This window comes from Bacillus sp. FSL R5-0654 (assembly GCF_038008745.1).
Taxonomy (GTDB): Bacteria; Bacillota; Bacilli; order Bacillales; family Bacillaceae; genus Bacillus; species Bacillus safensis.
Genome location: NZ_JBBOZV010000001.1, coordinates 2,355,511 through 2,586,196, shown reverse-complemented (window position 1 = coordinate 2,586,196; position 230,686 = coordinate 2,355,511). Strand labels below are relative to the sequence as shown.

Genomic DNA, 230,686 nt, shown 5'->3' with positions numbered 1-230,686 from the left:
AAATAATTGACGTTATGAAAAGAAATGGGCACTGGGAAGGGGAATGAATATGAATTATGCAAAATTGAACGGGGATAATGTGGTCATTAAATTACCTATTGATCTATTGGTGATCGCATTTAATGACAATCCAAACAATTGGGATGAATCAATCAAAGTGAAATTCAAAAGGCAGTTTGCTAAAGGATTTGCTGAAAAAATTAACGGAACTTCAACGAATTACGAAAGCGGTTTAACTGTTTTCCAAGAAGCGATAGATGCAATTTTTGAAGAAATGCTTGAAGAAGCACCAAACTATATTAGATTTCCTAAGGAGGACTTAGTATGAAAAAACTACTAATCACACTAACTATTATTATTGCGGCGGTGCTTTATGCGCCGTCTGCTCAAGCAGTATGGTCAAACTGGCAAACTGAGGGATATGGTCATCAAGCGAGAGTCTTTACGGATGACACCAATTACTATGCAGGCGCCAAGACAGTTGATTGGAGAGTGGAAAAGAAAGGATCGGGAACACTTTACTACACCGCTGGAGTTTATAAAAAGAGATCCAATGGTGGTTTAACAGATACTAATCTAGTTCAAAGAGGCAGCTTCAAAGCGTCCACGCCTCTAAAGTCGTTTAGCGTGAGTGAAATCCGCAAGCGTACCGGCAAAGGAACATACGTGATCCAACTGGACTGCTACACCGATTCCAAGAAACGAAACTACATCGGAACCTTTGAATCCGTTAAATTCAATATAAATTAAGGGTCTTCGTTTTCAGATCAGGATGTTAGAGGGAATAGCTGTTAAATTCACATTTCATAGTATAATTAAAATAAAAAAGGGGTTATATCATGGAATTAGAAAAAATCTTGACCATTGCTATTACAGCTATTCTTTCAGCAGTTGCTGCTAACTTTGCAGTGTACTTAAAAGAAAAGAAGATTCGTAAAGAAAATAAAGAATTACAGAACTATGAAAATGCATTTGAAAAAATTTATAAGCCTTTGTACCAAATTGCCATCAAAGATGTATACACGCCAAAAGGATACGACGGATTGGATCATGAACAAATTACAAAAATGAAAGGGTTTATAGATAACTTCCCTGAATATTGCCCTATTGATTTAATACATCTAGTTAATGACAGATTCGATGATTCAATGAGACTAAGAGGAATGCATGAAATGGGATTGAGTGAACACCAAAAAGTCGATGATAACCAAGTACTCTACGATTATGTTGTAGAAAAATTTGAAGAGTTAAAACTGAAACTAGGTACAACTAAATAAGTCCAAGACGGAGAGCCTGCGGACACTGATCAACACCTTTTACGGGTGCTGGTTGGTGTCCGTTTTTTATTTGTCTGAACGGAGGATGACATGAAGAAGGAGAAACCGAAAAAACAGTCGCAAGAGCTTACAGAAAGAGAGATACGTGAGCTGATGGGGCAAAACATGCAGCGGTTAAAAAGAGCCAAAGGCGGGGCAATGCGCAGAAAATAAAGGGGGAATTATCATGAATCAAACAAGTTTAGACATTCCGCAGATCGACGAGGAAAAAACTAGAGCAAAGATGGAAAGAATGCTAGAAAAGTATAAAATGTTAAGGCTTCAAACGCCAGAAGACTTTCTTCCAAAGATCACAACAACATACACCATTACGCCGCCGAGTTTTTCAAATCAGTTCCACTCATCTACAGAAGAAGCAGCTCTTAAAAAAATGGATTGGGAGATTGAGCGTGAAAAATATATGAAGCGAATCGAAAGGGGCATTAATCGTCTAACGCAAAAAGAGCGGCGCATCCTAGTTATGCTCTATATGCAGGATGAAGAGATGTACGATTACGAAATATATGCAGAAATGGGACTTAGTCAGCGAAATTATTATCGGGTGAAAAACAAAGCGTATTATAGACTGGCCTTTGCTTTGAGAGAAGAAGTGTACAAGCAGGGGGATAAATTATGAATTTTGTTCAGCCGATCAGGGACCTTGATCAGATCCATTATATAAAAAAATATCTTGGAGAGCGGAACAAACGAAACCTGCTGCTTTTTGTGGCCGGAATCAATTTAGGCTTGCGCATATCCGATCTGCTGCAATTGAGAGTGAAAGATGTAAGAAAGCAATATGTGTCTTTGAGGGAGAAGAAGACAGGCAAAGAAAAAAGAATCAAGGTAAACAAGACACTTCGGAAAGCACTAGATCAATATATTAAAGATCGTGATGATCAAGAGTATGTATTTAGAAGCAGAGAAGGACTAAACAAGCCTATCAGCCGCAGCAGTGCATACAACATCTTGAGAGAGGCAGCGGAGTATGTTGGGCTTGATAGCATAGGTACACATACATTAAGGAAAACATTTGGATACTGGCATTATAAGAAGTTCAAGGATGTGGCCTTGCTGCAAGAAATATTCAACCACTCAAGCCCAGATATTACATTGAGATATATCGGGATCACACAAGACACAATGGATAGAACAATGGACGACTTTGGCTTATAGGCTCATCTGTTTAAATGGCAGGTGGGTCTTTTTTTGCGCTCTTTTTCATCAACTAACCATAATGAGAAAATGTCCAACTCATTTTAAAGAAATGGCTGAAAAGCAAGAGGGGCAAAGGATTCAGCGATTCCCTGAGTTAGACACAATATTAGATATGGTGAATTGGTGGATATTGTGGAAAAATTACTTTTAATGGTATGATTTATGAAAAAACAGGGGGCACAAGAATGCAATTCTCTCTTTGGAAATACATGTCGCTAGCTAAATTTATAGATCTACTAAAATCTAAACAGTTATTTTATTGTAGGGCTGATTTATTTGAAGATAAGTTTGAAGGGTCAAGTCCATTAAAACAATATGAATTTAATCAATCTTTAGTGGAGAAAATTTCAAGTGATGTTAACAATAAACTTTATGTGAATATAGGAAAGGGATTTATGGACTTGGGAAAAGGAGGAGAACATTTAACAAAATTTTTTGAAGAAGCAAAGCTAATGCATTATATTAGTTGCTGGCACCAAAACGAAGCGGAGTCGGAAGCTATGTGGAAGTTATATCTTCAAGGTAATGAAGGAGTAGCTATAAGAACAACTGGGAGTAATTTGTACACTTCTATTTCTAATCATAATGAAAATAGTATCATGAATGATTTTGTAGAATATATTGATTTTAACACTATGGGTATAGATCAAAGTATTAAAGATAAGTATAATTGGTCCGCTCCTTTTTTTGTTAAACGGAATCACTATTCTCATGAAAAAGAGTATCGTTCAGTTATAAGATATGTAAATACTCAAGTAGATTCTAACTTAAGTAAATTTAATTTTGATAAAGATAAACAAATAGAGAAAACCGGATTAAAAGTTGACGTAGATTTAACTCGATTAATTAACGAAGTTTATGTAAGTCCCTTTTCAGCTCCTTATTTCAAAGAGATCGTTTCTGACTTACTTCGTAAATATGAAGTTAAAGATAGGGATAATAAATATATGACCGTAAAAGATTCTAATTTAAATAAAAGTCCAATATATTAATGGCACACTTTTGGCACGAACTTGGCAAAGCGTTTTGTCTGAGAGCGGTTATGATGGTATTAGGTAATAAATTGAGAGCGGCTTCCACTAAGGAGGTCGTTTTTTTCGACAAATTTTGCATTTCCTTCAAATTATCCATCTTTGTTCGATAAACTATATGAATTATTTTATTGGAGGAATTGACTTGAGAGAACAATTTCGTGAGTTTTATTTTGATAAAGATGATAAGGATATTTGGAAAAATTCAATTATTGTCTTAGACACAAATGTTTTATTAAATTTATATAGGTATACTCAAGAAACGTCAGAACAGATACTGAATTTATTGCAAAAGTATAAAAAAAACCTGTGGATGCCTCATCAAGTAGCATTGGAATATCATTATAATAGAAAATCTGTAATTGTAGAGCAAAGTGGTTCGTATGAAAAAGTATGTGACGCTTTTGGTGATGTGCCGAATAAAATTAGAAACATGCTTAATCAAGATCTAAGTAATTTTAAGAAGAGACATAAAGAAGATGTAGAAAGTTTCTTTGAAATTATAAAAAATGTTACTGATGAACAAATAAAGCAATTAAGAAATAAAAATGAAATAGAGTTAGACTTAACCAAGGAAGATACGATTAAAAGCAAAATTACAGAGCTTTACGAAAATAAAGTAGGTAAACCTTACGATTACTCTAAAATGAAGGAATTAGAAAAAGAAGCAGAAGAACGTTTTAAAAAGGATATACCTCCTGGATATAAAGATTTAAATAAGAAAACGGGAACTAAATTTTATAACGGAGTTGTCATACAAAATAGATATGGTGATTTAATCCTTTGGAAACAGATTTTAAATTTCGCCTTAGAGAGAGAGGTTAATATAATATTCTTAACGGATGAACAAAAGGAAGACTGGTGGTACGACATAAACAACAAGATAATTGGTCCTAGAGTTGAACTGTTAAATGAATTCACTTATGTAACTAACAAAGAATTTCATATGTTCAGCTCAATCGGGTTTGTAGAAAGACATGAGGAAGATGTAAATCAAAATACTGTTTCAGAAGTAAGAGAAGTAAATGAAGTTTATGAAATAAATAAAATCAAAAAATTAAAAACCAAACACAAACTAAATATTTACAAAGATGGTCTGAAAAACCTCAGACTGACTAAAGCCGGTTTTTCATATGAAAATATAAACTTTAATTTTAAAAATGTTATTTTATTTTGTGAATGGTTTAAAGAAAATGAGTCGTTGTTTCCAGAAGAATATAAAACATACGAGTTCGTAAAATTGCTTATAGACGAATTTAATTCAGATTTTGCTGAAGAAATACTCGGATTATTATTAAAAGAAAATTTGGAGGTTTGGAATGAGGATAAAAAAACGACTTATATAAAAATGGATATTTTAAAGAGTAAGGTTCATTTAACTTTATTAGATATCTATTCTAAAAGATCGAACTTTTAGGCATCCTTTGGATGCTTTTTATTTTTTGGGGGTGAAAAAAATGAAAAAGCCATTGAAACCATGCAATGAACCTGGATGTCCTCAACTAACACGAGAAGGATATTGCCAGCAGCATAAGACATCGAAGCCTTCATATGATCTGTTCCGTGAATCATCGTCACGCCGTGGGTATAATAGCCGATGGCGTAAAGCGCGTGAAGGTTATTTGACAAAGCATCCGTTGTGTCAGTCTTGCATGTTACAAGGCAAACGTATTGCGGCTACAGTAGTAGACCATATCAAACCGCATAAGGGAGATAAAAAATTATTTTGGGATTCTTCTAACTGGCAGCCGCTGTGTGCGTCCTGTCACAGTAGGAAGACAGCTAAAGAAGATGGAGGGTTTGGAAATGGATTATAAAAAATGCACATGTGATCACTGCGGAACAATCTTCATAGTTAAATACTGTTCTAGGATTATGAAGGTCGGTCGTGGAATTAAACGTCACTTTCTTGTATGTCCAGGGTGTAAAGCTGAGTACACATCTTACTACACAAACGCGGAAGTCAGAAAGCAGCAAAACAAAATCAGCAAGCTGTATAATGCTATTCGGATGACAAGGAACAAAAGCCTACTTGATCAACATTATAAGAAAATGGATTCAATACGAGCAGATATAGAAAGAGACATGAATCAGCTTCGCATCGAAGTGGAAGGCCCCCCAGGGTTAAATCCCTAGAAACGATTTGCTGTAGACCGCGTCTCCCTCAACATCGCGAGAAATTCCCTAAATGAAATTTTGAAAGGAGGTGAGAGGATGGCGAGGCCTAGACAACCCGTAGATTTATTGTTGGTAAAGGGCAAGAAAAACCTTACCAAGAAAGAGATTGAGCAAAGAAGGCAACAAGAAGTAAAGGCGCCAAATGATAAAGTAAAAGCACCAGCATATTTACCAAAAGATTTAAAAAGAGAATTCAAAAAGATAGCGGACGAGCTCAAAAACATCGGAATTATGACAAATTTAGATGTAGATGCGCTTGCCCGTTTTTTGTTTGCTCGAAAACAATACTTAGAAATAACAGAAATCTTATTAGAGACACCGATCACAACCCTTGCTGAAAATTCAGAGGGAGAAAAGTTTGAAATTGCGAATCCTGCCTACAGTGATCTTCTTATAAATCAAGACAAATTATTTAAACAATGCAGACAAGCATCAAGTGATTTAGGCTTAACCATTTCCTCACGCTGTAAACTCGTTATCCCAAAGAAAGAAGACAAGCCTAAGACAAAAGAAGAAGAACGCTTTGGAGGTCGCATGTAATGCTAACGCAAGAAATGACCGCGGAGCTTTTAATTGAGCGCGTATGGTCATATTGCGAAAAAATCCAAGCGGGGGAAATAAAAGCAGGAAAGAAGCACAAATGGTCTGTTCAGAGGTTCATCAAAGACGTAGAGCGGCTAGCAGATGAAGATTGCCCGTATTATTTTGACGCGGAAGCAGTTCTTGATTTCTATGAATGGGCCAAGCAATTTAATCATGTCGAAGGGATATTAGCAGGTAAGCCAATTGAACTTACAGACTTTCAATTATTCATTGCTGCTAATATTTACGGCTTTTACAAAAAAGAAAATGGTGCCAGGCGTTTTAGAAAAGCATACATCCAGTTAGCGAGAAAAAACGCGAAATCACAATTGCTGGCTATCATGGCTTCATATGAAATCTTTCCTACTAGAGAAAAACACCGCGTGTTTATTGCTGGTTGGTCAAGAGAGCAGTCGGATGAAGTCTATCAAGCAATCATTGAACAACTAAAGCACGCACCTATTTTAGAAGGGAAATACACAGACGCTAACGGGCAGGTAACAAAATACGCAACAAATTCAATCATCAAACCGTTATCCCGTGAAGCCCGAAAGGTAGGAGACGGAAAAAACCCTTCTCTTGGAATAGTCGACGAATACCAAGCACATGAAACAAGTGAAATTTATGATGTTATTGACAGTGGAATGGTCGCGCGTAGAAGTCCTTTAATGGTTATCATTACTACCGCAGGTTTCAACTTAAACGGGCCGTGTTTCAAAGAGTATCAATATGTTTCCAAAATTCTTGATCCCGACATTGAAATTGAGAACGATGACTATTTTGTTATGATCTGTGAACTTGATCCCGAAGACGACGTAAAGGATGAGTCGAACTGGATCAAGGCAAATCCGATTGTAGCAACTTATCCAGAGGGAATGGAATCACTACGGTCAGCGATAAAAGTTGCATTAGACGTGCCTGAAAAGATGAGAAGTTTCCTCACAAAAAACATGGACATATGGGTCGATCAAAAGGACAACGGCTACATGAAAATGACTAAATGGCGGGCCTGTCATGGTGAAATACCTGATCTAAAAGAAATGGCGATCTATCTTGGTTTAGATCTATCTATGACAACTGATTTGACTTCTGTCGGGTGGGTTGGTGTTCTTGATGGTTTTTATTATGTCGGTCAGCATTCCTTCATTCCAGAGGAAAAAGCAAAAGAGAAAATGGCTACTGATAAAGTGCCTTATGATTTATGGCGTGATCAAGGTTGGATGACATTCACACCAGGGGAGGCAGTTGATTATCAATTTGTTGAAAGATGGATTGTTGAATTTGCCCACGTCAACAAATTGAGAGTCATGGAAATTGCATATGACAAATGGAATGCGTTACACCTAGCGCAGAGACTTGAGAGTAAAGGATTTAATATGACGGAGCTTCCGCAAAGGATTCAGCACCTTTCTTTACCTACGAAGGATTACAGACAAAAGGTATACGAGGGCAAGCTCATTCATGGCAACGATCCTCTTTTAACTTTTGCATATAATAACGCAATCATTAAACAAGACGCGCAAGAAAATATCATGTTAGACAAAGCGAAATCCCCACAGAGAATAGATCCAGCTGCAGCGGTTATGAATGCTTTTGCTAGAGCCATGTATCACGATACGGGCGCAAACGTTGACTTAAATGAACATTTTTCAGGAAATTTCAGTTTTTAGGATGTGAGAGAGTGAAAAAATTTATTGTTCTTCTGAAATTAATATTAAACGACTTGCTGTTTATTGGAGGGTGCACCTTTATTCTGCTGGCAGCGTATCGGGTAAATACAAACATCGGTCTATTTCTGACGGGTGTATTTTTTATGTTTTACGCCTACTTGCTGTCGAATCATGCGCGGCAGAAAGAGAGGTGAAAATAAATGTTTATAGACCGATTCTTTGAAAAGCGTTCAGGCTCAACAACATTAGACGGTTTCAGTCAGCTGATCAATCTATTCGGAGGTCGAGAGACGGCAAGCGGTGAAAGAGTGAGTGAAAGCAATTCACTTGTGCAGCCGGACATTTTCGCATGTGTCAACGTACTATCTGATGACATCGCAAAGCTACCGATACACACATTTAAAAAAGAATTTCAAGGAGTCAACAGAAACCCTAATCATCCATCAGCCTATATGATCTACGCAAGGCCGAATCCATACATGACTGCTTATGTCTGGAAAAAGCTGATGATGACGCATGCATTGACTTGGGGTAATGCATATTCTCTGATTAAATTTGGGGCGCATGGTTACCCTGAAAATCTTTACCCGTTGCGGCCAGATGCGACACACGCATACATTCATCCTGAAACAGGAATGATTTGGTATCAAACCACTGTTAACGGAAGAATGATGGAACTATACGAACACCAATTGCTGCACTTTAAAGGATTATCTACGGACGGCATACACGGTAAGTCGCCTATCGGGGTAGTGAGAGAGCATATAGGCGCTCAAGCAGCTGCCACAAAATATAACGCAAAACTATATAAAAACGAAGCCACGCCGCGCGGCATCCTAAAGGTTCCATCCTTCTTGGATGAGAAGCCCAAGGAAAACGTAAGGAAAGAATGGAAACGGGTCAACCAAGGTGAAAACATAGCCATTATTGACAATGGACTAGAATATCAATCTATTGCCATGCCGTTGCAAGAAGCCCAATTCGTCGAGTCGATGAAGTTCAACAAAGCTCAAATTGCAATGATATATAAAGTTCCATTGCATAAGCTCAATGAATTAGATAAAGCCACTTTTTCAAATATTGAGCACCAGTCCATCGAATACATGAAAAACACCTTGCAACCGTGGATCGTGAATTTTGAACAAGAATTAAATATTAAGCTGTTTACTGACAATGATCAAAAAGCGGGTCATTATGTAAAATTCAATGTTGATAGTGAGTTGCGCGGCGATAGTAAGACACAAGCCGAGTATTTCAAATTTATGATCGAATCAGGAATATTAAATAAAAATGAAGTTCGTGACTTACTCGAAAGAAACCCTATCGAACATGGTGACAAATATCTTGCAAGTCTAAACTATGTATCACTTGACTTTATGGAAGAATACCAGAGGCTTAAAGCTGGTTCAGCCATGAAGGGAGGTGACAGCAAGAATGAGTAAAGAAAAAGAAGTGCGGCTGCTCACGACGCCAATTGAGATCCGTTCCGAAGGAGAAGGACAAGCCGAATTTATAGAGGGATATGCCCTGAAGTTTGAAAAGTGGTCCGAGCGTTTGGGGTGGTTCAAGGAGATCATAAGCAGGGATGCTTTAGAATCTACCGATCTATCAAACGTAGTTGCACTGTTCAATCATCGAGAAGACTTTCCACTAGCGCGAAATACCGTCTCAGGTGATTCAGGACGGCTTGAATTAGAAAAAGATGGTATAGGTCTTAAATTTAGATTTAAGCCTACTGATACGTCGTACGCACGTGATCTCTGTGAGAATATACGCAGCGGTCTTATTAATCACTGTTCATTTGCCTTTTCTTTGGATTACAACGGAGACGAACCCGACGAATGGAGAATAAACGAAAACGAAGACATATACGAACGAAGAATAAACAGGATACACCGCCTTTATGACATATCTCTTGTAACGACACCTGCGTACAGAGATACCGAAGCTGTGGTAGGAGCCCGCAGCTTAGAGAAAGTAGAAGAAATAAAAGAACAACGAAGCGCACCAACCGATGAAGTTTTAAAAATTGAATTGGAACTTTTAAGCCTTGATCTTCCAGAGTAAGGCTTTTTTTGCGTTCTATGAGGAGGAAAAATAAAGATGACAAAAAAAGAAATTGAACTGCGTCAGCGGTTTACGCAAAAGAAAGAAGATGCTGACAAAGCACTTGCAGAAGGAAAAACAGAGGAGGCGCGCCAGCTTCTCGATGAAGTGAAAGAGCTTAAGAATCAAATTGAATTGATGGTAGAAGGTCGCTCACTGAACGTGCCTGATTTACCTGGCGGTGAAAATTTTGTGCCGGAGCTAGAACGTAACCCGGAGGGACGAAAAGGAGCCGAAGGGGATAAGGAAGAACGTCAAAAGAAATTCACCAAGTTGTTCATGAAGTCTCTTCGAGGTAAATCCTTAACACATGAAGAACGTGAATTCCTAGAAAATCCTGAATTCAGAGCGATGTCAGGAAAAAACGAAGAAGATGGCGGAATCCTGATCCCCGAAGATATTTCAAGAACCATTAAAGAGTTAAAGCGGGAGCAATTACATCAACTTGAGCAATATGTTACGGTCGAGCCGGTAGCAACCCGTTCAGGTAGTCGTATGCTTGAAAAAAACGGAGACATGACACCATTCCAAGACATAGAGGAAATGGGTAACATTCCAGAAACAGACCAGCCTAAGTTTACAAAACTATCATATAGCATCACTGACTATGCAGGGCTTTTACCACTTTCGAATACATTGCTGCAAGATACAGATCAAGCCATCATGACGTATGTGGCAAAATGGTTTGTCAAAAAATCAGTTGCAACAAGAAACGCTCTTATTCTGAAAATCCTTGATGATTTGAAAAAGGTCGAATTTAAGGGCTTGGATGATATTAAAAAGACTTTAAACGTTACGCTAGATACCGCCATTTCAGCTGGTGCGATCATCATGACAAACCAAGATGGGTTTAACTATCTGGATCAGCTGAAAGATGCGGACGGTAAATATCTACTCAAGGATATTCCTTCCGAACCGACAAACAAAATGCTGTATGGTCGTCGCGTGGTGGTGATCTCAAACAAAGTCTTGAAAACAAAAGCAGGGAAAGCTCCTGTAATTGTTGGGGATTTAAAAGAGGCAGTTGTCCTATTTGATCGTCAGCAACAATCTATCGACTATACGAATCTTGCTGCAGGATCATTTGAAACGAACACAACAAAAGTACGTGCAATTGAACGAGAAGACGTCCGGAAGTGGGACGAAGATGCCGTAGTGTACGGCCAACTATCAATAAAAGATGAAGAGGTGAAAAAGTCATGAGAGTGACGAAAAACTACACCACTGATGGCGGGGATCGAACCGTCATTGGTGGTGTATTAGAGTTTGCAGGCGGAAAAATCGTCAAAGACGGCGAGGAAGTGAGTGTAGGAGGCGTCGGATCAGCTGCACCAGGAAGCGTGACACATGAAATGCTTGCTGAAAAAGCTGTCCGGTCAGTAAACATCGGGACGGGAAGCGTCATGCCGGAGCATCTTAATTCGTCTATTGAAACTAGACTCAAGGGAATGGAAGACGAAATAAAAGAGCTGAAAAGCAAACTGAGTAAAGAATAAACATTGGAAAGGAATTGATCTAACATGGCAAAAGATTTTCTGAATGAAAGTAATGGAGTATTAACATCTGCAGAGGCGGACGCTGATGGAAAACCTATCACGGCTGTTTATGTAAAAGGAAATAGCAAAGAAAATCCTCTTTTCATTCAAGGGATGCAAGGAGAACAAGGGCCTAAAGGTGATACTGGCCCTCAAGGTCCAAAAGGCGACAAGGGAGATCCTGCAGTAATTGAAACGGGAGCCATTAAGAACGATCATTTAGGCGATGGATCTGTGAACTCACGGACAATCGGTAAAGGAAGCGTTAAATGGGACAATATCAATTCAGAAGTGCAAAAAATGATCACTGATTTAGAGTCGCGAGTCGACAAACTAGAGGGTAAAGAAAATACAGAATAAGTAGGCGGTCTTCTATGGATTTAAAAATGCTGAAAGATGAATATTTAAAGGTTGATACCGACCAAGATGTCGCCTTGCTTAAAACCTTAATTACTGCAGCAAAGGGATATATCAAAAATGGAATAGGTCGGTATGTAGAAGGTAACGAGCAGTATGCGCTTGTAACAGGCATGCTTGTTGCTCATTGGTACGAAAATCGAGGGGTGTATGAGTCAGGCGTTTCCGGCTCATCCATCCCTTTTACTATTCGGGACCAACTAACCCAACTTCGCTATGTGGAGGCAGAAGAGGATGAAGAAGATAAGCGAGTTGAATCGGAGGTTAATCTTCCAAGTAAAGAAAAGGGTACAGGATGATGAGCTGAATTGGATTGAATCATACGAAAATGCTTTTGAGACATGGGGTTCAATTGAAGGATTTTCCGGCTCAAAATCAGACACGCTTGTTGCAGGTGCGTTAGGTGTTAAGTCACCAAAGAAAATCACAATAAGATACCGAGAAGACGTAAAGCAAGACATGCGAATCCTTCATAAAAAGGGTACCGATGAGGCAGGAGAGCCAATCTATCGCACTTTCGAAGTAATGGATTTTAACGACGTTGATAATAAAAAGAAGCAGCTTGAAGTCACATGTAATGAGGTCGGCATAAATGGCTGATATGGATATTGATGGATTTGATGATTTAACGAGATTTTTCAACAAGATAGGTGACGACGTTGAAAAAGCTGAAAAGATTGCCCTTAAAGCTGGGGGCGAGGTAATAGCCGAGCATCAAAAACGTAACGTGAATAAGAGTTCAAAAAATCAGCCTCACATGGTCGATAACATCACCGTTTCAGCTGCAAGAGAAGCCAAAGATGGTGAAATGTTTGTAACCGTTGGGCCGAATAGAAAAGTCGCTTACAGAGGGCGTTTTTTAGAGTGGGGCACGTCTAAAATGCCGCCGCATCCATTTATTGAAAAAAGCGCAATTGAAGGGGAGGGACAAGCTGTGAAAATCATGGAAAGAATTATCACGGCGCCTATTAAATGAGCTTTGATGCGAAAAAAGAATTGAGTGCAGCGTTAATAAAAAACAAAGAGTTAAAGCAGCTTGTCACAGGAGGTTTTCATAATCTTGTGGCCGATGATGTGGCCGCATTCCCCAGGGTTGTATTTTCAGAGATTACAGATAGGGACCAGGAATACAGAGACAACCAAGCAGCTGCTAGTGAAGTTCGTTTTCAGCTAAGTATATTTTCAAAAGCAGACACGCGAACGCATGAAACAGAAATAGCAAAACTGATAGACAAACTGATGAAAGATTTAGGATATGGCAGGTACGATTCAGTGGATCTTTACGAAACAGATACAAAAATCTTTCACAAGGGCATGAGGTACGTTAAAACATTTTTCTAGGAGGAAAACAGATGGGGAAAACAATCTACGGATTAGACATGTTTCATTATGCTGAGCTGATTCAAGACGACGATAAAGGACTTGAATATGCAAAGCCTGAAAGACTGCCAGGAGCCGTAAACGTTAAAGTCGATCCAAAATCAGAGCAGTCTAAATTTTGGGCTGATAACGGCGTCTTTGATTCATTTAACAACATGGGAGACATTGACCTTGAGGCTGAACTAGCAGATTTACCTATTGAGGTGCAAAACAAGATTTTCGGACACAAGGTCGAGAATGGGATTTCTTTTGCCAGTTCTGATGACAAGGCTATTTTCTTGGCTTTCGGCTTTAGGGCGAAAACATCCACAGGCGGCCATAGATTTTACTGGTTCTTAAAGGGACTTCCTGAACTGATGGCTAACGAAAATAAAACGACAGAGGGTAAAGCAGACCCTGAAACAGCAAAATTTAAAGCTGGTTTCATGACGCTTCAAAATAAGAACGGGAAAAACCGTTGGAAGGCACAAGCTGAATTCGATGAAGGCTTTGACCCGGATGAATGGTTTAAACAGGTTGTATACGACGGGGCGTCGTTTGCAAAGGGAAAAGATACAGAGGATTCCACAAGTTCAGTAGACATCGGAAAGGGCGTTTAATAACGCTCTTTTTTATTTTGTAATCGGGAGGCAATAGCATGGAAGCATTGACAATCACCTTGCATTTAAACGGTAAGAAAAAGAAATTTTCCACACCTAACTTTATCACGGGTGTTTTATTTAGGACTGCGGCAGAAATAACAGAAGACCTTGAATCGAATGATCCTGAAAGGATTTATACAAGTAAACAATCAGAGTTTATCTGTGAAGTGTTCGGAAACAAATTCACTGCAGAAGAATTTGAAAAAGGCATTGATTCAAGACTGTTATATAGAACAATCTACGCAACTGCAAACTATGTCATCGGAAATATCGTTGAAGCGAGCAAGATCCTGAATCCGGAAACCGCAGAGGAAGCAGAGCCGGGGGAGTAAGTTTGTCCGATGCTGTCCTTGATATGTATAACGCATTAGAGGACATTGGCTTTACTCAAAATCAGATAGACGAAATGGACATTGTCTATCACTTGAAGCGACTCGCGCGGCGCAAAGAAGCGAGCAAGGAAAAGCCAAGTAAAAACGCTGCAGCATCGGATAAGCCTTTATACATTGATCAGATACCTGGACTGTAAAAAGGTGGTGAGGGATTGAGCAAAGACATTAAAGTAAAGCTGTATTCTAATTCGTCCCAATTTAACGGGGAAATGAAAGCAATTGCAGTTCAAATGAAAAACATAAAGTCCGAGTTTGAGAAAAATAGGACTGCCGTTGGTGTGTGGGGCAATGAATTGAAAACGTCGCAGGCGAAAGTCAGAACCCTTTCACAGCAATTAGACCAGCATAAAATGAAGGTCAAAGCACTTGAAAGAGCTTATGCAGATTCAGCCATCAAGAAGGGAAAGGATGCGGAATCAACGCAAACCCTGGCCCGTCGGTTGAACTATGCAACAGCTGAAATGAATAAGACGCAAAATGCGTTAACACAAACGACCAACAAAATTCAGAGGATGGAAGCTGAGATAAAAAGAACATCCTCATCACTTTATAAGATGGGCCAAAGAATGAATACAGTTGGCAACAAAATGAGAAGTACGGGTGCTTCGGTAGCGATGACTTCAGGAGTTGCTTTTGCTGGCTTGGCCCTCCCACTGAAAGACGCCGTAGAAGTTGGTATGTCATTTGAAACACAAATGAGCAAAGTAAAAGCTATTTCAGGGGGAACAGCTGCAGAAGTCGAAAAGCTGAAAAACCAGGCAAAAGAGCTGGGAGTAACAACTGTTTTCACCGCCAGCCAAGCCGCAGATGCACAAAGCTTCCTGGCGATGGCCGGATTTAAAGCGAATGATATTTATGCAGCTATGCCAGGTATGCTGAATTTAGCAGCTGCAGGTCAACTAGATTTAGCTGCTGCCGCCGATATTTCATCTAATATGATGCAAGCTTTTGCCATGAAAGCATCGGAAGCGGGGCACGCATCGGACGTAATTGCATACGGTGCGGCAAACGCTAACACGAACGTGGAGCAGATGGGAGAGGCCATGAAGTTCCTTGCGCCTAACGCTAATTCACTAGGTTGGGGATTAGAAGAATCAGCGGCTGCGGTCATGGCGTTTGGTGACGCAGGTTTGCAAGGTTCAATCGCAGGACAAGCCTTTGGTACGTCTTTGATCAGGCTGGCAACACCAGCTAGAAAGGCGCAGAAGGTAATTGATAAGTTAGGGTTTGCTTTCTTTGATGCAGCGGGAGACATGAAGAGTATGCCGGAAGTTGTTGCCGAGATGGAAAAGGGTATGAAGGGCATGACGAAGGAGCAGCAAGCCGCAACCTTAAAAACCATTGTCGGAGCTGAATCATACAAACATTGGGCCGTTCTATTGCAAAAGGGTAGCAAGGCATTGAAAGAAAACACTAAAGCACTAAAAGAATCAGACGGTGCGGCTAAAAAAATGGCTGACACAATGCTTGATAATGCGCGGGGCAGTATTATTGCTTTCCAGTCTGCAGTTGAAGGGGCAAAGATTAAGCTTACTGAAAGTCTACTTCCTGCGCTTGGAAATCTAGCTGAAAAAGGAGCAGACATCGTTTCCATGTTTAACAAAATGGATTCTGCCACAGCTCAAACGATTGCTAAAACTGCGTTGTTTGCTACGGGTGTTTTAGGCGCCACAACAGCAGTAGCAACGCTGACGATGGGTATCGGTGCGCTCTTAGCATTTACGGGTCCGGTGGGGCTTGCCATAGTTGGTGGAACGGCTTTACTAGGAGGCATTGCCGTTGCGACGTATGCATACAATGAGCAGCTGAAAAATCAAAAGAAACGCCAAGAAGAAGCAAAAGAATCGGCTCTTCTATATGGTGAGGGCGTTTCTAAAGCGACACAAAAGGCGGCCGGTTCATATGTGAACCTACGCGAAAAAGCTACGTCGCAATTGTTCCAACTGACACAGGTTTCAGGAAAAGAAGCCGAGAAGATGGCAAGCAATCTATTGTCTACTTATCAAAAAATGTCCACATCTCTTATTAAGGAGTTAGAAGAATTTAAGACTGATGCAATAGCAGTTCTCAAAGGACTATTTGAAGACCAGGAAAAAGAGACAAAGAAAATCGGAGAAGATTGGACAGATCAATTAGTTGGTAACATCGACAAGGATGTTCAAAAAGCACGAGAGAAAATGCGCCAACTTGAAAAATTGAAGGATGAAACAGGTTTATTATCATCAAATATGAATGCTTCACAAAAGAAACAATTTGATGGCATTATTTCATTCTTTCAACAGGCGACGAGTAAGTTTGCGGCCAATCAAAAAGACGCATTGGCTATTCAACAGAGGGTTTCCGAGAGTCAAAACAAGCTCTCTTTTAAAAATGCAAAAAGCTACAATGATCAAATCACAGAGCTATACAAAGAAGGTCAGAAAGCAGCGAAAGAAGACCGAGACTATAGAATTAAAGTCTTGGATGAAGCTATTGTAAAAGATGCAAAAAATGCTGAAAGATACAAAGCGTTAAAAGCGAAAACGAATGCCGATTACCAAAGGGATCTTGCTAAGAACCTAGAAGCGTATAAAAACAATTCAAAAGCGCTATTTGATCAAATGGCTCAAGATGGAAAACTGCTTGACTTGGAAACAGGAAAAGCCCTAGAAAAGCAAAAAGAGTATTCCAGCAATTCAATGGGAATCTTTGTTGAAATGGAAGAAAGTGAAGCAAAGTACCAAGAACGATGGGCCGAAAAACAAGTAGCATTCTTGCAAAAACTTGGAGACAGCAAAGAAGAAGCATTAGAAAAAACGAAGCAAGCGCTCATTGAATTTAACGAAGGATTGGGCCGTTCTACAGAAGAGTCAGCGAGCAAAGCAAATGAAGCGATTGAAAAGATAGAAAACGAGTTCAACCGCGCAACATCTGCCCGTGAATCAGGAAAGAAAATGGGGGATGAATTTGCGGACGGCTTAACAGATGCCACACCTAACACGTTAGCAAGTGGAACGATCCTTAAGCAGTCGCTTGATCAAAAACTGCGAGAGGAAAACGGCATTCCTAGAATTGCAGGGAAAGAAAAAGGTCAATCATTTAGCGATGGAATCAGTTCGTCAAAAATTAACGTATCTAACAGTGGTACAGTTCTGCAGCAAGCACTTAGGCAAAAGCTAAGTGAAGGCAATGCAGGAGCTAAAACATTCGGCTCACAAAAAGGCCAATCATTTAGCGCAGGTATAAGCTCAACAAAAGGCAGCACAAGCACTGCAGCAAGCAGCGTAAACCAAACAGCGTTATCAAACCTAAACAAAAATACCACTCAAGCTACTCAAGCAGGAGTGACAAAAGGGAAAAGCCATAGTGCGGGAATAACAAGCACAAAGGGCGCCAATACGTCTGCAGCATCTTCCGTTAGTGCGTCAGCAACAGCCCAGCTTGCCAAAACAACCGATGGCGGAGGCGGACAAAAAGCAGGGAATCAATTCGCGTCGGGCATTCGTAGTCAAGCCGGAAACGCAAGTAATTCAGGTAGTACCGTCGCAAAATCAGGAAAACAAGGCTTATCGAGTGTTAAGACAACTAGCACGGGTGCTGATTTTTCTAAAGGCTTTGCTAATGGTATTCGCAGCATGGGAGGCACAGGGGGCACGATATGGAAAGCTGCTTGGGCCATCGGGAAAGTTGCAATACGTTCGCTGAAAGATTCCATCCAATCAAAATCACCTGCAAAAAGGACCATCGCAGAAGGCGTGAACTTTGGTGACGGCTTCATCATTGGTCTTGGTGAAAAAGCGACGGAAGTGAAAAAGAGCACTGCAGCAATGGCACAAGGTGCTATGTCGTCCTTTAAATCTGAAATTAATAGAATGGCGTTTAACATCCAGGGAGCCGCGGATGAAATAAATACGATGCGCGCCGAACTGACTGTGAAAAACGAAATTGATACGCCTATTCTAAATCAGAAGCTAGATGCTCTTATTAACCTTCTATCAAATAATCTACAGACCAACAATGAAAACGTAAGTGCTACAGGGCAAACAATCAGAATCCATCCTGCGCCTGTCATTATTGGCGGTGAGCATTTAGCAGACATCGTTTTTAATCAAGGAGACACATCTATTCTAGACAAAAAGAGCGCTCAAAAATATGAGCAGAATGCCTATAAAGGAGGGCTGAAAAGATAAATGGATCTGTATTTTGATTTCAGAGATGGTTTAGGGGAGCAACCTTTGTCAGGGTTACTGCCCTATTTTAAGTTGCTTAGCTTTGCACCTGACGCGCCGAGCACTGATAGGGAGCTTGTACAGTTGACCAGGTTTAACGGACTTGTACCAACGCAGCATCCGCGCGACATAGTGTACAAAGAAAGGTCTATCAAGGTTGAAATATTGCTTGATGCTAAAATAGCGGCAAACTTTTATCAGTACAGGCATGAGTTTTATGATCTCGTTGTTCAGCCCTTCTGGTATTACATCTCATGTGATCTGCTTCCTGGGAGGCGTTTTGCGGTTACGTGTGACGGAGGGTTTCAAATACCCAAAGACAAGCAAAAAAACCAGGTATCCTTCCAAGTGGATTTTAACAATATCACAGGGCTGGCAGAGTCAAAGGGCACGTCTTTAAGCGCGCAGAACTTTTCTAATGAAAGATGGTTTTCAGGAATGGGAATTCAAAGGCGCGACGATCTGCAGTACCGATTCAAAAACAAAAAACGGTTTAGTGTTTTCAATCCTGGCTTACCGATTAATCCACTGCAGCATGATTACAACGTGCTGCTAAACGCAAAGGGAAAAAACATAACGATTATCAATCACACGAACAATGAAAGATTGAAAATAGAAGCCGAATTGAAAAAGTCACAACAGGTCAGAAACCTGAAACAGTATACCGTAGTGGGTAGTAAAAGGTTGAAAACATCCGGTAGGCTACCGTCTTTAGATAAAGGCATGAATGAGTTTGAGATTCAGAATACAAATGATTTTGAGATTGTATTCGATACAAGATTTTATTTTCCGTAAAAGGGGGTTGTCATGGCTGCAAAAGATTTTATAAAAGAGATAGCAAAAGACGCGCAGAGGATTTATAAGAAATACAATATTTTAGCTTCTCTTATTATCGCGCAGTCTTGCCTGGAAAGCGGATGGGGAAAAAGCGACCTAGCTCAAAAGGTTAAAAATCTATTCGGAATAAAAGGATCATTCAACGGTCAATCAGTCCTCATGTGGACCACTGAATATGATAAAAAGGGTAAAGCAACGAGAGTTAAAGCCCCTTTCAGAAAGTACCCTTCATGGTACGAATCCGTACAAGACTTAGCAAAGCTCTATCTAAAAGGGGTAAGCTGGGATCCAAACATTTATAAGGCTGTAATAGGCGAAAAAGATTACACCAAGGCAACAGCAGCACTTGTGAAAGCCGGATATGCAACCGATCCAATCTACGCAACGAAATTGAATAGTATCATCTTCACCTATAAACTTACGCAATACGATACGGTGGAAGGTGTGGATGATGGCCCAAGTGAACCTGAAACACCAACAAAACCATCTTATCCGAGCAAAGAGTATCAGGGAAAGGACGTAGAGCTAAACGACGGGTTACCTTCTGACATTGATTTTAGGCAGCTACATGTCTCAACCAAGGACGGCAAAGAACTTGTTGAAATCGTAGGCGCAGTGCTAGAACTGCAAGACGACACAACGGGTAAAAAGAGTTTCACTTTTACGTTAATGCGAACTGAGGATAACAGAACAGAATTTGATTTACTTGTTCCAGGAAACATACTGTATTTAGACGAGAAAGTTTACAACCACCAAAAGTATTACATTACAGACATTGAGCTTGATCAGAGCAGAAAAAATGTGCTGCAGAAAAAAGTTATTGCAAATCACGTGTATACTGTTCTTCTTGTAAATGACAGAGTCGAAGAAAAGATTTCAAAGAAACTGAAAATCAATGAAGCTTTAGACATTGCCCTAGCCGGTACCCCTTTTCAATATGTTCTAAAAGCACAGCTATCGGAGTTTGACGAAGTAGATCAAGACGGCTTCGGAGAAAAAAACAGAGTCGAATTAATGGATCAGATTGTGGAAGATTATGAAATAGAGCTTGATGTAAATAACTACGTCATCTATGTACATTTAAAAATGGGTAAGGTAGTAGACTTCACACTTGACAGCCGATACAATATGCCAGGCTTTAAGTTGAAGATCAATGACCAAAACACGTCAACGCGCGCCTGGGGTTACGGCGCAGAAAAGAAAGCTAAGAAAAGTGACACAAAGTCAACCGATACAAAGTCGAACGAAGATGAAAAGGAGAAAGAGCCCGAATACAAATTCGAGCCTATTCTATACATCCATCCTGATGAGGACAAATTTTTGATCGAGGGTAAGCCGCGCTGGGGTGAGCCGATAAGAGACGACACAGTAAAAAAAGTAAGCAACATGGTATCTGCTTTGAAAAAGCACGTAAACCCGTATCCTGACGTGGTAGTTGAGGCTGAGTATCAGTATATCTATGAGCCAGCATTGCAGGGTATAGAAGAGGATTTTTGGAAAGGTGACACGATCCATGTCATTGCGGATACAGCAAATGGGATCACGTTTGAGGACGATGTAAGGTTAGTGTCTGTCACTTATAATCCCCTCAACCCGTATGACAGCCCTAAAATGACTTTCGCTAACTTCAGGAAAGACATTCAGGATTATCAAGTAAGTCAGGCGCGGCAGATTAAGCAGCAAAAAAGATATATTGATCAATTGATGAGAACGCTCAATTAGAAGCGTTTTTTCTTTTGGAATTGAAAGGAGTGAACATATTGGTCCGGCTTAAAAAAGATTATGACACAACCCGAAACTCGGTCTACGAATCCCAATTGCGCGGCGACATGCAAACGGTTGAGAATGAGCTTAATAAAAACGCAACTGAATTACAGTCTCACAAGGACAGTAAAAAAGCTCATTTGTCTAGTCAAATTATGCATGGTCTATTTACGGTTGCCAACAGGATTGACAACATGTGGGCTAGATTGACAAACCTTGTTCTCAATCATGACGGGAAAGATGTCAAGGAAGTTGTAGACATTCGAGTTGCTAGGGATGCATCTATTCATCCCACAGCAAAAGACAGATTAGACTATGACTTTCAAATACTTGAAGAAGAAATAGAAGCAGCTGCCGTTTCCCTGAACCTAAAAAGGTTTATTAAAAAGTACGGAAGTTTCACCGCAGGATTCAAGGCAGCTCTTAGTCTTGCAAAATTATACCCTGTGCACATTGTTGTTCCTCCTGGACAATACAAACTAATGGAGACTGCACGCATCTATAAAAACACTCACTTAACCTTACAAGCTGGTGCCGTTATAAGGCGCGGATTTGTAGGATCAATGCTTGTAAATGGGGATAAAGAAGATCAAGCAAAGGACTATGACGGCCACGGAAATATACTGATTGACGGTCAAGGGGTGTTTGATAGCGCAGGGGGAGAGATCAAAGAACAATGTTCAGTCATAGGTTTTGCACATGCTGAGCGCATTATCATACGGGACATCACTATCAAGGATGTGTGCGGCGGTCATGCCTTTGACTGCGCAGGCAATAAGCACGTCTTAGTTGAAAATGTCTGGTTTAAAGGTTTCGCTGATTATAAAGGCGACAGATGGTTTTCTGCTGCGATTCAGCTGGACCTAATGAGATCGGCGGGCAACTTCGGCGCCTTTGGTGCTTATGACCAAACTGTCAGCAAGCATGTTACTATTCGAGACTGCTATTTCAGCAGATCCGAAAGCTTAAAAGGATATGCACGGGGGATAGATTCTCACACCAGCACAGATGGCTTTTGGTATTCTGATATTCGTATCGAAAACAACGATTTTGAAGATACGACCGAGTACGCAATTTCAGGGAACAAATGGGAAGACGTTGTAATAAGCCGAAACAGATTTAAGGATTGTGCATCCGGTGTAAGACTAATGATTCCTAGAGTAGAATCGGTCTACACGCAAGACGCAAACGGCAATCCTACGAACAGGGTTAACAAGGTAAAACGTCTTTCAGTCAAAGATAACACTTTCACCAATATCAAAGAGCGTCATGCTATTCAGGTATATGGCCGTAAAGGGATTCAAAAAATTGACGATGTGGATGTTTCCGGCAATAAAATCAATGGCGTAAAGGTCAAGCATGCTATTCACTTATCAGATGTGGATGGCTTTTTGGTGTCTCACAATCAATTTAGAGACATCAAGCATCATGGGGTGCTCTTAACACGCTGCAGCAATGGCAAAGCTGATCTAAACATAGGACGGGACGTCGAGGGGAACGGTGTACGCGTAGAATTAGGATGTAAGAACATTGATGTCACAAACACCACCTTACGTGAAGTTGGATATTCGGGGATTTCTGTTTCAGGTGATTCAGAGGACATAAACGTTGATTTCAGCGATATTCAGAATGCTGGTAAAAGGACTTCTTCATCAAACCCGTATTACGGAATTATCTTCATGGATGGAGTCACAGATTCAGCAGCAAGATTCAACAAAGTGCGCGGGAAAAAATGCAGATACGCTATGTATTTTACAAGCAAGTGTTCTCGCATTCAGCATTTCGGCAATCGACTAAAAGGAGCTGGCGCAGAAGGTTCTTTGAAAGACAACAGCGTTGATCCTATTAAATCATTTGAAAATGTAACATGAGAGAGGTGATAACATGATTCGCAAAAATGGCCCACTTGATTTTGATGTAAACGCATATACCAGTTCAAGCGTATCAACCAGCATAAATTTTTGGACGCAGGACCGTCAGACAGCACGGTTGATATTTAAACTCACGAAAGATGGCGTGCCGTTACCTCTTGCAGCTGTCACAGGAAAACTTGTATTAGTTATGGCTGACGGCAGCCGATTCATTCGAGACGTAACAATTATTGATCGTGTCGAAGGTCAAGCTGAATACATCTTGTCAGACAATGAAGTTAAGCACTTTGGCTTAGTACAAGCTGAATTAAACTTGTACTATACAAATGATCAATCTATGTCTGTGCATCAGTTCTCTTTTAACATTTCAAAGTCACTCATTGATCAAGATATTGTACCGATCACCGAGTATTATGTAGACGAGTTTGAGGCATTAAGAGAGAAAATTAACGAACTGTATGAGGAAACAATTCAAACAATTAAAGAACTAAGAGACAAGTTTGAGGACTTGGAAAAGATCGAAACAAAGGAAGGCGCGCAGTCTAAAGCAGATGCAGCGCTTGCAGAAGCTAAAAAGCAAATAGATGCACACGCTAATAACAAAAACAATCCTCATGCTGTCACTAAATCAAATGTAGGATTAGGCAATGTAGACAATGTTAAGCAGGCTTCAAAGGCTGATTTTGATAAACATGTTGATGATAAAAATATCCATATCACATCCGCAGAACGTGCCAAATGGAATGGCGGACAAATGTACAAACTTGTTCCCGACAATGGATTAGTGAAACGTATCCCGAATGGGACGGATATATTCACTTTACCGCATGGTCCATATATGGGAGCAAACCTTGTAAATGTACCGATTGTGAATGATGGCAGCTTTTATTATGTAGAAGTGTTTGATACTGAGTACACACCAAATGAAAATCGTTTGAAAAGAATTATTGTAACGAGGTCATTTGATAACTTAACGTGGGTTGGAACATTCCACACACAAGGGTTTCGCGGATGGGAACGACTCATAACAGATGGAGATGCTGCAGTCACTTGGAAAAAACCTTCATTGTCAAAAGGATGGAAGCAATATGTATCATCAGATGGATTTCCGCACACGCTATGCTACTCAAAAGATGCCTTGGGAGTGGTGGAGATCATCGGGTCTATTACTGGTGGGGTGATTGGTAATGATGTCGAGGCGTTTACATTACTTGAAGGATACTTTCCTCTGCAGTCATTTCACTTTATTGGTGTTGCATCCAGTTTGGGGACACCGGGTGTACCACAATATCACCGAACCTATATAGGTACTGACGGTCGAGTTTGTGTTCAATCTTGTTCTAATACGGTAAACCCCAATGAATTTATTACGTTTGGGGTCCGTTTTAAAGCAAAGTAAACGTGGGAGGTGCGAATATGATCTGGGTGTATAAATATGATGAAAATTACGTTTGGCAAGCAGACAAAGACATCTTAGTAGATGTAGAAAACGGAGAGGAAATCCCCAAAGGCTATACAGATAAACAGCCACCAGATGGGCTATTTATTGCAAAGTACGATCCCAAAAAAGAAGAGTGGTTTGAATCGGCAACACAAGAATACATTGATAGTTTGCAGCCTGATCCACCGCCACCAAATGATGTAGCGCTGCTAAAAAAACAAGTCGCTCTCCTTACATTGCAGCTTTCGCAGTTGCAGAGAGGCGGGACATCATGATCTACCCAACGGCGGACGACATTAAAGTATTTTGGGATTGGGGCGTGTATACGCCTGAAATTATGAGGGAATATGTTTCGTTGAAAGTTATCACTAAAACAGAATTTGAAGAGATCACAGGTTTGAAGTTCGACAAGCCTGCTGTCTCAGTGGATTTAGGAACAACAGCATCTTAACAGGTGCTTTTTATTTTGCCTTCGAAAGGAGGTGACAAATGAATGGGGGATATAAAATTGTTTATTAACTTTGAAACTTTGGATCTTGCACGAACATATCTATTTGGCGGAGTGAAATTTTTGGACTTGCTTGTGCTGCTAAGTGTTATTGATGTGCTTACTGGTATCATCAAAGCATGGAAGATCGGTAAGCTGCGAAGCCGCACTGCATGGTTCGGTTACGTGCGTAAAATGCTCAGTTTTGTGGTTGTGATTGTGGCCAACATCATTGATCAGATCATGGGCTTAAATGGAGTGCTGACATTCGGGACAGTGCTTTTCTATATTGCAAATGAAGGACTTTCTATCACAGAAAACCTTGCACAGATCGGCGTTAAAATCCCGGCTTCTATCACAGACCGTCTTCACGTCATTGAAAACGACAGCCAAAAAGAAGAAGAGGAAAAGAAAGTTGCTGAGTAATCGGCGGCTTTTTTCTATATAAAAACAAACCCAAATTAAGGAGTAGATGAACATGACAAAGAAAATTATGATTGATCCGGGACACGGCGGGCACGATCCCGGCGCAGTAGCAAACGGGTTGAAAGAAAAAGACCTTGTACTTACCATTGCCAAGAAAACAAAAGCAATTCTTGAAAAGGTGTATGGGGCATCAGTTAAGCTCACACGATCAACCGATGTTTATATTGATCTGTCTCAAAGAGCTAGATTAGCAAATAATTGGGGTGCTGATTATTTTGCATCCATTCATATCAACGCTGGTGGAGGAACGGGTTTTGAGACGTTCCGTTTTGATAAACTATCAGCATCATCCAGCACTGGCAAACAGCAAAAGGTTGTACACGATTCTATTTACAACAAGATCAAAGGAAAAATAGGAGACCGAGACCGTGGGACCAAGTCTAAAAGCCTTGCTGTATTGAGAGAAACAAAAATGCCAGCGATTCTGACAGAGAATCTATTCATTGATCGTAAAGAAGATGCTGCACTGCTGAAACAGGAGTCATTCCTGAACCTATTGGCCGAGGGGCACGCAGAAGGTATCGCGGCGGCCGCCGGTTTAAAAAAGGTGTCAACATCATCTAAAACAAGCTCTAAAAAAGAAACGGCGCCAAAAGGCATTAAAATGGCTGTGGTGAAGCCGAATGCTGACGGGTGGCTATGGGTCTATGATAAGCCAAACTGGTCAGCAAAGCACAAAAAAGTAAAGCCAGGTGAAGCATTTACGATTGATAAGACCGTTATGATCAACGGATCGAAAATGTATAAACTGAAATCAGGTCTTTATATCACAGCTGCTTCAAAATATGTTCAGGTAAAACTAAAGTAAAATGAAAAGCCCTTCCAAAATGGAGGGGCTTTTTTATTTGTCTTAGTGTGGTCTATTTAAGGTTCCATCAATATTGAAGTAAGAAAATAGTCCCGTTGAAATATCGGGGGACGCTTTTGTTTTTTTAATCGTTTAATACTCACATACTTTATCTTCGCACTCGGGCTTTTCTTTAGCATCTACAGTGAAAGATATGACTTTATCATTACCTTTATCATAGATTCCCCATAGTTCTTTTTTCTTGTTGCCATTGAGGTAACCATTGATTTCAATGCCACCCATTGGGTTTACCTCATAATCATTAGTATAATCAATTCGTTCAATATCATTATAGTTTGTTTTAATAAAGTCAGTCATTCTTTTCTTAGCCAAGGAATATAATTCTTCATTTTTAGCTTCTTGAGCTTCTGTTTTTTTGTCGTGTTGTTCCTTCATAAATATCCCTCCAAGTGTTATAATAACCAGAGTTATAAGGATAATTATGTATTTTTTCATAAAACCATCCTTTCTGTCTTACATTTTACATGAGAGAAGGGGCATTGTACATGAATACAAAGACCGGCATACCTAATTTAACAGATGAAGACTATTTTTCTCTTAGTCAAAATACTTATAGTGAAAAGAAAATGAAAAAAGCCTATGAGAATAAAACACCACTTGTAAATGATTCAAAAAAGGCTTTTTATGTAGATAAAATCAAAAAAGACCCGGACACAGGGCTAGATGTTTACGTATTTGTTCAAGCCAAGAAAAAAGAAGGTAAATGGGTTAAACCAAAAGAGCCTGAGAATGTTGTCGTAGGTTTTCAAGGAACAAATCAGGAACAAATCAAAGCTGATGTAATAAGTGCAGATGGCGGCAACGTGGTAATGGGTAAAGATCCGAAAAAGAAAGTCAAATACATAATGAAAAAAGAGGCACCTGAAAACTCTAAAGTGATTGCCAAATATAACGGTAGTATGGAACAAGCTATGTTACTGAAGAGCGGAAAGTATAAAGTTGTATCCAAAACATCCCAATTCGATCAAGGTGATAAGCTCGTCGCCAATGAAGTGAAAAAGTATGCTGGCACTAATACAGTCATTTCGACAACTGGTCACTCTCTTGGAGGGGCAGATGCAGAATATGCTGGTGTAAACAATAATGTTTACAGTGTAGCTTTTAACAACCCTTCCATTGTTAAGTTGCATGATGAAGAAACACAGAAGAAAATCAGAAACGGAGAATTTGATTTGTATCATAAAGCCATCATTAATCCCGATGATATGGTGGGTTCAGGTTGGTTATTAGAATATGAACGTCACAACGGAACGACAATTTATACGAAAGATCCTAGTCAATCACGAAGAGAGCGTATAAATCGGTTTATATCACCCTTTGCTCTTCCTGGGGTTTTAGGAAATTTGATTACTTCCTTCCATGGACAAGCATTTGCAAAAAATCCCGATACTCATAGTTTAAACGATTCGAACTTTACATTTGATAAGAATGGTAATATCAAAAGTGTGGATGGAAGCAAAGGTGTTTATAACCAGAATGTCGAATCGTTCTCATCTTATTCAGGTATGAATGGGCAAACTATAAAAGTGGATGCCAAATATGCAAAAGAACTAGCTCATCGATTACAGGCAGCTATCGAAGACTTAAAAACAAAAAAACAAGCAATTGAACAATTCCCTCATGATCACAGCAAAATGGTTTATGACGTAAAATCTATTTGCGGAAAGAGATTAGAAGAATTCAAGGATCTAGATCCAAGTGATGTTGATAAAGCTATATTGTATCACGCGCCTTATGTGAAAGATGGGGCAACATTTTATGACTCAGAAGAACACTATGAAACTGAGGCTTCTCTACATTATTTGATTAGAGATTTAGAGGATATTAGTGAGTTTATAGTTAAAATGGCTGTGGATTTAAAAGATAAGGATAACGAATTAGCAAGATGGTTACGGTTGTAAGGGGGATTTCAATTGCCATATGGAGTTAATATGGATGCAGATGAGTTTTACAGACGATTACAACAGAATGAGGAATTAAAAAATATTGTGGGTGCAAGTTTAAAAACGCATTGTCAGAACCTAAAAGCAGACACAAAAAACGCATCAGATTTTTCTTCAGCACAACAGGTTGTAGCTGAAGTGTATATTGCTTTACTCTCTTCATTTGAAGGAAAAGCTAAGGACGCATTGGTGCAAAGGCTCAATGAAAATGCGACTATGCTGACAACTGCCACACAGAACAGAAGTGCCTTTCTAAGAAGTATAAAGACTAAATAGTTAACATAACCTCTTCGCAACGATGCGATGGAGGTCTTTTTTTATTTAAACCGCCATTCTTGCTTCTCATTATTCCATTGAAGCTCTTTTCGGGATATTAGATTTTTAACAGCCTTTCGGATCGTCAGCTCATCCTTCCCCGTTTTCCTTTTAAGGTCATCCATTGATGGGTTTCGTCTGAATCTGCTCATGTTATAGATGATTCGATACAACTTTCTCTCAAGATCGGTCACGGCGTACCCTCCTATAAAAAGAATGTAAGTTCGATTATAAATGTTAATAAAAAACCCTTCAACTTGAAGGGTCAATTTAAAGAAGATACTTTATCGGTAATTTTCATTTGTTTTCCTGAGCGTTCATACGAGAATTTAGCAACTGTTTCTTCTTCATCTATATAAGGAACTTTCCAAAATACAGCTATCTGATTGACTGTATCATTATCTTTGCCAATGTTTGCAGCTAAGTCATCACTATACATTTCAACCATGTTATAAGCTGTCTTACTTGTGTTCAATGCATCAAAAGATAAGTAAACAAGAGCAATTAACTTGTTCTTCTCACTCGAACCCATATCTTCGTTAATTTCAATTTTTTCAATCGATGTGGTTTTATAGTTCTCTTCGATAATTGTTTTGATTTGTATTTCTGCATCATCTTTTACCATATCTAACTCATCTTCTTCACTGTTATCTTCGGCTTCTTCTGAGTTATAAACTTCATTTTTCTCTTCCTCTGCATCTTTATCTTTAGGCGAAGTTTTCTCCTCAGATATAACTTCAGAATTGTTTATTTTTAAATTTATTTCAGCAGTAGCTTTTAGTTCTGAGTCACCGCTAATTTGTGGACCAGTTAGGTTAGAACCATTGTCTCCAAAAATTTCTTGAACAACTTCAGTTTGTTCAAGAACCGGTAGTGTTTCGACATATATAATATATTTCCCATCATCAAATACCCCGTCATCTTCATTAAAGAATTTATACTCGAAAGATCCATCCTTATGAACAGTTGAATTAACTATTGAGTTTTTATGAGAATTTTTGAGTTCAAGACGAATCCTTAGTTTCGTATCTTTAGGTAAGTTGCTCTTCCCACTAATGATAATAATTTTATTGTTTGTGATTTCTTTATCCAAAGTGATCTTTACGTTTAATTTTTCTTTAGTTTCAATGCTTTCTTCTTTTTTACTAGGGCTACTTGTGGATGTGTTTTCTGCTTTGCCACAAGCAGATAAGAATAAGGCACATAAAATCATAAAGAGAAAAGTTTTAATAAGATTCAATACAGACCCTCCAAAACAAATATTTCCAAATAAGTCTATCATATTAATGAATCGAAAAGTTGCTTTTTCCAAATTAAGAATATTACGGAATTGATGGTCGGGATGTTATAATTTAGTAAGAACAATTCACAATTGGGGTGTGTCATATGCATTTCCGAAAAGAATCAGTTGAAGAAATCATCAAATATGATGATTACCCTTATAAGGTCTATACAAGGGTTTCGACAGACCGTGACGAGCAAATAAGTTCTAAGGAAAACCAAATTGACGTTTGTCGATATTGGATTGAGCAACACAACTATGAATGGGATGACCGTTCTGTTTTATTAGATGATGGTATAAGCGGAACCGTCCTTGAAGATAGGGCAGCAATGAAATACATTTTTTCATTGGCTGAAAAGAAAGAAATAAAAATGGTTATTTTCAAATCCATTACACGTCTTGCCAGAGATTTGAAAGATGCCCTCTATATTAGAGAGATTTTAGTATCTAACGGTGTTCGTGTCGTGACGCTTGAAGAAGATTATGATAGCCTGTACGAAAGCAAAGCTTCGATGAAATTTGAAATGTCGGCCCTTTTCGCAGAGCAGTTACCTAAATCTATGTCCGTAAACATAAGTGGGGTACTTGCAGCAAAGGCCAGACGAGGAGAACATTCTGGAAGAATACCGTATGGTTATATGAAAGAGGGGAAATACCTCGTTATTAATGAAAATGAAGCAGATGTCATAAGGTTAATTTTCCATTTATATAACAACGAGGGATTAGGCCAAAAAAGAGTTACATACGCTTTGCAGGAGAAGTGTAAAGCTGGTGAAATACCTCCGCCCAGGAAAAGAAGTAACTGGCAGCTCACAACGGTCCAGACTATTTTAAAAAACCCTATTTATTGTGGAGTTCACATTGCTAATAGACATACGACGATAAAGGTAGATGGACGAAAGAAATTCATTAGAAACCCACCTGAGAAATGGACTGTTTATGAAGATTTCTGCCCGCCAATTGTTTCTAGAGAAGATTGGGAAAAAGCTAACAATAAACAAACAGTCAATAAAAAAAGAAAATTTACACCCTGGAATGAGTTGAGAAAGTTAATTGTTTGTGGGAAATGTGGATCTAAAATGGTGATCATCCAAACTCATCGAGACAAGAAAAATGGAGAGCGGACTTATTGGAAATACCTAAAGTGTAGTAATTTCAGAAGGTCCGGGAAAGATGGATGTGTGAATCATGTTCCGATCAAATATGAAGAACTTCGAGATTTTGTGGTTGAAAATCTCATTACATTTTCAGAGGGAATTTCACACGACTTCAAGAAAAATGCTCTTGAACAAAAGGAAAGACAAATTAAAGCCATAAAGGCAGAATTGAAGTCTTTAGAGACACAAAACAAAAGATTGTTAGAACTGTACTTAGAAGATCAAATGATTACAAAAGCCGAATTTCAAAGTAAACGGAACGACATTCAGGCCAAAATAACAAATTTTGAACAGAGTTTATTTTCGTTGCAACATGTACAAAATGAGAAAAATTCAATCATCGAAATGAAAGCAGTCATTCAAGAACTTGAAGATAGAGAAAAAGATTTAAAACATGTGTTTGAAAAGCTGATCGATCGTATCGTAATTGATCCAAATGGAAAAATAAACATCTATTACAGATTCAAATGACAGCACGGATAACGATTTGCAAAAGGTACGCTTAGCAAATGCCATGCAAAAGCTAGGAGTCAAAGGCCGTTCACAGGCCGTAGTCGAGCTTCTGCGTATGGGTGAGCTAGAGCTCTAAAGTCAGCCGGTTTTCCTTCCATATTGGGGAGGAACCGGTTATTTCTATATGGTTTCCATGAGTCTCTTCTTGCATTTTCTTTAAAAAACGAGGAAAATAGACATATACGTTTTAATCAAAGTGAGATGCTATAGTGAGGTATCAATAAAATGGAAACGAATGAATCAGGCCATGTTGCAGAGATTGAAAAATCATTACGCCACATTGCCGCAATTATTAAGCAAAAAGGCAGAGAAATCCTGAATCAATATACGATTACGCCTCCACAATTCATCGGGCTTCAGTGGCTTTATGAATTCGGAGATATGACAATAGGCGAGCTGTCACAAAAGATGTACTTGGCTTGCAGCACAACCACTGATTTAATTGATAGAATGGAAAAAAGTGAACTTGTCGAACGGGTGAAAGATCCATCTGACCGCCGCGTGGTTCGCATTCATTTATTGCCTGAAGGCGAGCGGATCATTCAAGAAGTGATTGCTAAACGCCAAGAATACGTCAGTGAACTTCTAGGGGCTTTCTCAGAAGAAGAAGCCATCGTTTTCAACCAATCCTTAACGAAACTACAGCAGCAAATGAAAAGAAAATGAGGCGATTTTGTTGGATCAACCAATCGGCGTCATTGATTCCGGCGTCGGCGGTTTAACCGTTGCAAAGGAAATCATGAGACAACTGCCAAAAGAAAAAATCATTTATGTAGGCGATACAAAACGATGTCCATATGGCCCGCGGAAAGAAGAAGAAGTTCTTCAATATACGTGGGAAATGGCACACTACTTACTAAAACACCACCATATTAAAATGCTCGTCATTGCATGCAACACAGCAACGGCGATCGCACTGGATGAAATCAAAGCAACGCTTGATATTCCGGTCATTGGCGTCATTCAGCCTGGCGCCCGTACAGCGATCAAGGTGACAAACAACCAGCATATTGGCGTTATTGGCACAATCAATACGATCAAAAGCGAGGCATACAAAGAAGCGCTGCTGTCACTAAAAGCAGGTCTAACGGTTCAAAGTCTGGCGTGTCCGCTCCTTGTTCCATTTGTGGAAAGCGGTACGTTTTTAGATCAGACAGCAGAGGCAGTGGTCAAAGATTCCCTTGAACCGATGAAAGAAACAGGAATTGACACTCTTATTCTTGGCTGCACACACTATCCGATTTTAAAAGAGCCGATTCAGCGCTTTATGGGCAGTGATGTCAGCATTATTTCATCAGGAGATGAGACAGCGAGAGAAGCAAGTACGATTCTTTCATATAAAGGGCTATTAAATACCTCTAAAGAAACGCCTGTCCATACATTTTACACAACAGGGCAGCAGCAAAATTTTCAAAACATCGCTCGTGACTGGTTTGGCTACCTGCCAGGGAAGGTCGAAACCGTGTCACTTGAACACATCTACCAGCAATAACCCGCTTCTATTTGAAGTGGGTTATTTTTTTATGAAAAGGGTCTAATCCTCTGGGGGAGCTCGTATACATAGTAGTACAAACTACTAGAGGAGGGTGAAGTATGCTGAAAAAAGGATCTACAGCAGCTGTTACGTGTATCGCGTCAGCCATGCTTTTGTCAGGATGCGGATTGTTTCAAACAGACCAAGCGAAAACAGAGATTGATCCACCACAAAACGTCACATATGTGAAAGAAAATAAAGAAGATAAACAAACAGCCAAAGAAGGAAAAGAAGAGAAGCAGGCAGATACGGTCATGAGAGAATTATATTTAATTGATAAAAACGGGTATGTCGTATCTCAATCCATTCCACTGCCGAAAAATGAAGGAAGTGCCAAACAAACCCTTGAATATCTCGTGGACGGGGGACCTATTTCTAACTTAATGCCGAATGGCTTCAGAGCAGTGCTGCCAGCGGATACGCGCGTATCTGTCGATATTAAAGACGGAACGGCGGTTGTCGATTTTTCAAATGAATTTAAAAACTATAAAAAAGAAGACGAGCAGCGCATTTTGCAATCTGTCACTTGGACGTTAACTCAGTTTGATTCCATAGCCAAAGTCAAATTGAAGATGAATGGACATGAACTAAAAGAAATGCCAGTGAACGGTACACCTATCTCAGATGATTTAAGCAGAGAAGACGGTATTAATATCCAGCACGAGGCTGCTGCTGATATGACAGCGACAAAGCCAGTGACGGTTTACTATTTAGCTGAATCTGATGAACAGACGTACTACGTTCCGGTGACCAAAAGAGCGCCAAAAGACGAGGATGATCCGATTACAGCAGCAATTGATGAGCTCGTCTCTGGACCAAGCAAAAAAAGCCATCTGCTTACAGACTTTGATCAAGATGTGAAGCTGAATGATGTACCAAAAGTAAAAGATGGCCATGTGACACTTGATTTCAACGAATCTATTTTTGGCAGTGCGGATGAAAAGAAAAAGGTCATTTCACAAAAAGTTCTTGATAGCATTGTGCTCACATTAACCGAGCTGCCGGACGTCAAAAGCGTATCTGTCAAGGTGAACGGCAAGGCTGAGCTTGTGAACGAAAAAGGAGCAGAGCTCACAAAGCCGGTTTCACGACCAGAACAAGTGAATACAGGTAGTTTTTAACGTCACACATTGATATAATGGAGAAAAAGAGGCATGCATATTCGCTGCCTCTTTTTTATTCCAAGCGATTAGAACGAGCTGAGGTTGTCAAAGTTAGTAGGAGAACCCCGCTGGCACTCGCGAGGAATGTATATCGTAACGGAGGTAAAACATGAGATTAGATGAAAGACAATATGACGAATTGAGAAAAATTGAAATAGAGGCAGGCTACATCACGCACCCAGAAGGCTCTGTCTTAATCTCAGCGGGAAATACGAAGGTGATTTGTAACGCATCGATCGAAGACCGCGTACCTCCTTTTTTAAGAGGAGAAGGAAAAGGCTGGATTACAGCAGAATATAGCATGCTTCCAAGAGCAACTGCACAAAGAACGATAAGAGAATCATCTAAAGGAAAAGTCACAGGACGTACGATGGAGATCCAGCGTTTAATTGGACGAGCACTCCGCGCAGTCGTTGACTTAGAAAAGCTTGGCGAACGCACCATTTGGATTGATTGTGATGTTATTCAAGCAGACGGCGGCACACGCACAGCATCCATCACAGGTGCTTTTGTTGCCATGACACTTGCGATTCAAAAGCTGCGAGCTGAAGGAGTCATCAAAGAAAACCCGATTACTGATTATTTAGCGGCGATATCCGTCGGAATTGATTCTCAGCAAGGTCTTCTGTTAGATTTAAACTATGAAGAAGATTCTTCTGCTGAAGTAGATATGAATGTCATCATGACAGGCGCTGGTCGCTTTGTTGAACTTCAAGGAACAGGCGAAGAAGCGACATTCTCAAGAGAACAGCTAAACGGACTGCTTGATTTAGCCGAAAAGGGCATCAAAGAATTAATCGAAAAGCAAAAAGCAGTAACAGGAGAAGTCATCGAATAAAGAGAAGGGTTTGATCAGGATGAAAACAGCCATCATTGCAACGCACAATGCGGGCAAAGCGAAAGAATTCAAAGCCATTCTTGAGCCAAAAGGATTCACGGTCAAAACACTAGCAGACATTGGCTTTACTGAAGAAATTGAAGAAACAGGACAAACCTTCGAAGAAAATGCCATCATCAAAGCGGAGGCCATTCAAGCCAAAGCAGGTGAAATGGTCATTGCAGACGATTCCGGTCTGTCGATTGATTATCTGGGCGGAAAACCTGGCGTGTATTCAGCGAGATACGCAGGTGAGCATAAAGACGATGCGGAGAATGTGGAAAAAGTGCTGAGCGAACTTCAAGGCATTGAAAAAGAAGACCGCACAGCCAGATTCAGATGTGCCCTTGCTGTCAGCATACCGGGAAAAGAAACAAAGACAGTAGAAGGATCAGTAGAAGGCTTCATCGCAGAAAAACCAATCGGCGAAAATGGCTTCGGATACGACCCGATTTTCATCGTCAAAGACAAAGACCAGACGATGGCCGAATTATCACCAGAGGAGAAAAACAAGATCAGCCATCGAGCGGTCGCGCTTCAAAAGCTTTCATCACTGCTAGACGCAAATGAATAAGGGGGAATGAAGCCATGAAGATACTCATCATTAGTGACAGTCATGGACTCACAGACGAACTTCAAACCATTGCCAAATGGCATGCGGCTGAAGTTGACATGATGATTCACTGCGGAGATTCAGAACTCGAAACGAACCACCCAGCACTTGAAGGATACAAAGTCGTCAAAGGAAATTGTGACTTTATGGGCGATTTTGAAGAAGAGCTCCTGCTCCCACTTGATGGAGGCGGAAAACTATTTCTCACTCACGGACATCTGCATGGCATCAAACAATCCTTGCTTCAAGTCTACTACCGTGCAGAAGAGCTGGGCGCAGACATTATCTGCTTTGGCCACTCGCACATTCCAGGCAGTGAACTGCTAAGAGGAAAACTCCTCATTAACCCAGGCAGCGTGCACTTGCCAAGAGTGCGAAAAGAGCGCAGCTATGCTATACTGACACTAGATGGAAGCGAAGCAAACGTACAGTTTTTCACGGACGAAGGTCAGGTCATACAAGACCTCGAAAACACTGTCACATTGGAAGGTATTTCATAAGGGTGCAGCATTTGCCCCTTATGAAAAAACTTTCGAAAAACCGTTGACTTTAAAGAACAATAGTAATATAATAAATCTTGTCGCTGAGGTAATACACCACAGCACACTACATAACAACATGTCCCAGTAGCTCAGCAGGATAGAGCAACGGCCTTCTAAGCCGTCGGTCGGGAGTTCGAATCTCTCCTGGGACGTACTAAGAAAAAAGCCTGAAACCCTTTATTATCAAGGATTTCAGGCTTTTTTTGTTCTTTGGAACATAAGTTCGTAACTCGCTTCAAAACAGGGTTTTGGGAGCGGATTTATTTTTAAGTATTTCCGTTCCCTGTTTTTGTATCAAAGAAGCTATCAAAATGGGTGGCTGATTTCTGATCAGCTTCTTCAATGACATGAGCGTAAATTGACATAGTTGTATCCATTTTTGTATGCCCTAAACGTTCCTGAAAACTGCGATTTATTTAAATGATTGGGTAATTCAGTTCATATTTTGGGTAGCAATAATAAGGCGGTCTACGTCCAATTTCAGGCATTAGCCATGAATGCTCCATATAAACCATAGTGACTTTTTCCATTGAATGATTCACAAGTAATAACTCTACTTCTGGATTAAATTCATATCTCAATCCAATGACCTCCTTATATTAGGAATGTGTGGATTCCCCGCCGTCAACATGCAGCACTTGACCTGTAACAAAACGTGAATCATCAGAAGCTAGATAAACAAATGTTGGTGCGAGTTCAAATGGATGCGCAACTCGTTCCATTGGATTAAATGCTCCATATACAGCCACTTGATCTGACGAGAAACTTGCTGCAATGAGCGGCGTCCAGATTCGACCTGGAGCAACGGCGTTTACACGAATTCCTTTTTTTACAACATTTTTAGCCAAAGCACGTGTCCAACCAACAATTGCCCCTTTTGTGGCTGTATAATCAATCATTTGTTGCTCACCTACATACGTTACGACTGAAGAAGTACCGATAATAGAACTGCCTGGTTTTAAGTAAGGAAGCGCTGCTCTGGTTGTGTAAAAATGTGAGTATATGTTGACTTTAAAGGTGTCATCGAATTGTTCGTCTGTAATGTCAAGAAGGCTTGGTTGTTGAAATTGGATACCAACGTGGTTACATAGAACATCTAGACGTCCGAAGGTTTTTACTGTTTTCTCTACAATGGTGATACATTGCCTTTTATCTCGCAAGTCTCCTGGCATCAATAAACAACGTTGCCCAAGTTCTTCAATTCTTGCTTTTGTTCTATTAGCATCTTCGTGTTCATCTAAGTATGCAATCGCAACGTCAGCACTTTCCTTTGCGAAGGCAATGGCTACGGCTGCACCAATACCGCTATCCCCTCCTGTAATAAGAGCAACTTTTCCCGCTAACTTACCACTCCCTTTGTAATTTGTATTTTCAATAATTGGAAGTGGTACCATTAAACCTTCTACACCAGGATGACGAAGTTGACGTTGTTCAGGTAAATTAATTGGGATTTCTTCATAGCGTGTGATTTTTCCGTAATTAGGGTACATGGGATAAGGTTGAGTTTTCATTTTCTCTAAAAACATCTGTTGCATTTGTTTTATTTGTTGCAACTTACTCTCATCAGAATCTTGTGTCATTGAATTCCCTCCAAACGTACTTATTCCCTGTAAATGTCTATGTTGTTTACTGCTAATCCAAGTATTAATAATGATTAAACTTGTGAAGGAGTTATTTGAAGGGTTTCAGAAAGCTTTATGAGTAGGTTGGAATTTACGGGTATACAGATATTTGAACACGTTCAAAAACAAGTAATTCAACGTATTACGTCAGCAATCAAGGCTGGGAAGTAATAAAAGTTGCAGAACAATTATCGGAAGTTGAGAAATGTATGAAGGAGAAGAAGAGAGAACTAAGATTAAGACTCGTCAAGCAGAGGTCTTTTCTTTTTGGAATTAAAGGGATAGGGGGAATTTCCACTATCTTAATTGGGCATCCACTGTTTGACTCCATAGTCGGTTCATCTACACACCATGGAAGTAATATGATACGAAGCTTAACAAAATACTATGAGAGGACATGTCGGATTATGGTATAATATGAATAAAATACAAGATGATTGGGAGAACTGGGATGCGGGAAATAAAACATAAATTTGCTATTTATAAAATAGAAGATGCAAAGTCTTGTACTCAAAATCTAAAGGAAAATGATTTTGAGGAAATAAAATGCAAAGACCCAAATTATATACTTTATATGACCAAAAAGGTAAAGAAACCGAAATGGGAAAGAATACTAATACAAGTTGCAGAAGACCCGACTAAAGTAAAAGCATCAAATGAAACTTCATCTTTTGTATTACTCCGTACTATTGGAGAAAATGCCTATGCCTTCACAGGTGGAATTGGTTTTTTCTCAATACAAGGTTATATCATTCAAGATTTTGGTATAGATTTAATTAGCAAAATTATTGACCCCGATCGAATTAAGTATATTAAACAAAAGCCTCTAGCTGGCAAGACAGTACAAGAAGAGCATGTATTTAAAGAGTATTATAATTATGAATTTGACCCTAATAACTGGGGGAAAATATCTAAAGAAATTCTTGGCGAAATTAAAGATATTGACTTGAAGATTCATTTGGGTATTGAAATTTCCGGAAAATTCAAAATACGCCTACAGGGTAAATCTTCATTTACAATTAATAGAAGTTTGACTTTAGACCAACTGGATACCGTACTTGAAAGACTAGAAGAATTATCGACTAAAGAAGATAAGTTTCGCCTTTATAAAGGATTTTCGGAAGTTACAAACAGGGATAGAAAAAATTCGTTATCAGCTATACTCATTAAGAATCTTATCTCCTTATATCAAGGGTACAGAGATAAAAAATTTGATACAGTTGAATCTAATGTAATAATTTCTTATTCCGATGTTAGAGAATTCATTCTCTCTGACTACTACGTAATTTCTTACAAAGTCGATTCCGTGAAATTAAAAGATTTAAGTTTAGAGCGTATATTTGATTTTTTAATCGATTTAGGAATTGAAGAGTTTGATGAGTCTCACCTCTCTACGATTAGGATTGCAGGGTTCGATAGTGAAAATGAAAAGAGATATATGGATAAACTTAAAGCCTTTTTAGTTGCAGATGTTATAGAGGCAAAAACAAATTATTGTTATATAGACCAGAAATGGTTTGAAGTAAGTCAAGACCTAATCGAAATAGCAAATGAAGAAGTATGTAAAATGTTGGATAATTATATTGTTGAGGACTTCAATCTGCCTCATTGGAAACATTCCAGCGATAAGCTTGAAACAGAAGATTCTTATATTCCAAGTATTTGTAGCGAAAAACTTGTTCAAATGCACAGAAACCATATCTATATAAAAGGTCAAGATAAAGCTGAGGTTTGTGACATTGTAGACTTAAGGAAAGATGAAGCATTATTTATATTTGTAAAGAAAGGACTTGGAACTTCTTTGCGTGAATTATTCGCACAGACACGAAATTCTATGGAGTTATATTACAAAGATGCTAAGTTCCGCTCCAATTCCCTTGAGAAAATTAAGGGAAAAACACCACATGAATTTGATGAGAATAAAGTTGGAGTAATTCTTGCCTTTACAGACCATATTATAAGTCGGGAAACTATACTAGTTGAAAAAATCAGTACAGTTGTCAAATTGGATTTAATTCAAACCTTCAGTTTTTTAGAAGGGATGGGTATAAAGAACATAATGCTTTATGAAATTCCTCATGTATAACCAAAAGCAATAAGGCTCGAATTACAAAACATCATTATTTATAATAGGAATAAGCAAACGGTCTAAGTTCGAAAAGTAGCCATTTATACATGACTAAAAATAAATACTGATATATAGAGTAGCTCAGCAGGATAGAGCAATGATCTTCTAAGCTGGCGGTCGGGAGTTCTCTCCTGAGACCTATTGAAGACCCGTTATTGATACGTATAGTGTCCGTTGAATCAAACGATGACATAGACGTATTGGTAGCAGGTTTTTTCGTGTGCGTTGGCCTAAGCGGAGGTAATTAACGTTATGGCTATAAAGTTTATTGGCGAAAGAAGTCCGACGGCTAGGCGTTCAGTCACATGGCTAGCCCAAGACCCATAGCCGCCCGAAAGTAAGTATTCGATTGAGGAATCGCTGGATATTTTCGTTCTTGTTAAAGAAACGGAAGTAATCCGCGAATATACAAAGTATCGGAGAACAGATGGAGTTTCGTATAAAGAAGACAAACACTGCAAGAAATCCCGTGGTTAAGGGACACACAGGTTAGTACGTTTATAAATGTTTGAGAACATTAATAATAATGTGTAGATTTTGTTCTAGGAATCTATAATAAGTATTGCGTTTATCGAAAATTATAGGAATTATCGGTACACCTTATATATTGGTGTTATATGTACAGTATAAGGGGGTTTCGACATGTAAAACAAAGTTATGATGGGGGTTTTTATTGTAATGAGGAAATCTTTTAGAAGAAATTCAAGAAGAATTGATAGAAGTGAATTTATGAGAAACTTTTCTTGTGAAAAGACTGAACAATCTCAGGAGAATAAATGGCGTAAGAAAGAAATAATATTTGCCTTTCTAGCAGTAATTATATCAGTTTTTACACTTCTATGGACTGTTTATCAGGATTTCAAAAAAGATAAAGAAGAAATCACCATTAATTCATTTACGCCTATAAGTAATACTAATCTATCATTTAGTAATTTTTTTCGAGGAAAGCTTATAACCTTAGAGTTTGGTATTTTATTGTCAAATATAAGTGATAATACAATATCCTTGATTGATTATAAATTAGAACAAGTCGCTGAGAAATCGCCTGAAAGTTTCCCTGTGCAATATAATAAAATGAATCAAGGTTTTATAGACGAAGATGGAAAAATTTCTAGTATGCCATTTATAATTAAATCTGGAGAAAGTAGACTGGTTTACATTAAAACAGGAATCATAATTGATGAAAATATTTACTTGAAAATCAATGATGTTTACAAACAAGAAACTGGTAGGAATTTATCTCATGTGAAAAAATTTACTTATAAGGATTTGCAATACTATACGGTAAAGGCACGAATCGACATCTATGGTAATTCAATAGAAGGCGAAACGAATCAAAACTCTTTAGGAGAAAAGTCATTTTTTTCCTCGATAGAACTAGAAAATGCCGTGTACCCAATCTTTTCATTAACTTTTAAATCAGCAAAAGGAAATTATTTTACTCATCAATATAGTGAATATAAAATGAATAATTTTTAATCCCTTTTATACAAGAAAGTCTCATATCATTTGTGATGTAAGATGAATGAAAATAAATCTAACTATATGAATTATTTGTAAATAATTTAAACAGAAATTAGATAAAAATTATTTATGAGGATACAAGAAGTTGGTTAGTCATGTGCTTTCAGGAGAAAGGTGATTTAGCGATCTTTTCTACTGGTTTTGAGGATGGACGCGAATGGAGATGAACCCTGTCTCGTTACAGATTTTTTATTGATGGATTAAATGTGGGAGAAGTACATAATATCAACACTTTAGAAAACCAATGAAAGGAAGGATCACATTTACAACATCAATCCAACACACCTGTTATATAAAAATGGAGAGACAACTAGCAGTCAAGAGAGTGATCAATTATTCGCTAAACAGTTAGGCTATATCGAGATCACGAGCGGTCATATCGTTGCCTGTGATCCTTTTATTTCAGAAGGAGACCAATCTTTTACGAGGGAGGTTGCTCTAGGGAAATATCCTATTTTACTTATAGTTAAGCGGTTAGAAAGCGGTGACGAACGCGTTGCCTATGCGATGATCAAGTTCACAAACGAGCAAGAAATAGAATGGGAGCTTGCCACAAGAGAAAGGCAAGAACTCAATCAATTGAAAGAGGACAAGTTCTTCGGCTACGGTGTAAATACGGGAATGGGCTGTTTCGTGGATGCGGAGGCAGCAGTATATCTTCAAGCTTATGAGGATCAGCGATATAAAGGGGATAATGATTTTTATCTTTACGAGGAATTTAAAGTAGCGCTTGAGCAAAACTACAAGAACACATGGGACTGGCTCGTCACCCGTTTTCATGACAAGGTGGACATTTCCATGTTTGGGATTTTCTAATAATGAACTGAGACGAAACCCATGAATCATCATGGGTTTTTTAATGGGGAAATAAAAAAATATGAGTAATGCCAGCAGTTAATTAATATAAATATGAAATAATTCTAATGTGAAAGCTTGATTTTAGAAATTTAAGGCGCATTGGGGAAACAGTAAGTAATAAATATATATATAAGTAACAAAAACATGAAAAAAGTAAATAACTATCCGATATTTGTTATGTAAACAAATTGAAGGAGTGTGGTTATATTGAAAAAATGGCTTTTTATTTTCACTTTGTTGTTGTCAGTATTATGTTATCCAACCCAATCGGTAAAAGCGGAAAATACAGATACGCTTGAATGGAAAGAACGGGCGGAGTTGCCCGATGCAAGAGTAGGAGCTGTAAGTGAAGTATATGATGGGAAAATCTATGTAATAGGTGGAACGGGTCCAAGTAAGGCATATTCTAATACTACTTATGTATATGATCCGAAGTTAGATAAATGGTCAGAAAAAGCTGGTATGAAGACAGGCCGTATGGGTGCTGCCAGTGTAATTGTAGATGATCGTATATATGTAATGGGGGGAAGAACAGAACAAGGATTAACAAATAGCGTAGAAGTTTATAATATCAAAACGGATACATGGGAGAATTCAGAAGACCTTCCATTTGAATTGAAGATATCTGCATATAATTTATACGCTGGTGTTATAGATAATAAAATTTATGTTGTTGGTTATAATAGTTCATTAAAGCCAGAGAGGTACAATAATACATTTAGTTACGATACAAAAACAAAGGAATGGACAAAAAAGAAAAAATTCACCAATGAGGCTACTGCTGGAAATGCTGTGGTTGTAAAAAATAAACTCTATGTTTTAGCTGGATCAGAATTACTAGGTCCAAAAACGTTTGAGTACGATCCATTATTAGATCAGTGGACAGTTTTAGGATCGGGAGCAATTGCACCTTATCATAATGCATTAAACTTTGAAGATTATATTATAAGAACAGGTGGAACTTCTAGAGTTACACTTTTTGATATAGAAGCTATGAAATCAAAAACTATACCTAACACTTCTGCACCTTATCGAATGGGACATGTATCAGCACTTGTTGATGATACACTCTATGTAATTGGAGGAGTTGAACAAAATTCAAGTGCCCCTACTAACGCTAGAGCAAATTTCAAAACTAATTTATCTATCTCGTTAAAGAGTCTTAAAAACACTGAAACCGAACCACCTGGCGACAAAGACCCAGAACCAACAACACCGCCTAAAGACGATGCAACAAATGAAGACGGTGATGCCCTTCTCATCATCACAATGGTCAATGGCTTGCAGAAAGAGTATGACCTTTCCATGAAAGAAGTCAACGCCTTCCTATCCTGGTACAAAAAGCGTGATGCAGGAGAAGGACCAGGTTTTTATGAAATTGATGAGCATGACAACAACAAAGGTCCATTTGAAAGTAAAAAGGATTATGTAGTGTTTAAAAACATTCTCATGTTCGAAGTCAATAAATATAAGAAGTAAATGACATCAATGCCATCTAGTCCAACTAGGTGGCTTTTGCGTTAGTTCGACAGCTTTCAGCAATTTTAAGGCAAATTTAAGCTCGGATTTCATTTCAAATGTATTAAATCTTTGTTACAATAAGACAGCTTTGCCTAAAGACACGTTAATCGATTCTTCATCTTTTTTTCATGATTTCTTAAAATTTTTATGGTTTGATATGAAACTCTTTGAATGAGTCATGCGTCTCTATAAGTGTCAAAAGAAAAGAGGTTATCAATATGCTATTCAAAAAGCTATCAGAAAATAAGTCTGTAAAATGGATAGGATATACAAGCTTTTACTTACTTATTTTGCTATTATTGTTCTTTATTTACGGATTCCACACAGCAAATACGGGATCATTCATTTACAACGATTTTTAATTGGAGATTAAATTATGAAACTATTACAAACGATTCATGAATACCAGCAAACAAAACCAACACAGCCAGCATTTGTTTCTCAACATGCATCGATCACATATGATGAACTTTGGCATTTATCAGACCAAATGGCTGGTGCGATCGATGCAGTCGCAGCTGGCAGGGAACCTGTCATTGTATACGGTCATATGGAGCCAGAGATGCTGATTTCTTTCTTAGGCAGTGTGAAATCAGGCAGACCATATATTCCGGTCGATATCTCAATACCTGTCGAGCGTATCGTCTCAATTATTGAAAGCTCAAAAGCCAGTCTATTGATTTGTGCAAATGAGCAGAATGTATTAGATGTAGAAGAACACATTGATGTGAAGAGTGCGGCATCGCTTTTAGCACTTGAAAAAGAAGCACCGCCATCCACGCAGTGGGTTCAACAAGATGATGTTTTCTACATTATTTATACATCTGGCAGTACCGGAAAACCGAAGGGCGTTCAGGTAACTGCCAATAATTTAGAAAGCTTTACAGATTGGATGTGCCGTGACTTCCCAATTGGTGAGGGACGCACATTCTTAAATCAAGCACCATTTTCTTTTGACTTATCAGTGATGGATCTCTATCCAGCGCTTCAATCAGGCGGCACGCTTTACTGTTTAGTAAAAGATCTCGTCAACAAGCCAAAGGATATGTTTGCAGCACTTGGTCAATCTGACGTTGAAGTGTGGACATCAACACCTTCTTTTGTGCAAATGTGCTTAATGGACCCTTCCTTTACAGGGGAGCTTTTACCTGAGCTGAAAGTTTTCTTGTTCTGCGGTGAGGCGCTTCCTGTAGCTGTAGCAAGTGCACTTCTGGAGCGTTTTCCAAAGGCGCAGGTCTTTAATACGTATGGTCCAACTGAAGCAACTGTTGCAATCACATCGATTGAAGTCACGCAGGAGATTCTTGATCAGCACGATTCTTTACCAGTCGGCTATGCCAAACCTGATACAGACATCGTCATTTTAGATGAAGAAGGCAAGACACTTCTTGATGGTGAAAAAGGAGAAATTGTCATCGTGGGGCCAAGCGTCACGAGAGGCTACTTAGGTGAACAAGCCTTGACAGATAAAGTGTTCTTTGAATACGAAGGACGTCCTGCTTACCGTACAGGTGACGCAGGTGTGGCGCAGGATGGTTTAATTACGTGCCATGGCCGTCTCGACTATCAAATTAAGCTTCATGGATACCGGATGGAGCTTGAAGAAATTGAATATCATGTAAGCGAGACAACCTATGTCAATGCTTGTGTGATTGTGCCATTCCAGCCAAACGGTCATGTCGAGTACTTGATTGCAGCGATTGTTCCAGCAGCTCATTCATTTGAAAAAGAGTATCAGCTGACAAGCGCGATTAAGAAAGAAATGGCGGATTCACTGCCAGCGTACATGATCCCAAGAAAGTTTGTCTATCTTGAGCAGCTGTACATGACGCCAAACGGGAAGGTTGACCGTAAGAGAATCGCGAAAGAGGTTCTTCTATGATTCCGTTTAGTTCATTCTTTTTCTTCATTCTAATTGGTATTCTTCTTTTGCCGACGATCATTCTTGGTCTTCGCGGCAAAAGAATGCAGGGCTACAACATGTTTGCAACGGTTGTGGCGCTGGCACTTATTTTCTCAAAGGATGCCCATGGCGCGCTGCTGCTCTTCTTGTTCACGGTGTGGCAAATCTTCATCATCCGCCTGTACCTTGCGTACAGGTTAAAGGCGAATCAGGCATCTGTTTTCTATGCAGCAGTGGTGGCATCTATTTTGCCGCTTGTGCTGTCAAAGATTTTACCGTTCTTTTTAACTCATCAGCCGCACCAGCCGCCGCCAATGAACTGGCTGAGCTTTTTGGGGATCTCGTACTTAACATTTAAAGGTGTTCAGTTAATTATTGAGACAAGAGACGGCTTGATTAAGAAGAAAATTCCGATTCACCGTTTGGTCTATTTCATTGTCTTTTTCCCGACGATTTCATCAGGTCCGATTGACCGTTACCGCCGATTTGAAAAGGATATGGATACGCCGCCTGAAAAGGAAGCATACAGTGATCTTCTATATGCCGGTATTCATAAAATTTTCATTGGCTTCTTATATAAGTTTATTATTGGTTATCTAATTCACACATATATTCTGATGAATATTCATCACATTAGCAGCAGTCACTTTGTTCAGCAGTTAACGTATATGTATGCTTACAGCATGTATTTGTTCTTTGACTTTGCTGGATATACAATGTTTGCTGTAGGTGTGAGTTATATTATGGGTATTAAGTCGCCAGAGAACTTTAATAAACCGTTTATCAGCCGAAACATTAAAGACTTCTGGAATCGCTGGCATATGTCCCTGTCCTTCTGGTTCAGAGACTACGTGTTTATGAGATTTGTGTTCTTTATGACTAAAAAGAAGTGGATCAAGAACCGAATGGCTGTATCAAATATTGGGTACTTTGTCCTCTTTCTATTGATGGGTGCTTGGCATGGCCTTGCCCTTCAATATATTATTTACGGACTATATCATGCAGTTGTCATGTCCGGTTACAATTTATTTGAGAAATGGAATAAAAAGCACAAGTGGTGGCCGGATAATAAGGTCACAATGGTTGTGTCAATCATTATTACATTCCATGTGATTTGTTTCGGATTTTATATTTTTTCAGGAAAACCATTTCATCATTAATGATTAAGGGAGTAGAAAATTATGGAATTTAAAAATCAAGTATATGGTATTATTGCAGAGGTTTGTCAGGACGACGTTGTGAAAGAAAATCCAGAGATTGCGATTTTTGAAGAAGGTCTTCTTGATTCATTTGGTACAGTAGAACTGCTTATGGCAATTGAAAGTCAACTCGGAATCACTGTTCCGATTACAGAATTCGATCGTGATGTGTGGGATACGCCGAGTCATATTGCTGAGCAGCTGGCAGAGATGAAGTAATGAAAAAGCGTTTTTTTGGGCCGCTTATTTTAGCGGCTGTTCTATTCATTGGTGTTCTTCTTGTACCAAATGCATGGCTCTCACACCTGATCCCAAAAGACAAATTACAAAAGTCAGCTACAGAATTAGATCCAGGGATGTTTCAAGGGCTTTATTTACAAGATGAAATGCTAAAAGATCCAACTTATTTGCCGATCTATGGATCTTCTGAACTATCACGTTTTGATCCATATCACCCTTCGAACTTCTTTCATGAGAATCCTCAAGGGTTTACACCTTATCTTATTGGAAAAGGTGGATCGCAATCATTAATTCATGCGATGAACTTCGCAGCACATATGGATGAATTAAAAGGGAAGAAGCTTGTATTTATCGTGTCCCCGCAGTGGTTTGTGAAATGGGGATCTGACGAGAATCACTTTGCACCTAACTATTCAGCGCTTCAAGCACTTAATCTCGCCTATAATAAAGAAATTGATCCAACTGTGAAAAAAGAGCTCATCAAAAGAATCATGAAGTTTAAAGCAGTCAAAAACGACATGGTGATTACAGAGCTTTTTAAAGCAGAGCTATCTGGGAACAAGTTCGCTTATGGCGCGATTTCTCCTATTGCGAAAATGTACTATGGCATGCTTCAAAAGAAAGACATGTACTATACGATTGGATCGGGGCATGAGCGCAAGCTTCAACCGTCTCCTTCAGTCAAAGGAAAAACATGGGCTGAGCTTGAAAAAGAAGCGAGCATTTTTGGTGCGAAAAGAGCAGGGGACAACCCGTTTTATATTAATCAAAAACTGTTTGACCACAAGCTGAAACCGATCATGAAAAAGATGAAGGATTCCCGTGAAGGCCATTCTTATGCGGAATCACCAGAATACAAAGATTTTCAAATCATGCTGGATATTTTAAAACAGGCAGGGGCAAAGCCTTTGTTTGTAACGATTCCTGTCAACGGAAAGTGGTATGATTACACCGGTTTTCCGAAAGAAGGCCGTACAGGTTATTATGAAAAAATCAATCGTCAAATTCGAGATAATGGGTATGAAGTCGCGGATTTGACTAAGCATGAGTACGATCCATATTTCTTTAAAGATACGATTCATGTGTCTTATAAAGGATGGGTGTACATCGATAAGGCAATTGAAAAGTTTTACAAAGAGCAGTAGAATGCAGCAGCTTTCTGCTGCTTTTTGTTTGTCGAATCGGCGGATATCTTGTATAACTAAGGGAAAAGGGCTATGCTGTAGATGGAGGCGATATGATGAATCGTTCTGAGAAAAAAGAACTATTAAAGCGTTCGAAGAAGCATTTTAATGATCATGCCTTTTGGGAAAAGTTAAAAAAGACGGCACAAAAAGCTGGTGTCTCTCTTGTCTATGCTGTGCTATTACTTTACTATACATTGCAAAAACCCGAAGTGCCGGTCAAAGCAAAGACCTTGATTATTGGAGCACTCGGCTATTTTATCCTTCCACTTGATCTTATTCCGGATACATTGGTTGGTGTCGGCTATACAGATGATTTAGGAGCCATTACATTTGCTTTGCTTCAAGTAGCAATGTACATTGATGATGATGTGAAAGGGAAAGCAAAAGACAGGCTGTCAAAATGGTTCGGCGAAAAAACCGATACGTCTTTGATTGATCAAAAGCTTGAGGATGGCGGTATGCCGTCTGTATAAAGAAAAGCCTCCGTTATTGGAGGCTTTTTTCTTTACCCTAAAAATTTCACGCAAACTGGATGAGGGACGGTAATGTCTGATTGTAAGACAGTGAGTCGTCCTGTTTCTTTGTCGCGTTTGTATAACACAAGGTTGCTAGATTCTTGGTTTGAACCGACGAGGAATTCTTCTGTTGGATCAAGCACAAAATCTCTAGGCCAGTTTCCTTCAGAAGAAGCAATCTCGACAAGGCTTAATTGGCCGTCAGCGTCTGTTTTAAAAATCGCAATGCTGTCATGACCGCGATTTCCTGCATAAACAAATTGTCCGTCTGAAGAGACATGAATGGCACTTCCTTGATTGTTCTCCGTAAAATCGCTTGGAATGGTCGCGATTGTTTGGATCTCTTCAAAATGACCATCTTCAAAGTAACGAAGCACAATGACCTCTGAGCTTAGCTCTGTCATGACATATGCCACAGGTTTCGTTGGGTGGAATGTGATATGACGAGGTCCGCTGCCTGGCTTTGTTTCAAATGTATGAGCAAGCTCAAGTTTGCCGTCTTCTTTCTTATACGTATAAATTCCATCTGTTCCAAGGTCAACAGCCACTGCAAATTGTTCATCTGGCGTGAGACCCATAAAGTGAGTGTGCGGCTTTTCCTGACGATCTTCGTTAGGGCCAGTTCCTTCATGCTGCGCCTGTGAGAGCGTGCGGATCACTGAGCCGTTTTCAGCATCGATTTCATACATCTCTGCTGTCCCTTTATGATAGTTCGCTGTATATGCCGTTTTCGTTTGACTGTCCACGCTGACGTGGCAAGGAGAAGCTCCATCGGCAAGCTCTTGGTTGATGAAGTGAAGTCTGCCTGTTGTTGAATCAATTTGATACGCAGCAAGGCCGCCCTGTGATCCTTTTTTCACAACAGCATAAACAAACTTTTGATCCTCTGACACGGTTAAATATGTAGGATTTTCAAGCTCAGCAGCGACTTCTACTTGCTCAATCTGCTGCTTGTCCGTATTTAATGTAAACGTATAAACACCTTTACTGTCTCCCTTTGTATACGTACCGATATAACCTCTGATGTTAGCCATGTATTGCCCTCCTTCTATTAGATGCTCTCATTCTATCATAAATTCATAGGAAAACGCTTTAGAAAGGCATGCTAAAAGAAAAACAAAGTCAATGAAATCTCACAATATTCATCAAAAATGTTGTGAAAAAATATCACAAAAGTTTTCTCAAAAGAAAACCGTTCATGTAAAGTAAATAAATTGAAGAAAAAATACAAAAAATTTTAAGTTTTTTCATTCCTTGTCTAGCAAAGGTGTAAGCGTATACATTTAATTTTGATTAGTCTAAATTGTCTAATAATTTTAAAAATGCTGTTGACACTGTATGGAAAGCGGCGTAAGATGGGTTCAACAAAAGCTAAACAAACACGCAGTGCAAGCGAGAGACACTTCAATATAAAGTGTCTGAAAATTCAACTACTTTTTGTTTGAAAGAGAGGGTGCTCACTGAAAATGGAAGACCAAAAGGAACAGTGGATCTTTTTAAACGATGAACTCGTGAAAAAAGAGGATGCGAAAATTTCAGTTTACGATCATGGCTTCTTATATGGCGACGGTGTTTTCGAAGGGATTCGCGTGTATAACGGAAATATCTTTCGAATGAAAGAACATTTAGACCGCCTGTATGATTCCGCCAGATCCATTATGCTGAACATTCCATATTCACTTGAGGAACTCACGGAGAAAATGATTCATACAGTTGAAAGGAACGGCCTAAAGGATGCCTATATTCGCCTTGTCGTCTCAAGAGGAGCGGGTGATCTTGGTTTAGATCCTAACAACTGCGAGAGAGCCAACACAGTGATCATTGTAGAGCCGCTGGCCATTTTTCCAAAGCACCTATATGAAACGGGTATTGATATTGTGACGGTTCCAACAAGACGAAATCGTCCAGATGTCCTTAGCCCAAAAGTGAAATCATTAAATTATTTAAATAACATTCTTGTCCGAATCGAAGCCCATATGGCCGGTGTGAGTGAAGCGCTGATGCTGAACGATCAAGGGTACGTGGCGGAAGGTTCTGCAGACAACGTGTTTATTTATAAAAAAGGCAAGCTTTATACACCGCCAGGTTATATCGGAGCACTTGAAGGCATCACAAGAAATGCCATCATGGAGATTGCAGAAGACTTAGGCTACGAAGTGAAAGAAGAACCATTCACAAGACATGATGTGTATACAGCTGAAGAAGTATTTCTAACAGGAACCGCAGCCGAAGTCATCGCCGTTGTAAAAGTTGACGGCCGTACAATCGGTGAAGGAAAACCTGGGTTCCACACAAACAAACTTCTTGAACAATTCCGTAAGCGAGTAGTTGAAGAGGGAGAAAAAGTCGTTTTTGCAGATGAAAACATTCATGCAAGTTAAATAGATATCGATAAACGTTGAAGAGGACTAGTAGCTTTAGAGTCAGTATCTACAGAGAGCCGGTGCTAGCTGGAAACCGGTGTTACTTTCTAAAGTGAACTCACCTCTGAGTGTCTGCTTGAAATGATAGTAGGGCAGACCGAGTGACATTGCTCACTCGTTACCAAAATGGACGAAAGATGTCCATGAGACGGCAGCAGGGTTTGCCGTGAACAAGGGTGGTACCGCGAAAAACAAAGCTTTTTCGCCCCTTTGACCTAGTGAAAAGTAGTGTCATTGTGGGGTGAGAAGGCTTTTTTATATGGTCTCATATCTCTATCTTGAATGGAAAAGGGTGAAAGGACTTGACTGAAGCAAGACAAAGAGGAGGAAATCAAATGGGGACAAATGTACAAATGGAGACGGAAAAATCAAAAGCACCACAAACGATGAACGGTGCACTCATGTTAATTGAAGCACTCAAAAGAGAAAAAGTAGAAGTCATTTTCGGCTATCCGGGCGGAGCAGTTTTGCCAATCTACGATAAAATTTACGATTCTGGTTTATTTCATGTCCTGCCAAGACATGAGCAGGGAGCGATTCACGCAGCAGAAGGATACGCAAGAGTATCTGGTAAACCGGGTGTTGTCATTGCCACATCAGGGCCGGGAGCGACAAACCTTGTGACAGGAATTGCAGATGCGATGATTGATTCACTTCCCCTTGTTGTATTCACAGGGCAGGTGGCAACGTCAGTCATTGGATCGGATGCATTCCAAGAAGCAGATGTACTCGGCATCACAATGCCAATTACAAAGCACAGCTACCAGGTAAGGAATCCAGAGGAATTACCGGGTGTCATTAAAGAGGCATTCCATATCGCAACAACAGGCAGACCTGGTCCAGTCTTGATTGATATTCCAAAAGATGTCGCAGGCATTGAAGGAACCTTTGAATATGATCAGCCAATTGATTTACCTGGTTATCAGCCAAAAGTAGAGCCGAACTATTTGCAAATTCGCAAATTAGTAGAAGCTGTCAGCAGAGCGAAAAAACCAGTCATTCTAGCAGGAGCCGGCGTACTTCATGGCAAAGCATCTGAAGAATTAAGACAGTATGTAGAGCAGCAGCAAATCCCAGTCGCTCATACACTGCTTGGACTTGGCGGATTCCCGGCAAAGCATCCTCTTTTCCTAGGGATGGCTGGTATGCATGGCACATATGCAGCGAACATGGCTCTTCATCAATGTGATCTGCTCATTTCAATCGGAGCAAGATTTGATGACAGGGTAACAGGCAACCTCAATCATTTTGCGAAACATGCGAAGGTCGCTCATATAGACATCGACCCAGCGGAAATCGGCAAGAACATTCATACCCATATCCCGGTTGTTGGAGACAGTAAGCTCGTTCTTGAAGAACTGATCAAGCAAGACGGGAAGCAAGGAGAATCAGACGAATGGAAAAATCAATTAGATCAGTGGAAGGAAGAATATCCACTCTGGTACGTTGAAAACGAAGCAGAAGGCTTTAAGCCTCAAAAGTTGATTGAATACATTCATCAATTCACAAAAGGTGAAGCCATTGTCGCAACTGATGTCGGACAGCATCAAATGTGGGCAGCGCAGTTCTATCCATTTGAAAATGCAGATAAGTGGGTCACATCTGGAGGTCTTGGCACAATGGGCTTCGGATTACCAGCAGCCATCGGCGCTCAGCTGGCTGATCAAGAGGCAACTGTTGTGGCGATTTTAGGAGACGGAGGTTTCCAAATGACCCTGCAAGAACTTGCCGTTATCCGTGAGCTGAACCTTCCAGTCAAAGTGATTGTACTCAATAATCACAGCCTTGGAATGGTAAGACAATGGCAAGAAATTTTCTACGAAGAACGCTACTCGCATTCAAAATTTTCAGAGCAGCCAGACTTCGTCAAATTATCTGAAGCTTATGGCATTAAAGGAATCAGAATCTCATCAGACGAAGAGGCGAAAGAAAAGCTTGAAGAAGCCTTAACCTCTAGAGAGCCTGTTTTCATCGATGTCAATGTAGCGCGAGATGAAAAAGTATTCCCGATGGTAGCACCGGGGAAAGGACTTCATGAGATGGTGGGGGTGAAACCTTGAAAAGAATTATTGTGTTGACTGTATTAAATCGATCAGGCGTACTGAACAGAATCACAGGCCTCTTTACTAAAAGACACTACAACATTGAAAGCATTACGGTCGGCCATTCTGAGATTCAAGATGTATCACGCATCACGTTCGTCGTCCATGTAGACCAGGAGAAAGACATCGAGCAGCTGACAAAACAGCTGAACAAACAAATCGATGTGCTGAAAGTAACAGACATTACAAACCAATCAATCGTTCAGCGAGAGCTGGCTTTGATAAAAGTCGTATCTGCACCAGCATCTAGAATGGAGATCACAGGGGTCATTGAACCGTTTAGAGCTTCTATTGTAGATGTGAGCAGAGAGAGTGTCGTCATTCAGGTGACAGGTGAGTCTTCAAAAATTGAAGCACTCATTGAATTACTTAAGCCATACGGCATTAAAGAAGTCGCCAGAACTGGCACTACGGCCTTTGCGAGAGATAATCAGCAAAAGCCGCAAACAAATAAAACAATTTCAATTGTCTAAACAAAAGGAGAGAGTCAAATGGTAAAAGTATATTATAACGGTGATATTCAAGAAAACGTATTAAATGGTCAAAAGGTAGCAATCATTGGTTACGGTTCACAAGGTCATGCACATGCATTGAACTTAAAAGAAAGCGGCGTAGATGTGATCGTCGGCGTAAGAAAAGGCGGATCTTATACAAAAGCACAAGAAGACGGTCATCAAGTATTCACAGTAAAAGAAGCAGCGGCACAAGCAGACGTCGTGATGGTACTACTTCCAGATGAGCAGCAAAAGAAAGTATATGATGAAGAAATCAAAGATCAATTAGAAGCTGGCAACTCACTTGTATTCGCACACGGATTCAACGTTCACTTCCATCAAATTGTTCCTCCAAGTGACGTAGACGTGTATCTTGTAGCTCCAAAAGGACCAGGACATCTTGTGAGAAGAACATATGAGCAAGGCGCTGGTGTACCTGCCCTATTTGCTATCTATCAAGATGTATCTGGCCAAGCGAAAGACAAAGCACTTGCTTATGCGAAAGCGATCGGCGGAGCAAGAGCGGGCGTTCTTGAAACAACATTTAAAGAAGAAACAGAAACGGATCTATTCGGTGAGCAGGCAGTTCTTTGTGGAGGTCTTACTTCACTAGTAAAAGCAGGATTCGAAACGTTAACAGAAGCTGGTTATCAGCCAGAGCTTGCATACTTCGAGTGTCTGCATGAACTAAAATTGATCGTTGACCTTATGTATGAAGAAGGCTTAGAAGGCATGAGATATTCAATCTCTGATACAGCCCAATGGGGTGACTTCGTTTCAGGACCACGTGTTGTAGATGCAAAGGTAAAAGAGTCAATGAAAGCTGTTTTGACTGATATCCAAAACGGAACATTTGCAAAAGAATGGATTGTTGAAAACCAAGTGAATCGTCCACGTTTCAATGCGATCAATGCAAATGAAAATGAGCACCAAATTGAAATCGTTGGTAGAAAGCTTCGTGAAATGATGCCTTTCGTTAAACAAGGAAAGAAAAAGGAAGCGGTGAGCGTCGGTGCGGAAAATTAATTTTTTTGACACAACACTTCGGGATGGAGAGCAATCACCAGGAGTGAACTTAAATGCACAAGAAAAGCTAATCATTGCAAAGCAGCTTGAGCGCCTTGGGGTTAATATCATTGAAGCGGGATTTCCCGCTTCATCCCGAGGGGATTTCTTAGGCGTACAAGAAATTGCAAGAACGATTAAAAACTGTTCTGTTGCTGGTCTTGCACGATGTGTGAAAGGTGACATTGATGCTGCATGGGAAGCATTAAAAGATGGAGTGGAGCCAAGGCTTCATGTCTTTATTGCCACTTCTGACATTCACCTGAAGCATAAACTAAAGAAAACACGTGAAGAAGTCGTAGAACAGGCTGTCGCAATGGTGAAATATGCGAAAGAACGTTTTCCAGTTGTCCAATGGTCAGCAGAAGATGCGTGCCGTACAGATCTTGCCTTCTTGGCAGAAATTGTAGAAAAGGTCATTGACGCTGGGGCGAGTGTCATTAACTTGCCAGATACAGTTGGATACCTAGCGCCAAAAGAGTACGGGAATATCTTTAAATATATGAAGGAACACGTTCCAAATATCGACCGCGTCAACTTGTCCGCTCACTGTCATGATGATTTAGGAATGGCTGTAGCAAACTCACTTGCTGCTATTGAAAATGGAGCAGATCAAATTGAAACAGCTGTCAACGGAATTGGCGAGCGCGCTGGAAATGCCGCTTTAGAAGAAATTGCAGTAGCTCTTCATATTCGAAAAGACTTTTACCAGGTCGAATCAACGATTCAATTGAATGAAATTAAGCGTACAAGTGATGTAGTGAGCAAATACTCAGGAATGATTGTGCCGCGTAATAAAGCAGTCGTTGGAAACAACGCATTTGCACATGAATCAGGTATTCACCAAGATGGTTTCCTCAAAGAAAAAACAACCTATGAAATTATTTCTCCAGAGCTTGTCGGCGTGACAACAGATGTGCTTGTCCTTGGAAAACACTCCGGAAGACACGCGTTTAAAGACCGCATGAAAACACTAGGCTTTAAACTAACGGAAGACGAAATCAATAAATTCTTTGAGACTTTCAAGAACTTGACAGAGAAGAAGAAAGAAATTACAGATGATGACTTGATCTCTATTATATTAGAAGAAAAAGTAGCAGACCGAAAAATCGGCTACGAATTTGAAAGTCTGCAAGTGCATTATGGAACAGAACAAATGCCAACAGCAACAGTTTCTCTGAAAAATCAAGAAACACAGGAAGTCATTCAAGAAGCAGCCACAGGTGCAGGCAGTGTAGAGGCTGTGTACAACACGCTTGAGCGCTGTATGGAAGAAAGAATTCATTTGCTGGACTACCGCATTCAATCAAATGGAAAAGGCAGAGATGCACTAGCAGAAGTATATGTCACTGTTTCAATAGAAGGAAAAGAAACAGCAGGACGCGGTGTAGCGCAAGATGTACTTGAAGCATCGGCGAAAGCTTATGTCAATGCGGTGAACAGACATTTAATCTTCAAATCAAATCTGATTGAAATTGAGAAACATCACGCGATCTCATAGGAAAGGAGGAAGGTTCTCATGAAAAAGAAAATTGCACTTTTGCCCGGCGATGGAATCGGACCGGAAGTCGTGACATCTGCAGTCGCAGTCCTTCAAGAGACAGCAGCGCAATTTAAGCACGAATTTGAATTTGAAACTGCGCTCATTGGCGGTATCGCAATAGATGAAAAAAACAACCCGCTTCCAAAGGAAACAGTAGATGTATGCAAAAACGCTGATGCGATTTTATTAGGAGCAGTCGGCGGACCAAAGTGGGATCAAAACCCGCCAGAGCTCCGTCCAGAAAAAGGCCTGCTCGCCATTCGTAAACAGCTGGACTTATTTGCCAACATCCGCCCTGTAAAGGTGTTCGATAGCTTAAGCGAGGCATCTCCGTTAAAACAGGATCACATTAACGGAGTCAATTTCGTCATCGTTCGTGAATTAACAGGCGGTCTCTATTTTGGTGAACCAAGCGAACGCTATACGGATGATGAAGGAAAAGAAGCTGCCGTTGATACGCTCCTTTATACAAAGGAAGAAATTGTCCGCGTATTAAAAGAAGCGTTCGACATGGCCTTAACAAGACGGAAAAAAGTGACGTCTGTGGATAAAGCGAATGTCCTTGCTTCTAGTAAACTATGGCGGGATGCAGTAGAAGAAGTTGCTGCTCAATATCCAGAAGTTGAATTTGAGCATATGCTCGTCGACAATGCTGCCATGCAGCTGATTTACAAGCCCGCTCAATTTGATGTCATTGTGACGGAGAATATGTTCGGTGATATTTTAAGTGACGAAGCTTCTATGATTACTGGATCACTCGGCATGCTGCCATCTGCTAGTTTATCAAGCACTGGCCTTCATTTATATGAGCCAATTCATGGTTCAGCACCCGATATTGCGGGGCAAAACGTTGCAAACCCTCTGGCAACCATTTTATCAGCAGCAAGCTTGCTTAGAACATCCTTTTCATTAGAAGAAGAAGCGGCTGCAATAGAAGAAGCTGTCGAAGCTGTTCTTGCCTCTGGCAAACGAACAAAAGATTTAGCAGCAAAAGAGGGAACTTATCAAACGACTGAAGAAATCACTAATGCGGTTGTAGACGCACTCAAGCAGCGCGTGCAAACCATTGTGTAAATAGAATCTTGTGGAATTAGGTAGAGGGAGGAAAAGGGTTATGCCTCGAACAATCATCGAAAAAATATGGGATCAGCATGTAGTCAAAAGCGGCGAGGGAAAACCAGACCTTTTATATATTGATCTGCACTTGGTGCATGAAGTGACATCACCTCAAGCATTTGAAGGATTAAGACAAAAAGGACGCAAGGTGAGAAGACCTCAAAATACGTTTGCGACAATGGATCACAACATCCCAACAGTGAATCGATTTGTGATCAAAGATGAGATTGCTAAAAAGCAAGTGAGTGCCTTAGAGCGCAACTGTGCGGAATTTGGCGTTCGTCTTGCTGACCTTCACAGTGTTGACCAAGGAATTGTCCATGTCGTTGGACCTGAGCTTGGATTGACACTTCCGGGGAAAACAATCGTTTGTGGAGATAGTCATACATCAACTCACGGCGCGTTTGGTGCACTTGCCTTTGGGATCGGTACTAGTGAGGTTGAACATGTACTTTCTACACAAACACTTTGGCAGCAGCGTCCGAAAACGCTAGAAATTAGAGTAGACGGAAAGCTTCAAAAAGGGGTAACCGCCAAAGATGTCATTTTAGCCGTCATTGGTGCGCACGGCGTGAAGTTCGGCTCAGGTTATGTCATTGAATACACTGGGGAAGTATTCAGAAACATGACGATGGATGAGCGGATGACCGTTTGTAATATGTCAATTGAAGCAGGCGCAAGAGCAGGATTGATTGCACCTGATGAAGTCACCTTCGAATATTGCCGCGGACGCAAATATGCACCGCAGGGTGAAGACTTCGAAGCAGCTATTAAAGAATGGGAAGAACTTAGAACAGATCCAGGTGCAACCTACGATAAAACCATTGTGTTAGATGGAAATCAGATTTCACCAATGGTTACGTGGGGAATTAACCCAGGAATGGTACTGCCTGTGGATGCATCAATCCCAGGACCTGAGGACTTTGCACAAGAAGATGATCAAAAAGAAGCAATTCGTGCTTACGAATACATGGGTGTCCACCCGCATCAGCGTATAGAAGATATTACGATTGAGCATGTCTTTATCGGCTCATGTACGAACTCAAGAATGACTGATTTACGTCAAGCTGCTTCTATGATTGAAGGACAAAAAGTAGCAGATCATGTCAGAGCGATTGTGGTGCCTGGCTCTCAAAGTGTCAAATTGCAAGCAGAAAAAGAAGGTCTTCATGAAATCTTCCTTGAAGCAGGATTTGAATGGAGAGAATCAGGCTGCAGTATGTGCCTTAGTATGAATAACGATGTGGTACCGGAGGGCGAACGCTGCGCGTCCACATCAAACCGTAACTTTGAAGGGCGTCAAGGGAAGGGTGCGAGAACGCATCTTGTCAGCCCGGCAATGGCTGCAATGGCTGCGATACATGGCCGCTTTGTCGATGTCAGGAAGTTTAATCAAGAGAAAACAGTCGTGTAAGGAGTTGTCATAGATGGAGCCTTTAGTCACTCATAAAGGGAAAGCCGCTGTGCTTAACCGGATTAATGTAGATACAGATCAAATTATTCCGAAACAATTTTTAAAAAGAATCGAACGAACAGGATATGGCCGCTTTGCCTTTTTCGACTGGCGTTATTTAGCCGATGGCAGCCCAAATCCAGATTTCGAACTAAATCAGCCGATCTATGAAGGAGCATCCATTTTGATCGCAGGAGAAAACTTTGGCTGCGGATCATCTAGGGAACATGCTCCTTGGGCGCTTGATGATTATGGCTTTAAAATTGTCATCGCACCATCATTCGCAGATATATTTCATCAAAACTGCTTTAAAAATGGGATGCTTCCGATTCGCCTTGATTATGATGTGTGGAAAACCTTCGCAGCGTCATATGAGAACAAAGGGTATGAGATGACGGTTGATCTTGAAAAACAGCAAATAGAAGATCACGAAGGGAATATCACCCCTTTTCAAGTCGACCCTCACTGGAGAGAAATGCTCCTAAATGGTTATGATGAGATTTCATTAACATTACTACTAGAAGATGACATTCAAGCATTTGAAGAAAAGCGCAGCAGCTGGCTGCGCGCTTAAGCAACGAGAAGCTGTCCGCCCGAGGTGTGACGGCTTCTTTTTTGCATGAAAACCTCTCGTTACTTGTGTTTACTAATCTTCGTTGGTAAACTGATAAAAAATATGCGCCCGAAAGGAACGTAAGCATGAAGCATGACAAGAAGAAAGATAATGTCATTTTGTTTCCTGGTCTGAAAGAAAGACTGATTGAAAAAGGAATGGCAGCATTAAAAGATAAGCAGTATCAAGAGGCGCTTCACTTGTTTTCAGAAGCTAAATCGTATGATGACGATGAAGAATCCGATATTCACCTCGGAATGGCTATTTGTTTTCTGGAGCTGGGTGAGCTGCAGGATGCAAAGCGTGTTTGTGAAAAAATGCTGCATGAAGGATATGGCCACTATTTCACTGTGCTCCAAGTGTATATGACGATCCTCATTCAGCTGAAAGAATATGAAGAAGTCAAACAGACGATTGAGGCTGTGCTTGAGGAAAACCATCTTCCGGCAGAAAGCGCGGAGCATTTTTACAAGCTGCTCGAATTTAGCAGAAAAATGATTGAATCACCTGAAGAGATTTTAGATGAAGATGAGGACGCCGGAAGTGAGGTCAACATAGATGATATGCTGAAGCGTCCGGAAGAACAGGTCCAGTTCATTCATTCATTGAAAGACCGGAATATTACACCGCATATGGGTCTATTAAATACCATATTACAAAATCCTGATGGGAACCCTTTGGTCAAATCAATGATCCTGCAGCTTCTGGCAGATCATGATGTGGCAAAACAGGTTCATGTGACAAAATTCGGTGATTCTTTAACCCTTATTCCTTCTGAGGCTGTAAAGCCAGAGCAGATGCCGCTTCTTCAGCAAGTCCTTCGTATGCTTGATGACACGCTCGGCAATGAGAATCCGACCCTTTACCAAGCCGTGGAAGAGTTATGGCGCCGGCACTTATTTGTGTTGTATCCATTTCTTCCTAAATACACAGATCCGAGTCTTTGGGCAGCGGCACTTCATAAAGTAGGCTATGAAATGCATGGGATTGAGATTGAACTCGAAGAATTGCATCTATTGTATGAATTTAACGAACGAGAGCTGAGAGAAGCTTGCACAATGCTGAAAGATATTGAAGAAATTTCTTATTTGTAATTTGTCGATTTAGTTGAAAGACGGACTTGTTATGTTATAATATAATGGTTGTATTTGTGCATATATAGTGCAGTTGTCAGATTCCAACGGTTGAAAGACGATATGTATAATCAAGTCAAATGTTGTATACATAATGCAAGCTTCTTAGCGGGGTGCGTGGTTTTTTGATTGGACGAAGTCTTTATGATGCTTTAGAATGGAGCAACGCACAATCTGAATAGATTTTTGGAGGGAAACACACATGTCAGTAAAATGGGAAAAACAAGAAGGTAACGAAGGCGTACTAACTGTAGAAGTTGACGCTGAAACATTTAACAAAGCACTTGATGATGCATTTAAGAAAGTGGTTAAGCAAGTATCGATCCCTGGATTCCGTAAAGGGAAAGTACCACGTGGTCTTTTCGAGCAGCGTTTTGGTGTAGAATCTCTTTATCAAGATGCATTAGATATTCTTCTTCCGGTTGAATATCCAAAAGCAATCGACGAAGCTGGTATCGAGCCAGTTGACCGCCCTGAAATCGATGTTGAGAAAATCGAAAAAGGCGAAAACTTAATCTTCACTGCAAAAGTAACAGTGAAGCCTGAAGTAAAACTTGGTGACTACAAAGGTCTTAACGTAGAAAAAGACGACACAGCTGTTACTGATGAAGATGTACAAGAAGAGCTTAAAGGCATGCAAAACCGTCAAGCTGAGCTTGTTGTCAAAGAAGAAGGCGCAATCGAAAACGGCGATACAGTTGTTCTTGATTTCGAAGGATTCGTTGATGGAGAAGCATTCGAAGGCGGAAAAGCTGAGAACTACTCTCTTGAAGTAGGTTCTGGTTCATTCATTCCTGGTTTCGAAGAGCAATTAGTTGGTCTTGAAGCTGGCGCTGAAAAAGACGTAGAAGTTACATTCCCAGAAGAATACCATGCTGAAGACCTTGCAGGTAAACCAGCTGTATTTAAAGTGAAAATTCATGAAATCAAAGCAAAAGAACTTCCAGCACTTGACGATGAGTTCGCTAAAGATGTTGATGAAGAAGTAGAAACGCTTGCTGAGTTAACTGAAAAAACGAAGAAACGTCTTGAAGAAGCAAAAGAAAACGAAGCAGAAGGAAAACTTCGTGAAGAGCTAGTTGCGAAAGCTTCTGAAAATGCGGAAGTTGACATCCCACAAGCGATGGTTGACACTGAGCTAGACCGCATGATGAAAGAATTCGAACAACGTCTTCAAATGCAAGGAATGAACCTTGAGCTTTACTTCCAATTCTCTGGACAAGATGAAAATGCGCTGAAAGAGCAAATGAAAGAAGATGCTGCTAAACGCGTTAAATCTAACCTAACACTTGAAGCAATTGCTGCTGCAGAAAACTTACAAGTGTCTGACGAAGAAGTGGAAGAAGAACTTTCAAAAATGGCTGAAGCATACAACATGCCAATTGAAAACATCAAACAAGCGATCGGATCTACTGAAGCAATGAAAGAAGATCTAAAAGTTCGTAAAGCAATTGATTTTCTTGTAGAAAACCGTTAATATGGTGCATAATAATAAAACAGGGCGCGAGTGACTCGTGCCTTGTTTTGTACAATTTTTGACTTATCATCGCTTCTTTTGGAAACGATAGTGTAAGTCGCATCTTTCTGTCATACATATCTCAATGTGCAGTGTTAGAAACACATCGTTACCGTCTTTTAGGAAAGTATGGTAAAATGCATACATACTGGACCCAGAAAGGTAGCTGACTGTTAGCTACAGGCAAGTGAAGAAGAATAAGGGGTGAAAGAATGTTTAAATTCAACGAGGAAAAAGGTCAATTAAAATGCTCGTTTTGCGGAAAAACGCAAGATCAAGTGCGTAAACTGGTCGCAGGACCTGGCGTATATATATGTGATGAATGTATCGAGCTTTGCACGGAAATAGTTGAAGAAGAGCTCGGCACAGAGGAAGAAGTTGAATTCAAGGATGTTCCGAAGCCTCATGAAATTCGGGAGATTCTTGATGAATATGTCATCGGACAAGACAATGCGAAAAAATCCTTAGCTGTAGCGGTGTATAATCACTACAAACGGATCAATTCCAACAGCAAGATTGATGATGTTGAGCTTTCGAAAAGTAATATTTCTATGATTGGACCAACAGGAAGCGGTAAAACATTACTTGCACAAACACTCGCACGTATTTTAAATGTTCCATTTGCGATCGCAGATGCAACATCATTAACTGAAGCGGGGTATGTTGGTGAAGACGTAGAGAATATTTTACTAAAGCTGATCCAGGCAGCGGATTATGATGTAGAAAAAGCGGAAAAAGGCATTATCTACATCGATGAGATCGATAAAGTAGCAAGAAAATCAGAAAACCCTTCTATCACTCGCGATGTATCTGGGGAAGGCGTCCAGCAAGCCCTTTTGAAAATTCTTGAAGGAACAGTCGCTAGTGTACCGCCTCAAGGTGGACGTAAGCATCCGCATCAAGAATTCATTCAAATTGATACGACGAACATCCTCTTCATTTGTGGAGGAGCCTTTGACGGGATTGAGCAAATCATCAAACGCCGCTTAGGTCAAAAAGTAATTGGATTCGGTGCGGAAAATAAAGTCGAAGATCTTGAAAAAGAAGTCCTTCTATCAAAAGTACTGCCAGAAGACTTGCTTCGCTTCGGTTTAATTCCAGAATTCATCGGTCGTCTGCCGGTTATTGCAAGCCTAGAGCCGTTAGATGAAAAAGCACTTGTAGAAATCTTGACGAAGCCTAAAAATGCGCTTGTTAAGCAATATACAAAAATGCTTGAGCTTGACGATGTAGAGCTTGAATTTGAAGAAGATGCTCTTAGCGAAATTGCAAAAAAGGCAATTGAGCGTAAAACAGGGGCTCGTGGTCTTCGCTCGATCATTGAAGGCATCATGCTTGATGTCATGTTTGACCTTCCATCTCGTGATGATATTGAAAAATGTGTCATCACTGGTGCAACGGTTGCTGATGGTGAGCCGCCGCGTCTTGTGTTAAAGGATGGCACAGTCGTTAACAAAGATACTAAAACATCTGCATAAGAGAAGTCTCGCTCCTGAATCATTTTGATTCAGGAGTTTTTTATTTATCGTAGAAGACGTGTTTATTCCGTCCAGCTCTAGGAAATACTAGCAGACAGAAACCAATACATACGATAGATGAAGGAGGGAGCACCGATTGAGCTGGACAGGAATCGTATTATTTATACAGCTGTTCTTTGGTATCGTCATCGGGCTGTACTTTTGGAACTTACTGCGAAATCAGCGCACACAAAAGGTGACGATAGACAAAGAATCAAAAAAAGAAATGGAAGCACTCAGAAAGATGCGGTCAATCAAGCTGAGTGAGCCTTTATCAGAGAGAGTCCGGCCAAAGGGGTTTCAAGATATTGTAGGGCAGGAAGACGGCATTCGTGCTCTAAAAGCAGCGCTGTGCGGACCGAATCCTCAGCATGTCATTGTCTATGGACCACCGGGGGTTGGAAAAACAGCCGCTGCCCGTCTTGTCATGGAAGAAGCGAAACGTCATGCTGATTCACCGTTTAAGAAAGATGCGGTATTTGTGGAGCTCGATGCCACAACCGCAAGATTCGATGAACGGGGCATCGCAGACCCGCTCATTGGTTCTGTGCATGACCCAATTTACCAAGGGGCGGGAGCGATGGGACAGGCAGGCATTCCGCAGCCAAAACAAGGAGCCGTTACGCATGCGCATGGCGGGGTTCTGTTTATCGATGAAATTGGGGAACTGCATCCGATTCAAATGAACAAAATGCTGAAAGTCCTTGAAGATCGGAAAGTATTTTTAGATAGCGCCTACTATAGTGAGGAAAACACTCAAATTCCGAATCACATTCATGACATTTTTCAAAATGGACTTCCGGCTGATTTTCGATTGATAGGTGCCACGACAAGAACACCTGAAGAAATTCCACCAGCGATTCGATCGAGGTGTTTGGAAATTTTCTTTAAGGACCTTGACCAGCATGAACTGAAAATTGTCGCTGCTAAGGCTGTCCAGAAAATCCAAAAGGAATTATGTGATGAAGGGCTGAACCTGTTAACCTCTTATGTGAAAAATGGCCGTGAAGCAGTCAATATGGTGCAGATCGCTGCTGGAATGGCCGTCACGGAAAACAGAAAAGACATCACGATCGCCGATGTCGAGTGGGTCATTCACTCAAGCCAGCTGACACCAAGATATGAACAAAAAGTACCGGAAAAGCCAAAAGTCGGTGTAGTGAATGGTCTGGCAGTCTACGGACCAAACAGCGGTGCCTTGCTCGAGATTGAAGTGAATATATGTAAGGCACTCGAAAAAGGAAGTATCAACATTACAGGCATTGCAGAAGAAGAAAGCATTGGCAGTCAGTCTAAATCTATTCGACGAAAAAGTATGGCAAAAGGATCTGTTGAAAATGTATTAACAGTGCTGAGAAACTTAGGGATACGGACAAATGAATATGACATCCATATTAATTTCCCAGGCGGTGCCCCTATTGATGGACCGTCTGCTGGGATTGCCATGGCGGCGGCGATTTTCTCTGCCATTCATCAAATCCCGATTGATCATCTGACAGCAATGACAGGTGAAATCGGATTGCAGGGTCAGGTGAAGCCGATCGGCGGTGTAATACCGAAGATTAAGGCGGCGAAACAAGCTGGTGCCACAACTGTGATTATTCCTTATGACAACCAGCAGTCGATCTTAAAAGAGATTGAAGGCGTCACCATTGTGCCTGTGAAGCACTTCCAAGAGGTGCTGGATCACTGTTTGGTCAACCCGCCAGACGAGAAGAAAGATGGACTAGAAGAGGAAATGAAAAGAAAATCTGTTTAATCCCCATCACATATGGGGATTTTTTAGTGAAATAGATCTTTTTTTCTTTTTCAAGATAAAAAGAAAGGGTATACTACGGTAAGATCATCATTTCTTAAGTCTTTTACATTGTACAAGACTGAAACAGGTATATTATAATGATTCATACTAGTGACGGAGGTGTCAATCAACATGGCAGATGAAATCAAAAAGAATGTTCCGCTCCTCCCATTGCGAGGCTTGCTTGTTTATCCAACAATGGTCTTGCATTTGGACGTTGGACGCGAGAAGTCTGTTCAAGCATTAGAACAGGCGATGATGAACGATCATATGATTTTTCTAGCAACACAGCGGGAAATTTCAATAGATGAACCAGGTGAAGAGGAAATTTTCAAAGTCGGCACCTACACAAAAATCAAACAAATGCTGAAGCTGCCGAATGGAACGATTCGTGTACTCGTTGAAGGCTTAAATCGAGCGCAGATCGAGTCATATGTGGAGCTTGAGGACTATACGTCCGTCGATATTAAAGAATTGGCAGAAGAAGAGTTAAAGGACGCAGAAGCAGAAGCACTCATGCGCACTTTGTTAGATCACTTTGATCAGTACATAAAAATTTCAAAAAAAATCTCAGCTGAAACATATGCAACGGTGACGGATATTGAGGAACCGGGGAGAATGGCAGATATCGTCGCTTCTCACCTGCCGCTTAAATTAAAGGACAAACAAGAAGTACTGGAAACAGTGGATGTCAAAAAACGTCTGAATCGTGTCATCAGCTTAATCCACAATGAAAAAGAAGTGCTGGAAATTGAAAAGAAAATTGGCCAGCGCGTCAAACGTTCAATGGAACGAACGCAAAAAGAATATTATTTGCGTGAACAAATGAAAGCCATTCAAAAGGAGCTTGGAGACAAGGAAGGAAAAACAGGCGAAGTCAGTTCATTAATGTCTAAAATCGAAGAGTCCAGCATGCCTGAGTCTGTTCGTGAAACGGCGTTAAAAGAATTGAACCGTTATGAAAAAATTCCTTCAAGCTCTGCGGAAAGCTCTGTCATTCGAAATTATATTGATTGGCTGATCAATCTTCCATGGGGCATCTATACAGAAGATCGTCTAGATTTAAAGCTTGCAAGTGAAATTTTAGATGATGAGCATCATGGGCTGGAAAAAGTCAAGGAACGTGTGCTTGAATACCTTGCTGTACAGAAGCTGACCAATTCATTAAAAGGACCGATTCTTTGCTTAGCAGGACCGCCTGGGGTAGGGAAAACGTCACTTGCCAAATCGATTGCTAAATCACTTGATCGAAAGTTTATCCGTATCTCTCTTGGCGGGGTGCGTGATGAATCTGAAATTCGCGGACATAGAAGAACATATGTAGGGGCGATGCCAGGCCGTATCATTCGCGGGATGAGTAAGGCAGGCACAATGAATCCAGTGTTTCTTTTAGATGAAATCGATAAGATGTCCTCTGATTTTAGAGGTGATCCGTCTTCTGCGATGCTTGAAGTGCTGGATCCAGAGCAAAATCACAACTTTAGCGATCACTATATTGAAGAGACATTTGATTTATCGCAGGTGTTATTTATTGCCACTGCCAACAATTTAGCAACCATTCCAGGTCCACTTCGTGATAGAATGGAGATTATCACGATTGCAGGGTATACAGAGGTTGAAAAAGCAGAGATTGTGAAAGATCATCTTCTGCCGAAGCAGCTAAAGGAGCACGGATTAAAGAAAGGGAACTTGCAGCTTCGTGAAGCAGCGATTTATGATATGATTCGCTATTACACAAGAGAAGCAGGAGTTCGTGGATTAGAGCGTCAGCTTGCAGCCATTTGCCGAAAAGCGGCAAGAGCGATTGTGGCTGAAGACCGCAAGCGCATCACAGTGACGGAAAAGAACTTATCTGAATTTCTCGGAAAAAGACTTTACCGTTATGGTCAGGCTGAAACGACAGACCAAGTCGGGGTTGTCACAGGACTTGCGTATACGACTGTTGGCGGAGACACCTTATCAATTGAGGTATCGCTTTCTCCTGGTAAAGGCAAGCTCTTGTTAACAGGTAAGCTTGGTGATGTCATGAGAGAATCTGCACAGGCGGCATTCAGTTATATTCGATCCAAAGCAGATGAACTGAACATTGATCCTAATTTTAATGAAAAGCACGATATTCATATCCATGTTCCAGAGGGTGCGGTTCCAAAGGACGGGCCATCAGCTGGTATCACCATTGCGACGGCTCTTGTATCAGCACTCACAGGACGTCCTGTGTCAAAAGAGGTTGGTATGACAGGAGAGATAACGTTAAGAGGAAGAGTGCTTCCGATTGGCGGACTAAAAGAAAAAGCATTAGGCGCACATCGTGCAGGATTGAAAACCATTATTCTTCCAAAGGACAATGAGAAGGATATTGATGATATTCCTGAAAGTGTGAGAGAAGGACTAACCTTTATTCCGGTCTCACATTTAGATGAGGTGCTTGAGAAAGCGTTGGTAGGAGAGGGAAGATGAAAGTAACAAAATCAGATATCGTCATTAGTGCGGTGAAACCAGAGCAGTACCCGAGCGGCGGACTGCCTGAAATTGCGCTTGCTGGACGATCAAATGTTGGAAAGTCCTCGTTCATCAACTCATTGATTAATCGTAAAAATTTAGCGCGTACGTCTTCTAAACCAGGTAAGACCCAGACGCTTAATTTCTACATTATTAATGATATGCTCCATTTTGTGGACGTTCCGGGCTACGGTTTTGCCAAAGTATCAAAAACAGAGCGCGAAGCCTGGGGTAGAATGATCGAAACGTATATTACAATGCGTGAAGAATTAAAAGCAGTCGTCCAAATTGTGGATCTGCGCCATAAGCCATCAGTAGATGATGTGAACATGTATGAGTTCCTTAAATATTACGGAGTTCCCGTGATCGTCATCGCAACAAAAGCGGATAAAATTCCAAAAGGCAAATGGGAAAAACATGCGAAAGTCGTCAAACAGACGCTCGACATTGACCCATCAGATGAACTCATCTTATTCTCTTCTGAAACAAAAAAAGGAAAAGATGAAGCCTGGAATGCGATCCTTGCGAAGGTAAACGGCTAAAAAAAAGCATCTGCGATGAGCAGATGCTTTTTTATCTTTGCTGCTTTTCAGCGTGATAAGAAAACCCTTGAAGTCTAGAAAGGACAAGTACTGGCGCGGAGCGAATTTGTTATTCGTGAGCACCAGCACGCAGGACTGACACCGAATGCGAGGGTTTGTCTTTACGCTGAAGGCATCTGCCATGAGCAGATGCCTTTTTTATTGTATAAGTTATTTCCTTTTTAAAAATAATAAGAGGAGACTGACAGCAATCAGTACATAAGGCCAGTACAATTCAAAGCCGGAAACAGGGATCGAAAGGGAACTTAGCTGTTTTGTAATTTGCTGAAAGAAATAAAGGAACAAACCGAGTGCGATCAGCACAACACTTTCAATTCGATATTCTTTTTTCTGAGATGATTTCACAAAGAGTGCAAGTCCTACGATGAACACAATCATTGTAAATGTGTCAGGCCAGTGGTCCAATTTAGGCTGTAGAATAAAGTGTAGCGAAAGGCCTGTCATGAGCATACCGATAAACACATGAGCGCTTTCTTGCTCCTTTTTTCCTTGATATAAGAACGCGAGGCCAAAAAGCAGTACAAGTGTATACCATTTCTCTTGATCCTTCCAAATGTCAAATTGACCTCCTGAGAGAATGGCATATAGCGCTACAGCCAATAAAGTGAGCGGCAGCAAAATGGATTTCTTCTTCAAAGATGTCACCTTCTTTTAAGCAGATCATTTGTCCGCACGCGCCAAATCTGGTAAATTGCTTGAAGTGATGATCTGGCATAATTGGTGTCGAACATTTTTCTACTATATCACAACATTTTTGAAATCTGTTCACAATTTTTATCCAGTTAAAAATGAATATATGTTATAATCATTATAAATAATAAATTCTATATTGTAATTATTATAAATTAGACAGGGCGTTGGGGGTGCAAGCTGAAGTTATGCATATTCTTGTTGTGGGTTTAGATTATAAAACAGCCCCTGTTGAGATACGGGAACAGCTGAGCTTTGAACCGAGTGAGCTCGGAACAGCGATGTCCAAGCTTAAAGAAGAAAAAAGCATTCTAGAGAATATCGTCATCTCAACATGTAATCGAACAGAGATCTACGCAGTAGTAGATCAGCTTCATACTGGACGGTTTTATATAAAAAGATTTTTAGCCGATTGGTTCGGTTTAGAAAAGGAAGATGTCTCTCCATATTTGAAGTTTTATGAAAACGATGGAGCGGTTGAGCATTTATTCCGTGTGGCTTGTGGACTTGATTCCATGGTCATTGGTGAAACGCAAATACTCGGTCAAGTACGTTCCAGCTTTAAAGTAGCTCAAGAGGAGAAGACCATTGGTACCGTTTTCAATTATTTATTTAAACAGGCGGTAACCGTTGCAAAGCGCTCTCATGCGGAAACGGATATTGCGTCTAATGCCGTATCTGTCAGCTATGCAGCTGTTGAGCTTGCCAAAAAAATCTTTGGACGTCTTTCTGATAAGCATGTCCTGATTCTTGGTGCGGGCAAAATGGGCGAACTGGCGGCTCAAAACCTTCAAGGTCAAGGAATTGGCCAAGTAACGGTCATCAACCGAACGTTTGAGAAGGCAAAGGAATTGGCGGGTCGTTTTTCGGGAGAGCCTAAGAGCTTAAACCAATTAGAAAAAACATTATCCGAAGCGGACATTTTAATCAGCTCAACGGGAGCGAAACAATTTGTCATTACAAAAGAAATGGTCGAAAGTGCGAATAAAAAGCGGAAGGGCAGACCTCTATTTATGGTGGATATTGCTGTACCCCGTGATTTAGATCCAGCTATTTCTGAAGTAGAAGGTGCTTTTTTGTATGACATTGATGACCTTGAAGGCATCGTGGCTGCCAACTTAAAAGAGCGCCGTGCAGTGGCTGAGCAGGTTGAGCTTCTGATTGAAGCAGAAATTGTGGAATTTAAGCAATGGCTGAATACGTTAGGTGTTGTTCCGGTCATTTCTGCACTTAGAGAAAAAGCACTCACGATTCAAGCCGATACGATGCAGAGTATTGAGCGGAAGCTTCCAAACCTCACAAACCGTGAAATGAAGCTGTTAAATAAACATACGAAAAGCATCATCAACCAAATGCTGAAAGACCCTATCTTAAAGGCAAAAGAAATTGCCGCGGAGCCGAATGCAGAGGAAAAGCTTTTACTCTTTAAAGAAATCTTTGATTTACAGGTTGAAGATGAAGAGCAAAAGGTCGAGCCGATGCAGGTGGAGCAAGGATCATTTCAGCTTTTCAAACCAAATATGGCGCAAGGCTTTGCTACAGTTGCCAGTGAGTGATTAAGCGATGATGGAATCCATTGTAGCGAGACTCAATGAAGCAACGATCTTAATCTATGCACTAAGTGTCTTGTTCTATTTCATAGATTTTCTTCAACACAACCGGAAGGCTGGAAAAATGGCTTTCTGGTTGCTTTCTATTGTCTGGCTGCTGCAAACAGTCTACATGTTCTATATTATGATGGAAACAGACCGATTCCCTGTGTTGAATGTAGCAGAGGGGTTATATTTTTATACGTGGGTGCTTGTGACACTGTCTCTTGTGCTCACAAAGGTATTGCGCGTTGAATTTATTGTCTTTTTTACAAATGTGATCGGTTTTTCCATGATGGCGATTCACACCTTTACACCATCTGATCTCCATTCAGCAGAACTAACGGGGAAGCTGACGAGTGAACTGCTCGTGATTCATATTACGATGGCAATTTTATCCTACGGTGCCTTTTCACTTTCATTTGCGTTTTCACTGCTTTATCTCTTTCAATATCGTTTGCTGAAAAAGAAAAAATGGGGAAAATGGCTTCTGAGAATTGAAGACTTATCAAAGCTGGATCATATGGCGTACGTATTAAACATTATTGGTGTGCCTATGCTCTTGCTTAGTTTAATTCTTGGCATCATTTGGGCATATATTTCGTATGATACGTTGTACTGGACAGATGCAAAGGTGCTTGGTTCGTTTATTATGCTGTTTTTATACGGCTTTTACTTATATATCAGATTGGTGAGAAATATGCAGGGCAAAATCGTGGCACTATGGAATGTCGCTTCATTTCTTGTGCTGATGATCAATTATTTTCTGCTTGGTAGCTTATCAACCTTTCATTGGTTTCAATAATGATGAGTCTTAAAGGCATTGTCGGGAGGAAGACGTATTGCGTACAATTAAAGTAGGTTCTAGACGAAGTAAGCTGGCAATTACACAAACAAAATGGGTCATTCAAAAGCTGTCTGAACTAAACCCTTCTTATTCTTTTGAAATAAAAGAAATTGTGACAAAGGGTGATCAAATTTTAGATGTGACTTTATCTAAGGTTGGCGGAAAAGGACTGTTTGTTAAAGAGATCGAGCAGGCGATGCTGAATCATGATATCGATATGGCGGTGCACAGCATGAAGGATATGCCGGCTGCTCTTCCAGAAGGTTTAGTTATTGGCTGTATTCCTGAGCGTGAAGATGTGCGGGATGCACTTATTTCGAAGGATCATCTAAGTCTCAGCGAACTGCCTAAGGGCGCAATTGTGGGAACAAGCAGCTTACGGCGCAGCGCCCAGCTTCTTCAGGAAAGACCAGATCTTGAGATTAAATGGATTCGAGGAAACATTGATACGAGATTGGAAAAGCTGAAAAATGAAGAGTATGATGCCATTATTCTAGCGGCTGCCGGTCTGTCCAGAATGGGATGGAGCAAAGAGGTCGTATCGGAATTTTTATCTCCTGAGACTTGCCTTCCTGCCGTTGGACAAGGCGCGCTATCGATTGAGTGCCGCGGGGATGATGAAGAGCTGCTTAAGCTTCTCGCCCAATTTACGAATGAATATACGAAGAAAACGGTCCTTGCAGAAAGAGCCTTCCTCAAACAAATGGATGGAAGCTGTCAGGTGCCGATCGCTGGCTATGCAACAATGAATGAGCATCATGAAATTGAACTAACAGGTCTTGTTGCATCTGCTGATGGGCACACGATTATTCGAGAAACCGTCACAGGCACTGACCCTGAAGCTATTGGAACAGCGTGTGCGAAGCAGATGGCCGATAAGGGAGCAAAGGATTTGATCGACAAGGTGAAAAAGGATCTGTCTCAATGAGCATAGGCAAATCGCTTCACGGACAGACGGTGCTTGTCACTCGAAATGAACGTCAAGCGGGCGTGTTTCAGCAAAAGATCGAAGCGCTGAACGGCCATGCGGTTTTAACCTCTCTTATTCGGTTTGAGGCTACGCTCACAAAAGAAAAAGCGCAGGCCTTTTTAAAGGACTTACAAAATAGCCAATGGCTTGTTTTCACGAGTGTGAATGGTGCGTCTTTTTTTCTAAATTACATAAAAGACCATCATTTACATAAGAGCTTAACCCATTTGAAAGTGGCTGCTGTAGGAGAGAAAACCTCTGCCTATCTTGAGCAGCACGGCTTGAAGGTGGATGTGGTGCCAGAACGATTCATAGCGGAAGAGCTGGCAGATGCATTACTTGACCATGTACGCCCAGGAGAGCGTGTGTTTGTAGCAAAAGGGCATCTGTCACGAGATGTGGTCAAAGAGACCCTCATTCCGCTCGGCATAGAGGTAAAAGAATGGATTTTATATGAAACAGTTAAGGATGAGGAAGGAATTGCTGCTCTTAAATCGGCAATGACCAAGCAATCATTTGATTTTATTACATTTACGAGCTCATCCACTGTTCATTCTTTTATGCATGTGATGGAACCAGACGCAGCGATGCTTGCTGCATCTGACACCTGTTTTGTGACGATCGGTCCTCTGACAAAAGAGGCACTGCTTCAATACGGGATTTCATCTGAAACCCCAGAAACTTATACGATAGACGGAATGCTTGATTTAATGTGCCGTTTATCTGAAAGGAAGTTGAACCATTGATGAAATTTAACAGACACCGCAGATTGCGGACAAGCGCAGGAATGAGAGAATTAGTCAGAGAAACCTTTTTAAGACCATCTGATTTCATTTACCCGATCTTTTTTGTAGAGGGAGAAAATGTCCGAAAAGAAGTCTCTTCAATGCCAGGTGTATATCACATTTCTGTAGATCTTGTGAAAGAAGAAGTCCAAGAGCTTGTGGACCTTGGCATCAAATCAATCATTGTATTTGGTGTGCCAGATCATAAAGATCATGTAGGCAGTGAGGCGTATCACGATCACGGCATTGTTCAAAGAGCAACGCTTGAGATCAAAAAGCATTTCCCAGAGCTCGTGGTTATTGCAGACACTTGCTTATGCCAATATACAGATCACGGACATTGCGGAATCGTTGAAGATGGAGAAATCTTAAATGATGAATCTCTTCAGCTATTAGCGAAAACTGCTGTCAGCCAAGCGCGTGCAGGTGCAGATATCATCGCGCCTTCAAATATGATGGACGGATTTGTTGTTGCCATTCGTGAGGCACTTGATGAAGCAGGCTTTATTCATGTACCTGTCATGTCATATGCGGTGAAATATGCAAGTGCTTTTTACGGTCCGTTCCGTGATGCGGCACATAGTACACCGCAGTTTGGAGATCGTAAAACATATCAAATGGACCCTGCAAACCGTTTAGAAGCACTAAGAGAAGCGCAATCTGATGTAGAAGAGGGAGCTGACTTCTTGATTGTCAAACCATCCCTTTCTTACTTAGACATTATGCGTGATGTGAAAAATGAATTTACACTCCCTGTTGTTGCTTACAATGTGAGCGGAGAGTATGCAATGGTGAAAGCCGCTGCTCAAAATGGCTGGATTTCTGAAAAAGAGCTTGTTCTTGAAATGCTGACAAGTATGAAACGTGCAGGAGCAGAACTCATTATCACGTATCATGCAAAAGATGCAGCAAAATGGCTCTCAGAATAAAGAACGGATAGACAGGAGGACGTTGAAATGGGACGTAGCTATGAAAAATCAAAGCAAGCATTTGAAGAAGCACAGCAATTAATGCCTGGTGGTGTCAACAGCCCTGTGCGTGCATTTAAATCAGTCAACACAGACCCGATTTTTATGGAACGAGGCAAAGGCGCCAAGATCTATGATATTGATGGAAATGAATACATCGATTATGTCTTATCATGGGGACCGCTTATTTTAGGACATACGAATGACCGTGTCGTTGAAAGTATTCAGCGAGTAGCGGAACATGGGACAAGCTTCGGTGCTTCTACGTTAGTTGAAAATGAATTAGCTAAACTTGTATCAGAACGGGTTCCTTCCATCGAAGTCATTCGTATGGTCAGCTCTGGTACAGAGGCGACGATGAGTGCACTTCGTCTAGCTCGCGGTTTTACAGGGAGAAATAAAATTTTGAAATTTGAAGGCTGCTATCATGGCCACGGTGATTCTTTACTCATTAAAGCGGGTTCTGGAGTGGCAACGCTTGGACTGCCAGATAGTCCTGGTGTTCCTGAAGGGACTGCAAGCAACACAATCACAGTGCCGTACAATGATTTAGAAAGCATTCAAGTTGCTTTTCAAGAATTTGGAGACGATATCGCGGGTGTTATTGTAGAGCCGGTTGCAGGAAATATGGGAGTTGTCCCTCCGCAAGAAGGTTTCTTGCAAGGACTAAGAGACATCACGGAGCAATACGGATCATTACTTATTTTTGATGAGGTCATGACAGGCTTCCGTGTGGATTATCACTGCGCGCAAGGCTATTTTGGCATCACACCTGATCTGACGTGCCTTGGTAAAGTCATTGGCGGCGGTCTTCCAGTCGGTGCTTATGGCGGAAGAGCGGATATTATGAGACAAATTGCGCCAAGTGGTCCAATTTATCAAGCAGGAACGTTATCTGGTAACCCTCTTGCGATGACAGCAGGCTTAGAAACCCTAAAACAGCTGACACCTGAGTCTTATGAAGAGTTTAAACGAAAAGGTGACCGTTTAGAAGAAGGCATTTCGAAAGCGGCAAAAGCATACGGAATTCCATTAACATTTAACCGTGCGGGTTCCATGATCGGATTCTTCTTTACAAATGAAGAAGTGATCAATTATGACAAAGCGAAAACAGCTGATCTTGCTTTATTCGCTGATTTTTACAAGGAAATGGCCGATCACGGCATCTTCCTCCCGCCTTCTCAATTTGAAGGACTATTCCTGTCAACTGCTCATACAGATGAAGACATCGAATATACGATTGAGACAGTGGAAAAGGTTTTTCAAAAACTACGTCGATAAAACAAAAGCCGATATGGAGACATATCGGCTTTTTGCATTGGAGAAAACCAATCATATTTTCACTTCCTCCCACATACAACTGTATTGACATCTAATTTTATTTTTTAAGGATTAGATGAAAGGAGGACACCGACTTGTCTCAAAACAATCGATTACAGTTTTCGGTAGAAGAATCCATTTATTTCAAAAGCGGACAGGAAGTCAGTGAGCTGCTGTCAATTTCTCTCGACCCTGACATTCTCGTTCAAGAAGTGAATGATTATGTTTCTATTAGAGGTTCACTCGAGCTAACAGGAGAATACAACATAAATCAAGAGGAGCTATTGGGTGAATTGAGTTCCTTTCCAACATACAGGGAAGCAGATGAGGTAAAGGTCAGAGAAGACGGAACGGCGGAGCTTCTGCATCAATTTCCAGTCGATATTACTATTCCGAAGAACAAAATTAGTCATTTAAATGATGTGTTTGTGTTTATTGATGCGTTTGATTACCAGCTGACAGAGAATCGTTTGCTCACCATTCAGGCTGATTTAGCCATTGAGGGCTTGTTAGACGAGGAAACGCCTCAAGCGCCTGTAGAGGAGCCGTATGAATTTGTCCATCGTCCTGAAGTGGATTATGGCGATATGGCCTACGATTATCAGTTGCAGCCAGAACAAGAAGAACAAGAAGAACTGCAAGGCGAAGAACGTGAGCATGATGAGAATCAGCCTGTATTCCAACATGACACGCGCGCGGAGCAAGAGGAACAAGAAGTGCAGGAAGTACAAGAAGAAGAGGAAGAAGAAATTAAGATAGAATTGGTGAACAGGGAAGTAGAGGAAGCGTCCGACGAACCTGAAGAATTAGAAGAACCTGAAGAGTCAGAACAGCCGGAACAGCCGAATAATCAAGAAGAAGCTGTGGCGCTTGGTTATCGATCCATCCCTGAAGCTCAGGTGCAGGAACCGCCATTTTTTGAACCGCCAAAGCTATTAGAAGAAGAGGAGCGGGAAGAGCCGTTCTTTGAAGTGGAAGTAAGAAAGGATCCGGAAGCTGCTGAAGAGCAGGAAGAAACGGTACAGTCGTATCCGGCTTTTGAATCACCTGCTGATCAAGTGGAGCCTGAGCATGAGGCGCACGATGATGAATATCAGCTCGGGCGGTTATATGAACGGGAAGCACCTAAAATATATGAGTCAGCTCAAGAAGAAGAGGAGCTTGAAGAAGACGTGAGAGAAACGTCTGGCAGTGAGAACTCTCTTTATTTAACAAAGCTGTTCGCTAAGCAGGAGGAGGAAGATTTTTCCCGCATGAAAATATGTATAGTTCAGCAAGAAGATACGGTCGATCGTATTTGTGAGAGATATCAATTGAATGTGCAGCAGCTTCTTCGCACAAACTCATTATCGATTGATGCGGAGCTTGAGGAAGGGCAGATTCTTTATATTCCTGAATATCAAAAAAGTAATGCATAGCAAGCGATGACTGACCGAGAAAATGTGGTGAGTGAACGTGGATGAAATCCAATCTGTCTTATACGAATACGGACTTGAGGCTGAATATATTGAACCTGTCAGTCCTGCTGTCATCAAGGTATATACAAAGCAGGGTGTATTTGCCTTGAAGCGAGTAAAAGCCAACCGGCATATGCAATTTACTGAACAAATGCTTGAACTAGAATCAAAGGGATATCGCTCCTTTGTGCCGATTTATCGGACGAAGAGCGGTTCCTTTTTCTCAAGTCATCGGGAAAGCCAGTATGCATACTATCTGATGCCGTGGCTGACGAATGAAAAGAGAGAAGAGCAGGACGATAAGCACGAATATTTATTTCAAGAGATTGCAAGACTTCATAAGCGTACTGAAGTCATGATGGATATCACAGAGCAAGAGATAGAAGCGCATTACACCCAAATCAAGAGCAGATGGGAAACAGAGAAAGACATGTATGAACGATTTATAGAGCGGGCAGAACAAACGTGGTATATGTCGCCATTTGAGCTGGCCGCTGCTATGTATTTTTCAGAGGCGATGTCTGCCAGCGAATTTGCGCTTGAGCGTTTAGAAGATTGGCATGAAGAAATGAAAGACAAAGAGACAACGCGTGTTGTGCTAAATCATGGACAGCTATCGATCCATCATTTTTTGTATAATGATGTAGGAACAGGACATTTCACCAATTTCGAGCGGTCTAAAAAAGCCGCCCCCATCTATGATCTTCTGACCTATTTCTTTCGGACATTCAAAACCTATCCCACGTCTTGTCCTGAATGCACTTCTTTGTTTTATACGTATCAAAAAGGAAACCCTCTTCGGGAGGAAGAACTGCATTTGTTCCTAAGCTACCTTGCTTATCCGCAAGGGCTGTTTGATACAGTAAAAGCTTATGAAGCAGGCGGACAGGATGAAATGGAAAGCTGCCAGCAGCTGTTAAGAGCGTATTGGCAGATGAAAAATTCTGAGCCGACCGTTATGAAGATTCATGAGATTGAGCAGGCTAGACGGCTTGAAGAAGAACAAAGTGCCTCGTCATCAGCGGAATGACGAGGTTATGCTGCGTTGGCTTTATATGGACAGGTACATAAGCATGAGTTTTTTAAAACCAATCAAGATGAAAGGCACAGGCGAGAAAAATAAGAATACCTAGAATGAGGACGTCAAATGTTGTAGGGAAAATGATCGTACGAAATCCTTGAAATATAGCAATCGGGAGAACGACTTGGGAGGCAACTGCCCGAATTTGTCTCAGCCAGGGGGGGAGTGTGTAAGGATTGATCTTCTTCAAATCAAACGCCCTCCTTCTTCATTTTGTTATTATCATATGGGCAAAAGGGCGAAGGGTGCCTGCCCAATTTGTATAAAGAAGAAGAAAAGCGGAAAAGATGATTGACGAAAACAAAAGGCATTTAGTAATATTAATAAAAGATGAGTATGTGCTGATGAACGTGATATATCGTAAGCGTGGATCAGGAAGAGTACGAGCAAGACCCTAAAGAGAGGGAAGCCAAGAGCTGAAAGGTTTCCTAGGATGTACTTGTTTGGAAGGTCGCCTGTGAGCTTAATTTCTTGAATGAACAAGTAGAGAAATTCGGGAGAACCCCGTTATCCTTTAGAGTGTATGGGACACGTGTATGTGTCTCGTGAAAAAAGGTGGTACCGCGAAAAAGCTTTTTCGTCCTTTTATAAGGATGGAAAGGCTTTTTTTATGTTTCATCAGCCGAAAAAATGTGGAGGTTACACAAATGGAAACAAATAATCAAGAAATGCCAACAAAGTACGATCCAAATGCGATTGAAAAAGACCGCTATACGTACTGGCTTGAAGGGAAATTCTTCGAAGCACAAAATGACAAAACGAAAGATCCATATACAGTCGTCATTCCTCCACCAAACGTGACAGGAAAACTGCACCTTGGGCATGCATGGGATTCTACACTACAAGACATCGTGACACGTATGAAACGGATGCAGGGCTATGACGTTCTTTGGCTTCCAGGTATGGACCATGCCGGTATTGCGACTCAAGCAAAAGTCGAGGCAAAGCTTCGCGAAGAAGGCGTAAGCCGGTATGACCTTGGCCGGGAGAAATTTGTGGAAGAAACGTGGAAGTGGAAAGAAGAATATGCAGATTTTATTCGCAGCCAGTGGGCGAAAATGGGTCTTGGGCTCGATTACTCCCGTGAACGTTTTACTTTAGATGAAGGTCTGAATAAAGCCGTTCGCCAAGTGTTTGTTCAATTGTATGAAAAAGGGCTTATTTATCGCGGAGAGTACATCATTAACTGGGATCCAGCAACGAAAACGGCACTTTCTGATATTGAAGTGATTTATAAGGATGTTCAAGGTGCGTTTTATCACTTGAGATATCCGCTTTCAGATGGAACAGGTTCAATTGAAATTGCAACAACAAGACCTGAAACAATGCTGGGGGATACAGCCGTAGCCGTACACCCTGATGACGAACGCTATCAGCATTTGATTGGAAAAACAGTGGTTTTACCAATCACAGGCCGTGAAATCCCAATCGTCGGTGATGATTATGTCGATATGGAGTTTGGTTCAGGTGCTGTGAAAATTACACCTGCTCATGATCCGAATGACTTTGAGCTTGGAAACCGCCATGGGCTTGAGCGTATTCTTGTCATGAATGAAGATGGCACAATGAATGCGAATGCCCTGAAATACAAAGGAATGGACCGCTTCGAATGCCGCAAACAGCTTGTGAAGGATTTACAAGAGGAAGGCATTTTGTTCAAAATTGAGGATCACATGCATTCAGTTGGTCATAGTGAGCGAAGTGGAGCTGTCGTTGAACCGTATTTATCGACACAATGGTTTGTGAAAATGCAGCCGCTGGCAGACGAAGCCATTCATCTGCAAAAAGGGGACGACCAAGTTCAATTTGTTCCAGACCGATTTGAAAAGACATATTTACATTGGATGGAAAATATCCGTGACTGGTGTATTTCTCGTCAGCTATGGTGGGGACACCGCATTCCGGCTTGGTATCATAAAGAAACGAAAGAAGTATACGTTGGACTTGAAGCGCCAGAAGATATTGAGAACTGGGAACAGGATAACGATGTACTTGATACATGGTTTAGTTCAGCGCTGTGGCCGTTTTCTACAATGGGCTGGCCAGATGCAGACAGTGAAGACTTCAAGCGCTACTACCCAACCAATCTGCTTGTAACAGGCTATGACATCATTTTCTTCTGGGTGTCCCGTATGATCTTCCAAGGTCTTGAATTCACAGGAGAAAAACCGTTTAAAGATGTCCTCATTCATGGGCTCATCCGCGACGAACAAGGACGTAAAATGAGTAAGTCGCTTGGCAACGGAATTGATCCAATGGAGGTCATCGACAAATACGGTGCGGATTCATTAAGATATTTCTTAGCGACTGGAAGCTCACCAGGCCAGGATCTTCGTTTTAGCTTTGAAAAGGTTGAATCCACTTGGAACTTTGCGAACAAAATTTGGAACGCATCCCGTTTTGCTTTAATGAATATGGATGGTTTAACGTATGATGAGCTTGATTTATCAGGAGAAAAATCAGTTGCTGATCAATGGATTTTAACACGCTTAAATGAAACAATTGAAAGTGTCACACAGCTTGCTGACAAGTATGAATTCGGTGAAGTGGGCAGACATTTATACAACTTCATTTGGGATGATTTCTGTGATTGGTACATTGAAATGGCGAAGCTTCCGCTTTATGGTGAAGACGAAGCAGCAAAGAAAACGACTCGTTCGATCCTTGCGTATGTATTAGATCAAACAATGAGACTTTTACATCCGTTTATGCCGTTCTTAACAGAAGAAATCTGGCAGCATCTACCGCATGAAGGTGAGTCTATTACTGTAGCGGCATGGCCTGAAGTGAAGCCGGAGCTTTCCAACGAACAAGCTTCTGCTGATATGAAGCTGCTTGTTGAACTCATCCGCTCTGTTCGTAACATTCGCAGTGAAGTGAACACGCCAATGAGCAAACAAGTTGAGCTTTACATTAAAGCATCTACGTCTGATGTTCAGGAACGTTTAGAGAAAAATCGTTCATATATTGAGCGATTCACGAACCCAAGTGTTCTTGAAATTGGCACAGATGTCCCAGCTAGTGATAAAGCGATGACGGCTGTCATTTCTGGAGCAGAACTCATTCTGCCGCTTGAAGGCTTAATCAACTTAGATGAAGAAATTGCTCGTCTGCAAAAAGAGCTTGATAAACTGACAAAAGAAGTGGAACGAGTTCAGAAAAAGCTTGGCAATGAAGGCTTTATGAAAAAAGCGCCTGAAAGTGTCGTAGAAGAAGAGCGTGCGAAAGAACGTGATTATGTCGCAAAACGCGAAGCTGTTCAAAAGCGTATTGAAGAGCTGAAAGCATAAGAGTGAAAAGACGGCTCCTAATGAAATGGAGTCGTCTTTTTTGAAAATTTCGTATGAAATGAGAGATGACATTGTTTACAACCTACCATGAAGCGATTGAGTGGATTCACAGCAGACTGGCCTTTGGCGTAAAACCGGGTCTTGAACGAATGAAATGGCTGATGAACAGACTAGGAAATCCGGAACAAAGCATAAAAGCAGTACATGTTGCAGGTACAAATGGCAAAGGATCAACCATTGCGTTTACACGTTCTGTTTTACAGGAAGCCGGCTATTCAGTCGGAACCTTCACCTCTCCGTTTATACTAACGTTCAATGAAAGAATCAGCGTGAACGGAGCGCCTATAGAGGATGAAGAATGGCTGAGTTTGGTGAATGAAATCAAGCCTCTTGTTGATGAATTAGATCAAACAGAGCTTGGCGCAGCAACAGAATTTGAAATCATTACAGCATGTGCATTTGCTTATTTTGCTCATGTGCACCAAGTAGACTTTGTCCTCTTGGAAACAGGGCTTGGCGGAAGGCTTGATTCTACAAATATTGCTGTGCCAATCTTAACAGCAATTACGTCGATTGGTCATGATCATATGGCCATTTTAGGTGACACACTTGAACAGATTGCAGCTGAAAAAGCGGGTATTATCAAAGCGGGTATTCCAATGATTACGGCAGTCCACCAGCCAGAAGCTCTTGCTGTCATTCAAAACACAGCCAAAGAAAAGAATGCCGAATGTATTTCTTTACAAGATAGATGCAGCTTTGATGAGCAGCAGCCGACAGAAACAGGTGAACGTTTCACATTACGCACATCAAAAGGGCAGTATCCTCAGCTTGAAACAGGATTAATTGGAACGCATCAAAGGCAAAATGCTTCCCTTGCTGTTTTACTCATTGAATGGCTGGAGCAAGAAGGCTATATTAGCGTGACAGAAGAGCAAATATATGAAGGCATTCGGCAGGCAGTTTGGGCTGGGAGGTTTGAAAAGGTTAAAGATCATCCTCCAGTGTATTTAGACGGCGCACATAATGAAGAAGGGATCGACCGTTTAATTGAAACCGTACAAGCTCATTTTTCTAGTAAACAGGTGCATATATGTTTTAGTGCTTTAAAAGATAAGCCGTACAAGCAAATGATTCAAAAGCTTGATGCTGTAAGTTCTTCTATTCATTTTGTTTCATTTGATTTTCCAAGAGCCGAATCAGCTGAAAAGCTTTATGTATGCAGTCAATTAGACGCAAAGTCGTATGATGATGACCCTCGTACAGTGCTTGAGTTCATTCAGAAAAAAAGTGATGATCCTTCAGCGGTGATTCTTGTGACTGGCTCTCTTTATTTTATTTCAGATATACGAAATCGTATTTTAAGGTAATCAAAAGACGCAATTGCTTTTATGCAATGTGCGTCTTTTTCTTTTGAAATGTAAAAGAGCGGGTTTACTAGGTACTCAAGTTGCAGCGTTGATGACGGGAAGGAATTCTATATGGAGTGAACATTTTTTATTCGATGCCCATCCTTTCTTATTCCCTCTATGATGATATATGAGATATTTTTAATCAAATTTCACTTCAAGTAATGACTGCTACTTTTTATGATGGATTATTTTGGGTTTAATGTAACTGTATAGTACAATGGATAAAAAGGTGCATCGCGTAGTATTAATTTATAAATTAACAGATTGTAATTTAATTTTTAAAACGCTTTCCCTCAATTTTCACCTGAAAGGAGGAATAACTTGTTTATTATCAGTGGAGTACTTCTTTCTTTTATGTTATTAATAGTTGTTTTAATAGTTGTCATCCTTTTTAAACGAATTATTTTAAGGAAAAGCATAGGTGTTTACTATACTCCCTTTGACAATATTACTGGAAACACCAGTATTGAATTTCATGAAGAGCAAAATGAAGAAGAGAATGAAGACGATCAAGGTAATGATAAAAATAATGGAAAAAAATTCTAGAAACTATTAAATAAATTATTATTTAATAGTGATGGAAGTGTTGTTGAGATAATATATGGTGTTAATTTTAGTGCTCTTCTTACAAAATGAGCGTAAAAATAATTGCTTATACAAGATATCCGAAATCGTATTTTAAGGTAAGCAAAAGACGCAATTTCTTCTATGCAATGTGCGTCTTTTTTCTTTTGAAATGTAAATGAGAGGGGAAATCACATTTTCATTAGGTGTTCAAGGTGAATCGCTATGGTAAAATCCGGTCTATCTTATTCTCGGAAGGGGTCACGATATATGATAGGCATTTTTGTGTTTCTTGCGGGCGTCACCATGGGGTCATTCTTTCATCTAGTCGGTGAAAGGCTGCCACTGAAGCGGTCTATTCTTTTTCCTCGTTCTCACTGCACAGCCTGTAAACAGCCGCTTTCCTTGCGTGAGATGATTCCGCTAGTTTCGTATGCATTATTGAGGGGGACTTGTAAACATTGCGGCACTCGGCTGCCAATGCTATATCCACTGATTGAGCTGCTGTCAGGCAGTCTTTTTTTGCTCATGTATAGAATCGCTGGTATTTCGTTTGAAGGTCTTTTTCTTGTGATTCTTTGTAGTTTATTTGTGATTGCTGTCGTGAGCGATCTCCTTTATATGAGGGTGCCAAACGAGCTGTTTCTCTTCTTTTTCCCTCTTTTCGTCATATACCGCACGCTTGAACCTCTTCTTATTTGGTGGGAAGGAGCGGCTTCGCTTCTTTTTTGCTTTCTCTTGTTTTATAGTTTAGATCGTTTCAAGCCAAATAGCATGGGCGGAGCTGATATGAAGCTGTTCGGTGTGCTTGCATTTTGCTTAGGATTCAAGCCATTCCTTCTCATTCTTTTTCTCTCGTGTATCGCTGGAATCGTCTATGCGAAGGTTTTTTCTTTTCGATTAGATGAGCCATTTCCCTTTGTTCCTGCGATCTCTTTTTCTTTTTGGCTGTATCTCTATGGAGTTCATGTCATGCTCCCGTTCGCCGGGTCGATCGGTTGAAAAAATTGGCGAACACTTTTTTTCCGTGCCGACAAAAGTCTTGTTCTTTTTTTTATCCGCTATGTTAAAGTGTGAAACAGAAAGAAGGACGGGTTACATTCGCGCTGATTCATTGGACAAAAAGGTCTTTCTTACAAACAATGTCAGAAAGCGGGGAATGACAGTGAAAAAAAGGCAGGCAAAAAAACAAGGGTTAAAAGTCAATATTAATGGCAAAGAAGAAATGCTTCATGAAGATGACCACCAGCCGCCAAAACAGCAAGAGGATGATCAAGTGACGTTTTCGAATTGGGAGGAAAAAAGGCAGTCAGAACAGGAGACAGCTGCTTCCGAGGAAGAACCGGCTAAACCGAAAGAAGAAGACTTCCAGTGGGATGACGCAGCTGATCATATTTATCATTCTGACCCCAAAGTCGTCACACCTTATCAAAAGAAAAAAGGCTCCTTTGACCAGAAGTTCGGTAAAAACCGCGGCCCGTTTAAAAGAGTGATGACAACGATTGTGTTTGCAGTGGTTCTTGGGACAGGCCTTGGTGTGTTTGCACTTAGCTTAAGTCAAGATGGTACTCAGAATCCATCAGGGGGAGATATCAGCGTTTCAGCGTCCGGAAATCAATCATCAATGAAAGCGGGCGGGGATGCGCCGCCAGCAGATACTGCTGATGAATCAAAAGAGAATAAGGATGAAAAAAGCGCCTCTGGCAGTTTTTCAACCTATGTCGTACAGGCTGGAAAGTTTTCCTCTGAAAAAGGAGCAGATGAATTAGTTGGCAGTTTAAAAGAAGCAGGATATGCGGGGAAAAAGGTCTCGATGGATGATGGCTATTATGTCATTGCCGGGCTTGCGACAGAACAGGGCATGACAAGTGCTGTTGGGAAGAAGCTGATTGATCAGCACTTTGAGGCGTGGGGAGGCAAGGAGCTCTCATTTCAAGTACCGGAGGAACTGACTAGTTTAATAGAAAAGGCATCTGTTTTATCCTCTAAGGTCATTGCAGGGGATGATGTGGATCAAAAGGACGTTGCGCAGCTAATCTCTGAGCTTGAAAGTGCCAAAACAACGGACGCACCAGCTAAAAGCAGTTTGCTGAAAGCGGTGCAGCTGTTAAATGAACCTACTGCTGAAAACGGGTGGAAATCTCAGCAGGCACTGCTTGATCAATTAAATACGTAAAATCATATTTTAAGAAACCAAACTAGTCAAAAAATGACTAGTTTTTTTCTTTTGCATCCAACATAATGATAAAGGAACATGAAAAATGAATTTTCGTAAATTGTCGGTAAGATGTACATTTGATAGGATGAATGGGTATCTTACTTCTTAGGCTAAACCCTGAAAGGATGAACAAACATGAACCAATTGATTCTCGCATCTCAATCCCCTAGAAGAAAAGAATTGCTTGATCTAGCAGGGTTTTCTTATGACATTCAAGCAAGTCAATTAAAAGAAGAAATAAATCGAAACTTTTCTCCTGCAGAGAACGTCCAATGGTTGGCAGAACAAAAAGCAAGTGATATTCAAAGATTATATCCCGAAGCTGTGATTATTGGTGCAGATACGATTGTTGCAATTGACGGCAAATGTCTTGGGAAACCAAAAGACAAGGAAGAAGCGGCCTCAATGCTTCAATTATTGTCAGGAAAGACACATCAAGTCTTGACGGGTGTCACGATTCAGTCAGAGAATAGAAAAGAAACATTTTATGAACAGACAGAAGTGACGTTTTGGACACTTACGCAAAATGAAATAGACCGCTATATCGAAACGGGAGAACCGCTTGATAAAGCGGGAAGCTATGGCATTCAAGGAAAAGGCGCACTGTTTGTTCAAAAAATAGATGGTGATTATTTTTCCGTTGTAGGTCTCCCTATTGCCAAAACAGTTAGAGTGCTCGAAACATTTGGAATCACCCCTTTTTGATGACAGGAAGGAATCTAAAAGGAGTGGGCATCATGAACGATTTCCCTATGTTGCTAAAGCATTTTCCTCAAGATGAAAAGCCGAGAGAACGATTGATCAAATATGGTCCCGGCAGTCTGTCAAACCATGAACTTGTTGCGATTCTTTTAAGGACAGGCACAAAAAAGGAATCAGTTCTTCAAATTTCCGCAAGACTTCTGCAAACATTTGGCGGTCTTCGCTCTGTAAGAGAAGCCTCAATTGAAGAAATGTCGAAGATTCGAGGAGTTGGAAAGGCGAAGGCGGTCTCTCTTTTAGCTGCTTTAGAACTCGGCACTAGATTACACCATCAAACGACGGACAACCGCTATGTGATCCGCACACCAGAGGATGGGGCAAACTTTGTGATGGAAGATATGAGGTTTTTACAACAGGAAAATTTCGTTTGTCTTTATCTCAATACTAAAAATCAAGTTCTTCATAAACATACCGTGTTTATTGGAAGTTTGAACTCATCCATCGTTCACCCGCGTGAAATTTTCAAAGAGGCCTTTAAACGGTCCGCTGCTTCATTTATATGTGTGCACAACCATCCATCAGGAGATCCGACGCCCAGCAGGGAAGATATTGAAGTCACACAGCGACTTTTTGAATGTGGAAAGCTGATTGGAATACAGCTGCTTGATCATCTTGTCATAGGTGATCAAAAATTTGTGAGTTTGAAGGAAAAAGGGTATTTGTAACACTTTTTTTTTCAATGTTTTACGATATAATAGAGTTTATGAGTTTTTCCCTAAGGGAATTTTGGTTTAAGAAAGGAAGATACATACATATGTTTGGAATTGGTACAAAAGACCTTGGAATAGATCTTGGCACAGCGAATACGCTTGTTTTTATTAAAGGAAAAGGCATTGTTGTAAGAGAACCTTCGGTCGTAGCCTTGGAAACTGATACGAAGTCTATAGTGGCAGTCGGAAATGATGCTAGAAACATGATTGGCCGTACACCTGGTAATGTTGTGGCACTACGCCCAATGAAAGACGGTGTCATTGCAGATTACGAGACGACAGCAACAATGATGAAATATTACATTAATCAAGCATTAAAAGGCAAAGGGCTTTTTGCTCGTAAACCTTACGTCATGGTATGTGTACCATCTGGTATTACAGCTGTAGAAGAGCGTGCAGTCATTGATGCAACAAGACAAGCTGGTGCACGTGACGCATACCCGATTGAAGAGCCATTTGCTGCGGCAATCGGTGCTAACCTTCCTGTATGGGAACCAACAGGAAGTATGGTTGTGGATATTGGCGGCGGTACAACAGAAGTAGCGATTATTTCTCTTGGCGGCATTGTGACATCACAATCAATCCGCGTGGCAGGAGATGAGATGGATGATGCGATCAGCAGCTACATCCGTAAAACGTATAACCTAATGATCGGTGATCGTACATCAGAAGCGATTAAAATGGAAATCGGTTCTGCGCAGCCTGACGTACATGATGAGATGGACATTCGCGGACGTGACCTTTTAACAGGTCTGCCAAAAACAATCTCTATTACGGCAGAAGAGATTGCAAAAGCGCTTCGCGATACGGTGGAAACAATTGTCGATGCAGTGAAAATGACTCTTGAAAAAACCCCGCCTGAGCTCGCAGCAGATATTATGGACCGCGGAATTGTTTTAACAGGAGGCGGTGCACTGCTGCGTAATCTTGACAAAGTCATTAGCGATGAAACGAAAATGCCAGTCATTATTGCAGAAGACCCGCTTGACTGTGTGGCAATCGGGACAGGGAAAGCACTAGAACATATTCATTTGTTCAAAGGAAAATCAAAAGATAATCGATAATCGGGCGTAATTAAAGAGGTGTAAGACATGCCGCAGTTTTTTATGAATAAAAGATTAATGTTGCTCCTTGTCTGTGTCATCGTACTGGTGGCCATGATTGGTTTTTCAGTGAAAAGCGGCAGAGGTGCTTCATGGCCGGAAAAATTAGTGGGGGATACGACAGGCTTTTTTCAAGGTGTCTTTCATAAACCATCACAATTTATTGCCGGTATTTATGGGAACGTACAAGATTTAAAGAACACATATGATGAAAACGAGCGTCTTCGAAAAAAACTTGATGGACAAACTCAATATGAGGCGAAACTTCAAGAACTAGAAGATGAGAACAAAAAGCTTCGCAAACAGCTTGGCTATGTGAACTCTATTCGTGACTACACGCCAATTCTATCAACTGTTATCGCAAGAAACCCTTCTCTTTGGGATAGCTTTGTGATGATTGATAAAGGGAAAAAACAAGGCGTGGAAAAAGATATGGCAGTCACTAATGAGAGTGGCGCATTAATTGGGAAGATTGAAAGTGATAAGCTCAACAATTTTACTTCGACTGTAAGATTGCTAAGCTCTACTGACCAAAATAATAGAATTTCAACGAAAATTTTTGCGAAAAAGGGCAAAGAAGAACTCAATGGAATCATTAACGGTTATGACAGCAAGAAAAAAATGCTGACTATGAATATTCTGAAATCCGATGCAGATGGGGATGTCAAAAAAGGAGATCTTGTTGAAACATCTGGAGCAGGGGGCGTATTCCCGCAAGGCTTAACGATTGGTAAGGTAAGTGAAATCGAGCCAGACCATTACGGCCTGACAAAGATCATTTACGTAGAACCAGCGGCTGAACTCAACAATTTAGACCGCGTGATTGTGGTGAATCGCAGCACAAGTACAGCAGATGCATCTGAATTGACGAAGGAGGAAGGCTCGTGAAACGTGTCCTTCTTGCTTTCGTCATGTTGTTTATCTTCGTATTTGACAGCATTTTTGTTGATTTAGTGAAGCTCCCATTTGTTTCAGAGAATCAAATTTTAGCTCCTCATTTCATTTTACTCGCACTTGTATTTATGACTGCTTTTGTGAATCAAAAATATGGTGTGATTTACGGATTTATCTTTGGACTTTTATATGATATTTCATATACAGGCATACTTGGTGTTCATATGTTTGGCTTTGGGGCGCTTTGCTATTTGTTAGCAAAAGCCTTTAAAGTTCTGCAAACGAATATGTTAGTCGTTGTCTTTCTGTCGATTATTGCTGTTTCCGTGATGGAGTTTTATGTATACGGCGTTCAAGCGACAATTCAACCAGGGATTATGCCGTTTAATACGTATGTCATCGAACGCTTTATTCCAACGATTCTTTTAAATACTGCTGCGTCTCTCATACTTGTTGTGCCGTTTAGGCTCTTTTTCACCCACGTGAAACAAGGACTGATCGACGAATAAAAGCAGGAGTTTGTCCAATTACGGCGAAATGAGTATGTTGTTGAGGTGAGCATCTTGAAAACTCAAAAACAGCAATATGTGACGATAAAAGGTACAAAAAACGGATTAACATTACAGTTAAATGATGACTGTTCGTTTGATGACCTTCTTTCCGGCTTGCGAGAGGTTCTATTACTTGAGCAATATACAGATGGAAGAGAAGGACATAAGGTCAATGTGCATATTAAGCTTGGTTTTCGGTATTTAACAGAGGATCAGGAGACACGTTTGACTGAAGCGGTGTCTGAAAATGAACATCTCGTCATCCACTCTATTGAAAGTGAAGTCATGTCAACTGAAGAGGCGAGACGATTAAAAGCAGAGGCTGAAATTACTTCTGTAGCAAAAATTGTACGCTCTGGACAGGTGCTGCATGTCGAAGGAGATCTTTTATTAATAGGAGATGTCAATCCTGGCGGAACGATTCGCGCAGGAGGAAATATTTTTGTGCTTGGCGCATTAAAAGGTGTGGCGCATGCTGGATGTAATGGCAACAAACAGGCTGTTATTGCGGCATCTCATATGATTCCAACACAGCTTCGCATCGCACAAGTTTTTAACCGCGCGCCAGACCAAAAAGAAGATGGAAATGAAATGGAATGTGCTTATTTAGATATAGATGGCAATATGATCATTGAACGCCTGCAGCAATTGGCTCATATAAGACCTAATCTGACAAGGCTTGAGGGAGGAATGTGAAATTGGGCGAGGCTATTGTGATTACCTCAGGAAAAGGCGGCGTTGGCAAAACAACAACATCTGCAAACTTAGGCACAGCACTAGCAATTCAAGGAAAAAAAGTGTGTCTAGTTGATACCGATATCGGCCTTCGGAATCTGGATGTCGTGATGGGGCTAGAAAACCGCATTATTTATGATCTAGTCGATGTAGTAGAAGGAAGATGCAAAATTCATCAAGCGCTTGTAAAAGATAAGCGTTTCGAGGATCTTTTGTATCTTTTACCTGCTGCTCAAACAAGTGATAAAACGGCTGTAGAGCCGGAACAGATCAAAGAATTAATTCAATCATTAAAACAAGACTTTGATTATGTTGTCATTGACTGCCCTGCTGGAATTGAGCAAGGCTTTAAAAATGCTGTATCCGGTGCAGACAAGGCCATTGTCGTGACGACGCCTGAAATCTCAGCTGTAAGAGATGCGGACCGAATCATCGGTTTGTTAGAACAAGAAGATATCGAACCGCCTCGTTTGATTGTCAACCGTATTCGTACACACATGGCGAAAAATGGCGATTCAATGGATGTAGATGAAGTGGTACATCATTTATCAATTGATCTACTTGGCATCGTAGCAGATGATGATGATGTGATTAAGGCTTCAAACAATGGTGAACCGATTGTTATGGATGCTAAAAACAAAGTATCGATTGCCTATCGCAATATTGCCCGCCGCGTACTAGGCGAATCTGTTCCGCTTCAATCTTTTGAAGAAGAAAACAAGGGAATGTTTGCAAAGCTCAAAGCATTTTTTGGTGTAAGAGCATAATCACTTAAGCGTGATAGAAAACCTTTGCAGTCTAGGAAAGACGGCTGCCTTTGCGAAGCGAATTTGACATTCGTGAGTACCGGAGCGCAGACCTGACACTGTATGCAAGGGTTTGTCTGCATGCTGAGACCGATTCGATTTAGAATCGGTCTTTTTGTTGCATATCAGATGGGGTTGTCACATAAAATGTACAAACTGTTTGTATGTAAAGGGTGATCTCATGAAAAGAGTGGACGAGTACCGAAAGAAAATCGCGCAGCGCCGCAAAATGATGCAGCCAGCCGCTCCTCCTAAGAAGACGGCTTTCAAGAAAAAAGAAGATATCCCGCCATGGGTTATGCTGACAGAGGAAGAAAAGCATTCTGGCTCGACCTCCTATGAACCGGCGACTCATCAGACAAAGAAATACCGTCATCCCTTATTTAACCCGAATACCTTTGTGCTTAAATGCTTATTATCAGCGTCCCTTGTCTTGATTGCAGCCATTTCATTTAAAGGTCAGACAGGTCCGTTTCAGCAGCTGAAGCCGATGATTACTCAGACTTTTGAGCAAGATTTTCAATTTGCTGCTGCTAACCGCTGGTTTGAAAAAACAGTTGGACATCCGCTGGCCTTTTTAACAGAGAAAAAAGATGCCCAAAAGGACGTGCAAGCGAATCAAGAATTCGCTGTTCCTGCCTCTGGTAAAGTGCAGGAATCCTTTACGCAAAATGGAGCAGGTGTCAAAGTGGAGACATCCGCTGAAGCCATTGATAGTATGAAGGAAGGCTACGTGGTCGAGGTGAAAAAGCAAAGCGATACAGGGCTTACTGTTGTAGTGCAGCATGCAGATAACAGCTATAGCTGGTACGGTCAATTAAAGAAAGCCGATGTGGCCTTATACGATTTTGTCGATAAGGGTGAAAAAATTGGCCAGATTTCGCTTGATGATCAAGGGAAGGGCACGTATTACTTTGCTATTAAGCAAAATGAACAATTTATCGATCCTATTCAGGTGATGACCTTTGAATAGATGGCTGCTCATGCTGACGAAAATTCACATCCATCCGCTGCTGTGGATTGTGATGGCGTTTGCGATTCTGTCAGGTCAAATCAAGCCGCTGCTTTGTCTGCTCGTGATTGTCTGTGTCCATGAACTTGGACATGCAGCGGCTGCCTGCTATTATCATTGGCGCATTCGGCGTATTTTTTTACTGCCATTTGGCGGAACGGTGGAAGTAGAGGAACATGGGAACCGTCCGTTAAAAGAAGAGCTGGCGGTCATTTTGTGCGGGCCGCTTCAGCATGTACCGCTCCAGCTCATGGCATGGCTTTTCATGGAGGCTTCTCTTATCTCTCACGACGTCTTTACGATGTTTACCTTTTATAATATGGCGATTTTCCTTGTGAATCTTTTGCCCGTTTGGCCGCTTGATGGCGGAAAATTATTCTTTTTGCTCTTATCTGTTTTTTACCCTTTCCAACGTGCACATGCCCTAGCAATAAAAGGCTCACTTGTCTTTTTCGGTCTATTGACAGGAGGGTTACTTTTGTTTGCACCGCTGCAATTCAATGGCTGGGTGCTGCTTACTTTTTTAGCTTATTCACTCGTGATGGAGCACAGGCAGCGGCATTACGTCAGGGTTCGCTTCTTACTAGAACGGTATTACGGTAAAAAAGAGCAGAAGGTAGAAAAACTGATTCCGCTGAGAGCAAGTGCAGAGGAAAAAGTATACGAAGTGATGGCACGATTTCAAAGGGGCTGCAAGCATCCAATTATTATTGAAAGAGATGGCGTGAAGATGAGCCAGCTTGATGAAAATGAACTGCTCCATGCGTATTTTTCAGATCGCAGAACCACCTCCTCAATGGAAGAGCTTCTTTTACCGTACTAATGGTGAAAATACATTGACATTCTGCGTCTAGTTTGATATATTTTTTAATGTTATGGATATGTAGCACCCGTGCTACAACCGCGCGGAGCAGGTGTAAAGTGCCTATGGCCCCCTGTATTCGGCGAGTCTGAGTTTATTAGGAGGTGCAGAGATGTACGCAATTATCGAAACTGGTGGTAAACAAGTAAAAGTTGAAGAAGGTCAAACTGTTTATGTTGAAAAACTAGCTGCTGAAGCAGGTGAAACAGTAACTTTCGAAAACGTATTGTTTGTCGGCGGAGACACTGTCAAAGTGGGTAACCCTTCAGTTGCTGGAGCAACAGTAACGGCTAAAGTTGAAAAACAAGGTCGCGGTAAGAAAATTACTGTGTTCAAGTACAAACCGAAGAAAAACAACCACAAGAAACAAGGTCATCGTCAACCTTACACTAAAGTTGTTATCGAAAAAATCAACGCTTAAGGCGTGTGAGTGATATGATCAAAGCAACCATTACTCGGTCATCAGCAGATGAAAGCATTACGTCTTTTCAGATGACTGGACATGCCGAGTTTGCTGAAAAAGGTCAGGATCTCGTTTGTGCAGGTGTATCTGCTGTTGTTTTCGGCTCAGTCAATTCAATTATTGCACTGACAGGATTGGACCCACTGCTTGATATTGGTGAAGATGGCGGCTACTTCTCTTTTGAACTGCCGGCTGATACAGATCCAGTATCCTTTGAAAAAGCCCAGCTGCTTTTAGAAGGCATGGTCGTTTCCTTAGAGACAATTGAACGAGATTATCACGATTATGTGAGAATATCAACAAAAAAATAGGAGGTGAACTTCATGCTTAGATTAGATCTTCAATTTTTCGCATCTAAAAAAGGGGTAGGTTCTACAAAGAACGGACGTGACTCTGAGTCTAAACGTTTAGGCGCTAAACGTGCTGATGGTCAATTCGTAACTGGTGGTTCTATCCTTTATCGTCAACGTGGAACGAAAATCTATCCAGGTGAAAACGTTGGACGCGGAGGCGACGACACTCTTTTCGCTAAAATCGACGGAACGGTTAAATTCGAACGTTTCGGTCGTGACCGTAAAAAAGTGAGCGTATATCCTGCGGCACAATAATTGCTAAAAACTCCGGTCATTGACTGGAGTTTTTTCACTTTTTACAAGCAGTACCGAAGATGATAAAAGAAGATGCACTCCATAAATATCAAAGAACGTTTGCTGACTTTGCCTCATTTTCTCCTATACGATCAGAAAAAACAACCTTTCCTCACATAACTAGTGTTTTTCTATGCTGTCTTCTCTGTTATAATTCAGGGAGACATATTGATGATAAGACTCCTAAAAGAGAGACCAAACGATTGGGAGTGCGATAATGGAAGAGATACCAAGTAAAGAAAATGAAAAATTAACTCACGTTGCATTAACAAATGAATTGATCTATCTGCTCAGTCGTTCAAGACACGACTGGATGAATAAATTACAGCTGATCAAAGGCAACTTGACATTAGAAAAATATGACCGCGTGTTTGAAATTATAGAAGAAATGGTCATTGAAGCACAGCATGAATCCAAACTCTCAAATTTAAAAATTCCCCAATTGGCCTATTACTTTCTAACATTTAATTGGGAGTCGCATTTTATCACCTTAGAATATGAAGTGCTTGGTGAAACCCGAGACTTATCAGCATATGAATCGCAGCTGCTAACGGTATCACAGGAGTTGTTTTCGATATTCGATCAATCAGTTTGTCAAAAAACTGAAAATCATTTAACGGTCACTTTCCAAACAGATCATGAAGAAAATGATGTGATCTTATATTTTGATTTCAAAGGAAAATTAACAAGTTTGGATGCGTTAAATGCGTTTCATGACGCAAACTATCCATGTATGAGTATAACGCAATTTCATGTGACGCCTCATGAGTCCATGATTGAGCTTTGTTTGAGGCAAGAACGAGATATGTGATGCAGAGAAACGGAGGAAGTTATGTTTGTAGATCAGGTTAAAGTGTATGTTAAAGGCGGTGACGGCGGAAACGGTATGGTGGCGTTCCGTCGTGAAAAATATGTACCAAAGGGCGGTCCAGCAGGCGGTGACGGCGGAAATGGTGCAGATGTTGTATTTGAAGTAGACGAAGGACTTAGAACGTTAATGGACTTTCGTTATAAGCGCCATTTCAAGGCTGACCGCGGCGAGCACGGAATGAGTAAAAACCAGCATGGCCGAAATGCGGAAGAAATGATTGTCAAAGTTCCGCCGGGTACGGTTGTGACAGATGCAGAGACGGAACAAGTACTAGCTGACTTGACAGAGCATGGGCAGCGGGCTGTCATTGCCAAAGGCGGACGTGGCGGACGTGGGAATTCACGCTTCGCAACACCAGCAAACCCTGCACCACAGCTGTCTGAAAACGGTGAGCCAGGTAAAGAACGTGACGTCATCTTAGAATTAAAAGTACTTGCAGATGTTGGACTTGTTGGTTTCCCAAGTGTCGGGAAGTCAACGCTGCTCTCGATTGTCTCTTCTGCGAAACCAAAAATTGCGGATTATCATTTTACAACGCTTGTACCGAACCTCGGGGTTGTTGAAACAGACGATAACCGAAGCTTTGTTATGGCGGATCTGCCAGGACTGATCGAAGGAGCGCACGAAGGCGTTGGCTTAGGTCATCAATTTTTACGTCATATTGAGCGTACACGTGTCATTGTCCATGTCATTGATATGTCTGGACTTGAAGGGCGTGACCCATACGAAGACTATGTGACGATTAATGAAGAGCTTGAGCAGTACAATATGAGATTGACTGAGCGTCCGCAAATCATTGTTGCGAACAAAATGGACATGCCAGATGCAGCTGACAATCTAGAGGCATTTAAAGAAAAATTAACGGATGACTATAAAGTGTTCCCGATTAGTGCGATCACAAGAGAAGGGCTTCGTGAGCTCTTATTTGAAATCGCCAATCAGCTTGAAACAACACCGGAATTCCCGCTCTATAATGAAGAGGAGCTGTCGGATAACCGCGTGATGTACAGGTTTGATGAAGGCGATGCACCATTTGAGATCTCTAGAGATCCTGATGGCACATTTGTCTTAACGGGTAAAGCACTTGAGCGTCTCTTTAAGATGACAGACTTCTCAAGAGATGAATCTGTTAAACGATTCTCTAGACAGCTGCGCGGAATGGGTGTCGATGATGCGTTGCGTGAGCGCGGTGCAAAAGATGGCGACATCATTCGTCTGCTTGAATTTGAATTCGAATTTATTGATTGATCAACAGGAGGGTCCAGACCATGGGCTCTCCCGTTTTTAAAAGGGGAGAAAACAGGTGAAAGAAGAAACGTTCTATTTAGTAAGAGAGGATGTACTTCCAGATGCGATGCGAAAAACGCTTGAAGTCAAAAAGCTTCTCGATCGCAAAAAAGCGGATTCAGTTGCCGATGCTGTTCAAAAAGCGGATTTAAGCCGCAGTGCTTTTTATAAATACCGAGATGCTGTTTTTCCATTTTATACAATGGTGAAAGAGCAGATCATCACATTGTTTTTCCACCTTGAAGACCGGTCTGGGGCTCTGTCAAGACTGCTTCAAATTGTGGCTGACTCTGGCTGTAATGTGTTATCCATTCACCAAACGATTCCGCTGCAAGGAAGAGCGAATGTTACCCTATCGATTAGTACAGCTGGTATGGCAGATGATATCAACACCGTCATGAATCAATTAAGAAAGCTTGAATTTGTCGAAAAAGTCGAAATTCTAGGTTCTGGGGCGTAAAAGGAGAGATCATAGCAGATGAAGCAATTAACTGTAGGTTATTTTGGACCAGAGGCAACATTTACTCATTTGGCCGTATGCTCTTGTTTTCCAAAAGATGCGGTGCAGCGTGCCTATGCAACGATTCCGCAATGTATGGATGCTGTGTCAAAGGGCGAAGTCGATTTGGCGGTCGTTCCACTTGAAAATGCACTCGAAGGCTCTGTGAACTTAACGATTGATTATTTAATTCATGAAGAAGCGCTGTCCATTGTGGGGGAGATGACAGCACCAATTCGGCAGCATTTGCTTGTCCACCCATCAAGAGCGGAGAGCTGGGAGACGTTAGATGTCATTCAATCGCATCCTCACGCTATTGCCCAGTGTCATCAATTTCTGAAAAAGCAGTACCCTCATATTCCTCATCGGCCAGTGGAATCAACAGGCTATGCAGCAAAATACATCAGTGAGCATCCAGATGAAGCTGTCGGGGCTATTGCCAATGAAATTGCCGCAAAAACGTATGGTTTGACGATTGCAAAAAAAGACATTCATGATTATCCGCACAACCATACACGCTTTGTGATTTTACATAAAGATCCTAACGCATCGTTCCCAATGAATTCTGGTTTCTCATCAAAGCCAAAAACGACCATTGTGGTCAGTCTGCCTAAGGATGACCAATCAGGCGCATTGCACCGCGTGCTGTCTGCTTTTTCTTGGCGGAATCTCAACTTGTCAAAAATTGAATCTCGTCCGACAAAAACAGGCCTTGGACATTATTTATTTATTATTGATATTGAAAAAGAAATGGATGATGTCCTCGTCCCTGGTGCGATTCAAGAATTAGAAGCGATTGGCTGTGAGGTCAAGCTGCTCGGCAGCTATCAAACATATGAATTAACGAATGAAAAATAGTGTCCCGTGCAGGACACTATTTTTTTAGTCTTTTATTAAAAACCCAGCATCATCCAGCGCTTGAATGGCTTGGTCAAGCTGCTTTTGGCTGTAAGAAGTGAGAGTATGCAGATGCACGCCGTCTGTTAGTTCTGACAAGTAGGACGCGCCGGTGTTAGAAATATGATGGACAAAATCAGCGACTTGTTTCCGTGTGCTGACGCGAATAGAGGCCGTTAGTTCACCATAAACAGGGTGCTCAATGATCACATCTTTCACTGTCACTCCAAAGTCTACAATCAAGGTCAGTTCCTCTTCTGTACGAGCAGGATCATGTTTGCAGGCGATGATTTGTTCAATTTCTCTTTCTGGCGCATGCTGCGCTGCCATATACACATAGCCTTGGCTTGTGGCAATAATGGGTTCATTTTTTGCTTTTAATAATGAAATATCTTGTACAATGACTTGCCGAGAGACAGCCGCTTTTTTAGCTAAAAAGCTTCCAGTAAGCGGTGTGTCTGTTTCTTTCAGCCACTCTAAAATGGCGGTTCTTCTTTCTTCGCCAATGAGTTTCCTCTCTTGCTCCACGTCCTAAGCTCCCTTCTTCTCCTTTTGCAAATGCTCAAATGTATGCAAAAGCTGATCGATGTCATCTTTTGATGACTGCCATCCAAATGATAGTCGAATAAATTGAAGGGCATCACGATCTGATACACGCAATGCCTTCACAGCAGGGGAAGGATGGTGATAACCAGAAGCACATGCGCTTCCAGTTGATAGACAAATCCCATGCCGGTTACATGCTAACATTACATATTGTCCTTCAAACCCTTCAAAAAAACAACCAATAATATGAGGCAGCGTGCGGCGATTGTCATTGTCCTGAAGAGTACGAACTGGCAGCTGTCTGATTTTTAACTGTTGAAGAAAATAATCACGCAGCTGCTTATCTAATTTTTGCTGTTCATCCAGCCTAAGCATTGCTTGTTCACTTGCAGCAGCAAAAGCACCGATACATGGAACGTTTATTGTCCCTGGACGTAAGCCATTTTCCTGAACTGCTCCTGTATATAAAGGTTTCCAAGGAACATGAGCGCCCATATAAACGGCACCAGCGCCTTTAGGAGCATACACTTTATGACTTGAGATGGACACAGCATCGACTCCAAGTTCTTTGATGGACACACGAATCTTTCCAAATGTTTGCACAGCATCTGTATGAAAAAGAATGTTCCTTTCTTTTAAAAGAGGCGCTAATTCAGCAAGCGGCTGGATAATTCCTGTTTCTGAATTAGCATGCTGAATAGATACTAGTCCTGTTTCAGGCAATAATGCTTTTTTGAGAATGTCCTTTGTTATGATTCCATCCTGATTCGGTTCAATGATCGTGACTTTTACGCCAAGACGCTCTAAGCTGCTAACTGCATAATGAACAGAAGGATGCTCAACTGAAGTTGTGATGACATGCTGTTGATGTGCTGGCAGTCCATTGATGATCGATTGAATCGCAAGGAGATTGGATTCAGTTCCACCGCTTGTAAAATAGATCCCATCCGGTTCACCCTCGATCATGGCAGCGAGTGATTGTCTGCTGTAAGTCAATATGTCATTTGCTTTTCCCCCAGCATCATGAAGGCTGCTTGCATTTCCGTAGAAATTTTTGCTTAGCTGCTCAAAAACATGCAGCGCTTCCTCTGAAACAGGTGTAGAAGCTGCGTAATCTAAATAAACCAACCCATCCATCTCCCGTGTGAAAATTTTTTCTTGTATTTATTTTAGTGTTGTGTAATGATATGTGTCAAGACAGGTGTAAATGACAGGAGGGGCAATGGTGTCATCAATCAAAAAAGTCATTGTGGTGGGATCAGGCATTGCAGCGCTTTCCTTTGCAAAAACCATTTCGAAAAGCTGCCAGGTCATTATGATGACAAAAAAACAATGTTCATCTAGTAATTCCATGCTGGCACAAGGAGGAATCGCTGCTGCCTTTTCAGCACATGATTCAGCTGAGCAGCATGTGCAAGATACACTAGCTGCCGGCTGTGATCACAATGATGAAAGAGCGGTACAAGAAATCGTGAGACTTGGAAAACACCTTGTGGAGCAGCTCGTAGCAGAAGGCTGTCCATTTGATCAAGATGAGGCAGGAGAGCCGCAATTAGGCAAAGAGGGAGCACATACCACTCATCGCATCTTGCATGCAGGAGGAGATCAATCAGGTAAAACCCTTGTACAGTTTCTGAAAAGTCAGCTCGGCTCACATATTCATTTATACGAATATCATCATGTCATTGATCTATTGATTCATGAAGGGACATGTACGGGTGTTGTATGGAAAGACGAGACAGGACACGTACATACGATGACCGCAGATGCCGTTGTTTTATCAACTGGCGGCTGCGGCTCCCTATATGAGACAAACACAAATGATCCTTCTATAACAGGAGACGGACTGATGATGGCCTATCGAGCCGGGGCACAATTAGTGGATCTCGAATTTGTTCAATTCCATCCAACTCTTTTAACAATCGCTGGAAAAGCAGTTGGCCTCATTTCAGAGGCAGTACGGGGAGAGGGAGCTTATTTAGAAGATGAAACAGGCAGACGGATCATGAAAGGTATTCACCCACAAGCTGATTTAGCACCTAGAGATGTGGTCGCTAGAGCTATTTTTCATGAGCAGCAATTAGGTCATCAATTGTATCTTAACATCCATGATATCCCGCATTTTTCAGCTCGTTTTCCGGCCATAGCTCAGATGTGCCAGCGTGCAGGCGTCGATATGGAAAGCGGCAGGCTGCCAATTTCCCCCGGTATGCACTTTTTAATGGGCGGCATCAGCGTCAATGAATATGGAGAAACGACTGTTCCAGCGCTATTTGCCATTGGAGAAGCGGCCTGTACTGGCTTACACGGTGCGAATCGATTGGCGAGTAATTCTCTTCTGGAAGGTCTCGTGTTAGGCAGCAAAGCGGCACAGAGAATTGAACAACTGCCTAAACAGAAAGAAACAAGTCCCCCTTTTTCAATTCAAGAAATATGGATGGTCCCAATGATTTCAACATCTCAGCTGAGACAATGGATGACCACATTTGCGGCCATTGTGAGAGATGAAAAAGGCTTGCAGACTTTACTCCATTCGTTACAGCGTGTCAATTTTCAGCAAATTAATGTGAAGGATATCACAAATGAACAGATCGAATTAAGCAATCAATGGGCATTAGCGGTTTGCCTTGCCAAATCTGCATTACTCCGTACAGAAAGCAGAGGCGGCCATTATCGAATGGATTATCCAGAGCGGAGCGATGCGTTGTGGCGGGGCAGGCAGATTGTTCATGAAAAAGGTCACATTCATATTATGAAAAATGAAAGGATCGGTGCCAAATGGAACGTTTACAGTTAAAACAAATGCTCACTCATTTTTTCACAGAAGATATTGGCTTTGGAGATGTATCAGCAGATGCCATCTTTGGAGACAAGAAGGGAACAGCTTTTATCATTGCGAAACAATCTGGTGTATTGGCAGGATCACAAGTGATTGATCTAGGGTACCGCCTGTTGAATGAACAGATTCAAACGGAGCTGTATTTTCAAGAAGGTGATTGGATTCATTCAGGCGCTGTACTGGCGAAAATAAAGGGCCCAGTCAACGACTTATTAAAGGGAGAGAGGGTCATTTTAAATCTTTTGCAGCGAATGACAGGTATCGCCACCTTAACACATGAGGCGGTCCGCAGATTAGCTGACCCGTCTATTACGATTTGTGATACGAGAAAAACGACACCCGGCCTGCGTATGTTAGAGAAATACGCAGTAAAGACAGGCGGTGGAAAGAATCATCGCTTTGGCTTATCGGATGGGGTGATGATTAAAGATAATCATATTGCAGCATGCGGTTCTATTCGTGAAGCTGTAGAGAAAGCAAGAGCATATGCCGGTCATATGGTGAAAATTGAAGTGGAAATTGAATCAGAAACGCAGCTTATAGAAGCCATTGATGCAAAAGCAGATGTCATTATGTTTGATAACTGCTCTCCAGACGAAGTAAAACGTTTTAAACAAATGACGCCAGAGTCCATTCTGACAGAGGCTTCAGGAGGCATCACGCTAGAGACATTGCCAAGCTACAGGGGCACAGGAGTCGACCTTATTTCACTTGGCTTTCTGACACATTCTGCTCCAGCATTTGATTTTAGTATGAATATGGAATTCAGTCATAAAGGGGGAACAACTCATGTCCATGCTTAATGTATTAGCCAATCAACATGCAGTCATGATGCCAGATGAATATAAACACCGCTCTGATGATGAGATGAAGCAGCGAGTGTTAGACATTAAGCGTGCTTTTGGTTCAAAGCTTTTTATACCAGGCCACCATTATCAAAAGGATGAGGTCATTGAATTTGCAGATGCAACAGGAGATTCATTGCAGCTGGCACAAATAGCTGCTGACAATCATGAGGCTGAATACATTGTGTTCTGCGGTGTTCATTTTATGGCAGAAACGGCAGATATGCTGTCAAACAAAAATCAAAGCGTTGTATTGCCAGATATGAGGGCAGGCTGTTCCATGGCAGATATGGCAAATATGAAACAAACAGACAGAGCATGGGAGCAGCTCACTGATTTGTTTGGGGATACAATACTTCCGCTTACGTATGTCAATTCAACAGCAGACATTAAAGCATTTGTTGGCAAACATGGCGGGGCAACAGTGACTTCATCAAATGCTAAAAAAGTACTCGAGTGGGCGCTGACACAAAAAGAACGGATTCTGTTTCTCCCTGATCAGCACCTAGGACGTAATACAGCATTTGATTTAGGTATTCCGCTAGAAGAAATGGCTGTCTGGGATCAGATAGAAGAAAAGCTCATCACCGATCAGCCGCTTTCCCGTATTAAGATGATTTTATGGAAAGGCCATTGCTCTGTACATGAGAAATTTACTGTTCGAAATATAGAAGAAATGAGAAAAAAAGACCGTGACATTCAAATTCTTGTTCACCCTGAATGCACGCATGAGGTCGTAAGGGCTTCTGACCTAGCAGGTTCAACGAAATTTATTATTGATACGATTAAACAGGCACCAGCAGGAAGCAAATGGGCGATTGGAACAGAGATGAATTTAGTCAAACGGATCATAGCGCAGCACCCAGATAAACAAATTGAATCCCTTAACCCAGATATGTGTCCATGTTTGACTATGAACCGGATTGATTTGCCTCATTTGTTATGGTCACTGGAAAGCATTGAGAAGGGTCAGCCGGCCGGGTTGATACAGGTCAATGAAGACATCACGAAAGACGCTTTGCTTGCACTCGAGAAAATGCTCGCCATTAAATAATGAATCAGCCCCTCCTATCAGAAAACAAGTTTTTATCATATCGGCTTGTAAATAGGCATAAATTTATGTTGAAACATATTGTACTTCTGACATAACCGTTACGTTCACGTTTTGCATAGGAGGGGAAAACGTTGAAAATTCATATTGTGCAAAAAGGAGACTCCCTTTGGAAAATTTCAAAGAAATACGGAGTCGACTTTCAAGAATTGAAAAAACTAAATTCACAGCTCAGTAATCCTGATTTGATCATGCCGGGTATGAAGATTAAAATTCCATCTAGTGGTGTTCCTGTGAAAACAGATCATCACAAAGCAAAAGAAATGCCAAAAACGAAAGAACATCCGTATGTGAAAGAAAAGCCAAAAGATGTCGTGCAAGTGCAAGATACGAAACCGAAGGAAAAGCCAAATGAACCGGTACCATATGTACCGCCAGTGCCAAAAATCGAGCAGCCAGTGTTTCCGCAAGTGGATGTGAACTATTATCAGACCAATCTCTACCAGCCATTCACACCTCCTCCCAAAAAAGATCATCATGAAAAAAAAGATCACGTTCATGAGAAGAAAGATCATGTTCATGACAAAAAGGATCACAAGGATCATTTTCATCATGAAAATAAAGACCACAAAGATAACAAGGGTCATGTCCATCATGAAAATAAGGAACATAAAGATCACAAGGACCATTTTCATCATGAAAATAAAGGTCATCTAAAAGATGAAGTGGCAAAGGGGTATGATCCGTTTATTCATATTCCGCATCAAAAAGAGGAGGGAAAAGACATGGAGCATGGCAATTATCCGAACCTTCCTAACTTCCCGCAAATGCCAAATGTGGGAGGGGCAGCGGTAGGGGGAATGGCTGAAAATAACGAGCATCATCACCAACATCATCATCATGAACCATATGATCCTTATTTTGGTTATGGTCATGGTCATTACATGCCGGCGATGTATCCATATCCGCAGCAAATGGTGCCGGCATCGCCAATTTTACCGGGATCAGGCTTATGTTATCCTATCCATCCATATTATCACCATCATATGATGCCATATCCATACCCGGCTCATCCTTATTATCCTGCGTATCAAGCGCCTGCTTACTACGGAGAAAATCATGAGCACCATGCAAACGACGGACATCACTGGCATCACCATATGCATCCAAACGCCAATGCAAATGCCAACGCAAATCAAGGCTTTTATCCAAACGTTCCAAATGCAGCATATGGCAAGGAAGATTGCGGATGCGATGATGGCATGAAGCATCATCAGCCTTGGCCAGGACATTATCCGAATCCTGTTCCTTATGGCCAAATGGGGGCTTATCCAGCTCAGCCTTACATGCAGCCATATCCAGGTCAATCCGTTTTTGCAAGGCCGGAGGAAGAAGAAGAAGATTAATGACAGAAGGAACGATCTCAATCGTTCCTTTCAGCGTGTAGACAAACCCTCGCATTCGGTGTCAGGTCTGCGCGCCGGTACTCACGAATGTCAAATTCGCTCCGTTCCGGTGCTCGCCCTTCCTAGACTGCAAAGGTTTTCTATTACGCTGAAAAGAAGACAAATGGCTAAAATCAAAAACATTTTAGCCATTTGTCACCAATCAGAAGGAACGATCTCAATCGTTCCTTTTTTTGTTTATAACTGACAGCTTGATTTTTTTCCTAACTGTACATGCTAAAACAGAGCCTGTTTCGCGCTCATGAGATTGAATTTGTACAGGGGGTTTTTCGTTTGAGACAAAAATGGCAAAAAACAATCGCATTAGTGCTTCTTCCTATTGGTTTAACAGCATGTGGTGCAAATAATAACGCAGGTGTCGATACACGTCATAATCAATCAGGCCAGCCGGTTGGTTATCATTCGAATCAACGAGCGGAAGACAACAACCAAGATCATCAAGGACCAGTTTCTGAACTCATGGAGGGAATGAACGGGAGAAATACAACAAATGTTGATTACCGTACACGTCCTCAAGCTGATGATCGAATGCCTCTCACAGGTGGAGATGGACGCTACAGTCATGGAGATATGAACTATCATAACCAAATGTCGTTCTCAGGCTACGATAAACAAGAGAACATCCAGCGTTCAAGAAAAATTGCCAACCGCATCAATAAAATGAATCACGTGGCAGACTCTCAAGTCATGGTGACGGATGAGAATGTGTATATTGCCATTAAATCAGATGGCCGCCTGACGTCAGAAGGTGTATCACAAGTAGAAGAAGCAGCGACTCGTTATGCGGATGGAAGAGCAGTCCAAGTCATAAAAGATGAAGGTGCATTCACACGCTTTAGAGATATGAGAAGAACGCAATTTGAAACAGGCCAAACAGGCATGACCCGATAGTTAGACACAAAAAGGCTAAAGTTCACTACGAACTTTAGCCTTTTTTTAAAAATAAACCTTGATGCCTATATAAAATTCGTAAAAGAAATAACAGCCAAACCCTAGTAATAAAATACCAGCAATAATGGATGTCCACTTGATCATCGTTCGATTCATCACTTTTCTTGTTAACGATACAAGTGTGAGAAGACCAATGTCATGAAGGAGAATCCCTGCCAAAATACCGCCGGCAGCCAGCATAAATTCAGATGAATCTGTTTTTGTATACGCATCCGCAAGTACAGCACCAAAAACAGAAACCCAGAACACAAGATTTCCAGGAGATACCGCCACGAGCAAGCCATTTCGATACGTTTTAGCGAATGATTTATTGACCTTTTCTCCTGCTAAATGGATATCTTGATCCGCATTTTTAATGGAATCGTATGCGAGAATCATTAAAAATACAGCTCCGATCAGCCAGAGCGGGATTTGAACAAACGGCAAAGATAAAAACTGAGCAAATCCAGCATATAAAGCCAAAATAAGTAATAAGTCTATGGTCATACCGCCTGCTCCGACAGTTAAACCATGAAAGAATCCGTTTTTGAGTCCCTGTTTTGTCATTTCAACCGTGATTGCTCCAACAGGCAGAGCAATTGAGAATCCTACGACGATAAATGTGAGAAATGTTTGCAATCGACTAGAACTTCCTTTGATTAAATTGTATAAAAATTCTCCGTTTAGATTAATTATACATAATAGGAGAAAAGGATCAACGATTATTTCAGATTTAATTGAAATGAGAGAGACAGATTATGTATAGAAGTCTGTATATGATTATGATCCATAGGGGAAAGGAACTATTTTCCTGAATTCTCTTTTTTTCATGAGGTCTCTATGCTACACTGATGTGGAAATCAATAAAAGTGACTAGGGGTGCCCGTAAATGGGCTGAGAGAGAAGCATAAGCTTCTTAACCCTTTGGACCTGATCTGGCTCGTACCAGCGTGGGGAAGTTGAAGATGATGCATGTATCCTATCAATGATATGCATGTTTATTTCTGACGACGAAACCAGGTTCTTTAAATAGAGCCTGGTTTTTTGCTGGTGCTGATTCCATCCTGTCCGGTGACAAGAAGAAAAGGAGAGAACAGCAAATGAAGGAAAAGAAAAGTGTCCCATCCAACCAATCATTATTATCGAGCTTTGACGGCAGCCGAAAGGTGTATGAGAAAGGATCAAGGCCCGATATCTTAGTGCCGAAAAGAGAGATTGCACTCTCACATACTGTGACAGAGGCGGGCGACATAAAAAATGAACCAGTCCGTGTATACGATACGAGTGGACCGTACACTGATGAGAACGTTCATATTGACGTCACAAAAGGATTAAAGCGTCTTAGAGCAGCATGGATAGAAGAAAGAGGAGATACAGAAAGCTATGAAGGGCGTCATGTAAAACCGGAAGATAACGGATATCGGTCAAGGGAGAAGGAGTCCTTCCATTCTGTCCAAACTGATTTTCATCATAAGCCGCTCCGCGCGAAACAAGGAGCGTGCGTGACGCAAATGCATTATGCCAAAAAAGGCATCATTACGCCTGAAATGGAGTTTATCGCAATAAGAGAAGAGCTAAGCCCTGAGTTCGTTAGAGAGGAAGTAGCGAGCGGAAGAGCCGTCATTCCTTCGAATATTAACCATCCAGAAAGTGAACCAATGATTATCGGAAGGAATTTTCATGTCAAAATCAATGCGAATATTGGCAATTCAGCTGTCACGTCATCCATTAATGAAGAGGTAGAAAAGATGACGTGGGCGATCAGATGGGGGGCAGACACAATGATGGATCTGTCTACTGGAAAGGATATTCATACAACGAGAGAATGGATCATTCGGAATTGCCCAGTTCCAGTAGGAACCGTTCCTATCTATCAGGCCCTTGAAAAAGTGAATGGAGTCGCAGAAGATTTGACGTGGGAAGTGTATAGAGACACATTAATTGAACAAGCAGAGCAAGGTGTAGACTATTTCACGATTCATGCGGGCGTGCTATTAAGATATATTCCGCTGACAGTCGATCGGGTAACCGGAATTGTTTCAAGAGGCGGTGCAATTATGGCAAGATGGTGTCTTGCTCATCATCAAGAAAATTTCCTCTACACGCACTTTGAAGATATTTGTGAAATTATGAAAACGTATGATATCGCCTTTTCACTTGGAGATGGACTTAGACCAGGCTCGATTGCTGATGCCAATGATGAAGCGCAGTTTGCAGAGCTTGAAACGTTAGGTGAGTTAACAGAGATCGCTTGGAAACATGATGTGCAGGTGATGATTGAAGGGCCCGGTCATGTGCCAATGGATAAAATTAAAGAGAATGTGGACAAGCAAATGGACATTTGCAAGGAAGCCCCATTTTATACGTTAGGGCCTCTTACAACAGATATTGCGCCGGGGTATGATCACATTACATCAGCCATCGGTGCGGCCATGATCGGCTGGTACGGAACAGCCATGCTATGCTATGTAACGCCAAAAGAGCATTTAGGTCTGCCGAATAAAGAAGATGTGAGAGAAGGCGTAATCGCCTATAAAATTGCCGCACATGCGGCTGATCTAGCAAAAGGACATCCTGCGGCTCAAAAACGCGATGATGCTTTATCGAAAGCGAGATTTGAATTTAGGTGGCGGGACCAATTTAACCTGTCACTTGATCCTGAAAGAGCCTTGGCGTTCCATGATGAAACATTGCCTGCCGAAGGTGCTAAGACTGCTCACTTTTGCTCGATGTGCGGACCGAAGTTTTGCAGTATGAAAATTTCTCATGATATCCGCAATCAATCTGAAGAAGTGAAAAGAGAGATGGAAAAGAAGGCGAAGGAGTTTGTCAGCCAGGGAAGTCAAATTTATCAGCCCTAAAAAAAGAACCTCGCACGATGCTGTGCGGGGTTTTATCAAACGGCTGAGAAGGCTTTTCTTAAAAGGTGAAAAAATGCCTTTACTGCATATGCCATCATGTCCACACTCGGAATGAGGGCATCTGTTAAATGAAAAAAGACTGTTTTTCTTTCTGGAGATGTTCGTTTCTTTTTCTGCTTCATCAAGGGCAGCCTCCTTTTTAACTAATATACTTCTTTGCAGATTTGAGAGATAGATGTTTGTGCGAATTTAAACAAAATTTAAACTTCTTGGGTTTGAATGGAAACAAGGAGGGGAAACGAGTTCAATAGAGAATGAATGAAAAGAGCTGATCTATTTGACCAGCGAACAAGAAGAGTGGAAGGTGATCTTATGATGAAAGTATTTAAGGTAACATTTCATATGAACAATGGGGAAGTGCTTGATTTCGAGCTCAAACGTCCAGCTACCTATGATGTGTATAAAAAAATTGAAGAAGCCAATCATTGGTTTAAGCTGAATAATGAAATCATTAACCTATTAAACGTCAATAGTATCCATGTAGAAACAGAATAACGCAGAAAGCCGCTCAGATAGAGCGGCTTTCGTTATGCAGAAAAATCATTTCGATTATTAAGCTGCCCGCGGGACAGCCAGTTCTTTTTATACAAATAAGCAATGACTTCAAGCCACAGACGCGGTGCTTTTTTAGGGAAAAAAGGTTTTTGGTAATAGGCATAAGCGGCTTTTAAATCATCCCATTGATGACATGCTTTCGTTTGCGTGAACCTGGCAACGTCAATGACCCTGATCCGCCCTTCTTTTGTTAAGATCAGATTGCGCAGATGAATATCAGAAGGATTCAATCCTTTCTCGCGCGCTTCCTCCAGCGCATCATCGACTTGTTCAATCATTTGTTTTTTAATAGGAATTCCTTTTGTAAGGCATTCATAGAATGTGTAGCCTTTAATATATTCCATTAAAATATACTGATCCCCAGACTCATAAATCTCAGGGTAGTAAGACGAACCAGAAAGTTTTTCGTAAATGGCAGCCTCTTTGCGGGCAATATGCTGATAAGAAGGGAAAAAGACTTTTAGTGCCATTTTCTTGCCGTCTTTTTTGTATAAAAAGACATAGGCACTTCTTCCTTTGCCGCACAGTTCAAGCTCTGCCGGTTTATAGGAAAGCTTATGAAAACGTTTCTCTTCATGATACTGAATCGATTCGGCTAATCTTTTGACATCTGACATTGACTTCACCTTCTTTGGTTTCAGTTTATGCGGCTGAAAAACGAATGATGAAAAAACCGTGTCATTCGATAAAGCAATGGATTGTATAAAACATAACATTTACGAATGAAGGATACAACGAAAGACTCTTAACATACATTTGAATCATCGATTTGGTTAATGTTTAGAAAAATGGGTCAAACTACATATGTCATGCATCGATCTCATGTTCTAAAGAGGTGTAAATAGTGAAAGTGAAGATGAAATGTTTCGTTACAGGACTTATCATGACAAGTGTGCTTTTTTTCGCTGCGGATATGGAAGGAAAAGAACACTTGCAAAAGCAGTCAAACTCTATTACCGTCCAGCTTGAAAAAGTCTATCTAGACGGCGATGTGAGTATTGAAAGACACCGGGCATCATTAGAAGATAAAGACACATTCTGGGCGCAGTATAAAGGCTGGACGCTGGTAGAACAAAAAGAGGATTTTGCCCTTTTTAGAAAGCAAATTGATGATATCTCTCCATTAAGTAAAGCAAATGGATATATCGGATTATCAGAGGACGGTGTGATTTCTACGTTTCATGGAAGGCCTGACGGCTGGGCGGAGCCTATTCATCTCTTTTTTCAAATTGATACGTCCCGTTTAGAAAGCCATGTGGAAAAGCAGCTTGAGCAAGGCATTCCTTTTCGAACAAAGGATGAATTTGAGCATGTGCTTGAAGTCATGAAGCCTTATCGAAATGAAATATCGTTTTAAAGCGTGTAACAGCTTGCTGGTGTGAAGACCGCAAGCTGTTTTTCGTGGTTTCATCATAAAAATGTACTGAGCGAACGTATGTTAACTTTTATTGCGGTTTTCTCTTCGATTTATGTTACAATGAAGAACAGTCAAAGAGGTGAAAACGGTGATAGAGTTTGTAAAAGGGACCATTGATTATGTGTGCCCGCAATATGTTGTCATTGAAAACGGCGGAGTGGGATATCAAGTCTATACCCCAAACCCGTTTATCTATCGAGTAAATAAACAAGAAACGATTTATACGTATCATTACATAAAGGAAGACGCCTTTTCATTATACGGTTTTCAAACACGAGAAGAAAAAGCGCTGTTCACAAAACTGTTAAATGTCACAGGAATTGGGCCAAAGGGCGCACTCGCGATTCTTGCTTCCGGTGATCCTGGCGCTGTCATTTCAGCAATAGAACGTGAAGATGAAGCCTTTCTGATTAAATTCCCTGGTGTGGGCAAAAAAACAGCACGTCAAATCATTCTGGATCTAAAAGGCAAACTGGCAGATGTGGTGCCAGAAATGATTGGCAACTTATTTAATCATGAGGACCACATTCAGGTCGAAACGCAGCAAACTGCATTAGATGAAGCGCTTGAAGCCTTAAGTGTCCTTGGATACGGTGATCGTGAAATCAAAAAGGTTCTTCCATTATTAAAAGAAGAAAAGAATCTCACAACCGATCAATATGTGAAAAAAGCATTACAAAAAATGTTGAAATAGGGTGATGTCTCATGGATGAACGGCTCGTCTCAACTGAAGCAGACAACCATGAATCAGCCATTGAGCAAAGTCTGCGGCCACAGACACTTAGCCAATATATCGGTCAGCAAAAAGTAAAGGATAACCTCAGCGTATTTATTGAAGCTGCCCGCATGAGGCAGGAAACGCTTGATCACGTCCTTTTATATGGACCTCCTGGACTTGGGAAAACAACGCTTGCGTCGATCATTGCCAATGAAATGAATGTTCAGCTGCGTACAACGTCAGGACCAGCGATTGAGCGTCCTGGTGATTTGGCGGCCATCTTAACATCTCTTGAGCCAGGTGATGTATTGTTTATTGATGAAATTCACCGCTTGCAGCGCTCAATTGAAGAAGTGCTGTACCCAGCAATGGAGGATTTTTGTTTAGATATTGTTATTGGAAAAGGAGATACAGCACGCTCTGTACGGCTTGATTTACCGCCATTTACGCTTGTAGGTGCAACGACTCGTGTCGGGCTGTTAACAGCGCCGCTTCGTGATAGGTTTGGGGTACATGCAAGATTGGAATACTATGAGCAAAGAGATTTGGCTCACATTGTGGCAAGAACAGCCGAGCTGTTTGAGATTGGGATCGACATTCGCTCTGCCGAAGAGATTGCGAGACGTTCCCGGGGAACACCGAGGGTTGCCAATCGTTTGCTCAGAAGAGTAAGAGATTTTGCGCAGGTGCTTGGGAACCATGCCATTACGCAGGACATTGCGGAAGATGCCCTTGAGCGTCTTCAAGTCGACAGGCTAGGCCTCGATCATATAGACCATAAGCTCCTTTTAAGTATGATCGAAAAATTTAGAGGCGGTCCTGTTGGGCTTGATACGATCTCAGCGACAATTGGAGAAGAATCACATACGATTGAAGATGTGTACGAACCGTACTTACTGCAAATTGGTTTCCTGCAAAGAACGCCAAGAGGACGGGTCGTCACAAGAGAAGCGTATGAACATTTTCAAATGGAGGTTCCGATTCGTGACTGAATTCCCTAAAATATTAATGATTTTAGGTGGTGTCCTTTTTGCCGCAGGATTAGTGTTTCAATTGGTTGGTAAGCTTCCAGGTGATATTTTTGTGAAAAAAGGGAATGTAACGTTCTTTTTTCCTGTCATTACATGCATTGTCATTAGTATCGTACTGACCATATTACTGAATATCTTTGGACGGATGAAATAACGTTAACTAGTTAACTACAGAATAGGTGAAGGAAATGAAGCTAGAACTATTTGATTTTGATTTACCAGAAAGATTAATTGCACAAGTGCCGCTTGAAAAAAGAGATGCATCAAGACTGATGGTCTTAAACAAACAAACGGGTGCGATTACACATGATACATTCTCACAAATCATCGATTATTTTCAAAAGGGTGACTGTCTCGTTCTAAACAACACGCGCGTTCTGCCTGCACGCCTGTTTGGGATGAAAGAGGATACAGGTGCCAAAGTTGAACTTCTTCTATTGAAACAAGAAGAAGGAGATAACTGGGAAACACTTGTCAAACCAGCCAAACGGGTGAAAAAAGGGACGGTTATCACGTTTGGTGATGGACGGCTCCAAGCTGTATGTACAGAGGAAATGGAACATGGCGGAAGAAAAGTCGAGTTTCAATATACAGGCATTTTTTATGAAGTGCTTGAATCCCTTGGTGAAATGCCGCTGCCTCCATATATTAAAGAGCAGCTTGACGACCGTGAACGCTATCAAACCGTTTATTCAAAAGAGGTTGGCTCCGCTGCTGCGCCAACTGCCGGTCTCCACTTTACAACCGAGCTGCTGGATGCGCTGAAAGCAAAAGGTGTGCACATTGCTTTCATTACGCTGCACGTTGGGCTTGGCACGTTTCGGCCGGTAAGTGCAGAACGTATTGAAGAACACGAAATGCACGCAGAGTTTTATGAAATGAATGAAGAAACAGCTGATGAGCTTAATCGCGTTCGCAAGGAAGGCGGACGGATTATTTCAGTCGGCACAACATCAACAAGAACGCTTGAAACCATTGCAAGTGCACATGATGGTGAGTTCAAAGCCTCAAGCGGCTGGACGTCGATCTTTATTTACCCTGGCTACACATTCAAGGCAATTGATGGCATGATCACGAATTTCCATCTGCCAAAATCCTCGTTAATTATGCTTGTCAGCGCATTAGCTGGACGAGAGCACGTACTAAAAGCGTACAATGAGGCTGTGAAAGAGGAATACCGATTCTTCAGCTTTGGCGATGCCATGCTGATTCAATAACATTATACAACGAAGACAGGAGGGCTCATTTTTGTCGCAATCACCGATACGTTATGAGTTCATTAAATCATGTAAACAGACAGGTGCACGTCTTGGCCGCGTTCATACACCGCACGGCTCCTTTGAAACACCTGTATTTATGCCAGTAGGTACACTGGCTACAGTCAAGACAATGGCGCCTGAAGAATTAAAGGCTATGGATGCAGGCATCATCTTAAGCAATACGTACCACTTATGGCTCCGTCCAGGTCACGATATCGTAAAAGAAGCAGGCGGTCTGCACAAATTTATGAACTGGGACCGAGCCATTCTAACTGATTCAGGCGGATTCCAAGTTTTTTCATTGAGTGAATTTAGAAAAATTGAAGAAGAAGGCGTTCACTTCCGTAATCATTTAAACGGAGACAAGCTGTTCCTATCTCCTGAAAAAGCGATGGACATTCAAAATGCACTTGGCTCTGATATTATGATGGCATTTGATGAATGCCCGCCGTATCCTGCAGAGTACGATTACATGAAACGTTCTGTTGAGCGGACAAGCAGATGGGCAGAGCGCTGTCTAACAGCGCACCAGCGTCCAGAGGATCAAGGGCTGTTTGGGATTGTCCAAGGCGGAGAATACGAAGAGCTTCGAAAACAAAGTGCAAAAGACCTTGTTTCACTTGATTTCCCAGGTTACGCCATCGGAGGCTTATCTGTAGGGGAACCAAAAGATGTGATGAATCGTGTACTTGAATTTACAACACCATTCTTACCAGCAGACAAACCGAGGTACTTAATGGGTGTCGGCTCGCCAGATTCCTTAATTGACGGTGCCATTCGCGGAGTAGATATGTTTGATTGCGTACTGCCAACTCGAATTGCAAGAAACGGTACCTTGATGACAAGTGAAGGCCGTCTTGTTGTGAAAAATGCAAAATATGAGCGTGACTTTAGACCAATCGATGAAAACTGTGACTGCTATACATGTAAAAACTATACACGCGCCTATATTAGACATTTAATTCGAACAAATGAAACGTTCGGAATTCGATTAACAACTTATCATAATCTTCATTTTCTGTTAAAATTAATGGAGCAAGTGAGAGAAGCTATCCGTGAGGATCGTTTAGGTGATTTTAAAGAAGAGTTTTTTGAGCGTTACGGCTTTAACAAACCGAATGCGAAAAACTTTTAACGCATAAACGAAAGGCTTTACAATGCTTTAGAAAGGGGTGAAATAGAATGGATGGTGGTATGGGTTCAATCATTATGATTGTTGTCATGTTTGCTGTGCTTTACTTCTTGTTAATCCGTCCACAGCAAAAGCAACAGAAAGCTGTGCGTCAGATGCAGCAATCTTTATCAAAAGGCGATAAAATCGTCACAATCGGTGGTTTACACGGTGAAATCGACTCAATTGATGAATCAAAAGTGGTCATCAAAACAAGCGAAAACAACCGTTTAACTTTCGATCGTCGTGCTATTAGAGAATTAGCTGACAAAGGCTAATCCTCTGATACATAGCCATAAAAAAAGAGCGATATGAACCGCTCTTTTTTTATTTGCCTCGAAGATTGACGCCAATCATTCCCCCCAGCATACAAATGCCTAAAAATGCTCCATGATAGATAAACTGCTCTGGTGAGAACGTTTTTCCAAACCCCAAATATTGAAATAAAAAGACAGTGAGAGAAAAAATGATAGATGTGACCGCACCAATCAGCCAGCCGCGCTCCTTTGCTTTCCCGCCAGAAATGATGCCTCCTAATAAAAGGGCAGCAAAGGACAAAATCATAATCATCCATTTAAATGATGATTCCTGCATACTTGTGAATGTAAGCATGAGTGACACAAGTAAACTTGTGACTACCATCACGATAAAAATGGCAATTAAGCCGGATAAAATGCCTTTTCCAATTTGTTTCGTTTCCTGCATGTAGATTCGTCTCCTCTCCAATTGAACGAAGCTTGTCTTTTACTAAAATGTATTCACAGTGAAGAAAAAATAGACATGTTTCGGACGTTTCTTTTCTACATAAATAAAGTGTTTTGACACAAGCTATGTTGGAGAAGGAGGGTTTACATCACATGCAGGACATCTTGATCATTTCCATGAGAACCATCATCTTATATTTTCTTATTTGGTTTATATTTCGCTTAATGGGCAAAAGGGAAATTGGCGAGCTGAGCATTTTAGATCTAGTCATTTTTATGATGATCGCAGAAATTGCGGTTCTCGCCATAGAAGAAGTAGAGGATAACATGTTACATACGGTATGGCCAATCCTGCTGTTAACCTTCATTCAAATCACACTTGCCTACCTCTCATTAAAATTTCAAGGTGTCCGGCGCTTTCTTGACGGAAAACCGGCCCTGCTTATCATCAATGGGAAAATAGACGAAGGTGCAATGAGAAAACAGCGATACAATTTTGATGACCTGCTCATTCAATTAAGAGAAAATAACATCGACAGCATTCAGGATGTCTCTTACGCCATTTTAGAGCCGTCTGGAAAGCTCGCCGTCGTCGAAAAAGAAAACAAGCGCAAACATGCAGCGCTTGAGCTTCCACTTGTTGCGGATGGTGTAGTGCAGCATGACCACCTAAAGCAAATCAATCAAAATGAACAGTGGCTGAAAGATGAGCTTGCTAAAAGAGGCTATCATGATATCGAACAAATCTCTTACTGCAGCTTTAATCAAAAAACATTTTATATTGATTTGAAAGATGAAGTGATCAAAAAGAGATGAGCTAAAACAGCTTCCCCATGAACGGGATGCGGCGCAGCTCTTCTCGTTTCACTAGACCTAGGCAGATTAATAGAATGACATACAGCGTGCACGTAATGAAAATGAGCGTCACAAGTTCAATAGGAGCAGAAAAAAGTCCGTTTACTTGAGATTTCAGCCAAAGGCTGACAGCACCTGTACTGATAATCACAAGGACGCATAGTCCATATTCCTTTAATGGTAAATGAATAGGCAGCACCTTTCCAACAGTTGCTGCATGGAGCAGTGTGACAAGGATGATACCGATTAAGATCGCCAGTGCAGCGCCCATAATGCCAAAGCCTGGCTGTGAAGCAAGAACAAAAATCATCCCTGTTTTTACAATAGCGCCAATCAGGCTGTTGGTCATCGCCGCACCAGCTAAATTGAGTGCTTGAAGCACGGCTTGAAGAGGCCCCTGAAAATAATATAGAAGGAAAAATGGCGCCATGAATTTCACATAAATGGCCGCGTGCGATGAACCATACATAAAGAGCGTTAAATCTTCTGCGTAAACGAAAAGAATAATACATGAAATGCCTCCGCTGAGTAAACATAGGCGCATCGCCTGCTTCAGACGGTATTCGACCGTTTTACGTTTGTTCTGCTCCATTCCTTCACTAATCGCCGGAACTAATGCAGTGGAGAGTGAATACGTAATAAAACTAGGCAGTGTCAAAAGGGTCAGAGCAAGCCCGGTCAACTCCCCGTACTGCCTTGTCGCCTCTACAGCCGCATAACCAGCAATGGCAAGACTTTGCGCGACAACAATCGGCTCTAAAAACCACGAAATATTCCCGATAAAACGGCTGCCTGTTGTTGGCAGGGCAATGCTCATCAGCTGTTTAAATGTGTCCTTCCCGTCATGAATCGCTTTAAAAAATCGTTTTCGAATACGAATGGTCTTTTTATAGCGAAAGGCGATCAGTAAGTAAGCAAGTGAAATCATCTCTCCAATCACAGATGACACCATCGCACCTGCTGCCGCAAATTCAATCCCGTAAGGAAGGAAAGCCGTTGTACATACCGCCACTAGCGAAATTCTTGCGACCTGCTCCAGAACTTGAGACATCGCAAGCGGACTCATTTGCTGTCTGCCCTGGAAATAGCCTCTTAACACACTTGAAATGGCGATGACTGGTACGACAGGTGTAATAGCCAGCAGTGGATAGACCGTTCTAGGGTCTGTCAGCATATTTTCTGCCATGATGGGCGCAAACCATAAAAAGAGCGGCGTGAAAATCAGACTGAGTGTTCCTGTTATCGCAAGGGACATGACCAGAATACGTTTTGTTTTCTGTTTGTCACCCCGGGCTTCTGCTTCTGCAACAAGCTTACTAATAGCGACAGGCAGTCCGAATTGCGTGAGCGTCACGGCGAGAAAAAAGGTAGGTGCAGCCATCATATAAAGCCCGACCCCTTCTTCGCCAATGAACCTCGCAATGACAATTCGATTGACAAAACCCAATATTCTCGTGATAAAACCTGCTAAAATTAAAATGATGGTCCCCTTTAAAAACGTTTGCTTCGTCAAATCACAGATCACCTGCCTTCTCAAACGACATAGAATCATATACAATAAGATATGCGTGTATATCGTCCAAGCATGACAAGTCTCTCGATAAAAAACTGAAAAGGGGGAGCTACGCAATGACACAACACCCAGCTGCTATTTACAAAGACCATTTAAAGCCTTTTCTGTTCAGTAAGCTTGAAGAATTCATCGTTTTGGGCTATAAAGATGTAGATTTAGAGGAATTATGGTCATACTTAGAGAATAAGAAGTGGAAGAAAAAACAAGAGTATCCGATTCATGTAATGGTTGCAGATATTTTATCTGTGAAAATAGGCGAATTTATGAACTATGCAACCGTTCAGTCGTTTAAAACGTCTGCTTTTTTGGACAGTGAAGATGGCAAGAATATGCTTGATGAACTGTTGAAATAAGCCATCTTAATGGATTCAGGTGTTTAAGGAGGAAATACATAATGAAAAAAGGGCGCATTCTTGCGTTTTTCTTAGTGGTTCTGTTAATCGGAACTGGCGTAGGCTTACTAACAAAGCCTGTTGCGAAAGATATGACGCTAGGGCTGGATTTACAGGGTGGATTTGAAGTCCTGTATGATGTACATCCAGTGAAAAAAGAGGACAAGATCACAAATAGTGTTCTCGTTAGTACAGTGGAGGCTCTTAACCGAAGAGCGAACGTGCTTGGAGTAAGTGAGCCGAACATCTCGATTGAAGGCAATAATCGTATCCGCGTGCAGCTTGCAGGGGTAAAAGATCAAAACAGAGCAAGGGAAATTCTTTCCACTGAAGCACAGCTATCCTTTAGAGATACGAATGATAAAGAACTCCTTAACGGGGCTGACTTAGTCGAAAACAGTGCAAAACAAACATTCAGTCAAACGAATGAGCCAATTGTGACGGTTAAACTAAAAGATGCGAAAAAATTTGGTGACGTCACAAGAAAAGTAGCAGCGATGGCACCAAATAATCAGCTTGTCATTTGGCTTGATTACCATAAAGGAGATTCCTTCAAAAAAGAAGTCTCAAAATCGAACCACAAGTATGTCTCTGCACCAAATGTGAATCAAGAGATTAACAGCAGTGACGTACAAATTGAAGGGAAATTTACTGTCCAAGAGGCAAAAGACCTTGCAAGTATTTTAAATGCTGGTGCATTGCCAGTAAAATTAACAGAAAAATATTCCACATCTGTAAGTGCACAGTTTGGTGAACAAGCACTGAACGAAACAGTGTTCGCAGGAATAGTAGGAATCGCATTTATCTTCTTATTCATGCTGTTTTATTACCGATTACCTGGTCTTATAGCTGTCATCACACTTTCAGCTTATATTTACATTACGCTGCAAGTGTTTGACTGGATGGGCGCGGTTATGACACTGCCTGGAATTGCCGCACTCATTTTAGGGGTAGGGATGGCTGTCGATGCCAACATTATTACTTATGAACGGATCAAAGAAGAACTGAAGCTCGGCAAATCTGTCCGTTCTGCTTTCAGATCAGGGAACCGCAGATCATTTGCGACCATCTTTGATGCAAACTTAACAAGTATTATTGCCGGCGGAGTGCTGTTCTTCTTCGGGACAAGCTCTGTAAAAGGATTTGCAACAATGCTCATCCTCTCGATTTTAACAAGCTTTATCACAGCTGTATTCCTATCAAGATTCCTTCTTGGACTGCTTGTAGAGAGCCGCGCGCTCGACCGCAAAAAAGGCTGGTTTGGTGTCCGCAAAAAAGACATCATGAGTATTCATGAAACTACAGAAAATACCGAACCGAAAACGCCATTTGATAAATGGGATTTCGTCAGCAAACGTAAAGGCTTTATGATTTTCTCCATAGCTGTTACTATTGCGGGAATCATCGTCCTTTCGATCTTCAAGCTCAATGCTGGTATTGACTTTGCTAGTGGAACGAGAATTGATGTTCAAAGCGATCACAAGCTGACCACTGCACAAGTAGAGCAAGACTTTAAAAAGCTTGGTCTTGAGACGGACAGTGTCGTGTTATCGGGTCAAAAAGAAAATCAGGCAGCCGCACGGTTTGTCGGTGTGCCAAACAAAGAAAAGATTGCTGAAGTAAAAGATTACTTCAAAGATAAATATGGCACTGAGCCAAACGTAAGTACAGTGTCTCCGACTGTCGGAAAAGAGCTTGCCCGTAATGCATTATATGCCGTTATTATTGCTTCAATTGGGATCATTATATATGTATCCATCCGCTTTGAATATAAAATGGCGATTGCGGCGATTGCCTCATTGCTGTACGATGCATTCTTTATTGTCGCCTTCTTTAGTATTACGCGCTTAGAGGTGGATGTCACCTTCATTGCCGCGATCCTCACAGTCATTGGATACTCGATCAACGACACGATCGTTACCTTCGACAGGGTTCGTGAACAAATGAAGAAACGTAAACCGAAAACCATTGAAGATCTATCGTACATTGTGAACTTAAGCTTACAGCAAACCTTTACGCGATCTGTCAACACGGTGCTGACTGTAGTTGTCGTTGTTGTCGCACTGCTTATCTTCGGATCAGCGTCGATTACAAACTTCTCCATCGCCTTACTTGTCGGCTTATTAACAGGGGTATACTCATCCCTTTACATCGCGGCACAAATTTGGCTGATGTGGAAAGGCCGTGAGCTGAAAAAACCAGCTAAGATAGATACAGATCAAGATGTCTAATCTAGAAAGACTGCCTTTTCGGCAGTCTTTTTCTATCGTTTTTCCCGAAAAGTAGACGCTTTGAAAAAACATTTTGGGTTTCATTGATCTTGAAATGGTCTTTTGCTATAATGACTTACGTTTAGACCAGTATAGAAAGCAAGTGTCTGTTTAGGGCATTTGGCTTTATTCATTGGAGGGGCTGTTATGAAGGTTCGGGAAACTGAACTGCCAGGTATCGGTCATAAAGCCGAAATGATCACAAGAAATAATGAGAAGCTTGCCATCATTACACATGATGACGGCAGAAGAGAAATGTATCATTTTCAGGAGGACGACCACGAAGAAACGATTTCTGGCATCCTGCTAAACGATGAAGAAGCAAGACAAATCGCGGCTATTTTAGGCGGCATGGTCTATAAGCCGAAAGCGCTTGAAACCGTAGAGGTAGCCATTGATGAACTGGTGATTGAATGGTTTAAAATTGAAAAGAATGCACCAGCTGTTCAGAAAAGCATCGGTGACCTCAATGTTCGCCAAAACTATCAAGTAACAGTCATCGCCATTGTGAGAAAATCACATGAGAAGATTTTAAATCCAGGACCAGATACCATCATCGAAGAAGGGGATACCCTTGTCATTTCTGGAGAAAGAAAAGAATTAAAGAATCTGATTAAAGAAAAACTCAGCAGCTGATGATGCCCATGCTGATAGGTTTTCTTCCACTGCTTTCTTTCGGTGTTTAAAAAAGGCAATGAAAAGGGAAGAATAAAAGAAAAAGCTTGGGGGATTTGTAGATGAACAAACAACAATGGACCATCATACTCGCATTTATTTTCGTATTAATTGTCTCAGTATTTGCCGTGATTAATGTACGGCCTGTCGAGGTACACTACTTATTTGGAACGGCTGAATGGCCGCTGATCCTTGTCATTATCGGTTCTGTTTTAATGGGCGGACTGATTGTGGCATTTGCAGGAATCTTCCAAATTGTGAAACTGAAACGTGAACTAAAAGCATTAAAAGCTGAGCGTGCAGCCGCTGCACCTGCTGCTTCGACGAAAAAGGCAGACAAAGATCTTCAAAAAAAATCTCATGTCACGCCTTTAAAAGAACAGCCAGCATCATTTGACCGGAAGGAAAAATAATCTTCCAGCACAATTTCATAAAATAAAAATTGAAACCCCTCAGGCCACTCTAGTATAATAGTGTGGTTGAGGGGTGAATTTATGTTATTATCCAAAATGCGCTGGGAATATGAACATCCAAGCGAAGAAAAAGTGAAATCACTCTCTGAAAATCTGAATATTTCAGCGCTGACTGCATCGCTTCTCGTAAAAAGAGGATTTGAAGAAGTAGAAGAGGCGAGGTCTTTTTTATTTGATCAAAAAGCCGAATTTCATGATCCATTCCTATTAAAAGGGATGAAAGAAGCAGTAGAGCGCATCAACAAAGCGATCGAAGAGCAGGAATCGATTGTGATCTTCGGAGACTATGATGCAGATGGTGTGACAAGTACGTCTGTACTTTTACATACATTAAAAGAGCGGTCTGCGATAGTAGACTTTTATATTCCAGATCGATTTAAAGAAGGCTATGGACCTAATGAACAGGCTTTTCGATATATCAAGGAGCAAGGAGCATCGCTTGTCATCACGGTCGATACAGGCATTGCTGCTGTCAATGAAGCACGTATTGCAAAAGAAATAGGGTTAGACCTGATCATTACAGATCACCATGAACCAAGTGAGGAGCTGCCTGAGGCACTTGCCATTGTCCATCCTAAGCAGCCTGGCTGTGAGTATCCCTTTAAAGAACTTGCTGGTGTAGGTGTCGCGTTTAAAGTGGCGCATGCACTTCTTGGGAAGCTGCCAGTTCAGCTGTTAGATCTTGCAGCCATCGGGACAATCGCGGATCTCGTACCGCTTCACGATGAGAATAGATGGCTCGCCAAAAAAGGTCTTGTGCAGCTTCGGCAGTCGAATAGACCGGGGCTGAAAGCGTTATTGAAAGAAGCGGGAGCCACTTTAGAAGAAGCGAACGAGGAAACGGTCGGCTTTCAAATTGCGCCAAGGCTGAATGCTGTTGGGCGAATTGAACAGGCAGATCCAGCCGTTCATCTTCTGATGACTGAGGATAAGGATGAAGCAGAAGAGCTCGCTCGTTTTGTACAGGAACTGAATAAAGAACGACAAAAGATTGTCAGTACGATCACAGAAGAAGCCATTCAAATGGTGGAAGAGGCAGGTGATGACCAGTCTGCGATCGTTGTAGCGAAAGCTGGCTGGAATCCGGGTGTTGTCGGAATTGTTGCCTCTAAATTGACGGATACTTTTTCTCGTCCGGCGATTGTGCTTGGAATAGATGAAGAGACGCAAATGGCAAAAGGATCAGCCCGGAGTATTCCTGGCTTCGATCTATTTTTCCATCTAAGCAAATGCCGCGACATCCTGCCGCATTTCGGCGGGCATCCGATGGCAGCAGGGATGACACTTCGAGCGGATGATGTATCTTTACTAAGGGAAAGATTAAATCAATATGCAAATGAAACATTGACGGAAGAAGATTTTATTCCAATTCAGCGCGTCGATGCCGTGTGCAAGGTAGACGAATTGACGGTTCAAGCGATTGAAGAAGCGGGGATGCTGTCACCATTTGGTATGTCAAACCCAAAACCGTTCATTATGATTGAAGATGCGAAGCTTGAAGATATCCGAACGATTGGGGCAAATCACAACCATATTAAAATGTCTCTGAAAGACGAAGACACACTGCTTGACTGTGTTGGCTTTCACCAAGGGAAATTAAAAGAGGAAATTGTTCCAGGAAGCCGCATTTCTGTGATTGGAGAAATGTCGGTTAATGAATGGAATAACCGGAAGAAGCCCCAGCTGATGTTAAAAGATGCACGAGTTGATGAATGGCAGCTGTTTGATCTGCGCGGGAAAAAGGATTGGGAGAAGAAAGTTTCGACACTTGATTCAGAAAAATCACTGGTTGTCTGTTTTGATGAAGCAACAAAACAGGACGTCGATCTCCCTATTCATCATGTTCATGCAGAAAATGTATCATCGTTTAATGTACAAGGAAAGTATGTGGTCTTTGCGGATGTTCCCGCAGATGAGCAATTGCTGAAGCAGCTTTTAGAAAATCAAAAGCCTGCGAGAATTTATACGGTTTTTCAAAGAAAAGAAGATCATTTTATGTCCTCTTTCCCAAGCCGTGACCAATTCAAATGGTTTTATGGGTTCTTGTTTAAACGGGGAAGTTTTCCTATCAAAGAACAAGGAATGGAGCTTGCCAAACATAGAGGCTGGACAAAAGATACAATCATTTTTATGACAAAGGTGTTTTTTGAACTCGGTTTTGTTAAAATAGAGAATGGTGTGCTGTCAATAGTACTTGATGCCCCTAAAAAAGATTTAACGGCGTCAGCGTCCTATACAGCAAAACAACGATTGATGGAACTCGATCAAACACTAACATATTCCTCAGCTAAAGAGCTGAAGGAATGGCTGAATAGCATGATGAGCGAAGTCTCACCTGTGCTTTGACGTACGAGGAGGAAAAGGAAAAGATGGATTTAAAACAATATGTGACAGTTGTACCTGACTACCCAAAGGAAGGTGTACAATTTAAAGATATTACAACGTTAATGGATAAAGGCGAAGTGTACCGTTATGCAACGGATCAAATCGTTGAATACGCGAAGAAAAGAGACATTGATCTCATTGTTGGACCTGAAGCGCGTGGATTCATTATTGGCTGCCCTGTAGCATACGCACTTGGTGTAGGTTTTGCACCGGTTCGTAAAGAAGGAAAGCTTCCTCGTGAAGTCATTAAAGTCGATTACGGCTTGGAATATGGTAAAGATGTATTAACGATTCATAAAGATGCGATTCGTCCTGGTCAGCGTGTCCTGATTACAGATGACTTACTGGCAACTGGTGGAACAATTGAAGCGTCCATCAAGCTTGTAGAGGAATTAGGCGGCGTTGTGGCAGGGATTGCATTTTTGATTGAGCTGACGTATCTGGACGGCAGAAAGAAGCTTGACGGCTACGACATCATGACGTTAATGCAATACTAATGGAGTTTTTCGTAAAAAGCACTCAGTAAGAAGGGTGCTTTTTTCCTATCAAAAATCTTTTAGCGGACTTCTTCTCTTTACATCTATCGAATTTTTCTTGATAATAAACTACAATACAGTTTTCATTTAAAAAGGTGATTCCATGGCGAACGAACAAGTTTTAACGGCGCAGCAGGTCATTGACAAGGCAAGAGAATACCTGTCCGCTGAACATATTCAATTTATAGAGCGAGCATATGAATATGCTGAAAATGCACACAAGGAGCAATACCGGAAATCTGGTGAGCCCTATATTATCCATCCAATTCAAGTGGCGGGTATTCTTGTTGATCTTGAAATGGACCCATCAACCATTGCAGGCGGTTTCCTGCACGATGTAGTTGAGGATACAGATGTGACATTACAGGATTTAAAAGAGCATTTTAACGAGGAAGTAGCAATGCTTGTTGATGGTGTCACAAAGCTCGGGAAGATTAAATATAAATCACAAGAAGAACAGCAGGCCGAAAACCATCGAAAAATGTTTGTTGCAATGGCGCAGGATATTCGCGTGATCTTGATTAAGCTGGCAGACCGTCTTCATAATATGAGAACGCTCAAACACCTTCCGCAGGAAAAGCAGCGGAGAATTTCAAATGAAACACTTGAAATCTTTGCACCGCTTGCGCACAGATTAGGGATTTCAAAGATTAAGTGGGAGCTTGAAGATACAGCACTCCGCTATTTAAATCCGCAGCAATATTACCGGATTGTGAATCTGATGAAGCGCAAACGAGCGGAACGTGAGGAATACTTGGACGAGGTTGTCAATGAAGTGAAAGACCGCGTGTCTGAGGTGAACATCAAGGCTGAATTTTCTGGCAGACCAAAACATATTTATAGCATTTATCGCAAAATGGTCTTGCAAAATAAGCAGTTTAATGAAATTTATGATCTGCTTGCCGTTCGTATTTTGGTCGACAGCATTAAAGACTGTTATGCGGTGCTCGGAATTATCCATACATGCTGGAAGCCGATGCCAGGCAGGTTTAAGGATTATATTGCGATGCCAAAGCCGAACATGTACCAGTCTCTTCATACAACGGTGATTGGGCCAAAAGGTGATCCGCTTGAAGTTCAAATCCGTACAGTGGAAATGCATGAAATTGCAGAATACGGAATTGCGGCACACTGGGCATACAAAGAAGGCAAAGAGTCAGCAGAATCAACGGAAGAAGCGGTCTTCCAGAAGAAGCTCTCTTGGTTTAGAGAAATTCTTGAATTCCAAAATGAATCCACAGATGCAGAAGAATTTATGGAGTCGTTAAAGATCGATCTCTTCTCTGATATGGTGTTTGTGTTTACGCCAAAAGGAGACGTCATTGAACTGCCGTCGGGCTCAGTTCCGATTGATTTCTCTTACCGGATTCACTCGGAAATTGGGAATAAAACGATCGGTGCCAAGGTCAATGGCAAGATGGTCACACTCGATCACAAACTAAAAACAGGTGACATTATTGAAATTCTGACATCAAAGCACAGCTACGGGCCAAGTCAGGATTGGGTCAAACTTGCCCAAACCTCCCAAGCGAAGCACAAGATCAGACAGTTTTTCAAAAAACAGCGCCGTGAAGAAAATGTCGAAAAAGGCCGAGAGCTCGTGGAAAAAGAAATTAAAAACCTTGAGTTTGACGTCAAAGACATTCTGACCGCTGAAAACCTGCAAAAAGTGGCTGACAAATTTAATTTTTCAAACGAAGAGGACATGTATGCAGCTGTTGGATATAACGGCATTACTGCATTGCAGGTCGCCAATCGTTTAACGGAAAAAGAAAGAAAACAAAGAGACCAAGAAGAGCAAGAGAAAACCGTTCAAGAAGTGACAGTGGAACCAAAGACGTATCACGGGAAAAAACGGGAAGCTGGCGTAAGGGTCAAAGGGATTGATAACCTGCTTGTCCGCTTATCTAAGTGCTGTAATCCTGTTCCTGGTGATAGCATTGTCGGTTTTATTACGAAGGGCCGAGGTGTATCTGTTCACCGCGAGGACTGTCCGAACGTAAAGACAGGAGAAGCGCAGGAGCGGTTAATTCCGGTCGAGTGGGAGCATGAGCAGCCTGCTCAAAACCGTAAAGAATACAATGTGGAAATTGAAATATTAGGATATGATAGACGCGGCTTACTCAATGAGGTGCTTCAAGCAGTCAACGAAACCAAAACGAACATCTCCTCTGTTTCTGGGAAGTCTGATCGTAACAAAGTGGCGACGATCCATATGGCGATCTTTATCCAAAATATTAACCATTTGCACAAAGTAGTCGAACGCATTAAGCAAATCAAAGACATTTACTCTGTTCGCCGATTCATGAATTAGAAAGGAAGTATATCGTCTATGAGGCTTGTTGTGCAGCGTGTGACAAATGCATCTGTGAAAGTAGAAGAAGAGATCACAGGTGCCATCAACGAAGGTTATATGGTGCTTGTTGGTGTCACACACGAAGATACAGAAGAAGATGTGCTCTACTTAGCTGAAAAGCTTGCACATTTACGTATTTTTGAAGATGAAAACGGGAAAATGAATCGTTCATTATTGGACATAAAAGGAAGCGTTCTGTCTGTATCTCAATTTACCCTTTATGGTGATACGAGAAAGGGCAGACGGCCGAATTTTATGAAAGCCGCCAAGCCGGATGCAGCCAATTCGCTTTACGAATGTTTCAATAAAACCCTTAGAGAAAAAGGCATCCATGTCGAAACTGGCCGTTTTGGTGCGATGATGGACGTGTCATTGACCAATTCAGGACCGGTCACGATCTTGATGGACAGCAAAGAATAGATTCTCTTTAGACTGTAGATGAACTCATGCGGGAGTTTGTTTAGAGTCTTTTTCTTTTGCGGTCAAACAAAAAAGAGGCGCAGAGGCCTCTTTTTTTTAACGGAAATATTGTTTTAATCCTTCAGTCATTCCTTCTGTGACTCGTTCTTGGTAAGAGGCGCTATAAATGATCGCTTCCTCCTGTGGATTGCTTAAGTACCCGAGTTCATATAATAGGGAAGGGCGTTTGTTTTCTCTTAAAACAAAGTAATCTCCGAATTTGACACCCTTATCAGGGATTTGAGAGCGTTTTGCGACTTCGGAATGAACGCTTGACGCTAACTGCTGATCTTTTGCTGCGTGATAATAATACGCTGTACTTCCTCTAACACTTTGGTCCATAAAACTATCATAATGAAGACTAATAAATGCATCTGCATTTCGATAATGAGAGGTTGCCACCCTTGATTGAAGGCTGATAAAGGTATCATCACTTCTTGTTAAATATACATTTGCACCAGAAGCCCTTAATTTGCCTGCCAGTAAATTGGCGGTTTTGATGGTGATGTTCTTTTCAAATGCACCGTCTGCGCCAATCGTGCCGCTGTCTTTTCCGCCATGACCAGGATCAAGAACAATCGTTTTTCCTTTTAAAGAACCAGTTCCAGACGATGAATCCTGCTGAGGTCTTGGCGCTTCGCTGCTATTTTTCTTCGTTTGAACGACCCAGCTCGCCACGTAGCCAGTTCCGCCGTTTGATAGTGTCACTTCGTACCAGTCACCTTGCGTCCGAACAATTTGATAGGCAGCTCCTTTTGTTGCTCTTTCTGCAATCCCAGCAGAGGTAGAAGCGCTTTTTCGAATGTTGGTGCCGTCATAGACAATGTATGCTTTTTGCTCAGAAGCCGAAGAGGATGAACTCTTTTCAGGTGCAGAGCCTGCTCCTTTGCCTGTGACAATGTAATAGCTTGCAACCCAGCCTTTTACGCCTTTCCCCTCAATTTCATACCAGCCGTTCTGCTCTCGCAAAATGGTGATCTGTGTGTTGCGGGCAAGTGAAGCGATGACTTGTGCATTTGGTGCGGCCGATTGCCTCACATTCAAGCTCGATACGCCAACTGTGCCTGTCTGGTTAGAGCGAGAGGACTCGCCGGAACTTGATTGAGAAGTTTTCTGCCCCCCTGAAACATAATCAGAGTGAACCCAGCCTTCTGCTTGTTTATACGAAATTTTCGTCCATTCGCCGCTTGTCTCGAGCTTTTTAGCGGTAGCGCCTTGCGGGAAAGTACCGATCACTTGATAGGAAGTCCCAGGGCCTGTCCGGATGCGAAGATCGGAAGCTGTTGATGTAATTGTACTGCCTCCAGCCGTGCTTTGACCTTGCGCCTTTGGCTTCGTGGATTTTTGAGCGCCGGATGATGTGGTAATCAGCCATGAGACGACCCAGCCTTTTTGTCCGTTTGATAATTGGATCTGCACCCATTCTCCTTGTTCAGTGAGAATAGGATAACTTTCGCCGCGTTTCACAACAGCTGCAATTCCATAGCTTAAACCAGGGCCCGTTCTCACATTGATTTCATCTGTTGCGACAATAGCTTGATCTGTTTGTGCTGTAGCATGTGTCATAGGCAAAGAACTCGCGATGAGAACAAAACAAGTAAGCAGCATCATCATTTGATTGTGTTTTTTCAGATTCAAAACGGTGTTTTCCCCTCCCTTGTAAAACCGATGAATGTTAATTCGTTATGTAGTGGATGAATTCCTTGCAGTTTTCCTAATAAAAATGAATCAATCTGTTTATACTAAATAAAAATGTGATAAAAGGATGTACAAACATGAGATTAAGCAGAAAATTAGGACGAGTGCAATATAATGGACATCGTGATATCGACCGCTGGCAGCACGACGAAATGGATCAGCCAGGCTTCCTTGAAGAGACCGCATCTGAATACGGATGTACGTCAAAAGAAGAGCTGGAAAAGAAAAAGAGGCACGGCAAGGGTTGACAGAGTGGCAGCACCGACCTTATTATAATATAAATCAACACACTTGAAAATTTAAAATGTGGAACTGATGATAGAGAATAGTAGGGTAAATTGCGTGAGCAGAGAGGACTCGCCTGAGGCTGAAAGCGAATCCGCATGGCATTTATCACGAAAGAACACTCTGTAGGTTTCCTGCTGAACGCTCTGAAAATGAGTCAATAGGCGGAGAACGTGAATCTGCGTTAAGGATTTGAGCGGGAACATGCTTATTCATGTTCCAACTAGGGTGGCACCACGGGTATAACTCTCGTCCCTACTATACACATAGTAGAGGCGGGGGTTTTTTATATGTCCACATAAAAAATGAATGATGGTCGTAGGAGGACGAAAAATGAGTTTTAATATTCCAAGAGGCACACAGGATATTTTACCTGGAGAGTCAGAACGCTGGCAGTATGTTGAACAAATTGCGAGAGATACATGTGCAGCCTTTCAATACAAAGAAATCCGCACACCGATTTTTGAGCATACTGAGCTGTTTGCACGGGGAGTAGGCGAATCAACTGATATCGTTCAAAAAGAGATGTACACATTTGAAGACAAAAAAGGACGCAGCATCACACTTCGTCCAGAGGGAACAGCTTCAACTGTACGCTCTTATGTTGAAAATAAATTGTTCGCACAGCCGGCTCAGCCAACAAAGCTTTATTACATCGGACCAATGTTCCGCTATGAACGTCCGCAAACCGGAAGATATCGTCAATTTTATCAATTTGGGATAGAAGCGATTGGTTCCAAGGATCCTGCTATTGATGCAGAGGTCATTTCGCTTGCGATGAGTGTGTATGAGAAAGCAGGTCTTTCTAACTTAAAGCTCGTCATTAACAGCCTTGGTGACAAGGAGAGCCGTGCAGACTACCGCACAGCACTGGTCAAGCACTTTGAGCCAAGAATTGAGGAATTCTGTCACGACTGTCAAACGCGTTTACATCAAAATCCGCTGCGTATTCTTGATTGTAAAAAGGATCGTGATCATGAACTGATGACAACCGCTCCATCCATTCAAGATTACTTAAATGAAGAATCACGGACGTATTTTGAAAAGGTCAAACAATACTTATCAGATATAGGCATTGAGTATGTCGTCGATCCAAATTTAGTGCGCGGTCTTGATTACTACAATCACACAGCATTTGAGATCATGAGTAATGCAGAAGGCTTTGGTGCGATTACAACATTAGCCGGCGGCGGCCGTTATGATGGACTCGTTGAAGGAATTGGCGGTCCTGAATCACCAGGGATCGGATTTGCGATGAGTATTGAACGTTTCTTATCTGCGATCGATGCTGAAGGAATTGAGCTTCCTCTCCAGGATGGTATTGATCTATACATTGCTGCTCTCGGAGATGAAGCGAAGGATTATTCTGTTTCATTATTAAACCGTCTGAGAAAAGAAGGTATCTCAAGTGAAATGGACTATACAGGGAAGAAACTAAAAGGACAATTTAAAGCGGCTGATCGATTAAAAGCCAAATTTATTGCAGTTCTTGGTGAAGATGAGCTAGCGCAGCAAATTGTGAATGTGAAAGATACGACAACGGGTGAACAGATTGAAGTGAAGCTTGATGAGCTGATTCAAATGTTGAAGGCCCACCAGAAAGCGTAAAGAAGGAGTGGAATGTTTGTGTTTGGTAGAACTTTTTATTGTGGAGAAGTAACAGAAGACCAAATTGGTCAGTCAGTTGTATTAAAAGGATGGGTTCAAAAAAGGCGTGACCTAGGCGGATTAATCTTTATTGATTTGCGCGACCGTACAGGGATTGTACAAGTTGTCTTCAATCCAGACTTATCAAAAGAGGCGCTTGAGACAGCAGAATCAATTCGTAATGAATATGTCCTTGATATTAAAGGAACGGTTGTCGCAAGAGAAGAAGCAACGATCAATCCAAATTTAAAAACGGGCAAAATTGAAATTCAAGTCGAAACGGTCACCGTTTTAAATGAAGCGAAGACTCCTCCATTTGTGATTTCAGATCAAGCAGACGAGGTATCAGAAGATGTTCGTTTAAAATATCGTTACCTGGATCTTCGCCGCCCTGCAATGTTTGAAACAATGAAAATGCGACATGAAGTCACAAAAGCATTCCGCCATTTCTTAGACGACAACGGCTTTCTAGACATTGAAACACCAATTTTAACAAAAAGTACGCCAGAAGGTGCGCGTGACTATCTTGTTCCAAGCCGTGTACACGAGGGAGAATTTTATGCACTGCCTCAGTCTCCGCAATTATTTAAACAATTGCTGATGGTTTCTGGGATGGACCGTTATTATCAAATTGCCCGCTGCTTTAGAGATGAAGACTTGCGTGCTGACCGTCAGCCGGAATTTACACAAGTCGATATTGAAATGTCCTTCATGAGTCAAGAGGACATCATGACGCTTGCTGAAGAGATGATGGCGAAGGTGATGAAAGATGTCAAAGGCGTAGACCTTACATTGCCATTACCTCGTATGACATATGATGAAGCGATGAATTCCTATGGATCTGATAAGCCGGATACACGTTTTGAGATGAAGCTAGTGAACATTTCAGACACAGTAAAAGACTCCGATTTCAAAGTGTTTAGCGGAGCTGTGAAAAATGGTGGAGCTGTGAAAGCCATCAATGTAAAAGGGGCTGCAGCGAACTACTCAAGAAAAGACATTGATGCACTTGGTGCATTTGCAGCGAACTACGGTGCAAAAGGTCTAGCTTGGCTAAAAGCAGAAGGAACTGAATTAAAAGGTCCGATCGCTAAATTCTTTGATGAAGCAAAGCAAGCTGAATTAAAGGAACAGCTGCAAGTTGAAGAAGGCGACCTTTTACTCTTTGTTGCAGATAAGACGTCTGTTGTCCATGATGCGCTTGGTGCACTTCGCTTAAAACTTGGTAAAGAGCTTGAACTGATTGATGAGTCTGTATTTAATTTCTTATGGGTTGTCGATTGGCCGCTGCTTGAAAAGGATGAAGAAGAAGGCCGCTTCTATGCTGCCCATCATCCATTCACAATGCCGGTTCGCGATGATCTTGAATTAATTGAAACAAGCCCAGAAGACATGAAGGCCCAGGCTTACGATCTTGTGCTGAATGGCTACGAGCTTGGCGGAGGTTCTATTCGTATTTTCGAAAAGGACATTCAAGAAAAGATGTTTGGCTTACTTGGTTTTTCAAAAGAAGAGGCTTACGAACAATTTGGCTTCCTGCTGGATGCGTTTGAGCATGGTGTTCCTCCGCATGGCGGAATCGCGCTTGGGCTTGACCGTTTAGTGATGCTGCTTGCAGGCCGCTCTAACTTAAGAGATACGATTGCATTCCCTAAAACGGCAAGTGCGAGCTGCGTTCTTACAGATGCCCCTGGCCATGTAAGCGAGGCGCAGCTTGATGAGCTGAGTTTAGCGATTAAAACAAAAGTAAAACAGTAAAATAGGCGCATGTTTATAGGTATGTAAACGCTTGAAAAAGAAATATGCCTATGATATGCTTTCATCAATAAATAAAGTCCTGATACGTACGGTGGTTACCTAGTTTTGACCGAACATTTTTTTATACGGGAGCTTGCCTTTCCTTTCTGCATAAATGCCTCTTTAGAGGACTTATAAAGTCAGGAAGAAAGCACCCACCTGCATGGTGCGGGGTTCAAAACGAAGGAAATGCTGGCGGCGTCATCGGGACTTTTTTGTGTTTTTTTCTTTTAGAGAAGGATGACGGAGAAGTCTGAATATGATATGATTCTTTCGATTCATTTTAAATAAAGGTGGAGTGAGGCACTTGTTACATCAGTTTTCAAGAAACGAGCTTGCCATTGGCAAGGAAGGCTTAAATATACTAAAAAACAGTACAGTTGCAGTGCTTGGTGTGGGCGGCGTTGGTTCATTCGCAGTAGAGGCACTCGCGCGTTCAGGCGTTGGCCGTATTGTTCTTGTTGATAAAGATGATATTGATATTACAAATGTAAACCGTCAGCTTCCAGCATTGCTATCAACAGTTGGCCAGCCAAAGGTTGACTTAATGCAGGCGAGAATCGCTGATATTAATCCAGAATGTGAAGTTGTTGCCCTGAAGATGTTTTATACAGAGGAAACATACGAGCAATTTTTTGAGTATCCGCTTGATTATGTCATTGATGCCTCAGATACCATTCACTATAAAATTCATTTAATGAAAGAGTGTCTGAAACGAGGTGTGAACATCATTTCAAGTATGGGAGCTGCGAACAAAACAGATCCGACACGCTTCAAAATTGATGATATTTCAAAAACACATACTGATCCTATTGCAAAAGTTGTGAGAACACGTTTGCGTAAGGAAGGGATTCGTAAAGGAATTGAAGTCATTTTCTCTGATGAAAGTCCAATTGTCATTCGCGAAGATGTCAGAAAAGAAGTTGGAAATGATGAAGCGAAGATTCGCAAGGCGCAAATGCCGCCATCATCTAATGCGTTCGTTCCGTCTGTTGCCGGACTGATCATGGGTGGTCATGTCATTATGAAGCTTTTAAAAGATATTCCGATTACACGTGTGAAGGATAAATAAACAGCCCGCCTGCTAACATGCAGGGGGCTTTTTTTATTTCTGGCGTTTTAAATTTTCATAGACCTGTTTCAATGCACCTTCAAATTTTCCGGTTTGTTTCGGTACATAGTATTGCTTGTTTTTCAGCGGATCAGGTAAATATTGCTGCTTCACCCAGCCGTTTTCGTAATCATGTGGGTATAAGTAATCGACGCCTCTTCCGAGTGCTGTGGCGCCTTTGTAGTGAGCATCTTTTAAATGAACTGGAACTTCTCCAATTTTCCCTGTACGAATGTCACCAAGTGCTGCATCAATCGCTTTATATGCCGAATTAGACTTAGGAGAAAGACACAGCTCAATCACTGCGTTCGCCAGCGGAATTCGTGCTTCTGGGAAACCGATTCTTTCTGCTGTTTGCACTGCGCTTAACACGCGGGGGCCTGCCTGCGGACTGGCTAAGCCAATGTCCTCGTAAGCCATCACGAGTAATCTTCTTGAAATGCTTTCAAGGTCTCCTGCTTCGATCAGTCTAGCAAGGTAATGCAGCGCCGCATCTGTATCAGATCCCCTAATGGATTTTTGAAAAGCCGAGAGGACATCATAATGAGCATCACCATTCTTGTCATGTGAGAAGCTCTTTTTTTGTAAGCATTCTTCTGCTGCGGCAAGAGTGATTGTGATATGCCCTGTCTCATCAGCTTTTGTCGATAAGACAGCGAGCTCGAGTGCATTTAAAGCAGAACGCACGTCTCCTCCGCACCCATTGGCAAAATGATTCATCGCTTCATCGTCCACTGTCACCTCATAGCCGCCAAGCCCGCGATGCTCATCCTGTAAGGCTCTTGTTAACGCAGCTTTGATTTGCTCTGTTTCAAGCGGCTTCAGCTCGAATATTTGTGTCCGGCTTCGAATGGCAGGATTGATCGCATGATAGGGATTAGCCGTCGTTGCCCCAATTAAAATGATCATGCCATTTTCTAAATAAGGAAGAAGAAAATCCTGCTTTCCTTTATCAAGCCGGTGGACTTCGTCTAAAATAAGGATCACCTGGCCGCTCATTTTCGCTTCAGCGGCAACAGCTTCCATATCCTTTTTGTTATGAATGACCGCATTCAGCGTTCGAAAAGCAATGCTTGTACTGCCAGCAATCGCGGTTGCAATCGATGTTTTGCCGATGCCCGGCGGTCCATATAAAATCATCGAGGATAAATGTTTTGCCTCGACCATTCGCCTAATAATTTGACCTTCTCCAACAAGATGCTCCTGCCCAATAATGTCTTCAATATGACTTGGGCGCATCCGGTACGCTAAAGGTTTCATAATTATCTCTCCTATAGCAATGTCTTGTTTGTATAGAGTACCGAAAATTCTTCAAATAGAAAAGGGATTCGTCCTTCTATCATGCTCAGAACCCGTAAATGAAAGTTGGCTGAAAGTATGATATAATTGCTTTTGGTCTATATATCAGCGTATATGAAATCAGAAAAATAATTGATGACATAGAATAGAAAACGCAGAGGTGTTTAACTTGAAAATATCAACTAAAGGCAGATATGGTCTGACGATCATGATCGAATTAGCCAAAAAACATGGCGAAGGCCCTACATCATTAAAATCAATCGCTCAAAACAATGATTTGTCTGAGCATTATTTAGAGCAGCTTGTATCACCACTCCGCAATGCCCGTCTTGTAAAAAGTATCCGCGGAGCGTATGGCGGCTATGTTCTTGCACATGAACCAAACGAGATCACAGCAGGTGATATTATTCGTGTATTAGAAGGACCCATTAGTCCTGTTGAAGTCATCGAAAACGAAGAACCAGCAAAGCGTGAACTATGGATTCGTATTCGTGATGCAGTAAAAGACGTACTAGACAATACAACTCTTGAAGACTTGGCAAGCTACACAGATGACGGGGATCAAGACTCGTATATGTTCTATATTTAGATCAGAGGTGTACCGGAAATGGAACGAATCTATTTAGATCATGCGGCCACAACGCCGATGGATCAGCGTATTGTGGACAAGATGATGCCGTACTTTACAGAGATATTTGGCAATCCCTCTAGTATTCATTCATATGGGCGCGAGGCAAGAAAGTGGCTCGATGAAGCAAGAGAAGTCATTGCAGGAGAATTACACTGTAAACCGCAGGAGATCATCCTCACAAGCGGTGGAACCGAGGCGGACAACCTGGCAATTACAGGTGTTGCCATGGCAAGACAGCATGAAGGAAAACATATCATCACAGTGAAAACAGAGCATCATGCGGTGCTGCATACATGTGAGCGCCTAGAAAAACTAGGATTTGAAGTGACATATTTAGATGTGGACGAAACAGGATTGATTCATCTTGATCAATTAAAACAAGCATTGAGAGAAGATACGATTCTTGTGACCGTCATGTACGGCAATAATGAAACAGGTGTGATTCAGCCAATCAAAGCCATTGGCGAACTTCTGCGTGATCACACGGCTCATTTTCATACAGACGCAGTGCAGGCGTTTGGCACAGTGCCTATTGATGCAGCAGATCTCCATATTGATCTTTTATCTGCTTCTGGCCATAAGCTGAATGGTCCGATGGGAACAGGTTTTTTATATGTAAACGAAGGCGTGAAGCTTTCTCCGCAAATATTCGGAGGCGAACAAGAAAGAAAGCGCCGTGCTGGCACTGAAAATGTGGCAGGAATTGTTGGGCTTGCAGAAGCTGTTCAATTAACGAAGCAAAATAGAAGAGAAAAAGCGATGCATTATGGTAAGCTCAAAGAAACCATGCTGCAAGTATTTGAAGAGGAATCTCTCAATTTCTCTATCAATGGACATCCGAAAGAGACATTGCCGCACATTTTAAATGTTCATTTCCCGGGCGTCTCCATTGAATCGCTGCTTGTGAATTTAGATATGGAAGGAATTGCTGTTTCAAGCGGATCGGCATGTACGGCTGGATCTGTCCTTCCTTCGCACGTGTTAAGCGCCATGTATGGCGAAGAAGCAAAAGAGCTGACGTCCTCAGTCAGAATAAGCTTCGGTCTTGGGAATGAAGAGGATCATGTGAAGCAGGCGGCACGTAAGATAGCGGCTGTTGTCAAACGCCTAGCCAAATAAATGCTTCCTTTTGTTCGTGTGTGAAAAATGAAACAGCGAAGCACCTGAAGAACGAAACGCGCATGTTGTTTCATTGAAATTGGAGTTGATGAAGATGACAAAAAGACCAGAAGATACAAGAGTTGTGGTCGGTATGTCCGGAGGAGTCGATTCATCAGTTGCCGCTCTTATGTTAAAGGAGCAAGGCTATGATGTCATCGGCATATTTATGAAAAACTGGGATGACACTGATGAAAATGGTGTTTGCACAGCAACGGAAGACTATGAGGATGTCATCCGCGTATGTAACCAAATTGGAATCCCTTATTATGCAGTGAATTTCGAGAAGCAATATTGGGACAAAGTGTTTCAATATTTTCTTGATGAATATAAAGCGGGCAGAACGCCAAACCCAGATGTCATGTGTAACAAAGAAATTAAGTTCAAGGCATTCCTTGAGCATGCATTGTCACTTGGTGCGGATTATTTGGCAACAGGACACTATGCTCGTGTTGATAGAACTGGTGATGAAGTTAAAATGCTGCGAGGTCTTGATGCAAACAAAGACCAAACGTATTTCTTAAATCAGCTGACACAGGAACAGCTTGATAAAGTCATGTTCCCAATCGGTGATTTAGAGAAAAAAAGGGTTCGTGAATTAGCTAAAGAAGCAGAGCTCGCAACAGCAGCGAAAAAAGATTCAACTGGTATCTGCTTTATCGGAGAAAGAAACTTTAAAACGTTCCTTAGTCAATATTTGCCTGCACAGCCTGGTGTGATGCAGACAATGGACGGAGAAGTAAAAGGGGAGCACGATGGACTGATGTATTACACGATCGGTCAGCGCCAAGGACTTGGCATTGGCGGCAGCGGTGATCCTTGGTTTGTCGTTGGAAAAGACTTGGAGAAAAACATCTTGTTTGTTGAACAAGGCTTCCACAATCCACTTTTATACTCTGAAAGCATTTCAGCCGTTAATATCAGCTGGACTCGTCCTCATATTGTCGGAGAAAACGGTGAATTAACTTGCACAGCAAAATTCAGATACCGTCAAGAAGATCACCATGTGAAGGTCAAAATGACAGGTGAGCAAGAAGCGATGGTGATCTTTGATGAACCTGTTCGTGCTGTTACCCCGGGACAAGCGGTTGTTTTTTATGATGGCGACGAATGTCTTGGCGGCGGTACAATTGACGATGTCTTCAAAGATGGTCAAAAGCTGTCGTATGTGTAGCATGTTTCAAAACCTCAACGTCGCTGTTGAGGTTTTTTAATGAAAGGATGAGAGAGCGAATGAATCATAACGAAATCGGCATAGAAGCCTTGAATCAAGGGAATATCGAAAAAGCAGCTGAAGCTTTTACAAAAGCGATCGAAGAAAGCCCGAAGGATCCGGTTCCATATATTAACTTTGCGAACTTACTTTCAAGTATCAATGAATTTGAACGTGCTTTAAACTTTTTTCAAAAAGCAATTGAACTTGATCATACCGCAGCTGCAGCCTATTACGGAGCAGGAAATGTATATACATTAAAAGAAGACTTTATGAAAGCGAAAGACTATTTTGAACAAGCACTAAAAGCCGGCATGGAAAATAGTGATTTGTTTTATATGCTTGGGCAGACGCTCATCAAATTAGAGCAGCCAAAGCTTGCGATGCCATATCTTCAGCGTGCCGTTGAACTAAACGAAGAGGATAATGAAGCAAGATTCCAATTTGGCATGTGTTTAGCCAATGAACACATGCTGGAAGAAGCGGTGACAACTTTTACTGAAGTCATCACGCGTGATCCGCAGCATGCAGATGCCTTTTATAATTTAGGGGTTGCGTATGCGTACTTAGAGAAAAAAGACGAAGCACTTGAGATGCTGGGTAAAGCCATTGACGTGCAGCCTGACCATATGCTGGCACTACATGCGCAAAAGCTGATTCAAGAGGCAGAATAGATGGAAGGAGGGAAGACCTGTGCAGGAACATCCAGATCAAATGAAGCTTGAGGACGAACCGTTTTTAAAGGGGACCATTCAAGCCGTTATTTTCCATAATGAAAGTAATTTATACTCGGTGTTAAAGGTGAAAGTCATTGAAACATCGGAAAACTTAGAGGAAAAAACAGCATCTGTCACAGGCTACTTCCCCGCACTTCATGAGGAGGAAACCTACACCTTTTATGGCAAAGTCACAAGCCATCCGAAATTTGGTGAACAGTTTCAGGCCACTCATTTTCAAAAGGAAGTACCGACAACGAAGCAAGGCATCATACATTATCTCTCAAGTGATTTATTTGAGGGGATAGGAAAAAAGACCGCTGAAGAAATCGTGGGGCAGCTTGGCAATCAGACGCTTCATAAGATTATGCGTGACCCAGCTGTTTTGTATGATGTACCGCGCTTATCAAAAAAGAAGGCGGATAAGCTTGCCGCAGCGCTTCAGGAGCATCAAGGGCTGGAACAAATCATGATCAGCCTGAATCAGTATGGCTTTGGTCCGCAGCTCAGTATGAAGATTTACCAAGTATACGAGAGTGAAACGCTGCAGAAAATCGAGGAAAATCCCTATCAGCTCGTTAAGGATGTTGAGGGAATCGGGTTTATTAAGGCGGATGAGCTTGGCGCTAGAACAGGCATCTCAGGAAATGACCCAGAACGGATTCGCGCCGCCTTGTTATATACAGTGGAGACAGCCAGTCTACAGGACGGTCATACGTACATACAAACGAAAGATTTGATCGTCGAAACCCGCAAGCTGCTCAACCAAACCGGCAATGATTACAAAGTGACTGAAATGGATGTTGCCAATCAGATCATTGCACTTGGCGAAGGAAAAGAAATGATCATTGAAGATGACCGCTGCTATCATCCATCTTTATTTTATGCGGAGCAAAGTGTCGCCAAACGCATTCAAAAAATCGTCTCCCAAACAGAATATGCAGATCAATTTCCTGAATCAGAATTCCTGCTGGCACTTGGCGAGCTGGAGGAGCGGTTAGGCGTCCAATATGCACCGACACAAAAGGAAGCGATTCAAAAGGCACTCATGTCCCCGATGCTGCTTTTAACAGGCGGGCCTGGAACAGGGAAGACGACGGTCATTAAAGGAATTGTCGAGCTTTACAGTGATCTTCACGGTGTTTCTCTTGATCCGAGTGATTATAAAAAAGATGAATCCTTCCCATTTGTGCTTGCGGCACCAACTGGACGGGCGGCTAAACGGATGACAGAATCAACAGGGCTTCCAGCTGTCACCATTCACCGGCTGCTAGGCTGGAATGGTTCGGAGGGCTTCTCTCATGATGAGGAACAGCCGATTGAAGGAAAGCTTGTCATCATTGATGAATCAAGTATGCTGGATATTTGGCTGGCGAATCATTTGTTTAAAGCCATTCCTGATCATATCCAAGTGATTATGGTAGGGGATGAACATCAGCTGCCATCTGTCGGACCAGGCCAAGTTTTACGGGATTTGCTTGCCTCAAAAGCCGTGCCGGCTGTTACCCTGACAGATATTTACCGGCAGGCAGACGGCTCAACCATTGTTGAACTTGCACATGATATGAAAAATGGTGTGCTGCCAAAGGATATCACTGCACGCTCAAAGGATCGGTCCTTCATTCAGTGTTCAGCTGATCAAATGAAAGAAGTCATTGAGAAAGTTGTCAGCAATGCTGCTCAAAAAGGGTTTTCGGCAAAGGATATTCAAGTGCTGGCACCGATGTATAAAGGAAAAGCAGGCATCAATGAGCTCAACAAAATGCTGCAGCACATTTTGAATCCTAAAAAACCAAAGGGCAGAGAAATCCCGTTTGGTGATGTGGTGTACCGGACAGGTGATAAGGTGCTTCAGCTTGTGAATCAGCCGGAGAACAACATTTTTAACGGCGATATCGGTGAAATTGTCTCGATTTTTTATGCAAAAGAAAATACAGAAAAAGAAGACATGGCTGTGATCTCCTTTGATGGAAATGAAATCACCTTTACAAAAAAAGATTTTCATCAATTTACACATGCTTATTGCTGCTCTATTCACAAATCACAAGGAAGTGAATTCCCGATTGTTGTGCTGCCAGTCGTCAGGAGCTACTACCGAATGCTTCGGCGGAATCTACTGTACACAGCCATTACACGCAGTAAAAAGTTTTTAATACTGTGCGGCGAGGAATCAGCGCTGGAGTGGGGCGTGAAAAACAATGAGGATTCCCTCAGACAAACGTCCTTAACGATGCGGCTAGTGCAAACCGAACAAATCATGGATGCAGAACTTGAAGCACTCCAAAAAGAGCTTCCGTTTAGCGTACATGACGCAAATATTGGCATGGAGGGAATCACTCCGTTTGATTTTATGCATGAGTAGAAGGTTCAGATTGTTGACAAAGGGCTAAAATGATTTTTATTTTAGCCCTTTGTCTTCTTTTCAGCGTGAAAAGAACTTCACCCATTCCGTTCATGGAAGCCATTTCTTCGTATGAGTCATGAAGCAAACGCACACGATAAGACTGTTCCGCAAAAGGTGGTTGAGCACATTTTGAGAACATGCCGAGAACTTGAAGGAATGACGATCTATACAGATGAGCTGTCCCAATCGCTTGGTTCCATAAAAGATATTTGCTTTTTAGCCGGAGGCAGCTGCGGAGGATATGTGTTAGAGGGGAAAAAGAAAGACTGTGCACTCGTTCCATTTTCTGCTTTTGATCAGCTGACAGACAAAGGTTTGTATGTGAGCTGCCAGGAGGGAGTGGGCATGGATTCCTCTGCTCCATTCTTGTTATTTTCGAAATTAAAAAAGAAAATGTTGCAGTCGCCTGATGGTGAAAATTTAGGCATTTTGGAAGATGTATACTTTTGCTCAAATTCGGGCACAATCGTAGCATATGAACTCTCGGACGGCTTCTTTACAGAGCTATCAGGGATTCGGAAACAGCTGCAGGCTGCCGGAACCTTGATGAACGTTCAAAAGGAAGCACTGGTTCTAAACCGAACGTAAAGAGGTGCTGATTATGCTCATTTGCCCAAATTGCAAATGTAAAGACATCGGAAAAATTGGGGTCAATCAATATTATTGCTGGGGCTGTTTTATTGAATTGACGCTGTCAAAAGGCAAAATATCTACACACCAAGTGGAGGAAGATGGGACACTAAGCAGCTTAGATGATCTGTTTAGTGACGATGAACGTTCAATTCAACTATAAGTGTTAAGGGGGAATTTCGAATGGGCAAAATGACTTCTTCACTATTAACGCTTGGTGCAGGTGCACTCGCATATCATTTTGCAAGCCGATATGATATGCCATCAAAGCGGGATATGAAAAAGCTAAGAAAACGTGTTATGAGAATGATGTAAACAAAAAGGGCTAAAATGATCTTCATTTTAGCCCTTTGTTTTTTTCAGCGTGATAGCCAACCGGTCTATACGCTGGCATTCGCCAAGAGCGGATGTTCTTTTTATGCCTGCCTGTATTCTAATCGTCTTGCAAGAATGGATAAGCTGAAATTGACGACAAAATACATCATAGCTGCCAATAGGAAAATCGGCAGTAAATAGGATTGGCTTTGACCGTTTAATATTTGAGCGTGATGCAATAATTCTGGAAGCGCAATGACAACGGCAAGCGACGTATCTTTTAAAAGAGATATGAATTGACTGACAATTGGCGGCACCATTCTGCGCAGGGCCTGCGGCATAATAATCATTTTCAATGTTTGAATATAGGTTAAACCAGAAGACCTGGCTGCTTCGATCTGGCCCTTATCAATTGATTTAAGGCCGCTCCGAATAATTTCTGACAGCATCGCGGATTCAAACACAGTTAAAGCCGCAATGGCAGAGGCTGTGATGCTTAGCTTGATGCCGATTTCAGGCAATGCAAAATACGTGAAAAAGATGATCAGTAAAAGTGGCAGGTTCCGAATGGTTTCTACAACTACCGCAAGCACCTTCGATAAAATCGGTATTTGAGCGAACCGTAATGTGCCAACGACTAATCCAATGATAAAGCTCAAAATGATGGAGATAAAAGCCACTTTTAAGGTGACAGCAAATCCTTCAAGTAAAAAGGCGAGATGATCAGGCTGGTAGGCACCTATAAAATCCATGATGTTTCCTCCTTTCTAGTGGCTTCTTGCTAATCTTCTTTCTAAATAACCAACACCTAAACTGAGCGGAATGGTTAATAGCAGATAGAACATCGCAACAAAGATGTAGACATCAAACGTCACAAATGTTCTAGACGCAATAAGGTCTCCTTGATACATGAGATCAAACCCTGCAATGACACCTAAAATCGAGGAGTTTTTGACAAGGTTAATAAATTGATTCCCAAGAGGGGGAATGACGATTTTAATCGCCTGCGGCAAAATGATATACCGCATCGTCCCGCCATATGACAGACCTGAGGCGCGGGCTGCTTCCATTTGTCCGAGCGGTACAGCTTGTATCCCTGCACGAATGGCTTCAGCAATAAAGGCAGACGTATAAATGGCAAGAGCAATCGTACCAGCAGTAAAGCCATCTGCTACAATACCCAGCACCGGTAAACCAAAGAAGAAAACAAAGGTGATCAATAATAACGGAATATTCCGAATAAATTCAACATAAGCCGTTCCGAACCAGTTGAGCGGCCTAAATGGCGCAATTCTCATAATGGCAATGAGTGTACCGATCAAAAAGCTTCCAATCAGAGCAATGACACTTGCACCAATGGTATATTTAAAGCCTTCTAAATAAAGATGAACATTTTCAGTGAGAATGGAAAACCGCAGCAATCAGTTCACTTCCTTCCTGATTAACAGGGGAGCCTTTGAGCGGCTCACCTGAGGCATTGATCTTGACGAAACAAATGTTATTCTTTGATCCATTTTTTAAGAATTTTGTCATACTCTCCATTGTCTTTTAACGTTTTTAAAGCTTTATTGATCGCATCTGTTAATTCTTGATCCCCTTTCTTCACAGCAATGCCATAAGGCTCATCTGTAAAGGTGCCGCCGACGACTTCGTAATTTGAATCCTCATCTGCCATACCAAATAAGATCGCATTATCAGTTGTCAGCACTTGCCCTTGATTTGATTTTAAAGCTGTAAAAGCCTCTTGATAGTTCTCAAATTCTAATACGGATACTTCAGGTGCTTTCTCACGGATATTTTGAGAAGAAGTAGATCCTTTCACGGCCAGCACCTTCGTTCCTTTTTTAAGATCATCAATGGATTGAATGTCGCTTCCTTTTTTCACAAGCAGTGATTGTCCTGCTTCAAAGTAAACATCTGAGAAATTGACTTCTTTTTTACGCTCTTCTGTAATTGTCATGGTCGCAACAATCGCATGGATATCCCCTTTTTGAAGCAAAGGAATTCTTGTTTTAGATGTCACTTCCTTAAATTCTGCTTTTCCTTCATCGCCGAGTATTTCCTTTGTGATGGCTTTTGCAATGTCAATATCAAATCCTTCAATATCACCGCTGCTCGGATTTTTTAGACCGAATAAACGTGTGTCATTTTTTACACCGAAAATGATTTTTTTGTCTTTCTTAATGGCTTCTAAAGAACTTCCTTGTTTCGCATCAGTTGAGCCTTTTTCAGTAGATCCACAAGCAGCCAAAGCGGCGATGCAGCAAGTCATAAAGAGCAGCAGGCCAAAGCGTTTCATTTTTTTCATCAAACCATTCCCCCTAGTGATTTAATATACGGCTTAAAAATAATTGAGCACGTTTCTCTTGCGGTTTTTCATAAAATGCAGCCGGTGTTGATTCTTCAAGAATTCTGCCTTCATCAATAAAGACAATGCGGTCAGCCACTTCGCGGGCAAAGCCCATTTCATGTGTGACGACAACCATGGTCATGCCTTCACGAGCCAGCTGCTTCATCACATCTAATACCTCGCCGATCATCTCTGGATCAAGTGCAGATGTCGGTTCGTCGAAAAGCATCACCTCCGGCTTCATCGCAAGCCCTCTTGCAATGGCAACGCGCTGCTGCTGTCCGCCCGAGAGTCGTGAAGGGTAGGTGTCTGCCTTTTCAGGAATGCCGACTTTATTTAAATAAAATTCAGCTGTTTCCTTTGCTTCTTCCTTGCTCACTTTTTTGACCTTCATCGGCGCAAGCATAATGTTTTCAAGCACCGTCTTATGCGGATAGAGGTGAAAATGCTGAAAGACCATTCCGATATTTTGCCTGACAAGATTGATGTTGGTCTTCGGATGCTGAACAGACACTTGGTTGACGAGAACTTTTCCCGCATCAATGCTTTCAAGACGATTGATACACCTGAGCATCGTGCTTTTACCAGACCCTGAAGGACCGATGATCACAACAACCTCCCCTTTTTGAATATGTAGGTTAATGTCCTTAAGTACATGGAACTGGCCATAATGCTTGTTGACTTCTTCGAATGTGATCATGAAGAACCTCCTCTTGTGTTTCATTGGCTAAAGCTAAAGTGGATTCTAGCACAACTTGTGTAAAAAGAAGTAAATGATGGAATATTTTCTGACGAGATTTTACAGCAAACAGTGACTTTGGATGGAGCTGTATGTTTCATGTGTATTCATTTTTAACAAAGTTAGGACAAATTTTATTTACGTGGATAATTGCAGAAAATGGTTAAACAATAAGAAAAGAGGTGAAAAAGGTGAAGAAACGTCCGATCCAATTTCTGATATATGCTGCAGGGGTTCTGCTTGTCCTTGCATCCTTGCTCATTTTACTGCAGCTCGACGAGTTATGGATGCCTGTTTTTTTATTGCTGAAGGCGGTTCTCATTCCGCTTCTCATCGCTATTTTTATTTCTTATCTGCTTTATCCGATTGTGGAAAGACTGCATGCACGAGGGCTGCCGAGAACAGTCAGTCTCTTACTCATCTATGTCCTGTTTTTTGGCGGGATTGGTTTTGCGGTATATAAAGGAGCGCCTGTTATGATCGCACAGTTAAATGAGCTGTCAGAACAAATTCCTGTCATCGCTGAAACGTATAATGGCGCTTTATCACATATTCATCATCATACGAGCCACTGGCCTGACGGACTTCATGACCGCTTGGACCGCTTCATTGTTCAATCGGAGACATATGCAGCCAATAGCGCTGAGCGGATGATTCTTAGCTGTAAAGTTTTATTTGATTACGCTTTAGTTGCAGCACTTATTCCTTTTCTTGTTTTTTATATGGTAAAAGACATGAGTACGATGAAACGGGCGGCATGGTATTTAACGCCGCCGTCATTTAGGAAGAGGGGGCATGCCTTTGTGAAAGCAGTGGATGAATCGCTTGGTGATTATATTCGAGGGCAGCTGCTTGTCTGTTCTTTAATCGGGGGTGCAGCAGCCATTGTGCTCTGGCTTTTTCATATCCCGTATCCGCTCGTTCTTGGCATGCTGATAGGAGCAACGAACGTGATTCCGTATTTTGGACCGATAATTGGCGCAGTGCCTGCCATCTTTATTGCGTTTACCATCTCAGTGAAATCGGTCATCATCGTATTGATCACAGTAGCGGTGCTGCAATTTTTAGAGAGCAATGTCCTCAGCCCGATCATTGTAGGACGAAGTCTTCATATGCATCCTGTCGTCATTATGCTTGTCTTGCTTGCAGGAGGGGAGCTGTTTGGCTTAATTGGGATGATTTTAGCCGTACCAGCAGCTGCGATTATCAGGGTGATCATTGTGCAATATATCCTGATGAGACGAAGCGTTCATTGACAAGACGAGCCGAGTTGTCTATAATAATTTCGATTCATACATATTGAAATTCAATGACGGACCCGAGTACGTTAAAAAGCTGTTGCAGAGAGAGGCTTTATTTGCTGAGAAAAGCCTTATCAGACCTTTAACGGAAGCTAGTCCCGAGTGCAGATAAACACTGCCGCTCTCTTCCGGCGTTATCGGATGTGAAGGTGATAGACGAATTTGTCTATAATCAGGGTGGTACCGCGAGAACATCTCGTCCCTGTGTAAGTCGTTTTGTGCTTGCATAGGGCGGGATGTTTTTTCGTTTGTGTGGAGATTGATGAATATAAGGGAGGATTTTTGAATGAAAACTTTAACTTCAGCTCAAGTACGTCAAATGTTTTTAGACTTTTTTAAAGAAAAAGGACATGCTGTAGAACCGAGTGCGTCACTTGTACCGCATGACGATCCGACACTTTTATGGATCAACAGTGGGGTGGCCACATTAAAAAAATACTTTGATGGCCGCGTCGTACCTGACAATCCGCGTATTTGCAACGCGCAAAAATCGATTCGTACGAATGATATTGAAAATGTAGGGAAGACAGCACGTCATCACACGTTCTTTGAAATGCTTGGCAACTTTTCTATTGGTGATTATTTTAAAGAAGAGGCCATTGAATGGGCGTGGGAATTCCTCACTAGTGAAGAGTGGATTGGCTTTGATCCGAATTTGTTATCTGTGACAGTCCACCCAGAGGACGAAGAAGCATATATCCTTTGGAGAGATAAAATTGGTGTGCCTGAAGAACGTATTATCCGTCTTGAAGGCAACTTCTGGGATATTGGCGAGGGCCCAAGCGGACCGAATACAGAAATTTTCTATGACCGCGGTGAATCATACGGTGACGACATGAATGATCCAGAACTATATCCAGGCGGAGAAAACGAGCGTTATCTAGAAGTATGGAATCTCGTGTTCTCTGAATTCAACCATAATCCAGATGGATCATACACCCCACTGCCGAAGAAAAACATTGATACAGGGATGGGCCTTGAACGAATGGTATCTGTCATTCAAAATGTGCCAACGAACTTCGATACAGACCTTTTCATGCCGATTATTCGTGCAGTCGAAACCATTTCTGGAGAAAGCTATGGTTTGGCGAAGGAAAAAGATACAGCATTTAAAGTCATTGCTGACCATATCCGGACAGTTGCCTTTGCTGTAAGCGACGGTGCGCTTCCTTCCAATGAAGGCCGCGGATATGTATTAAGACGTTTGCTGCGCCGCGCTGTGCGTTATGCAAAAACGATCCATATCCACCGTCCGTTTATGTATGATCTAGTGCCAGTTGTTGCTGAGATCATGAAGGATTTCTACCCAGATGTACAAGCAAAAGAAGAATTTATTGCGAAAGTCATCAAAAACGAAGAAGAACGTTTCCACGAAACACTGAACGAAGGGTTAGCTATTTTGTCAGAAGTGATCAAAAAAGAAAGAGACAAAGGCAGCTCACAGATTTCAGGTGAAGATGTATTTAAGCTGTATGACACGTATGGATTCCCTGTCGAGCTGACGGAAGAATACGCAGAAGATGAAAACATGACAGTTGATCGAGAAGGCTTCCAAGCGGAAATGGAGAAGCAGCGTGAACGGGCAAGAAATGCGAGACAAGATGTCGGCAGTATGCAGGTTCAAGGCGGCGCTTTAGGCGATATTAAAGTGGAAAGTACCTTTGTTGGCTACGAAAATTTAACTGCGGAAACTCGCATTATCGAATTGCTTCAAAATGGTGAACTTGTCTCTGAAGCACATGAAGGAGACACGGTGCAAATCTTGTTAGATGAAACGCCTTTCTATGCGGAAAGCGGCGGACAAGTAGCGGATAAAGGAACACTAAAAAGTGCAGAAGCCATCATTGAGATCAAAGATGTGAAAAAAGCGCCAAACGGTCAGCATGTCCATGAAGGAGTCGTCGTAAGCGGTACGGCTCAAAAAGGTCTCGAGGTCACTGCAGAAGTGGAATCAGCTCTTCGAAAAGGGATTGTGAAAAACCATACAGCGACACACCTGCTGCATCAGGCGCTGAAAGATGTATTAGGAAGCCACGTAAACCAAGCAGGTTCATTGGTAAATGAAAACAGACTTCGCTTTGATTTCTCTCACTTTGGACAAGTGACGAAAGAAGAATTGTCTCAAATTGAAAAAATCGTCAACGAAAAAATTTGGGAAGGCATCTCTGTTGCCATTGACCTGAAACCAATTGCTGAAGCAAAAGAAATGGGTGCAATGGCGCTCTTTGGCGAGAAGTATGGCGATATCGTGCGTGTTGTCCAAGTGGGCGATTACAGCATCGAGCTATGCGGCGGCTGTCACGTGCAAAACACTGCGGAAATCGGTTTGTTTAAAATTGCATCTGAGTCGGGTATTGGTGCTGGAACACGCCGTATTGAAGCTGTGACTGGTAAAGGTGCTTATGAAGAATTAAATGACCAGCTGGCGATTTTAGAGCAGGCAGCAAGTGAGCTGAAGTCAAATACGAAGGATGTACCAAAACGGATTGCTTCATTACAGGCAGATTTAAAAGAGGCTCAAAGAGAAAACGAATCTCTCCTTGCGAAATTAAGCCAAGCAGAAGCAGGCTCTATTTTAGAGAAGGTGACAGAAGTTGGCGGAGTGAAAGTATTAACTGAAAAAGTAAATGCTAAAGACATGAACCATTTAAGAACAATGGTTGATGACTTAAAAGCTAAATTAGGATCAGCTGTCATCGTCCTGGGAGCCGTTCAAAACGGAAAAGTAAACATTTCAGCAGGAGTAACAAAAGACGTGATCGAAAAAGGTCTGCATGCAGGGAAGCTTGTGAAGCAGGCAGCTGAAATCTGCGGCGGAGGCGGAGGCGGACGTCCAGACATGGCACAAGCAGGCGGAAAACAACCAGAAAAGCTTGAAGAAGCACTGGCAACTGTCGAAGAATCTGTCAAATCCGTTTTATAATCAGGCAATGTAGTGTAGAATAATGGTATTAGATGAGCGGTTAGAAAAAAGCTTGCTAGTAGAATGTTGGAAGAGAGGTGCAAGAAGCAGTGAGTTCATTTGATAAGACAATGAAGTTTAACTTCTCTGATGATTCAGCTGAAACCAATGTGAATGAAGTGCTCATTACAGTTCATGACGCACTCCAAGAAAAAGGATACAACCCGATCAATCAAATTGTCGGATACTTGCTGTCAGGCGACCCTGCTTATATTCCAAGACATCAGGATGCACGCAACCTAATTCGTAAACTAGAACGAGACGAATTAATTGAGGAATTGGTTAAATCGTACTTAGAGACACATAAAGAGGCGTAAAACATGAGAATTTTGGGCTTAGATTTAGGCACGAAAACCCTTGGTGTTGCGATCAGTGATGAAATGGGATGGACAGCGCAAGGGATTGAAACAATTAAAATTGATGAAGCAGGCGGAGACTTTGGTCTCAGCCGCCTGTCTGAGATCATAGCGGAATACGGAGCGGATAAAATTGTACTTGGCTTTCCAAAAAATATGAACGGTACGGTCGGTCCTAGAGGCGAAGCCAGCCAATCATTTGCGAAAGTGCTAGAAAACACGTACAATGTTCCTGTTGTGCTTTGGGACGAGCGTCTGTCAACAATGGCAGCGGAAAAAATGCTCATCTCTGCAGATGTGAGCAGACAAAAGCGTAAAAAAGTCATTGATAAAATGGCGGCTGTCATGATCCTGCAAGGATATTTAGACAGCTTAAATTAAAATGAGGTGAATCAAATGGAACACGGAGAAAAGCAAATTACAATCGTTGATGATAATGGAAATGAACAGCTTTGCGAAGTACTATTTACTTTTGAAAGCGACCATTTTAACAAATCTTATGTTCTTTACTACCCAATTTCTGAGCAAGACAATGAGGAAATTGAAATTCATGCATCAAGCTTCACACCGAATGAAGACGGTGAAGATGGCGAGCTAGAGCCGATTGAAACGGATGAAGAGTGGGACATGATTGAAGAAACGTTAAATACGTTCTTAGATCAAGAAGACGAAGAATAGAACGAATAAAAGCCCTGTGAACAGATCTTCTTGATCTTTCTTCACAGGTCTTTTTTTATGGTTATTATGTTAACTTAATTTCATTTTATGTTGACATAATAAACTGCACCTTTTACTCTGTTTTTAACAATAAATTGAGTGAGGAGCATGGATATTGAAAATACAAGATATGATGCAAATAGCATTAATGACAGCAGTCATCGGGATGTTAGGCTTGATCCCGCCGATTTTACTTACATTTACACCTGTACCGATTACATTGCAAACCGCAGGTCTTTTGCTTGCTGGGGGGCTGTTAAAGCCAAAACAAGCACTGATCAGTTTATGTCTTTTTCTTTTGGTTGTGGCAGCAGGCGCACCTCTTTTGTCAGGAGGGAGAGGCGGGATAGGGGTCTTTTTTGGTCCAAGCGGTGGTTTTCTTCTTGCTTATCCTGTTGCTGCCTTCATGATCAGCTTATGGGTGAACCGGCTGAAAAAAGTAACCGCACTGCGTCTTTTTGTGATCTATGCGGTTTGCAGTATTGTGATTTTGTATATGTGCGGCATCCCCTTTCAAGCCATGATGATGCATATTAAGGTGTCGCAGGCCGCTTTCCTTAGTTTGATTTATCTTCCAGGTGATCTCATCAAAGCGGGAATGTGTGCTGTCTTTACGGTTAAAATCATACAGGCCATGTCATATCGAAAAAGGGATCTGCATAAAGGGAGGCGTGCGGTTTGATCAGAATAACGGAAAGCTATGCAGTACATGCAGAAATGAAACCAGATCAGATTGCCATCATAGATGAGCAAGAAAGCATTACATATCAAGATTGGTACGAACGTGTACAGAGATCAGCGCAGTGGTTACAAGGAACGGCTCATCAGCAAAAAAGAATCGCTTTTTTATTATCAAATGGTGCTTCTTTTTTGCAAATATTTGCGGGCGCTGCTTGTGCAGGGTGGACAGCCGTTCCGCTTGATCCGAGATGGAGTCATGAAGAATGTGTTGAAAAGCTCTTGTTAAGTGAGGCGGATCTCGCCATTATAGAGGATCGATTGATGAAAAGATTTGAACAAAGCAGCGTAGACATACCGATTATTTCTTTATCTGAATGGAAGGAAAGAATGAGCCTTCTCACAGACAGTCCAGATAACAACTGCGATACCGAGAAGGATCCTGTCTTTTATATGGGATTTACGTCAGGATCAACAGGCTCACCGAAAGCCTTTATTAGGCGCCAGCAGTCTTGGATCGAGAGCTTTCGAATGACCACCGCTTCATTTGGAATCACTCATCAAGATCATGCTCTTATATTAGGTACACTCTTATCCTCTCACTTTTTATATGGTGCCATCAGTACATTATACTTTGGCGGCACAGTAACGCTTTTAGAAAAATTTGTGCCAGTAAAAGCGAAGAAAGCCTTAGAGACAGGTGATATCACCGTGATGTATACTGTCCCAACAATGACAGAAACGTTACTGCAAATCGATGCTTTTAGAGGGGACAATCCGCTTCTTGTCATGTCATCGGGAGCAGAGTGGAGCATCTCTTCAAAAGAACAGCTCGTCACCAACTATCCACATGTCACTTTTTTTGATTTTTATGGCACATCAGAGTTAAGTTTTGTCTCTTATTTGTCTTCACATGACTTTATGCAAAAACCTTCTTCTGTTGGACGGCCTTTCTCCTCCATTCAAGTAGAAGTAAGGCGTCCCGATCAATCTGTCTGCCAGCCAAATGAAACAGGGAGGATTTATGTAAAGAGCCCAATGACGTTTTCAGGATACTTGCATGAGCAGAAACCGCCGGAGGAGTGGCTGACAGTTTACGATATGGGATGGCTGGATGAAGACGGTTATCTGTATATGAGCGGTCGTGAGAATGGCATGATTGTCTATGGAGGACTGAATATTTTCCCAGAGGAAATTGAGCGTGTGCTAAATGATCAGCCAGAGGTAAAACGGTCGATTGTGGTTGGCGTTCCTGACCCATATTGGGGTGAAATCCCTGTTGCCATACTGGAGCAAGTGCCGCAAATAAAGGCGGTTCGACAAGCAGTTAAAGAAAAACTGGCGGCCTACAAGGTACCAAAAAAATGGCTTGTGATTGATCAAATGATTGAAACATCCGGCGGAAAAATAGCCCGCGCGAGCATGAAAAAGTGGGCGGAGGAGCAATTGTCATGCAAGCAGTGATCGTAGAAGCAAAACGAACACCCTTCGGTGACAAAAATGGGATGCTGAAAAATTATCGCCCAGAGCAATTAGCCGCTCCCCTTATTCGGCATTTGTCTCAGATCATGACACCGGATGACGTCATATTAGGCAATGTCGTCGGAGGCGGTGGAAATATGGCCCGTCTGTCCTCATTAGAAGCAGGTCTTCCTTTACACGTTCCTGGTATGACAATTGACAGGCAGTGTGCCTCTGGTCTTGAAGCGATCCGAACAGCTTGCGTCATGGTTCAATCGGGGGAGGGCACGATGTATATCGCTGGCGGGACTGAGAGCATTTCCAGCTCACCAATGAAAGAGAGAGCACGCTTTTCACCGGAGCGGATAGGAGATCCGCATATGGGAGAAGCAGCAGAGCTGACCGCGTCGGCATTTTCTGTCACGAGAAAAGAACAAGATGACTATGCCCTTTTAAGCTGGGAAAGAAGTTTAGCGGCATTCACACATGGTACATATTCAGAAGAAATCGTTTCGATTGACGGGATGAACATAGATGAAGCGGCTGCTAAAATAAGACCGATGGCAAAGCTGATCAAGCGGGCAAAGCCTGTATTTTTACCGGGAAAAGGAACTGTGACCGCCGCCAATAGCTGTAAGGAAGCAGACGGAGCAGCCGCCGTCGCTGTGATGGAAAGATCGCTAGCGGAAGCAAGTGGATATAAGGTGATGCTACGGTATGCCGGAAGTGCTGTGACAGCGATACATCCTCATTTTCCAGCTGCTTCACCAATTGATGCGATCAAGAAGCTTTTACATCAAGAGAACATCAAGGCAGAGGAAGTGGCGCTATTTGAAATCAATGAAGCGTTTGCGCTGAAAGCTGCACTTATTGCCCGGACGCTGGGGATACCATATGACCGGATCAATAGAAGAGGCGGTGCACTTTGCCTTGGGCATCCTTACAGCGCGTCAGGAGCTGCTATGATGGTGAGATTATTGTATGAAGGGCGCGCCTTACCGAATGGAAGCTATGTCATGGCTGCTATTGGAAGTGGTGGCGGCATTGGTTTAGCCGTGTTATGTCAAGTTCTGTCATGACATGCATAAGCAAGGAATTGCCGAACTCCGTCGAATCATGTACTATAAAAGCTAGATGTGAGGAGGGCCATGCATGTTTTCAGAACAAAAGAAACGACCATTCTTCAAAAGAAAAATGGGGATCGTCCTGTTATCTGTCCTTGCTGTCATCATCATTGCAGCATTATCAGGCTTTTTATATGTTAAATCAGCACTCGGACCGGTCGATCAAAAAAGCAAACAAACCATTAATATTCATATTCCAAATGGGACATCTGTCCGCGAAATTGCGGGCATTTTAAAAGAAAATGGGCTCATTTCGAATGACACGATTTTCACTTATTATGCAAAATACAAAAAGGCGTCCGGCTTTAAAGCGGGATATTTCCATTTAAAACAAACAATGGACGCAGACACACTGATTAAAAAACTGACATCTGGCGGGACAGATTACGCCTTTCAGCTTGTGATTCCAGAGGGAAGACAGCTGTCTGATATTGCAGCCATTATTGCAAATCAGACGAATTTTTCAGCGAAGGAAGTTGAAGCGAAGCTGGATGATCCTGCTTTTATTCAAACGTTAATGAAAAAATATCCGAAAACCGTGACATCACAGGTGAATGGAAAACAGGTGAAACATCCGTTGGAGGGTTATTTATTCCCTGCTACGTATCCATTTTATCGTGAGGATGAATCGCTCGAAACGATCATTGAAACGATGATTAAACAAACAGATCAATACGTGAAAACGTATGAAAAAGACATGAAAAAGAGAAACATGTCCATACATGATGTGTTAACGATGGCATCACTGATTGAAATGGAAGCAACAGAAAAGACAGATCGGGCAAAAATCTCAAGTGTATTCTATAACCGGTTGAAAAAAGACATGCCGCTTCAAACTGATCCAACCGTTCTTTATGCACTTGGTGAGCATAAATCCCGCGTGTATTACAAAGACCTAAAAGTGAAATCTCCTTATAACACGTATAACAACAAAGGGCTGCCGCCTGGACCTATTGCAAATGCGGGTGAATCCTCTTGGAAAGCCGCACTGCATCCAGAGAAAACGGATTACGTTTACTTCCTTGCGAAGAAAAATGGAGAAGTCGTATTTACGAAAACGTTAAATGAGCATAATAAAGCAAAAGCGAAATACATCACAGGCAGCAATTAATGGACAAGTGAATCGAAAAAGACTGTAGACAATACGAGATTGCCTGCAGTTTTTTTCGTTGGAATCTCCATTTTATAGGTTCGCAATTGCCCCTTCTTTGTGGTAAAATATATCGGGTTGTTTTTACTTAGATGAACGAAAGATTGACGAGAAAGAGAGCTGCAATAGGCAGGACTCTTCTTTTTCAGGTCATGAAGGAGCTAGACAAATAATGACTATCGAAGATGATCGAATAAATGATTATATTGAACATTTAATTCACCCAAGTCCTGATGCAATCGCTCAATTAGAGATCTATGCAAAAGAGCATCATGTGCCAATTATGGAAAAGGTGAGCATCGAGCTTTTATTGCAGCTGCTTTCGATGAAACAGCCGAAGAAAATTCTTGAGGTTGGGACAGCGATTGGCTATTCCGCTATTCGAATGGCAACAGCTCTTCCGGATGCTGAGATTTATACGATTGAGCGAAATGCAAAACGCTATGAAGAAGCAACACGGAACATTGAGGAATTAAAGTTAAAAGAAAGAATACACGTGTTTTTTGGTGATGCGATGGAATCGGCTAAAACGGTCCAAACGATGGCGCCCTATGATGTGATCTTTATTGATGCCGCAAAAGGGCAGTACAAGCGTTTCTTTGAATTGTTTGAACCGATGCTCGCTCACGACGGAATGATTATCACAGACAATGTCTTATTCAAAGGCTTAGTGGCAACGAATTATGAAGAAGAAATTGAAGATAAACGAAAAAAACAATTAATTGGAAAAATTGATCGATACAATCAATGGCTCATGTCAAACCCTGATTTCCAAACGTGCATTATTCCAGTTGGAGACGGGATCGCCATTAGTACAAAAAGAGGTGACCAATCATGAAGAAACCAGAATTGCTTGTGACGCCAAGCAGCGTGTCAGACGTACTGCCATTAATTGAGGCAGGAGCTGATGCATTCTTAATAGGCGAACAAACATACGGTATTCGTCTTGCAGGTGAGTTTTCAAGAGAAGATGTGAAACAAACGGCTCTGCTTGCACACGCCCATCACAAAAAAGTGTATGTAGCGATGAATGCGATTTTTCATAATGACCGCGTGCAGCTGCTTGGAGATTATTTAACCTTTCTCGATTCATTAAGCGTGGACGGCGTCGTCTTTGGAGACCCAGCCGTGATCATGGCAGCAAAGGAAACAGGAGTGAACCTGAATCTTCACTGGAGTACAGAAACGACTGGGACAAACTATTACACTTGTAACTACTGGGGCAGAAAAGGCGCATCGCGTGCTGTTCTTGCAAAAGAGCTGAATATGGACAGTGTGATCGACATCAAAGAAAATGCTGAAGTGGAGATTGAAATTCAAGTCCATGGCATGACATGTATGTTTCAATCGAAACGTACGCTCATCGGCAACTACTTTGAATACCAGGGAAATCAAATGGATGTCGTAGGCAGAAACATGGAGGAAGGGCTATTCCTGCATGACCAAGAGCGTCAAAACAAATACCCTATTTTCGAGGATGCAAACGGAACACATATTATGAGTCCAAATGATGTGTGTATGATTGACGAATTAGAAGAGTTTGTTGACGCAGGCATTGACTCATTTAAAATTGACGGAATTTTAAAGTCACTTTCTTATATGACAGAGGTGACATCACTTTATAGAAAAGCAATTGATTTACTAACGACTGACAAAGACGCGTATGAAGATCAGAAAGAGGACTGGGTGAAGCGGATTGAAGAGATTCAGCCAGTGAATCGTTCGATTGATACAGGATTCTTCTTTAAAGAAACGGTTTATTAAGATAAGAGGAGGCAGAGGAAATGGCATTATTGAAAGATGGTATTTCTGAAATGATTGATGGGAAACGTGTCATTACAAAAAAACCAGAACTGCTTGCACCCGCAGGAAACTTGGAAAAGCTGAAAATTGCTGTACATTACGGAGCTGACGCTGTTTTTATTGGCGGGAAAGAATTTGGACTTCGCTCAAATGCAGATAACTTTTCAATTGAAGAAATGGCAGAAGGTGTCGCATTTGCAAACAAATATGGCGCACGCATTTATGTGACAACAAATATCTTCGCCCACAATGAAAACATGAACGGGCTGGAGGAATACCTTCAAGGGATCGAAGGCGCTGGAGTAGCAGGCATTATCGTAGCTGATCCATTGATCATTGAAACATGTAAACGTGTTGCACCGAAGCTTGAAGTCCATTTAAGCACACAGCAGTCTCTTTCAAATTGGAAAGCTGTTCAGTTTTGGAAGGAAGAAGGGCTTGAGCGTGTGGTGCTCGCACGTGAAACTAGTGCGTTAGAAATTAGAGAAATGAAAGAAAAGGTTGATATTGAAATCGAAACATTCATTCACGGTGCGATGTGTATCGCATACTCTGGCCGCTGCGTGCTCAGTAACCATATGACGGCAAGAGATTCTAACCGCGGAGGCTGCTGTCAGTCCTGCCGCTGGGATTATGATCTTTATAAACTAGAAGGTTCTGAGGAAGAGCCTTTATTTGGTGAGGAAGATGCGCCATTTGCAATGAGTCCAAAAGATTTGAAGCTTGTTGAATCCATTCCTCAAATGATCGAAATGGGAATTGACAGCTTGAAAATCGAAGGACGGATGAAATCCATTCATTATGTTGCCACTGTTGTAAGTGTATATCGCAAAGTCATTGATGCGTATTGTGCTGACCCAGACAATTTTGTCATTCAGCAGGAATGGTTAGATGAATTAGATAAATGCGCAAACCGTGACACAGCACCAGCCTTTTTCGAAGGCGTACCAGGAACGGATGAACAAATGTTTGGCATCCATGGGAAGAAAACGACATTTGATTTCGCAGGTCTTGTTCTTCATTATGATGAAAAAGAACAAATCGTGACATTGCAGCAGCGTAACTTCTTTAAGCAAGGCGACGAAGTCGAATTCTTCGGACCAGAAATTGAGAATTTCACATGCAAAATTGAGACGATTTGGGATGAAAAAGGAAATGAACTAGATGCCGCTCGTCATCCGCTGCAAATCGTCAAATTCAAGCTTGATCAAAAAGTATACCCTAGCAACATGATGAGAAAGGGGAAATAACAGCCACATGAGGAGTAAACCAGTTGTCATTGGTATTGCTGGCGGCTCGGGTTCGGGTAAAACGAGCGTCACCAATTCAATCTATGAAAAATTTAAAGGACATTCCATCCTCATGCTTCAGCAAGATCTATATTACAAAAATCAAAGTCATATGCCATTTGAAGAGCGCCTGCTCACGAACTATGATCATCCGCTTGCATTCGACAATGACCTGATGTTTGAGCATTTGGAACAGCTCCTAAGATACGAATCCATTGAAAAACCAATATACGATTTTAAACTAAACACACGTTCAGAAGAGACGGTTCATGTTGAGCCGAAGGATGTCATTATCGTTGAAGGTATCTTTGCGCTCGAAGACGAACGTTTGAGAGACTTAATGGATATTAAACTGTATGTTGATACAGATGCAGACCTTCGCATCATCCGCCGCATTTTACGCGATACGAAGGAAAGAGGCCGGTCGATCGATTCTGTGATTGAACAATATGTATCTGTTGTCAGACCGATGCATAATCAATTCATTGAACCGACAAAACGATACGCCGATATCATCATCCCAGAAGGCGGCCAAAACCATGTGGCGATCGACTTAATGGTGACAAAAATTCAAACGATTCTTCAAAACCGAGCAGAGTAAATGGTGGAGAAGAAAAAGACCTTTACAGTGTAAAGGTCTTTTCAGCATCATCTTACCAAACTCTCACAAAAACTTGTCCTAAGACAGACGTCCCTTTATAAAGAGTGATAGTGGCATCGCCACGTGAATGAGCGGTCACTATTCCAAAAGAGTTAACAGATGCAACTCTCTGGTTGTCTGTCCAATAACGTGTTGCTGCAGCATTATAGACTGAGCACTCCTGACCAACTTTCATAGGTAAATCGTAATTTTGAATTGAAATCACATCTAATGTTTTCAATCCAGAAGTGCATATATTGTTATTGACTGTGAAATCCGCTGTTTCTTTGGCCGAAGCCATGCCCATTAGTGAAAAAGATAAGGTAGAGATGGATAGAACAGAAACAATTGTTTTCTTCATGTTCATTTAAAACACTCCCTAGCATGTATTTGGTCTTGCATTGATAGAATTCAATAAAAACCAAATATTCCCTTGTTAATATTTGTTAATAATATGTGAACATTTATAAAAGCATCATTCTCGGAAAAAATCTTAAGGGTTTGATATGATAAGAAAACAATGAAGAAAAGAAGAGATGGAGAAATCACTACCACATAGCGAAAGAATGAAGTTGAAAAAGTATATTAAAAAAACGACAAACAAATCATCACAAATTTTCAAACAATTCTTGATCAAAATGCAATTTTGTAATAATATAGCATAGACATATCGTACACTGACCATATTAGTATTGGAAGATGGAGAATGGATAAGCTATTCTTCTACATATGATCGAAATGGCCGAACGAGGTACAGGAGCTTCCTGTGCCTTTCCACAGTTTGTGCGATTTTAGACCGCTGCGAGTGGTCCTGTCTAATAAAAGGCATAATAGTTGCATCTAAAAGGGACGCCATGTAAGATGGACTTTTACGAATATGGTACAGAAGGAATGAGGGCCTGAACATGTCCTCATTCTTGTATATTTCAGTCGTCACTCACGTGCAGAAAGTTTGTATGGTGAGGATTAATAGAAGGAGTGAATGATTCATGGCACAAGAGAAAGTATTTCCAATGACAGAAGAAGGAAAACGTAAATTAGAAGAAGAGCTTGAATATTTGAAAACGGTTAAACGTAAAGAGGTTGTAGAGCGTATTAAAATCGCTAGAAGCTTTGGAGACCTCTCTGAAAACTCGGAGTATGATTCTGCTAAAGAAGAGCAGGCGTTTGTAGAAGGCCGTATTACAACGCTTGATAATATGATTCGTAATGCTAAAATTATCGAAGATGAAGGAAACTCAAATGTGGTTTCACTTGGTAAAACGGTGACATTCGTTGAATTACCAGACGGGGAAGAAGAGTCTTACACAATTGTTGGAAGTGCAGAAGCTGACCCGTTCGAAGGCAAGATTTCAAACGATTCACCTATTGCAAAAAGCCTTTTAGGTAAACAAGTAGACGACAAAGTAACCGTTCAAACACCTGGCGGAGAAATGTTCGTCCAAATTGTAAAAATTTCTTAATCACGTTTATCAGGTAAACACCTCGTCCACAATAGGGACGAGGTGTTTTTATGCGCAAAAAAAGAAGAATTCAATGGACAGGTGCGATTATTTTTATACTATTGCTCGGTCTTCTGATGAGACTGGCAGAAATTCAGCTGTTCTTTACAGAATCGTTTTCAAAGCTTGATATCAATTTAATACAAGAAAGTGTCAAACAGCGAACAGAAGAAGTCGTTATTTCAGACGGGCGCGGTGAGTTTTTAGATCGAAACGGCCAAGCACTTCTTACAAAAGAACAGCCTGCGGTTATCTTATTTCCTTTCCTGCAATATGATCTTCCACGCTTACAGCAAACCGCCTCTATTCTTGAGATGGAAGAGGATGAACTCAAAAAACAGTTAACAGAAACGAAAAAACCTCTCATTTTAAAAGATGACATCACGAAAAAAAAGCTGAAAGACATCAATGATATGAAATATTCAGGTGTGTACGGCGTATATATGAAAGAGAAGGACAAAAAAAGACTTGCCCTCCACACATTAGGTTTCACAAGCGAAAATCCAGAACTATTGAGAAAGCGTTATCCTGACAAAAAAGAGCTTTCCATACGTACTGAAATCGGCACATTTGGGCTGGAAAGCACCTTTGACGAATTTCTATTACCCGAGCAAGACACAAAATTGTTATATCATGTGGACGGAAGGGGAAACCCTTTGTTCGGTATGGACGTCAAATATACAGCAGAAGCTCATTCCTTTTATCCACTTCAGGTACAGACAACAATAGATGAAGACATGCAGGCTGAAATGGAGAAGGTGCTCAAAGAACAAGGCGTTGAAAAAGGCGGTGCCGTTCTGCTCGACATTGAAAGCAGCAGTGTACTCGCGATGGCGAGTACCCCAAATGTCACAAGTAAAAACCGGCATGAGGCAAGAAATTACATGCTGACAGCGATTGCACCAGGCTCTGTCTTTAAAACGGCTGTACTTGCCGCAGCAATCGAAAAAAATCTTGACCAGCCACAAACCATGTATGACTGTCGAAAGAATTTATATGGAGAGCCTGAAGGAAAACAAGAAGTGCTGAATCTGACTGATAGTTTCTCGCAGAGCTGCAATTATACCTTTGCGACACTTGCTGAAAGGCTCATTCAAACAGATGATCAAATCATCGAAAAGACGGCTTCTAAGCTTGGACTCATAGATCGAGCTGGCTGGGAAGGGGATGTCTATCATAAGCAGCACTTCAAACAGTTTGATCGTGAAGAAACAGGCAGTGTGTGGGGAGATAAAAGAGACAAGCATGTCAAAAAAGCCATTGCACAAACCGCAATAGGACAAAAAAATGTCAAAACGACGCCTCTGCAAATCGCGAATATGATGGCTGCGATCGCAAGAGGAGGAGAACGAAAAGAAGTGAAAATTGCAGAAAAAGTGCTGTATCAAAACGGAACAACGATGCTGTCCTTTCAAAACAAACGGCCTGAAGGGGGCAGCATAGACCGCTATACAGCTCAAAAGCTGCAAAAATTCTTAAGGCAGGTGGTGACCTCTGACAAGGGAACCGGAAGAAGGTTTCAAGATTTGCCATACGATGTAGCGGGAAAATCAGGTACTGCCCAAACCGGCAGTCAAGACAAAAAGGGGAATCCGCTTTATCATAAGTGGTTTGCTGGATACTTTCCGGTAGAAAAACCAAAATACGCCCTTGTTGTTGTTCACCTTGATGAGACAAGTGGCCGGGCTAAGACAAATGATGCGTTTTATGATATTGTAAAAAAGGTCAATGAAATTGAAAAGAAACAGACATAGAACATCCCTTCATGACATGTTAGAATAGTAACGACTTAGGGAACAGAGGCAAAGGAGTGCAGAGATTTTGAGTAGAAATTCTCGATTTGAACATCGTGATAAGCGCAGAAAGGCAAATATGGTGCTTAACATATTAATTGGTATCGTTGTGGTGCTTATTTTGGTTGTCGCATCGAGTTTGTTAATTTTTAATAAGCCGAAAGATCCTGATGTAGCGGATGCGCCATCAAAAACGGCACCTGCAACAAGTGAAAATAAACAAAACTCACAAGAAGATGTGAAAGATCCAAAGAAAGACACATCCGATGATTCAGATGCAAAAAAAGATGATTCATCTGATCAAGACGACGAAACGAAGAAGACAGATGATGAAGAAAAACCTAATAAAGATGCGTTAAAAGACGCCAAAGAAACAGATGGCGGCAAAACGAGTGATGTAGACAAAACATACGAAAATGATGACTGGGAGCCTGTAGGAACAGAGCAATCCGGTTCACATACAGCAACCTATGATTCCAGCTCAAAAGACTGGAAAGAAATGATCAAAGCCATGTCCTATGCGACAGGAATTTCAGAAGATCAAATGACCGTTCTTTGGTTAGGAAATAACGGAGGTCCTCAAGATGCAAAAGGAACCATCCGTGATAAATCAACAGGTGAACGCTACCGCGTGGAAATTACGTGGGTAGATGAAAAAGGCTGGAAACCTGTGAAGGTTGAAAAATTAAGATAAACACGAAAAAAGATAGCAGATTGTTGACAAAGGGCTAAAATGATGTTTATTTTAGCCCTTTGTCTTCTTTTCAGCGTGATAGAAAACCTTTGCAGTCTAGGAAGGACGAGTACCGGAGCGGAGCGAATTTGACATTCGTGAGCACCGGCACGCAGAACTGACAACGAATGCGAGGGTTTGTCTACACGCTGAGATAGCAGATCTGCTATCTTTTTTGTTTAAACATTCGCTTTAAAATGAACAACTGCTGTATACAAAATCTGCTCATCGATCACAGTCGTTTGATGACTGACAGAATGAACAGTCAGCAGAATCGCCTGATTATGTTCAATTTGTTTTTGGATCTTTTGTTCAAGTTCTTTTAAAGATGTTGCTTCAAAAAATTCTATTTTATCCTTTAAAAAATCCAGCTGAAAATCCATTTGATTCACCTCTCTATACTCTTCATTCATCTTAATCTCTCTCCCTCAGAAGGGCAAATGTTTTTCGGTCTCTCCCAGTATTTTTTAGTAGGAAAGAAACAGAAGTTGTGGTAGGATAGGAACTGTTCGACGGAATAAAACATACTATACGCATAGGAATAAATAGATAAAGTGGAGGGAAAGAAAATGGGACGTGAATTTCTTTCTTTATTTGATCATTGGGCTGACTCTTATGACGACACGGTAAGTGGTCATGACGAGCAGTATAAAGAAGTGTTTCGCCGGTATCCGGCTATTTTAAAAGAGATTGTCCGCCTTTCAGGCCAAGACGTTCTTGAGTTTGGAAGCGGTACGGGGAATCTAACAGCGCTGCTCCTTGCAGCTGATAAAAACGTGTATGGTGTTGAACCATCAGATGCCATGAAGAAAGCGGCTCTTCAAAAAGGACTGCCAGATCTATTTCATGATGGGGATTTTTTATCATTTCCAGCGCCGCCATTTGAGCCAGATACGATCGTCAGCTCATATGCATTCCACCATTTAACGGATGAAGAAAAAAAACAAGCCATTCACACCTATAGCAACATCCTTCACTCAGATGGTAAAATAGTTTTTGCTGATACAATGTTTCAAAATCAAGCAGCACATCAAGCTCAGATCGACAAAGCGAGAGCCGCAGGGTTCGATCAGCTTGCAGAGGATTTAGAAACGGAATATTATCCATCCATTGATGTGCTAAAGCAAATCTTTGAAGAAGAAGGTTTTAGCACGTCCTTTCATCAAATGAATGATTTTGTTTGGATCGTAGAAGCGAAGAAAAGGGAATGAAAGGATGTTTTTGATTTGAAAATCGCAGTTATAGGTGCAATGGAAGAAGAAGTGACGATTTTAAGAGATCAACTAAAAAATGCTACACAAGAAAACATCGCTGGGTGTGAATTTACAACAGGTGTTTATGAAGATAAAGAAGTGATTTTATTAAAATCAGGAATTGGAAAAGTAAATGCAGCGGTCAGCACAACATTACTGCTTGACCGCTTTCAGCCAGATTATGTGATCAATACAGGATCTGCTGGCGGTTTCCATCACTCATTAAATGTAGGTGATATTGTCATCTCTACTGATGTGAGACATCATGATGTAGATGTGACCATCTTTGATTACGAATATGGACAAGTGCCGGGACTTCCAGCTGCTTTCATTGCAGATGAAAAGCTTGTGAAGCTGGCAGAAGAATCTGCTTTAGAAATTGATCATATTCAAGTGGCAAAAGGAACGATTGCAACAGGAGATTCGTTTATGAATGATCCGGATCGTGTAGCGTTTGTGAGAGAGAAGTTTCCAGAGTTATATGCGGTGGAAATGGAAGCCGCAGCCGTTGCACAGGTCTGCCAGCTCTTTGGTACGCCATTTGTTGTCGTTCGAGCGCTATCAGATATTGCAGGGAAAGAATCCAATATCTCCTTTGATCAATTCCTTGAGCAAGCAGCGATTCACTCAACCGACCTTGTCTTGCGTATGATAAAGCAAACACAATAAAAGAAGGGGTTTCCCCCTTCTTTTCCATGCAAAGGAAGGGAATCATATGGCTGTCATAAAGGATATTACTGAATTAATTGGCCGCACACCGCTTTTAAAGCTGTCAGGGATTGGCGTCCCAGAAGGCGTTGAGGTGTATGCAAAGCTTGAGATGATGAATCCAGGTGGAAGTATTAAGGATCGTTTAGGTGACATGCTCATCAGAGAAGCATTAGCATCTGGCAAACTGCGTCCAGGCGGAACTATTATTGAAGCAACTGCTGGAAACACAGGAATTGGGCTTGCCCTAAGTGCAAGAAAGCATCAATTGCAAACCATTTTTTGTGTACCAGAACATTTTAGTCAAGAAAAACAACAACTGATGAAGGCGCTCGGTGCAGAGATTATTCATACACCCAGAAAAGAAGGCATGAAGGGTGCGATTGATCGAGCCCTTGAATTAGAGGCAAGCCTTGACAATGCCTATTGTGTTTTACAATTTAAAAACCAAGTAAATCCATTGACTTACTACAGAACGCTCGGTCCCGAATTATGGTCCGACTTAAAAGGGAATATCGATGTATTCGTGGCGGGAGCAGGATCTGGCGGAACTTTTCAAGGTTGTGCCGCCTATTTAAAAGAGCAGAATCAGGCGTTAAAAACAGTGGTTGTGGAGCCTGAAGGATCAATTTTAAATGGAGGGGATCCGGGTCCGCATAGAACGGAAGGAATTGGCCTTGAATTTATCCCAGATTATATGGAGCAGGCTTTATTTGATGAGATTTACACTGTCAGTGATGATGATGCGTTTCGAATGGTGAAAGAAGCAGCTGAAAAAGAAGGTGTTCTCATCGGCAGCTCTTCTGGTTCCGCTTTATTTGCCGCTTTAGAGGAAGCAAAGAAAGCAGCACCTGGGACAGTCATTGTCACCATTTTTCCTGACAGCAGTGAGCGATATTTAAGTAAAGGAATTTATGAGGGAGGAAAATAGAATGAAACCAAAAACAATGATGATTCACAGCGGAACAACGGGTGATGAAAGAACAGGCGCCGTGTCTGTACCGATTTACCAAGTGAGTACTTATAAGCAGCCGAAAGCAGGCGAACATACGGGGTATGAATACTCCAGAACAGCAAATCCAACAAGAACTGCCCTGGAAACAGTCATTCGTGATCTTGAAGGAGGAGCAAGCGGCTACGCATTTGGTTCAGGGATGGCAGCCATTACGGCTGTGATGATGCTGTTTAACAGCGGAGATCATATTGTGCTGACAGATGACGTGTACGGCGGAACCTACCGCGTCATCACAAAGGTGCTAAACCGTATTGGCATTACTGCAACCTTTGTTGACACAAGTGATCCTGAAGCAGTGAAAAAAGCCATTTTACCTGAAACAAAAGCCGTTTACATTGAATCGCCAACCAATCCTTTACTCAAAATGACGGATCTAAAAGCCATCGGCGAATTGACAAAGGAAGCCAACATCTTGATGATTGTCGACAATACATTTTTCACACCGTATTTCCAAAAGCCGATTGAATATGGCGCAGACATTGTCTTGCACAGTGCGACTAAGTATTTAGGCGGCCATAGTGATGTTGTAGGCGGGCTTGTCGTCACAGCGACGAAAGAGCTTGGAGAAGAACTGCACTTTGTTCAAAACTCGACAGGCGGAATTCTTGGACCGCAGGATTCATGGCTTCTCATGAGAGGGATGAAAACGCTTGGACTACGAATGGAAGCACATCAACAAAATGCACAGAAAATCGCTGAGTTTTTAAAGCAACATGCAGCCGTCACACGTGTTTATTATCCAGGTCTCGATACTCACCCTGGACATGAACTTGCGAAAACACAAGCATCCGGCTTCGGCGGCATGATCTCTTTTGATATTGGAAAAGAAGAACATGTCGATGTATTTTTAAGCCAGCTTAAGCTGTTTACAATCGCAGAAAGCCTTGGAGCGGTTGAAAGCTTAATTTCTGTCCCTGCCCGGATGACCCATGCGTCCATTCCAAAAGACCGCCGGGAGGAGCTTGGCATCACAGATGGTTTAATTCGTATTTCCGTCGGAATTGAAGATGTGGATGATTTACTACATGATATCAAGCAAGGACTAAGCGCACTGGCGAATGGATAGATTTACATGCTCCTCGCTTTCTCTCACTATGTTAAGCTATGAATAGACATTGATAACTGGAAGGTGAAACAAGTGAAGAAAAAGTGGAGTGATTTAGTGACAGATTACAAGCAGTACGCTTTTATTTTGCTTGCTGTCAGCACCTTTTTATATATTGGTACGATCTTACCGAACCAGCACATCGAAGCATCTCCAAAAATGCTGATGATCGGAATAGATTGTGTTTTCTTATTAGCAGCTTTTATTTGTGTTAAACGCGCTATTTTCTTTCAAAAGAAACTGCAAGAATTAGATGAAGATTAATTCGAAAGCCTCCTCATTTGCCTGAGGAGGCTTTTTTTCATTGTATTGGACACTCGGACAAGAATAACTGTAGAAATTTAGTCAAAGACACAAAAATCATCTATATTACTAAAAACAGGTTTACAAAATGGTGCTTGCTGGATATACTTACAAAGTAATTAAAAAAAACGTAAAGGAGGCTGAAGAATATGTTATTCGTATCTACTTGTGATCAATTCAACCAACAATTTCATCATGTCATCAGCCTGTGGAAGAGTTCGTGTCCTTCCTTTGCCTTATACGGTGCACGCTTCAAAACTGTTTAAGTAAACGAGGATTTCACACGTATCATCCATTGCAGGTTGGAAGACAATGTCTTTGATCTGCATTTTTGTGTGCCCGCAGGTCAACTGATAAAGAAGATCTGCGGGCTATTTCGCGTGCTGCGAACTGAAGGGAGGTGAGCGTATATGACAATCCATTTATTTTTTATTACTTTGACGATTAAGCGGAAATACAAGGACATTGAGACTGTTCTTTACGAACAAGAAGTCGAAACAATTTATGAAGAAATGAAACAGAAACAACTAAAGTATATGAACTAAAACAGGAAATGAAAAATGTGAAAAGGAGGAGATTGACATGTTTATGATGCTTGCCATGCTTGATTGTTATACGATGGAGAAGGACCAGGTTTAGACACGCTCCACATTGATCACCTGCACATATGATACCGTAAAAGGTGATTGTGAGGTGATCAATGAATGTCGATGTCACCATATATGAGATTTCCGTCTGTCGGGCACGGGTATGCATCTATTCCGCATTCCTTAAAGCACGGATACGGCAATCCATACCGCATGCAAAGAGAGCAAGAGGAAATGCTCAGACGTTATATGTATCAGTACCGGACTTATTGGTATTAAAGAAAAGGAGCAGGAAACCATGACGTTTCCTGCTCCTTTTACGTTAGCAAATCCAGCTTGCACCAATGATGATCAACAAAATGAACAGTACAACAAGCAATGCGAATCCGCCTGCAAAACCGCCACCGTAGCCACCGCAGTAGCCTCCAGAATAACCGCCAAAGCCCATAATCTAGCACCACCTTTATCTAATCAAGATACATTTATAAATTATGCAGCTCATGCAGAAAACGAAATCAATCTGAGCACAAATAATGAAAACGCCTATTCAGGTTAAAAAATTTTCACTTTCTGCGAAACATTTTCTGAAAAGGAGCGTCTTATAAAAGACAAATAAATTAGGACTAGGTCTTAATTTTTGTTAGGTGAGAGCCGATATGAAAAGTAAGAAAATTTGTAAATAGTTTTATTTACTGATGAAAAGCAGGTGTTAACATTGATTCAAAGCTGGATTGGAAAACAAATGAGGGAACCAAAAGGCTTGTTCTCAAAATGGGTTGCCCGCTATATGGAAAAAAATCATCATAATATCAATGAATGGACGATTCAACTCTTAAATATACAAGAAAATGACCGAATTTTAGAAATTGGAACTGGAAGAGGCATCACCTTATCAAAGGTAGCTGAAAAACTTGACCGCGGAAAAGTATATGGAGTGGATGCCTCTCGCCATATGATTAAATATGCAAAAAGAAAACATAAGAAGCTTGCGGAACAGGACAAAGCCGTCATTACGCTTGGTAAGGCTGAGCAATTACCTTTTGAAGACAGATCATTCAATAAATTATTTACGGTGCAGACAATCTATTACTTGAAGGATATTCAGCAAGTCATGAAGGAAGTGTACCGCGTCCTTCAAGTGGATGGAGAAGTATTTTTATCTTTCCAAAAGCAGGAGCTGATCAACGAACAAAAACGGTCAACATCTTTTTCATCGTACAGTGAAGAAGAGATCAGCCGTCTGTTTTCAGCATATCACTTTAGAGAAGTATCGGTTTATCACTATGATACATACATCTGTATCAAAGCCTTAAAATGATGAAAATATTTCCCAGGTAATGAACAAGCACTCAAAAAAGAGGCTCTTCGTCAGAGGAGCCTCTTTGCCTGCAATAAAAAATAGCTCTTCATCAGAAGAGCCTTTTGTATGTGATATAGGCGCCAGCCAGGTGTGTAAGGAATGATAGTATATATAAGGAATTTGTTTGTCGATTAAGGATACCTGTCTGGCTTATTTCTTATATCGACACCGTTCTGCAAAAGTTTAGCTTTTTTTTCAATATTTTCTTTTTTATTTCGCTGAAAGACACATTTTTCTTTCTCACATAGACATGTGCCTCCCTCTTTTTCACATAATGTGCTGTTTGAAGAAGGAAATTGCTTAAGAAATAGAGAAAATTGTAGAGACTTCATTTTTAAACAAAAGGGAGGAATGAAATCATGTCGGGAAACAAAGGTGTCGTTTATAAAGGAGCAGGAAAAGTAGCAGTTGAGGATATTGGATACCCTGATTTGGTCTTAAAAGACGGCCCGGGTGTACCTAAAGCCAATGTGGGGCGCAAATGTGAGCATGGCGTCATTTTAAAAGTAGTGACGACGAATATTTGCGGAAGTGATCAGCACATGGTGAGAGGGCGTACGACTGCACCTGAAGGACTTGTCCTTGGTCATGAAATTACAGGTGAAGTCGTGGAAGTTGGGCGAGATGTAGAGTTTATTCAAAAAGGAGATCTCGTGTCCGTTCCGTTTAATATTGCATGCGGACGCTGCGTCATGTGTAAGGAACAAAAAACCCATGTGTGCTTAAATGTAAACCCGGACCGCCCAGGCTCTGCCTATGGATATGTAGATATGGGCGGATGGGTTGGCGGCCAATCCGAGTATGTCATGGTTCCATATGCAGATTTTCAACTGCTCAAATTTCCAGACAAAGATCAAGCGATGGAAAAAATACTTGATCTCACGATGCTTTCCGATATTTTCCCGACAGGTTTTCATGGTGCTTATACGGCTGGAGTAAAGCCTGGTTCGACCGTATATATTGCAGGTGCTGGGCCAGTAGGTCTTGCAGCAGCACATTCGGCTCAACTTCTTGGCGCATCTGCTGTGATTGTTGGAGATCTGAATGAGCAAAGACTGGAACAGGCAAGAAGCTTCGGCTGTGAGACGATCAATCTACGAAAACATGATCGAATCGGCGAACAAATTACGAATATTTTAGGGGAGCCAGAAGTTGATTGTGCCGTCGATTGTGTCGGCTTTGAAGCTTCGGGTCATGGAGACCAGGGAGAAGCACCAGCAACTGTTTTAAATACGATTATGGATATTACTAAAGTTGGCGGCAAGCTTGGAATTCCAGGGCTTTATGTCACAGAAGATCCAGGAGCAGTGGATGCCGATGCAAAAGTCGGTTCTCTGAAAGTGCGAATTGGACTTGGCTGGGCGAAAGCTCATACCTTTGTGACAGGTCAAACCCCTGTTATGCAATATCATCGCAGTCTAATGAAATCCATTTTAAGCGGCAGAGCACAGATCGCTAAAGCCGTCAATGCGACCGTCATTGACCTTGATCAAGCCCCTAAAGGATATAGTGACTTTGATTCGGGTGTGGCGAAGAAATTTGTCATTGACCCGCACGGGATGCTTTCTCGATAATTTTTAACATGAAAGGAGCCGCTCAATAAAATGGGACGGCTCTTTATTGTGGAAAATCACATAGAATATACAAATCCATTTCAAGGGGGAGGAATTAGATGAATTCAGATCAAGCCAAAAGAAGGGTTGTAGAACAATTTGGGAGAAATGCAGAAAAGTATGTGACGAGTCAAACTCATGCAAAGGGAGCAGACCTGGATCTAATTGTTGAATGGACAGCTCCAGAAGAAAGCTGGACCGTCCTCGATATAGCAACTGGTGGCGGGCATACCGCAAAAGCATTGGCTCCATATGTGAATCAAGTATTTGCGACGGATTTAACGAAAGAGATGCTTTCGCATACATCACTTCATTTAAAAGCGTATCCACAAATTTTTTATGTAGTAGCGGATGCAGAAAGCCTTCCTTTTTTAGATGGCACATTTGATATGGTCACATGCCGAATTGCAGCACACCATTTCCCGCACCCTGAACAGTTTGCCAAAGAGGCATCTCGCGTATTAAAGTCAAATGGTCTGTTTTTCTTTATTGATAATGTTTCGCCAAATGATGAAGAGCTTGCACTATTTATCAATGAGCTGGAAAGATTGAGAGACCCAAGTCATGTGTCCTGTCTATCTAAAGAACAATGGCGGGAATTGTTTTATAAAGAGGGAATAAAAGAAGTAAGATCAATGGAACGAAAAAAACGTTACCCTTTTCAAGAATGGGTCAAGCGAACAACAAAAACTTTAAAGGAAGAAGAGATCGTTACAAAATACATGTTAGATGCTAACGAGAAAATAAAGCAATATTATAGATTGAACATGACAGAGGATCAAATAGAATCAATAGAGGTGGATGACTGGATTGCTCTTTTCAGGAAAGGGTAAAAGTAAATCATTCATACGAGTCATTGAAAGGAATTAATCATATGCTACATTTTAAAGGGAAAACCGTCATCATCATAGGCGCAGCCAATGGTATTGGTTTCTCAATAAATGTTTAACAATAAAGAGCCACTCCATAAATGGGACGGCTCTTTATTGTGGAATTCACATTGAATATACAATACATATCAACGAAAGAGATACTTTCTAAGGTTTCTTCATAAGGTCCTTGATGATAAATAATCTCATAGAACCCAGCTGTTTTCATTCTTGCTGACGGTCATATAGACGACAAATAGGCAGCCTACATCTCCAGACTCCTCATTTAAGTCATCTTCTTTTGCATACACAATACCGTATTTTAACCCCAAGTTTTTTTAAAAAATGCGTAGATTGCTCGTAAAGTTTCTCCGTTGGTACCGACCAACCTATTTTCTCGTCGCTTTACATAAGAGGTTTAGCTGATAATTATTTCTTCGAATATATTTTTCATTTCTTTCTTTACTCTAGAGTTACTCCATACTTTACACTATTTCTTGTACTTAACATGACCTAACATTCGACTACTACTAACTTGGCTTGGTAAATGGTTGGGTTTCTCAATGAAATGGAGTAATAAGGCGGAAGGTTGGATTCGAAAATACGGAGTCTAGGCCATTATAGTCAGCTATTTTTAACAGTCGGTCGAATATTTTAATCAGTTTAAAAGAAAGGGTTTTTTAGAAATGACAAAACTAAATCAACAAATGACATTAGCACCTGTACCGCAGGACGAGCTAGCAGCATTTAAGGCAGAATTACAAGAGGCATTTATGAAGGGGTTACAAGATCGTTTTACAGATGCGGAAGATCCGGCAGAAATGGGACCAATCCCGTCTGAGGAAGATTTCAATCATTCACTTACTGCTAAAGAATCGGTTGTACGTCAACTTTTACTAAACGCCGAAAGAATTGGTGGTGTCGTATTGAAAATGAATAACGAAACCCAGCGAAACGAAGTGGATTTCCTGTATACAAGGGCAAATGCACATGGCAAAGGTCTTGGCACTAAAATGTGGGAAGCGATAGAAGCAGCGTTCCCAGAGACGAAGGTTTGGGAGCTGCACACACCATATTTTGAAAAGCGTAATATTCATTTTTACGTGAATAAATGCGGCTTTAAAATTGTTGAGTTTTATCACCCAGGCAACCCAGGACCTAATGTTGAAGGCAAAGAGCCGGAATCGGATGAAGAGTATGAGTTTTTCCGTTTTGAAAAGGTCATGACGAAAGTGAGCAGTAAATCATAATGCAAGGGAAAATCTCACAGCTTTGGATTTTGATGAAGCGCAGTCAAATGGCGAATAGTCAATTAGTTCTTTTATTTTTTATAAGTATCGTAGAGGTGGCAGCTGGACTTGCTGTGCCACTACTCACAATGAAGCTTATTAACCAAATTTCAGATACTGGTTTTGCATTAACATCACTCTCTCCAGTCATTGGTGTTTTAATTGTACAGGCGATGCTTAGTGCCGTTACATTTTATATGATGCGTCGTTTAGGTGAAGGAGTTGTCGCGAATTTACGCACAGAAGTATGGGAGCATATGCTGCATTTACGATTAACATATTACGATGCACATGAATCTGGCGAAACGATGAGTCGAATTACGCAGGATACAAACGTCGTAAAGGAGTTTGTAACGGAAAAGCTCGTATCGTTTGTGTCAGGGCTTTTTGTGATACTTGGTGCAATCGTTGTTTTATTGTGGATTGACTGGAAAATGACGCTGCTGCTACTGATCGCCGTACCACTCACAATTTTTGTGACGTATCCGCTAGGAGAAAAAATGTACGCGATTTCGAAAGCCAATCAAGATGAGTTGGCAGGATTTGGCGGACGATTAGGAAGAATTTTAACAAACATTCGCCTTGTGAAAGCTTCACAAACAGAGCAGCAAGAGCTAGCAGGCGGAGAAAAGCAAATTCAGCAGCTGTACAAGTATGGATTAAAAGAAGCAAAAATTGTTGCGATTCTTTCACCACTTATGACACTGCTCATGATGGTTGTGATCATTGCGGTTTTTGGGTATGGCGGTTCACAGGTTGCTTCAGGTGCCATTAGTTCTGGCGAGCTTGTGGCAATCATGATTTATTTAGTACAAATTATTATGCCATTTACACAAATGGCGACATTCTTTACTGATTTACAAAAAACACTTGGCGCAACAGAGCGTATTGTCGAGGCTTTAGATGAGAAGCGTGAAGTCCAAGACGGTAAACCGGTAACTGCTGCGTCACAGCCGATTCATTTTGAAAATGTGTCGTTTAAGTACAACGAAAAGTACGTGTTAAAAGGTATGACGTTTACGTTAAAGCCAAATGAAACAACGGCCTTTGTCAGCCGAAGTGGAGGCGGGAAAACGACCATGTTCTCCCTTATTGAACGTTTTTATGACGTGTCATCAGGTGCGATACTGTATGGCAAAGAAAACATTGAGCAATTTAACTTAACAGAGTGGCGTGGGTTGTTTGGCTATGTAAGTCAAAATGCACCGTTATTAAACGGAACGATTCGTGACAACGTCATGTACGGGACGAATGGAGCAAGTGAACAAGAGGTACTTGGCGCATTAAAAGCAGCCTATGCCTATGATTTTGTCATGCAGCTGGACAAACACCTCGATACAGAGGTTGGTGAAGGAGGTATTAAGCTTTCAGGTGGTCAAAAACAGCGTATTGCGATTGCTCGTGCGATTTTACGAAATCCGAGAATCTTATTACTTGATGAGGCGACATCGAACTTAGATAACGAATCAGAGCGTGAAGTGCAGCTTGCTCTTCAAGCGTTAACGAAAAACCGGATGACGATCATCATCGCCCATCGGTTATCCACGATTACAAGTGCAGACCAAATCCTTGTCTTTGAAGATGGACGCTTGTCAGGTCAAGGCACACATGAAGAATTACAAAAAACACATCCGTATTATCAACAGCTTTGGCAAAATGGTCGTTTAACTGAAGATTAAACGAAAATGTTTCGAGTCAGTTGCTTTCGTGTATTCTTTGGGACAGAACAACATCCTACTTCCTAAATCTTAATCATTTTATATATTCAATTAGATTCTAAATAACAACAAATCAAGAGATGGACGACCTTTGATTTCGCTATAATACGCTTTTACCGTATCTACGATAAATGAGAAATCAATTACTGCTCAATTTTACGAAACAGGTGATCCTCTTTGACCAGTTGATCTAGTCATACAAATTCAGCTTTGTGCCGAGATTCCTCAAAATGATATGATAGACGACAACATCTCATGGAGAAAGGATTGGATGAATGATGAATTTTCAACATAAAACCGTCATCATCACAGGCGCAGCCAATGGTATTGGTGAAGCGATCGCCTGCGGTTATGCAAAAGAAGGGGCGCGTGTGGTGCTTGCGGATATAGATGAAGAGAAGGGGAAGCGTTTGGAGGAGCAGCTGAGAAAAGAGTCCTTTGAAGTTTATTTCATTAAAACAGATGTGAAACAGGAGAAGGATATTCAACGCTTAATGTCGTTTGCGGTGGAGCACTGCAAAACAATTGATGTTCTCATTAATAATGCCGGCGTCATGTGCACAGCATCGCCTTATGCGTTAACGGTCGATGAGTGGGATCATGTGCTGCATACAAATGTAAGAGGGACTTTTTTATGCGCTAGAGAAGCAGCACGTTATATCAAAGAGAATCCAAACGGCGGTTCCATTGTGAACATTTCATCTACCCGTGCGGCCATGTCAGAACCCTATACAGAAGCATATGCTGCATCAAAAGGCGGCATTTCCGCGCTTACTCATGCCTTGGCAGTTTCTTTTAGTCAGGATCACATTACGGTCAATAGCATTTCCCCTGGATGGATTGAAACGAAAGATGAGACAAGTCTTCGAGAAATTGACCATCAGCAGCATCCTTCCAATCGAGTCGGCACGCCAAAGGATATTGTGAAAGCCTGTTTTTATTTAACAGATGAAGACAATCAATTTGTGAACGGCACAGATTTGGTTATTGATGGCGGTATGACTAGGAAAATGATTTATGCGGATTAACATGAAAAAAACATTGACGCTTTGATCGGGGCGCAGTACAATATGTAACAATTCCGCTGAAGATCGTGATGAAAAAAAGACAAAGCGCAAATAGAGAAGAGTACATCATAGCTGCCCCACACAGAGAACTCCGTGAAGCTGAGAAGGAGCTGGGAAGCATGATGGAACCAAGCCTCTTAGCTCTGCACCGGATTCCCTCGGATGGTGGTGCAGCGAACTTCTCCCGTTACAGAGAAGGGTGAATGATCACCCGCTAAGGTTCATCTGGCAACAGATGAATGAACTGAGGTGGCAACGCGGAGTAAATCCCGTCCTCAAGACAGACATGTCTTGGGGGCGGGATTTTTTTATGACAAATAGGGGGGACAATGATGAAAAAACATTGGCGGGATATGAGTATTTTACTTGGAGCCATCGGGATTGCGAACATAGGAGAATGGATTTATATGATTGCCCTCCATCTGCTTATTTTTCAAGAAACGGGCTCTGTACTTGCTGTAACAGCAGTTTATTTGCTAAGACCGGCTGCTGCTCTTTTGACCAATAGCTGGTCCGGCAGTTTGATTGACAGGCTGAATCAGCGGAAAGTGATGATCAGTTTAGATATTACCCGTGCTCTGCTCATTGCATGCATCCCTTTTGCCTTATTTTCAGGACATCTGCTCATTCTGTATGTCATGGTGTTTTTCATACAGATGGCACAAGCGATGTTTCATCCAGCGTCGATGGTGTATATGACAGGACTCATCCCGGCGGATAACCGAAAACGGTTTAATGCCATTCGCTCTTTATTACAATCCGGTGGATTTTTACTTGGGCCCGCAGCAGCAGGTGTGCTCTTTCTCATTGGGACTCCTGTTCTTTCAATTTATGTAAATGCCATCTGCCTGTTGATATCTGCACTGTTAACGATGTGTTTACCGAATTTGCTCAAAACAGATGCTGCTCAAAAGCGGTTTTCCCTTTCAATGTTAAAAGAGGATGCAAAGCTTGTTCTGCGATTTAGTCTGACGTCACGCCAGATCATGACGGTATATTTATTATTTAGTGCGGCGATAACGGTCCTTCCTACGGCCATAGACTCACTTGAAACAGCCTTTGCAAAAGAAGTATTGATGCTGACTGATACACAATATGGCCTTCTTGTCAGTATAGCTGGAGCGGGTATCATTGCAGGGGCAAGTCTTAATTCGGTCATTGTTGAAAGGCTGTCAGTTTCGCTGATGCTTGGAATCGGCAGTTTGTTTGTGGCGTTTGGCTATCTTATTTATGCATTTTCCAGCAGCCTAGTTGCAGCTGCCGGTGGATTTTTTATATTAGCCTTCTTTTTAGCATTTGCGAACACAGGATTTATGACGTACTATCAAACGAATATTCCTGTGGAGGTGATGGGGAGGGTAGCCAGTTTTTATGCTTTGGTTGAAGCTATTCTAACGATGACCATGACAGGAATATTTGGCGGACTCGCTCATATTTTATCGATCAGAATCTCCGTCATCATTGGGTGTATATGTATGCTTCTTATCTGTCTATTGTTATGTTTTGTCATCTTTCGTCCATTGACTGTCAAAAAAATAGTGCATCCTACTTAGAAAATTAAAAAAATTATGTTATCATTATTTAAGTAAGTTAATTAAATTGATGAGAAAAGGAGTCTTACAAATGAAAGCACTACGCTGGCACGATCAAAAGGACATTCGACTAGAGGAAATTGATGAACCAACAGTTGCTCCAGGAAAAGTGAAACTGAAAGTAAAATGGTGCGGCATTTGCGGTAGTGATTTACATGAATATTTAGGCGGACCGATCTTCATTCCTGTGAATGAACCTCATCCACTTACAAAAGAAAAAGCACCAATTACACTGGGACACGAGTTCTCTGGTGAAGTTGTTGAAGTAGGAGAAGGCGTGAGCAATTATAAAGTAGGCGACCGAGTGGTTGTTGAACCTATTTTTGCAACTCACGGACATCAAGGTGCTTATAACTTAGATGAAAACATGGGCTTTTTAGGACTTGCCGGAGGCGGCGGTGGATTCTCTGAATATGTATCAGTCGATGAAGAATTACTTCATTTATTACCAGACGAAATCTCATATGAGCAAGGCGCGCTTGTCGAGCCTTCTGCGGTTGCTTTATATGCGGTTCGTTCTAGTAAAGTACAAGCTGGGGATACAGCGGCTGTGTTTGGCTGCGGACCAATTGGTTTACTTGTCATTGAAGCATTAAAAGCAGCTGGTGCTACTGATATTTATGCAGTTGAATTATCAAAAGAACGTCAAGAGAAAGCAAAAGAGCTTGGAGCGATCATTGTTGATCCTTCTCAGTATGAAGATGTTGTTCAAGAAATTGCACGCCGCACAAACGGTGGCGTCGATGTTTCTTTTGAAGTGACAGGTGTACCTGTTGTATTGAAGCAAGCAATCCAATCAACTAGAATTTCAGGCGAAACAGTCATTGTAAGCATTTGGGAAAAAGGCGCTGAAATTATGCCGAATGACATTGTCATTAAAGAACGTACAGTAAAAGGAATTATCGGCTACAGAGACGTATTCCCATCTGTATTAAACTTAATGAGAAAAGGCTATTTCTCTGCAGACACACTCGTCACGAAAAAAATCAAGTTGGACGATGTGATTGAGGATGGCTTCCATGCATTAATCAATGAAAAAGATCAAGTGAAAATTTTAGTCAGTGCTGAATAAGTAAGATAACAAAGAGGATGGCATAAGCCATTCTCTTTTTTTATGTGATCAGGTCATTTTCATAATGAGAGCTGCGGTTGAATAGTGATAAGTGAAAAGATGTTTTTGATAAGGGAGATGACATCATGTTTTATCACATCAAAGAATTGCAATATGAAGCAAAGCCCTCAAAACCTGATCCGCTTTACGCGAAAAAGCTGCAAGAAGTATTAGGCGGTCAATATGGTGAAATCAGTGTGATGATGCAATATTTATTTCAAGGGTTTAATTGCCGGGCAGACCAAAAATATAGGGATTTATTATTTGATATTGGGACAGAGGAAATTGGTCATGTCGAAATGCTGGCGACAATGATCGCACGTCTACTTGATAAAGCACCGGTAAAAGAACAGGAACAGGCGTATCAAAGTGATCCAGCACTTGCAGCTGTTATGGGCGGAATGAATCCGCAGCATGCAATTGTTGCCGGTTTAGGGGCGATGGCAGCGGATAGTCAAGGGTATCCTTGGAATGCCAAGTATATCATTGCAAGCGGAAATTTAATGGCTGATTTCAGGGCCAATTTAAATGCAGAATCACAGGGCCGTCTTCAGGTGACAAGACTTTACGAAATGACAGATGACCGCGGCGTCAAAGATATGCTCTCCTTCCTCATTGCTCGTGATACATATCATCAAAATATGTGGCTTGCTGCAATTAAAGAATTAGAAGAGCGAGAAGGGGATGTCGTCGTACCAACCACCTTCCCTCGTTCATTAGAAAAACAGCAAGTATCCTATGACTTGTTTAACTTCTCAAGAGGGGAAGAAAGTAAGCAAGGCAGATGGGCACATGGCCGCAGCATGGATGGAAAAGGAGAGTTCAGATATATTTCTGCTCCTGTCGTTTTCGGCTCTGCACCAAAGCTCAAACCCGCACCAAAAGAACTGTTTAACACACCAAAAAAGGGTGAATAAAAAAGTCGATCAGGTTTTTGTGCCTGATCGACTTTTTAACGTCCGAGAGTTCTTCCGTATACGCTGACACGTTTCTCTAATAATGCAAAGGCTAATTCAAAGACAATGCTCAGCAGCCAATAGATCAAAGCAGAGACGAGATAAGTTTCTAAAAACTGATAGCCGTCATTTGCAATGATCCGGGAAATACCCATGATTTCGAGTACCCCAATTGTAAACGCAAGAGATGTCGCTTTTAATAACTGAACGAGCTGATTGCCTAGGTTTGGTAAGGCCACAACAAATGCCTGCGGTAAAATAATGCGTATCATCGCCTGACGTGTGGTCATGCCTACAATTTTTGCCGCTTCAAGCTGCCCTTTGTCTACTGCCAGAAGTGCACTTCGGACCACCTCTGTTAAATGAGCGGCTGAATGCAGGCTGAAGGTAATAAGGGCAACGGCTAATGGGGAGACCATATCCGGGTGAAAGGTCAGCCCAAATGCGCCGCTCATGTTACTTAGAACAAAAGGAAGCCCATAAAAGAAAGCGAACAGTTGAACAATAAGAGGCGTACCTCTAAAAAAAGAGACGTAGAGCGTAACGAGCTGCCTGAGTACAGGGATGCGAAAGAGACGAATGAAAGCAAAAACAGATCCGATCACAAGACTCACAGCCATGGAAACTAGTGCAATTAATAAGGTGAAAGGAACCCCTTTTAGAATATGTGGTACTTGGTCAATCGCAAATGGAATATCAATGGTTTGCATCAAATCGCCTCCTTAACGTGACAGGCTGGTGCGGCCTTTTACAAATTTCTTTTCAAGCAGCATGGTGACTAGTTCAATGCTCATACAAATGAGCCAGTACACAATCGCGATGATCACATACACTTCAAACATGCCGATTCCATAGTTATTTCCTAAGATGATCTTCACCTGTCCCATCATATCGATGAGCCCAATCGTAAAGGCAACCGCCGTGTCTTTCACAAGATCAATGGTGTAATTTCCGAGGTTTGGCAGGGCAATGAGAAAGGCCTGCGGGATAATGATCCTGATCAAGGCCTGTGTATCTGTCATCCCAACAATGTAGGCGGCTTCCAGCTGATCCTTCCCAACAGACGAATACGCACTGCGAAAAACTTCAGATAAATAAGCCCCCGTATGTAAAGAGAACGTCATCATCACAAATAACACGCGATCCCAATGATTGATTTGAATTCCTGCCACAAGTAAAAGCTGAGGAAGTCCAAAATAAATTAAGAATAACTGAACAATTAATGGCGTACTTCGTGTAAAAGATAAATAGACAACAGCCAATTGCTTCAGCACTGGGATTTGTTTTATACGAATGCATGCAAATAAGAGCCCTATGATGATGGCGAAAAACAATGACACCGCAATAATGAGAAAAGTGAGTGGCAGGCGTTCAAGCACCTGTAAAAAAATGCGCAGCCAATCTCCAGCTGTAAACGTCATGACGCTTCCTTCCTTTCTTCATATTGATAGCCTTTTTCTGAGATGTAGTCAATATCTTGAAAGAAATCAACCCCAAACCACTTTTTCGCAAGCTTAGGCAGTGTTCCATCATCAATCATCTCTTGTGTGACCTGGTCCAAGTCTGCTGCAAGCTGCTTCTCACTTGGCTGTAAGACAAGATAGATCGGCTCCTTTGACACGATCCCGCCCACTTTTACCTTCAGATTCAGATGCTTTTGAATGGTATCGAAGGTCGAAATATTCATAAAGGCCGCATCGGACCGTCCGCTTTCAACACGCTTTAAGTTGAGTTCATTTGAAGGGCTTTCAATGGTTGTCAGCGGAATATCTGGATCATGTTCTTCATTATATTGATTTAATATGGAACGCAATCCGCCGCTGGGACTGACAGGAGCGAGCTTTTTTGATGTCATATCGTCAAGCGATTGAATATCCTGGTTTGATTCATTCACAATTAATCCTGTCATCGAATAGCCGTACGGAACTTGAGGGTAAAGAAACCGTTTTTCACGTTCAGGGTTACTGAAAAACCAATTAGCTGCCATTTCAAACTTCCCTGCGCCAACACCAATAAGGTTGGATTCTTCTTCGCCAAAGATGTAATCAAAATGTATGTGCGGAAGTCTTTTTTCCACTTCATTTAAATAATCAATGTTATAGCCAATCGGTTCGTTTCGGTCATTTGTGGCTAAAAAGGGTGGATTGACCTCTGCACTCAGTGCGACTTTTACAATTTGTTTTCCATCATCTGTTGTTGTTTTCACACTGCTGCAGCCAATCAGAGAGAGGAGAATCAGAAGGACACCAGCTGTCATGAATGCTGTCTTTTGCTTCATATGTCTTCCTCCGATCCTTGCCACATTCCGCGATGAATCCTGGATAAAAATTGTTTTGTTCGTTCATGCTGAGGCTTCAAGAGGACGTCTTCTGGTGAGCCTTTTTCAACAATTTCTCCATCTGCCATAAAGATCACCGTATCCGCTACGTCTTTTGCAAACGAAATTTCATGCGTCACAATGACCATCGTCATCCCTTGGCTCGCAATATCTTTGATCATTTCAAGTATTTCTCCGACCATCTCTGGGTCCAGTGCGGACGTTGGTTCATCAAACAAAAGCACCGCAGGATTCATCGCAAGAGCGCGGGCAATTCCAATCCGCTGCTGCTGACCGCCAGATAATTCACTCGGAAATGCATCCTTTTTATGTAGCAGTCCAATCCGCGATAAAAATTGCTCTCCAACCTTTTCTGCTTCTTTCTTAGACATGTTTTGGGACACAATCAATCCCTCTGTAATATTTTCAAGTGCTCGTTTATTTTGAAACAAGTGATAATGCTGAAATACCATGGAAGATTGCTGCCTTAGTTTTAAAAGATCTTTTTTATGATATCGTTCAAATTGAATCGTGGCTTCTCCAACAGTCAGCTCTCCTTTGTCTGGAATATCGAGGCTGTTTAAACTGCGGAGAAGTGTTGTTTTTCCTGATCCGCTCGGTCCAATAATTGCGACCACTTCACCTTCTTGTACGGTGATATCAATGCCTTTTAACACATGGGTCTGCCCATAAGATTTATGTAGATTAGTAGCTGAGATCATAAAAGCATCACGTTCCTTTGACAGATGTACTTAATATTGATAAAATTTAACACATTAAATCCTATAAGTAAAGTGTGTTTTATTTATTCCGATTGGAAAAATGAGATATCATAGATTGTGAGAAACAGAGGAGTTGGATACGTTTTGTCTAAAGCATTATTTGTCGATACCGATTTTCAAAAAACATGGCTCAATCAGCTGGAATCTCTTCGTGAAACGATCGAACAAAACGCAAAAAAACATGATGAAGGCGCTTATTTTCCTAAACAGAATATCGAATCATTAGTAAACATGGGATATACAACCCTGTCTCTTCCCGCTGAATATGGAGGCGGAGGTCAATCTGTAACGGATATGGTTCTATTTCAAGAAACGCTTGGCAGCATGGACGGAGCGACTGCCTTATCAATTGGCTGGCACCAAGGAGTTGTTGGTGAAATTTATGAAAAGAAACTATGGAATGAGAAGCAGCTGCAATTCTTTGCGGAAGAAGTGAAGAAGGGTGCCCTTGTCAACCGCGCTGTAAGTGAGGCGCAGACAGGCAGTCCAACAAGAGGCGGCAAGCCTGGGACAACAGCGATGAAATCAGGTGATCGCTGGGTGATCAATGGACGTAAAATTTTCACTACGATGTCACCAGCTCTCACATACTTTTTAGTCGGCGTATGGATTGAAGAAAAAGAGGCGATGGGATTTTTCTTAATTCACCGTGATACAGAAGGTGTTTCTATAGAAGAAACATGGGATGTTGTTGGCATGAGAGGAACAGAAAGCCATGATTTAATCTTAGATCAAGTTGTGGTTTCAGAGGACATGCTTGTTGAAGTGCAAAAAGGACCTCGGGGCGGTACGTTAAACCCTTGGATCGCACATATTCCTTCCTGTTATTTGGGGATTGCGCAAGCGGCAAGAGATTATGCAGTTCAGTATGCCATCACCCATTCACCGAACAGTATCAGCGGAACGATTAGCGAACTGCCAAATGTCCAAACACTGATTGGCGAAATTGATTTACTATTAAAACAAGCACGGCACGTCATTTATTCAACGACAACATTATATGAGCGGCCTGAGAAAAGAGCACTGTTAATCAATGAATTCGGTGCTGTGAAGCATACAGTCGTTAATCATAGTCTGCAAGTGGTTGATAAAGCCATGCGTTTAGTCGGTGCAAAAAGCTTGAGCCTTGACTGTCCGCTGCAGCGTTACTATCGAGATATTCGTGCTGGGCTCCATAACCCGCCAATGGATGATATGACCATTTCAAAAATCGCGAGGCAGGCCATAGAAGAGAAAAAAGAAAGCTAATATGATCAGAAAGCCGGATGAAACCGGCTTTTTTTATTTGGCAGAAAAGAGGACAAGCGTACCTTATGCCTCATCACTCAGGCATGCTACAATCGATACAAATCATAGGAAAAGGAGCGATTTTTTTGAAGAAAAAGCATATGAAATGGCTGTTTTCAGGCTTCATGCTGATGGCACTTTGTATCGGCCAGCCTTCATCAAGTGAGGGAACAACACCAGCGTGGTCAGTAGATGAATTCATGAAAGACCGGGAAGGCACATTTGTGATACAAGAAGTAAAAGAAAAATCGCCATGGGTGTATAACAAAAAAAGAGCGAACAAGCGCTTTGCACCACAATCGACATTTAAAGTGGCAAATGCCCTCATCGGACTCCAAACAGGCGCAGTGAGAGATGAATATGACATCAAATATTGGGACGGAGTGAAAAGAGAGATTGATAACTGGAATAAGGATCATACACTGGGCTCAGGCATGAGAGATTCAGTTGTCTGGTACTATCAAGCCATGGGGCGTGACATCGGAGAAGAACGCATGAGCTATTGGGTGAAAGCCATTCATTATGGGAACGAAGACATATCAGGCGGAATCGATCAATTTTGGTTAAGCAGTTCGTTGCGCATTTCTCCAGTAGAACAAGTCCATTTTCTTAAACAACTATATGAAGAAAGTCTTCCATTTGACCTGTCTGTCATGAGAACGGTCAAACGAATGATGATCCAAGAAGAAGAGAAACATGCCACCCTATACGGAAAAACAGGCTCCGGCTCAGGCATCGGCTGGTACGCAGGCTTCATCAAACATGAAAACAAAACCTATATCTTCGCCACAAATATCGAAGGCACCGGGCTAGAAGCAAAAGAAATCACCTATCGTATTTTGAAAAAATATCATTTGATTGAAGCATCCGTTTAGGATGTTTTTGTTTTCATAAATCAAAAAATTTGACGAGTAAGAGTATAGATAATGATAGTTGAATAAAGAGTTGTCATATAAATTAGTGAATAGACAAACATAAATGATGCCCACTTCTCGGAATTCATTCGCTTGTAACCAATAATACTTAAACAAATCCATATAAGGCCTAAGAAAAAAGACAAAATCACAAGCCCTATGCTTAAAGAACGGAAAAGAAAACTGCTTAAGGTAATTGCTAAGATATAAAGATTCGTTTGCAAGTATGTTCTTTTCATTCCTTTTACAACAGGTAACATGGGAATGTTTGCTGCCTTGTATTCATTTTGCTTTCTAATAGCTATTGAGTAAAAATGCGGCATCTGCCAAATAATTGTAATGAAAAATAACCCCAGAATAGCTGGGTGTGAGATGTCTGGTGAAATAGCCGTCCAACCAATGAGAGGCGGCATTGCCCCAGAAATGCTACCAATTTCTGTGTTGTAAACGGTTTTTCTTTTACTCCACATTGTATAAGCGAAAATATAAAAAAGTAAACCAATCAATCCTATAATAGCTGCTACATAGGTTGTAAATGCTAAAAAAACCAATCCTAAAATAGACATTAAGATACTAAGCCATAGAACTTTTTTAAGATTGACTTCTTCTGTTACAGTAGGTCTGTTTTTTGTTCTATTCATCACGGAATCTATGTCCCTATCATACAAATTGTTTAAAGCTCCAGCAGCACCAATTAATAAAATTGAACCTGCAAATGCAAATAGTATCTCAATAGATTTATGAAGGATGTCAATTTGATAAGTGTATAATGCCAAGGTTAAGCCAGCACACATTGGGATTAAATTTGATTTAATGATTCCTGATTTAACTGTTTGAGCTATTATGTCCATTTTGGTTTTGTGAATTTTTTTCCCCATCTTTCGCATTGTTTTGCTCCTTTTTAATAGCGATTAATTATTTATGCTGTACAGCAAGATATATACCTTGTTGAACTTATATACTAATTGGTATATTAATTCTATATGGCGTGATTGTCAATATAAGGAGGTTAAGGAATGATTAGACAAAGAAAAACGCAAAGTGAAAGGAAAGATGAAACACGAAAATTACTCATAAATTCAGCAGTTGAGAATTTCGCCAAGTATGGTTTTCATGGGGTCTCCATTGATAAATTGGCAGAATGTGCGGGATTTAGCAAAGGGGCCTTTTATGCGCATTTTCATTCAAAGGAAGAGATCTTTTTGGCTCTATTGGAACAACAAATGCAATTACATGTAGAAAAAATCAATGCTTTATTAGCAGAACAGCCTTCTCTTTTGCACTTTCCTGAAAAAATGAATCAACAGTCTATTCAAAGACGTGAAGAAAATCGGACGTGGAGCCTGCTAAATATGGAATTTCTTTTGTATTCAATGAGAAATGAGGAAGCAAGGCGTCAGTGGTCAAATATGATCTTACAATCGGTAAAACAAATCTCTCAATCCATTGAGAATTTAATAAATAAAGAGAACCTTACATCTACTCTTTCATCTGAGGAAATGGCATGGACAATTCTTTCATTGGAAAATGGAATAGCAATATTTCACTTTATTAGTCAAGACCATATACCACATGATTTATTAGAAAAATCTTTAAAAAGAATAATTTCCTCTAAATAGAAATTAAATTTCCTTAGTTTGAATGTGGTGGAGATAGTGATTCTAGAAAGGGGGATTTTAAGAAGTGTATTTGGAAAATTTACAATTAATGTCAGATGACGATCGTGGAATTTTAGCTAGCCAATCCCTTTGTATTACTGAAATGTTTTTATACGAATTAGAAAAGAAATTTCAAACGAAAGATTGTGAGGCTATTGTTTTGATTTGTGGATCTTTTAAAGACTACAAATTAATTAGTACTTCAAAAGATGAACCTGACATCTTATTTTTAAAAAATACGTACGAGCTGGAAGTACCCTTTAGTTATAGTGAATTTGAAAATGCAACCAATAAGAAAAAAATCTTAGCTGATACTTTGGAAAAATCGTTGCTATATCTGTGTGAATTAAAAAATGGGATAGTCAGCTAGTCAAAGCTACATTTAAGAAAATGAAAGAGAAGGAATATAAATCGGAAATTAAAGGCAAAACAAAACTGAGTACCGATAAAAAAAAGAAAGCTTACCCACTTATTGAATTAGATTTAAAGCAGTTTACTCTTTATCTTGTAGTTGAAGACAATAAAAGAAATATCTTAGATAAAAAATTAATTGCTGAAACCGATACCTACTTAGAAGAAATTTCGTATCATATGCGAGAGTTTAAGTGGCTAACGGATAATGAAGTGGCACTTTTCAAACGTGCACATAAAACAGTTTATACAAGTATACGATTATAGGAAAGACCGTGTAGAAGTCGAGGGGAAAATTCAGGGTGTAATTGTGAAAAATACAAATAAGTATTATTGGAAATGTGCCTTATATTATGATATTCAATATAAGGCATATTTTTAGTTAATCAATTAAAGAAATAAATGATAACCAATGATGAATGTAATTCTAGGAGGTTACTGAGCATGTCTCTTTATGGTCTTAGAGGTTACTGATCCAAAAATGACTAAATTTTTTAACCTGATGGTAGATGTAGCAAATACACTATTGAAAGCATTTTTTCTTTATATTTTAAAGGTATGTTAATGGAGGAAATTATCAAATATAAATTCTATAGTTCGCTCAAATATTGGAGAAAATATAAGAAAAAGTTGATTTTTCGTCATTCTGTTTTAGAGAGAAGGTAATTAATGTAAATTAAAAAAGAACTGGAATCAACAATACATTTGAATGTAAACTAACGATATTCATACTTTATAAAAAAAATTGAAAGACTGATTATCTTAAAAGCATTGAGAGAAAGGTGTAAAGATCCATGAACATCAGCCAAGATAAACAAGAATTAATCAATGATTTGAAGCAGCGCTATCAATATTGTTTTCATTCAGATTCCCCTGATGAGATCCTATCTTTTGAGGAGGAAACTGGTATGTGGTCCGATGATTTTTATGAATTTTTCACTCTTGTGACAGGCAGCTTAAGTTATGTGATCGATCATAAACGAATTCCAAAAAAACAGTTAAACGTGCTTCGTCAGTCATTTGAAGAGCAATACCCCCAAATCAAATCGTTTCAACACATCCTTGAATCGTATCCTTTATTACATTCCTATATTCAGTACCATGAAGAAACAAGAAAACGAATCATTGCATTTATAAAATAACCTCTTGGAGGATAAGCTATGACATTGGTTTTTAGATGGAAAAATCCAGAATCTAATTCCGGATTTCGATGTCAACCCTCTAGAGCAAATCAATGAATTTCACCACTTTAAGGAGTATAATAAATATTACGACTTGACCAATTGTTTTGCTCTTGCACATCACATACGAATCTAGTATCAAATGAATCGTGCTAGTTTCTCTACATATCTGCTACTCATGCTTCCCCATCCCAACATAGAAAGGTGCAATGACATTGAATCGAATCATGAAATGGCTCTTATTTGCGGTTGTCATCGCTGGCTTATTGGTTTGCGCATTCTTTGTGTTCCGTTTCAACCAGCCTAAGCCGACGACAAACATCCATTATGCAGACACACAAAATAAACAGCAAACACTCGATATGTATATGCCAAAGGGCAAAGATGAAGACAAAAAGAAGAAGCATCCAGTCATGATCTATCTCCATGGCGGCGGCTGGACAGGCGGCGATAAGAATAGAGTCGCTTCTAAAGCTGATTATTTTACAGGTCAAGGATATGTGTTTGTTTCGATGAATTATAGGCTTCACCCTGATGCTAATTACGAGCAGATGGCAGATGATACAGCAAACGCCATTAAATGGGTGAAGGATCATGCGGATGAATATCAAATTGATTCATCAAAAATCAATGTCATGGGTCACTCAGCGGGTGGTCATTTGACGGCGCTGGTTGCCACAGATTCGACCTACTTAAAACGTGTGGGGCTGTCGCCAAAAGCGATCAATTCCATCGTGATTTTAGATGGGCCGTTAAACCTCAATCAATTTATACAAGCCATCCCATCGTACAAAAAAGTCTTTGGCAAACAAGAGAAGAACTGGACAAAGGCATCACCTGTCACTTATATGAATCAAAAGAATGTACCGCCTGTCTATTTGGTGACGGGCTGGGAAAATCCTGAGGTGTACCGATTTGCAGAAAAACTAAATCATGATAAAGGCTCTCGGTTTGTTTTTCGGGTGCATACGCTGAGCCACAGTGACTTGAACAAATGGTTTGGATCAGACAGAGCGCCAAAAGAAGCACAAAAAATGACAGAGGCTGTGATGGCTTTTGTCAAAAAACAAAATCAATAACGAAGACCGTATGCTCGGGCAATTCTTTTTGCCGCAGTATAATGATAAAGTGGTTTGAAATTAAAGGAGTGTATGTTGTTGTCATCACGAATGGAAAATAAAGTGTTCAACTGCGAAAAAGAGCTGACGCTGAATATTATCGGCGGTAAGTGGAAAATGCTGATTTTATGGCATCTAGGCAGAGAAGGGACAAAACGTTTTGGTGAGTTAAAGTCGTTAATGCCTGGGATTACGCAAAGAATGCTTGTCAATCAGCTAAGAGAATTAGAGGAAGATCACATTGTGCACCGGGAGATTTATCCTGTCGTCCCGCCAAAGGTTGAGTATTCTCTCACAGAACTAGGAGAAAGCTTAATGCCGATTTTAGAGGCGATGTATGATTGGGGAAAACAATATCTCGACAGCAATTTCTTAAAAGATGATAAATAGAAAGATGACCGATTGTAGACAAAGGGCTAAAATAACTTTATTGTAGCCCTTTGTCTTTACTCTGAGATACTGGCCAAAAGACAGTATCTTTTTTGTAACCATATGCGGAAAAGTATAGTATGTAAAAAAAAAGTGCGTACTTACATTGCGTCATTCCTGTTGTTATACTCATTTCATCATTCAAGATGCATCATCCGCGGAGCTCTTGAAGATGAGATGAAAAACGGGAGTGAAAGTTGATGAAATTACAATTAGCATTAGATTTAGTGAATATACCAGAGGCGATTGAGCTGATCAAAGAAGTAGAAGCATCCATTGATGTGGTCGAAATTGGGACACCTGTTGTGATTAACGAAGGGCTTCGTGCTGTAAAAGAAGTCAAGCAGGCTTTTCCGAATTTACGTGTACTCGCTGATCTGAAAATTATGGATGCTGCCGGTTATGAAGTGCAGCAGGCATCTGAAGCAGGAGCAGATATCGTCACCATTCTTGCAGCGGCAGAAGATATGTCCATTCAAGGAGCGGTGAAAGAAGCGAAAGCAAGAGGAAAACAAATTTTAGTTGATATGATTGGCATCAAAGATATCGCAGGCCGTGCAAAAGAGCTGGATGCGTTTGGAGTCGATTATATTTGTGTGCATACAGGCTATGACCTGCAAGCAGTTGGTCAAAATTCATTTGCTGATCTTATGACGATTAAACAAGTTGTCAAGCAGGCAAAAACAGCGATTGCAGGTGGAATTAAGCTTGATACGTTACCTGAAGTCGTGAAATTAAACCCTGATTTAATCATTGTAGGCGGCGGTATCGCAAGCCAGGACAATAAAGCAGAAGTGGCTGCACAAATGAAGCAGCTGATCGCACAATCATGAAAACCAGCGACTATGTGAAAGCCATTTTAAATGAGCTTTCTGATCATTCGTCTGCCATTCAAGACGAACAAGCAGAGCGCCTGGTCACAAGTATTTTATCTGCACAAAAAGTCTTTGTGACAGGTGCAGGCAGATCTGGCTTGATGGGAAAATCGTTTGCGATGAGACTTACGCATATTGGCGTCAAGGCATATGTAATTGGAGAAACGAATACGCCTTCCTTTACAGAAGAGGATCTTTTGATTGTGGGGAGCGGCTCTGGCCGTACAGAGTCTTTACTGGTCCTTGCAAAAAAGGCAAAAGCAATTGGCGGAAAAGTGGCAGCGTTCACGCTTTCTGCTGAGTCACCTTTAGCTGATCTATCGGATGAAGTCATCTTATTGTCAGGTGCACCGAAGGATCAACAGGATGGAAACCATCATACCATTCAGCCAATGGGTTCACTATTTGAGCAGTCGCTTCTTCTGACATACGATGCGGTCATTTTAAGGTTAATGGAAATAAAAGAGCTCGACACACATACAATGTACGGTCACCATGCAAATTTAGAGTAGATATTTTCAAAGCCTTTCCTTTCTTAGAAGGAGAGGCTTTTTCATTTATCAAGATCAGAATCTTGACATCATCTATTTGATGTAACTATAATTGTTACATCGTTAAAGAAAAATTGCAGCACGGAAGGAAGATGAAAATGAAAGTACAAATTTGGTCAGATATCGCCTGTCCTTTTTGTTATATAGGAAAAAAACAGCTGGAAACAGCGCTAGAACAATTCCCAGAGAAGGATCAGGTAGAGATAGAGTTTAAAAGCTTTGAGCTTGATCCCCACGCACCTGTTGATGTCGATCATGACGTTCATGATATGCTCGTCAAAAAATATGGCATGAGCCGCAGCCAGGCCATGGCGATGAATGAGCAGGTGAAGCAGGCCGGCAAAGAGAAAGGGATCGATTTTCAATTTGATCCGCTCGTGTTGACCAACACCTTTGATGCCCATCGATTGGCGCAATATGCTGGTCAAATGGGGAAAGGCGATTTCGTTATGGGAGAGCTGTTTCAAGCATATTTTACAGATGGAAAGCATGTTGGTGATCGTCAAACCCTTTTACAAATTGCAGAAAAAGCAGGTCTTGATGAGAAGGAAGTACAGCAAGTTTTGGGCAGCGAAGCATTTGCCGATCATGTCCGAAAAGATGAACAAGAAGCGAGACAGTTTGGGATCAATGCTGTTCCGTTTTTTTTGATCAATGACAAGTATTCAGTTGCAGGTGCGCAGCCAGCCGATACGTTCCTGCGTGCACTTGAAACAGCTTGGAAAGAGGAAGCAGCTCAAGCAGAGAAAGCTCCTGACAATGCGTTTGAAGCGGCATGTGCAGATGGCGTATGTGCGGTGCCTTCCCCTAAAGAAGAGGCGTAATAGATATGTTCCCTATCTTTTTATAAGATGGGGATTTTTATTGTTTAAGGATGAGGGGAAACCCATGTCTTTCATTTCAGCGATCCGACCCATTCACGCCTTATGCTGGAATCTAAAATAAAATGAGCCACTTGGAGTAGGGGCTCATTTTATTCGTTTGATCGTTTCACCTGGAACCAATTCAGGCTCGTAAAACGTTTGATCAGGGAGATTCTTTTTTCCTTGTACTTTTTTAATCATCCAGTCTGCTGCATCACGGCCCATTTGCTCCTGAGGATGGGTCAGTGTTGTCAGCTTCACATGGGCATTTTTCTGGGCGATATACGAATTATCCTGTCCAATAATCGAGAGATCATCTGGAATGGACAGCCCGATTTCGCTGCATACATTGGCGACTTCTAAACCCACCTCATCGTTATAGCAAACAAGGGCAGTCAGCTCATGCTGGTGCGCCATCAGGAATGTGTGAATTTGCTCCCCCAAATGCTGCTTCGATTCTGTATCGAAAAAGAGCACATGCTCAGGCAGGAAATTAAGCTTAGCTTCACCTAGCGCTTGAATATAGCCCTTCATCCGATATTTTCCCTGTAAATCATCTGTTTTTGAAATAAGTCCAATTTGTTGATGACCCGAGGTGATCAGCTCTTTTGTGGCTAAATAGCTGGATTTTACATCATCCAAACAGAGAAAAGGAACCTCTAACTGCTCATAATAGGCATTGATCATAATGAGCGGTACATCCTGTTCTTTAAAGGATAAGTAGTACGAAATGTTTGGGTTATATAAATTGCTTTTCGTCGGCTCGACAATAAGTCCGTCCACACCAAACGACAGCATCATTTCCAGCGCTTTTTTCTCCTGTTCAACATCGTTATTTGTGCTTGCCAGCAATAAAGAATAGTTCTCTTCGTTTAATCGGCTTTCAATGCCTCGAATGATAGAAGGGAAAATGTAATCGGATATGTATGTTGTAATGACCCCAATCGTTTTCATATGTGCATGTCCCGCAGGTTTTGTTTGATATTGATTGGTTACAAATGTGCCTGAACCTTTTTCGCTGCGCAAAAATCCTTCGCTGGACAATTCCAAGATGGCTTTTCGAACTGTATGTCTGCTTACTTGATACATGTCTTGCAGGCTTGATTCGGTTGGAATACGCTCCCCGATCCGATAATCCCCTGTGAGTATTTTGCTTTTTATATCATCAATAATGATCTGGTACTTCTTTTTCATCGTTTCACTTCTTTCTCAGTTGATCATCTACTCGGATTGAGAAGAAATTGTATGGACATATTTTAACATGGTTGTCGGATCAAAAACAGGCGCTTCCCTTTTCTGTTATGACCCCTTCAGAAAAAATGAAAGTTTTTTTCGCATTATGTATGTACAACTATATTTATTATTGACATATGTACGTACAAATATTATATTGTGATTGTACCAGAGAATCAATGAATCTCGAAAAAGAAAATTGAAACCGCTATCAAAAATGGGGGTGAACGTAGAGTGGATCACAAAGAGACGGCCAAAGCCTTGAAAGAAGGACGGACATCTTTAGGCATTGAATTTGGTTCAACACGAATTAAAGCAATTTTAATAGATGAGGAATTTCAGCCAATTGCACAAGGTGCATATGAATGGGAAAGTTTTCTCCAGGATGGAATATGGACGTATAACTTAATTGATATCATTACAGGTCTGCAAGTGGCGTATCGAGAGATGAAAGAACAGGCCGAGCAAAAGTATGGTGTGACCATTCAAACCATTGGCTCAATCGGGGTATCAGCGATGATGCATGGCTATGTGGCATGTGATCATACAGGAGAGGTTCTCGTTCCGTTCCGAACATGGCGGAATGCAACGACCATCGAGGCGAGTCAAAAGCTGACAGACGTATTTCAATTTCATATTCCAGAAAGATGGAGCATTGCCCATTTGTATCAAGCGGTATTAGAAGATGAAAAACATCTATCCCGATTAGAATATATGACCACTTTGTCAGGATATATTCACTGGCTGTTAACCGGAAAGCAGGCCATTGGTATTGGCGATGCGTCAGGGATGTTTCCGATTGATGAACAAACGAAGGACTACAATGAAGAAATGCTCCAGCAATTTGAAGCATTGATTGCAGAAAAAGGCTATCCGTGGAAGCTTCGCCACCTTCTGCCGCGTGTCTATTTAGCAGGCGAAGAAGCTGGCGTGTTAACGGCAGCAGGGGCAGCCATTTTGGATCAAGGAAAACATTTGCAGCCAGGCATTCCATTTTGCCCGCCGGAAGGTGACGCTGGAACGGGCATGGTGGCGACAAACAGTGTAGAAAGACGGACGGGGAATATTTCTGTTGGGACGTCGGTTTTTGCCATGATTGTGCTGGATCAGGATCTAAAAGGTGTGTATCCAGAAGTAGACATGGTCACGACGCCGGATGGACTGCCAGTTGCCATGGTTCATGCAAATAACTGTACAAGTGACCTAAACGCTTGGATGAATATATTCAGAGAGGCATTTGAAGCACTTGGCCTGCAAGTGGAGTCAGAAAGGTTATACGAATCCTTATTGCAGCAAGCTTTAGAAGCAGATCGAGATGGCGGCGGACTCTTAAGCTATGGCTATTACTCTGGTGAAAATATTACGAGACTGCCAGAAGGAAGACCTCTTTTTGTCAGGTCTCCTGAAAGCCGCTTTAATCTTGCTAATTTCATGCGCACCCATTTGTTCTCTGCTTTTGGTGCTATGAAAATAGGCATGGACCGATTAAAGGAACAGGAACATGTATTGATTGACCGCTTACTAGGGCATGGGGGATTATTTAAAACACCGCTCGTTGGACAAAAAATGGTTGCCGCAGCGCTGAATACACCTGTATCAGTCGTTTCAACAGCTGGAGAAGGCGGTGCGTTTGGGATGGCTGTCCTTGCTTCATATATGGTCCATCATCAGCAGCAAACATTGGCTGAATTTCTCACCCATCGCGTATTTGCCCATACATCAGAAGAGCTCATGGAGCCCGATCCACTCGATGTCAAAGGCTTTGACGAATTTTTAAAGCGCTATCAAAATGGGCTTGCGATTGAAGAAGCGGCGGTAGCACATCTGATGCCAACGAAAGGAGTGACGACGGTATGCTAGATCGCTTAAAAGAAGAAGTGTATCAAGCAAATTTAGATTTGCCAAAATACGGACTTGTGAAATTTACATGGGGTAATGTCAGTGCATGTGATCGTGACAGTGGTTTGTTTGTGATTAAGCCGAGCGGCATAGCGTATGACCAACTATCAGCAAAAGATATGGTCGTGGTGAACTTTGATGGTGAAGTGGTGGAAGGAGAATTGAGTCCTTCGTCAGATACAGCTACACATGCAGTTCTTTACAAATACTTTGAGGAAATTGGCGGCATTTCACATAGCCATTCCATGTGGGCAACCGTTTGGGCGCAGGCAGGACTTGATTTACCAGCAATGGGCACAACACATGCCGATACATTTTACGGTGCCGTTCCGTGCGCTCGTTTTCTAACAGAAGAAGAAGTCAATCGGGGTTATGAGGTAGAAACGGGCAAGCTGATTATCGAAACGTTTGAGAAAAGAAACCTAGATGTGATGGCGGTGCCGGGTGTATTGCTTCAAGGGCATGGTCCATTTACATGGGGGAAGGATGCTAAAAGTGCGGTCACAAACAGTGTGATTTTAGATGAAGTCGCCAAAATGAATCTTTTTGCCAAGCAATTGAACGAATTTGCTGAGCCATTGCCGCAGCGAATTTTAGATAAACATTACTTAAGAAAACATGGAAAGCATGCGTACTATGGACAAAAACCTTCAACATAAAGAAACGAGGGATATCTATGTTAACAAGCCTGAAAAAAGAGTTTTGGTTTATCGTTGGGTCACAACATTTATATGGTGATGAAGCACTGAAAAAAGTAAAAGCAGATGCACAGAAGATGACGGATGCTTTAAATGAGAGCGGTTTACTTCCTTATCCAGTGATCTTGCAGGAACTGGCTGTCAGTGCCGATCAAATCACAAAGCTTATGAAAGAGGTCAATTATCGCGATGAAGTTGTCGGTGTGATGACGTGGATGCATACATTTTCTCCAGCAAAAATGTGGATACGCGGCACCAGTCTTTTGCAAAAGCCTCTTTTGCATCTTGTTACACAATATTATGAAAAGATTCCGTGGGACACGATCGACATGGACTATATGAATCTCCATCAATCCGCACATGGAGACAGAGAATATGGCTATATCAATGCACGTTTAAATAAACAAAACCAAATTGTGACCGGTCATTGGTCTAAGCCGGAAGTGCAGCAGCAAATTGCTGATTGGATGGACGTTGCGGCTGCCTATCATGAGAGCTTTCACATCAAAGTAGCCCGGTTTGGTGACAACATGCGGCATGTGGCTGTGACAGAAGGCGATAAAATCGAAGCGCAGATTCAATTAGGATGGACCGTTGACTACTTTGGAATAGGCGATCTCGTCGAATATGTAAATGCAGTAGAAGACGAAGAGGTAGATGCATTATTTGCTGAGTATTTAACGCAATATGATGTGAATTATGGAACGTATTCAGTTGAAGAGTGGGAAAAAAGTGTCAAGGTGCAGGCGCGATATGAGATCGCCATCAAACGTTTCTTAGATGAAGGCGGCTATAATGCCTTTACAACAAACTTTGAAGACTTACATGGGATGAAGCAGCTGCCTGGACTTGCGGTACAGCGGCTGATGGCAAAGGGATACGGCTTTGCTGGAGAAGGTGATTGGAAAACGGCCGCACTGGACCGCTTATTAAAGGTGATGAGTCATCATCAATCCACTGGATTTATGGAGGACTACACGTATGAAATGACGTCTGGAGAGGAAGCAGTGCTGCAATCTCATATGCTGGAAGTTGATCCAGCGCTCGCTCATACAAAACCTGTCATTGTCGTGTCTCCACTTGGGATCGGAAACCGGGAAGATCCAGCACGTCTTGTGTTTGATGGAAAAGCAGGCGAGGGTGTCGTTGTCTCTATAGCGGATTTTGGAACACATTTCAAATGGCTCATACAAGAAGTCGAAGCCTTTGAGCCAGAGGAAGCAGCACCTCATTTACCAGTTGCGCGTGTATTGTGGAAAATCAAACCGAATTTTCAGGATGGCGTCAAAGCATGGATTAAAGAAGGCGGAGGCCACCATACAGTCGTGTCTCTCAATTTAACGGTTGATCAAATTGTTCATTTTGCAAAGCTAGTCAATGCAGAATATGTGGTTTTATAGAAGGGGGAAAGGTCTTCTACTGGTTACAGTAGAAGCACTGGGTGAAATGAAAGCGGTTAATTAAGTGAGGGGGTCATCCACTTGGAGAAAAAAGTGTCAAGCAAATTTATCTTCTTTTTCGGGTCCTTTGCAGGCATCTTATTTGGATATGATATTGGTATTATTGCAGGGGCGGAAGGACATATTCAGGAAGAATTTCAGCTCAGCCCATTATGGCTTGGAATCGTTGTCTCTTCATTAATGGGCGGGGCCATCATTGGCTCCATCTTAAGCGGTCTCTTAGGGGATAAATTTGGCCGCAGAAAACTCATTTTGGTCTCATCCGTGATCTTTTTTGTCGGGGCGATCGGATCAGCTGTCGCACCAGAAGAGATTTCACTCACCATCGCTCGAATCTTTTTAGGGACAGCAGTAGGAACAGCCTCATCATTGGTTCCGGCTTACATGTCTGAAATCGCTCCTGCTAAAATCCGCGGGAAATTATCTGGACTCAATCAGCTCATGATTGTAACTGGTCTATTGCTCAGCTATATTGTTGCGTTTGTGTTTGAACCCATCCCAGACAGCTGGCGCTGGATGCTGGGAAGTGCCGCTTTATTTGCGATCGTGCTTTATATTGGCATGCTGAAGCTTCCTGAATCTCCGAGATATTTGATTAAACACGGCATGGCTCATAAAGCACGGGAAGTATTAGGATCATTGCGTTCTTCCCGTGAAGAAATCGAATCAGAAATGCAGGAAATTTTAGAAGTCGCCAAAGAAGAACGCTCGGGGATTCGTGAATTGTTTCAAAAGAAATTCAGAATGGCTCTTTTCATTGGGGTTGGAATGGCAACCCTTCAGCAAATTCAAGGCGCGAACTCCATTGTCTATTATGCAACGAGTATCGCTCGGAATGTAGGCCTTGCGCCGCAGGTTGCCGCAGGTTTTACAGTCATTGTCGGTGTCATTTTTGTCGTCACGACCGTGATCTTTTTACAATTTGTTGACCGCTTCGACCGCCGAACGATTCTCACCGTAGGAGGATCGGGCATGGCTCTTTCTTTCTTTGCTCCCGCCGCATTAGGGGCACTTGGCGTTAGTGAAGGAATTTTAAACTGGGTGACATTGATTTCACTTTGCTGCTTTATTTTGTGCTATGCCTTCTCGTGGGCACCGATCACCTGGATCATCATCGGCGAAATCTTCCCGCTTTCTGTCAGAGGTATTGGAGCAGGTATCTCTTCTGCCTTTAACTGGACCGGATCGTTAGCAGTTGGACTCGTTTTCCCTATTCTGGCTGATCAATTCAGCTTTGGGGTCATTTTCTCCTCATTCGGAGTCATCTGCTTAATCGGACTGTTATTCACCCGATTTGTGCTAGTCGAGACAAAGGGAAGAAGCTTAGAGCAAATCGAAACCGATATGGCAGCACGTGTATAAATAAAGAAAACCATCTATCCCATGTGGGTAGATGGTTTTTTACTCAAGCGTCTGTTTGAGCTCATTTGGCAGTAAATCAATCAATTGATCATAGGAAGACAAATCCAGCACTTCAAGCAGCGCGTAATATTTCGCATAGATTTCACTCAGCTGATCAGGATGGTTTGTTTGATATTGATTCAGATGTAATTGAGTTAGTTCAAGTGCAATGTCTAGCTTGTTTCGTTCGAATGGCTGTGTCGTGTTGATCATATCGTTCACCTCTTATTTGATAATGAGTGGAAAATATGCAGTGAATAAAAAGAGCTGATGTTTTGTTTTCATGAATGTTCTTTCTTCTTAATGTACCATTTGTATAATATGTTAAAATTGCCCTTTTGTAAAGAAAGACAAAACTAGATAGAGAGTGGATTTTTTAAAAAATAGACATGCATCTAATCACGAAAGGTGCCTCTGACATACGATAGAGTGTAAGTGAAAGACAACTTGAAGGGGTGTTAAGATGAGCCGAAATCGATTAGATGATTTCTTCTTTGGACCTCGCAGAGGAAACCAAGGAGGAGACGAAACGGTTGTTTTCCCCACACGTCAAATTGTCAACACAAGAACGAATGAACAAACGATCAGAAAAATTCACCCAACGCATATCACAAACGTCAATAAAAACATCAAAAGAATCGAAAACTACTATCCGGTCACTGAATCGACTCACAACGATTGTATTGTAGAAGAATACGATTGCGGCAGTGATATCAAAAACCCTTGCTGCCATCCGGTGAAGCGCTGTAAGTGGTAATGAAGGGGGCATCCTTTTAAAGGATGCCTTTTGTATGTCTAATGCTCCATTTCATTTAATTGTCCTTGATCCAGCTGAAAGAAACGATTTCCTAATTCTGAATAAAGGTAGCGCTGATGGCTTGTAAATAAAACACATCGATGTGAGAATTCTTTTTTTAATAAAGAAATCGATTGTATTTGAGAGGCTTCATCAAGAGAGGTAAAAGGCTCATCAAGAATAATCAGCTCTGGAGATCTTGCCAGCATACAATTTAAAAAAAGTTTATATCTCATGCCCAAAGAATACTGTTTGACAGGCATCTTTAGGGCATGAGTTAAATCAAATGCATCACAAAGCGATAGAAAGGTCTCTTTGTATAAAACCTTTTCCGACTTTTTCATTTTCCATAAAGACTGGATAAGCTCCATATGCTCGAAACCAGTGAGCGCATCATAAACTAAAGGTTTATCTGGAATGTACGCTACTAGATTTTTATATTGAGCCATTCCAGGGTGATGCTGCTCGTTAAGTAAAATCGTTTCTGATGCTGAAGGAAGCAGACCTGCGATGATCTTTAAAAGTGTCGATTTACCGCTGCCGTTCTTTCCAATAATACAAGCTCGATCACTTTCTTTCAGATCAAATGACACATGATCGAGAAGGGGAGAAGTCTCTTCTGTTGTTTCATAGCGAAAAGATAGCTGAGACACTTGAAGTTTAGCCATTAATGAATCCTCCAATAACAAATGCAGTCGTCACAAGCATATACAAGATCACAGTTGCTAAGGCAGCTTTTTTTGATCCTTCAGCATAGTAAATAATTCCATCATAAAGGATGCGTAAAAGATATAAGTTGAATAAGAAGGAAACTATTTGAATCAAGAGAAAATAGTGATCTAATTGTAACACCATCACACAATAGATCGCTGCACTATTCACTAATAAAAGAAATGCATTATAAACCAAAATAACAAGATACATTTTGCGTAAAATAAAAGCTTTATGAAAAAAATACATATAAATAGAAGTTAGAACAGTACTGAGAAAATTTAAAATGAAATAAAGCGGGATTGTCAGCAAAAAGATAAAAATAATGCTGGCAAGTTGTTTCCCAGTGGATAAAGGTTTATCTACTAACAAATCAATAATAAAAAATGTTAAAAAGACAGTCGACACAAATAATGATAGTAAGACGAGGCCTACAATGGTTTTAATCGATTGATTTTGATTGAAAAATTGCTTAGGTCGTAGAAGTAGCTCCATGGAACCACATTCTCCTTTCTTCTATGGTAGATGTACATGGCTAACGTATTGCTCTAAAAGAGATGCTATGAATAAAAGAACGGCTGCTGCAAAAATCAGTTGAAGAACAGTTAGGATCAGTTTTTTTAATTCAATTGTTTCTCCTTTTATAAATCGATAAAGATAAATAAAAGGATAAGAGCTGACGATTGAGAACAGAATTAATCCAAGAACTTCTACAAAAGCATGAGGCAGGAGTCCTGTGAATAGCTGCTGCGCTTCGTGATTGACAATCAAATACTGAACGAGTTTGCCGATAATGTAGCCGTTGTAAAAAAGAATGCCTGCAGACATGATTCCGCCTGTAAAAGCTCCGATGCCTAATATTGCCATTCCAACTTGTAAATTGTTTAAGAAAATAGATAGAAAAAACATCTCTTCATCCTTTTTAAGATAAGGAATCTGATCATAAGGAAGAAGGCTTCCGATTAGCACAGCTGCAATAAAGATAGCAGCGTAGAGGTAACCGAGGCGTAGAATCAGTCTATTCTCCGATATAAAACATCTTATTTTTTTCAACATATTCAATCCCTTTATAGATGGTCTTTCGGCATAACACCCAGCAAATTACTGAAACGATTACAAAATATAAAGCAAACAGAACGCTTATGAGACTTGTAGAATGCTGCAAAATAGGTAGAAAAGAGGTCAAGATCATATAGTACATGAAAGGCAACACGAGAAAATTCCTTGCAAAGGCCTGTCCTTTATCGATAACTTCTATTTCTTCATTGGTTGTCCCTATTTCATGCTCGTGAATAAAATTGAATTTCGTTGTGAATGGAAACAAATACAGCTGAATCAATGGAAAAATGAAAAAGCCAATTCCCAATGCTACCAATTGAATGAGCATCTGAACATCAAAAAGGTGATATACACTCATGATTGATAGATTAATGAACAGTAGAAAGAGTGACGGTATGGAAAATAAACAATAAAATAACTGGATTTTTGATAAGAAAAACTGCATAAGAGATGTTTGAGAAAGCTCATAGAGCCAAATATTCTTTTTTTCAGCACTCAAAGAAAATATAGAAGGGGTCAGCATTCTCATTTCATATGTTTGATTAGCTAAAATCATCACATTTAATGTGAATAATAGCTGAATTTGCAAGGCTTGATGATCAATAAGCGAGATCAAGCCGGTCATAACCCCGACATAGAAGAAGGCTTCATATGACATGAACATATAATTAAAAAACTCTTTAGACAGCAGCCATCTTTTTTCTTTTAACACCTTAAGGTCTTTTTGAATCAACATATTCTTTTGAAACAGCAAGCCCTGAATTTTATCAAGTGCTTGAAAGTACCAATAAAATAAATCTTTAAAATGTTTTGAGTTTTGATCATGCTCTTTTCCAGTCGGAATCCAGCGAACAGGGGTCTTCATGACGAGTGTTGCCGCTAATATCACCACGAAAAATGTGACGGGTGAAGTAAAAAGCTCTAGAAATTGTAGAAATACCGAATCCTGTGAAAATAAAGCATGATGGATTTGTTGAAGATTATTCTGATATAAAGACATCAAGTTGTTTGAAAGTGTAATCCAAAACGCATCTTCTGCAAGCGAAGAAATTGATTGAAAAAGTTGTTGGAAAGTGTAATAAAAAGGGAAAACAATGTTCGATATTAGAACTCTTCCAAATAAGAAAAAAAGTAAAGAGATGCTTGCGAAAAAAAGAACACGAATGATCCCAATTTTTTTTACGACAATGTTATAGATGTAAGCACCAAATATCTTATTGCTGACCATAAAAAGTAAGAAGCCTGTCAATATAACATTGAGATGCTTCAACCAGAATATCCAGTCATGTGTTTGAGCAATGAAATATTGAAAGAGAAAATAGATCAAATAAGTACTCAAGCTCGTAAATAGAAGCCATACCAACTCAGAAAACAAAAGCGTTTGAAAAAGGTGTGTCGCGGAAATAGGTGCAAGCTGTATCAACTCTTCAAAAGGAAGAATATGTGTTCTTCTATAAGATTCAATTCCTTTGACAATAGAGAAAAGGAACAAAAATATCACAAAAGCACTTTCCCATTCTATTTGATAGACCGGGGAGTAAAGATATGAAGAAATAACGAATACAATCAGGCATCCGAATAAAATATCAAGGATGCAAGAAAATAATATGTATTGTTTAGAAGAAAACGATTTGAAAAATGGAATTCTGCGTATTATAAACTGAGCTAGATTTGAATATTGTTGTTTCATTCTAATTGATAGAAGTAGTGATAATAATGGATATAACATCTTCTCACCTGCATAAAAATTTAAATAGAAGGAGAACAAAGTCTCCTTCTATTGGGTCATAAAATTGAATTACCAAGCAATAACAGCTTTACGGCCTTTTTTCTTAATTTCGTTTTTAAGGTACTGGCGAATTGTCTCTTTACCAGCCGCTGCAATGAGAGAAAGACCACCTGATCCTACAGCAGTTAAAATGGAGACAATTGTTGTAACAGCCCCGCCCGCTTCAACCACGTTCAGAACAACAGCAGCAACACTGCCTGGAATACCAAATTCTTTTGCTAGATCAGCAACGGGCAGCATTTGTAGCGAGAAGGAAAAAAGAGCTAGCATAAGGAATCCTACTGCTAAAGCACCAAAAAGAACATGTAGTTTGATTTCATTTTTTGTTTCTGTCATATCAAATTTCTCCCTTTTTTGTATTTTTATTACTATTATATCTTAAGATATCTTTTAGTTCATCGCAATCCTTTTTTTTCATATTTTTCATGAATTAGTTATAGATTAATATAAATAAAGTGAAAAGATAAGTGAGAAAAGAATCGTTTTTGCTAGAATAAAACACGTGAAAATGATCGGAAATACCTTGTTTTTACAGGTGGGGAAGCGAGTCTAATTTGCATATAGTTAAAGAGATATGTGCAGAGGGGCCAATATCCTTTGATCAAAATCTCCTTTCAAGATAAAATTAGAAGTATCCATCATTCTTTTGGAGGCGATTTTCTGAATATTCGATTGTTAACACCAGATGATGCTGAAGAATATGCAGCACTCAGACTAGAAGCACTGCAATTAAATCCAGAGGGCTTTGCGATGAGCTATGAGGAAGAGCGAATCAATATAGAGGATAAATATAAAGTGCGTTTTGCTTCGGCGAAATCTATGTGGACTTTTGGTGCTTTTCATCAAGGGCAGCTTGTGGGGGCAGTCACGCTCCTCCAAGAAACCTTGCAGAAGTTAAAGCACCGAGCGAATCTGACAGCGATGTATGTAACACCTAGTGCCCGCGGAGAAGGAGCTGGCCAAGCCTTGATGACAAAAGCTCTTTCCTTTGCGCGAGAACGGCAGGATATCGAGCAAATGTATTTATCGGTGGTGACAACTAATCACTCAGCTAAACGCCTCTATCGCTCTGTTGGATTTGAGTCGTACGCTGTCGAAGAAAAAGCGCTAAAATGGACTGATACATATGTAGATGAGGAAAAAATGGTTTTATTTTTATCAAAATCTGGAGGAGATAGAAGTGGATCAACAGGCCATGCGCATCACATTAGCAGCAGGACCCAATAGTGAGCTGGAATCTTTTGCACTGCGTGCAGCACTTGAAAACTTCGGCGCGAAAGTCGATATGCATTGGATTGGAAGACCGAATGACCTGATTCATGTGTTATCTGATAGAGTTAGAGGGGAAATAGATTACCTTCTTTTATCGTTTCATGGTGAAGAAGGAGCATTTATCATGCCTGAATTAGGGGAAGATGTTTACGAAGATGAGGAGCCTAGAGATACTGCCTTTGGAGCGGAAGAAATCAAGCGGTATGCCTCATTAGAAGGAGTTCATGTCATCTCTACAGGCTGCACACTAGGAGAGAAAAATCTAGCAGATGCTTTCTTAGAGGCAGGGGCTGCATCTTATTCAGCACCGGACGATTACATCGATGGGAATGCAGCATTTATCTTTGTGCTGACCATGCTGTACGAGCTCATGAACAATACAAAGACAGTCAGAGCGGCATTTGATCGAGCGCGTTCCATTGATGAAGAAACGAAATTATTTCAATTATATATGCAAAAGTAATCAAAGGACTGAGAAATCAAGTCCTTTTTTTATTCCTCTCAAAAAATGTGTCGAAAATGTGACAAGTGTGTGATTGGCAAACTAAAATGGGGGCATGCAAAGTCTATCCTACAAACACACGTCATTCAGGCATGACGGCATCACGAGAGGAGAATCATTGTGTCAATTAAATGGAAAGTCAGTCTCGTCCTATGCGGACTTGCGATGATCATCGGAATCGCTGCGTTTTATCATAATCAGCAGGCAAGTGGGACAGAGAAGAAGAAGGTAGAACCAGATGCGAGCTATAAAGAAGTTGAAATTGTGACCCTCGTGAATGACGGGAGATACTTGAGATATGCTGTGAACTATCCTGTGTTTCATCAAAAAAAGCTAGATCAAGAGATGAAAAGATTTGCAGAAACAGCGCTGGACAAATTCAAAACATCATTTAGTGAAGCAAGCGATGTCGATGAAGATCATCGATACGAATTAAACATAGATTACGAGATTACTCATTATGCCAAACAAACTGCTGCGATCAAATTCAATACATATGAATGGAAAGGCGGAGTAAAAGGCGCACATGAAACGAAGATATTCAATTTCGATTTCAAAAAACAGCAGTTTTTATCAATAGATGATCTATTTTTATCAAAAAAAGAAAGTCTGCAAAAACTGTCTCAAATGACATTTGAGGAGTTAAAAAAAGATCGCTCTCTTGCTGCAAACGAGCATTTGCTCAAACAAGGAACGTCTCCTAAGGCAGAGCATTATCAATATTTTGCCATCAAAGATCGTTTTATTGAATTCTACTTCCCAGCAGGGCAAATTGCACCAGACAAAAAAGGCCCTCAAGTGCTTGCGATTAAGAAAACACTGCTTAAAGGAATGTTAAAGCCAGAATACATTAATAAAGAAAAGAACAAAAACGAGAAAAAAGAACCGATCGCAAAAAGAAAGATTGTAAAACTGCCAAAACAGGGAGTGTTCAACCCAAATCAAAAAGCCATTGCCCTTACATTTGATGATGGACCAAATCCATCAACGACTTCAAAAATTTTAACAGCTTTAAAAGAAAACAAAGGACGCGCGACATTTTTTGTATTAGGAAGCAGGGTTCAATATTATCCCGATATGCTAGGTGAAATAAGAAAAGGTGGAAATGAAATCGGAAATCATTCCTATAACCACCCTTTACTCACAAGACTGCCATTAAAACAAGCCATCAAACAAGTAGAAGATACGCAGCAAATCATTGAAAAAGCAGGCGGGTTCACACCGACTCACTTTAGACCGCCATATGGTGGAACAAACGGGCAGATCAACTCGGCTGTCAACATGAAAGTCACACTTTGGGATGTAGATCCTGAAGACTGGAAATATCGCAACAGCCAATACATCGCCAACTACATTCTCACACATGCGTCTAGCGGAGAAACCGTCTTAATGCACGACATCTATGACACTTCTGCAAACGCGGCTGTCACGATCATCAAGGAATTGACCAAACAAGGATATCAATTACTAACAGTCTCGGAGCTTGAGCAGTGGAAGGAAGCACGGGCGAAAAAGGTGAATTGAATACGTAAAAAAGATGCGAGTCTTAATGGATTCGCATCTTTTTTAAAGCCAATTATGAGAATGAAGGGAAAATATGTTAAAGTGATTGTAGAAGGGGAGGGCTTCGAATGGTGTTGATGAGGTTGATCAGCATATATATGCTGACAGCGTTTAGTTTGGGATTTGTTATAAACTATGTACCTGGTTTGATGCTGCCCATCTATATTCTTGCGATGATTGGGCTCATTTTATGTCTCGGTCATATTGCATTTCATTATATTCGGCGAATCAGAAATATGTTATTTGATGAGTAAGGGGAAGATTTCTCCTATAGCAAAAACCTCCTGCTAGATGCGAGAGGTTTTATTTTTTCGGTTTTTACTGTTCTAACAGTCGGATGATTTTCTCGTTGGACGCTTTGATTTGTCTCAAAAGAGAAACGATATTTCCTGTAAATCCCACGAGCACAACCAGTATAATAAGAATGTATAAAATGAACAGTTCGTGTCATATATCCGGCAATTGATGTGAATGGAGAATGTTGAGGGGGATTCATTTGAAACGAGTAGACGTGGTTTCAGCTATTATTTATGACGAGAAAATTTATTAACGGTCAAGAATGTAAAGGGATATTGGGAACTTCCGGGCGGTGCTGTGGAAAAAGGTGAACACCTGCAGCAAGCTGTCATCCGTGAAGTGAAAGAAGAGACAGGGTATGTTGTCAAAGTAAATGAACTTCATTCGGTTCGTGAAGCATTCTTTCAAGATAAAAAGCATCATGCGCTGATCATTACGTTCTTTGCGGAAATGATCGGGGGAGAGATGAACATTCTAGATCCGGATCAGGATATTGAAGAAGTAAAATGGGTCAGCACTCAAACCTTTCAAAAGCTAAACCCAAAGCTATTTCACATGCTAAAATTAAACCAACAAACACAAGCCTTTTATGATTTTGAGGGAAATAGAACAATTGGTTAAATCCAAATTGATATAGGCATAAAGGAGCGATATGGATGTTTTTATACTACGGCCCCACAGGAGCTCCAGTAGAAAATCCGGGAGAAGAATTCATGAAAAAGATCTTCTTCCAGGAGGGTGAAGAGTATTGGAAACAAGGTAACGGAGAATCTTCCATTGAGATAGAGGAAGATGGGGAATGCGAAAGTCTAGTTTTCTTTTATACTGAACCGTATGGATTCTTTATCATCAGATATCCAGATTTTTTAGTCCCTTTTCAAAAGGTAGAAAAGATCGAAACGATCGAGCATTTGATCGCAGGATCACCATTGTATGTGCCATCATGTAGCTATGTTGATCGTAATCAGGCGTATGAAATCGTTCAACATTTTGTGACGACAAAAAAGGTACCGGACTCTGTTGAATGGGTCGAGTTGAGGAATATTGATTATCAGTAAGATATGAGAAGCTAAGGGAGCAAGATAAAGTGTGTACATATGAAAGAATACATAGTTTAGATGAGAGTATGCATTTACATGTAGGATATTATGAGCAAGGTTTTGATTATGAAGGCGTGTTTTTTAAGAGTTTAGAAACAGGAAGATGGTTATTGTTTTTTGATCAAAAAAGTTACGGGATAACGCTTTTAAAAGAATATGAGAAGTGGAAGGATCTTGGGTTATTGATTGGAGAATATTTGATTGAAGATGAACTGATTGAAGAGGAAGGCCATAAGCTTTTTGAGCGTTTTCTAAAAGAGAATAGCATAGTTGAAATGTAAAACATCACCAGATGATAGGGTGGTGTTTTTATTTCATTTAAAATAGAGTGCTGAATCTAAGTATCGAGAAAAGCAATATTTTATTTAAAAATTCAAAAAATAGATAGACAAACGCTTTCAAGAATTGTATAGTGATCTCATAAACCGCTTGTCATACAAGTGAACAAGTAACTAAGAATTCAAGTTATAACTTAAAAAATAATCGAGGTGATCGGAATGAAAGACAGAAGTGTGGCAGAACTCAAAGCAAAAGCCATCGAGCTCAGAAAAACGGCGATAACGATGATTTACGAAGCGCAATCGGGTCATCCAGGAGGTTCCTTATCAGCTGCTGATATCATTACCGCCCTTTATTTTAAAGAAATGAATATCAATCCCCAAAAACCAAATTGGGAAGATCGAGATCGCTTTGTTTTATCGAAAGGACATGTGGCACCTATTCAATATGCAGCTCTAGCTATAAAAGGTTATGTCTCTTTTGAAAACGTATACAAATTACGGCGGTACGGTTCACCTTTTCAAGGTCATCCTGATATGAAGAAATGTCCGGGAATTGATATCTCCACAGGCTCATTAGGTCAAGGACTTTCTTGCGGCGTTGGTATGGCACTTGCAGGCAAAAGGGATGAAAAAGATTACCGGGTATTTGTCATGGTGGGAGATGGAGAATGTCAGGAAGGGCAAATATGGGAAGCCGTCCAAACCGCAGTAAAATATCACTTGGATAACTTAATTGTGTTTGTAGACAATAACCGCCTGCAAATTGATGGCTTCTGCGAAGAAATTATGCCGCTTCAAGACATCGAAAAGAAGTTTGAAGTATTCGGATTTGAAACAAAACGAATTGACGGACACTCAATGGAAGACATTGTAGAAACACTGAATGAAGTAACAAAAACGAAAAATGGAAAGCCAAAATGTATTGTTGCCGATACCATTAAGGGCAAAGGCGTTTCCTATATGGAAGATATCTGCTCATGGCACGGTGTTGCGCCAAATGAAGAAGAATATGAGCAGGCATTAGAGGAACTAGCAGGAGGTTTAAAATCATGAGTCAAACTGAAAAAGCAGTAACTAAGAAAAAAGCGACACGTGAAGCTTTCGGTGATGAAATAGTTACATTAGGAAAAGAGAATCAACAAATTTATGTCATAGATATTGATATCGGCAAGTCATGCAAAACAGGAGAATTTATAAAGCAGCTTCCTAATCAGCATGTGAACGTCGGAATTGCTGAACAAAATGGTGCCGGCCTGGCAGCTGGTCTTGCAACAACTGGCAAAATCCCATTTGTCAGCACCTATGCAGTTTTCGGGTCGCTGCGTATGGCAGAACAAATTCGGCAAGAAGTATGTTATCCCAATTTGAATGTAAAGATCGCCTGCTCCCACGGTGGATTAACACCAGGAAATGATGGAGGGAGTCATCAAGCGATAGAAGATATGGGCGTTTTAAGATCATTTCCCAATATGACAGTGATCATGGGAGCTGACTACTACTCAACAAGAAAATTGATCAAACAGGCAGCAGAAACATATGGTCCAATGTATTTGCGTTTCACCCGAGATGCTGTGCCGATGATATATGATGAAAATGAAGAATTTATCATCGGCAAAGCAAAGAAAGTAAAGTCTGGTAAAGATATCGCGATTATAGCGAATGGAGATACAGTACATCTTGCCTTAGAAGCAGTCAAGGAATTAGAAAAACAAGGTATTTATGCAACCCTCTTAGATATGCATACGATCAAGCCTTTAGATCGAGAAGCTGTCATGGAGTGTCTGAATATTGGACCTATTATTACTATAGAGGATCACAATATTCTAAACGGATTAGGCAGTGCTGTATGTGAGATAGTGGCAGAGGAAGGCCGGGGGAGAGTCAAACGAATCGGTGTGCAAGATCGTTTTGGAGAATCCGCACCTTATGAAAAGCTTTTGGAGATCAATGGCATTACCATCGAAAATATAATCAAAACAGCTAAAGAAATGCTGAATAATTTCATAGGAAAGTAGGAATTAGCCATGTTTACCCTAAAAAATCAAGTTGCGATCGTAACAGGCAGCGGTTCTGAAAAGGGAATTGGGAGAACCATCGCATTCACTCTAGCCGAGCAGGGCGCTTCAGTCGTTGTAGCAGATATCAATCAAGAGGGAATTCAGTGTACTGTAGAAGCGATTAAAAATGCCGGTGGTAAAGCAATCGGTATAGAAGTAAATGTCACAAATAAAGAATCGATTGACCAGATGGTGAAAGAAACACTTGTGTCATTCGGCAGAATTGACATATTAGTGAATAACGCAGGTATTTCTCAAAAAGTAACAGTTCAGGACATGACACTAGAGGATATGACAAGAATATTCAGTGTGAATATGTTCGGTTTGTTCTTGTGTACACAAGCAGTTCTAGAAACGATGAAAAAACAAAGATATGGCCGTATTATCAACCTGTCTTCTGTATCAGCCAAAAGAGGAGGCGGTGTATTTGGCGGTGCGCATTACTCTGCTTCCAAAGCCGCCGTCCTAGGCTTTTCCAAAAACCTTGCCCGTGAAGTAGGAAAGGATGGAATCACTGTCAATTGTGTAGCTCCAGGTCTAGTGAATACTGATATCTGGAAGTCGCTTTCTAATGGCGAAGCAAAAAAGGTGATTGACAGTATACCGATTGGCCGCCCAGGTGAAACGAAAGAAATTGCGGCTGCTATTGCGTTCCTAGCGGCGAAAGAAGCCTCCTATATCACAGGGGAAGAGATAGATATTAATGGTGGTTCGCATATGGACTAGTGATATGAATGGAGTTGGGCATAGACTATGCCTCACTCTTTTCTATCAGTTGCATATTTGTAAGCGCTTTATAACGTGAGAGCTCACAAGTATAGTCAGACAAAGCTATGTTAAGGGGGAATCAGCTTGAATCAACAAGCATTGGAGAGATCTACGACTCGTAAGGTTACACTTCGACTAATCCCGTTTTTGTCATTATGTTTTGTTATCGCCATTTTAGATCGTGTGAACATCGGATTTGCTGCTCTGCAAATGAATGAAGATTTAGGATTTTCAAATGCTGTATTTGGACTCGGGGCGGGAATTTTCTTTTTAGGTTATTTTTTACTAGAGGTTCCGGGCAGTGCGATTATGTCGAAGATAGGTGCTAGAAAATGGATCAGCAGAATTATGGTGACTTGGGCAATTATTGCGATTTTAATGGCTTTTGTACAAGAACCATGGCAGTTCTACACGGCGCGTTTCTTATTAGGCGCAGCAGAGGCCAGTTTTTATCCATGTATGGTGTTTTATTTGAGCGGTTTCTATCAAACAAAACACCACGCCAAAGCCATCGCTGGATTTATGCTGGCAATCCCAGGGGCAAATGCAGTTGGCGCTCCGCTCTCAACCTTCCTCTTAGGGGTGAATTGGCTGGATATGTCCGGCTGGCAGTGGTTATTTATTTTAGAAGCCATCCCAGCTCTTATTCTTGGTGTCATTGCCTTTTTTTATCTAGATGACAAAATTGAAGAAGTAAAGTGGTTGAATAATGATGAGAAAGAGTGGCTTATTCATGTCACAACAAAAGAAAGACTTGAAAAAGAACAAGTCAAGCGGTATACTTTCGTTCAAGCTTTAAAAGATCGAGATGTACTCATTTTATCGGCAGGCTATTTCTGCTGGATGGTTGGGTTCTACGGTATTAACATGTTCTTACCGACGATCTCAAAGGGGTTATCTGACACAATTTCTTTGAGTACTCAAGGGATGGGGTGGCTTTTGGGTCTTATGTACACCTTTGCCATTTTGGTCATGGTGCTAGTTGGGAATCATTCTGACAAGAAAAATGAAAGACGCTGGCATGTATCTGCCTGTTTAACTGTTAGTGCGATTGCTATGATCATAAGTAGTTTTATTGCTAGCACAAGTGTGATCTTGTCATTTGTATTTTTAACAATCGCATTGTGTGGAGCTTTTGGCGCTTATTCTCCATTTTGGGCAATCCCCCCATCTTTTTTAACAGGCGCAGCAGCGGGTGGGGCCATCGCATTGATTAATAGTATTGGAAATCTTGGTGGATTTTTTGGACCTTATATAGTCGGATATATTAAAGATGTAACAGGTTCTTTTCACATAAGTATGATTTTCTTAGGTATCAGCATGATATTTGCTTCTCTTATTATTGTACTCTTAGTGAAACAGTCAGGAAAAGCACTGGTCGTCAAAGCAAACAACAAATCCAGCATCGAAGAGTCCATTTCATTCACAAAGAACAATGGTAAAAGTGTTTAAGCGAAAAACAATATCAAAACGAAGGAGCTGATATGAGGATGGAAAAGAAATCAAATGTGCCGCAAAACACGATTGTGTGCAAAGAATGTGAGGAAATGATTGATACAGCTCATGGATGTGAAGGTGTTAAGGTTTTATACGGAATATGCGAAAAATGCTTAGAATCAAAAAAACGTTGAAATGAAAAACAAAGGCGCATAACTCACAAGTTCGACTTGCGGTTAGACGCCTTTATTTGTTTTAAAAGAACTTTTTTTAAAATGTGTATAAGCGGAGAGATTAGCTTTTCCAGTAGCGATCATATAAATTTTGCATATGGTCAGTCATCCGTGTTACGGCTTCTGATGCGTTCCGCTCTTCTAGTGCTTTTATAATCATTTTGTGCTCTTGAAAGTTGATCTCTCGATAATCTGAACGAGTAACAGTCCGATCACGAATAAATCTCCACATTTCCTGTTGTTTCATAGCATTCGTAATAGAAGACATAAAGGTAACAAATAAATCGTTATGTGACGCTCTTGCAATGCCCATATGTAGTTGTTCGTCGGTTTCAGGAACATATACACCCGACCGTGTTTCTTCTTCCATTTTTTTTATCGTCTGTTTAAGCTCCTCAATCTCTTGATCGGTCGCTCTCAAAGCGGCAAAATGGATAATTAAAGGTTCAATGTGCATTCGGGCTTCCACAATATCTTCAGGAGATGCTGATTTCATAGAAAGAGTCCCTTCAGTGGTGATGGTCGTATTTTTAACGAACACACCTTCTCCTTGACGGGAGTAAATGACACCATTCATTTCTAATGCACTGAGAGCTTGCCTGACCGGTGCACGGCTGACGCCAAATTGTTCACATAGTTCTCTTTCAGAAGGAAGTTTATCTCCTACTTTAAAAGAGCCTAACTGTATTTCTGAAAGGATTTGATTATAAATCTGTATATATAATTTTTTATTAGAAACAGGATTGAATTTCATAAAAATCACTCCTTTCAATAGGTATTGTTATTTGTCATACAAGTATATTAATTATATACTTTTCAGATTTGAAGGGCAAAATAAAAACAGACCTTATGAGGGCCTGTTTTTATTGAAAAGTAGTCCTCTATGAAGTTTTCCGCTCACTTCCCTTTCTCCCGTTTCCGTTTTTCCTTCTCCGCCCGGTAAAACTCATGAAACATCTTCATCAGCGCGCGCTTCTCAATACGTGACACATAGCTCCGCGATATCCCAAGCTCTTTGGCTATTTCCCGCTGCGTTTTTTCTTTCTTTAAATCAAGGCCGAACCGGCCGACGATCACTTCTTTTTCTCGGCCGTCGAGAATGTCGATATACTCCTTTACTTTTTCAAGCTCCATGTTGAGCTGAATGGTATCGATCACATCTTCATTTTCGGATTTTAAGACATCAATTAATGAAATTTCGTTGCCTTCTTTATCCTGACCGATGGGGTCATGCAAGGAGACGTCCTTTTTTGTTTTTTTGAGCGCGCGTAAGTGCATGAGAATTTCATTTTCAATACACCGCGCCGCATACGTTGCCAGCTTTGTTCCTTTTCCAGAGGAATAGCTTTCGATGGCTTTAATGAGTCCGATCGTCCCGATGGAGATGAGGTCTTCAGCGTCTTCCCCGGTATTTTCAAATTTCTTTACAATATGGGCGACGAGCCGAAGGTTATGTTCAATCAGCATGTTTCTTGCGTGTTCATCGCCCTGTGCCATGAGGGCTAAGTATTTTTTTTCATCATCTCCAGAAAGGGGCTGTGGAAAGGCATTGTTTTTGACATAGGACACTAAAAACACCAATTCTTTGACCATCAATCCCATCGCTGTAAATACTCCTGCCACGATTTTCACCTCCACCATGTTTAGGCCGCTGCCTATATCCTCAAATGTATGTGAAGGAGGGATTGTCTGTGTCTGTACGATGAAAAAATCATCTTTTTCAAAAAAATCGTGCTTCAGTTCGTCTCTTTTTTATGTTTGCGGTTTCTTTGCGGTGCTTGGCGGTCAAGAAGCGTGCTAAAATATGTAATATTAGACCGAAAAGGAAGGGGTAATTTCGGAACATGGGGAAGGTTCTATCTTCACATGTAGGTATGAAAATTAATGAATGGTATCGAATGATACGGCAGTTCAGTGTTCCAGATGCGGAAATCTTGAAAGCGGAAGTTGAAGCGGAAATTGAACAGATGGAAGAGGACCAGCATTTACTGATTTATTATCAGCTCATGTGTTTTCGGCACCAAATCATGCTTGACTATATACACCCTTCAAAATATCAACCTTTCTCAGTATCTAATCTAGTCGATAAAATCGAAAACTCCAATCATGAGTTATCTGATATGCTGCATTATTACCATGCATTTTTTCGTGGCATGCATGAATTTAGTCAAAAAGAATATTTAGAAGCCGTCAAATATTATCGAGTCGCAGAAAAGCAGCTGTCCATGGTATTTGATGATATTGAGCAGGCAGAGTTTCATTTTAAAGTGGCAGAAGCCTACTATATAATGAAACAAACACATGTCTCCATGCACCATATTTTAAAGGCGCTGGAAATATACGATCAGCATGATGCGTATACGATTCGCATCATTCAATGTCTCTTTGTCATCTCAGGAAATTATCAAGATTTAAAACGAAAAGACCGGGCGCTGCCTCATTTAAAAAAGGCAAAACAGCTCGCATCTCAAATTGATCACCCGCGCATATACAGTTCAGCGCTCTATAATTTAGGAAAATGTTATGGCGAGCTTGGCTATAGAGAGGAAGCGGAACGATATTTAACGGAATCCGCTGATCTTGCCCGCAAAGAGCTGCTCCCAACGCTTCCGCATACGCTTTATACGCTGGCGAAGCTGCTTTTTAGACAGAATGAACAGGCGGATGCCCTGCGCATATTAGAAGATGGGAAATTGGCTGCAAAGAAGCATGAAGACCAGCTGTTCTGTCATATGTTTGAGTATCTGGATGCTTTATATGTTCAGGAAATCAATGAAGACCAACTGCAAAAAACCATTGATTATTTGGAAAAACTTAGCCTATACTCTTATATAGAGGATATCTCACTAGAAATTGCGACAGCCTTAGAAGCCTCTCAACAATACAAAAAGTCCAACCAGTATTATCAGAAATTATTATGGGCTCAAAATCAAATCCAAGAAGGAGAGTGTCTGTATGAATTCTAAGCAACGTTCGACAGTTGAAGAGAGAAACCAAACGTGAAACAAAGAGCGGGCCAATATGGCCGGCTTTTTTTATTTGAAAAAGAAGCAGATATCACCATGAAGCTTGCATGAATTGATGCGAAAGCGGGCAATTTATCGGTAATGATGTTCGGTGGAGGAGGCGGTCGAATGAGAGGGCTGCATATCTTGATGTGTATATGGCTGCTAGGTGCTTTTGTTCCTAATGAAGTAGAGGCACATACATTAAAACGAGTCGATCTTGAAAAAACGGGACGTGCCTTTTGGGACATGAGAGCGGAACGGAAAAAGATTGCGATCACCTTTGATGATGGACCTCATCCAGTGTATACAAATCAAATATTAGATGTGCTGAAGGAGCATCAAGTGAATGCAAGCTTTTTTGTGATAGGGAGCAGAATCCATGCTTATCCAATGATCGCAGAACGGATTGTGGACGAAGGGAATGAACTCGGCAATCATACGATGAATCATACGTATTTTGACCTTTTGTCGTCAAAGGAGATCAAGCGGGAATTAAAAGAATCAGCGGCTCATATCGCTTCACTCCAGCCTGGCGGTCCCTTATTATTTCGCCCTCCTGGTGGACGCTTAACAATGAAATCATTCCGCATTCTGTCAAAGCAAGGGTACGATGTGGTCATGTGGTCCTTTACGCAAGATCCGAAGGACTGGTCAAGACCAGGCGCATTTAAAATTGCAAGCCGAATTATTGATCATATTCAAGGCGGCGATATTATCCTTTTACATGATGGCGGGGGAAATCGCAAGCAAACGGTAGAAGCATTGAAACAAGTGATTCCTGAGTTGAAGAAGAGGGGCTATGAATTTGTAAAAGTAAGTGAACTGCTGCATCATGACAAAGCATATATGCCTGTTCAGATGCAATAGGCAGCATTCGTCAAAAACATTCATTCATTGAAACCAAAAGTCTTGTCGTTTACTATATGAAGAGGGCTTTTGGAGGTGAATGTTGTGAAGAAATATGTTTTCCTTTTCATCCTATTATGTGTTGCTGCTGGGTGCTCTAAGCCAGTACAAGAAAGCGTTATTGCATTTGGTGACAGCAATACAAGAGGATCAAACTGGGACTTTCGAGATTATCCAACATCTGAAAAATGGGTGAATCTCATGAAAAACGTCGAGCGCGGCCAAATTCAAGTGAAGAATGCAGGCATTGGCGGGCAGACGACTGAAGACGCGAAACTGCGCTTTGAGCAGGATATTTTAAAACAGAAACCAACTTACGTCCTCATCATGTTCGGTACGAATGATGCGGCGATTTTAGACGGGAAACATCCCCGAGTGACGAAAAAACGGTTTAAAGAAAATTTAACCTACTTCATTTCTGAAAGTAGAAAAGAAGGCATTACCCCGATTCTCATGACCTGTGTGCCTGTTGTAGAAGGCGGGAAAAAGGGCTTGTATTATTACTCCAGATATAAGTCATCTTATTTTGCCGGGAGAGGCGGGGCAAGAGCTTGGCAAAACTCTTATAATGACATCACAAGAGAAGTAGCGAAGGATGAGCAGGTACCGCTTGTCGACAACTGGAAAGCTTTCATCCGAGAAGCTGGAGAAGATAGTGATCATGCCCTGATTCAGTCAGGTTTGATCGACCCTTCTGGCAATCATATGACACCAAAAGGGGCGAGAATTATTTATAACGAAATCAAAGAGCGTGATGTCATCAAACATTTTTAAATGATGGCTATCTGCCTAAACAAGACCATTCATCCAGCATAGTCTAACAGTATATCTTCCTAGAAGGAGGTAACTGATATGTGGGGATGTCCTTATCCTTACCCTGCGTGTTCGCCTTATCCAGCACAAGGAGCAGGAATCGGTTACGCTTTTCTTGTTGTGTTCCTTGTGGTCATTTTAGTCGTAGGCGGAGGGTTATGGTTTTGGAATGAACAGCCTTGCAATTAAGACACCTCTTCTTTCATCAGAAGGGGTGTTTTTTACGGAAAATAGTAGTAAGCCTATAGCGCAAGTGATATAATATCAGTCACCTGAGTTTAAAAAAGGAGAGTGCTCGGGAGGCATGGTTCCTGTGATATGGAATTAAGAGGAAACAGAGAGCATATGCCCGAGCGAACGTCTTTTCATTTCTGTCTCAATTAATTCAATGAAGTCGCGATTTAAGTTCATTTCATTTGCTTTATAATACGATTCTATAAGTAAATCATCTGACAGCTTTTTCATACTAGAAACCCATATGATGGGAAAAACACCTCCCCTGAAAAAGTTGGCATAAAATTTGAGGAAAAGACATATCATCATAGGTTGATCGACTGTCTTTGAAGTACCTTTAATCTACCATGAATGGGAAACAAGAACAATCGTTCTGTTATCCACATGGTTAAGTGGATAACTTGTGGGTAGAGTGTTTATAATTGAATGAAAGCATGATGAAATATAGGTGGATAATGTGTGTAAAATTATCCACACCTGTTGAAGGTCCTCATCATATGTCGAAAACTTTTTCATTGTATTCGATAGACAGACAAATTGTGATTTGATTCGACACAATCGCTGAAAACCAATGGAAGAAAGGGTGCAAATTGTGCTAAAGAAGTATTTCTTACCGGATGAATTTGTGAAAAGTATTTTCCACATTTCACCGCAAAAATTAAAAGAACGAAATGTAAAAGGAATTATTACCGATCTAGATAACACACTAGTAGAATGGGACCGTCCAAGTGCGACACCGCGCTTAATTGAATGGTTCCAAGAAATGAAAGATCACGGGATACAAGTGACGATTGTATCGAACAATAATGAAAAAAGGGTCAAGCTTTTTTCTGAACCGGTTCATATCCCGTTTATTTATAAAGCGAGAAAGCCTATGGGAAGAGCCTTTAATAAGGCAGTCGCTGATATGCAGTTGAAAAAAGAAGATGTGGTTGTCATTGGGGATCAGCTCATGACAGATGTTCTTGGCGGGAATCGTCATGGCTTCCATACGATTTTGGTCGTTCCTGTTGCTGCCTCGGACGGATTTTTCACAAAGTTTAACAGGCAGATTGAACGCAGAATTTTAGGAGCCTTAAAGCGTAAGGGCCACATTCAGTGGGAGGAAGAGTAATAATGGAAAAGGTTGTTTGTATTGGCTGCGGTGTAGCCATTCAGACGGAAGATAAAGATCAATTAGGATATGCGCCGGCAGCATCTCTATTGAAAGAAGATGTGATCTGTCAGCGCTGTTTTAGGTTAAAGAACTACAATGAGATTCAGGATGTTTCTTTAACAGAGGACGACTTTTTAAATATATTGCACAGCATTGGAGAGACAGATTCTCTCATTGTGAAGGTCGTTGATATTTTTGACTTTAACGGAAGCTGGATCAACGGGCTGAACCGTATTGTCGGCGGTAATCCGATTTTACTTGTCGGCAACAAAGTGGATATCTTACCGAAATCCGTGAAAAAAGATCGTCTGATTCATTGGATGAAACGGGAAGCCAAGGAAAACGGATTAAACCCTATCGATGTTTTCTTGATCAGTGCAAGCAGAGGCCAGGGTGTACCTGAGGTGATGGAAGCGATCGATCATTACCGCGAGGGAAGAAATGTCTATGTCGTCGGCTGTACGAATGTTGGAAAATCAACATTTATCAATCGAATCATCAAAGAAGTATCTGGCGAAGAGAACGTCATTACTACATCCCAATATCCAGGTACTACACTTGATGCGATTGAAATCCCGCTTGATGACGGGTCTGCTTTATTCGATACGCCGGGCATCATCAACCGCCATCAAATGGCGCACTATGTCAGCAAAAATGACCTGAAGATTTTAACGCCGAAAAAAGAATTGAAACCGAGAACGTTCCAATTAAACGAAGCACAAACGCTTTATTTTGGCGGACTGGCTCGATTTGATTATGTAAAAGGCGGCAGAACATCATTTGTCTGCTATATGCCAAATGAGCTGAACATTCACCGGACAAAGCTGGAGAACGCAGATGATTTATATGAAAAACATGCAGGGGAACTGCTGTCACCGCCATCAAAAGAGGGAATAGAAGATTTCCCGCCGCTCGTTCCGCATACCTTTACCATTGATCAGCCAAAAATGGACATCGTCTTTTCAGGTTTAGGCTGGGTTACTGCAAATGATGCGGGCAAGCAAATCAAAGTTTATGCGCCAAAAGGCGTTCATGTGTTTATAAGACGTTCGTTAATTTAAATGTTCAAAGGGGGAGAGACCTTGAAACCTTTATACGGAGTAATCGGTAACCCTGTTGGCCACTCAATGTCTCCGGATATTCATAATGCAGCACTAAAGGACGCTGGAATTGATGGACATTATCATGGCTTTCAAGTAGAAAATGATGACCTGAAAGATGCGATTAGCGGCATGAAGGCGTTAGGAATAAGCGGCATAAACGTCACTGTTCCTCACAAGGTAGAAATCATGAAGTACCTTGACAAAATTGATGTGACAGCTGAACGGCTCGGTGCCGTCAATACGGTGCGGCGCGAAGGGGATCAGCTCGTTGGGTACAATACAGATGGAGAAGGTTTTCTTCATTCATTGCTTGAAGCCTTGGATCAGCCGTTATCAGAGCTGTCATTTCTCTTGATTGGTGCTGGCGGAGCGGCAAGAGCGATTTATACGACAATTGCTAAGTATGCACCGAAGAGCTTTGATATTACGAACCGCACCATTGAAAAAGCTGAAGCTTTAATTGAAAGTGCAGAGGGAAAAATCACATCTCAAGCAATCACATTAAATGCAGCAGAAGAGCGGCTTGGGGAATATGATGTCATCATCCATACGACCTCGATCGGCATGTATCCGAATGTTGAAGAAACCCCGATTTCTTTAGCGAACGCAAAAAAAACAGCGGTCGTTTGTGATATTGTGTATAATCCAATAGAAACAAAACTGCTTAGGGAAGCAGCAGGTTTAGGCTTGAAAACAGTGGATGGGGTTGGCATGTTTGTCGGACAAGCAGTAAGAGCCTTTGAACTGTGGACAGGCATTACACCTGACGCCGGAAAAATGAAGTCAATTGTCATAGAGAAATTAGGAGGAACACCATGTTAAAAGGTAAGCAAAAACGTTTTTTACGTGCACAAGCACATCATTTATCACCTATTTTTCAAGTTGGAAAAGGCGGGGTAAATGACAATATGGTCAAGCAAATTTCCGAGGCGCTTGAAGCAAGAGAACTGTTAAAGGTCAGCGTATTGCAAAATTGTGACGAGGACAAAACGGAAGTTGCGAAAGCACTTGTAAAAGGTGCAAAGGCTGAGCTCGTTCAAACGATCGGAAATGTGATTGTCCTTTACAAAGAATCTAAGGAAAATAAACAAATTAAGCTGCCGTAAAGGTGGATGCGATATGAAAAAAATAGGGTTGTTCGGCGGTACGTTTGATCCTCCCCATAATGGGCATTTGCTGATGGCAAGTGAGGTGCGGATTCAAGTTGGGCTTGATGAAATTTGGTTTATCCCAAACCATATGCCTCCTCATAAAACAGGACGGAAACGAGCAGATAGTCATCACCGGATAAACATGGTGGAGGCGGCGATTCAGTCAAATCCGTATTTTCAGCTCGAGCTCATTGAAATGGAGCGGGAGGGTCCGTCTTATACGGTAGATACTGTCAATCTGTTAAAGAAGCGTCATCCAGAAGATCAGTTCTTTTTTATGATAGGAGCGGACATGGTCGAGTATTTGCCAAAATGGCATCGGATCGATGACTTGCTTCAAATGATCACCTTTATTGGGATGAAAAGACCGGGTTACGTTGGAAGTACGGCATATCCTCTTTTATTTGCAGATGTTCCAGCTTTTGATGTATCATCGACATTGATTAGGCAGCGAATAGAGCAGGGGAACCCTGTCGATTATTTGATTCCGAAAGCTGTTGAGCGTTATATAAAGGAGCATCATTTATATGAATCGTGAAGAAGCATTGAACTGTGTCAAAGAGCAGTTAACAGAGCATAGATATACACATACACTCGGAGTCATGGAGACAGCCATTTCATTAGCGGAACGGTTCGGTGCAGATGTGAAAAAAGCAGAGATCGCCGCTATTTTTCATGATTATGCGAAATTTAGGCCAAAAGAAGAAATGAAGGGGATTATCCAAAAAGAACAGATGAACCCTTTATTGCTTGAATATTCGCCCGAGCTTTGGCACGCCCCGGTTGGTGCCTATTTGGTCAAAAAAGAAGCTGGAATTGACGATCAAGATGTGTTAACAGCTATTGAATTTCATACTTCCGGCAGACCAGACATGACCTTACTTGAAAAAGTCATTTATGTCGCAGATTATATTGAACCAGGACGTCATTTCCCTGGTGTCGAAGAAGTAAGGGAATTAGCAGAAAATGATCTAGATCGTGCACTGATCCAATCATTAAAAAACACCATCAGTTTTCTAATGAAAAAGAATCAGCCAGTCTTTCCAGATACGCTTGCTACTTACAATTCGCTTGTGCATAAGAACAACTAAGGAGGAATTTTGGATGGATTCATCATCAATTTTAAACGTCGCAGCTGGAGCATGCGATGATAAACGGGCTGAGGATATTATTGCCCTTAATATGCAAGGAATCTCACTTGTTGCGGATTATTTTCTCATTTGTCACGGGAATTCTGATAAACAAGTGCAAGCCATTGCAAGAGAAGTAAAACATCTTGCAGAGGAAAGCGGAATCGAAGTGAAGAAGATGGAAGGCTTTGATGAAGCAAGATGGGTATTGATTGACCTAGGTGATGTCATTGCCCATGTGTTCCACAAAGAAGAAAGAGGATACTACAATCTAGAAAAGCTATGGGGAGATGCGCCGAGAGAAACGCTTTCACTTGGCATTAACTCATGATTTATCAAGGGTTTGCAGGTGTGTATGACGAGCTCATGACACATGCACCTTATGATGAATGGGTTCAGTGGATCCAGCAGTATATGAAGCCGAATGCTGCCATCATCGATGTAGGCTGTGGAACTGGAGAGATTTCTCTTCGGTTAGCTGAAAAGGGACACAAGGTCACAGGAATTGACATCAGTGAAGAAATGCTGGCCTTTGCGCAGCAAAAAGCGCAGGCGAAAAAGCAGTCGATTCAATTTTTACATCAAGATATGAGAGAGGTTACGGGCTTTGAGCAAGCCTTCCAGGCAGCCGTTATTTGCTGTGATTCCTTGAATTACTTAAAAAACGAAAATGACGTCAAAAAAACCTTTAAAAACATGTTTCAGCTTTTAGAGGCAGATGGGGTTTTACTTTTTGATGTTCATACGCCTTATAAAATGGAAGAGGTATTCCCAGGTTCGACTTATGCAGATCAAGATGAAGAGATCAGCTATATTTGGCAGAGTGATAAAGGGGATGACATGTATTCGGTCATACATGATTTAAGCTTTTTTGTAAAAGACGGAGACATGTATCAGCGTTATGATGAGACACATGAACAGCGCACATTTCCATTTGAAACATATGCAGCGTTCCTTGAGTCCGCTGGCTTTGAACAAATAGAAGTGACTGCTGATTTTACAAATGAAGCCCCCGGTGAATTCGCCGAAAGATATTTCATCTCAGCTAAGAAACCAAAAACCATCGTTTAATAGAACGATGGTTTTTTAAAACCCTTTTTTCGCTTGTTGCAAAGATGATTAATTTCTGCGATCATCAGTGAACACACTTGGCGGATATTGATGCGCAACTGCTTCTAGATCTTCATCGAATTTTTCATGGGTATTTTGAAAGAGACGGTGAAACATATCTTGCACACCTGCTTCAAGTGCTTTAATGCCTTCACCAGTGACGCCGCCTTTCACACATACTTTGTCTTGCAGTGTCGGAAGGGTATAGACTCTTTTTTCAATCAAACGGCCAAGACCAACAAGCATATCCTCTGATAAGGTGGTGGCTTCTTCTTTGGAAATATCCGTTTCTTCTACGGCTGCTTCAATCATTTTCTGAACGAGAAAACTGATAAAAGCAGGTCCGCAGCTGACAATATCGGAAGCCGCTCTAGTAATTGAATGATGGATCTCGATAGGTGTTGAAATGCACGAAGCTAACTGTCTTAACGCAGTTTTCGTCGCGGCATTGCATGATGAACCAAAAGTTAAAAGTGATGCGCCTGATAAAGCGCGGTTTGTAATGCTTGGAATCAGCCTGGCTGTTTGACAAGAAACGATATCCTGAAGCTGTTCAGGATGAACCGGACTTGTAATGATGACAATGGTTTGCTGCTCCGTTAAAAGAGGGCTCAGCTCTTTTAAAAGTGGATAAATATCAAGTGGTTTGACACAAACAAAAATGAAATCTTTATTCGTGACAGCCCCTGAAAGCTGTTTCGTTACTTCAAGCTCTGGATGGTTCTTTTTTATATTGAACGCTTTTTCAATGGTTCGGTTTGTAATGGTAATTGATGAGGGATTGACTGCCTTTGATTCAATAAATGCCTCAGTAAGTATGGTACCCATGTTTCCTGTACCGATTAACCCTATATTCAAACGTTCTCCCTCCTTAGACGCATAGGATCTGTTATCTTCTAAACAGTATGTTGAGCAGTAGAAAAATATGATTGAAAGAAGCGTGAGTAAGTGAAACGACTCATTTCATTAAAAAAATACAGTCTTTATATCGCCGCTGGACTCATAGTCGTGATCATCTTCAGTTTCTTCTTTTTCACTGGAAAAGGAGAGGGCAGCAGAGAGCCAAGTGTATTGAAGGAAAATAAAGACATACAAGTCACATTCGAAGACAAACAAGAAAAGACAGAAAAAGAGCCATCGACGATTTTTGTAGAGGTCAAAGGAGCTGTAAGGAAGCCAGGTGTTTATACGTTTCAATCTGATGCTCGGGTAGAGGAAGCGATTCAAAGGGCAGGAGGCTTTACCAGCAAAGCAGACTCGATTGAAATCAACCAAGCAGCTAAATTAGAGGATAGTATGATGATTTATGTTCGGAAGCAGGGGGAAGCGGAAAGAGAAACGCAAACAGTATCAGCTGACGCATCAACGGGCGTTGAAAAGAGTGAGGGTGTGAATGTCAATCAGGCCGATGCAGCCGAATTGCAAACCATTAACGGCATAGGACCAGCTAAAGCAGAAGCCATCATTTCGTATAGAGAGGAACACGGAGAATTTCAACAAATTGAAGACTTGCGGAACATTTCAGGTTTTGGGGAGAAGACGATTGAACGGCTGAAAAGTCAATTGACCGTGAAGTAGAATTGACGGTAGAGAAGAAAGGCATGTACACTTAATATCAACCATCATTCTGGAGGGATCAGCTCGTGGAAAGAATTTCATGGAATCAATATTTTATGGCACAAAGCCATTTGCTTGCTTTACGAAGCACCTGTGAGCGGTTAGCTGTTGGGGCGACCATCGTAAGGGACAAGCGAATCATTGCAGGGGGGTATAATGGCTCCATTGCCGGTGATGTTCATTGTGCGGATGTAGGGTGCTATGTCATTGATCATCACTGTGTTCGCACCATCCATGCGGAAATGAATGCTATTTTACAATGTGCCAAATTTGGTGCACCTACAGCTGATGCTGAAATATATGTCACACATTTTCCTTGTTTACAGTGCTGTAAAGCCATCATTCAATCGGGCATACGAACAGTGTACTATGCAAAGGATTATAAAAATCATCCATATGCGATTGATTTATTCGAGCAGGCGGGTGTTCAAACAGAGCAAGTTGAATTAGATGAAATGATCATCGACTTAAAAAATCAAGAAAAATTGGCCTTTGTTGCAGATTTAATTGGGAAGCTGAGTGAATCAGGACTTAGCGAAACAGAAATTCGCGATATGCATGAGAAGGCGAATCAATTATTTACTTCCTATGTTTAAATATTTGCCGTTTGGGGCAATTTCAGCAGCTGTTGGAATTGCTCTGGCTGCATATCATCTTCATATGTATTTCCTTCTCTTTCTTCTCATCATATTACTTCTCAGCCTACTGAAAAAAATGCCTCAGCTCTTTTTAATGGTCAGCCTATGCGGTGCTGTCTATATACTCATTTTTATGATTCATGAGTCTCTTGAAACGGATCAACCCGTACTAGAAAAATTCCTATCTGGTTCCGTTGTGATTGAAAGTATTCCGAAAACAGATGGCAATCGTTTTTCAGCGACTGTTTCAACAGACCATGAACAACTAGCCACTTTTTATACAATTCAAACAGAGCGTGAAAAAGAGGCATTAAAAGAGATAGAACCTGGTATGAGCTGTCACATGACAGGTGATGTTCGTCCAGCAAAGCACGCAACCATTCCTAACGGGTTTCAATATGATCAATTTTTAAAATCAAAAGGCATTGACGCCATTTTTCTGCCACAGTCGATCAAAAACTGTACAAAAACAGACAGTTCTTCCTATTATCTTCAAGTGATAAGGCAAAAGGGTTTGAAATTTTTAGAAGATCATGTGCCTAAACACTCTGTTGGCATTGTACAGGCACTTATTTTTGGCGATCGTGAGTTGATAGACCCTGACACATTAAGAGATTATCAAATGCTTGGCATTATTCATTTACTAGCGATCTCAGGATTGCATGTACAAACGCTTCTTGCATGTTTATTTTGGTGTCTCCTTCGTGCGGGCGTGACAAGAGAGACAGCACGTATTCTTCTATTATGCTTTCTTCCTATTTATGCTTGTTTGACAGGTGCTGCACCATCTGTTTTAAGAGCTTGCCTCATGGCAGGAATCTATTTAGTGATGACAAGTCTGCCAAAAGAAATGAAACAGCCTTCTGCTGTGGTATTAAGTGCAACGTTTTTACTCTTATTAGCAATTCATCCTCTTTATTTATTTGATATCGGATTTCAGCTTTCATTCGCGGTCACGTTTTTTATTTTGTTATCGACTAGGATTTTATCAAAAGCAAAAAGTTCAGTCATGCAATTATTCCTGATTTCCTTTATTGCACAGCTTGCTTCACTTCCTGTTCTTTTATATCATTTTCACCAATTCTCTTTACTGAGCGTACCTTTGAACATGATATTTGTTCCTTTATATACGACGGTCGTTATGCCGCTATCCTTACTCTTTTTTATTCTCACTACCATTTATCTTCCGCTTGGACAAACATTGTTTCAACTGCTTGATTCGGTGATTCAGCTTAGTCATCAATTGTCAGCCTATATGGCTGTTTTTGATGAATTCAACTTGATTTTTATGAAGTCTGCTTGGTGGCATATTCTTCTTGAGGTAAGCGCCTTAATTGTTCTGTTATTTGTGATGGAGTGCAAAACTTCTGTGAAATCCTATGCACTGCCGATCCTTTTTCTTATTGGTGTCTTGAGTGCACACTATTTCACCCCGAATTTTTTCGAAAAAGGGGAAGTGACGATGCTGGATGTAGGACAGGGGGATAGTTTGTTTATTCAGCTGCCCTATCGAAAGGGGCACCTGCTTGTGGATACAGGAGGCAGACTTTCTTTTGAAGAAGAACCGTGGAAAAAAAGGCGTAAAGTGTCTTCGATCGGTGATCAAACGCTGATCCCGTTTCTGCATTCTAAAGGTATAGCAAAACTTGATGTTCTTATTCTTACACATGCGGATCAAGATCATATGGGAGAAGCAGCTCGTTTAATCAAACGAAATAAAGTAAAGCGGCTGGCTATTCCGAAAGGCTTTGCACGGAGTCCAGAGGATGCGGAGCTGTTAAAAGAAGCAGCTGATCAAGGGATCATGATTGATGAATTAGAGAGAGGAGATCAGCTTCAGATTGGAGAGCAAATATTTGAAGTTCTTCATCCATCGCGTGATCAAGTGACAAGTAAGAATAATGATTCACTCGTTTTGACATTTACTCTAGGCGGGAAGCGGTTTATGCTCACTGGAGACCTTGAACAAGAAGGGGAGCGAGACATTATAGAAGCCTTTCCTCATCTGCGGGCAGATATCTTAAAGGTTGGACATCACGGGAGTAAAGGGTCAACAAGCGAAGAATGGCTTCAACATCTCAAGCCCTCACATGCACTCATTTCAGCAGGTGAACGCAATCGTTATCAGCATCCACATCAGGAAGTTTTGAAGAAATTAAAGGACCAGCAAATGAAGGTGTATCGTACAGATATCAACGGGAGCGTGACATATGAATTTCTCAATGAGGAAGGAACGTTTTACACACACCCTCCATATGATATCTTACAAACTCAATAAAAAAACTGCCAAAACGGCAGTCATGTAACCTTCATGAAGTTAAGATCCAACGAGGTGTATAATGGTTGCCAAAATAAACATTGAGGCGAAAAATCCGAATGTGACGATAAAACCAACGGCTGAGTCGGTCACATCATTCCGCTTGCTTTGAACATTTTTTTCAAATTCATTCATTTTCATCCCTCCTGGCTAATTTTAGTATACTTGAACTCATTTGGAATTGCTAGAAGGTAAAGTAACCGTTTTCCATTTTATGATCATTTTATGAATATCGTCTGACAGCAGGCTGACCCGGGAGCTTGCGCCGGACGTTTACTATAAATGAGGAGGCGGCACTTTCAGCTTCCTCTTTACTAATGTCTTCACACACTTTAGGATAGAAGAGGAAGTGAAAGAGAGGGATTCAATTGATGGTCTTTGATGTGTGGAACAATTTAAAACGAGGGGATATCCATCCCGTTTATTGCTTATATGGGAAAGAAACATATTTACTGCAAGAAACCGCTGCTAAATTGAGACAAGCTGTAGTAGACGAAGAAACGAAGGATTTTAATTACTCCGTCTTCGATATGGAAGAAGTACCGCTTGAACAGGCTGTAACGGATGCAGAAACATTTCCGTTTATGGGAGAAAGACGTCTCGTCGTGATCAAGAATCCTTATTTTCTTACAGCTGAAAAGAAAAAGGAAAAGATTGAGCATGAGCTTTCTGTATTAGAAGCTTATTTAGAAAAGCCAGCGCCCTATACCATTCTCGTGTTATTGGCACCATATGAAAAGCTGGATGAGCGTAAAAAAATCACCAAATTGCTAAAAAAGAAAGCTGCTGTCGTTGAGGCGAAAGAGTTAAACCCAAAAGAAACAACTGATTTCACCATCACACTGGTGAAGACAGAAGGAAAGACGATTACATCTAAAGCGGCTGAGCAGCTTGTGATGCTATGCGGCGGGAGCCTCTCCTCTCTATTCCAAGAGGTTCGGAAGCTAAGTACATATATTGGAGAGCGGGAGGAAATTGAGTTAGCGGATGTCAATCAGCTCGTTGCAAGAAGCTTAGAGCAAAATATTTTCGAGCTGATTAATCAAATTGTAAACAGACGCCGCTCTGAGACCATGCAGATGTTTTATGACCTGCTGAAGCAAAATGAGGAACCCATTAAAATATTAGCACTCATTTCAACTCAATTTCGATTGATTTTGCAGACGAAGTACTTCGCTCAGCAAGGCTATGGACAAAAACAAATTGCTTCAAATCTAAAAGTCCATCCATTCCGGGTCAAACTTGCGATGGATCAGGCAAGACTGTTTTCAGAAGAAGAACTCAAGCAGATCGTCAAAGAGCTTTCAACGATTGATTACGAAATGAAAACGGGTAAAAAGGACAAGCAGCTGCTGTTAGAATTGTTCCTGCTTCGTTTGTTAGGCGCTTGAATATAAAAAAACGACCTTCTAAAAAGAGGGTCGTTTTTGTTTAGATGTATAATTGCCAGTCTGTCCTTAAGGCTCGGCCGGTCAGGACGGACGTACAGTTAAACAGGTGCCTCATCACTGAGGCGTTGCAAGCATTATGCAGAAAGTCCGTTTACTTGTTTAGCAAGTCTTGATTTGTAACGCGCAGCTGCGTTTTTGTGTACAAGACCAGTTTTAACGGCTTTGTCAATGCGTTTTGCAGCAGAAGCAAGAGCAGCTTTTGCTTGCTCAGCATCGTTGTTAGCTACAGAAACTTCAACTTGTTTAATCGCAGTACGCATCGCAGACTTGATTGTTACGTTATGTGCACGGCGTTCGTTATTCGTTTTTGTACGTTTGATCGCTGATTTAATATTTGGCATGTGTTTCACCTCCTAAGATACAACCTAAACACAATTGTCTTAAGGTTAAATCTTCACAATAGAACAAATTGTATTCTATCAAACACACATTTAGAATGCAATATAAATGTAAAGTATTTTTCATTGATGACGTGCTCGAATGTTTCTTTCAAGAGATGGAAAGACTACTGTTAATTACTTGGTGGAAGGAGTCTTTTTATGGAGAAACAGAAACTCGATTTAAGCGTTTATCAAATCCGGACAGACCTCGCTGTTGAAACAAAAGAGATACTAGAACAAGAGAACGATCCGAATGTCGTCAAAAAGGACGGGATCCAAGGGATTGTCGAAAAGGAAAAAGAAGAGCAAGGCATCCGCATACGTACTGTGGAAATCACGAAAGAAGGGGAGGAGCTGACCGGCAAAAAGGCAGGGACATACTTGACGTTTGAGGCACAAGGCATTCGGGAGAAAGACTCTGAGATGCAAGAAAAAGTCGTTGAAGTCTTTGCCCATCATTTTGCTCAGTTTTTAAAAGACAGAGGCATTCAGGCTGATGCGAGTTGCCTTGTAGTAGGGCTGGGAAACTGGAATGTTACGCCAGATGCACTAGGTCCTCTCACGGTTGAAAACCTGCTTGTGACCCGCCATCTCTTTGAATTACAGCCGGAAAATGTTCAGGAAGGCTATCGCCCGGTTTCCTCTTTGTCTCCAGGGGTGATGGGACTGACCGGTATTGAAACAAGTGACATTATCCAAGGCGTGATCGAGCGGTCTAAGCCTGATTTTGTCATTGCTGTCGATGCCCTTGCTGCTCGAGCGGTAGAACGAGTGAATACAACCATTCAAATTTCTGATACAGGTATCCATCCCGGCTCTGGTGTAGGGAATAAGCGAAAAGAATTAAGCAAAGAAACATTGGGCATTCCAGTGATTGCGATTGGCGTTCCGACAGTGGTGGATGCAGTAACGATTGCTAGTGACACAATTGATTATGTCTTGAAGCATTTTGGTAGAGAACTAAAAGATGATAGACCATCCCGCTCTCTTGTGCCGGCTGGTTTGACATTCGGGAAGAAAAAAGTAC

249 protein-coding genes, 1 tRNA gene, 1 other RNA gene, 1 pseudogene, 1 riboswitch and 5 other annotated features (2 of these 258 running past the window's edge) are annotated in these 230,686 nt (G+C 41.2%); of the genes and pseudogenes, 211 read left to right on the top strand and 41 right to left on the bottom strand.

The genetic code is table 11. The features are described 5' to 3' along the window. The 34 genes from NSS76_RS13160 to NSS76_RS12995 all read left to right on the top strand — a co-directional run. A protein-coding gene (locus tag NSS76_RS13160) for a hypothetical protein (RefSeq protein WP_073206821.1) crosses the window boundary here: on the top strand, window positions 1-47 show its 3' end. Its footprint begins 181 nt before the window's first position; the window shows 47 of its 228 coding nt (coding positions 182-228); its start codon lies beyond the left edge, outside the window; the stop codon is at window positions 45-47. A 2-nt stretch (window positions 48-49) separates the two neighbouring features. Then, on the top strand, window positions 50-328 hold the full coding sequence (locus tag NSS76_RS13155; protein ID WP_073206818.1) for a hypothetical protein: 279 nt from the start codon (window positions 50-52) through the stop codon (window positions 326-328). Next, window positions 325-750 carry a hypothetical protein gene (locus tag NSS76_RS13150; RefSeq protein ID WP_341082368.1) on the top strand — a complete coding sequence of 142 codons (426 nt, stop codon included), beginning with the start codon at window positions 325-327 and terminating at the stop codon, window positions 748-750. Before NSS76_RS13155 ends, NSS76_RS13150 begins: the two co-directional genes overlap by 4 nt. Before the next feature lie 89 nt (window positions 751-839). Beyond that, a complete protein-coding gene (locus tag NSS76_RS13145; RefSeq protein WP_073206812.1) occupies window positions 840-1,277 on the top strand; it encodes a hypothetical protein in 438 nt (145 codons plus the stop codon). Between the two features lie 90 nt (window positions 1,278-1,367). Further along, the gene (locus NSS76_RS13140) at window positions 1,368-1,490 is read left to right on the top strand and encodes a hypothetical protein (protein WP_276205480.1); all 123 of its coding nucleotides are present in this window, start codon (window positions 1,368-1,370) and stop codon (window positions 1,488-1,490) included. A gap of 13 nt (window positions 1,491-1,503) precedes the next feature. Beyond that, window positions 1,504-1,953 carry an ArpU family phage packaging/lysis transcriptional regulator gene (locus NSS76_RS13135; RefSeq protein ID WP_073206808.1) on the top strand — a complete coding sequence of 150 codons (450 nt, stop codon included), beginning with the start codon at window positions 1,504-1,506 and terminating at the stop codon, window positions 1,951-1,953. After that, entirely contained in the window at window positions 1,950-2,492 is a 543-nt protein-coding gene (locus NSS76_RS13130) for a site-specific integrase (protein ID WP_017358204.1), read from the top strand. Before NSS76_RS13135 ends, NSS76_RS13130 begins: the two co-directional genes overlap by 4 nt. Window positions 2,493-2,719: 227 nt before the next feature. Then, the gene (locus tag NSS76_RS13125) at window positions 2,720-3,526 is read left to right on the top strand and encodes a DUF2971 domain-containing protein (protein ID WP_341082367.1); all 807 of its coding nucleotides are present in this window, start codon (window positions 2,720-2,722) and stop codon (window positions 3,524-3,526) included. A gap of 184 nt (window positions 3,527-3,710) precedes the next feature. Beyond that, window positions 3,711-4,982 carry a PIN-like domain-containing protein gene (locus NSS76_RS13120; RefSeq protein ID WP_341082366.1) on the top strand — a complete coding sequence of 424 codons (1,272 nt, stop codon included), beginning with the start codon at window positions 3,711-3,713 and terminating at the stop codon, window positions 4,980-4,982. 40 nt (window positions 4,983-5,022) lie between these two features. Then, complete coding sequence (locus NSS76_RS13115) at window positions 5,023-5,382, top strand: HNH endonuclease (RefSeq protein ID WP_341082365.1); 360 nt, start codon at window positions 5,023-5,025, stop codon at window positions 5,380-5,382. 397 nt (window positions 5,383-5,779) lie between these two features. Further along, the gene (locus tag NSS76_RS13110) at window positions 5,780-6,283 is read left to right on the top strand and encodes a phage terminase small subunit P27 family (RefSeq protein WP_057079380.1); all 504 of its coding nucleotides are present in this window, start codon (window positions 5,780-5,782) and stop codon (window positions 6,281-6,283) included. After that, window positions 6,283-7,995, top strand: coding sequence for a terminase large subunit (locus NSS76_RS13105; protein ID WP_341082364.1), 1,713 nt, complete (start codon window positions 6,283-6,285; stop codon window positions 7,993-7,995). Before NSS76_RS13110 ends, NSS76_RS13105 begins: the two co-directional genes overlap by 1 nt. An 11-nt stretch (window positions 7,996-8,006) precedes the next feature. Continuing rightward, a complete protein-coding gene (locus NSS76_RS13100) occupies window positions 8,007-8,189 on the top strand; it encodes a hypothetical protein (RefSeq protein ID WP_280149360.1) in 183 nt (60 codons plus the stop codon). Window positions 8,190-8,195: 6 nt separating this feature from the next. Next, window positions 8,196-9,437 (top strand): phage portal protein, encoded by a 1,242-nt coding sequence (locus tag NSS76_RS13095; RefSeq protein WP_341082363.1) that lies wholly within the window; start codon window positions 8,196-8,198, stop codon window positions 9,435-9,437. Next, complete coding sequence (locus NSS76_RS13090) at window positions 9,430-10,062, top strand: HK97 family phage prohead protease (protein WP_341082362.1); 633 nt, start codon at window positions 9,430-9,432, stop codon at window positions 10,060-10,062. The genes NSS76_RS13095 and NSS76_RS13090 overlap by 8 nt, the downstream gene beginning before the upstream one ends. 36 nt (window positions 10,063-10,098) lie before the next feature. Further along, complete coding sequence (locus tag NSS76_RS13085; RefSeq protein ID WP_341082361.1) at window positions 10,099-11,304, top strand: phage major capsid protein; 1,206 nt, start codon at window positions 10,099-10,101, stop codon at window positions 11,302-11,304. Further along, window positions 11,301-11,597, top strand: a complete 297-nt coding sequence (locus NSS76_RS13080; RefSeq protein WP_284366421.1) for a hypothetical protein — start codon at window positions 11,301-11,303, stop codon at window positions 11,595-11,597. The genes NSS76_RS13085 and NSS76_RS13080 overlap by 4 nt, the downstream gene beginning before the upstream one ends. A 24-nt stretch (window positions 11,598-11,621) precedes the next feature. Then, on the top strand, window positions 11,622-11,996 hold the full coding sequence (locus NSS76_RS13075) for a collagen-like protein (RefSeq protein WP_205184851.1): 375 nt from the start codon (window positions 11,622-11,624) through the stop codon (window positions 11,994-11,996). A gap of 14 nt (window positions 11,997-12,010) precedes the next feature. Beyond that, on the top strand, window positions 12,011-12,352 hold the full coding sequence (locus NSS76_RS13070) for a head-tail connector protein (protein WP_341082360.1): 342 nt from the start codon (window positions 12,011-12,013) through the stop codon (window positions 12,350-12,352). Next, window positions 12,306-12,653 carry a phage head closure protein gene (locus NSS76_RS13065; RefSeq protein WP_341082359.1) on the top strand — a complete coding sequence of 116 codons (348 nt, stop codon included), beginning with the start codon at window positions 12,306-12,308 and terminating at the stop codon, window positions 12,651-12,653. The genes NSS76_RS13070 and NSS76_RS13065 overlap by 47 nt, the downstream gene beginning before the upstream one ends. Next, window positions 12,646-13,029 (top strand): HK97-gp10 family putative phage morphogenesis protein, encoded by a 384-nt coding sequence (locus NSS76_RS13060; RefSeq protein ID WP_341082357.1) that lies wholly within the window; start codon window positions 12,646-12,648, stop codon window positions 13,027-13,029. The genes NSS76_RS13065 and NSS76_RS13060 overlap by 8 nt, the downstream gene beginning before the upstream one ends. Then, window positions 13,026-13,394 carry a tail completion protein gp17 gene (gp17, locus tag NSS76_RS13055; protein WP_059375589.1) on the top strand — a complete coding sequence of 123 codons (369 nt, stop codon included), beginning with the start codon at window positions 13,026-13,028 and terminating at the stop codon, window positions 13,392-13,394. The genes NSS76_RS13060 and gp17 overlap by 4 nt, the downstream gene beginning before the upstream one ends. Window positions 13,395-13,405: 11 nt before the next feature. After that, window positions 13,406-14,032 (top strand): major tail protein, encoded by a 627-nt coding sequence (locus tag NSS76_RS13050; RefSeq protein WP_341082356.1) that lies wholly within the window; start codon window positions 13,406-13,408, stop codon window positions 14,030-14,032. A gap of 38 nt (window positions 14,033-14,070) precedes the next feature. Continuing rightward, a complete protein-coding gene (gpG, locus tag NSS76_RS13045) occupies window positions 14,071-14,406 on the top strand; it encodes a phage tail assembly chaperone G (protein ID WP_059375584.1) in 336 nt (111 codons plus the stop codon). A gap of 2 nt (window positions 14,407-14,408) precedes the next feature. Continuing rightward, the gene (locus tag NSS76_RS13040; protein ID WP_017367766.1) at window positions 14,409-14,603 is read left to right on the top strand and encodes a hypothetical protein; all 195 of its coding nucleotides are present in this window, start codon (window positions 14,409-14,411) and stop codon (window positions 14,601-14,603) included. A 213-nt stretch (window positions 14,604-14,816) separates the two neighbouring features. Next, window positions 14,817-18,635, top strand: coding sequence for a phage tail tape measure protein (locus NSS76_RS13035; protein ID WP_341082354.1), 3,819 nt, complete (start codon window positions 14,817-14,819; stop codon window positions 18,633-18,635). Further along, window positions 18,636-19,469, top strand: coding sequence for a phage tail domain-containing protein (locus NSS76_RS13030; RefSeq protein ID WP_341082353.1), 834 nt, complete (start codon window positions 18,636-18,638; stop codon window positions 19,467-19,469). It abuts the gene before it with no gap. 12 nt (window positions 19,470-19,481) lie between these two features. After that, window positions 19,482-21,233, top strand: coding sequence for a phage tail protein (locus NSS76_RS13025; protein ID WP_341082352.1), 1,752 nt, complete (start codon window positions 19,482-19,484; stop codon window positions 21,231-21,233). Window positions 21,234-21,271: 38 nt separating this feature from the next. Then, the gene (locus NSS76_RS13020; protein ID WP_341082351.1) at window positions 21,272-23,146 is read left to right on the top strand and encodes a right-handed parallel beta-helix repeat-containing protein; all 1,875 of its coding nucleotides are present in this window, start codon (window positions 21,272-21,274) and stop codon (window positions 23,144-23,146) included. 13 nt (window positions 23,147-23,159) lie between these two features. After that, window positions 23,160-24,545, top strand: coding sequence for a BppU family phage baseplate upper protein (locus NSS76_RS13015; RefSeq protein WP_341082350.1), 1,386 nt, complete (start codon window positions 23,160-23,162; stop codon window positions 24,543-24,545). A 17-nt stretch (window positions 24,546-24,562) separates the two neighbouring features. Beyond that, window positions 24,563-24,862 carry a hypothetical protein gene (locus tag NSS76_RS13010; RefSeq protein ID WP_341082348.1) on the top strand — a complete coding sequence of 100 codons (300 nt, stop codon included), beginning with the start codon at window positions 24,563-24,565 and terminating at the stop codon, window positions 24,860-24,862. Continuing rightward, on the top strand, window positions 24,859-25,038 hold the full coding sequence (locus NSS76_RS13005; protein ID WP_017358175.1) for an XkdX family protein: 180 nt from the start codon (window positions 24,859-24,861) through the stop codon (window positions 25,036-25,038). Before NSS76_RS13010 ends, NSS76_RS13005 begins: the two co-directional genes overlap by 4 nt. A 42-nt stretch (window positions 25,039-25,080) precedes the next feature. After that, window positions 25,081-25,500, top strand: a complete 420-nt coding sequence (locus NSS76_RS13000; protein WP_341082345.1) for a phage holin family protein — start codon at window positions 25,081-25,083, stop codon at window positions 25,498-25,500. 52 nt (window positions 25,501-25,552) lie between these two features. Beyond that, the gene (locus NSS76_RS12995) at window positions 25,553-26,368 is read left to right on the top strand and encodes an N-acetylmuramoyl-L-alanine amidase (protein WP_341082344.1); all 816 of its coding nucleotides are present in this window, start codon (window positions 25,553-25,555) and stop codon (window positions 26,366-26,368) included. A gap of 132 nt (window positions 26,369-26,500) precedes the next feature. On the opposite strand, the gene NSS76_RS12990 is transcribed toward NSS76_RS12995, so the two are convergent. Continuing rightward, window positions 26,501-26,863, bottom strand: a complete 363-nt coding sequence (locus NSS76_RS12990; protein WP_060596917.1) for a DUF1433 domain-containing protein — start codon at window positions 26,861-26,863, stop codon at window positions 26,501-26,503. 50 nt (window positions 26,864-26,913) lie between these two features. Here NSS76_RS12990 and NSS76_RS12985 point away from each other — a divergent pair, with 50 nt between their 5' ends. Both NSS76_RS12985 and NSS76_RS12980 read left to right on the top strand, forming a co-directional pair. Continuing rightward, a complete protein-coding gene (locus NSS76_RS12985) occupies window positions 26,914-28,329 on the top strand; it encodes a lipase (RefSeq protein WP_341082342.1) in 1,416 nt (471 codons plus the stop codon). A gap of 12 nt (window positions 28,330-28,341) precedes the next feature. Beyond that, on the top strand, window positions 28,342-28,647 hold the full coding sequence (locus tag NSS76_RS12980; protein ID WP_144532611.1) for a hypothetical protein: 306 nt from the start codon (window positions 28,342-28,344) through the stop codon (window positions 28,645-28,647). Between the two features lie 41 nt (window positions 28,648-28,688). Here NSS76_RS12980 and NSS76_RS12975 read toward each other — a convergent pair whose 3' ends face one another. After that, window positions 28,689-28,880, bottom strand: coding sequence for a hypothetical protein (locus NSS76_RS12975; protein WP_341082338.1), 192 nt, complete (start codon window positions 28,878-28,880; stop codon window positions 28,689-28,691). Window positions 28,881-28,951: 71 nt separating this feature from the next. Beyond that, complete coding sequence (locus NSS76_RS12970) at window positions 28,952-29,926, bottom strand: hypothetical protein (RefSeq protein WP_341082336.1); 975 nt, start codon at window positions 29,924-29,926, stop codon at window positions 28,952-28,954. A 146-nt stretch (window positions 29,927-30,072) separates the two neighbouring features. On the opposite strand from NSS76_RS12970, the gene NSS76_RS12965 reads away from it, so the two are divergent. The 9 genes and pseudogenes from NSS76_RS12965 (at window position 30,073) to NSS76_RS12925 (ending at window position 36,519) form a co-directional block, all read left to right on the top strand. Then, on the top strand, window positions 30,073-31,596 hold the full coding sequence (locus NSS76_RS12965) for a recombinase family protein (protein WP_341082334.1): 1,524 nt from the start codon (window positions 30,073-30,075) through the stop codon (window positions 31,594-31,596). Between the two features lie 31 nt (window positions 31,597-31,627). Continuing rightward, a pseudogene (locus NSS76_RS12960) lies at window positions 31,628-31,714 on the top strand (hypothetical protein); the annotation flags it as partial. A gap of 149 nt (window positions 31,715-31,863) precedes the next feature. Then, window positions 31,864-32,304, top strand: a complete 441-nt coding sequence (locus tag NSS76_RS12955; protein ID WP_024423206.1) for a MarR family winged helix-turn-helix transcriptional regulator — start codon at window positions 31,864-31,866, stop codon at window positions 32,302-32,304. A 7-nt stretch (window positions 32,305-32,311) separates the two neighbouring features. After that, a complete protein-coding gene (gene racE, locus NSS76_RS12950; RefSeq protein ID WP_369810464.1) occupies window positions 32,312-33,130 on the top strand; it encodes a glutamate racemase in 819 nt (272 codons plus the stop codon). Window positions 33,131-33,231: 101 nt separating this feature from the next. Then, window positions 33,232-34,293 carry a GerMN domain-containing protein gene (locus NSS76_RS12945; protein WP_024423204.1) on the top strand — a complete coding sequence of 354 codons (1,062 nt, stop codon included), beginning with the start codon at window positions 33,232-33,234 and terminating at the stop codon, window positions 34,291-34,293. A 151-nt stretch (window positions 34,294-34,444) separates the two neighbouring features. Continuing rightward, entirely contained in the window at window positions 34,445-35,173 is a 729-nt protein-coding gene (rph, locus tag NSS76_RS12940; RefSeq protein ID WP_024427165.1) for a ribonuclease PH, read from the top strand. A gap of 10 nt (window positions 35,174-35,183) precedes the next feature. Further along, a complete protein-coding gene (locus NSS76_RS12935; protein ID WP_162860205.1) occupies window positions 35,184-35,786 on the top strand; it encodes an XTP/dITP diphosphatase in 603 nt (200 codons plus the stop codon). Window positions 35,787-35,800: 14 nt separating this feature from the next. Further along, window positions 35,801-36,325, top strand: coding sequence for a YfcE family phosphodiesterase (locus NSS76_RS12930; RefSeq protein ID WP_073206735.1), 525 nt, complete (start codon window positions 35,801-35,803; stop codon window positions 36,323-36,325). A gap of 120 nt (window positions 36,326-36,445) precedes the next feature. Beyond that, window positions 36,446-36,519, top strand: a tRNA-Arg gene (locus tag NSS76_RS12925). A gap of 447 nt (window positions 36,520-36,966) precedes the next feature. On the opposite strand, the gene NSS76_RS12920 is transcribed toward NSS76_RS12925, so the two are convergent. Next, the gene (locus NSS76_RS12920) at window positions 36,967-37,947 is read right to left on the bottom strand and encodes an SDR family oxidoreductase (protein WP_034621177.1); all 981 of its coding nucleotides are present in this window, start codon (window positions 37,945-37,947) and stop codon (window positions 36,967-36,969) included. A 493-nt stretch (window positions 37,948-38,440) separates the two neighbouring features. On the opposite strand from NSS76_RS12920, the gene NSS76_RS12915 reads away from it, so the two are divergent. From NSS76_RS12915 to NSS76_RS12870, 10 genes are all read left to right on the top strand, one after another. Beyond that, entirely contained in the window at window positions 38,441-40,075 is a 1,635-nt protein-coding gene (locus tag NSS76_RS12915; RefSeq protein ID WP_073206730.1) for a DUF6119 family protein, read from the top strand. Between the two features lie 720 nt (window positions 40,076-40,795). Further along, a complete protein-coding gene (locus NSS76_RS12910; RefSeq protein ID WP_145925722.1) occupies window positions 40,796-41,596 on the top strand; it encodes a hypothetical protein in 801 nt (266 codons plus the stop codon). Window positions 41,597-41,902: 306 nt separating this feature from the next. Then, entirely contained in the window at window positions 41,903-42,457 is a 555-nt protein-coding gene (locus NSS76_RS12905) for a DUF4241 domain-containing protein (RefSeq protein ID WP_080780867.1), read from the top strand. A 249-nt stretch (window positions 42,458-42,706) separates the two neighbouring features. Next, on the top strand, window positions 42,707-43,978 hold the full coding sequence (locus tag NSS76_RS12900; protein ID WP_341082327.1) for a Kelch repeat-containing protein: 1,272 nt from the start codon (window positions 42,707-42,709) through the stop codon (window positions 43,976-43,978). 254 nt (window positions 43,979-44,232) lie between these two features. Further along, window positions 44,233-44,382 (top strand): teichoic acid D-Ala incorporation-associated protein DltX, encoded by a 150-nt coding sequence (locus NSS76_RS12895; RefSeq protein WP_024427820.1) that lies wholly within the window; start codon window positions 44,233-44,235, stop codon window positions 44,380-44,382. Window positions 44,383-44,396: 14 nt separating this feature from the next. Beyond that, on the top strand, window positions 44,397-45,902 hold the full coding sequence (dltA, locus tag NSS76_RS12890) for a D-alanine--poly(phosphoribitol) ligase subunit DltA (protein WP_185853739.1): 1,506 nt from the start codon (window positions 44,397-44,399) through the stop codon (window positions 45,900-45,902). Beyond that, on the top strand, window positions 45,899-47,083 hold the full coding sequence (dltB, locus tag NSS76_RS12885; protein ID WP_034621161.1) for a D-alanyl-lipoteichoic acid biosynthesis protein DltB: 1,185 nt from the start codon (window positions 45,899-45,901) through the stop codon (window positions 47,081-47,083). Before dltA ends, dltB begins: the two co-directional genes overlap by 4 nt. A 21-nt stretch (window positions 47,084-47,104) precedes the next feature. After that, entirely contained in the window at window positions 47,105-47,341 is a 237-nt protein-coding gene (dltC, locus tag NSS76_RS12880) for a D-alanine--poly(phosphoribitol) ligase subunit 2 (protein ID WP_044331457.1), read from the top strand. Beyond that, window positions 47,341-48,507 carry a D-alanyl-lipoteichoic acid biosynthesis protein DltD gene (dltD, locus tag NSS76_RS12875; RefSeq protein WP_025092477.1) on the top strand — a complete coding sequence of 389 codons (1,167 nt, stop codon included), beginning with the start codon at window positions 47,341-47,343 and terminating at the stop codon, window positions 48,505-48,507. Before dltC ends, dltD begins: the two co-directional genes overlap by 1 nt. Before the next feature lie 95 nt (window positions 48,508-48,602). Further along, window positions 48,603-49,022 (top strand): YkvA family protein, encoded by a 420-nt coding sequence (locus tag NSS76_RS12870; RefSeq protein ID WP_034621160.1) that lies wholly within the window; start codon window positions 48,603-48,605, stop codon window positions 49,020-49,022. Window positions 49,023-49,054: 32 nt separating this feature from the next. Here NSS76_RS12870 and NSS76_RS12865 read toward each other — a convergent pair whose 3' ends face one another. Further along, on the bottom strand, window positions 49,055-50,098 hold the full coding sequence (locus NSS76_RS12865) for a lactonase family protein (RefSeq protein ID WP_034621158.1): 1,044 nt from the start codon (window positions 50,096-50,098) through the stop codon (window positions 49,055-49,057). 432 nt (window positions 50,099-50,530) lie between these two features. On the opposite strand from NSS76_RS12865, the gene ilvE reads away from it, so the two are divergent. From ilvE to yihA, 14 genes are all read left to right on the top strand, one after another. Beyond that, window positions 50,531-51,445, top strand: coding sequence for a branched-chain-amino-acid transaminase (ilvE, locus tag NSS76_RS12860; protein ID WP_024423189.1), 915 nt, complete (start codon window positions 50,531-50,533; stop codon window positions 51,443-51,445). Window positions 51,446-51,453: 8 nt separating this feature from the next. Continuing rightward, window positions 51,454-51,700 (top strand) — a binding site (T-box leader). A gap of 122 nt (window positions 51,701-51,822) precedes the next feature. Then, complete coding sequence (gene ilvB / locus NSS76_RS12855) at window positions 51,823-53,547, top strand: acetolactate synthase large subunit (RefSeq protein ID WP_025092480.1); 1,725 nt, start codon at window positions 51,823-51,825, stop codon at window positions 53,545-53,547. After that, entirely contained in the window at window positions 53,544-54,062 is a 519-nt protein-coding gene (gene ilvN, locus NSS76_RS12850) for an acetolactate synthase small subunit (RefSeq protein ID WP_007501584.1), read from the top strand. Before ilvB ends, ilvN begins: the two co-directional genes overlap by 4 nt. An 18-nt stretch (window positions 54,063-54,080) precedes the next feature. Further along, entirely contained in the window at window positions 54,081-55,109 is a 1,029-nt protein-coding gene (ilvC, locus tag NSS76_RS12845; protein WP_024423187.1) for a ketol-acid reductoisomerase, read from the top strand. After that, window positions 55,096-56,649: a 2-isopropylmalate synthase gene (locus tag NSS76_RS12840; protein WP_024423186.1), complete on the top strand. Its 1,554-nt coding sequence runs from the start codon at window positions 55,096-55,098 to the stop codon at window positions 56,647-56,649. Before ilvC ends, NSS76_RS12840 begins: the two co-directional genes overlap by 14 nt. Before the next feature lie 18 nt (window positions 56,650-56,667). Continuing rightward, window positions 56,668-57,765, top strand: coding sequence for a 3-isopropylmalate dehydrogenase (leuB, locus tag NSS76_RS12835; protein WP_024423185.1), 1,098 nt, complete (start codon window positions 56,668-56,670; stop codon window positions 57,763-57,765). 40 nt (window positions 57,766-57,805) lie between these two features. Next, window positions 57,806-59,221 (top strand): 3-isopropylmalate dehydratase large subunit, encoded by a 1,416-nt coding sequence (gene leuC / locus NSS76_RS12830; RefSeq protein ID WP_025092482.1) that lies wholly within the window; start codon window positions 57,806-57,808, stop codon window positions 59,219-59,221. 13 nt (window positions 59,222-59,234) lie between these two features. Further along, on the top strand, window positions 59,235-59,834 hold the full coding sequence (gene leuD / locus NSS76_RS12825; protein WP_024423183.1) for a 3-isopropylmalate dehydratase small subunit: 600 nt from the start codon (window positions 59,235-59,237) through the stop codon (window positions 59,832-59,834). A 125-nt stretch (window positions 59,835-59,959) separates the two neighbouring features. Then, a complete protein-coding gene (ddcA, locus tag NSS76_RS12820) occupies window positions 59,960-60,967 on the top strand; it encodes a DNA damage checkpoint antagonist DdcA (RefSeq protein WP_133744265.1) in 1,008 nt (335 codons plus the stop codon). A gap of 241 nt (window positions 60,968-61,208) precedes the next feature. Next, a complete protein-coding gene (gene tig, locus NSS76_RS12815; protein WP_025092483.1) occupies window positions 61,209-62,483 on the top strand; it encodes a trigger factor in 1,275 nt (424 codons plus the stop codon). Between the two features lie 251 nt (window positions 62,484-62,734). Next, window positions 62,735-64,000 (top strand): ATP-dependent protease ATP-binding subunit ClpX, encoded by a 1,266-nt coding sequence (clpX, locus tag NSS76_RS12810; protein WP_024423180.1) that lies wholly within the window; start codon window positions 62,735-62,737, stop codon window positions 63,998-64,000. 136 nt (window positions 64,001-64,136) lie between these two features. Further along, the gene (gene lonB, locus NSS76_RS12805) at window positions 64,137-65,798 is read left to right on the top strand and encodes an ATP-dependent protease LonB (RefSeq protein ID WP_073206715.1); all 1,662 of its coding nucleotides are present in this window, start codon (window positions 64,137-64,139) and stop codon (window positions 65,796-65,798) included. Between the two features lie 171 nt (window positions 65,799-65,969). Continuing rightward, window positions 65,970-68,294, top strand: a complete 2,325-nt coding sequence (gene lon / locus NSS76_RS12800) for an endopeptidase La (protein WP_024423178.1) — start codon at window positions 65,970-65,972, stop codon at window positions 68,292-68,294. Beyond that, window positions 68,291-68,878, top strand: coding sequence for a ribosome biogenesis GTP-binding protein YihA/YsxC (gene yihA, locus NSS76_RS12795; protein ID WP_024423177.1), 588 nt, complete (start codon window positions 68,291-68,293; stop codon window positions 68,876-68,878). The genes lon and yihA overlap by 4 nt, the downstream gene beginning before the upstream one ends. Window positions 68,879-69,088: 210 nt before the next feature. Here yihA and NSS76_RS12790 read toward each other — a convergent pair whose 3' ends face one another. Then, window positions 69,089-69,574, bottom strand: a complete 486-nt coding sequence (locus NSS76_RS12790; RefSeq protein WP_024423176.1) for a hypothetical protein — start codon at window positions 69,572-69,574, stop codon at window positions 69,089-69,091. 242 nt (window positions 69,575-69,816) lie between these two features. Between NSS76_RS12790 and hemA the strand changes: the two genes are divergently transcribed. The 8 genes from hemA to ysxE all read left to right on the top strand — a co-directional run bounded on the left by hemA (window position 69,817) and on the right by ysxE (window position 78,594). After that, on the top strand, window positions 69,817-71,184 hold the full coding sequence (gene hemA / locus NSS76_RS12785) for a glutamyl-tRNA reductase (protein WP_024427831.1): 1,368 nt from the start codon (window positions 69,817-69,819) through the stop codon (window positions 71,182-71,184). 7 nt (window positions 71,185-71,191) lie between these two features. Beyond that, on the top strand, window positions 71,192-72,022 hold the full coding sequence (locus tag NSS76_RS12780) for a cytochrome c biogenesis protein (RefSeq protein WP_024423174.1): 831 nt from the start codon (window positions 71,192-71,194) through the stop codon (window positions 72,020-72,022). A gap of 37 nt (window positions 72,023-72,059) precedes the next feature. Beyond that, window positions 72,060-72,992 (top strand): hydroxymethylbilane synthase, encoded by a 933-nt coding sequence (gene hemC, locus NSS76_RS12775; protein ID WP_025092449.1) that lies wholly within the window; start codon window positions 72,060-72,062, stop codon window positions 72,990-72,992. Continuing rightward, window positions 72,989-73,780 (top strand): uroporphyrinogen-III synthase, encoded by a 792-nt coding sequence (locus NSS76_RS12770; protein ID WP_103131875.1) that lies wholly within the window; start codon window positions 72,989-72,991, stop codon window positions 73,778-73,780. Before hemC ends, NSS76_RS12770 begins: the two co-directional genes overlap by 4 nt. Next, complete coding sequence (hemB, locus tag NSS76_RS12765) at window positions 73,780-74,748, top strand: porphobilinogen synthase (protein ID WP_029706177.1); 969 nt, start codon at window positions 73,780-73,782, stop codon at window positions 74,746-74,748. The genes NSS76_RS12770 and hemB overlap by 1 nt, the downstream gene beginning before the upstream one ends. A gap of 27 nt (window positions 74,749-74,775) precedes the next feature. Beyond that, a complete protein-coding gene (gene hemL / locus NSS76_RS12760) occupies window positions 74,776-76,068 on the top strand; it encodes a glutamate-1-semialdehyde 2,1-aminomutase (protein WP_103131876.1) in 1,293 nt (430 codons plus the stop codon). Window positions 76,069-76,202: 134 nt separating this feature from the next. Then, window positions 76,203-77,525 carry a LysM peptidoglycan-binding domain-containing protein gene (locus NSS76_RS12755; RefSeq protein ID WP_103131877.1) on the top strand — a complete coding sequence of 441 codons (1,323 nt, stop codon included), beginning with the start codon at window positions 76,203-76,205 and terminating at the stop codon, window positions 77,523-77,525. 37 nt (window positions 77,526-77,562) lie between these two features. Beyond that, a complete protein-coding gene (ysxE, locus tag NSS76_RS12750) occupies window positions 77,563-78,594 on the top strand; it encodes a spore coat protein YsxE (protein ID WP_341082323.1) in 1,032 nt (343 codons plus the stop codon). 52 nt (window positions 78,595-78,646) lie between these two features. Here the strand turns inward: ysxE and NSS76_RS12745 are convergent, their stop codons facing one another. Further along, on the bottom strand, window positions 78,647-78,835 hold the full coding sequence (locus tag NSS76_RS12745) for a hypothetical protein (RefSeq protein WP_003216497.1): 189 nt from the start codon (window positions 78,833-78,835) through the stop codon (window positions 78,647-78,649). A 168-nt stretch (window positions 78,836-79,003) separates the two neighbouring features. Next, window positions 79,004-79,233: a binding site (T-box leader), on the top strand. A gap of 59 nt (window positions 79,234-79,292) precedes the next feature. Between NSS76_RS12745 and NSS76_RS12740 the strand changes: the two genes are divergently transcribed. From NSS76_RS12740 to pheA, 21 genes are all read left to right on the top strand, one after another. Continuing rightward, a complete protein-coding gene (locus NSS76_RS12740; RefSeq protein ID WP_103131879.1) occupies window positions 79,293-81,935 on the top strand; it encodes a valine--tRNA ligase in 2,643 nt (880 codons plus the stop codon). Window positions 81,936-82,000: 65 nt separating this feature from the next. Continuing rightward, entirely contained in the window at window positions 82,001-83,305 is a 1,305-nt protein-coding gene (locus NSS76_RS12735; RefSeq protein ID WP_103131880.1) for a bifunctional folylpolyglutamate synthase/dihydrofolate synthase, read from the top strand. A 363-nt stretch (window positions 83,306-83,668) separates the two neighbouring features. Further along, the gene (locus NSS76_RS12730) at window positions 83,669-83,893 is read left to right on the top strand and encodes a DUF3951 domain-containing protein (protein WP_375850957.1); all 225 of its coding nucleotides are present in this window, start codon (window positions 83,669-83,671) and stop codon (window positions 83,891-83,893) included. A gap of 288 nt (window positions 83,894-84,181) precedes the next feature. Beyond that, entirely contained in the window at window positions 84,182-84,913 is a 732-nt protein-coding gene (locus NSS76_RS12725; protein ID WP_034621130.1) for a prepilin peptidase, read from the top strand. Window positions 84,914-85,070: 157 nt separating this feature from the next. Then, window positions 85,071-86,087 (top strand): SPOR domain-containing protein, encoded by a 1,017-nt coding sequence (locus NSS76_RS12720; RefSeq protein ID WP_029706176.1) that lies wholly within the window; start codon window positions 85,071-85,073, stop codon window positions 86,085-86,087. Window positions 86,088-86,264: 177 nt separating this feature from the next. Then, a complete protein-coding gene (locus NSS76_RS12715; protein ID WP_024423165.1) occupies window positions 86,265-86,834 on the top strand; it encodes a Maf family protein in 570 nt (189 codons plus the stop codon). A gap of 47 nt (window positions 86,835-86,881) precedes the next feature. Next, window positions 86,882-87,556: a RadC family protein gene (radC, locus tag NSS76_RS12710; protein ID WP_034667393.1), complete on the top strand. Its 675-nt coding sequence runs from the start codon at window positions 86,882-86,884 to the stop codon at window positions 87,554-87,556. Window positions 87,557-87,645: 89 nt separating this feature from the next. After that, window positions 87,646-88,665 (top strand): rod shape-determining protein, encoded by a 1,020-nt coding sequence (locus tag NSS76_RS12705; RefSeq protein WP_007501538.1) that lies wholly within the window; start codon window positions 87,646-87,648, stop codon window positions 88,663-88,665. Window positions 88,666-88,692: 27 nt separating this feature from the next. Then, on the top strand, window positions 88,693-89,592 hold the full coding sequence (gene mreC, locus NSS76_RS12700; protein ID WP_024423163.1) for a rod shape-determining protein MreC: 900 nt from the start codon (window positions 88,693-88,695) through the stop codon (window positions 89,590-89,592). Further along, on the top strand, window positions 89,589-90,107 hold the full coding sequence (mreD, locus tag NSS76_RS12695) for a rod shape-determining protein MreD (protein WP_024423162.1): 519 nt from the start codon (window positions 89,589-89,591) through the stop codon (window positions 90,105-90,107). The genes mreC and mreD overlap by 4 nt, the downstream gene beginning before the upstream one ends. 54 nt (window positions 90,108-90,161) lie before the next feature. Next, on the top strand, window positions 90,162-90,845 hold the full coding sequence (gene minC / locus NSS76_RS12690; RefSeq protein WP_024423161.1) for a septum site-determining protein MinC: 684 nt from the start codon (window positions 90,162-90,164) through the stop codon (window positions 90,843-90,845). Window positions 90,846-90,847: 2 nt separating this feature from the next. Continuing rightward, complete coding sequence (gene minD, locus NSS76_RS12685) at window positions 90,848-91,651, top strand: septum site-determining protein MinD (protein WP_017358134.1); 804 nt, start codon at window positions 90,848-90,850, stop codon at window positions 91,649-91,651. 220 nt (window positions 91,652-91,871) lie between these two features. Continuing rightward, window positions 91,872-92,663, top strand: a complete 792-nt coding sequence (locus NSS76_RS12680; RefSeq protein ID WP_213404619.1) for a M23 family metallopeptidase — start codon at window positions 91,872-91,874, stop codon at window positions 92,661-92,663. Then, the gene (locus tag NSS76_RS12675; RefSeq protein WP_024423159.1) at window positions 92,656-93,525 is read left to right on the top strand and encodes a M50 family metallopeptidase; all 870 of its coding nucleotides are present in this window, start codon (window positions 92,656-92,658) and stop codon (window positions 93,523-93,525) included. The genes NSS76_RS12680 and NSS76_RS12675 overlap by 8 nt, the downstream gene beginning before the upstream one ends. 66 nt (window positions 93,526-93,591) lie before the next feature. Further along, window positions 93,592-93,664, top strand: a sequence feature (ribosomal protein L21 leader region). 12 nt (window positions 93,665-93,676) lie between these two features. Beyond that, window positions 93,677-93,985, top strand: a complete 309-nt coding sequence (rplU, locus tag NSS76_RS12670; RefSeq protein ID WP_003216781.1) for a 50S ribosomal protein L21 — start codon at window positions 93,677-93,679, stop codon at window positions 93,983-93,985. Window positions 93,986-93,999: 14 nt separating this feature from the next. Further along, window positions 94,000-94,338, top strand: coding sequence for a ribosomal-processing cysteine protease Prp (locus tag NSS76_RS12665; RefSeq protein WP_034621123.1), 339 nt, complete (start codon window positions 94,000-94,002; stop codon window positions 94,336-94,338). Window positions 94,339-94,350: 12 nt separating this feature from the next. Next, a complete protein-coding gene (rpmA, locus tag NSS76_RS12660; RefSeq protein ID WP_003216586.1) occupies window positions 94,351-94,635 on the top strand; it encodes a 50S ribosomal protein L27 in 285 nt (94 codons plus the stop codon). A gap of 256 nt (window positions 94,636-94,891) precedes the next feature. Further along, window positions 94,892-95,485 carry a sporulation initiation phosphotransferase B gene (locus tag NSS76_RS12655; RefSeq protein WP_024423157.1) on the top strand — a complete coding sequence of 198 codons (594 nt, stop codon included), beginning with the start codon at window positions 94,892-94,894 and terminating at the stop codon, window positions 95,483-95,485. A gap of 21 nt (window positions 95,486-95,506) precedes the next feature. Next, on the top strand, window positions 95,507-96,793 hold the full coding sequence (gene obgE / locus NSS76_RS12650) for a GTPase ObgE (protein ID WP_024423156.1): 1,287 nt from the start codon (window positions 95,507-95,509) through the stop codon (window positions 96,791-96,793). Between the two features lie 55 nt (window positions 96,794-96,848). After that, window positions 96,849-97,292 (top strand): ACT domain-containing protein, encoded by a 444-nt coding sequence (locus tag NSS76_RS12645; protein WP_008342790.1) that lies wholly within the window; start codon window positions 96,849-96,851, stop codon window positions 97,290-97,292. 18 nt (window positions 97,293-97,310) lie between these two features. Continuing rightward, window positions 97,311-98,189: a prephenate dehydratase gene (pheA, locus tag NSS76_RS12640; protein WP_024423155.1), complete on the top strand. Its 879-nt coding sequence runs from the start codon at window positions 97,311-97,313 to the stop codon at window positions 98,187-98,189. Window positions 98,190-98,213: 24 nt separating this feature from the next. Here pheA and NSS76_RS12635 read toward each other — a convergent pair whose 3' ends face one another. Next, window positions 98,214-98,756: a transcription repressor NadR gene (locus NSS76_RS12635; RefSeq protein WP_041086449.1), complete on the bottom strand. Its 543-nt coding sequence runs from the start codon at window positions 98,754-98,756 to the stop codon at window positions 98,214-98,216. Window positions 98,757-98,759: 3 nt separating this feature from the next. Continuing rightward, window positions 98,760-99,902, bottom strand: a complete 1,143-nt coding sequence (locus NSS76_RS12630; protein ID WP_445662182.1) for an IscS subfamily cysteine desulfurase — start codon at window positions 99,900-99,902, stop codon at window positions 98,760-98,762. A gap of 94 nt (window positions 99,903-99,996) precedes the next feature. Here NSS76_RS12630 and nadB point away from each other — a divergent pair, with 94 nt between their 5' ends. From nadB to NSS76_RS12605, 5 genes are all read left to right on the top strand, one after another. After that, window positions 99,997-101,571 (top strand): L-aspartate oxidase, encoded by a 1,575-nt coding sequence (gene nadB / locus NSS76_RS12625; RefSeq protein ID WP_149126421.1) that lies wholly within the window; start codon window positions 99,997-99,999, stop codon window positions 101,569-101,571. Continuing rightward, the gene (nadC, locus tag NSS76_RS12620; protein ID WP_034621107.1) at window positions 101,553-102,416 is read left to right on the top strand and encodes a carboxylating nicotinate-nucleotide diphosphorylase; all 864 of its coding nucleotides are present in this window, start codon (window positions 101,553-101,555) and stop codon (window positions 102,414-102,416) included. The genes nadB and nadC overlap by 19 nt, the downstream gene beginning before the upstream one ends. Next, window positions 102,403-103,512, top strand: coding sequence for a quinolinate synthase NadA (gene nadA, locus NSS76_RS12615; protein ID WP_135032973.1), 1,110 nt, complete (start codon window positions 102,403-102,405; stop codon window positions 103,510-103,512). Before nadC ends, nadA begins: the two co-directional genes overlap by 14 nt. A gap of 131 nt (window positions 103,513-103,643) precedes the next feature. Continuing rightward, complete coding sequence (gene safA / locus NSS76_RS12610) at window positions 103,644-104,915, top strand: SafA/ExsA family spore coat assembly protein (RefSeq protein WP_341082313.1); 1,272 nt, start codon at window positions 103,644-103,646, stop codon at window positions 104,913-104,915. Between the two features lie 333 nt (window positions 104,916-105,248). Further along, window positions 105,249-105,866, top strand: coding sequence for a YhcN/YlaJ family sporulation lipoprotein (locus tag NSS76_RS12605; protein ID WP_024423149.1), 618 nt, complete (start codon window positions 105,249-105,251; stop codon window positions 105,864-105,866). Window positions 105,867-105,911: 45 nt separating this feature from the next. Here the strand turns inward: NSS76_RS12605 and NSS76_RS12600 are convergent, their stop codons facing one another. Next, window positions 105,912-106,544 (bottom strand): LysE family transporter, encoded by a 633-nt coding sequence (locus tag NSS76_RS12600; protein ID WP_024423148.1) that lies wholly within the window; start codon window positions 106,542-106,544, stop codon window positions 105,912-105,914. Between the two features lie 226 nt (window positions 106,545-106,770). Next, a riboswitch (TPP riboswitch) is annotated at window positions 106,771-106,879 on the top strand. Between the two features lie 126 nt (window positions 106,880-107,005). On the opposite strand from NSS76_RS12600, the gene thiC reads away from it, so the two are divergent. Beyond that, on the top strand, window positions 107,006-108,766 hold the full coding sequence (gene thiC / locus NSS76_RS12595; protein ID WP_149126423.1) for a phosphomethylpyrimidine synthase ThiC: 1,761 nt from the start codon (window positions 107,006-107,008) through the stop codon (window positions 108,764-108,766). Window positions 108,767-108,801: 35 nt separating this feature from the next. Here thiC and NSS76_RS12590 read toward each other — a convergent pair whose 3' ends face one another. Beyond that, the gene (locus tag NSS76_RS12590; RefSeq protein ID WP_164512168.1) at window positions 108,802-108,948 is read right to left on the bottom strand and encodes a hypothetical protein; all 147 of its coding nucleotides are present in this window, start codon (window positions 108,946-108,948) and stop codon (window positions 108,802-108,804) included. A gap of 190 nt (window positions 108,949-109,138) precedes the next feature. Here NSS76_RS12590 and NSS76_RS12585 point away from each other — a divergent pair, with 190 nt between their 5' ends. Further along, window positions 109,139-109,321 (top strand): hypothetical protein, encoded by a 183-nt coding sequence (locus NSS76_RS12585; protein ID WP_008342761.1) that lies wholly within the window; start codon window positions 109,139-109,141, stop codon window positions 109,319-109,321. Between the two features lie 32 nt (window positions 109,322-109,353). Here NSS76_RS12585 and NSS76_RS12580 read toward each other — a convergent pair whose 3' ends face one another. Beyond that, complete coding sequence (locus NSS76_RS12580) at window positions 109,354-109,998, bottom strand: protein kinase family protein (protein ID WP_149126424.1); 645 nt, start codon at window positions 109,996-109,998, stop codon at window positions 109,354-109,356. Window positions 109,999-110,237: 239 nt separating this feature from the next. Here NSS76_RS12580 and NSS76_RS12575 point away from each other — a divergent pair, with 239 nt between their 5' ends. The 7 genes from NSS76_RS12575 to yajC all read left to right on the top strand — a co-directional run bounded on the left by NSS76_RS12575 (window position 110,238) and on the right by yajC (window position 115,255). Continuing rightward, a complete protein-coding gene (locus tag NSS76_RS12575; RefSeq protein ID WP_073979823.1) occupies window positions 110,238-110,738 on the top strand; it encodes an intercompartmental signaling factor BofC in 501 nt (166 codons plus the stop codon). Window positions 110,739-110,886: 148 nt separating this feature from the next. After that, window positions 110,887-111,492 (top strand): Holliday junction branch migration protein RuvA, encoded by a 606-nt coding sequence (gene ruvA / locus NSS76_RS12570; RefSeq protein ID WP_024423144.1) that lies wholly within the window; start codon window positions 110,887-110,889, stop codon window positions 111,490-111,492. An 11-nt stretch (window positions 111,493-111,503) separates the two neighbouring features. Continuing rightward, window positions 111,504-112,508, top strand: a complete 1,005-nt coding sequence (ruvB, locus tag NSS76_RS12565) for a Holliday junction branch migration DNA helicase RuvB (protein WP_024423143.1) — start codon at window positions 111,504-111,506, stop codon at window positions 112,506-112,508. Next, window positions 112,501-112,701 (top strand): DUF2905 domain-containing protein, encoded by a 201-nt coding sequence (locus NSS76_RS12560; protein WP_012010741.1) that lies wholly within the window; start codon window positions 112,501-112,503, stop codon window positions 112,699-112,701. Before ruvB ends, NSS76_RS12560 begins: the two co-directional genes overlap by 8 nt. A 34-nt stretch (window positions 112,702-112,735) precedes the next feature. Then, window positions 112,736-113,764 carry a tRNA preQ1(34) S-adenosylmethionine ribosyltransferase-isomerase QueA gene (gene queA / locus NSS76_RS12555; RefSeq protein ID WP_024423142.1) on the top strand — a complete coding sequence of 343 codons (1,029 nt, stop codon included), beginning with the start codon at window positions 112,736-112,738 and terminating at the stop codon, window positions 113,762-113,764. A 31-nt stretch (window positions 113,765-113,795) separates the two neighbouring features. Then, window positions 113,796-114,941: a tRNA guanosine(34) transglycosylase Tgt gene (gene tgt / locus NSS76_RS12550; protein ID WP_025092430.1), complete on the top strand. Its 1,146-nt coding sequence runs from the start codon at window positions 113,796-113,798 to the stop codon at window positions 114,939-114,941. A 47-nt stretch (window positions 114,942-114,988) separates the two neighbouring features. Then, entirely contained in the window at window positions 114,989-115,255 is a 267-nt protein-coding gene (yajC, locus tag NSS76_RS12545; RefSeq protein WP_008360993.1) for a preprotein translocase subunit YajC, read from the top strand. A gap of 49 nt (window positions 115,256-115,304) precedes the next feature. On the opposite strand, the gene NSS76_RS12540 is transcribed toward yajC, so the two are convergent. Continuing rightward, window positions 115,305-115,682 (bottom strand): TIGR04086 family membrane protein, encoded by a 378-nt coding sequence (locus NSS76_RS12540; RefSeq protein ID WP_024423140.1) that lies wholly within the window; start codon window positions 115,680-115,682, stop codon window positions 115,305-115,307. Window positions 115,683-115,834: 152 nt separating this feature from the next. Here NSS76_RS12540 and NSS76_RS12535 point away from each other — a divergent pair, with 152 nt between their 5' ends. Then, window positions 115,835-116,497 carry a DUF421 domain-containing protein gene (locus NSS76_RS12535; RefSeq protein WP_024423139.1) on the top strand — a complete coding sequence of 221 codons (663 nt, stop codon included), beginning with the start codon at window positions 115,835-115,837 and terminating at the stop codon, window positions 116,495-116,497. A 1-nt stretch (window position 116,498) separates the two neighbouring features. On the opposite strand, the gene spoVB is transcribed toward NSS76_RS12535, so the two are convergent. Further along, window positions 116,499-118,049 (bottom strand): stage V sporulation protein B, encoded by a 1,551-nt coding sequence (gene spoVB, locus NSS76_RS12530; RefSeq protein ID WP_025092429.1) that lies wholly within the window; start codon window positions 118,047-118,049, stop codon window positions 116,499-116,501. Window positions 118,050-118,165: 116 nt separating this feature from the next. On the opposite strand from spoVB, the gene NSS76_RS12525 reads away from it, so the two are divergent. From NSS76_RS12525 to dtd, 8 genes are all read left to right on the top strand, one after another. Further along, complete coding sequence (locus tag NSS76_RS12525) at window positions 118,166-118,462, top strand: post-transcriptional regulator (RefSeq protein ID WP_103131888.1); 297 nt, start codon at window positions 118,166-118,168, stop codon at window positions 118,460-118,462. A 41-nt stretch (window positions 118,463-118,503) separates the two neighbouring features. After that, on the top strand, window positions 118,504-120,732 hold the full coding sequence (gene secDF, locus NSS76_RS12520; protein WP_341082311.1) for a protein translocase subunit SecDF: 2,229 nt from the start codon (window positions 118,504-118,506) through the stop codon (window positions 120,730-120,732). 186 nt (window positions 120,733-120,918) lie between these two features. Then, entirely contained in the window at window positions 120,919-121,407 is a 489-nt protein-coding gene (locus NSS76_RS12515) for a cation:proton antiporter regulatory subunit (protein ID WP_024423136.1), read from the top strand. 101 nt (window positions 121,408-121,508) lie between these two features. Beyond that, window positions 121,509-121,859 (top strand): LapA family protein, encoded by a 351-nt coding sequence (locus NSS76_RS12510; protein WP_024423135.1) that lies wholly within the window; start codon window positions 121,509-121,511, stop codon window positions 121,857-121,859. Between the two features lie 81 nt (window positions 121,860-121,940). Continuing rightward, the gene (gene recJ / locus NSS76_RS12505) at window positions 121,941-124,265 is read left to right on the top strand and encodes a single-stranded-DNA-specific exonuclease RecJ (RefSeq protein WP_341082310.1); all 2,325 of its coding nucleotides are present in this window, start codon (window positions 121,941-121,943) and stop codon (window positions 124,263-124,265) included. A gap of 23 nt (window positions 124,266-124,288) precedes the next feature. Next, window positions 124,289-124,801, top strand: a complete 513-nt coding sequence (locus NSS76_RS12500; protein ID WP_149126428.1) for an adenine phosphoribosyltransferase — start codon at window positions 124,289-124,291, stop codon at window positions 124,799-124,801. A 142-nt stretch (window positions 124,802-124,943) separates the two neighbouring features. After that, complete coding sequence (locus tag NSS76_RS12495) at window positions 124,944-127,154, top strand: RelA/SpoT family protein (RefSeq protein WP_024427858.1); 2,211 nt, start codon at window positions 124,944-124,946, stop codon at window positions 127,152-127,154. An 18-nt stretch (window positions 127,155-127,172) separates the two neighbouring features. Beyond that, window positions 127,173-127,616, top strand: a complete 444-nt coding sequence (dtd, locus tag NSS76_RS12490) for a D-aminoacyl-tRNA deacylase (protein ID WP_024427859.1) — start codon at window positions 127,173-127,175, stop codon at window positions 127,614-127,616. Between the two features lie 96 nt (window positions 127,617-127,712). On the opposite strand, the gene NSS76_RS12485 is transcribed toward dtd, so the two are convergent. Then, a complete protein-coding gene (locus NSS76_RS12485) occupies window positions 127,713-129,293 on the bottom strand; it encodes an SH3 domain-containing protein (RefSeq protein ID WP_044331620.1) in 1,581 nt (526 codons plus the stop codon). Between the two features lie 137 nt (window positions 129,294-129,430). On the opposite strand from NSS76_RS12485, the gene NSS76_RS12480 reads away from it, so the two are divergent. The 5 genes from NSS76_RS12480 to NSS76_RS12460 all read left to right on the top strand — a co-directional run bounded on the left by NSS76_RS12480 (window position 129,431) and on the right by NSS76_RS12460 (window position 134,154). Next, window positions 129,431-129,601, top strand: a complete 171-nt coding sequence (locus tag NSS76_RS12480) for a YrzK family protein (protein WP_003216250.1) — start codon at window positions 129,431-129,433, stop codon at window positions 129,599-129,601. Window positions 129,602-129,659: 58 nt separating this feature from the next. Then, window positions 129,660-129,898 (top strand) — a binding site (T-box leader). A gap of 73 nt (window positions 129,899-129,971) precedes the next feature. Continuing rightward, the gene (gene hisS, locus NSS76_RS12475) at window positions 129,972-131,246 is read left to right on the top strand and encodes a histidine--tRNA ligase (protein ID WP_024423129.1); all 1,275 of its coding nucleotides are present in this window, start codon (window positions 129,972-129,974) and stop codon (window positions 131,244-131,246) included. 18 nt (window positions 131,247-131,264) lie between these two features. Further along, window positions 131,265-133,043, top strand: a complete 1,779-nt coding sequence (gene aspS / locus NSS76_RS12470; protein ID WP_024423128.1) for an aspartate--tRNA ligase — start codon at window positions 131,265-131,267, stop codon at window positions 133,041-133,043. Between the two features lie 73 nt (window positions 133,044-133,116). Continuing rightward, window positions 133,117-133,297: non-coding RNA, 6S RNA (gene ssrS / locus NSS76_RS12465), on the top strand. A 92-nt stretch (window positions 133,298-133,389) separates the two neighbouring features. After that, window positions 133,390-134,154 (top strand): tRNA threonylcarbamoyladenosine dehydratase, encoded by a 765-nt coding sequence (locus NSS76_RS12460; RefSeq protein ID WP_024423127.1) that lies wholly within the window; start codon window positions 133,390-133,392, stop codon window positions 134,152-134,154. Between the two features lie 33 nt (window positions 134,155-134,187). On the opposite strand, the gene NSS76_RS12455 is transcribed toward NSS76_RS12460, so the two are convergent. After that, entirely contained in the window at window positions 134,188-135,453 is a 1,266-nt protein-coding gene (locus tag NSS76_RS12455) for a replication-associated recombination protein A (protein WP_044331684.1), read from the bottom strand. 208 nt (window positions 135,454-135,661) lie between these two features. Between NSS76_RS12455 and cymR the strand changes: the two genes are divergently transcribed. The 8 genes from cymR to NSS76_RS12415 all read left to right on the top strand — a co-directional run bounded on the left by cymR (window position 135,662) and on the right by NSS76_RS12415 (window position 142,559). Next, window positions 135,662-136,081, top strand: coding sequence for a cysteine metabolism transcriptional regulator CymR (cymR, locus tag NSS76_RS12450; protein ID WP_024423125.1), 420 nt, complete (start codon window positions 135,662-135,664; stop codon window positions 136,079-136,081). Window positions 136,082-136,099: 18 nt separating this feature from the next. Further along, a complete protein-coding gene (locus tag NSS76_RS12445) occupies window positions 136,100-137,242 on the top strand; it encodes a cysteine desulfurase family protein (protein ID WP_044331688.1) in 1,143 nt (380 codons plus the stop codon). A 94-nt stretch (window positions 137,243-137,336) separates the two neighbouring features. After that, window positions 137,337-138,455: a tRNA 2-thiouridine(34) synthase MnmA gene (mnmA, locus tag NSS76_RS12440; protein WP_024423123.1), complete on the top strand. Its 1,119-nt coding sequence runs from the start codon at window positions 137,337-137,339 to the stop codon at window positions 138,453-138,455. A 59-nt stretch (window positions 138,456-138,514) separates the two neighbouring features. Beyond that, a complete protein-coding gene (locus tag NSS76_RS12435) occupies window positions 138,515-139,168 on the top strand; it encodes a tetratricopeptide repeat protein (protein ID WP_025092425.1) in 654 nt (217 codons plus the stop codon). Between the two features lie 19 nt (window positions 139,169-139,187). Continuing rightward, complete coding sequence (gene recD2, locus NSS76_RS12430; protein ID WP_024423121.1) at window positions 139,188-141,572, top strand: SF1B family DNA helicase RecD2; 2,385 nt, start codon at window positions 139,188-139,190, stop codon at window positions 141,570-141,572. A 111-nt stretch (window positions 141,573-141,683) separates the two neighbouring features. Continuing rightward, window positions 141,684-142,202, top strand: coding sequence for a PRC-barrel domain-containing protein (locus NSS76_RS12425; protein WP_051170124.1), 519 nt, complete (start codon window positions 141,684-141,686; stop codon window positions 142,200-142,202). A 13-nt stretch (window positions 142,203-142,215) separates the two neighbouring features. Beyond that, window positions 142,216-142,407 carry a hypothetical protein gene (locus NSS76_RS12420; protein WP_003216308.1) on the top strand — a complete coding sequence of 64 codons (192 nt, stop codon included), beginning with the start codon at window positions 142,216-142,218 and terminating at the stop codon, window positions 142,405-142,407. Between the two features lie 20 nt (window positions 142,408-142,427). Continuing rightward, window positions 142,428-142,559 (top strand): YrzQ family protein, encoded by a 132-nt coding sequence (locus NSS76_RS12415; protein WP_003216198.1) that lies wholly within the window; start codon window positions 142,428-142,430, stop codon window positions 142,557-142,559. Window positions 142,560-142,660: 101 nt separating this feature from the next. On the opposite strand, the gene NSS76_RS12410 is transcribed toward NSS76_RS12415, so the two are convergent. From NSS76_RS12410 to NSS76_RS12395, 4 genes are all read right to left on the bottom strand, one after another. Beyond that, on the bottom strand, window positions 142,661-143,311 hold the full coding sequence (locus NSS76_RS12410) for an amino acid ABC transporter permease (protein ID WP_024423119.1): 651 nt from the start codon (window positions 143,309-143,311) through the stop codon (window positions 142,661-142,663). Between the two features lie 15 nt (window positions 143,312-143,326). Further along, complete coding sequence (locus NSS76_RS12405; RefSeq protein WP_024423118.1) at window positions 143,327-143,980, bottom strand: amino acid ABC transporter permease; 654 nt, start codon at window positions 143,978-143,980, stop codon at window positions 143,327-143,329. A gap of 77 nt (window positions 143,981-144,057) precedes the next feature. Next, the gene (locus NSS76_RS12400) at window positions 144,058-144,867 is read right to left on the bottom strand and encodes a transporter substrate-binding domain-containing protein (RefSeq protein ID WP_103131897.1); all 810 of its coding nucleotides are present in this window, start codon (window positions 144,865-144,867) and stop codon (window positions 144,058-144,060) included. Between the two features lie 13 nt (window positions 144,868-144,880). Further along, entirely contained in the window at window positions 144,881-145,609 is a 729-nt protein-coding gene (locus NSS76_RS12395; protein WP_024423116.1) for an amino acid ABC transporter ATP-binding protein, read from the bottom strand. A 230-nt stretch (window positions 145,610-145,839) separates the two neighbouring features. Between NSS76_RS12395 and NSS76_RS12390 the strand changes: the two genes are divergently transcribed. The 13 genes from NSS76_RS12390 (at window position 145,840) to udk (ending at window position 159,090) form a co-directional block, all read left to right on the top strand. Then, window positions 145,840-146,904 carry an AI-2E family transporter gene (locus NSS76_RS12390; RefSeq protein ID WP_044331701.1) on the top strand — a complete coding sequence of 355 codons (1,065 nt, stop codon included), beginning with the start codon at window positions 145,840-145,842 and terminating at the stop codon, window positions 146,902-146,904. 44 nt (window positions 146,905-146,948) lie between these two features. Beyond that, window positions 146,949-147,156, top strand: a binding site (T-box leader). A 79-nt stretch (window positions 147,157-147,235) separates the two neighbouring features. Beyond that, window positions 147,236-149,872: an alanine--tRNA ligase gene (gene alaS, locus NSS76_RS12385; protein WP_041118103.1), complete on the top strand. Its 2,637-nt coding sequence runs from the start codon at window positions 147,236-147,238 to the stop codon at window positions 149,870-149,872. Between the two features lie 89 nt (window positions 149,873-149,961). Continuing rightward, the gene (locus NSS76_RS12380; protein WP_008358522.1) at window positions 149,962-150,228 is read left to right on the top strand and encodes an IreB family regulatory phosphoprotein; all 267 of its coding nucleotides are present in this window, start codon (window positions 149,962-149,964) and stop codon (window positions 150,226-150,228) included. 3 nt (window positions 150,229-150,231) lie between these two features. After that, window positions 150,232-150,648, top strand: coding sequence for a Holliday junction resolvase RuvX (gene ruvX / locus NSS76_RS12375; RefSeq protein ID WP_024423113.1), 417 nt, complete (start codon window positions 150,232-150,234; stop codon window positions 150,646-150,648). A gap of 15 nt (window positions 150,649-150,663) precedes the next feature. Beyond that, complete coding sequence (locus NSS76_RS12370; protein ID WP_024423112.1) at window positions 150,664-150,945, top strand: DUF1292 domain-containing protein; 282 nt, start codon at window positions 150,664-150,666, stop codon at window positions 150,943-150,945. 154 nt (window positions 150,946-151,099) lie between these two features. Further along, complete coding sequence (locus tag NSS76_RS12365) at window positions 151,100-151,666, top strand: biotin transporter BioY (protein WP_041107025.1); 567 nt, start codon at window positions 151,100-151,102, stop codon at window positions 151,664-151,666. Next, the gene (locus NSS76_RS12360) at window positions 151,666-153,126 is read left to right on the top strand and encodes an acyl-CoA synthetase (protein ID WP_044331759.1); all 1,461 of its coding nucleotides are present in this window, start codon (window positions 151,666-151,668) and stop codon (window positions 153,124-153,126) included. Before NSS76_RS12365 ends, NSS76_RS12360 begins: the two co-directional genes overlap by 1 nt. Then, window positions 153,114-154,202: an acetyl-CoA C-acyltransferase gene (locus NSS76_RS12355; protein ID WP_341082304.1), complete on the top strand. Its 1,089-nt coding sequence runs from the start codon at window positions 153,114-153,116 to the stop codon at window positions 154,200-154,202. The genes NSS76_RS12360 and NSS76_RS12355 overlap by 13 nt, the downstream gene beginning before the upstream one ends. A 73-nt stretch (window positions 154,203-154,275) precedes the next feature. Beyond that, complete coding sequence (gene mltG, locus NSS76_RS12350; RefSeq protein WP_025092416.1) at window positions 154,276-155,358, top strand: endolytic transglycosylase MltG; 1,083 nt, start codon at window positions 154,276-154,278, stop codon at window positions 155,356-155,358. A gap of 211 nt (window positions 155,359-155,569) precedes the next feature. After that, on the top strand, window positions 155,570-156,235 hold the full coding sequence (locus tag NSS76_RS12345) for an O-methyltransferase (protein ID WP_024423109.1): 666 nt from the start codon (window positions 155,570-155,572) through the stop codon (window positions 156,233-156,235). After that, window positions 156,232-157,161 carry a peptidase U32 family protein gene (locus NSS76_RS12340; protein ID WP_341082303.1) on the top strand — a complete coding sequence of 310 codons (930 nt, stop codon included), beginning with the start codon at window positions 156,232-156,234 and terminating at the stop codon, window positions 157,159-157,161. Before NSS76_RS12345 ends, NSS76_RS12340 begins: the two co-directional genes overlap by 4 nt. Before the next feature lie 20 nt (window positions 157,162-157,181). Further along, window positions 157,182-158,450 carry a peptidase U32 family protein gene (locus NSS76_RS12335; protein ID WP_341082302.1) on the top strand — a complete coding sequence of 423 codons (1,269 nt, stop codon included), beginning with the start codon at window positions 157,182-157,184 and terminating at the stop codon, window positions 158,448-158,450. Between the two features lie 7 nt (window positions 158,451-158,457). Continuing rightward, the gene (udk, locus tag NSS76_RS12330) at window positions 158,458-159,090 is read left to right on the top strand and encodes a uridine kinase (protein WP_024423106.1); all 633 of its coding nucleotides are present in this window, start codon (window positions 158,458-158,460) and stop codon (window positions 159,088-159,090) included. Between the two features lie 52 nt (window positions 159,091-159,142). On the opposite strand, the gene NSS76_RS12325 is transcribed toward udk, so the two are convergent. Then, window positions 159,143-159,496: an Ig-like domain-containing protein gene (locus NSS76_RS12325; protein WP_073206462.1), complete on the bottom strand. Its 354-nt coding sequence runs from the start codon at window positions 159,494-159,496 to the stop codon at window positions 159,143-159,145. Between the two features lie 622 nt (window positions 159,497-160,118). Here NSS76_RS12325 and greA point away from each other — a divergent pair. The 3 genes from greA (at window position 160,119) to NSS76_RS12310 (ending at window position 163,118) form a co-directional block, all read left to right on the top strand. After that, window positions 160,119-160,592, top strand: a complete 474-nt coding sequence (greA, locus tag NSS76_RS12320; protein ID WP_008358505.1) for a transcription elongation factor GreA — start codon at window positions 160,119-160,121, stop codon at window positions 160,590-160,592. 50 nt (window positions 160,593-160,642) lie between these two features. Beyond that, a complete protein-coding gene (locus NSS76_RS12315; protein WP_171464539.1) occupies window positions 160,643-162,385 on the top strand; it encodes a peptidoglycan D,D-transpeptidase FtsI family protein in 1,743 nt (580 codons plus the stop codon). 67 nt (window positions 162,386-162,452) lie between these two features. Continuing rightward, the gene (locus tag NSS76_RS12310; protein ID WP_025092411.1) at window positions 162,453-163,118 is read left to right on the top strand and encodes a YrrS family protein; all 666 of its coding nucleotides are present in this window, start codon (window positions 162,453-162,455) and stop codon (window positions 163,116-163,118) included. Window positions 163,119-163,336: 218 nt separating this feature from the next. Here the strand turns inward: NSS76_RS12310 and NSS76_RS12305 are convergent, their stop codons facing one another. Next, window positions 163,337-163,540, bottom strand: a complete 204-nt coding sequence (locus tag NSS76_RS12305; RefSeq protein ID WP_039183233.1) for a DUF2536 family protein — start codon at window positions 163,538-163,540, stop codon at window positions 163,337-163,339. Between the two features lie 186 nt (window positions 163,541-163,726). On the opposite strand from NSS76_RS12305, the gene NSS76_RS12300 reads away from it, so the two are divergent. The 7 genes from NSS76_RS12300 to NSS76_RS12270 all read left to right on the top strand — a co-directional run bounded on the left by NSS76_RS12300 (window position 163,727) and on the right by NSS76_RS12270 (window position 168,407). Beyond that, a complete protein-coding gene (locus tag NSS76_RS12300) occupies window positions 163,727-164,368 on the top strand; it encodes a class I SAM-dependent DNA methyltransferase (protein WP_056767938.1) in 642 nt (213 codons plus the stop codon). Between the two features lie 15 nt (window positions 164,369-164,383). Continuing rightward, window positions 164,384-165,079 (top strand): 5'-methylthioadenosine/S-adenosylhomocysteine nucleosidase, encoded by a 696-nt coding sequence (gene mtnN / locus NSS76_RS12295; protein ID WP_024423101.1) that lies wholly within the window; start codon window positions 164,384-164,386, stop codon window positions 165,077-165,079. A gap of 46 nt (window positions 165,080-165,125) precedes the next feature. Continuing rightward, on the top strand, window positions 165,126-166,049 hold the full coding sequence (locus tag NSS76_RS12290; protein WP_024427895.1) for a PLP-dependent cysteine synthase family protein: 924 nt from the start codon (window positions 165,126-165,128) through the stop codon (window positions 166,047-166,049). 1 nt (window position 166,050) lies between these two features. Continuing rightward, window positions 166,051-167,199: a bifunctional cystathionine gamma-lyase/homocysteine desulfhydrase gene (locus NSS76_RS12285; RefSeq protein WP_024423100.1), complete on the top strand. Its 1,149-nt coding sequence runs from the start codon at window positions 166,051-166,053 to the stop codon at window positions 167,197-167,199. 72 nt (window positions 167,200-167,271) lie between these two features. Beyond that, window positions 167,272-167,502 carry a YrhC family protein gene (locus NSS76_RS12280; protein ID WP_024423099.1) on the top strand — a complete coding sequence of 77 codons (231 nt, stop codon included), beginning with the start codon at window positions 167,272-167,274 and terminating at the stop codon, window positions 167,500-167,502. A gap of 449 nt (window positions 167,503-167,951) precedes the next feature. Then, the gene (locus NSS76_RS12275) at window positions 167,952-168,086 is read left to right on the top strand and encodes a YrzI family small protein (protein ID WP_065214597.1); all 135 of its coding nucleotides are present in this window, start codon (window positions 167,952-167,954) and stop codon (window positions 168,084-168,086) included. Between the two features lie 159 nt (window positions 168,087-168,245). After that, the gene (locus NSS76_RS12270; protein ID WP_155267112.1) at window positions 168,246-168,407 is read left to right on the top strand and encodes a hypothetical protein; all 162 of its coding nucleotides are present in this window, start codon (window positions 168,246-168,248) and stop codon (window positions 168,405-168,407) included. Between the two features lie 43 nt (window positions 168,408-168,450). Here NSS76_RS12270 and NSS76_RS19640 read toward each other — a convergent pair whose 3' ends face one another. Further along, a complete protein-coding gene (locus NSS76_RS19640) occupies window positions 168,451-168,576 on the bottom strand; it encodes a YjcZ family sporulation protein (protein WP_008342643.1) in 126 nt (41 codons plus the stop codon). 267 nt (window positions 168,577-168,843) lie between these two features. On the opposite strand from NSS76_RS19640, the gene NSS76_RS12260 reads away from it, so the two are divergent. The 9 genes from NSS76_RS12260 (at window position 168,844) to NSS76_RS12220 (ending at window position 179,664) form a co-directional block, all read left to right on the top strand. Beyond that, complete coding sequence (locus NSS76_RS12260; protein WP_024423098.1) at window positions 168,844-169,446, top strand: class I SAM-dependent methyltransferase; 603 nt, start codon at window positions 168,844-168,846, stop codon at window positions 169,444-169,446. A gap of 401 nt (window positions 169,447-169,847) precedes the next feature. Beyond that, window positions 169,848-171,062: a formaldehyde dehydrogenase, glutathione-independent gene (gene fdhA, locus NSS76_RS12255; RefSeq protein ID WP_024423097.1), complete on the top strand. Its 1,215-nt coding sequence runs from the start codon at window positions 169,848-169,850 to the stop codon at window positions 171,060-171,062. 98 nt (window positions 171,063-171,160) lie between these two features. Then, window positions 171,161-171,934: a class I SAM-dependent methyltransferase gene (locus NSS76_RS12250; RefSeq protein ID WP_024423096.1), complete on the top strand. Its 774-nt coding sequence runs from the start codon at window positions 171,161-171,163 to the stop codon at window positions 171,932-171,934. A 722-nt stretch (window positions 171,935-172,656) separates the two neighbouring features. Beyond that, window positions 172,657-173,220 carry a GNAT family N-acetyltransferase gene (locus tag NSS76_RS12245; protein WP_024423095.1) on the top strand — a complete coding sequence of 188 codons (564 nt, stop codon included), beginning with the start codon at window positions 172,657-172,659 and terminating at the stop codon, window positions 173,218-173,220. Next, window positions 173,220-174,938, top strand: a complete 1,719-nt coding sequence (locus NSS76_RS12240; RefSeq protein WP_341082299.1) for an ABC transporter ATP-binding protein — start codon at window positions 173,220-173,222, stop codon at window positions 174,936-174,938. The genes NSS76_RS12245 and NSS76_RS12240 overlap by 1 nt, the downstream gene beginning before the upstream one ends. A gap of 317 nt (window positions 174,939-175,255) precedes the next feature. Next, window positions 175,256-176,005, top strand: a complete 750-nt coding sequence (locus NSS76_RS12235) for an SDR family oxidoreductase (RefSeq protein ID WP_151040187.1) — start codon at window positions 175,256-175,258, stop codon at window positions 176,003-176,005. A 371-nt stretch (window positions 176,006-176,376) separates the two neighbouring features. Next, window positions 176,377-177,597, top strand: coding sequence for an MFS transporter (locus NSS76_RS12230; protein ID WP_024423092.1), 1,221 nt, complete (start codon window positions 176,377-176,379; stop codon window positions 177,595-177,597). A gap of 70 nt (window positions 177,598-177,667) precedes the next feature. Beyond that, complete coding sequence (locus tag NSS76_RS12225; RefSeq protein WP_017358082.1) at window positions 177,668-178,708, top strand: 2,3-butanediol dehydrogenase; 1,041 nt, start codon at window positions 177,668-177,670, stop codon at window positions 178,706-178,708. A gap of 125 nt (window positions 178,709-178,833) precedes the next feature. Further along, on the top strand, window positions 178,834-179,664 hold the full coding sequence (locus tag NSS76_RS12220) for a manganese catalase family protein (RefSeq protein WP_024423090.1): 831 nt from the start codon (window positions 178,834-178,836) through the stop codon (window positions 179,662-179,664). A 35-nt stretch (window positions 179,665-179,699) separates the two neighbouring features. Here NSS76_RS12220 and NSS76_RS12215 read toward each other — a convergent pair whose 3' ends face one another. Genes NSS76_RS12215 through NSS76_RS12200 form a run of 4 tightly spaced genes read right to left on the bottom strand, consistent with a single transcriptional unit; the run spans window position 179,700 to window position 182,742 of the window. Next, complete coding sequence (locus NSS76_RS12215; RefSeq protein WP_044331736.1) at window positions 179,700-180,413, bottom strand: amino acid ABC transporter permease; 714 nt, start codon at window positions 180,411-180,413, stop codon at window positions 179,700-179,702. A gap of 12 nt (window positions 180,414-180,425) precedes the next feature. Further along, window positions 180,426-181,124: an amino acid ABC transporter permease gene (locus NSS76_RS12210; RefSeq protein ID WP_044331738.1), complete on the bottom strand. Its 699-nt coding sequence runs from the start codon at window positions 181,122-181,124 to the stop codon at window positions 180,426-180,428. Next, a complete protein-coding gene (locus NSS76_RS12205; protein WP_073206420.1) occupies window positions 181,121-181,981 on the bottom strand; it encodes an amino acid ABC transporter substrate-binding protein in 861 nt (286 codons plus the stop codon). Before NSS76_RS12205 ends, NSS76_RS12210 begins: the two co-directional genes overlap by 4 nt. Further along, window positions 181,978-182,742, bottom strand: a complete 765-nt coding sequence (locus tag NSS76_RS12200; RefSeq protein WP_166644690.1) for an amino acid ABC transporter ATP-binding protein — start codon at window positions 182,740-182,742, stop codon at window positions 181,978-181,980. The genes NSS76_RS12205 and NSS76_RS12200 overlap by 4 nt, the downstream gene beginning before the upstream one ends. A gap of 144 nt (window positions 182,743-182,886) precedes the next feature. Here NSS76_RS12200 and NSS76_RS12195 point away from each other — a divergent pair, with 144 nt between their 5' ends. Both NSS76_RS12195 and blaBPU read left to right on the top strand, forming a co-directional pair. Continuing rightward, entirely contained in the window at window positions 182,887-184,050 is a 1,164-nt protein-coding gene (locus tag NSS76_RS12195; protein ID WP_151862644.1) for an acyl-CoA dehydrogenase family protein, read from the top strand. Between the two features lie 125 nt (window positions 184,051-184,175). Continuing rightward, a complete protein-coding gene (gene blaBPU, locus NSS76_RS12190; RefSeq protein ID WP_044331763.1) occupies window positions 184,176-184,964 on the top strand; it encodes a BPU family class D beta-lactamase in 789 nt (262 codons plus the stop codon). A gap of 20 nt (window positions 184,965-184,984) precedes the next feature. Here the strand turns inward: blaBPU and cyoE are convergent, their stop codons facing one another. Then, window positions 184,985-185,890 (bottom strand): heme o synthase, encoded by a 906-nt coding sequence (cyoE, locus tag NSS76_RS12185; protein WP_151862645.1) that lies wholly within the window; start codon window positions 185,888-185,890, stop codon window positions 184,985-184,987. Between the two features lie 129 nt (window positions 185,891-186,019). Between cyoE and NSS76_RS12180 the strand changes: the two genes are divergently transcribed. The 9 genes from NSS76_RS12180 to NSS76_RS12140 all read left to right on the top strand — a co-directional run bounded on the left by NSS76_RS12180 (window position 186,020) and on the right by NSS76_RS12140 (window position 192,050). Then, window positions 186,020-186,622: a TetR/AcrR family transcriptional regulator gene (locus NSS76_RS12180; RefSeq protein WP_073206415.1), complete on the top strand. Its 603-nt coding sequence runs from the start codon at window positions 186,020-186,022 to the stop codon at window positions 186,620-186,622. A 64-nt stretch (window positions 186,623-186,686) separates the two neighbouring features. Beyond that, window positions 186,687-187,031 (top strand): hypothetical protein, encoded by a 345-nt coding sequence (locus NSS76_RS12175; RefSeq protein WP_226340818.1) that lies wholly within the window; start codon window positions 186,687-186,689, stop codon window positions 187,029-187,031. A 20-nt stretch (window positions 187,032-187,051) separates the two neighbouring features. Further along, on the top strand, window positions 187,052-187,339 hold the full coding sequence (locus NSS76_RS12170) for a hypothetical protein (RefSeq protein WP_240503393.1): 288 nt from the start codon (window positions 187,052-187,054) through the stop codon (window positions 187,337-187,339). A 527-nt stretch (window positions 187,340-187,866) separates the two neighbouring features. Further along, entirely contained in the window at window positions 187,867-188,214 is a 348-nt protein-coding gene (locus tag NSS76_RS12165) for a YxiJ family protein (protein ID WP_044332195.1), read from the top strand. 248 nt (window positions 188,215-188,462) lie between these two features. Continuing rightward, a complete protein-coding gene (locus NSS76_RS12160; RefSeq protein WP_341082289.1) occupies window positions 188,463-189,332 on the top strand; it encodes an alpha/beta hydrolase in 870 nt (289 codons plus the stop codon). A gap of 72 nt (window positions 189,333-189,404) precedes the next feature. Continuing rightward, a complete protein-coding gene (locus NSS76_RS12155) occupies window positions 189,405-189,761 on the top strand; it encodes a winged helix-turn-helix transcriptional regulator (RefSeq protein WP_341082287.1) in 357 nt (118 codons plus the stop codon). A gap of 239 nt (window positions 189,762-190,000) precedes the next feature. Continuing rightward, window positions 190,001-190,633, top strand: coding sequence for a 3-hexulose-6-phosphate synthase (gene hxlA / locus NSS76_RS12150; protein ID WP_341082286.1), 633 nt, complete (start codon window positions 190,001-190,003; stop codon window positions 190,631-190,633). Further along, window positions 190,630-191,187, top strand: a complete 558-nt coding sequence (gene hxlB, locus NSS76_RS12145) for a 6-phospho-3-hexuloisomerase (protein WP_024423079.1) — start codon at window positions 190,630-190,632, stop codon at window positions 191,185-191,187. The genes hxlA and hxlB overlap by 4 nt, the downstream gene beginning before the upstream one ends. A gap of 137 nt (window positions 191,188-191,324) precedes the next feature. Continuing rightward, a complete protein-coding gene (locus NSS76_RS12140; RefSeq protein WP_341082281.1) occupies window positions 191,325-192,050 on the top strand; it encodes a DsbA family oxidoreductase in 726 nt (241 codons plus the stop codon). 144 nt (window positions 192,051-192,194) lie between these two features. Here NSS76_RS12140 and NSS76_RS12135 read toward each other — a convergent pair whose 3' ends face one another. Then, a complete protein-coding gene (locus NSS76_RS12135) occupies window positions 192,195-193,283 on the bottom strand; it encodes a GntR family transcriptional regulator (RefSeq protein ID WP_024423077.1) in 1,089 nt (362 codons plus the stop codon). A gap of 273 nt (window positions 193,284-193,556) precedes the next feature. Between NSS76_RS12135 and NSS76_RS12130 the strand changes: the two genes are divergently transcribed. The 4 genes from NSS76_RS12130 (at window position 193,557) to NSS76_RS12115 (ending at window position 198,741) form a co-directional block, all read left to right on the top strand. After that, the gene (locus NSS76_RS12130; protein ID WP_306654222.1) at window positions 193,557-195,182 is read left to right on the top strand and encodes a xylulokinase; all 1,626 of its coding nucleotides are present in this window, start codon (window positions 193,557-193,559) and stop codon (window positions 195,180-195,182) included. Beyond that, a complete protein-coding gene (locus tag NSS76_RS12125; RefSeq protein WP_122631122.1) occupies window positions 195,176-195,880 on the top strand; it encodes an L-ribulose-5-phosphate 4-epimerase in 705 nt (234 codons plus the stop codon). Before NSS76_RS12130 ends, NSS76_RS12125 begins: the two co-directional genes overlap by 7 nt. Before the next feature lie 17 nt (window positions 195,881-195,897). Continuing rightward, window positions 195,898-197,319 (top strand): L-arabinose isomerase, encoded by a 1,422-nt coding sequence (araA, locus tag NSS76_RS12120; protein WP_341082279.1) that lies wholly within the window; start codon window positions 195,898-195,900, stop codon window positions 197,317-197,319. Between the two features lie 81 nt (window positions 197,320-197,400). Beyond that, window positions 197,401-198,741 carry a sugar porter family MFS transporter gene (locus tag NSS76_RS12115; protein WP_034280034.1) on the top strand — a complete coding sequence of 447 codons (1,341 nt, stop codon included), beginning with the start codon at window positions 197,401-197,403 and terminating at the stop codon, window positions 198,739-198,741. Window positions 198,742-198,780: 39 nt separating this feature from the next. Here NSS76_RS12115 and NSS76_RS12110 read toward each other — a convergent pair whose 3' ends face one another. Then, window positions 198,781-198,993, bottom strand: coding sequence for a hypothetical protein (locus NSS76_RS12110; RefSeq protein ID WP_024427922.1), 213 nt, complete (start codon window positions 198,991-198,993; stop codon window positions 198,781-198,783). Between the two features lie 250 nt (window positions 198,994-199,243). Here NSS76_RS12110 and NSS76_RS12105 point away from each other — a divergent pair, with 250 nt between their 5' ends. Further along, a complete protein-coding gene (locus NSS76_RS12105) occupies window positions 199,244-199,537 on the top strand; it encodes a CotD family spore coat protein (RefSeq protein WP_341082278.1) in 294 nt (97 codons plus the stop codon). 38 nt (window positions 199,538-199,575) lie between these two features. Here NSS76_RS12105 and NSS76_RS12100 read toward each other — a convergent pair whose 3' ends face one another. The 5 genes from NSS76_RS12100 to NSS76_RS12080 all read right to left on the bottom strand — a co-directional run bounded on the left by NSS76_RS12100 (window position 199,576) and on the right by NSS76_RS12080 (window position 203,471). Beyond that, window positions 199,576-200,244: an ATP-binding cassette domain-containing protein gene (locus tag NSS76_RS12100; RefSeq protein ID WP_024427923.1), complete on the bottom strand. Its 669-nt coding sequence runs from the start codon at window positions 200,242-200,244 to the stop codon at window positions 199,576-199,578. Next, complete coding sequence (locus tag NSS76_RS12095; RefSeq protein ID WP_024423069.1) at window positions 200,237-200,782, bottom strand: hypothetical protein; 546 nt, start codon at window positions 200,780-200,782, stop codon at window positions 200,237-200,239. The genes NSS76_RS12100 and NSS76_RS12095 overlap by 8 nt, the downstream gene beginning before the upstream one ends. 21 nt (window positions 200,783-200,803) lie before the next feature. Continuing rightward, window positions 200,804-201,343 (bottom strand): stage II sporulation protein M, encoded by a 540-nt coding sequence (locus NSS76_RS12090; protein WP_249365979.1) that lies wholly within the window; start codon window positions 201,341-201,343, stop codon window positions 200,804-200,806. Continuing rightward, window positions 201,306-202,211: a hypothetical protein gene (locus NSS76_RS12085; RefSeq protein WP_249365980.1), complete on the bottom strand. Its 906-nt coding sequence runs from the start codon at window positions 202,209-202,211 to the stop codon at window positions 201,306-201,308. Before NSS76_RS12085 ends, NSS76_RS12090 begins: the two co-directional genes overlap by 38 nt. A 933-nt stretch (window positions 202,212-203,144) precedes the next feature. Continuing rightward, on the bottom strand, window positions 203,145-203,471 hold the full coding sequence (locus NSS76_RS12080; protein ID WP_024423066.1) for an uberolysin/carnocyclin family circular bacteriocin: 327 nt from the start codon (window positions 203,469-203,471) through the stop codon (window positions 203,145-203,147). Window positions 203,472-203,732: 261 nt separating this feature from the next. Here NSS76_RS12080 and NSS76_RS12075 point away from each other — a divergent pair, with 261 nt between their 5' ends. From NSS76_RS12075 to NSS76_RS12020, 12 genes are all read left to right on the top strand, one after another. Beyond that, entirely contained in the window at window positions 203,733-204,362 is a 630-nt protein-coding gene (locus NSS76_RS12075) for a GNAT family N-acetyltransferase (protein WP_445662181.1), read from the top strand. Continuing rightward, window positions 204,316-204,870: a delta-aminolevulinic acid dehydratase gene (locus NSS76_RS12070; protein WP_213404633.1), complete on the top strand. Its 555-nt coding sequence runs from the start codon at window positions 204,316-204,318 to the stop codon at window positions 204,868-204,870. Before NSS76_RS12075 ends, NSS76_RS12070 begins: the two co-directional genes overlap by 47 nt. 159 nt (window positions 204,871-205,029) lie before the next feature. After that, window positions 205,030-206,433, top strand: coding sequence for a polysaccharide deacetylase family protein (locus NSS76_RS12065; RefSeq protein WP_341082276.1), 1,404 nt, complete (start codon window positions 205,030-205,032; stop codon window positions 206,431-206,433). A 107-nt stretch (window positions 206,434-206,540) separates the two neighbouring features. Next, window positions 206,541-206,726 carry a hypothetical protein gene (locus NSS76_RS12060; RefSeq protein WP_198456870.1) on the top strand — a complete coding sequence of 62 codons (186 nt, stop codon included), beginning with the start codon at window positions 206,541-206,543 and terminating at the stop codon, window positions 206,724-206,726. A 340-nt stretch (window positions 206,727-207,066) separates the two neighbouring features. Next, window positions 207,067-207,390 carry an NUDIX hydrolase gene (locus NSS76_RS12055; RefSeq protein ID WP_341082275.1) on the top strand — a complete coding sequence of 108 codons (324 nt, stop codon included), beginning with the start codon at window positions 207,067-207,069 and terminating at the stop codon, window positions 207,388-207,390. Window positions 207,391-207,425: 35 nt separating this feature from the next. Further along, window positions 207,426-207,827, top strand: a complete 402-nt coding sequence (locus tag NSS76_RS12050; RefSeq protein WP_341082274.1) for a hypothetical protein — start codon at window positions 207,426-207,428, stop codon at window positions 207,825-207,827. Window positions 207,828-207,856: 29 nt separating this feature from the next. Next, window positions 207,857-208,150 (top strand): DUF3986 family protein, encoded by a 294-nt coding sequence (locus NSS76_RS12045; RefSeq protein ID WP_025092863.1) that lies wholly within the window; start codon window positions 207,857-207,859, stop codon window positions 208,148-208,150. 216 nt (window positions 208,151-208,366) lie between these two features. Beyond that, a complete protein-coding gene (locus NSS76_RS12040; RefSeq protein ID WP_025092864.1) occupies window positions 208,367-209,203 on the top strand; it encodes a transketolase in 837 nt (278 codons plus the stop codon). Then, window positions 209,200-210,165 (top strand): transketolase family protein, encoded by a 966-nt coding sequence (locus NSS76_RS12035; RefSeq protein ID WP_133744221.1) that lies wholly within the window; start codon window positions 209,200-209,202, stop codon window positions 210,163-210,165. Before NSS76_RS12040 ends, NSS76_RS12035 begins: the two co-directional genes overlap by 4 nt. Before the next feature lie 9 nt (window positions 210,166-210,174). Continuing rightward, window positions 210,175-210,933, top strand: coding sequence for an SDR family NAD(P)-dependent oxidoreductase (locus NSS76_RS12030; protein ID WP_044332162.1), 759 nt, complete (start codon window positions 210,175-210,177; stop codon window positions 210,931-210,933). A 126-nt stretch (window positions 210,934-211,059) separates the two neighbouring features. Next, window positions 211,060-212,427, top strand: a complete 1,368-nt coding sequence (locus tag NSS76_RS12025) for an MFS transporter (protein WP_025092867.1) — start codon at window positions 211,060-211,062, stop codon at window positions 212,425-212,427. A gap of 38 nt (window positions 212,428-212,465) precedes the next feature. Next, window positions 212,466-212,606 (top strand): GapA-binding peptide SR1P, encoded by a 141-nt coding sequence (locus NSS76_RS12020; protein ID WP_117590472.1) that lies wholly within the window; start codon window positions 212,466-212,468, stop codon window positions 212,604-212,606. Between the two features lie 100 nt (window positions 212,607-212,706). Here NSS76_RS12020 and NSS76_RS12015 read toward each other — a convergent pair whose 3' ends face one another. Beyond that, window positions 212,707-213,408 carry a FadR/GntR family transcriptional regulator gene (locus NSS76_RS12015; RefSeq protein WP_024423055.1) on the bottom strand — a complete coding sequence of 234 codons (702 nt, stop codon included), beginning with the start codon at window positions 213,406-213,408 and terminating at the stop codon, window positions 212,707-212,709. Window positions 213,409-213,542: 134 nt separating this feature from the next. Then, window positions 213,543-214,271, bottom strand: coding sequence for an RNA polymerase sporulation sigma factor SigK (gene sigK / locus NSS76_RS12010; RefSeq protein ID WP_034738387.1), 729 nt, complete (start codon window positions 214,269-214,271; stop codon window positions 213,543-213,545). 218 nt (window positions 214,272-214,489) lie between these two features. On the opposite strand from sigK, the gene NSS76_RS12005 reads away from it, so the two are divergent. The 4 genes from NSS76_RS12005 to NSS76_RS11990 all read left to right on the top strand — a co-directional run bounded on the left by NSS76_RS12005 (window position 214,490) and on the right by NSS76_RS11990 (window position 217,561). Continuing rightward, window positions 214,490-215,611, top strand: a complete 1,122-nt coding sequence (locus NSS76_RS12005; protein WP_024427938.1) for a response regulator aspartate phosphatase — start codon at window positions 214,490-214,492, stop codon at window positions 215,609-215,611. A 168-nt stretch (window positions 215,612-215,779) separates the two neighbouring features. Continuing rightward, complete coding sequence (locus NSS76_RS12000; RefSeq protein WP_172881083.1) at window positions 215,780-216,520, top strand: polysaccharide deacetylase family protein; 741 nt, start codon at window positions 215,780-215,782, stop codon at window positions 216,518-216,520. Window positions 216,521-216,604: 84 nt separating this feature from the next. After that, window positions 216,605-217,333: an SGNH/GDSL hydrolase family protein gene (locus tag NSS76_RS11995; RefSeq protein ID WP_024423053.1), complete on the top strand. Its 729-nt coding sequence runs from the start codon at window positions 216,605-216,607 to the stop codon at window positions 217,331-217,333. A 78-nt stretch (window positions 217,334-217,411) separates the two neighbouring features. Then, window positions 217,412-217,561: a hypothetical protein gene (locus NSS76_RS11990; RefSeq protein ID WP_162842499.1), complete on the top strand. Its 150-nt coding sequence runs from the start codon at window positions 217,412-217,414 to the stop codon at window positions 217,559-217,561. A gap of 135 nt (window positions 217,562-217,696) precedes the next feature. Here NSS76_RS11990 and NSS76_RS11985 read toward each other — a convergent pair whose 3' ends face one another. Next, window positions 217,697-217,837, bottom strand: coding sequence for a sporulation histidine kinase inhibitor Sda (locus NSS76_RS11985; RefSeq protein WP_003217327.1), 141 nt, complete (start codon window positions 217,835-217,837; stop codon window positions 217,697-217,699). A 361-nt stretch (window positions 217,838-218,198) separates the two neighbouring features. Between NSS76_RS11985 and NSS76_RS11980 the strand changes: the two genes are divergently transcribed. Genes NSS76_RS11980 through NSS76_RS11945 form a run of 8 tightly spaced genes read left to right on the top strand, consistent with a single transcriptional unit; the run spans window position 218,199 to window position 223,217 of the window. Further along, a complete protein-coding gene (locus NSS76_RS11980; RefSeq protein ID WP_008356191.1) occupies window positions 218,199-218,720 on the top strand; it encodes a YqeG family HAD IIIA-type phosphatase in 522 nt (173 codons plus the stop codon). 2 nt (window positions 218,721-218,722) lie between these two features. Then, window positions 218,723-219,823, top strand: a complete 1,101-nt coding sequence (gene yqeH / locus NSS76_RS11975) for a ribosome biogenesis GTPase YqeH (RefSeq protein ID WP_073206372.1) — start codon at window positions 218,723-218,725, stop codon at window positions 219,821-219,823. Between the two features lie 21 nt (window positions 219,824-219,844). After that, on the top strand, window positions 219,845-220,687 hold the full coding sequence (aroE, locus tag NSS76_RS11970; protein ID WP_341082271.1) for a shikimate dehydrogenase: 843 nt from the start codon (window positions 219,845-219,847) through the stop codon (window positions 220,685-220,687). Then, entirely contained in the window at window positions 220,681-220,971 is a 291-nt protein-coding gene (gene yhbY / locus NSS76_RS11965; protein ID WP_008342507.1) for a ribosome assembly RNA-binding protein YhbY, read from the top strand. The genes aroE and yhbY overlap by 7 nt, the downstream gene beginning before the upstream one ends. Window positions 220,972-220,984: 13 nt before the next feature. Next, window positions 220,985-221,554, top strand: a complete 570-nt coding sequence (locus NSS76_RS11960; protein ID WP_341082270.1) for a nicotinate-nucleotide adenylyltransferase — start codon at window positions 220,985-220,987, stop codon at window positions 221,552-221,554. Further along, window positions 221,544-222,107 carry a bis(5'-nucleosyl)-tetraphosphatase (symmetrical) YqeK gene (gene yqeK, locus NSS76_RS11955; RefSeq protein ID WP_087975784.1) on the top strand — a complete coding sequence of 188 codons (564 nt, stop codon included), beginning with the start codon at window positions 221,544-221,546 and terminating at the stop codon, window positions 222,105-222,107. Before NSS76_RS11960 ends, yqeK begins: the two co-directional genes overlap by 11 nt. 13 nt (window positions 222,108-222,120) lie before the next feature. After that, window positions 222,121-222,477, top strand: a complete 357-nt coding sequence (gene rsfS / locus NSS76_RS11950) for a ribosome silencing factor (protein WP_003217467.1) — start codon at window positions 222,121-222,123, stop codon at window positions 222,475-222,477. Then, window positions 222,474-223,217, top strand: a complete 744-nt coding sequence (locus NSS76_RS11945; protein WP_234107234.1) for a class I SAM-dependent DNA methyltransferase — start codon at window positions 222,474-222,476, stop codon at window positions 223,215-223,217. Before rsfS ends, NSS76_RS11945 begins: the two co-directional genes overlap by 4 nt. A 48-nt stretch (window positions 223,218-223,265) precedes the next feature. Here NSS76_RS11945 and comER read toward each other — a convergent pair whose 3' ends face one another. After that, a complete protein-coding gene (gene comER, locus NSS76_RS11940; RefSeq protein ID WP_341082268.1) occupies window positions 223,266-224,114 on the bottom strand; it encodes a late competence protein ComER in 849 nt (282 codons plus the stop codon). 90 nt (window positions 224,115-224,204) lie between these two features. Here comER and NSS76_RS11935 point away from each other — a divergent pair, with 90 nt between their 5' ends. The 3 genes from NSS76_RS11935 to NSS76_RS11925 all read left to right on the top strand — a co-directional run bounded on the left by NSS76_RS11935 (window position 224,205) and on the right by NSS76_RS11925 (window position 227,789). Then, window positions 224,205-224,834 (top strand): helix-hairpin-helix domain-containing protein, encoded by a 630-nt coding sequence (locus NSS76_RS11935; protein ID WP_341082267.1) that lies wholly within the window; start codon window positions 224,205-224,207, stop codon window positions 224,832-224,834. A 65-nt stretch (window positions 224,835-224,899) separates the two neighbouring features. Beyond that, window positions 224,900-225,469, top strand: coding sequence for a ComE operon protein 2 (locus NSS76_RS11930; RefSeq protein WP_341082266.1), 570 nt, complete (start codon window positions 224,900-224,902; stop codon window positions 225,467-225,469). Next, window positions 225,462-227,789 (top strand): DNA internalization-related competence protein ComEC/Rec2, encoded by a 2,328-nt coding sequence (locus NSS76_RS11925; RefSeq protein ID WP_341082694.1) that lies wholly within the window; start codon window positions 225,462-225,464, stop codon window positions 227,787-227,789. The genes NSS76_RS11930 and NSS76_RS11925 overlap by 8 nt, the downstream gene beginning before the upstream one ends. 39 nt (window positions 227,790-227,828) lie before the next feature. Here NSS76_RS11925 and NSS76_RS11920 read toward each other — a convergent pair whose 3' ends face one another. Further along, window positions 227,829-227,963: a YqzM family protein gene (locus NSS76_RS11920; RefSeq protein ID WP_012010638.1), complete on the bottom strand. Its 135-nt coding sequence runs from the start codon at window positions 227,961-227,963 to the stop codon at window positions 227,829-227,831. 236 nt (window positions 227,964-228,199) lie between these two features. On the opposite strand from NSS76_RS11920, the gene holA reads away from it, so the two are divergent. Continuing rightward, on the top strand, window positions 228,200-229,219 hold the full coding sequence (holA, locus tag NSS76_RS11915; RefSeq protein WP_206534442.1) for a DNA polymerase III subunit delta: 1,020 nt from the start codon (window positions 228,200-228,202) through the stop codon (window positions 229,217-229,219). Window positions 229,220-229,353: 134 nt separating this feature from the next. Here holA and rpsT read toward each other — a convergent pair whose 3' ends face one another. Further along, entirely contained in the window at window positions 229,354-229,620 is a 267-nt protein-coding gene (gene rpsT, locus NSS76_RS11910; RefSeq protein WP_024423042.1) for a 30S ribosomal protein S20, read from the bottom strand. A 198-nt stretch (window positions 229,621-229,818) separates the two neighbouring features. On the opposite strand from rpsT, the gene gpr reads away from it, so the two are divergent. Continuing rightward, a protein-coding gene (gpr, locus tag NSS76_RS11905) for a GPR endopeptidase (protein WP_024423041.1) crosses the window boundary here: on the top strand, window positions 229,819-230,686 show its 5' portion. 248 nt of this gene lie beyond the right edge of the window; only the first 868 of its 1,116 coding nucleotides appear in the window; the start codon lies at window positions 229,819-229,821; its stop codon lies beyond the right edge, outside the window.

Excerpts from the sequence above, each read along its gene's own strand:
- leuC (WP_025092482.1), top strand. The coding sequence starts at position 57,806 with ATGCCTCGAACAATCATCGAAAAAATATGGGATCAGCATGTAGTCAAA.
- NSS76_RS12020 (WP_117590472.1), top strand. The coding sequence starts at position 212,466 with ATGGAAAAGAAATCAAATGTGCCGCAAAACACGATTGTGTGCAAAGAA.
- NSS76_RS12000 (WP_172881083.1), top strand. The coding sequence starts at position 215,780 with ATGAGAGGGCTGCATATCTTGATGTGTATATGGCTGCTAGGTGCTTTT.
- NSS76_RS12305 (WP_039183233.1), bottom strand. The coding sequence starts at position 163,540 with ATGGATTTTCAGCTGGATTTTTTAAAGGATAAAATAGAATTTTTTGAA.
- NSS76_RS12125 (WP_122631122.1), top strand. The coding sequence starts at position 195,176 with ATGCTAGATCGCTTAAAAGAAGAAGTGTATCAAGCAAATTTAGATTTG.
- NSS76_RS12240 (WP_341082299.1), top strand. The coding sequence starts at position 173,220 with ATGCAAGGGAAAATCTCACAGCTTTGGATTTTGATGAAGCGCAGTCAA.
- NSS76_RS11990 (WP_162842499.1), top strand. The coding sequence starts at position 217,412 with ATGTGGGGATGTCCTTATCCTTACCCTGCGTGTTCGCCTTATCCAGCA.
- dtd (WP_024427859.1), top strand. The coding sequence starts at position 127,173 with ATGAGGCTTGTTGTGCAGCGTGTGACAAATGCATCTGTGAAAGTAGAA.
- NSS76_RS12370 (WP_024423112.1), top strand. The coding sequence starts at position 150,664 with ATGGAACACGGAGAAAAGCAAATTACAATCGTTGATGATAATGGAAAT.
- greA (WP_008358505.1), top strand. The coding sequence starts at position 160,119 with ATGGCACAAGAGAAAGTATTTCCAATGACAGAAGAAGGAAAACGTAAA.
- NSS76_RS12725 (WP_034621130.1), top strand. The coding sequence starts at position 84,182 with ATGATAGGCATTTTTGTGTTTCTTGCGGGCGTCACCATGGGGTCATTC.
- NSS76_RS12250 (WP_024423096.1), top strand. The coding sequence starts at position 171,161 with ATGAATTCAGATCAAGCCAAAAGAAGGGTTGTAGAACAATTTGGGAGA.
- NSS76_RS12275 (WP_065214597.1), top strand. The coding sequence starts at position 167,952 with ATGACAATCCATTTATTTTTTATTACTTTGACGATTAAGCGGAAATAC.
- mltG (WP_025092416.1), top strand. The coding sequence starts at position 154,276 with ATGTTTTCAGAACAAAAGAAACGACCATTCTTCAAAAGAAAAATGGGG.
- NSS76_RS12915 (WP_073206730.1), top strand. The coding sequence starts at position 38,441 with ATGCGGGAAATAAAACATAAATTTGCTATTTATAAAATAGAAGATGCA.
- NSS76_RS12290 (WP_024427895.1), top strand. The coding sequence starts at position 165,126 with ATGGCTGTCATAAAGGATATTACTGAATTAATTGGCCGCACACCGCTT.
- ilvC (WP_024423187.1), top strand. The coding sequence starts at position 54,081 with ATGGTAAAAGTATATTATAACGGTGATATTCAAGAAAACGTATTAAAT.
- dltC (WP_044331457.1), top strand. The coding sequence starts at position 47,105 with ATGGAATTTAAAAATCAAGTATATGGTATTATTGCAGAGGTTTGTCAG.
- NSS76_RS12300 (WP_056767938.1), top strand. The coding sequence starts at position 163,727 with ATGGGACGTGAATTTCTTTCTTTATTTGATCATTGGGCTGACTCTTAT.
- recJ (WP_341082310.1), top strand. The coding sequence starts at position 121,941 with ATGTTATTATCCAAAATGCGCTGGGAATATGAACATCCAAGCGAAGAA.
- NSS76_RS12910 (WP_145925722.1), top strand. The coding sequence starts at position 40,796 with ATGAGGAAATCTTTTAGAAGAAATTCAAGAAGAATTGATAGAAGTGAA.
- hisS (WP_024423129.1), top strand. The coding sequence starts at position 129,972 with ATGAGTTTTAATATTCCAAGAGGCACACAGGATATTTTACCTGGAGAG.
- radC (WP_034667393.1), top strand. The coding sequence starts at position 86,882 with ATGTTGCTAAAGCATTTTCCTCAAGATGAAAAGCCGAGAGAACGATTG.
- NSS76_RS13060 (WP_341082357.1), top strand. The coding sequence starts at position 12,646 with ATGGCTGATATGGATATTGATGGATTTGATGATTTAACGAGATTTTTC.
- NSS76_RS12230 (WP_024423092.1), top strand. The coding sequence starts at position 176,377 with ATGAAAAAACATTGGCGGGATATGAGTATTTTACTTGGAGCCATCGGG.
- NSS76_RS12955 (WP_024423206.1), top strand. The coding sequence starts at position 31,864 with ATGGAAACGAATGAATCAGGCCATGTTGCAGAGATTGAAAAATCATTA.
- gp17 (WP_059375589.1), top strand. The coding sequence starts at position 13,026 with ATGAGCTTTGATGCGAAAAAAGAATTGAGTGCAGCGTTAATAAAAAAC.
- NSS76_RS13000 (WP_341082345.1), top strand. The coding sequence starts at position 25,081 with ATGGGGGATATAAAATTGTTTATTAACTTTGAAACTTTGGATCTTGCA.
- dltB (WP_034621161.1), top strand. The coding sequence starts at position 45,899 with ATGATTCCGTTTAGTTCATTCTTTTTCTTCATTCTAATTGGTATTCTT.
- NSS76_RS12770 (WP_103131875.1), top strand. The coding sequence starts at position 72,989 with ATGAGCATAGGCAAATCGCTTCACGGACAGACGGTGCTTGTCACTCGA.
- NSS76_RS12720 (WP_029706176.1), top strand. The coding sequence starts at position 85,071 with ATGACAGTGAAAAAAAGGCAGGCAAAAAAACAAGGGTTAAAAGTCAAT.
- NSS76_RS13110 (WP_057079380.1), top strand. The coding sequence starts at position 5,780 with ATGGCGAGGCCTAGACAACCCGTAGATTTATTGTTGGTAAAGGGCAAG.
- NSS76_RS12740 (WP_103131879.1), top strand. The coding sequence starts at position 79,293 with ATGGAAACAAATAATCAAGAAATGCCAACAAAGTACGATCCAAATGCG.
- dltA (WP_185853739.1), top strand. The coding sequence starts at position 44,397 with ATGAAACTATTACAAACGATTCATGAATACCAGCAAACAAAACCAACA.
- NSS76_RS13145 (WP_073206812.1), top strand. The coding sequence starts at position 840 with ATGGAATTAGAAAAAATCTTGACCATTGCTATTACAGCTATTCTTTCA.
- hxlA (WP_341082286.1), top strand. The coding sequence starts at position 190,001 with ATGAAATTACAATTAGCATTAGATTTAGTGAATATACCAGAGGCGATT.
- tig (WP_025092483.1), top strand. The coding sequence starts at position 61,209 with ATGTCAGTAAAATGGGAAAAACAAGAAGGTAACGAAGGCGTACTAACT.
- NSS76_RS13035 (WP_341082354.1), top strand. The coding sequence starts at position 14,817 with ATGAAGGTCAAAGCACTTGAAAGAGCTTATGCAGATTCAGCCATCAAG.
- NSS76_RS13015 (WP_341082350.1), top strand. The coding sequence starts at position 23,160 with ATGATTCGCAAAAATGGCCCACTTGATTTTGATGTAAACGCATATACC.
- NSS76_RS13150 (WP_341082368.1), top strand. The coding sequence starts at position 325 with ATGAAAAAACTACTAATCACACTAACTATTATTATTGCGGCGGTGCTT.
- ruvX (WP_024423113.1), top strand. The coding sequence starts at position 150,232 with ATGAGAATTTTGGGCTTAGATTTAGGCACGAAAACCCTTGGTGTTGCG.
- NSS76_RS12030 (WP_044332162.1), top strand. The coding sequence starts at position 210,175 with ATGTTTACCCTAAAAAATCAAGTTGCGATCGTAACAGGCAGCGGTTCT.
- NSS76_RS12090 (WP_249365979.1), bottom strand. The coding sequence starts at position 201,343 with ATGTTGAAAAAAATAAGATGTTTTATATCGGAGAATAGACTGATTCTA.
- NSS76_RS12540 (WP_024423140.1), bottom strand. The coding sequence starts at position 115,682 with ATGCAGGAAACGAAACAAATTGGAAAAGGCATTTTATCCGGCTTAATT.
- NSS76_RS13140 (WP_276205480.1), top strand. The coding sequence starts at position 1,368 with ATGAAGAAGGAGAAACCGAAAAAACAGTCGCAAGAGCTTACAGAAAGA.
- NSS76_RS12445 (WP_044331688.1), top strand. The coding sequence starts at position 136,100 with ATGGAACGAATCTATTTAGATCATGCGGCCACAACGCCGATGGATCAG.
- NSS76_RS13070 (WP_341082360.1), top strand. The coding sequence starts at position 12,011 with ATGGATTTAAAAATGCTGAAAGATGAATATTTAAAGGTTGATACCGAC.
- gpG (WP_059375584.1), top strand. The coding sequence starts at position 14,071 with ATGGAAGCATTGACAATCACCTTGCATTTAAACGGTAAGAAAAAGAAA.
- rpmA (WP_003216586.1), top strand. The coding sequence starts at position 94,351 with ATGCTTAGATTAGATCTTCAATTTTTCGCATCTAAAAAAGGGGTAGGT.
- mnmA (WP_024423123.1), top strand. The coding sequence starts at position 137,337 with ATGACAAAAAGACCAGAAGATACAAGAGTTGTGGTCGGTATGTCCGGA.
- NSS76_RS12335 (WP_341082302.1), top strand. The coding sequence starts at position 157,182 with ATGGCATTATTGAAAGATGGTATTTCTGAAATGATTGATGGGAAACGT.
- NSS76_RS13075 (WP_205184851.1), top strand. The coding sequence starts at position 11,622 with ATGGCAAAAGATTTTCTGAATGAAAGTAATGGAGTATTAACATCTGCA.
- NSS76_RS12945 (WP_024423204.1), top strand. The coding sequence starts at position 33,232 with ATGCTGAAAAAAGGATCTACAGCAGCTGTTACGTGTATCGCGTCAGCC.
- NSS76_RS12705 (WP_007501538.1), top strand. The coding sequence starts at position 87,646 with ATGTTTGGAATTGGTACAAAAGACCTTGGAATAGATCTTGGCACAGCG.
- yajC (WP_008360993.1), top strand. The coding sequence starts at position 114,989 with ATGGATGGTGGTATGGGTTCAATCATTATGATTGTTGTCATGTTTGCT.
- NSS76_RS12285 (WP_024423100.1), top strand. The coding sequence starts at position 166,051 with ATGAAACCAAAAACAATGATGATTCACAGCGGAACAACGGGTGATGAA.
- NSS76_RS12585 (WP_008342761.1), top strand. The coding sequence starts at position 109,139 with ATGATGAAAGTATTTAAGGTAACATTTCATATGAACAATGGGGAAGTG.
- NSS76_RS11945 (WP_234107234.1), top strand. The coding sequence starts at position 222,474 with ATGATTTATCAAGGGTTTGCAGGTGTGTATGACGAGCTCATGACACAT.
- leuD (WP_024423183.1), top strand. The coding sequence starts at position 59,235 with ATGGAGCCTTTAGTCACTCATAAAGGGAAAGCCGCTGTGCTTAACCGG.
- NSS76_RS11920 (WP_012010638.1), bottom strand. The coding sequence starts at position 227,963 with ATGAATGAATTTGAAAAAAATGTTCAAAGCAAGCGGAATGATGTGACC.
- NSS76_RS12270 (WP_155267112.1), top strand. The coding sequence starts at position 168,246 with ATGTCGATGTCACCATATATGAGATTTCCGTCTGTCGGGCACGGGTAT.
- NSS76_RS11960 (WP_341082270.1), top strand. The coding sequence starts at position 220,985 with ATGAAAAAAATAGGGTTGTTCGGCGGTACGTTTGATCCTCCCCATAAT.
- nadA (WP_135032973.1), top strand. The coding sequence starts at position 102,403 with ATGTCCATGCTTAATGTATTAGCCAATCAACATGCAGTCATGATGCCA.
- NSS76_RS12510 (WP_024423135.1), top strand. The coding sequence starts at position 121,509 with ATGAACAAACAACAATGGACCATCATACTCGCATTTATTTTCGTATTA.
- yqeH (WP_073206372.1), top strand. The coding sequence starts at position 218,723 with ATGGAAAAGGTTGTTTGTATTGGCTGCGGTGTAGCCATTCAGACGGAA.
- NSS76_RS12100 (WP_024427923.1), bottom strand. The coding sequence starts at position 200,244 with ATGGCTAAACTTCAAGTGTCTCAGCTATCTTTTCGCTATGAAACAACA.
- NSS76_RS12225 (WP_017358082.1), top strand. The coding sequence starts at position 177,668 with ATGAAAGCACTACGCTGGCACGATCAAAAGGACATTCGACTAGAGGAA.
- NSS76_RS12410 (WP_024423119.1), bottom strand. The coding sequence starts at position 143,311 with ATGGATTTTATAGGTGCCTACCAGCCTGATCATCTCGCCTTTTTACTT.
- NSS76_RS12665 (WP_034621123.1), top strand. The coding sequence starts at position 94,000 with ATGATCAAAGCAACCATTACTCGGTCATCAGCAGATGAAAGCATTACG.
- NSS76_RS12160 (WP_341082289.1), top strand. The coding sequence starts at position 188,463 with ATGACATTGAATCGAATCATGAAATGGCTCTTATTTGCGGTTGTCATC.
- hemB (WP_029706177.1), top strand. The coding sequence starts at position 73,780 with ATGAAATTTAACAGACACCGCAGATTGCGGACAAGCGCAGGAATGAGA.
- NSS76_RS12325 (WP_073206462.1), bottom strand. The coding sequence starts at position 159,496 with ATGAACATGAAGAAAACAATTGTTTCTGTTCTATCCATCTCTACCTTA.
- NSS76_RS12780 (WP_024423174.1), top strand. The coding sequence starts at position 71,192 with ATGATGGAATCCATTGTAGCGAGACTCAATGAAGCAACGATCTTAATC.
- NSS76_RS13080 (WP_284366421.1), top strand. The coding sequence starts at position 11,301 with ATGAGAGTGACGAAAAACTACACCACTGATGGCGGGGATCGAACCGTC.
- NSS76_RS12985 (WP_341082342.1), top strand. The coding sequence starts at position 26,914 with ATGAATACAAAGACCGGCATACCTAATTTAACAGATGAAGACTATTTT.
- NSS76_RS12930 (WP_073206735.1), top strand. The coding sequence starts at position 35,801 with ATGAAGATACTCATCATTAGTGACAGTCATGGACTCACAGACGAACTT.
- NSS76_RS13025 (WP_341082352.1), top strand. The coding sequence starts at position 19,482 with ATGGCTGCAAAAGATTTTATAAAAGAGATAGCAAAAGACGCGCAGAGG.
- NSS76_RS12110 (WP_024427922.1), bottom strand. The coding sequence starts at position 198,993 with ATGATCAACACGACACAGCCATTCGAACGAAACAAGCTAGACATTGCA.
- ddcA (WP_133744265.1), top strand. The coding sequence starts at position 59,960 with ATGAAGCATGACAAGAAGAAAGATAATGTCATTTTGTTTCCTGGTCTG.
- obgE (WP_024423156.1), top strand. The coding sequence starts at position 95,507 with ATGTTTGTAGATCAGGTTAAAGTGTATGTTAAAGGCGGTGACGGCGGA.
- NSS76_RS12965 (WP_341082334.1), top strand. The coding sequence starts at position 30,073 with ATGCATTTCCGAAAAGAATCAGTTGAAGAAATCATCAAATATGATGAT.
- NSS76_RS12395 (WP_024423116.1), bottom strand. The coding sequence starts at position 145,609 with ATGATCACATTCGAAGAAGTCAACAAGCATTATGGCCAGTTCCATGTA.
- NSS76_RS12205 (WP_073206420.1), bottom strand. The coding sequence starts at position 181,981 with ATGAAGCAAAAGACAGCATTCATGACAGCTGGTGTCCTTCTGATTCTC.
- NSS76_RS13010 (WP_341082348.1), top strand. The coding sequence starts at position 24,563 with ATGATCTGGGTGTATAAATATGATGAAAATTACGTTTGGCAAGCAGAC.
- NSS76_RS12995 (WP_341082344.1), top strand. The coding sequence starts at position 25,553 with ATGACAAAGAAAATTATGATTGATCCGGGACACGGCGGGCACGATCCC.
- NSS76_RS12105 (WP_341082278.1), top strand. The coding sequence starts at position 199,244 with ATGAGCCGAAATCGATTAGATGATTTCTTCTTTGGACCTCGCAGAGGA.
- NSS76_RS12085 (WP_249365980.1), bottom strand. The coding sequence starts at position 202,211 with ATGAAGACCCCTGTTCGCTGGATTCCGACTGGAAAAGAGCATGATCAA.
- NSS76_RS12735 (WP_103131880.1), top strand. The coding sequence starts at position 82,001 with ATGACATTGTTTACAACCTACCATGAAGCGATTGAGTGGATTCACAGC.
- NSS76_RS12655 (WP_024423157.1), top strand. The coding sequence starts at position 94,892 with ATGGAAGAGATACCAAGTAAAGAAAATGAAAAATTAACTCACGTTGCA.
- NSS76_RS12525 (WP_103131888.1), top strand. The coding sequence starts at position 118,166 with ATGACACAACACCCAGCTGCTATTTACAAAGACCATTTAAAGCCTTTT.
- clpX (WP_024423180.1), top strand. The coding sequence starts at position 62,735 with ATGTTTAAATTCAACGAGGAAAAAGGTCAATTAAAATGCTCGTTTTGC.
- NSS76_RS12005 (WP_024427938.1), top strand. The coding sequence starts at position 214,490 with ATGGGGAAGGTTCTATCTTCACATGTAGGTATGAAAATTAATGAATGG.
- secDF (WP_341082311.1), top strand. The coding sequence starts at position 118,504 with ATGAAAAAAGGGCGCATTCTTGCGTTTTTCTTAGTGGTTCTGTTAATC.
- rplU (WP_003216781.1), top strand. The coding sequence starts at position 93,677 with ATGTACGCAATTATCGAAACTGGTGGTAAACAAGTAAAAGTTGAAGAA.
- hxlB (WP_024423079.1), top strand. The coding sequence starts at position 190,630 with ATGAAAACCAGCGACTATGTGAAAGCCATTTTAAATGAGCTTTCTGAT.
- NSS76_RS12420 (WP_003216308.1), top strand. The coding sequence starts at position 142,216 with ATGCTCATTTGCCCAAATTGCAAATGTAAAGACATCGGAAAAATTGGG.
- NSS76_RS13030 (WP_341082353.1), top strand. The coding sequence starts at position 18,636 with ATGGATCTGTATTTTGATTTCAGAGATGGTTTAGGGGAGCAACCTTTG.
- rsfS (WP_003217467.1), top strand. The coding sequence starts at position 222,121 with ATGGATTCATCATCAATTTTAAACGTCGCAGCTGGAGCATGCGATGAT.
- fdhA (WP_024423097.1), top strand. The coding sequence starts at position 169,848 with ATGTCGGGAAACAAAGGTGTCGTTTATAAAGGAGCAGGAAAAGTAGCA.
- hemL (WP_103131876.1), top strand. The coding sequence starts at position 74,776 with ATGGGACGTAGCTATGAAAAATCAAAGCAAGCATTTGAAGAAGCACAG.
- NSS76_RS12575 (WP_073979823.1), top strand. The coding sequence starts at position 110,238 with ATGAAATGTTTCGTTACAGGACTTATCATGACAAGTGTGCTTTTTTTC.
- NSS76_RS12245 (WP_024423095.1), top strand. The coding sequence starts at position 172,657 with ATGACAAAACTAAATCAACAAATGACATTAGCACCTGTACCGCAGGAC.
- NSS76_RS12200 (WP_166644690.1), bottom strand. The coding sequence starts at position 182,742 with ATGATCTCAGCTACTAATCTACATAAATCTTATGGGCAGACCCATGTG.
- NSS76_RS13050 (WP_341082356.1), top strand. The coding sequence starts at position 13,406 with ATGGGGAAAACAATCTACGGATTAGACATGTTTCATTATGCTGAGCTG.
- yhbY (WP_008342507.1), top strand. The coding sequence starts at position 220,681 with ATGTTAAAAGGTAAGCAAAAACGTTTTTTACGTGCACAAGCACATCAT.
- NSS76_RS11985 (WP_003217327.1), bottom strand. The coding sequence starts at position 217,837 with ATGAAAAAGCTGTCAGATGATTTACTTATAGAATCGTATTATAAAGCA.
- thiC (WP_149126423.1), top strand. The coding sequence starts at position 107,006 with ATGAAGGAAAAGAAAAGTGTCCCATCCAACCAATCATTATTATCGAGC.
- NSS76_RS12060 (WP_198456870.1), top strand. The coding sequence starts at position 206,541 with ATGGTGTTGATGAGGTTGATCAGCATATATATGCTGACAGCGTTTAGT.
- NSS76_RS12355 (WP_341082304.1), top strand. The coding sequence starts at position 153,114 with ATGCAAGCAGTGATCGTAGAAGCAAAACGAACACCCTTCGGTGACAAA.
- rph (WP_024427165.1), top strand. The coding sequence starts at position 34,445 with ATGAGATTAGATGAAAGACAATATGACGAATTGAGAAAAATTGAAATA.
- NSS76_RS13155 (WP_073206818.1), top strand. The coding sequence starts at position 50 with ATGAATTATGCAAAATTGAACGGGGATAATGTGGTCATTAAATTACCT.
- NSS76_RS12170 (WP_240503393.1), top strand. The coding sequence starts at position 187,052 with ATGAAAGAGAAGGAATATAAATCGGAAATTAAAGGCAAAACAAAACTG.
- NSS76_RS13005 (WP_017358175.1), top strand. The coding sequence starts at position 24,859 with ATGATCTACCCAACGGCGGACGACATTAAAGTATTTTGGGATTGGGGC.
- NSS76_RS13135 (WP_073206808.1), top strand. The coding sequence starts at position 1,504 with ATGAATCAAACAAGTTTAGACATTCCGCAGATCGACGAGGAAAAAACT.
- queA (WP_024423142.1), top strand. The coding sequence starts at position 112,736 with ATGAAGCTAGAACTATTTGATTTTGATTTACCAGAAAGATTAATTGCA.
- yqeK (WP_087975784.1), top strand. The coding sequence starts at position 221,544 with ATGAATCGTGAAGAAGCATTGAACTGTGTCAAAGAGCAGTTAACAGAG.
- NSS76_RS19640 (WP_008342643.1), bottom strand. The coding sequence starts at position 168,576 with ATGGGCTTTGGCGGTTATTCTGGAGGCTACTGCGGTGGCTACGGTGGC.
- NSS76_RS12455 (WP_044331684.1), bottom strand. The coding sequence starts at position 135,453 with ATGAAACCTTTAGCGTACCGGATGCGCCCAAGTCATATTGAAGACATT.
- NSS76_RS12920 (WP_034621177.1), bottom strand. The coding sequence starts at position 37,947 with ATGACACAAGATTCTGATGAGAGTAAGTTGCAACAAATAAAACAAATG.
- NSS76_RS13105 (WP_341082364.1), top strand. The coding sequence starts at position 6,283 with ATGCTAACGCAAGAAATGACCGCGGAGCTTTTAATTGAGCGCGTATGG.
- ruvB (WP_024423143.1), top strand. The coding sequence starts at position 111,504 with ATGGATGAACGGCTCGTCTCAACTGAAGCAGACAACCATGAATCAGCC.
- NSS76_RS13115 (WP_341082365.1), top strand. The coding sequence starts at position 5,023 with ATGAAAAAGCCATTGAAACCATGCAATGAACCTGGATGTCCTCAACTA.
- NSS76_RS12870 (WP_034621160.1), top strand. The coding sequence starts at position 48,603 with ATGAATCGTTCTGAGAAAAAAGAACTATTAAAGCGTTCGAAGAAGCAT.
- NSS76_RS12220 (WP_024423090.1), top strand. The coding sequence starts at position 178,834 with ATGTTTTATCACATCAAAGAATTGCAATATGAAGCAAAGCCCTCAAAA.
- yihA (WP_024423177.1), top strand. The coding sequence starts at position 68,291 with ATGAAAGTAACAAAATCAGATATCGTCATTAGTGCGGTGAAACCAGAG.
- NSS76_RS11925 (WP_341082694.1), top strand. The coding sequence starts at position 225,462 with ATGTTTAAATATTTGCCGTTTGGGGCAATTTCAGCAGCTGTTGGAATT.
- ilvB (WP_025092480.1), top strand. The coding sequence starts at position 51,823 with ATGGGGACAAATGTACAAATGGAGACGGAAAAATCAAAAGCACCACAA.
- NSS76_RS12035 (WP_133744221.1), top strand. The coding sequence starts at position 209,200 with ATGAGTCAAACTGAAAAAGCAGTAACTAAGAAAAAAGCGACACGTGAA.
- NSS76_RS12500 (WP_149126428.1), top strand. The coding sequence starts at position 124,289 with ATGGATTTAAAACAATATGTGACAGTTGTACCTGACTACCCAAAGGAA.
- NSS76_RS12715 (WP_024423165.1), top strand. The coding sequence starts at position 86,265 with ATGAACCAATTGATTCTCGCATCTCAATCCCCTAGAAGAAAAGAATTG.
- NSS76_RS12580 (WP_149126424.1), bottom strand. The coding sequence starts at position 109,998 with ATGTCAGATGTCAAAAGATTAGCCGAATCGATTCAGTATCATGAAGAG.
- hemA (WP_024427831.1), top strand. The coding sequence starts at position 69,817 with ATGCATATTCTTGTTGTGGGTTTAGATTATAAAACAGCCCCTGTTGAG.
- NSS76_RS13090 (WP_341082362.1), top strand. The coding sequence starts at position 9,430 with ATGAGTAAAGAAAAAGAAGTGCGGCTGCTCACGACGCCAATTGAGATC.
- NSS76_RS12095 (WP_024423069.1), bottom strand. The coding sequence starts at position 200,782 with ATGGAGCTACTTCTACGACCTAAGCAATTTTTCAATCAAAATCAATCG.
- NSS76_RS12135 (WP_024423077.1), bottom strand. The coding sequence starts at position 193,283 with ATGAAAAAGAAGTACCAGATCATTATTGATGATATAAAAAGCAAAATA.
- NSS76_RS12480 (WP_003216250.1), top strand. The coding sequence starts at position 129,431 with ATGAGATTAAGCAGAAAATTAGGACGAGTGCAATATAATGGACATCGT.
- NSS76_RS12345 (WP_024423109.1), top strand. The coding sequence starts at position 155,570 with ATGACTATCGAAGATGATCGAATAAATGATTATATTGAACATTTAATT.
- nadC (WP_034621107.1), top strand. The coding sequence starts at position 101,553 with ATGGAACGTTTACAGTTAAAACAAATGCTCACTCATTTTTTCACAGAA.
- NSS76_RS12680 (WP_213404619.1), top strand. The coding sequence starts at position 91,872 with ATGAAAAGAGTGGACGAGTACCGAAAGAAAATCGCGCAGCGCCGCAAA.
- holA (WP_206534442.1), top strand. The coding sequence starts at position 228,200 with ATGGTCTTTGATGTGTGGAACAATTTAAAACGAGGGGATATCCATCCC.
- NSS76_RS12865 (WP_034621158.1), bottom strand. The coding sequence starts at position 50,098 with ATGGCTAACATCAGAGGTTATATCGGTACGTATACAAAGGGAGACAGT.
- NSS76_RS12155 (WP_341082287.1), top strand. The coding sequence starts at position 189,405 with ATGTTGTTGTCATCACGAATGGAAAATAAAGTGTTCAACTGCGAAAAA.
- NSS76_RS12425 (WP_051170124.1), top strand. The coding sequence starts at position 141,684 with ATGAGTCATGAAGCAAACGCACACGATAAGACTGTTCCGCAAAAGGTG.
- NSS76_RS13085 (WP_341082361.1), top strand. The coding sequence starts at position 10,099 with ATGACAAAAAAAGAAATTGAACTGCGTCAGCGGTTTACGCAAAAGAAA.
- mreC (WP_024423163.1), top strand. The coding sequence starts at position 88,693 with ATGCCGCAGTTTTTTATGAATAAAAGATTAATGTTGCTCCTTGTCTGT.
- rpsT (WP_024423042.1), bottom strand. The coding sequence starts at position 229,620 with ATGCCAAATATTAAATCAGCGATCAAACGTACAAAAACGAATAACGAA.
- NSS76_RS12050 (WP_341082274.1), top strand. The coding sequence starts at position 207,426 with ATGTTTTTATACTACGGCCCCACAGGAGCTCCAGTAGAAAATCCGGGA.
- NSS76_RS12990 (WP_060596917.1), bottom strand. The coding sequence starts at position 26,863 with ATGAAAAAATACATAATTATCCTTATAACTCTGGTTATTATAACACTT.
- NSS76_RS13130 (WP_017358204.1), top strand. The coding sequence starts at position 1,950 with ATGAATTTTGTTCAGCCGATCAGGGACCTTGATCAGATCCATTATATA.
- NSS76_RS12400 (WP_103131897.1), bottom strand. The coding sequence starts at position 144,867 with ATGAAAAAAATGAAACGCTTTGGCCTGCTGCTCTTTATGACTTGCTGC.
- NSS76_RS12140 (WP_341082281.1), top strand. The coding sequence starts at position 191,325 with ATGAAAGTACAAATTTGGTCAGATATCGCCTGTCCTTTTTGTTATATA.
- lon (WP_024423178.1), top strand. The coding sequence starts at position 65,970 with ATGGCAGATGAAATCAAAAAGAATGTTCCGCTCCTCCCATTGCGAGGC.
- NSS76_RS12495 (WP_024427858.1), top strand. The coding sequence starts at position 124,944 with ATGGCGAACGAACAAGTTTTAACGGCGCAGCAGGTCATTGACAAGGCA.
- NSS76_RS12165 (WP_044332195.1), top strand. The coding sequence starts at position 187,867 with ATGAACATCAGCCAAGATAAACAAGAATTAATCAATGATTTGAAGCAG.
- nadB (WP_149126421.1), top strand. The coding sequence starts at position 99,997 with ATGGTGTCATCAATCAAAAAAGTCATTGTGGTGGGATCAGGCATTGCA.
- NSS76_RS12040 (WP_025092864.1), top strand. The coding sequence starts at position 208,367 with ATGAAAGACAGAAGTGTGGCAGAACTCAAAGCAAAAGCCATCGAGCTC.
- NSS76_RS12315 (WP_171464539.1), top strand. The coding sequence starts at position 160,643 with ATGCGCAAAAAAAGAAGAATTCAATGGACAGGTGCGATTATTTTTATA.
- NSS76_RS12415 (WP_003216198.1), top strand. The coding sequence starts at position 142,428 with ATGGGCAAAATGACTTCTTCACTATTAACGCTTGGTGCAGGTGCACTC.
- NSS76_RS12080 (WP_024423066.1), bottom strand. The coding sequence starts at position 203,471 with ATGACAGAAACAAAAAATGAAATCAAACTACATGTTCTTTTTGGTGCT.
- NSS76_RS12210 (WP_044331738.1), bottom strand. The coding sequence starts at position 181,124 with ATGACGTTTACAGCTGGAGATTGGCTGCGCATTTTTTTACAGGTGCTT.
- araA (WP_341082279.1), top strand. The coding sequence starts at position 195,898 with ATGTTAACAAGCCTGAAAAAAGAGTTTTGGTTTATCGTTGGGTCACAA.
- NSS76_RS13095 (WP_341082363.1), top strand. The coding sequence starts at position 8,196 with ATGTTTATAGACCGATTCTTTGAAAAGCGTTCAGGCTCAACAACATTA.
- alaS (WP_041118103.1), top strand. The coding sequence starts at position 147,236 with ATGAAAACTTTAACTTCAGCTCAAGTACGTCAAATGTTTTTAGACTTT.
- dltD (WP_025092477.1), top strand. The coding sequence starts at position 47,341 with ATGAAAAAGCGTTTTTTTGGGCCGCTTATTTTAGCGGCTGTTCTATTC.
- ilvE (WP_024423189.1), top strand. The coding sequence starts at position 50,531 with ATGGAAGACCAAAAGGAACAGTGGATCTTTTTAAACGATGAACTCGTG.
- pheA (WP_024423155.1), top strand. The coding sequence starts at position 97,311 with ATGAAGCAATTAACTGTAGGTTATTTTGGACCAGAGGCAACATTTACT.
- NSS76_RS12180 (WP_073206415.1), top strand. The coding sequence starts at position 186,020 with ATGATTAGACAAAGAAAAACGCAAAGTGAAAGGAAAGATGAAACACGA.
- leuB (WP_024423185.1), top strand. The coding sequence starts at position 56,668 with ATGAAAAAGAAAATTGCACTTTTGCCCGGCGATGGAATCGGACCGGAA.
- NSS76_RS12590 (WP_164512168.1), bottom strand. The coding sequence starts at position 108,948 with ATGAAGCAGAAAAAGAAACGAACATCTCCAGAAAGAAAAACAGTCTTT.
- udk (WP_024423106.1), top strand. The coding sequence starts at position 158,458 with ATGAGGAGTAAACCAGTTGTCATTGGTATTGCTGGCGGCTCGGGTTCG.
- NSS76_RS12235 (WP_151040187.1), top strand. The coding sequence starts at position 175,256 with ATGAATTTTCAACATAAAACCGTCATCATCACAGGCGCAGCCAATGGT.
- NSS76_RS13125 (WP_341082367.1), top strand. The coding sequence starts at position 2,720 with ATGCAATTCTCTCTTTGGAAATACATGTCGCTAGCTAAATTTATAGAT.
- NSS76_RS12515 (WP_024423136.1), top strand. The coding sequence starts at position 120,919 with ATGAAGGTTCGGGAAACTGAACTGCCAGGTATCGGTCATAAAGCCGAA.
- cyoE (WP_151862645.1), bottom strand. The coding sequence starts at position 185,890 with ATGCGAAAGATGGGGAAAAAAATTCACAAAACCAAAATGGACATAATA.
- NSS76_RS12435 (WP_025092425.1), top strand. The coding sequence starts at position 138,515 with ATGAATCATAACGAAATCGGCATAGAAGCCTTGAATCAAGGGAATATC.
- NSS76_RS12215 (WP_044331736.1), bottom strand. The coding sequence starts at position 180,413 with ATGCAAACCATTGATATTCCATTTGCGATTGACCAAGTACCACATATT.
- NSS76_RS12535 (WP_024423139.1), top strand. The coding sequence starts at position 115,835 with ATGCAGGACATCTTGATCATTTCCATGAGAACCATCATCTTATATTTT.
- NSS76_RS12340 (WP_341082303.1), top strand. The coding sequence starts at position 156,232 with ATGAAGAAACCAGAATTGCTTGTGACGCCAAGCAGCGTGTCAGACGTA.